The organism is Stutzerimonas degradans (assembly GCF_024448505.1).
GTDB classification, from domain to species: Bacteria; Pseudomonadota; Gammaproteobacteria; order Pseudomonadales; family Pseudomonadaceae; genus Stutzerimonas; species Stutzerimonas degradans.
Window position 1 is genome coordinate 1 of the sequence record NZ_JAMOHV010000002.1, and the last position, 223,638, is coordinate 223,638.

The 223,638-nt window shown below is 65.5% G+C and carries 217 protein-coding genes, 1 tRNA gene and 1 riboswitch (1 of these 219 only partly in view); of the genes, 90 read left to right on the plus strand and 128 right to left on the minus strand.

Going from position 1 to position 223,638, the window contains the following annotated elements; translation table 11 throughout:
* Positions 1 to 71: 71 nt before the first annotated feature.
* From NAV27_RS02750 to NAV27_RS02820, 15 genes are all read right to left on the minus strand, one after another.
* The gene (locus tag NAV27_RS02750) at positions 72 to 1,340 is read right to left on the minus strand and encodes an OprD family porin (RefSeq protein ID WP_102827257.1); all 1,269 of its coding nucleotides are present in this window, start codon (positions 1,338 to 1,340) and stop codon (positions 72 to 74) included.
* 114 nt (positions 1,341 to 1,454) lie between these two features.
* Positions 1,455 to 2,681: a benzoate/H(+) symporter BenE family transporter gene (locus NAV27_RS02755; protein WP_102827258.1), complete on the minus strand. Its 1,227-nt coding sequence runs from the start codon at positions 2,679 to 2,681 to the stop codon at positions 1,455 to 1,457.
* A 144-nt stretch (positions 2,682 to 2,825) separates the two neighbouring features.
* Positions 2,826 to 3,764, minus strand: coding sequence for a catechol 1,2-dioxygenase (catA, locus tag NAV27_RS02760; RefSeq protein WP_102827259.1), 939 nt, complete (start codon positions 3,762 to 3,764; stop codon positions 2,826 to 2,828).
* A 73-nt stretch (positions 3,765 to 3,837) separates the two neighbouring features.
* Positions 3,838 to 4,128: a muconolactone Delta-isomerase gene (gene catC / locus NAV27_RS02765; RefSeq protein ID WP_102827260.1), complete on the minus strand. Its 291-nt coding sequence runs from the start codon at positions 4,126 to 4,128 to the stop codon at positions 3,838 to 3,840.
* A 16-nt stretch (positions 4,129 to 4,144) separates the two neighbouring features.
* Entirely contained in the window at positions 4,145 to 5,266 is a 1,122-nt protein-coding gene (locus NAV27_RS02770) for a muconate cycloisomerase family protein (protein WP_102827261.1), read from the minus strand.
* A gap of 28 nt (positions 5,267 to 5,294) precedes the next feature.
* Positions 5,295 to 6,638, minus strand: a complete 1,344-nt coding sequence (locus NAV27_RS02775; protein ID WP_043296343.1) for an MFS transporter — start codon at positions 6,636 to 6,638, stop codon at positions 5,295 to 5,297.
* Positions 6,639 to 6,698: 60 nt separating this feature from the next.
* The gene (locus NAV27_RS02780; RefSeq protein WP_102827262.1) at positions 6,699 to 7,478 is read right to left on the minus strand and encodes a 1,6-dihydroxycyclohexa-2,4-diene-1-carboxylate dehydrogenase; all 780 of its coding nucleotides are present in this window, start codon (positions 7,476 to 7,478) and stop codon (positions 6,699 to 6,701) included.
* 71 nt (positions 7,479 to 7,549) lie between these two features.
* Complete coding sequence (benC, locus tag NAV27_RS02785) at positions 7,550 to 8,560, minus strand: benzoate 1,2-dioxygenase electron transfer component BenC (protein ID WP_102827263.1); 1,011 nt, start codon at positions 8,558 to 8,560, stop codon at positions 7,550 to 7,552.
* Positions 8,561 to 8,570: 10 nt separating this feature from the next.
* Positions 8,571 to 9,059, minus strand: coding sequence for a benzoate 1,2-dioxygenase small subunit (benB, locus tag NAV27_RS02790; protein ID WP_008568001.1), 489 nt, complete (start codon positions 9,057 to 9,059; stop codon positions 8,571 to 8,573).
* A complete protein-coding gene (gene benA, locus NAV27_RS02795; protein ID WP_102827728.1) occupies positions 9,059 to 10,420 on the minus strand; it encodes a benzoate 1,2-dioxygenase large subunit in 1,362 nt (453 codons plus the stop codon). Before benA ends, benB begins: the two co-directional genes overlap by 1 nt.
* Positions 10,421 to 10,648: 228 nt before the next feature.
* A complete protein-coding gene (locus NAV27_RS02800) occupies positions 10,649 to 11,602 on the minus strand; it encodes an AraC family transcriptional regulator (protein ID WP_054093847.1) in 954 nt (317 codons plus the stop codon).
* Positions 11,603 to 11,855: 253 nt separating this feature from the next.
* Positions 11,856 to 12,362, minus strand: a complete 507-nt coding sequence (locus NAV27_RS02805) for an acyloxyacyl hydrolase (RefSeq protein WP_102827729.1) — start codon at positions 12,360 to 12,362, stop codon at positions 11,856 to 11,858.
* Positions 12,363 to 12,389: 27 nt separating this feature from the next.
* Entirely contained in the window at positions 12,390 to 13,847 is a 1,458-nt protein-coding gene (locus tag NAV27_RS02810; protein ID WP_102827264.1) for an efflux transporter outer membrane subunit, read from the minus strand.
* Entirely contained in the window at positions 13,844 to 16,990 is a 3,147-nt protein-coding gene (locus tag NAV27_RS02815) for an efflux RND transporter permease subunit (protein WP_102827265.1), read from the minus strand. Before NAV27_RS02815 ends, NAV27_RS02810 begins: the two co-directional genes overlap by 4 nt.
* Positions 16,991 to 17,004: 14 nt before the next feature.
* Positions 17,005 to 18,156, minus strand: coding sequence for an efflux RND transporter periplasmic adaptor subunit (locus NAV27_RS02820; RefSeq protein WP_146029384.1), 1,152 nt, complete (start codon positions 18,154 to 18,156; stop codon positions 17,005 to 17,007).
* A 211-nt stretch (positions 18,157 to 18,367) separates the two neighbouring features.
* Between NAV27_RS02820 and NAV27_RS02825 the strand changes: the two genes are divergently transcribed.
* A complete protein-coding gene (locus NAV27_RS02825; protein ID WP_102827267.1) occupies positions 18,368 to 19,150 on the plus strand; it encodes an IclR family transcriptional regulator in 783 nt (260 codons plus the stop codon).
* On the opposite strand, the gene NAV27_RS02830 is transcribed toward NAV27_RS02825, so the two are convergent.
* On the minus strand, positions 19,141 to 20,040 hold the full coding sequence (locus NAV27_RS02830; RefSeq protein WP_102827268.1) for a LysR substrate-binding domain-containing protein: 900 nt from the start codon (positions 20,038 to 20,040) through the stop codon (positions 19,141 to 19,143). The two genes, NAV27_RS02825 and NAV27_RS02830, sit on opposite strands and share 10 nt — an antisense overlap.
* Positions 20,041 to 20,168: 128 nt before the next feature.
* On the opposite strand from NAV27_RS02830, the gene ydiJ reads away from it, so the two are divergent.
* From ydiJ to tal, 3 genes are all read left to right on the plus strand, one after another.
* Positions 20,169 to 23,213, plus strand: coding sequence for a D-2-hydroxyglutarate dehydrogenase YdiJ (gene ydiJ / locus NAV27_RS02835; protein ID WP_102827269.1), 3,045 nt, complete (start codon positions 20,169 to 20,171; stop codon positions 23,211 to 23,213).
* Between the two features lie 210 nt (positions 23,214 to 23,423).
* Positions 23,424 to 24,437, plus strand: coding sequence for a tRNA dihydrouridine(20/20a) synthase DusA (dusA, locus tag NAV27_RS02840; RefSeq protein WP_081002751.1), 1,014 nt, complete (start codon positions 23,424 to 23,426; stop codon positions 24,435 to 24,437).
* A 130-nt stretch (positions 24,438 to 24,567) separates the two neighbouring features.
* The gene (gene tal / locus NAV27_RS02845) at positions 24,568 to 25,494 is read left to right on the plus strand and encodes a transaldolase (RefSeq protein WP_102827270.1); all 927 of its coding nucleotides are present in this window, start codon (positions 24,568 to 24,570) and stop codon (positions 25,492 to 25,494) included.
* Here tal and rssC read toward each other — a convergent pair whose 3' ends face one another.
* The gene (gene rssC, locus NAV27_RS02850; protein WP_003288338.1) at positions 25,495 to 25,977 is read right to left on the minus strand and encodes an anti-sigma factor antagonist RssC; all 483 of its coding nucleotides are present in this window, start codon (positions 25,975 to 25,977) and stop codon (positions 25,495 to 25,497) included.
* The gene (gene rssB / locus NAV27_RS02855; protein WP_008568019.1) at positions 25,974 to 27,158 is read right to left on the minus strand and encodes a two-component system response regulator RssB; all 1,185 of its coding nucleotides are present in this window, start codon (positions 27,156 to 27,158) and stop codon (positions 25,974 to 25,976) included. The genes rssC and rssB overlap by 4 nt, the downstream gene beginning before the upstream one ends.
* 207 nt (positions 27,159 to 27,365) lie before the next feature.
* On the opposite strand from rssB, the gene NAV27_RS02860 reads away from it, so the two are divergent.
* Positions 27,366 to 27,665 carry a PilZ domain-containing protein gene (locus tag NAV27_RS02860; protein ID WP_102827271.1) on the plus strand — a complete coding sequence of 100 codons (300 nt, stop codon included), beginning with the start codon at positions 27,366 to 27,368 and terminating at the stop codon, positions 27,663 to 27,665.
* Between the two features lie 55 nt (positions 27,666 to 27,720).
* Here NAV27_RS02860 and NAV27_RS02865 read toward each other — a convergent pair whose 3' ends face one another.
* Positions 27,721 to 28,419, minus strand: a complete 699-nt coding sequence (locus NAV27_RS02865) for an MlaA family lipoprotein (RefSeq protein ID WP_102827272.1) — start codon at positions 28,417 to 28,419, stop codon at positions 27,721 to 27,723.
* A 217-nt stretch (positions 28,420 to 28,636) separates the two neighbouring features.
* Between NAV27_RS02865 and NAV27_RS02870 the strand changes: the two genes are divergently transcribed.
* Positions 28,637 to 28,903, plus strand: coding sequence for a DUF4404 family protein (locus NAV27_RS02870; RefSeq protein WP_043296224.1), 267 nt, complete (start codon positions 28,637 to 28,639; stop codon positions 28,901 to 28,903).
* Positions 28,904 to 28,918: 15 nt separating this feature from the next.
* On the opposite strand, the gene queF is transcribed toward NAV27_RS02870, so the two are convergent.
* The 3 genes from queF to NAV27_RS02885 all read right to left on the minus strand — a co-directional run bounded on the left by queF (position 28,919) and on the right by NAV27_RS02885 (position 31,536).
* Positions 28,919 to 29,749: an NADPH-dependent 7-cyano-7-deazaguanine reductase QueF gene (queF, locus tag NAV27_RS02875; protein WP_102827273.1), complete on the minus strand. Its 831-nt coding sequence runs from the start codon at positions 29,747 to 29,749 to the stop codon at positions 28,919 to 28,921.
* A gap of 78 nt (positions 29,750 to 29,827) precedes the next feature.
* Positions 29,828 to 30,607, minus strand: a complete 780-nt coding sequence (locus NAV27_RS02880) for an ABC transporter permease (protein ID WP_054093837.1) — start codon at positions 30,605 to 30,607, stop codon at positions 29,828 to 29,830.
* Positions 30,604 to 31,536, minus strand: coding sequence for an ABC transporter ATP-binding protein (locus NAV27_RS02885; protein ID WP_054093836.1), 933 nt, complete (start codon positions 31,534 to 31,536; stop codon positions 30,604 to 30,606). The genes NAV27_RS02880 and NAV27_RS02885 overlap by 4 nt, the downstream gene beginning before the upstream one ends.
* Positions 31,537 to 31,696: 160 nt before the next feature.
* Between NAV27_RS02885 and NAV27_RS02890 the strand changes: the two genes are divergently transcribed.
* The 3 genes from NAV27_RS02890 (at position 31,697) to NAV27_RS02900 (ending at position 34,461) form a co-directional block, all read left to right on the plus strand.
* On the plus strand, positions 31,697 to 32,521 hold the full coding sequence (locus NAV27_RS02890; protein ID WP_102827274.1) for a M23 family metallopeptidase: 825 nt from the start codon (positions 31,697 to 31,699) through the stop codon (positions 32,519 to 32,521).
* Between the two features lie 17 nt (positions 32,522 to 32,538).
* On the plus strand, positions 32,539 to 33,081 hold the full coding sequence (locus NAV27_RS02895) for a hydrolase (RefSeq protein WP_102827275.1): 543 nt from the start codon (positions 32,539 to 32,541) through the stop codon (positions 33,079 to 33,081).
* A 90-nt stretch (positions 33,082 to 33,171) separates the two neighbouring features.
* The gene (locus NAV27_RS02900) at positions 33,172 to 34,461 is read left to right on the plus strand and encodes a mechanosensitive ion channel family protein (protein WP_008568030.1); all 1,290 of its coding nucleotides are present in this window, start codon (positions 33,172 to 33,174) and stop codon (positions 34,459 to 34,461) included.
* Positions 34,462 to 34,620: 159 nt separating this feature from the next.
* Here NAV27_RS02900 and NAV27_RS02905 read toward each other — a convergent pair whose 3' ends face one another.
* Positions 34,621 to 36,813 carry a TonB-dependent copper receptor gene (locus NAV27_RS02905; protein ID WP_008568031.1) on the minus strand — a complete coding sequence of 731 codons (2,193 nt, stop codon included), beginning with the start codon at positions 36,811 to 36,813 and terminating at the stop codon, positions 34,621 to 34,623.
* Between the two features lie 52 nt (positions 36,814 to 36,865).
* Positions 36,866 to 37,249: a DUF2946 family protein gene (locus tag NAV27_RS02910; RefSeq protein ID WP_102827276.1), complete on the minus strand. Its 384-nt coding sequence runs from the start codon at positions 37,247 to 37,249 to the stop codon at positions 36,866 to 36,868.
* Positions 37,250 to 37,571: 322 nt separating this feature from the next.
* Here NAV27_RS02910 and leuA point away from each other — a divergent pair, with 322 nt between their 5' ends.
* From leuA to NAV27_RS19210, 5 genes are all read left to right on the plus strand, one after another.
* Positions 37,572 to 39,242, plus strand: coding sequence for a 2-isopropylmalate synthase (gene leuA / locus NAV27_RS02915; protein ID WP_102827277.1), 1,671 nt, complete (start codon positions 37,572 to 37,574; stop codon positions 39,240 to 39,242).
* A 140-nt stretch (positions 39,243 to 39,382) separates the two neighbouring features.
* Positions 39,383 to 40,438, plus strand: a complete 1,056-nt coding sequence (locus tag NAV27_RS02920) for an NAD(P)-dependent alcohol dehydrogenase (RefSeq protein WP_008568034.1) — start codon at positions 39,383 to 39,385, stop codon at positions 40,436 to 40,438.
* Positions 40,439 to 40,598: 160 nt separating this feature from the next.
* A complete protein-coding gene (locus NAV27_RS02925; RefSeq protein ID WP_102827278.1) occupies positions 40,599 to 41,306 on the plus strand; it encodes an endonuclease in 708 nt (235 codons plus the stop codon).
* 72 nt (positions 41,307 to 41,378) lie between these two features.
* Positions 41,379 to 42,008 (plus strand): DUF2238 domain-containing protein, encoded by a 630-nt coding sequence (locus tag NAV27_RS02930; protein WP_008568038.1) that lies wholly within the window; start codon positions 41,379 to 41,381, stop codon positions 42,006 to 42,008.
* 5 nt (positions 42,009 to 42,013) lie between these two features.
* Complete coding sequence (locus NAV27_RS19210; protein ID WP_102827279.1) at positions 42,014 to 42,598, plus strand: DUF2784 domain-containing protein; 585 nt, start codon at positions 42,014 to 42,016, stop codon at positions 42,596 to 42,598.
* Between the two features lie 28 nt (positions 42,599 to 42,626).
* Here NAV27_RS19210 and NAV27_RS02940 read toward each other — a convergent pair whose 3' ends face one another.
* From NAV27_RS02940 to trmJ, 21 genes are all read right to left on the minus strand, one after another.
* Entirely contained in the window at positions 42,627 to 43,421 is a 795-nt protein-coding gene (locus NAV27_RS02940) for an amidohydrolase (protein ID WP_102827280.1), read from the minus strand.
* A complete protein-coding gene (locus NAV27_RS02945) occupies positions 43,409 to 44,557 on the minus strand; it encodes a pyridoxal phosphate-dependent aminotransferase (RefSeq protein ID WP_102827281.1) in 1,149 nt (382 codons plus the stop codon). Before NAV27_RS02945 ends, NAV27_RS02940 begins: the two co-directional genes overlap by 13 nt.
* Positions 44,558 to 44,649: 92 nt before the next feature.
* Positions 44,650 to 46,134: a ribosome biogenesis GTPase Der gene (gene der / locus NAV27_RS02950; RefSeq protein WP_102827282.1), complete on the minus strand. Its 1,485-nt coding sequence runs from the start codon at positions 46,132 to 46,134 to the stop codon at positions 44,650 to 44,652.
* Positions 46,135 to 46,240: 106 nt separating this feature from the next.
* A complete protein-coding gene (gene bamB, locus NAV27_RS02955; protein WP_102827283.1) occupies positions 46,241 to 47,389 on the minus strand; it encodes an outer membrane protein assembly factor BamB in 1,149 nt (382 codons plus the stop codon).
* A gap of 3 nt (positions 47,390 to 47,392) precedes the next feature.
* The gene (locus NAV27_RS02960) at positions 47,393 to 48,034 is read right to left on the minus strand and encodes a YfgM family protein (RefSeq protein WP_008568044.1); all 642 of its coding nucleotides are present in this window, start codon (positions 48,032 to 48,034) and stop codon (positions 47,393 to 47,395) included.
* 27 nt (positions 48,035 to 48,061) lie between these two features.
* Entirely contained in the window at positions 48,062 to 49,351 is a 1,290-nt protein-coding gene (hisS, locus tag NAV27_RS02965) for a histidine--tRNA ligase (RefSeq protein ID WP_008568045.1), read from the minus strand.
* 16 nt (positions 49,352 to 49,367) lie between these two features.
* Positions 49,368 to 50,480, minus strand: coding sequence for a flavodoxin-dependent (E)-4-hydroxy-3-methylbut-2-enyl-diphosphate synthase (gene ispG, locus NAV27_RS02970; RefSeq protein WP_008568046.1), 1,113 nt, complete (start codon positions 50,478 to 50,480; stop codon positions 49,368 to 49,370).
* 2 nt (positions 50,481 to 50,482) lie between these two features.
* Positions 50,483 to 51,469, minus strand: coding sequence for a RodZ domain-containing protein (locus NAV27_RS02975; RefSeq protein ID WP_102827284.1), 987 nt, complete (start codon positions 51,467 to 51,469; stop codon positions 50,483 to 50,485).
* Positions 51,466 to 52,221, minus strand: coding sequence for a type IV pilus biogenesis/stability protein PilW (gene pilW / locus NAV27_RS02980; RefSeq protein ID WP_102827285.1), 756 nt, complete (start codon positions 52,219 to 52,221; stop codon positions 51,466 to 51,468). The genes NAV27_RS02975 and pilW overlap by 4 nt, the downstream gene beginning before the upstream one ends.
* A gap of 10 nt (positions 52,222 to 52,231) precedes the next feature.
* Positions 52,232 to 53,380, minus strand: a complete 1,149-nt coding sequence (gene rlmN, locus NAV27_RS02985) for a dual-specificity RNA methyltransferase RlmN (protein WP_003288301.1) — start codon at positions 53,378 to 53,380, stop codon at positions 52,232 to 52,234.
* Between the two features lie 19 nt (positions 53,381 to 53,399).
* A complete protein-coding gene (gene ndk / locus NAV27_RS02990) occupies positions 53,400 to 53,831 on the minus strand; it encodes a nucleoside-diphosphate kinase (protein ID WP_003288300.1) in 432 nt (143 codons plus the stop codon).
* Positions 53,832 to 53,966: 135 nt separating this feature from the next.
* The gene (gene iscX, locus NAV27_RS02995; RefSeq protein ID WP_003288298.1) at positions 53,967 to 54,167 is read right to left on the minus strand and encodes a Fe-S cluster assembly protein IscX; all 201 of its coding nucleotides are present in this window, start codon (positions 54,165 to 54,167) and stop codon (positions 53,967 to 53,969) included.
* Between the two features lie 7 nt (positions 54,168 to 54,174).
* A complete protein-coding gene (fdx, locus tag NAV27_RS03000; protein ID WP_003288296.1) occupies positions 54,175 to 54,513 on the minus strand; it encodes an ISC system 2Fe-2S type ferredoxin in 339 nt (112 codons plus the stop codon).
* Between the two features lie 5 nt (positions 54,514 to 54,518).
* Positions 54,519 to 56,381 (minus strand): Fe-S protein assembly chaperone HscA, encoded by a 1,863-nt coding sequence (hscA, locus tag NAV27_RS03005; protein WP_102827286.1) that lies wholly within the window; start codon positions 56,379 to 56,381, stop codon positions 54,519 to 54,521.
* Between the two features lie 42 nt (positions 56,382 to 56,423).
* On the minus strand, positions 56,424 to 56,945 hold the full coding sequence (gene hscB, locus NAV27_RS03010) for a co-chaperone HscB (RefSeq protein WP_008568053.1): 522 nt from the start codon (positions 56,943 to 56,945) through the stop codon (positions 56,424 to 56,426).
* A gap of 7 nt (positions 56,946 to 56,952) precedes the next feature.
* On the minus strand, positions 56,953 to 57,276 hold the full coding sequence (gene iscA, locus NAV27_RS03015; protein WP_008568054.1) for an iron-sulfur cluster assembly protein IscA: 324 nt from the start codon (positions 57,274 to 57,276) through the stop codon (positions 56,953 to 56,955).
* A gap of 12 nt (positions 57,277 to 57,288) precedes the next feature.
* Positions 57,289 to 57,675: a Fe-S cluster assembly scaffold IscU gene (gene iscU, locus NAV27_RS03020; RefSeq protein ID WP_043296172.1), complete on the minus strand. Its 387-nt coding sequence runs from the start codon at positions 57,673 to 57,675 to the stop codon at positions 57,289 to 57,291.
* 41 nt (positions 57,676 to 57,716) lie between these two features.
* The gene (locus NAV27_RS03025; RefSeq protein WP_102827287.1) at positions 57,717 to 58,931 is read right to left on the minus strand and encodes an IscS subfamily cysteine desulfurase; all 1,215 of its coding nucleotides are present in this window, start codon (positions 58,929 to 58,931) and stop codon (positions 57,717 to 57,719) included.
* Positions 58,932 to 58,963: 32 nt separating this feature from the next.
* Positions 58,964 to 59,455 (minus strand): Fe-S cluster assembly transcriptional regulator IscR, encoded by a 492-nt coding sequence (gene iscR, locus NAV27_RS03030; protein ID WP_102827288.1) that lies wholly within the window; start codon positions 59,453 to 59,455, stop codon positions 58,964 to 58,966.
* A 178-nt stretch (positions 59,456 to 59,633) separates the two neighbouring features.
* Complete coding sequence (gene cysE, locus NAV27_RS03035) at positions 59,634 to 60,413, minus strand: serine O-acetyltransferase (RefSeq protein WP_054093817.1); 780 nt, start codon at positions 60,411 to 60,413, stop codon at positions 59,634 to 59,636.
* A complete protein-coding gene (gene trmJ, locus NAV27_RS03040) occupies positions 60,414 to 61,190 on the minus strand; it encodes a tRNA (cytosine(32)/uridine(32)-2'-O)-methyltransferase TrmJ (RefSeq protein WP_102827289.1) in 777 nt (258 codons plus the stop codon).
* Positions 61,191 to 61,337: 147 nt separating this feature from the next.
* Here trmJ and suhB point away from each other — a divergent pair, with 147 nt between their 5' ends.
* On the plus strand, positions 61,338 to 62,153 hold the full coding sequence (gene suhB / locus NAV27_RS03045) for a type III secretion system regulator SuhB (protein ID WP_102827290.1): 816 nt from the start codon (positions 61,338 to 61,340) through the stop codon (positions 62,151 to 62,153).
* A gap of 55 nt (positions 62,154 to 62,208) precedes the next feature.
* Here the strand turns inward: suhB and NAV27_RS03050 are convergent, their stop codons facing one another.
* The 6 genes from NAV27_RS03050 to queA form a co-directional block, all read right to left on the minus strand.
* Complete coding sequence (locus NAV27_RS03050) at positions 62,209 to 62,742, minus strand: glycine zipper 2TM domain-containing protein (protein WP_008568061.1); 534 nt, start codon at positions 62,740 to 62,742, stop codon at positions 62,209 to 62,211.
* A 108-nt stretch (positions 62,743 to 62,850) separates the two neighbouring features.
* Positions 62,851 to 63,759, minus strand: a complete 909-nt coding sequence (gene secF / locus NAV27_RS03055) for a protein translocase subunit SecF (RefSeq protein ID WP_180981394.1) — start codon at positions 63,757 to 63,759, stop codon at positions 62,851 to 62,853.
* Positions 63,760 to 63,772: 13 nt separating this feature from the next.
* On the minus strand, positions 63,773 to 65,635 hold the full coding sequence (gene secD / locus NAV27_RS03060) for a protein translocase subunit SecD (protein ID WP_008568064.1): 1,863 nt from the start codon (positions 65,633 to 65,635) through the stop codon (positions 63,773 to 63,775).
* 65 nt (positions 65,636 to 65,700) lie between these two features.
* A complete protein-coding gene (gene yajC, locus NAV27_RS03065) occupies positions 65,701 to 66,030 on the minus strand; it encodes a preprotein translocase subunit YajC (RefSeq protein WP_008568065.1) in 330 nt (109 codons plus the stop codon).
* A 40-nt stretch (positions 66,031 to 66,070) separates the two neighbouring features.
* Positions 66,071 to 67,186: a tRNA guanosine(34) transglycosylase Tgt gene (gene tgt, locus NAV27_RS03070; protein WP_180981395.1), complete on the minus strand. Its 1,116-nt coding sequence runs from the start codon at positions 67,184 to 67,186 to the stop codon at positions 66,071 to 66,073.
* Between the two features lie 14 nt (positions 67,187 to 67,200).
* On the minus strand, positions 67,201 to 68,250 hold the full coding sequence (queA, locus tag NAV27_RS03075; RefSeq protein WP_102827293.1) for a tRNA preQ1(34) S-adenosylmethionine ribosyltransferase-isomerase QueA: 1,050 nt from the start codon (positions 68,248 to 68,250) through the stop codon (positions 67,201 to 67,203).
* 109 nt (positions 68,251 to 68,359) lie between these two features.
* On the opposite strand from queA, the gene NAV27_RS03080 reads away from it, so the two are divergent.
* The 3 genes from NAV27_RS03080 (at position 68,360) to NAV27_RS03090 (ending at position 69,742) form a co-directional block, all read left to right on the plus strand.
* Positions 68,360 to 68,446, plus strand: a tRNA-Leu gene (locus tag NAV27_RS03080).
* A 487-nt stretch (positions 68,447 to 68,933) separates the two neighbouring features.
* Positions 68,934 to 69,146, plus strand: a complete 213-nt coding sequence (locus NAV27_RS03085; RefSeq protein WP_003246255.1) for a cold-shock protein — start codon at positions 68,934 to 68,936, stop codon at positions 69,144 to 69,146.
* A gap of 98 nt (positions 69,147 to 69,244) precedes the next feature.
* The gene (locus NAV27_RS03090; protein ID WP_008568069.1) at positions 69,245 to 69,742 is read left to right on the plus strand and encodes an RDD family protein; all 498 of its coding nucleotides are present in this window, start codon (positions 69,245 to 69,247) and stop codon (positions 69,740 to 69,742) included.
* 118 nt (positions 69,743 to 69,860) lie between these two features.
* Here NAV27_RS03090 and lptG read toward each other — a convergent pair whose 3' ends face one another.
* Both lptG and lptF read right to left on the minus strand, forming a co-directional pair.
* On the minus strand, positions 69,861 to 70,922 hold the full coding sequence (lptG, locus tag NAV27_RS03095; protein WP_102827294.1) for an LPS export ABC transporter permease LptG: 1,062 nt from the start codon (positions 70,920 to 70,922) through the stop codon (positions 69,861 to 69,863).
* Positions 70,915 to 72,036, minus strand: a complete 1,122-nt coding sequence (gene lptF / locus NAV27_RS03100; RefSeq protein ID WP_102827295.1) for an LPS export ABC transporter permease LptF — start codon at positions 72,034 to 72,036, stop codon at positions 70,915 to 70,917. Before lptF ends, lptG begins: the two co-directional genes overlap by 8 nt.
* Before the next feature lie 185 nt (positions 72,037 to 72,221).
* Here lptF and NAV27_RS03105 point away from each other — a divergent pair, with 185 nt between their 5' ends.
* The 9 genes from NAV27_RS03105 to rlmF all read left to right on the plus strand — a co-directional run bounded on the left by NAV27_RS03105 (position 72,222) and on the right by rlmF (position 83,707).
* On the plus strand, positions 72,222 to 73,709 hold the full coding sequence (locus NAV27_RS03105; protein WP_102827296.1) for a leucyl aminopeptidase: 1,488 nt from the start codon (positions 72,222 to 72,224) through the stop codon (positions 73,707 to 73,709).
* Between the two features lie 72 nt (positions 73,710 to 73,781).
* The gene (locus NAV27_RS03110; protein ID WP_102827297.1) at positions 73,782 to 74,201 is read left to right on the plus strand and encodes a DNA polymerase III subunit chi; all 420 of its coding nucleotides are present in this window, start codon (positions 73,782 to 73,784) and stop codon (positions 74,199 to 74,201) included.
* A 30-nt stretch (positions 74,202 to 74,231) separates the two neighbouring features.
* The gene (locus tag NAV27_RS03115; protein WP_102827298.1) at positions 74,232 to 74,606 is read left to right on the plus strand and encodes a DNA polymerase III subunit chi; all 375 of its coding nucleotides are present in this window, start codon (positions 74,232 to 74,234) and stop codon (positions 74,604 to 74,606) included.
* Positions 74,607 to 74,708: 102 nt separating this feature from the next.
* Positions 74,709 to 77,543, plus strand: coding sequence for a valine--tRNA ligase (locus NAV27_RS03120; RefSeq protein ID WP_102827299.1), 2,835 nt, complete (start codon positions 74,709 to 74,711; stop codon positions 77,541 to 77,543).
* A 294-nt stretch (positions 77,544 to 77,837) separates the two neighbouring features.
* The gene (gene nhaD, locus NAV27_RS03125; RefSeq protein ID WP_008568080.1) at positions 77,838 to 79,220 is read left to right on the plus strand and encodes a sodium:proton antiporter NhaD; all 1,383 of its coding nucleotides are present in this window, start codon (positions 77,838 to 77,840) and stop codon (positions 79,218 to 79,220) included.
* Between the two features lie 64 nt (positions 79,221 to 79,284).
* Positions 79,285 to 79,581 (plus strand): winged helix-turn-helix domain-containing protein, encoded by a 297-nt coding sequence (locus NAV27_RS03130; protein ID WP_102827300.1) that lies wholly within the window; start codon positions 79,285 to 79,287, stop codon positions 79,579 to 79,581.
* 6 nt (positions 79,582 to 79,587) lie between these two features.
* Positions 79,588 to 81,420, plus strand: a complete 1,833-nt coding sequence (locus tag NAV27_RS03135; RefSeq protein WP_102827301.1) for an SLC13 family permease — start codon at positions 79,588 to 79,590, stop codon at positions 81,418 to 81,420.
* A gap of 78 nt (positions 81,421 to 81,498) precedes the next feature.
* Positions 81,499 to 82,668 carry a YbfB/YjiJ family MFS transporter gene (locus NAV27_RS03140; protein WP_102827302.1) on the plus strand — a complete coding sequence of 390 codons (1,170 nt, stop codon included), beginning with the start codon at positions 81,499 to 81,501 and terminating at the stop codon, positions 82,666 to 82,668.
* Positions 82,669 to 82,714: 46 nt separating this feature from the next.
* On the plus strand, positions 82,715 to 83,707 hold the full coding sequence (gene rlmF / locus NAV27_RS03145) for a 23S rRNA (adenine(1618)-N(6))-methyltransferase RlmF (protein ID WP_102827303.1): 993 nt from the start codon (positions 82,715 to 82,717) through the stop codon (positions 83,705 to 83,707).
* 11 nt (positions 83,708 to 83,718) lie between these two features.
* Here the strand turns inward: rlmF and NAV27_RS03150 are convergent, their stop codons facing one another.
* The 3 genes from NAV27_RS03150 to NAV27_RS03160 form a co-directional block, all read right to left on the minus strand.
* On the minus strand, positions 83,719 to 83,910 hold the full coding sequence (locus NAV27_RS03150) for a hypothetical protein (protein ID WP_003288256.1): 192 nt from the start codon (positions 83,908 to 83,910) through the stop codon (positions 83,719 to 83,721).
* 150 nt (positions 83,911 to 84,060) lie between these two features.
* On the minus strand, positions 84,061 to 84,183 hold the full coding sequence (locus NAV27_RS03155; protein ID WP_256055286.1) for a hypothetical protein: 123 nt from the start codon (positions 84,181 to 84,183) through the stop codon (positions 84,061 to 84,063).
* On the minus strand, positions 84,183 to 85,397 hold the full coding sequence (locus NAV27_RS03160) for an MFS transporter (RefSeq protein WP_003288255.1): 1,215 nt from the start codon (positions 85,395 to 85,397) through the stop codon (positions 84,183 to 84,185). The genes NAV27_RS03155 and NAV27_RS03160 overlap by 1 nt, the downstream gene beginning before the upstream one ends.
* Positions 85,398 to 85,523: 126 nt before the next feature.
* Between NAV27_RS03160 and yejK the strand changes: the two genes are divergently transcribed.
* The 3 genes from yejK to NAV27_RS03175 are packed head-to-tail and all read left to right on the plus strand — an operon-like array spanning position 85,524 to position 88,211.
* Positions 85,524 to 86,531 (plus strand): nucleoid-associated protein YejK, encoded by a 1,008-nt coding sequence (gene yejK, locus NAV27_RS03165; RefSeq protein ID WP_003288253.1) that lies wholly within the window; start codon positions 85,524 to 85,526, stop codon positions 86,529 to 86,531.
* 16 nt (positions 86,532 to 86,547) lie between these two features.
* The gene (locus tag NAV27_RS03170; protein ID WP_003288252.1) at positions 86,548 to 87,384 is read left to right on the plus strand and encodes a polyphosphate kinase 2 family protein; all 837 of its coding nucleotides are present in this window, start codon (positions 86,548 to 86,550) and stop codon (positions 87,382 to 87,384) included.
* Positions 87,366 to 88,211 (plus strand): DUF4344 domain-containing metallopeptidase, encoded by an 846-nt coding sequence (locus tag NAV27_RS03175; protein ID WP_102827304.1) that lies wholly within the window; start codon positions 87,366 to 87,368, stop codon positions 88,209 to 88,211. Before NAV27_RS03170 ends, NAV27_RS03175 begins: the two co-directional genes overlap by 19 nt.
* Positions 88,212 to 88,217: 6 nt before the next feature.
* Here NAV27_RS03175 and NAV27_RS03180 read toward each other — a convergent pair whose 3' ends face one another.
* On the minus strand, positions 88,218 to 89,156 hold the full coding sequence (locus NAV27_RS03180; RefSeq protein WP_008568092.1) for a glutathione S-transferase family protein: 939 nt from the start codon (positions 89,154 to 89,156) through the stop codon (positions 88,218 to 88,220).
* A gap of 82 nt (positions 89,157 to 89,238) precedes the next feature.
* Positions 89,239 to 89,511, minus strand: a complete 273-nt coding sequence (locus tag NAV27_RS03185; RefSeq protein WP_102827305.1) for a GIY-YIG nuclease family protein — start codon at positions 89,509 to 89,511, stop codon at positions 89,239 to 89,241.
* 262 nt (positions 89,512 to 89,773) lie between these two features.
* On the opposite strand from NAV27_RS03185, the gene mltF reads away from it, so the two are divergent.
* Positions 89,774 to 91,234, plus strand: coding sequence for a membrane-bound lytic murein transglycosylase MltF (gene mltF / locus NAV27_RS03190; protein ID WP_008568094.1), 1,461 nt, complete (start codon positions 89,774 to 89,776; stop codon positions 91,232 to 91,234).
* Between the two features lie 15 nt (positions 91,235 to 91,249).
* Here the strand turns inward: mltF and ybaK are convergent, their stop codons facing one another.
* Entirely contained in the window at positions 91,250 to 91,720 is a 471-nt protein-coding gene (ybaK, locus tag NAV27_RS03195) for a Cys-tRNA(Pro) deacylase (protein WP_043296119.1), read from the minus strand.
* Positions 91,721 to 91,788: 68 nt separating this feature from the next.
* Between ybaK and glpD the strand changes: the two genes are divergently transcribed.
* Entirely contained in the window at positions 91,789 to 93,348 is a 1,560-nt protein-coding gene (gene glpD / locus NAV27_RS03200) for a glycerol-3-phosphate dehydrogenase (RefSeq protein WP_102827306.1), read from the plus strand.
* Here glpD and metE read toward each other — a convergent pair.
* Positions 93,339 to 95,663, minus strand: a complete 2,325-nt coding sequence (gene metE / locus NAV27_RS03205; RefSeq protein WP_102827307.1) for a 5-methyltetrahydropteroyltriglutamate--homocysteine S-methyltransferase — start codon at positions 95,661 to 95,663, stop codon at positions 93,339 to 93,341. The genes glpD and metE overlap by 10 nt on opposite strands.
* 242 nt (positions 95,664 to 95,905) lie before the next feature.
* Between metE and metR the strand changes: the two genes are divergently transcribed.
* Positions 95,906 to 96,832 carry a transcriptional regulator MetR gene (gene metR / locus NAV27_RS03210; RefSeq protein ID WP_008568101.1) on the plus strand — a complete coding sequence of 309 codons (927 nt, stop codon included), beginning with the start codon at positions 95,906 to 95,908 and terminating at the stop codon, positions 96,830 to 96,832.
* A gap of 12 nt (positions 96,833 to 96,844) precedes the next feature.
* Here the strand turns inward: metR and NAV27_RS03215 are convergent, their stop codons facing one another.
* From NAV27_RS03215 to NAV27_RS03225, 3 genes are all read right to left on the minus strand, one after another.
* Positions 96,845 to 97,672, minus strand: a complete 828-nt coding sequence (locus NAV27_RS03215; RefSeq protein WP_102827308.1) for an aldo/keto reductase — start codon at positions 97,670 to 97,672, stop codon at positions 96,845 to 96,847.
* On the minus strand, positions 97,672 to 98,136 hold the full coding sequence (locus tag NAV27_RS03220; RefSeq protein ID WP_102827309.1) for a VOC family protein: 465 nt from the start codon (positions 98,134 to 98,136) through the stop codon (positions 97,672 to 97,674). The genes NAV27_RS03215 and NAV27_RS03220 overlap by 1 nt, the downstream gene beginning before the upstream one ends.
* A 69-nt stretch (positions 98,137 to 98,205) precedes the next feature.
* Complete coding sequence (locus NAV27_RS03225) at positions 98,206 to 98,832, minus strand: LysE family translocator (protein WP_102827310.1); 627 nt, start codon at positions 98,830 to 98,832, stop codon at positions 98,206 to 98,208.
* Between the two features lie 316 nt (positions 98,833 to 99,148).
* Here NAV27_RS03225 and NAV27_RS03230 point away from each other — a divergent pair, with 316 nt between their 5' ends.
* The 9 genes from NAV27_RS03230 to NAV27_RS03270 all read left to right on the plus strand — a co-directional run bounded on the left by NAV27_RS03230 (position 99,149) and on the right by NAV27_RS03270 (position 105,531).
* Positions 99,149 to 99,799: a helix-turn-helix transcriptional regulator gene (locus NAV27_RS03230; RefSeq protein WP_102827311.1), complete on the plus strand. Its 651-nt coding sequence runs from the start codon at positions 99,149 to 99,151 to the stop codon at positions 99,797 to 99,799.
* Positions 99,796 to 100,182, plus strand: a complete 387-nt coding sequence (csgE, locus tag NAV27_RS03235) for a curli production assembly/transport protein CsgE (protein ID WP_102827312.1) — start codon at positions 99,796 to 99,798, stop codon at positions 100,180 to 100,182. Before NAV27_RS03230 ends, csgE begins: the two co-directional genes overlap by 4 nt.
* Complete coding sequence (locus tag NAV27_RS03240) at positions 100,179 to 100,589, plus strand: curli assembly protein CsgF (protein ID WP_102827313.1); 411 nt, start codon at positions 100,179 to 100,181, stop codon at positions 100,587 to 100,589. Before csgE ends, NAV27_RS03240 begins: the two co-directional genes overlap by 4 nt.
* Positions 100,590 to 100,610: 21 nt before the next feature.
* Positions 100,611 to 101,447 carry a CsgG/HfaB family protein gene (locus NAV27_RS03245; RefSeq protein WP_008568108.1) on the plus strand — a complete coding sequence of 279 codons (837 nt, stop codon included), beginning with the start codon at positions 100,611 to 100,613 and terminating at the stop codon, positions 101,445 to 101,447.
* 215 nt (positions 101,448 to 101,662) lie between these two features.
* On the plus strand, positions 101,663 to 102,142 hold the full coding sequence (locus NAV27_RS03250; RefSeq protein WP_102827314.1) for a curli production assembly protein CsgB: 480 nt from the start codon (positions 101,663 to 101,665) through the stop codon (positions 102,140 to 102,142).
* Positions 102,143 to 102,184: 42 nt separating this feature from the next.
* Positions 102,185 to 103,399, plus strand: coding sequence for a hypothetical protein (locus tag NAV27_RS03255; RefSeq protein ID WP_102827315.1), 1,215 nt, complete (start codon positions 102,185 to 102,187; stop codon positions 103,397 to 103,399).
* A 392-nt stretch (positions 103,400 to 103,791) separates the two neighbouring features.
* On the plus strand, positions 103,792 to 104,451 hold the full coding sequence (locus tag NAV27_RS03260; RefSeq protein ID WP_102827316.1) for a TetR/AcrR family transcriptional regulator: 660 nt from the start codon (positions 103,792 to 103,794) through the stop codon (positions 104,449 to 104,451).
* 58 nt (positions 104,452 to 104,509) lie between these two features.
* The gene (gene rloA3, locus NAV27_RS03265) at positions 104,510 to 105,046 is read left to right on the plus strand and encodes a retropepsin-like aspartic peptidase RloA3 (RefSeq protein ID WP_102827317.1); all 537 of its coding nucleotides are present in this window, start codon (positions 104,510 to 104,512) and stop codon (positions 105,044 to 105,046) included.
* Between the two features lie 32 nt (positions 105,047 to 105,078).
* Entirely contained in the window at positions 105,079 to 105,531 is a 453-nt protein-coding gene (locus NAV27_RS03270; RefSeq protein ID WP_102827318.1) for a DUF305 domain-containing protein, read from the plus strand.
* Here NAV27_RS03270 and NAV27_RS03275 read toward each other — a convergent pair.
* Complete coding sequence (locus tag NAV27_RS03275; RefSeq protein WP_102827319.1) at positions 105,528 to 106,481, minus strand: class I SAM-dependent methyltransferase; 954 nt, start codon at positions 106,479 to 106,481, stop codon at positions 105,528 to 105,530. The genes NAV27_RS03270 and NAV27_RS03275 overlap by 4 nt on opposite strands.
* Positions 106,482 to 106,700: 219 nt before the next feature.
* Between NAV27_RS03275 and NAV27_RS03280 the strand changes: the two genes are divergently transcribed.
* From NAV27_RS03280 to NAV27_RS03305, 6 genes are read left to right on the plus strand one after another with little or no spacing between them, the layout of a single operon-like run.
* Positions 106,701 to 107,936: an MFS transporter gene (locus tag NAV27_RS03280; RefSeq protein WP_102827320.1), complete on the plus strand. Its 1,236-nt coding sequence runs from the start codon at positions 106,701 to 106,703 to the stop codon at positions 107,934 to 107,936.
* Between the two features lie 44 nt (positions 107,937 to 107,980).
* Positions 107,981 to 109,948 carry a TonB-dependent receptor domain-containing protein gene (locus NAV27_RS03285; RefSeq protein ID WP_102827321.1) on the plus strand — a complete coding sequence of 656 codons (1,968 nt, stop codon included), beginning with the start codon at positions 107,981 to 107,983 and terminating at the stop codon, positions 109,946 to 109,948.
* Positions 109,949 to 110,002: 54 nt separating this feature from the next.
* Positions 110,003 to 111,037 carry a FecCD family ABC transporter permease gene (locus NAV27_RS03290; protein WP_305128114.1) on the plus strand — a complete coding sequence of 345 codons (1,035 nt, stop codon included), beginning with the start codon at positions 110,003 to 110,005 and terminating at the stop codon, positions 111,035 to 111,037.
* 3 nt (positions 111,038 to 111,040) lie between these two features.
* The gene (locus NAV27_RS03295) at positions 111,041 to 112,087 is read left to right on the plus strand and encodes a FecCD family ABC transporter permease (protein ID WP_102827323.1); all 1,047 of its coding nucleotides are present in this window, start codon (positions 111,041 to 111,043) and stop codon (positions 112,085 to 112,087) included.
* Positions 112,087 to 112,923, plus strand: a complete 837-nt coding sequence (locus tag NAV27_RS03300; protein ID WP_102827324.1) for an ABC transporter ATP-binding protein — start codon at positions 112,087 to 112,089, stop codon at positions 112,921 to 112,923. Before NAV27_RS03295 ends, NAV27_RS03300 begins: the two co-directional genes overlap by 1 nt.
* Positions 112,920 to 113,864, plus strand: a complete 945-nt coding sequence (locus NAV27_RS03305; protein WP_102827325.1) for an ABC transporter substrate-binding protein — start codon at positions 112,920 to 112,922, stop codon at positions 113,862 to 113,864. Before NAV27_RS03300 ends, NAV27_RS03305 begins: the two co-directional genes overlap by 4 nt.
* Positions 113,865 to 114,776: 912 nt before the next feature.
* On the opposite strand, the gene NAV27_RS03310 is transcribed toward NAV27_RS03305, so the two are convergent.
* Genes NAV27_RS03310 through NAV27_RS03340 form a run of 7 tightly spaced genes read right to left on the minus strand, consistent with a single transcriptional unit; the run spans position 114,777 to position 128,172 of the window.
* Positions 114,777 to 116,222 (minus strand): amino acid adenylation domain-containing protein, encoded by a 1,446-nt coding sequence (locus tag NAV27_RS03310; RefSeq protein WP_102827326.1) that lies wholly within the window; start codon positions 116,220 to 116,222, stop codon positions 114,777 to 114,779.
* Positions 116,209 to 120,777, minus strand: coding sequence for a non-ribosomal peptide synthetase (locus NAV27_RS03315; protein WP_102827327.1), 4,569 nt, complete (start codon positions 120,775 to 120,777; stop codon positions 116,209 to 116,211). The genes NAV27_RS03310 and NAV27_RS03315 overlap by 14 nt, the downstream gene beginning before the upstream one ends.
* 10 nt (positions 120,778 to 120,787) lie before the next feature.
* Complete coding sequence (dhbA, locus tag NAV27_RS03320) at positions 120,788 to 121,552, minus strand: 2,3-dihydro-2,3-dihydroxybenzoate dehydrogenase (protein WP_102827328.1); 765 nt, start codon at positions 121,550 to 121,552, stop codon at positions 120,788 to 120,790.
* A 4-nt stretch (positions 121,553 to 121,556) separates the two neighbouring features.
* Positions 121,557 to 124,658 (minus strand): non-ribosomal peptide synthetase, encoded by a 3,102-nt coding sequence (locus NAV27_RS03325; RefSeq protein WP_102827329.1) that lies wholly within the window; start codon positions 124,656 to 124,658, stop codon positions 121,557 to 121,559.
* Positions 124,655 to 125,527, minus strand: a complete 873-nt coding sequence (locus tag NAV27_RS03330; protein ID WP_102827330.1) for an isochorismatase family protein — start codon at positions 125,525 to 125,527, stop codon at positions 124,655 to 124,657. Before NAV27_RS03330 ends, NAV27_RS03325 begins: the two co-directional genes overlap by 4 nt.
* Positions 125,528 to 125,539: 12 nt before the next feature.
* On the minus strand, positions 125,540 to 127,165 hold the full coding sequence (locus tag NAV27_RS03335) for a (2,3-dihydroxybenzoyl)adenylate synthase (protein WP_102827331.1): 1,626 nt from the start codon (positions 127,163 to 127,165) through the stop codon (positions 125,540 to 125,542).
* Entirely contained in the window at positions 127,162 to 128,172 is a 1,011-nt protein-coding gene (locus NAV27_RS03340) for an isochorismate synthase (RefSeq protein WP_102827332.1), read from the minus strand. The genes NAV27_RS03335 and NAV27_RS03340 overlap by 4 nt, the downstream gene beginning before the upstream one ends.
* 376 nt (positions 128,173 to 128,548) lie before the next feature.
* On the opposite strand from NAV27_RS03340, the gene NAV27_RS03345 reads away from it, so the two are divergent.
* Entirely contained in the window at positions 128,549 to 130,111 is a 1,563-nt protein-coding gene (locus NAV27_RS03345) for a phosphate ABC transporter substrate-binding protein (protein ID WP_232249136.1), read from the plus strand.
* Positions 130,112 to 130,113: 2 nt separating this feature from the next.
* Here the strand turns inward: NAV27_RS03345 and hda are convergent, their stop codons facing one another.
* From hda to NAV27_RS03360, 3 genes are read right to left on the minus strand one after another with little or no spacing between them, the layout of a single operon-like run.
* Positions 130,114 to 130,818, minus strand: a complete 705-nt coding sequence (hda, locus tag NAV27_RS03350; RefSeq protein WP_008568131.1) for a DnaA regulatory inactivator Hda — start codon at positions 130,816 to 130,818, stop codon at positions 130,114 to 130,116.
* Positions 130,815 to 131,912 carry an AI-2E family transporter gene (locus NAV27_RS03355; RefSeq protein ID WP_180981378.1) on the minus strand — a complete coding sequence of 366 codons (1,098 nt, stop codon included), beginning with the start codon at positions 131,910 to 131,912 and terminating at the stop codon, positions 130,815 to 130,817. Before NAV27_RS03355 ends, hda begins: the two co-directional genes overlap by 4 nt.
* A gap of 50 nt (positions 131,913 to 131,962) precedes the next feature.
* Entirely contained in the window at positions 131,963 to 133,003 is a 1,041-nt protein-coding gene (locus NAV27_RS03360; protein ID WP_008568134.1) for a DUF2066 domain-containing protein, read from the minus strand.
* A gap of 312 nt (positions 133,004 to 133,315) precedes the next feature.
* On the opposite strand from NAV27_RS03360, the gene purM reads away from it, so the two are divergent.
* Genes purM through dapC form a run of 5 tightly spaced genes read left to right on the plus strand, consistent with a single transcriptional unit; the run spans position 133,316 to position 137,684 of the window.
* A complete protein-coding gene (purM, locus tag NAV27_RS03365; RefSeq protein ID WP_102827333.1) occupies positions 133,316 to 134,374 on the plus strand; it encodes a phosphoribosylformylglycinamidine cyclo-ligase in 1,059 nt (352 codons plus the stop codon).
* Positions 134,374 to 135,015 (plus strand): phosphoribosylglycinamide formyltransferase, encoded by a 642-nt coding sequence (gene purN / locus NAV27_RS03370; protein ID WP_008568135.1) that lies wholly within the window; start codon positions 134,374 to 134,376, stop codon positions 135,013 to 135,015. Before purM ends, purN begins: the two co-directional genes overlap by 1 nt.
* Positions 135,016 to 135,023: 8 nt before the next feature.
* The gene (locus NAV27_RS03375; RefSeq protein ID WP_008568136.1) at positions 135,024 to 135,734 is read left to right on the plus strand and encodes a DUF3108 domain-containing protein; all 711 of its coding nucleotides are present in this window, start codon (positions 135,024 to 135,026) and stop codon (positions 135,732 to 135,734) included.
* A 50-nt stretch (positions 135,735 to 135,784) separates the two neighbouring features.
* Positions 135,785 to 136,441: a COG3650 family protein gene (locus NAV27_RS03380; RefSeq protein WP_102827334.1), complete on the plus strand. Its 657-nt coding sequence runs from the start codon at positions 135,785 to 135,787 to the stop codon at positions 136,439 to 136,441.
* 46 nt (positions 136,442 to 136,487) lie between these two features.
* Complete coding sequence (gene dapC / locus NAV27_RS03385; protein ID WP_102827335.1) at positions 136,488 to 137,684, plus strand: succinyldiaminopimelate transaminase; 1,197 nt, start codon at positions 136,488 to 136,490, stop codon at positions 137,682 to 137,684.
* Between the two features lie 34 nt (positions 137,685 to 137,718).
* Here dapC and NAV27_RS03390 read toward each other — a convergent pair whose 3' ends face one another.
* Positions 137,719 to 137,877, minus strand: coding sequence for a hypothetical protein (locus NAV27_RS03390; RefSeq protein WP_167136399.1), 159 nt, complete (start codon positions 137,875 to 137,877; stop codon positions 137,719 to 137,721).
* A gap of 25 nt (positions 137,878 to 137,902) precedes the next feature.
* Positions 137,903 to 138,139, minus strand: a complete 237-nt coding sequence (locus NAV27_RS03395) for a hypothetical protein (RefSeq protein ID WP_077683542.1) — start codon at positions 138,137 to 138,139, stop codon at positions 137,903 to 137,905.
* A 127-nt stretch (positions 138,140 to 138,266) separates the two neighbouring features.
* On the opposite strand from NAV27_RS03395, the gene NAV27_RS03400 reads away from it, so the two are divergent.
* From NAV27_RS03400 to NAV27_RS03420, 5 genes are all read left to right on the plus strand, one after another.
* The gene (locus tag NAV27_RS03400) at positions 138,267 to 138,596 is read left to right on the plus strand and encodes a thioredoxin family protein (RefSeq protein ID WP_102827336.1); all 330 of its coding nucleotides are present in this window, start codon (positions 138,267 to 138,269) and stop codon (positions 138,594 to 138,596) included.
* Positions 138,597 to 138,715: 119 nt separating this feature from the next.
* Entirely contained in the window at positions 138,716 to 139,087 is a 372-nt protein-coding gene (locus NAV27_RS03405; RefSeq protein WP_043296051.1) for an ArsC family reductase, read from the plus strand.
* 44 nt (positions 139,088 to 139,131) lie between these two features.
* Positions 139,132 to 140,166, plus strand: coding sequence for a 2,3,4,5-tetrahydropyridine-2,6-dicarboxylate N-succinyltransferase (dapD, locus tag NAV27_RS03410; RefSeq protein WP_102827337.1), 1,035 nt, complete (start codon positions 139,132 to 139,134; stop codon positions 140,164 to 140,166).
* A gap of 64 nt (positions 140,167 to 140,230) precedes the next feature.
* Positions 140,231 to 141,436 (plus strand): aminotransferase class V-fold PLP-dependent enzyme, encoded by a 1,206-nt coding sequence (locus NAV27_RS03415; RefSeq protein ID WP_102827338.1) that lies wholly within the window; start codon positions 140,231 to 140,233, stop codon positions 141,434 to 141,436.
* Complete coding sequence (locus NAV27_RS03420) at positions 141,433 to 141,843, plus strand: SufE family protein (RefSeq protein WP_102827339.1); 411 nt, start codon at positions 141,433 to 141,435, stop codon at positions 141,841 to 141,843. Before NAV27_RS03415 ends, NAV27_RS03420 begins: the two co-directional genes overlap by 4 nt.
* Before the next feature lie 18 nt (positions 141,844 to 141,861).
* Here the strand turns inward: NAV27_RS03420 and NAV27_RS03425 are convergent, their stop codons facing one another.
* From NAV27_RS03425 to NAV27_RS03435, 3 genes are all read right to left on the minus strand, one after another.
* On the minus strand, positions 141,862 to 142,983 hold the full coding sequence (locus tag NAV27_RS03425) for a beta-ketoacyl-ACP synthase III (protein ID WP_008568148.1): 1,122 nt from the start codon (positions 142,981 to 142,983) through the stop codon (positions 141,862 to 141,864).
* 251 nt (positions 142,984 to 143,234) lie between these two features.
* Positions 143,235 to 144,158 carry a c-type cytochrome gene (locus NAV27_RS03430; protein ID WP_102827340.1) on the minus strand — a complete coding sequence of 308 codons (924 nt, stop codon included), beginning with the start codon at positions 144,156 to 144,158 and terminating at the stop codon, positions 143,235 to 143,237.
* An 11-nt stretch (positions 144,159 to 144,169) separates the two neighbouring features.
* Positions 144,170 to 144,808: a c-type cytochrome gene (locus NAV27_RS03435; protein ID WP_102827341.1), complete on the minus strand. Its 639-nt coding sequence runs from the start codon at positions 144,806 to 144,808 to the stop codon at positions 144,170 to 144,172.
* 233 nt (positions 144,809 to 145,041) lie between these two features.
* Here NAV27_RS03435 and NAV27_RS03440 point away from each other — a divergent pair, with 233 nt between their 5' ends.
* Positions 145,042 to 145,575, plus strand: a complete 534-nt coding sequence (locus NAV27_RS03440; RefSeq protein ID WP_043296039.1) for a hypothetical protein — start codon at positions 145,042 to 145,044, stop codon at positions 145,573 to 145,575.
* Here the strand turns inward: NAV27_RS03440 and NAV27_RS03445 are convergent, their stop codons facing one another.
* On the minus strand, positions 145,576 to 145,788 hold the full coding sequence (locus tag NAV27_RS03445) for a DUF3820 family protein (protein ID WP_043296386.1): 213 nt from the start codon (positions 145,786 to 145,788) through the stop codon (positions 145,576 to 145,578).
* Positions 145,789 to 146,121: 333 nt separating this feature from the next.
* Between NAV27_RS03445 and NAV27_RS03450 the strand changes: the two genes are divergently transcribed.
* Both NAV27_RS03450 and NAV27_RS03455 read left to right on the plus strand, forming a co-directional pair.
* The gene (locus NAV27_RS03450; protein ID WP_085983821.1) at positions 146,122 to 147,474 is read left to right on the plus strand and encodes a cytochrome B6; all 1,353 of its coding nucleotides are present in this window, start codon (positions 146,122 to 146,124) and stop codon (positions 147,472 to 147,474) included.
* A 136-nt stretch (positions 147,475 to 147,610) separates the two neighbouring features.
* Complete coding sequence (locus tag NAV27_RS03455) at positions 147,611 to 148,132, plus strand: ankyrin repeat domain-containing protein (protein WP_008568154.1); 522 nt, start codon at positions 147,611 to 147,613, stop codon at positions 148,130 to 148,132.
* A gap of 9 nt (positions 148,133 to 148,141) precedes the next feature.
* Here NAV27_RS03455 and NAV27_RS03460 read toward each other — a convergent pair whose 3' ends face one another.
* The 3 genes from NAV27_RS03460 to NAV27_RS03470 form a co-directional block, all read right to left on the minus strand.
* On the minus strand, positions 148,142 to 149,233 hold the full coding sequence (locus tag NAV27_RS03460) for a diguanylate cyclase (protein WP_102827342.1): 1,092 nt from the start codon (positions 149,231 to 149,233) through the stop codon (positions 148,142 to 148,144).
* 82 nt (positions 149,234 to 149,315) lie between these two features.
* Complete coding sequence (locus tag NAV27_RS03465; RefSeq protein ID WP_008568158.1) at positions 149,316 to 150,035, minus strand: SIMPL domain-containing protein; 720 nt, start codon at positions 150,033 to 150,035, stop codon at positions 149,316 to 149,318.
* 49 nt (positions 150,036 to 150,084) lie between these two features.
* The gene (locus NAV27_RS03470) at positions 150,085 to 150,414 is read right to left on the minus strand and encodes a DUF1992 domain-containing protein (RefSeq protein WP_102827343.1); all 330 of its coding nucleotides are present in this window, start codon (positions 150,412 to 150,414) and stop codon (positions 150,085 to 150,087) included.
* A gap of 310 nt (positions 150,415 to 150,724) precedes the next feature.
* On the opposite strand from NAV27_RS03470, the gene NAV27_RS03475 reads away from it, so the two are divergent.
* From NAV27_RS03475 to NAV27_RS03485, 3 genes are all read left to right on the plus strand, one after another.
* A complete protein-coding gene (locus NAV27_RS03475; RefSeq protein WP_102827345.1) occupies positions 150,725 to 152,293 on the plus strand; it encodes a TerC family protein in 1,569 nt (522 codons plus the stop codon).
* A gap of 224 nt (positions 152,294 to 152,517) precedes the next feature.
* A complete protein-coding gene (locus NAV27_RS03480; protein WP_102827346.1) occupies positions 152,518 to 153,750 on the plus strand; it encodes a dicarboxylate/amino acid:cation symporter in 1,233 nt (410 codons plus the stop codon).
* Between the two features lie 5 nt (positions 153,751 to 153,755).
* Positions 153,756 to 154,418, plus strand: coding sequence for an ion channel (locus tag NAV27_RS03485; RefSeq protein WP_102827732.1), 663 nt, complete (start codon positions 153,756 to 153,758; stop codon positions 154,416 to 154,418).
* A gap of 42 nt (positions 154,419 to 154,460) precedes the next feature.
* On the opposite strand, the gene NAV27_RS03490 is transcribed toward NAV27_RS03485, so the two are convergent.
* Positions 154,461 to 156,482, minus strand: a complete 2,022-nt coding sequence (locus NAV27_RS03490) for a methyl-accepting chemotaxis protein (protein ID WP_102827347.1) — start codon at positions 156,480 to 156,482, stop codon at positions 154,461 to 154,463.
* Between the two features lie 376 nt (positions 156,483 to 156,858).
* On the opposite strand from NAV27_RS03490, the gene NAV27_RS03495 reads away from it, so the two are divergent.
* From NAV27_RS03495 to modC, 5 genes are all read left to right on the plus strand, one after another.
* Complete coding sequence (locus NAV27_RS03495) at positions 156,859 to 158,085, plus strand: MFS transporter (protein ID WP_037019835.1); 1,227 nt, start codon at positions 156,859 to 156,861, stop codon at positions 158,083 to 158,085.
* A gap of 230 nt (positions 158,086 to 158,315) precedes the next feature.
* On the plus strand, positions 158,316 to 159,095 hold the full coding sequence (locus NAV27_RS03500) for a TOBE domain-containing protein (protein WP_180981379.1): 780 nt from the start codon (positions 158,316 to 158,318) through the stop codon (positions 159,093 to 159,095).
* An 11-nt stretch (positions 159,096 to 159,106) separates the two neighbouring features.
* Positions 159,107 to 159,859 (plus strand): molybdate ABC transporter substrate-binding protein, encoded by a 753-nt coding sequence (gene modA / locus NAV27_RS03505; protein WP_102827349.1) that lies wholly within the window; start codon positions 159,107 to 159,109, stop codon positions 159,857 to 159,859.
* Positions 159,860 to 159,863: 4 nt separating this feature from the next.
* Complete coding sequence (gene modB / locus NAV27_RS03510; protein ID WP_043296026.1) at positions 159,864 to 160,544, plus strand: molybdate ABC transporter permease subunit; 681 nt, start codon at positions 159,864 to 159,866, stop codon at positions 160,542 to 160,544.
* On the plus strand, positions 160,541 to 161,629 hold the full coding sequence (gene modC, locus NAV27_RS03515) for a molybdenum ABC transporter ATP-binding protein (RefSeq protein WP_054093762.1): 1,089 nt from the start codon (positions 160,541 to 160,543) through the stop codon (positions 161,627 to 161,629). Before modB ends, modC begins: the two co-directional genes overlap by 4 nt.
* 6 nt (positions 161,630 to 161,635) lie before the next feature.
* Here modC and NAV27_RS03520 read toward each other — a convergent pair whose 3' ends face one another.
* Positions 161,636 to 162,031 (minus strand): RidA family protein, encoded by a 396-nt coding sequence (locus tag NAV27_RS03520; protein ID WP_102827350.1) that lies wholly within the window; start codon positions 162,029 to 162,031, stop codon positions 161,636 to 161,638.
* A gap of 134 nt (positions 162,032 to 162,165) precedes the next feature.
* On the opposite strand from NAV27_RS03520, the gene NAV27_RS03525 reads away from it, so the two are divergent.
* The gene (locus NAV27_RS03525) at positions 162,166 to 163,098 is read left to right on the plus strand and encodes a LysR family transcriptional regulator (protein ID WP_102827351.1); all 933 of its coding nucleotides are present in this window, start codon (positions 162,166 to 162,168) and stop codon (positions 163,096 to 163,098) included.
* On the opposite strand, the gene NAV27_RS03530 is transcribed toward NAV27_RS03525, so the two are convergent.
* The 12 genes from NAV27_RS03530 to btuB form a co-directional block, all read right to left on the minus strand.
* Positions 163,095 to 163,826 carry an adenosylcobinamide-GDP ribazoletransferase gene (locus tag NAV27_RS03530; protein ID WP_102827352.1) on the minus strand — a complete coding sequence of 244 codons (732 nt, stop codon included), beginning with the start codon at positions 163,824 to 163,826 and terminating at the stop codon, positions 163,095 to 163,097. The two genes, NAV27_RS03525 and NAV27_RS03530, sit on opposite strands and share 4 nt — an antisense overlap.
* 17 nt (positions 163,827 to 163,843) lie before the next feature.
* A complete protein-coding gene (gene cobC, locus NAV27_RS03535; protein WP_102827353.1) occupies positions 163,844 to 164,422 on the minus strand; it encodes an alpha-ribazole phosphatase family protein in 579 nt (192 codons plus the stop codon).
* Positions 164,419 to 165,468: a nicotinate-nucleotide--dimethylbenzimidazole phosphoribosyltransferase gene (gene cobT / locus NAV27_RS03540; protein WP_102827354.1), complete on the minus strand. Its 1,050-nt coding sequence runs from the start codon at positions 165,466 to 165,468 to the stop codon at positions 164,419 to 164,421. Before cobT ends, cobC begins: the two co-directional genes overlap by 4 nt.
* On the minus strand, positions 165,468 to 165,986 hold the full coding sequence (cobU, locus tag NAV27_RS03545; protein ID WP_102827355.1) for a bifunctional adenosylcobinamide kinase/adenosylcobinamide-phosphate guanylyltransferase: 519 nt from the start codon (positions 165,984 to 165,986) through the stop codon (positions 165,468 to 165,470). Before cobU ends, cobT begins: the two co-directional genes overlap by 1 nt.
* Positions 165,974 to 167,446 carry a cobyric acid synthase gene (locus tag NAV27_RS03550; RefSeq protein ID WP_102827356.1) on the minus strand — a complete coding sequence of 491 codons (1,473 nt, stop codon included), beginning with the start codon at positions 167,444 to 167,446 and terminating at the stop codon, positions 165,974 to 165,976. The genes cobU and NAV27_RS03550 overlap by 13 nt, the downstream gene beginning before the upstream one ends.
* On the minus strand, positions 167,443 to 168,426 hold the full coding sequence (cobD, locus tag NAV27_RS03555; RefSeq protein WP_102827357.1) for a threonine-phosphate decarboxylase CobD: 984 nt from the start codon (positions 168,424 to 168,426) through the stop codon (positions 167,443 to 167,445). The genes NAV27_RS03550 and cobD overlap by 4 nt, the downstream gene beginning before the upstream one ends.
* Positions 168,419 to 169,330 carry an adenosylcobinamide-phosphate synthase CbiB gene (cbiB, locus tag NAV27_RS03560; RefSeq protein ID WP_102827358.1) on the minus strand — a complete coding sequence of 304 codons (912 nt, stop codon included), beginning with the start codon at positions 169,328 to 169,330 and terminating at the stop codon, positions 168,419 to 168,421. Before cbiB ends, cobD begins: the two co-directional genes overlap by 8 nt.
* On the minus strand, positions 169,327 to 169,977 hold the full coding sequence (bluB, locus tag NAV27_RS03565) for a 5,6-dimethylbenzimidazole synthase (protein WP_102827359.1): 651 nt from the start codon (positions 169,975 to 169,977) through the stop codon (positions 169,327 to 169,329). Before bluB ends, cbiB begins: the two co-directional genes overlap by 4 nt.
* On the minus strand, positions 169,974 to 171,266 hold the full coding sequence (locus tag NAV27_RS03570) for a cobyrinic acid a,c-diamide synthase CobB (RefSeq protein WP_102827360.1): 1,293 nt from the start codon (positions 171,264 to 171,266) through the stop codon (positions 169,974 to 169,976). The genes bluB and NAV27_RS03570 overlap by 4 nt, the downstream gene beginning before the upstream one ends.
* 139 nt (positions 171,267 to 171,405) lie before the next feature.
* Positions 171,406 to 172,008, minus strand: a complete 603-nt coding sequence (cobO, locus tag NAV27_RS03575; protein WP_102827361.1) for a cob(I)yrinic acid a,c-diamide adenosyltransferase — start codon at positions 172,006 to 172,008, stop codon at positions 171,406 to 171,408.
* Positions 172,008 to 172,583, minus strand: a complete 576-nt coding sequence (locus tag NAV27_RS03580) for a hypothetical protein (protein WP_102827362.1) — start codon at positions 172,581 to 172,583, stop codon at positions 172,008 to 172,010. The genes cobO and NAV27_RS03580 overlap by 1 nt, the downstream gene beginning before the upstream one ends.
* Before the next feature lie 23 nt (positions 172,584 to 172,606).
* The gene (gene btuB, locus NAV27_RS03585; RefSeq protein ID WP_102827363.1) at positions 172,607 to 174,469 is read right to left on the minus strand and encodes a TonB-dependent vitamin B12 receptor; all 1,863 of its coding nucleotides are present in this window, start codon (positions 174,467 to 174,469) and stop codon (positions 172,607 to 172,609) included.
* 116 nt (positions 174,470 to 174,585) lie between these two features.
* Positions 174,586 to 174,799: riboswitch (cobalamin riboswitch) on the minus strand.
* A gap of 152 nt (positions 174,800 to 174,951) precedes the next feature.
* Here btuB and NAV27_RS03590 point away from each other — a divergent pair.
* Entirely contained in the window at positions 174,952 to 175,755 is an 804-nt protein-coding gene (locus NAV27_RS03590) for a metallophosphoesterase family protein (protein WP_102827364.1), read from the plus strand.
* Positions 175,756 to 175,761: 6 nt separating this feature from the next.
* Here NAV27_RS03590 and NAV27_RS03595 read toward each other — a convergent pair whose 3' ends face one another.
* From NAV27_RS03595 to NAV27_RS03650, 12 genes are all read right to left on the minus strand, one after another.
* The gene (locus NAV27_RS03595) at positions 175,762 to 176,280 is read right to left on the minus strand and encodes a C40 family peptidase (protein WP_102827365.1); all 519 of its coding nucleotides are present in this window, start codon (positions 176,278 to 176,280) and stop codon (positions 175,762 to 175,764) included.
* Positions 176,281 to 176,359: 79 nt separating this feature from the next.
* Positions 176,360 to 176,977 (minus strand): C40 family peptidase, encoded by a 618-nt coding sequence (locus tag NAV27_RS03600; RefSeq protein ID WP_102827733.1) that lies wholly within the window; start codon positions 176,975 to 176,977, stop codon positions 176,360 to 176,362.
* A 222-nt stretch (positions 176,978 to 177,199) separates the two neighbouring features.
* Entirely contained in the window at positions 177,200 to 177,496 is a 297-nt protein-coding gene (locus NAV27_RS03605) for a cyd operon YbgE family protein (protein WP_008568189.1), read from the minus strand.
* Complete coding sequence (cydX, locus tag NAV27_RS03610; protein WP_003292563.1) at positions 177,493 to 177,597, minus strand: cytochrome bd-I oxidase subunit CydX; 105 nt, start codon at positions 177,595 to 177,597, stop codon at positions 177,493 to 177,495. Before cydX ends, NAV27_RS03605 begins: the two co-directional genes overlap by 4 nt.
* Positions 177,598 to 177,645: 48 nt before the next feature.
* Positions 177,646 to 178,788, minus strand: coding sequence for a cytochrome d ubiquinol oxidase subunit II (cydB, locus tag NAV27_RS03615; protein WP_102827366.1), 1,143 nt, complete (start codon positions 178,786 to 178,788; stop codon positions 177,646 to 177,648).
* A gap of 10 nt (positions 178,789 to 178,798) precedes the next feature.
* Positions 178,799 to 180,382, minus strand: a complete 1,584-nt coding sequence (locus NAV27_RS03620; protein ID WP_102827367.1) for a cytochrome ubiquinol oxidase subunit I — start codon at positions 180,380 to 180,382, stop codon at positions 178,799 to 178,801.
* The gene (gene cydP / locus NAV27_RS03625; protein ID WP_054093747.1) at positions 180,379 to 180,558 is read right to left on the minus strand and encodes a cytochrome oxidase putative small subunit CydP; all 180 of its coding nucleotides are present in this window, start codon (positions 180,556 to 180,558) and stop codon (positions 180,379 to 180,381) included. The genes NAV27_RS03620 and cydP overlap by 4 nt, the downstream gene beginning before the upstream one ends.
* Before the next feature lie 294 nt (positions 180,559 to 180,852).
* Positions 180,853 to 181,407 (minus strand): putative natural product biosynthesis protein, encoded by a 555-nt coding sequence (locus tag NAV27_RS03630; RefSeq protein ID WP_102827368.1) that lies wholly within the window; start codon positions 181,405 to 181,407, stop codon positions 180,853 to 180,855.
* Between the two features lie 106 nt (positions 181,408 to 181,513).
* A complete protein-coding gene (locus tag NAV27_RS03635; RefSeq protein WP_102827369.1) occupies positions 181,514 to 181,879 on the minus strand; it encodes a DUF2946 domain-containing protein in 366 nt (121 codons plus the stop codon).
* A 58-nt stretch (positions 181,880 to 181,937) separates the two neighbouring features.
* Positions 181,938 to 182,609 (minus strand): DNA-3-methyladenine glycosylase I, encoded by a 672-nt coding sequence (locus NAV27_RS03640; protein ID WP_102827370.1) that lies wholly within the window; start codon positions 182,607 to 182,609, stop codon positions 181,938 to 181,940.
* 183 nt (positions 182,610 to 182,792) lie between these two features.
* Positions 182,793 to 183,884: a 3-deoxy-7-phosphoheptulonate synthase gene (locus NAV27_RS03645; protein ID WP_102827371.1), complete on the minus strand. Its 1,092-nt coding sequence runs from the start codon at positions 183,882 to 183,884 to the stop codon at positions 182,793 to 182,795.
* Positions 183,885 to 184,150: 266 nt separating this feature from the next.
* The gene (locus NAV27_RS03650) at positions 184,151 to 184,279 is read right to left on the minus strand and encodes a hypothetical protein (RefSeq protein WP_256055287.1); all 129 of its coding nucleotides are present in this window, start codon (positions 184,277 to 184,279) and stop codon (positions 184,151 to 184,153) included.
* Between the two features lie 128 nt (positions 184,280 to 184,407).
* Between NAV27_RS03650 and NAV27_RS03655 the strand changes: the two genes are divergently transcribed.
* The 4 genes from NAV27_RS03655 (at position 184,408) to NAV27_RS03670 (ending at position 187,231) form a co-directional block, all read left to right on the plus strand.
* Positions 184,408 to 184,962 carry a COG3904 family protein gene (locus NAV27_RS03655; RefSeq protein WP_102827372.1) on the plus strand — a complete coding sequence of 185 codons (555 nt, stop codon included), beginning with the start codon at positions 184,408 to 184,410 and terminating at the stop codon, positions 184,960 to 184,962.
* A gap of 170 nt (positions 184,963 to 185,132) precedes the next feature.
* On the plus strand, positions 185,133 to 185,555 hold the full coding sequence (locus tag NAV27_RS03660) for a VOC family protein (RefSeq protein WP_003286946.1): 423 nt from the start codon (positions 185,133 to 185,135) through the stop codon (positions 185,553 to 185,555).
* A gap of 116 nt (positions 185,556 to 185,671) precedes the next feature.
* Complete coding sequence (locus NAV27_RS03665) at positions 185,672 to 186,637, plus strand: ribonuclease Z (RefSeq protein ID WP_102827373.1); 966 nt, start codon at positions 185,672 to 185,674, stop codon at positions 186,635 to 186,637.
* Between the two features lie 114 nt (positions 186,638 to 186,751).
* Complete coding sequence (locus NAV27_RS03670; RefSeq protein WP_003286949.1) at positions 186,752 to 187,231, plus strand: VOC family protein; 480 nt, start codon at positions 186,752 to 186,754, stop codon at positions 187,229 to 187,231.
* A gap of 17 nt (positions 187,232 to 187,248) precedes the next feature.
* Here NAV27_RS03670 and NAV27_RS03675 read toward each other — a convergent pair whose 3' ends face one another.
* Positions 187,249 to 187,638, minus strand: coding sequence for a GFA family protein (locus NAV27_RS03675; RefSeq protein WP_003286950.1), 390 nt, complete (start codon positions 187,636 to 187,638; stop codon positions 187,249 to 187,251).
* A 147-nt stretch (positions 187,639 to 187,785) separates the two neighbouring features.
* Here NAV27_RS03675 and NAV27_RS03680 point away from each other — a divergent pair, with 147 nt between their 5' ends.
* Positions 187,786 to 188,370 carry a nitroreductase family protein gene (locus NAV27_RS03680; RefSeq protein WP_003286951.1) on the plus strand — a complete coding sequence of 195 codons (585 nt, stop codon included), beginning with the start codon at positions 187,786 to 187,788 and terminating at the stop codon, positions 188,368 to 188,370.
* 16 nt (positions 188,371 to 188,386) lie between these two features.
* On the opposite strand, the gene rarD is transcribed toward NAV27_RS03680, so the two are convergent.
* The 6 genes from rarD to fadD2 form a co-directional block, all read right to left on the minus strand.
* Complete coding sequence (gene rarD, locus NAV27_RS03685; RefSeq protein ID WP_043295998.1) at positions 188,387 to 189,289, minus strand: EamA family transporter RarD; 903 nt, start codon at positions 189,287 to 189,289, stop codon at positions 188,387 to 188,389.
* Between the two features lie 39 nt (positions 189,290 to 189,328).
* The gene (hrpA, locus tag NAV27_RS03690) at positions 189,329 to 193,459 is read right to left on the minus strand and encodes an ATP-dependent RNA helicase HrpA (RefSeq protein WP_102827374.1); all 4,131 of its coding nucleotides are present in this window, start codon (positions 193,457 to 193,459) and stop codon (positions 189,329 to 189,331) included.
* A gap of 128 nt (positions 193,460 to 193,587) precedes the next feature.
* Positions 193,588 to 195,198, minus strand: a complete 1,611-nt coding sequence (locus tag NAV27_RS03695; RefSeq protein ID WP_102827375.1) for a M28 family metallopeptidase — start codon at positions 195,196 to 195,198, stop codon at positions 193,588 to 193,590.
* Between the two features lie 311 nt (positions 195,199 to 195,509).
* Entirely contained in the window at positions 195,510 to 197,195 is a 1,686-nt protein-coding gene (ctpM, locus tag NAV27_RS03700) for a methyl-accepting chemotaxis protein CtpM (protein WP_102827376.1), read from the minus strand.
* Between the two features lie 259 nt (positions 197,196 to 197,454).
* Entirely contained in the window at positions 197,455 to 199,146 is a 1,692-nt protein-coding gene (gene fadD1, locus NAV27_RS03705; protein WP_102827377.1) for a long-chain-fatty-acid--CoA ligase FadD1, read from the minus strand.
* 226 nt (positions 199,147 to 199,372) lie between these two features.
* Positions 199,373 to 201,061, minus strand: coding sequence for a long-chain-fatty-acid--CoA ligase FadD2 (gene fadD2 / locus NAV27_RS03710; RefSeq protein ID WP_102827378.1), 1,689 nt, complete (start codon positions 201,059 to 201,061; stop codon positions 199,373 to 199,375).
* Between the two features lie 269 nt (positions 201,062 to 201,330).
* Here fadD2 and NAV27_RS03715 point away from each other — a divergent pair, with 269 nt between their 5' ends.
* Positions 201,331 to 201,801 (plus strand): MaoC family dehydratase, encoded by a 471-nt coding sequence (locus tag NAV27_RS03715; protein ID WP_008568211.1) that lies wholly within the window; start codon positions 201,331 to 201,333, stop codon positions 201,799 to 201,801.
* Between the two features lie 151 nt (positions 201,802 to 201,952).
* Here NAV27_RS03715 and ccoM read toward each other — a convergent pair whose 3' ends face one another.
* The 4 genes from ccoM to NAV27_RS03730 form a co-directional block, all read right to left on the minus strand.
* Positions 201,953 to 202,069: a cytochrome c oxidase subunit CcoM gene (gene ccoM / locus NAV27_RS19140; RefSeq protein ID WP_008568212.1), complete on the minus strand. Its 117-nt coding sequence runs from the start codon at positions 202,067 to 202,069 to the stop codon at positions 201,953 to 201,955.
* 287 nt (positions 202,070 to 202,356) lie between these two features.
* Positions 202,357 to 202,524 carry a hypothetical protein gene (locus NAV27_RS03720; protein WP_180981380.1) on the minus strand — a complete coding sequence of 56 codons (168 nt, stop codon included), beginning with the start codon at positions 202,522 to 202,524 and terminating at the stop codon, positions 202,357 to 202,359.
* Complete coding sequence (locus tag NAV27_RS03725) at positions 202,521 to 203,117, minus strand: alpha-ketoglutarate-dependent dioxygenase AlkB family protein (RefSeq protein WP_102827734.1); 597 nt, start codon at positions 203,115 to 203,117, stop codon at positions 202,521 to 202,523. Before NAV27_RS03725 ends, NAV27_RS03720 begins: the two co-directional genes overlap by 4 nt.
* A 39-nt stretch (positions 203,118 to 203,156) precedes the next feature.
* Positions 203,157 to 203,456 (minus strand): hypothetical protein, encoded by a 300-nt coding sequence (locus NAV27_RS03730; protein WP_003286964.1) that lies wholly within the window; start codon positions 203,454 to 203,456, stop codon positions 203,157 to 203,159.
* 148 nt (positions 203,457 to 203,604) lie between these two features.
* On the opposite strand from NAV27_RS03730, the gene rapA reads away from it, so the two are divergent.
* The gene (rapA, locus tag NAV27_RS03735; protein WP_102827379.1) at positions 203,605 to 206,454 is read left to right on the plus strand and encodes an RNA polymerase-associated protein RapA; all 2,850 of its coding nucleotides are present in this window, start codon (positions 203,605 to 203,607) and stop codon (positions 206,452 to 206,454) included.
* Positions 206,455 to 206,501: 47 nt separating this feature from the next.
* On the opposite strand, the gene NAV27_RS03740 is transcribed toward rapA, so the two are convergent.
* The 5 genes from NAV27_RS03740 to NAV27_RS03760 all read right to left on the minus strand — a co-directional run bounded on the left by NAV27_RS03740 (position 206,502) and on the right by NAV27_RS03760 (position 211,951).
* Positions 206,502 to 207,410, minus strand: coding sequence for a CHAD domain-containing protein (locus NAV27_RS03740; protein ID WP_102827380.1), 909 nt, complete (start codon positions 207,408 to 207,410; stop codon positions 206,502 to 206,504).
* Positions 207,411 to 207,465: 55 nt separating this feature from the next.
* A complete protein-coding gene (locus NAV27_RS03745; protein ID WP_102827381.1) occupies positions 207,466 to 208,731 on the minus strand; it encodes an Hsp70 family protein in 1,266 nt (421 codons plus the stop codon).
* 89 nt (positions 208,732 to 208,820) lie between these two features.
* Positions 208,821 to 210,167 (minus strand): spinster family MFS transporter, encoded by a 1,347-nt coding sequence (locus tag NAV27_RS03750; protein ID WP_054093733.1) that lies wholly within the window; start codon positions 210,165 to 210,167, stop codon positions 208,821 to 208,823.
* 120 nt (positions 210,168 to 210,287) lie between these two features.
* The gene (locus NAV27_RS03755) at positions 210,288 to 211,070 is read right to left on the minus strand and encodes a hydroxypyruvate isomerase family protein (protein WP_102827382.1); all 783 of its coding nucleotides are present in this window, start codon (positions 211,068 to 211,070) and stop codon (positions 210,288 to 210,290) included.
* On the minus strand, positions 211,067 to 211,951 hold the full coding sequence (locus tag NAV27_RS03760) for an NAD(P)-dependent oxidoreductase (RefSeq protein ID WP_054093731.1): 885 nt from the start codon (positions 211,949 to 211,951) through the stop codon (positions 211,067 to 211,069). Before NAV27_RS03760 ends, NAV27_RS03755 begins: the two co-directional genes overlap by 4 nt.
* A 124-nt stretch (positions 211,952 to 212,075) precedes the next feature.
* On the opposite strand from NAV27_RS03760, the gene NAV27_RS03765 reads away from it, so the two are divergent.
* From NAV27_RS03765 to phnE, 4 genes are read left to right on the plus strand one after another with little or no spacing between them, the layout of a single operon-like run.
* Positions 212,076 to 212,927, plus strand: a complete 852-nt coding sequence (locus NAV27_RS03765) for a putative selenate ABC transporter substrate-binding protein (protein ID WP_102827383.1) — start codon at positions 212,076 to 212,078, stop codon at positions 212,925 to 212,927.
* Complete coding sequence (locus tag NAV27_RS03770; protein WP_102827384.1) at positions 212,924 to 213,727, plus strand: phosphonate ABC transporter ATP-binding protein; 804 nt, start codon at positions 212,924 to 212,926, stop codon at positions 213,725 to 213,727. The genes NAV27_RS03765 and NAV27_RS03770 overlap by 4 nt, the downstream gene beginning before the upstream one ends.
* The gene (locus NAV27_RS03775) at positions 213,721 to 214,551 is read left to right on the plus strand and encodes a PhnE/PtxC family ABC transporter permease (RefSeq protein WP_102827385.1); all 831 of its coding nucleotides are present in this window, start codon (positions 213,721 to 213,723) and stop codon (positions 214,549 to 214,551) included. The genes NAV27_RS03770 and NAV27_RS03775 overlap by 7 nt, the downstream gene beginning before the upstream one ends.
* A complete protein-coding gene (gene phnE / locus NAV27_RS03780; RefSeq protein ID WP_102827386.1) occupies positions 214,548 to 215,315 on the plus strand; it encodes a phosphonate ABC transporter, permease protein PhnE in 768 nt (255 codons plus the stop codon). The genes NAV27_RS03775 and phnE overlap by 4 nt, the downstream gene beginning before the upstream one ends.
* Positions 215,316 to 215,343: 28 nt before the next feature.
* Here phnE and NAV27_RS03785 read toward each other — a convergent pair whose 3' ends face one another.
* Positions 215,344 to 215,661: a DUF2288 domain-containing protein gene (locus NAV27_RS03785; protein ID WP_102827387.1), complete on the minus strand. Its 318-nt coding sequence runs from the start codon at positions 215,659 to 215,661 to the stop codon at positions 215,344 to 215,346.
* 198 nt (positions 215,662 to 215,859) lie between these two features.
* Between NAV27_RS03785 and NAV27_RS03790 the strand changes: the two genes are divergently transcribed.
* The 5 genes from NAV27_RS03790 (at position 215,860) to NAV27_RS03810 (ending at position 220,873) form a co-directional block, all read left to right on the plus strand.
* Complete coding sequence (locus NAV27_RS03790) at positions 215,860 to 216,978, plus strand: branched-chain amino acid ABC transporter substrate-binding protein (RefSeq protein WP_102827388.1); 1,119 nt, start codon at positions 215,860 to 215,862, stop codon at positions 216,976 to 216,978.
* Positions 216,979 to 217,228: 250 nt separating this feature from the next.
* Complete coding sequence (gene livH, locus NAV27_RS03795; RefSeq protein WP_043295979.1) at positions 217,229 to 218,152, plus strand: high-affinity branched-chain amino acid ABC transporter permease LivH; 924 nt, start codon at positions 217,229 to 217,231, stop codon at positions 218,150 to 218,152.
* A complete protein-coding gene (locus NAV27_RS03800) occupies positions 218,149 to 219,405 on the plus strand; it encodes a high-affinity branched-chain amino acid ABC transporter permease LivM (protein WP_102827389.1) in 1,257 nt (418 codons plus the stop codon). The genes livH and NAV27_RS03800 overlap by 4 nt, the downstream gene beginning before the upstream one ends.
* A complete protein-coding gene (gene livG, locus NAV27_RS03805; RefSeq protein ID WP_102827390.1) occupies positions 219,402 to 220,169 on the plus strand; it encodes a high-affinity branched-chain amino acid ABC transporter ATP-binding protein LivG in 768 nt (255 codons plus the stop codon). The genes NAV27_RS03800 and livG overlap by 4 nt, the downstream gene beginning before the upstream one ends.
* 2 nt (positions 220,170 to 220,171) lie before the next feature.
* Entirely contained in the window at positions 220,172 to 220,873 is a 702-nt protein-coding gene (locus tag NAV27_RS03810; RefSeq protein ID WP_043295976.1) for an ABC transporter ATP-binding protein, read from the plus strand.
* 57 nt (positions 220,874 to 220,930) lie between these two features.
* Here the strand turns inward: NAV27_RS03810 and dcd are convergent, their stop codons facing one another.
* Entirely contained in the window at positions 220,931 to 221,497 is a 567-nt protein-coding gene (gene dcd / locus NAV27_RS03815; protein WP_008566734.1) for a dCTP deaminase, read from the minus strand.
* A 327-nt stretch (positions 221,498 to 221,824) separates the two neighbouring features.
* Between dcd and NAV27_RS03820 the strand changes: the two genes are divergently transcribed.
* The gene (locus NAV27_RS03820) at positions 221,825 to 222,034 is read left to right on the plus strand and encodes a cold-shock protein (RefSeq protein ID WP_003282211.1); all 210 of its coding nucleotides are present in this window, start codon (positions 221,825 to 221,827) and stop codon (positions 222,032 to 222,034) included.
* 184 nt (positions 222,035 to 222,218) lie between these two features.
* Here the strand turns inward: NAV27_RS03820 and apbC are convergent, their stop codons facing one another.
* Positions 222,219 to 223,313 carry an iron-sulfur cluster carrier protein ApbC gene (gene apbC, locus NAV27_RS03825; protein ID WP_008566738.1) on the minus strand — a complete coding sequence of 365 codons (1,095 nt, stop codon included), beginning with the start codon at positions 223,311 to 223,313 and terminating at the stop codon, positions 222,219 to 222,221.
* Positions 223,314 to 223,493: 180 nt separating this feature from the next.
* Here apbC and metG point away from each other — a divergent pair, with 180 nt between their 5' ends.
* Positions 223,494 to 223,638 carry the start of a methionine--tRNA ligase gene (metG, locus tag NAV27_RS03830; protein ID WP_102827391.1) on the plus strand. It continues 1,895 nt past the right edge of the window, so only the first 145 of its 2,040 coding nucleotides appear in the window; its start codon is at positions 223,494 to 223,496; its stop codon lies beyond the right edge, outside the window.

Consider the following 223,638-nt stretch of genomic DNA (forward strand, 5'->3'; position numbering starts at 1 on the left):
GTGTGCGTCAACCGTTATTTGGATATTTCTCTCAGCTCCCAGCGTTGTCGAATCAAACCGGCCTCAAGCCGTTAGAACAAGGTCAGCGTGTAGCTCAGGATCAGCCGATTTTCATCGATATCGCTGCGATAGTTGGATCGAGCGGCTACGTTGCGCAGGCGAACGCCGACATTTTTCAACGGACCACTCTGCACGGTGTAGCCGATGTCCAGATCGCGCTCCTGAGCGTTGCCCTCGAAGCCTCTTCCGGTATCGACGTTATCGCTGGTGATGTAGCGCACCGTCGCCACCAACCCGGGAACGCCAAGCGCAGCGAAGTCATAGTCGTAACGAGCCTGCCAGGATCGCTCGTCCTTCTCAGCGAACTCGTACGTCGGCACCTCGTTACCCAGTGGCGCGATGTTATTGAACACCCGCGGAAACGCATCGTCGCCGAACATCGCCTGATAACCGACCATGAAGGTGTGGCCGCCACGCCTGGCGGAAAGCTGCGAGAACGCCGCCTGGTTGTCGATGCTTCCCAGCAGCCGATCACCGTCTTCCCGCGAATCGTAGAAACCGATGTTCGCACCGAATACCCACTGCCCCACCGGCAAACTGTGCTTGAGACTGTAGAAACGCTGGTTATAGATATCTTCCAGCTGCGCGTACCACACCCCCACCGACGTGCGCTTGTCATTGAAGGTGTAATCGGCACCCGCGTAGTGGAAACGGTCGCTGCTTCTATTGCCGCCCAGCCGTGGCGTACTGCCGAGCTTGGCGAATATCTCGCCATCGCCTGCCTCGTTCAGCAGGCTTCCCGAGCGCAGCTGGCCGGCCTGCAGTGTCAGTCCGGTGATTTCGTTGGAAACGATGCTGGCACCCTGGTAAGTCGGCGGCAGCAAGCGGATATCGCTGAAGGCGAGCACTGGCAGGTTGGGCGTCAGCTCGCCGATCCGCAGCTCGGTCTGCGACAGGCGCACCTTGAGCGCCGCACCGAGTCGACTGTAGTCGTCCTGCGCCTTGCCGTCGCTGCCGGTCGGTAGCAGACCGGTGTTGATCCGGCCGCCGCCGCTGTCGAGCTTGATACCCAGCATGCCGATGGCGTCGAAGCCGAAGCCGACCTGTCCCTGGGTGAAGCCCGAATTGACCTTGAGAATGAAGCCCTGCGCCCACTCTTCGGCCTTCGACTGCGGATTGGGACCGACGATATCGGAGAAATCCCGGCTGAAGTAATAGTTACGCGCCTGCAAGGTGGCGGTGGCGTCTTCAAGGAACCCGCCTTCTGCGGCAAAGGCGCCGGGGATGGTGGTGGCGGTACCGATGGCCAGCGCAAGGCGGGAGATTCGAGTTTTCTGCATGGTGTCGCTCTCTTGTTTTTGTTTTTCGGATGCACGCAGCCGGCCCTCCGACGAAGTCGGAAGAACGACAGATGGGTGGTTGGAACGCTAAAAAGCTACCTGCTCAGATTGAGGTCACCGTGCCGGCTGCTGCTCCTCGGAGCTCGTCGCGAGAGGCAATGCCGGAGCACTTCGGCGTTGTCGCAGCCCAAGCAGAGCGTGGGCGCAAAGGCCGAACACCAAGCCCCAGAACGCCGCCGACAGACCGAGGAACGACATGCCGGACGCCGTGACCAGAAAGGTGATCAGCGCCGCCTCGCGATCGGCCGGGACCGCCATCGCGCCGGACAATGCAGCGCCGATCGCTGCCAGCAGCGCCAAGCCGGCCAGCGCGGCGATCATCGCTGCGGGGAAGGCCGTGAAGAGCGAAACCAGCGTCGCCCCGAAGATTCCCAGCAACAGATAGAACACCCCGCCGGAAACGCCCGCGACATAACGCTTGTGCGGGTTTTCGTGGGACTCGCGGCCGGTGCAGATCGCCGCCGTGATCGCCGCCAGGTTCAAGCCGTGGCAACCGAACGGCGCCAGCAGCAGCGAGCCCAGCGCGCTGCTGCTGATCAGCGGGCTGGCAGGCGTTGCGTAACCGTCATTGCGCAATACCGCCATACCCGGCATGAACTGCCCGGTGAGCGCCACCATCACCAGCGGAAAGACAATATTGAGGATCACCTGCCAGCTGAACTCCGGCGCGATCCACACCGGCGTCGCCAGTCCGATCACCAGCGCCTCGCTGCGCAGCTCGCCCGAAGCGATCGCGATCGTCACACCGACCACCAATACCGCGAGTACTGCGTAGCGCGGCAGCGAGCGCTTGAACAACAGATAGGTGCCGAACATCGCCAGCACCAGCCAGGGCTGGTCCTTGACCGCGACGAACAGGCCGGTGCCGAAGCGGAACAGGATCCCCGCGAGCATGCCTGCGGCGATGGCCGCGGGCAGACGGTCGATGATGCGGTCAAAGGCACCGGACAGGCCGACCAGCAGCACCACTATATTGCTGACGATGTACGCCCCCACCGCCTGGTTGAGCGTGATGTCAGGCAGCATGGTCACCAGCAGCGCCGAGCCGGGCGCCGACCAGGCGATGACGATGGGGACCTTGTAGCGAATGCTGAGTGCAATGCCGAGCACACCGCTGCCGATGGAGATCGTCCAGACCCACGACGACAGCACATCATGCGGCAGGTCGGCCGCCTTGGCCGCCTGGAAGATGATTACCAGCGGACCGGCATAGGAAATCACGGTCGCGATAAAGCCGGCGACCACGGCGGACAGCGAGAAGTCTTTGAGTAGCGCTTTCATATCGCCTCGCAAGACAGGCAGGCGATCCGTGGCATTGCCCGGATCACTCTTGTTATGGGTGAAGCGACCGCTGCGTCCTGCATGTAGCTCCGTCAGCAGCAGGCAGCCTGGCGGCCGGAAAGCTCCCGGCCGCCAGGGCGTGTATCAAGCCTGCTGCAGCGCGCGCGGGCGCTGGCTGCGCTGCTCGGCGTGCGGCGCGGGCGCCTTCTGCAGCTGAAAGTCGAAGTCGATTTCCGCGAAACGTCCCTGCACACCGCGGCTACGCGCAGCCTCGGCATCGTCGACAAAGCGGATGTCGCCGACCAGACCTTCGCGGGTGGCGTACGCGAAATCGTCCCACAGGTACTTGTCGCCCGCCAGGTTGATCTGAGTGGTCAGATGACGATGACCCGGCGCGGAAATGAAGAAGTGAATGTGCGCTGGACGCTGGCCATGGCGACCAAGCATGTCGAGCAGTTCCTGAGTCGGACCGTCGGGCGAGCAGCCATAGCCGGACGGCACGATACTGCGGGCGCGGTAGTAGCCGTTCTCGTCGGTGACAATGCGACGACGCAGGTTGTACTCCGACTGGCTCTTGTCGAAGTAGGAATAGTTGCCCTTGGTGTTGGCATGCCACAGATCGACCACCGCGCCGGCAACCGGCTGACCGTCCGGGCCGGTGACGCGGCCCTGGAGGAACATCGGCGTGGCAACGTCATCTTCGCTGCCGTCGTCCATGCGCGTCACGCCCTGGGCAATCGGCGCACCGGCGACGTACAGCGGGCCTTCGATGGTGCGCGGCGTGCCGCCGGTGAGGCCTTCCTGCTCGTCCTTGGCGTCCTGCAGCAAGTCGAGGTAATGCTCCAGCCCCAGGCCGGCGATCAGCAGGCCGGCCTCGTGACGACCGCCGAGGCGATTGAGGTAATCCACCGCCTTCCAGAACTCGTCCTGGGTGATTTCCAGGTCTTCGACGATCTTCGCGGTGTCGACCAGAATGCGGTTGATCACCGTCTTCATGCGGCTGCTGCCTTCGTCATTGTTGAAGCCGCTGGCTTCCTTGAAGAAGGTCTGCACGTGATCGGAGTGGGAGATTTTTACAGTCATGGCTCAGGCCTCGTTTTGTAATTGTGGTGTCGCGGGTTAACTGACCGGGCAGCGCCTGGTCCGGAGAAATCGATCAGCTGTCGTCCTCACGAATCGAAGACGGGTGACGGCACAGCGCGTTGACCTCGATTTCCATGTAGGGGAACAGCGGCAGTTGCATCAGCGTGTCGTGCAGTTCCTGCACGCTGGCCACGTCGAACACGCTGTAGTTGGCGTACTGCCCGGCGATACGCCATAGGTGGCGCCACTTGCCCGCGCGCATCAGACTCTGCGCCAACTCCTTCTCGTCTGCCTTGAGCTTGGCGGCCTTCGCCGGGCCCATGTCGACCGGCAGCTTCACGATCATCTTCACGTGGAAGAGCATCTCGAGTTCTCCTTTCTTACGTGCGGGCGAAGAACGCCAGGCGCTCTTCGTCGAGGGTCAGGCCCAGGCCCGGCGTGCGCGGCACTTCCAGCTGGAAGTCGCAATAGACCGGCGCCTCGGTGACGATTTCTTCGGTGAGCAGCAGCGGGCCGAACAGCTCGGTGCCCCAGGTCAGCTTGTTCAGCGTGACGAACGCATGTGCCGAGGCCAGGGTGCCGATGGCGCCTTCGAGCATGGTGCCGCCGTACAGCGCGATACCCGCTGCCTCGGCGATCTGCGCGGTGCGCAGCACGGCACGTGGGCCGCCGTTCTTGGCGATTTTCAGGGCGAAGATGCTGGCCGCGCCGTCGGCGGCCAGGCTGAAGGCGTCCTCGACGCTCTCGATCGACTCATCGGCCATGATCGGCGCGGGGCTGCGCTGGTTCAGGCGCACCTGCCCGCCGCGGTTGATCCGCGAGATCGGCTGTTCGATCAGATCGATGCCGTTGTCGCCGAGGATGCGGCAGGCGCGCAGCGCCACCGACTCGTCCCAGGCCTGGTTGACGTCGACGCGCACGCTGGCGCGCTCGCCGAGGGCCTGCTTGATGGCGATGACATGCTTGAGATCGGCGTTCACCTCGCCGGCGCCGATCTTCAGCTTGAAGATGCGGTGGCGACGGATATCGAGCATGCGCTCGGCTTCGGCAATGTCCTTGGCGGTGTCGCCGCTGGCCAGCGTCCAGGCTACTTCCAGGCTGTCGCCCACCCGGCCGCCGAGCAGCTCGCTGACCGGCAGGCCGAGGCGCTTGCCCTGCGCGTCGAGCAGCGCGCTCTCGATGCCGGACTTGGCGAAGGTATTGCCCTTGGCCGCCTTGTCCAGGCGCAGCATGGCGGCGTTGATATTGGCCGCATCCTGACCGACCAGCAGCGGGCCGAGATGGCTGTCGATGTTGGTCTTGATGCTCTCCGGGCTCTCGTTGCCGTAGGCCAGGCCGCCGATGGTGGTGGCCTCGCCGATGCCTTCGATGCCGTCGGCGCAACGCACGCGGATGATCACCAGCGTCTGCTGCTGCATCGTGTGCATCGCCAGCTTGTGCGGGCGGATGGTCGGCAGATCGACGATGACCGTCTGGATGCTTTCGATCAGGGAATGGCTCATATCAGCTTCCGATTTCCAGTTTCAGTGTTCAGGCCTTCGCCGTCGTCAGCAGGGAGGGTGCCGTGGCACCGCTACGCTGGCTGGAGATGGCGAAGACGGTCATGGCCAGCGCGGCAATTGCACCCGGCACCGCGAAGGCCATGAAATTGAGTTGCAGCGGCAGGTTGATGCCCAGCAGCGCACCGCCCAGCAGCGGGCCGACGATGGCGCCGTTGCGGCCGATGCCCGAGGCCCAGCCGAGGCCGGTGGAGCGGATCGACAGGCCGTAGAACTGCGCGGCGGCGGCATAGAGCAGAATTTGCGTGCCGATCACGGTAGCGCCGGCGATGAAGATCAGCGTGTAGAGCACCGGCATCGGCGACTTGAAGCCCAGCAGGCTGATCGACACCACCGATACGGCGAAGAACGCCACCACCACCTTGGCCAGGTTGAAACGATCGCCCAGCCAGCCGCCGAAGATCGCGCCGGCCATGCCGCCGAAGTTCAGCGCCAGCAGGAACGACAGACTGGAACCCAGGCTGTAGCCGGCGTTGGCCATCAGCTTCGGCAGCCAGGAGCCCAGCGCGTAGACCATCAGCAGGCAGCAGAAGAACGCCAGCCAGAGCGACACGGTGCGCACGCCGCGGCCGTGGCGGAACAGCTCCAGCACCGACGCGCTCTTACCCTTCACCTCGACCAGCACCAGCTCATCGCTGGCGCCCAGCTGCTGGTTCGGATCGACCCGGTTGAGCAGATCACGCGCCTGTTCGATGCGGCCCTGGCGCACCAGAAAGCCCACCGACTCTGGCAGCTTCCACAGGATCAGCGGCAGCAGGAGCAGCGGCACGGCGGCGGCGAAGAACATCGCTTCCCAGCCGAAGCGCGGCAGCATGTAGATGCCCAGGCCGGCGGAGAACATGCCGCCCAGCGAATAGCCGCTGAACATGATCGCCACCAGGGTGCTGCGCAGTTTCTTCGGCGCGTATTCGTTCATCAGCGCCACCACGTTGGGCATCAGTCCGCCGCAGCCGAGGCCGGCGAGAAAGCGGAAAATGCCGAATTCGGTGGGCGTGCTGGCGAAGCCGTTGAGCACCGTGGCGCCGCTGAACAGCACGAAGCAGATGGCGATGCCCTTCTTGCGCCCGATACGGTCGGCCAGGGTGCCGAACACCAGCGCGCCGAACATCATGCCGAACAGTGCATAGCTACCCAGTGCGCCGGCTTCCAGCGGGGTCAACCCCCATTCCTTCATGATCACCGGCAGGACCACGCCATAGATGAACAGGTCGTAGCCGTCGAAGATCAGCAGCAGCGCGCACAGGCACATGACCAGCCAGTGGAAGCCGCTGAAGCGGGCGTTATCGATGATCTCGTGAACATCTACTTTTCGCATGACAAGGCTCTCTATTGTTTTTGTTGTGAAAACTGCGTCGCGTGTCGTTCGTTGCGGGGCTCAGCCCAGGTCGCCCCCGCCTACCGGCAGGGTCACGCCGGTGATGTAGGAGGCCTCGTCCGAGGCCAGAAAGAGGATCGCTCCGGCCTGCTCGTCGATGGTTCCGTAGCGCTTCATCAGCGTGGAATCGACGGTCTGATCGACGATCTGCTGGTACCAGAGCTTTTCCTGCTCGCTCTGCTCGGCGCTGTTGCGCGGGATGCGCCGTGGCGGTGCTTCGGTGCCGCCTGGAGCCGTCGCGTTGACGCGAATGCCGCGCTGCGCGTTCTCGAAAGCCAGGCACGCGGTCAGCGCGTTGACGCCGCCCTTGGCCGCGCCGTACGGCACGCGGTTGAGGCTGCGCGTGGCAATCGAGGAGACGTTGACGATGGCGCCGGCGCCCTGCTCCAGCATGTGCGGCAGCGCGGCGTGGCAGCACCACAGCGTCGGGAACAACGAGCGGCGCACTTCGGCCTCGATCTCGTGCTCCTGGTAATGCTCGAAGGGCTTGGCCCAGATGGTGCCGCCGACGTTGTTGACGAGGATGTCGAGACGGCCGAAGCGCTCTTTCGCGGCATCCATCACCCGATGGCAATCGGCGAACTGTTCGAGATCGGCGGTCATGGTCAGCACCTCGATGCCCTTCACGCCGAGTTCGTCGGCCAGCTCGTGGACCAGTTCGGAGCGGTCGACCAGCAGCAGCCGGCCGCCCTCTTCACCCATGCGCTCGGCCACGCGCCGGCCGATGCCCTGGGCGGCGCCGGTGATCACGGCGACCTTGTTGTGAAAACGTGCGTTCATCTATCCAACCTCTTGCATGCGAGGGTTGCAGTGGGTGTCGCTGCGCGGACACCCACCCTACGAGCGGCGGATCAGGCGCTGGCGGCGAACTTCTCGTAATAGAAGTTGGCCGGCTGCAGACCCTGTTCACGAATGAACTGGTTGACCGACTCGACCATCGGCGGCGGGCCGCACAGGTAGATGTCCACTTCGCCTTCGTTGAGGTGCTTGGGCTCGATGTGCTGGGTCACGTAGCCCTTCTGCGGGTACTGACTGTCGCTGCTCGCCACGCAGGCGCTGTAGGTGAAGTTGGGGATGCGCGCGGCAAAGTCGGCGAGCTTGTCCATCTCCACCAGATCGAAGTCGTTGGAGACGCCGTAGATCAGGTGCAGCGGATGCGCGCTGCCCTGCTCGGCGATCTTCTCCAGCATCGCGGTGAACGGCGCCAGACCCGTGCCGCCGGCGAGCAACAGCAGCGGCCGCTTGATCTCGCGCAGGTAAAAGCTGCCCAGCGGACCGGCCAGAGTCAGGCTGTCGCCGGCCTTGGCCATGCCGCTGAGGAAGCTGCTCATCAGCCCGCCCGGCACGTTGCGGATCAGGAAGCTGACTTCACCGCCCTTCTGCAGCGAGCTGAAGGAGTAGGCGCGGGTCTGATCGGTGCCCGGCACCTGCAGGTTGACGTACTGCCCGGGCAGGAAGGCCAGCTGGCTCAGCGACTCGCCCTTGACCGACAGCGCGATGGTGCTCTGCGACAGCTGGCGCACGTTGCTGATGGTCGCCTGGTAGCTGGCCTGCGCGGTCTTGCAGACCTGCGACGACGCCGGCACGCGGATCACGCAGTCGCTCTCGGCGCGCATCTGGCAAGTCAGCACGTAGCCCTGCGCAGCTTCGTCCTCGCTCAAAGCGTCCTCGATGTATTCCTCGCCGAGGTCATAGCTGCCCGCTTCGGCGAAGCACTTGCAGGCCCCGCAGGCGCCGTCGCGGCAGTCCAGCGGGATGTTGATGCCCTGGCGGTAGGCCGCGTCGGCAACGGTTTCGCCGAGATTGGCTTCGATGAAGCGGGTGACCCCGTCTTCGAAATTCAATGCGATCTGGTGAGTCATGGCCTTGCCCTCACAGGTGGTAAACGTCGATCAACTGGCGGATGTAGTCGTTCTTCAGCACGACCTTCTTGTGCTTGATCAGCGGGCTCTCGCCGCGGGTGTCGAGCGTGTAGAAGCTGGTGCCGTAGAAGTGGTCGACGGTCTTGTAGCGGAAGCTCATCGTGTGCCAGTTGAAGCGCAGCTTGCAGAAGCCCTCGCCCTGCTCGATCAGCTCCAGGTTGCTGATGTTGTGCGAGGTGCGGGTGTCCGGAATGGTGGCACTGGAGCGCTCGGTGCGGATGCGGAACACCCGGTCTTCCAGACCGCTGCGGTTGCCGTACCAGATCAGCGAGATTTCCTTCTGCGGATCTTCGGTGAGCTTGTCCTCGTCGTCCCAGGCCGGCATCCAGAAGGTCGCGTCGGCGGCATACAGCTCCAGCCAGCTGTCCCAGTCCTTGTCGTCGAGGTAGCGCGCTTCGCGGTAGAGGAAGTCGCGCGCGGCTTCGTAGGAGATGGTCATTACGCGCCCTCCACGTGGATCAGCTGGTCCTGCTCGGCCTTCACCGCCTTGATCATCTGCTGCTGCCAGTAGTGATGCTGCAGCACGAACAGGCCTTCATCCTCGGTGCGGGCACCGCTCATCAGCGGCTGCAGGTCGATTTCCTTGGCGCCTTCGTCGGCACCGTCGATCCAGTGCTTGGCGCCGCGGGACATGTCGTTCCACTCCATGGCGCGTCCGGCGAAGCCCTGCTGGCAGGCGCGGAATTCCTCGAGGTCGTCCGGGGTCGCCATGCCGGAGACGTTGAAGAAGTCTTCGTACTGGCGGATGCGCCGCGCCCGCGCTTCGGCACTCTCGCCCTTGGGCGCGATGCAGTAGATGGTGACTTCGGTCTTGTCCACCGACAGCGGCTTGGCGATGCGCAGCTGCGAGCCGAACTGATCCATCAGGTACAGGTTCGGGTACAGGCAGAGGTTGCGCGAGTTCTCGATCATCCAGTCGGTCCGCGCCTGGCCGAACTCGGCGACCATCTCGTCGCGGCGCGCGTACAGCGGACGGTCTTCCGGGTTGTCCCAGCGGGTCCAGAGCAGCAGGTGGCCGTTCTCGAAGGAATAGAAACCACCGCCCTTCTTGCCCCAGCCGCCGGCGCTCATGGCGCGGATGTCGTCGCCGGCTTCCTTGAGCTTGCGCTGCTGCTGGGTGGCGGCGTAGTTCCAGTGCACGGCGGTGACGTGATAACCGTCGGCGCCGTTCTCGGCCTGCAGTTTCCAGTTGCCTTCATAGACATAGGTGGAGGAACCGCGCAGGACTTCGATGCCTTCCGGCGACTGGTCGACGACCATGTCGATGATCTTTTTCGACTCGCCGAGGAATTCTTCCAGCGGGGCGACGTCCTCGCGCAAGCTGCCGAACAGGAAGCCGCGGTAGGACTCGAAGCGCGCGACCTTCTTCAGATCATGCGAGCCGTCGCAGTCGAAGCTGTCGGGGTAACCGGCTTCCTTGGGGTCCTTCACCTTGAGCAGCTTGCCCGAGTTGTTGAAGGTCCAGCCATGGAACGGGCAGGTGTACGTCGCCTTGTTGCCACTCTTGAAGCGGCACAGCATGGCGCCGCGATGGCTGCAGGCATTGATGAAGGCGTTGAGCTGGCCGTCCTTGTTGCGTGCGATGAAGATCGGCTGCCGGCCCATCTGAGTGGTGTAGTAGTCGTTCTTCTCGGGGATCTGGCTCTCGTGCGCGAGGTAGATCCAGTTGCCCTCGAAGATGTGCTTCATCTCCAGCTCGAACAACCGCGGGTCGGTGAACATCTCGCGCTTGCAGCGAAAGATGCCCTTCTCTTTGTCTTCATCGAGCAGCGAATCAAGGTAATCGATTCCCAGGGACATGGCCGGGGCCTCCATTGTTATTGTTTCCACGTGATGAAGGCTAAGGCGCTGGCGGCGGCATCAATATCCGTTTTCTGCACGACTTCTATCCGTTTTCTGCACAACGCAAGAGGACAGATTGCCGCACGCACGCGCACGGTAAATCGCCACCCGGACTGGCGGTGAGGATGATCGAGCGCGGGAAGAAAAAGAGGCGCTGCCGTCAGAATGGCAGCGCCTCAAGGGGACTCAGTGATGGCGACGCAGGGTGTCCGAAGGCAGCTCGCCGAAGGTGCTCTTGTAGCTTTCCGAAAAACGGCCCAGGTGCATGAAGCCGTAGTCCATGGCGATCTCGGTGATGTTGCGCACCTTGGCCGAGGGATCGCTCAGCCGCCCGTGGATCTGCTCCAGCTTGCGCTGGCGAATGTAGGACTTGGGCGTGGTGCCGACCTTGCGCTCGAACAGCAGATACAGCGAGCGCAGGCTCATGTTGGCCAGCTCGGCCAGCTGCTCGACGGAGATGTCCTTCTTCAGGTGCTCGTCGATGTAATCGCTGAGCCGACCGAACGACGGGCAGCTGTCGCCGAACGGATCGCGACGTATGTTGTTGGCCAGTGTGCAGAGCAGCTTGCTGGCAATGATCCGGCTGTACTGCTCCTGAATCTGCGGGATGCTCTGTGCGGAGCCGGCCTCACGGCAAACCAGGCCGATCAGGCTGTCGAAGCCGTCGAGCTCGCCGAGCGCATGACGGTTGCTGCTGAAGCGGATGCCCTCGGCCGGTGCGCGCCACTGGTTCTCGCTGCAGGCCTGTTCGAGGAATGAGGCCGGCAGCTTGACGATGAGCTTCTCGCAATCGTCCGAATAGGTCAGGTCGACCGGATCGTCGGGATTGATCAGCAGCAGTTCGCCGGGCGTGAAGTAATGCTCCTGCCCACGGCTGCGCCACAGGCAGTGGCCGCGCTGCAGCAGCTGCAGGTGATAGATGGTTTCCAGCGCCGGCGAGCTGACGTGCACGCTGCCGCCGTAGCTGATCTGGCACAGATCGAGCTTGCCGAAGGTGCAGTGATTGAGGCTCGCCTGCGGGTTACCGGTGCGCGGCAGCCGAATGCAGTGCGCGCCAACGTACTGGTTGACGTACTCCGAAACGGCATGCGGATCGGCATGCGCGAAGATCCTGCTTCTTTCGTTCAGCAGTCGTTCCATCACAGGGCACTCGGTTTGTTCTTATAGTTCGCCTGCGGTGCGGTCTGGCCGTCACCGTTCTCGGATCGCGATCACTGTCAACAGACACAACATTGATCGACGTCAAGAATAGCGAGTGAGGCCAGCATAGGAGATTCGACCAACGGACAACACCCGTTCGTGCGGTTATCGCACGATTTCGGATGGACGTGCCGCGCGCCTCGGGACGAGCGGCGGCGGAGTGCGGGCCTGGCTGCCACCAGGCCCGGCCAGGTCAGAACGCCTGGCTGTAGAACAGCGAGTAGGACTCGACGCCGTCGTTCGGCTGCTTGAGACCGGCGTTGGAGTAATGCATGGCACGCAGGCCGACCTTGCGCTCGCCCGGCAGCTTCAGACCGACGCCGAGGCGGTCCTCGAAGTTGAACGAGGAGCCCAGCTGCTGCTCGCCGACGTCGGTCTTGGAGAAGAACGCGACGCCGATGCCGGCCTCGACGTACGGGGTGTAGCGCCAGCCACTGAACTCATAGGTGAACACCGGGCTGAACGACAGCGAGTGCGCGCCGGAATAGTCGTCGCCACCTTCCCAGTAGGTGTACGCCGCGTCCCAGTAGCCGCTCAGCTGGCCGGTTTCGCTCTGCCACCAGCTCTTGTCCCAAGCCTGCGCCAGGCTGGCGCGGAAGGTCATGTCGCCCTGCCCGGTGACGCCCAGAGCGCCCGAGACTTCAGCGGCGGCCACGGGGCCGGCGGCCAGGCCCAGCGCAAGCGCGCCGCCCAGAATCATGCGATTGATCAAAACGAACTCCTTACTTCAGTTCATGGTGAGTGTTGCGGGGCCATCAGCCCCCGCGGCCGAACGCTCGGCCGTGTCCGTCTTCCAGCCGCCACCCAGGGCGCGATACAGCTGGACTTCGCGGTTCAGCTGCAACAGATGGTCGCTGAGCAGCTGGCGCTGCGACGCGAACAGCTCGCGCTGGGCGTCGAGCACGGTGAGGTAGGTGTCCACGCCCTCGTCGTAACGCTGGCGGGCCAGCTGGTAGTAGGCGCGGTTATTGTCGACCAGATCGCTCTGCGCCTGTACCTGTTCGTCGTAGGTACCGCGCGCGGCGAGGCCGTCGGCGACTTCGCGGAAGGCGGTCTGGATGGCCTTCTCGTACGCCGCGACGTGGATGTCCTTCTGGATCTCGGCGTAGTCGAGGTTGGCCTTCAACCGCCCGGCCGTGAAGATCGGCAGGTTGATCCGAGGGACCAGACTCCAGGCGCCGGAACCGCCGTCGAACAAGCCGTCCAGTTCGCTGCTGACGGTGCCGGCGTTGCCGGTCAGGCTGATGCTCGGGAAGAACGCCGCGCGCGCCGCGCCGATGTTGGCGTTGGCGGCCAGCAGGCGGTGCTCCGCGGCGCGGATGTCGGGGCGACGCAGCAGCAGATCGGCCGGCAGCCCGGCGGGGAAGTCGGCCAGCGTATCCATTTGCAGCTTGCCACCAGCCGGTAGATCGCGCGGAATCGCCGCCCCCAGCAACAGGCGCAGGGCGTTGGCATCCTCGGCGATGAGCCGGGTATACAGCGCCTTTTGCGTACGCGCCTGATCGACCAGGGTGCGCGCCTGGCGCACGTCCAGCTCCGAGGCGGTGCCGGCTTCGGCACTGGCTTCGATCAGCGACAGGCTCTGCCGGTAGCTTTCCAGCGTGGCCTCGGTCAGCTCCAGCAGCGCCTGGTCGGTGCGCCAGGCGAAATAGGCGGTGGCGACGTCGCCGACCAGGGCGATGTGCACGCTGCGCTGGGCTTCTTCGCTGGCCAGGTACTGCTCCAGCGCCGCGCGGCTGAGGCTGCGGATGCGGCCGAAGGCGTCCAGCTCGTAGGATACGCCCAGCCCCACGTCGTAGCGGCTCTGGATACCCGCCTCGCCGGTCGGCGAGAGGTCGTCCGGCAGGCGCTGGCGACTGCCACTGCCGCCCGCATCGACGCCGGGGAACAGCTCGGCACGCTGGATGCGGTGCAACGCGCGGTAGGCCTCGACGTTCAGCGCGGCCTGACGCAGGTCGCGGTTGTTCTGCAGCGCCACGCCGATCAGCTCGCGCAGCGCGGCGTCGCGGAAAAACTCCTGCCAGCGCAGATCGGCCGCGCGCGTGTCGCCCTGCTCCGCCTGATCGTACGCCGCGCCCTGCGGCCAGTCGGCCTCGATCGGCGCCTGCGGTCGCTCGTACTGCGGGATCAGACTGCAGCCGCCCAGTGCCAGGGCAACCGCGAGGGTCAAAGGCTTGAACTTCATGCGGTTTCTCCTTCGGCTTCGGCAACGGCGTGCGGCTTCTTGCGGCCCTCGAAGAGCTTGACCACCACCACGTAGAACAGCGGCACGAAGAACACCGCAAGCACGGTGGCGGTAATCATCCCGCCGACCACCCCGGTCGCCACCGAATGCTGGCTGCCGGCGCCGGCGCCACTGGCCAGGGCCATTGGCAGCACGCCGAAGGTGAACGCCAGCGAGGTCATGACGATGGGGCGCAGGCGCAGACGCGCCGCGTGCACCGCCGCCTGGACCAGCGGCATGCCTTCCTTCTCGTAAAGGTCCTTGGCGAACTCGACGATGAGGATGGCGTTCTTCGCCGACAGGCCGACCGTGGTCATCAGGCCGATCTGGAAATAGACGTCGGCGGTGAGATCCCGGAACAGCGTGGCGAGCACCGAGCCGAGGATGCCCAGCGGCACCACCAGCATCACCGCCGCCGGCACCGACCAGCTCTCGTAGAGCGCCGCCAGGCAGAGGAACACGATCAGCACGGTCAGCGCGTAGAGCATCGGCGCCTGGTCACCGGTCTGGATTTCCTCGTAGGAAAGCCCGGTGTAGCTCAGGCCGATCCCCGGCGGCAGTTGCTGCATGATTTCAGCGATGGCCACCATGGCGTCGCCGGTGCTGTAGCCCGGTGCCGGTTCGCCGAGGATTTCCACCGAGGAGATCCCGCCGTAGCGCTCCAGCTTGGGCGAGCCGAAGGTCCAGTCGCCGGTGGCGAAGGCCGAGAACGGCACCATCTCACCGAGAGCGTTGCGCACGTACCACTTGTCGAAATCCTCCGGCGTGATGCGCGCGGTCTCCTCGCCCTGGATATACACGCGCTTGACCCGGCCGCGGTCGATGAAGTCGTTGACGTACATCGAGCCCCAGGCCGCCGACATGGTCTGGTTGATCGACGCGATGCTGACCTGCAGCGCGCGGGCCTTCTCGTCGTCGATGTTGACCTGGAACTGCGGCTCGTCGTCCTTGCCGTTGGGGCGCACCGCGCGCAGCTTCGGATGCTCGCCGGCCAGTTGCAGGAACTGGTTGCGCGCCTCCATCAATGCCGCATGACCGACGCCAGCGTTGTCCTGCAGATAGAGGTTGAAACCCATCGCGTTACCCATTTCCAGGATCGCCGGCGGCACGAAGGCCATCACGGTGGCGTCCTTGATCGTCGCGAAATGGGCGTTGGCGCGCTCGGCGATGCTGAACACGTCCTGACCCTCCGCGGCGCGCTGGTCCCAGCCCTTGAGCATGACCAGACCGAGGCCGGAGTTCTGCCCACGACCGGCGAAGTTGAAGCCGTTGACGGTCAGCACGTGCTGGATCAGCTCGCCTTCCTCTTCCTTCAGATAGTCCTGCACCTGCTGCAGTACCGCGCCAGTGCGCTCTGCGGAGGAGTTAACCGGCATGCGCACTTCCACCATCATCAGGCCCTGGTCCTCGTTGGGCAGGAAGGCCTTGGGAATCTGGGTGAACAGGTAGCCGGTGCCGGCAGTGATCAGCACGAAGGCCAGCAGGTAGCGCCCGCGGTGCTTGAGCATGCCGCCGACGCCGCGCTCGAAACGGGTGGTGCCGCGCTCGAAGGTGCGGTTGAACCAGCCGAAGAAGCCCTTCTTCTCGTGGTGGGCGTCGCCCTTGGGCTTTTTCAGGATGGTGGCGCACAGCGCCGGGGTGAAGATCAGCGCGACCAGCACCGAGAGACTCATGCACAGCACGATGGTCACGGCGAACTGCTTGTAGATGATCCCCGCCGAACCGCCGAAGAAGGCCATCGGCACGAACACCGCCGACAGCACCAGACCGATGCCAACCAGCGCGCCCTGGATCTGCCCCATCGACTTGCGCGTGGCTTCCAGCGGCGACAGGCCCTCCTCGTGCATCAGGCGCTCGACGTTTTCCACCACCACAATGGCATCGTCCACCAGGAGGCCGATGGCCAGCACCATCGCGTACATGGTCAGCACGTTGATGCTCAGGCCGAAGTACGGCAGCAGCGCGAAGGCGCCGAGCAGCACGACCGGCACCGCGAGAGTCGGAATCAGCGTGGCGCGGAAGTTCTGCAGGAACAGGTACATCACCAGGAACACCAGCACCACCGCCTCGATGATGGTGTGCACCACCGAGCTGATCGAGGCTTCCACCACCGGCGTGGTGTCGTAGGGATAGATCACCTCGATACCTTCGGGCAGGTAGGCTTTCTGCTTCTCCATCGCAGCCTTCACCGCAGCCACGGTTTCCAGCAGGTTGCCGCCGGAGGCCAGGCGCAGCGCGAGGCCCGCCGAGGGTTCGCCGTTGCGCTTGCTGGAAATGGAGAAGTTGTCGGCCCCCAGCTCGACGCGGGCGATGTCCTTAACGCGAATCTGCGAACCATCGGCCTTGACCTTGACCAGGATTTCCTCGAACTCCTCGGGCGTGGTCATGCGCGTCTTGCCCAGCACCGTGGCGTTGAGCTGCACGCCACTGAGCGTCGGCAGACCGCCGAGCTGGCCGGAGGAAACCTGCACGTTCTGTTCGCGGATGGCATTGGCCACATCACCGGGCGTCAGCTGGTAGCTGTTGAGCTTGGCCGGATCGAGCCAGATGCGCATGGCATAGGGCGAGCCGAACAGCAGGAAGTCGCCGACACCGTCGATGCGCGAGATCGGGTCCTGTAGCTGCGAGGCGATCAGGTTGCCGAGGTCGAAGTTGCTCATCTTGCCGGTGGTATCGGCCAGGCCGATGATCAGGAAGAAGTTCTTCTGGTACTTCACCACGCGCAGGCCCTGGCGCTGCACTTCCTCGGGCAGTCGCGGGGTGGCCAGCTGCAGCTTGTTCTGCACCTGCACCTGGGCGATGTCCGGGTTGGTGCCCTGCTCAAAAGTCACGATGATCTTCATGCTGCCGTCGGAGTTGCTCTCCGCGGCCATGTAGCGAAAACCATCGAGGCCGCTGAGTTGCTGTTCGATCACCTGGACCACGGTGTCCTGCACGGTCTGCGCGGAGGCGCCGGGATAGGTCACGGCGATGGCCACGGCCGGGGCGGCGATGTTGGGGTACTGGCTGATCGGCATTTTCACCAGCGACAACGCGCCGGCGAGCATGGCGACGATCGCCAGCACCCAGGCGAAGATCGGCCGGTCAATGAAAAAACGGGACATGTACGGCTTGCTCCTTAGTTGGCGACGGCGTCGGTCTTCGGAGCGAACTCAGCGACCAGTCTGACGTTGCTGGCCGCCACCGGTTTGACGGTGATGCCGCTGCGCACCCGCTGCGTACCTTCGGTGACCACCCGTTCGCCATCGGCGACGCCCTTGCCGATCAGCCAGGCATTGCCGACGGTGCGCAACGTCTCGACTTCGCGCCGCTCGACGCTGTCGTCCGGCTTGACCACCCAGACGCTGGGCACGCCGCGGGCATCGCGGCTGACCGCCTGCTGCGGCACGAGGATGGCGTCCTGCTGGGTGCCTTCCTTGAGCAGCGCATGCACGAACATGCCCGGCAGCAGCTTGCGGTCGGGATTAGGAAACTCGGCGCGCAACGTCACCGAACCGGTGGTCGGGTCGACGCTAACCTCGGAGAACTTCAGGGTGCCGGGCAACGGATAGGCGCTGCCGTCGTCGAGCGTCAGGCTGACCTCGGCCTGGTCACTGCCGGTTTTCTGCAGGCGCCCGGATTCCAGCGCGCGCTTGAGCCCGAGCAGCTTGGTGATCGGCTGGTTGACGTCGACATAGATGGGATCGAGCTGGGTCACGGTGGCCAGATGCTGGGCCTGGCCGTTGGTCACCAGGGCGCCTTCGGTCACGGTGGAGCGGCCGATGCGCCCGGAGATCGGCGCCAGCACCTTGGTGTACTGCACGTCGATGCGCGCCACCTGCACTTCCGCCTGGGCCTGTTTCCAGGCGGCCTGGGCGTCGTCGTACTGCTGGCGGCTGACGGCGTTGGTCTTGAGCAGGCGCTCGTAGCGCTGGGCCAGGTTCTCCGCCGTGGTCAGGTTGGCCTCGGCACGCGCCAGCCGTGCCTCGTAGGTGCGCGGGTCGATCTGGTACAGCTGCTGGCCCTTCTTCACTTCCGTGCCTTCGGTGAACAGCCGCTGCTGCAGGATGCCGGAGACCTGTGGGCGGACCTCGGCGACCCGGTAGGCGCTGGTGCGTCCCGGCAGGTCGGTGGTCAGCGTCAGCGGCTGCGCCTGCACGGTGTAGACCCCGACCTCCGGTACCGGCGCGGCGGCCTGTTCCGCTGTCTTCTCGCCACAGCCGGCCAGCACAAGCAGCACCGCCAGCGGCGCCAGCCGAACGTCACGCAATGTTTTTCTTGGGTGTTTCACCTGTTCTTCTCCTTGAAGCGTCGCAAGACATGTATCGCATAGCGGGCAAGTGTACCATTCTGCGATTCAGCTTAATGAGAAAAACCGTGAACGAATTTGTCCGCGCCCGGTCAGCGATACGCAATGCGGGATGCCGCGCCTAGCCTCGGCGGCGCCACTGCTGGAGAATGCGGACGGTGTTCAGGGCGCAACGATGCAAAGGGAGAAACCGATGACGCAGACAGACCAGGGCAGCGATGCCGCCAAGCAGGCCGGCATTCAGGTCATCGCCCGCGCGGCGGCGGTCATGCGCGCGCTCGGCAGCCACCCACAGGGCCTGAGCCTCGCTGCCATCGCCCAGCTCGTCGATCTGCCGCGCTCGACCGTGCAGCGCATCATCGGCGCGCTGGAAGCGGAGCATCTGGCCGAAACCATCGGCCCGGGCGGCGGTTTCCGTCTCGGGCCGGCGCTCGGCCAGCTGATCAGCCAGACCCAGACCGACATCATTTCGCTGGTCAAACCGCAGATGCTCGCGCTGTCCGAGCAGCTGCAGGAGTCGGTGTGCGTGAGCACGCTGGTCGGCGACAAGTCCTATGTGGTCGATCGCGTGGTCGCCGAACGCGAGTTGCGCGTGGTCTTCCCGATCGGCATCAACGCCCCCGCCTACACCACGGCCAGCGGCAAGGCGCTGCTGGCCGCGCTGCCTGATGAAAGCCTCGCGCAACTGCTACCGGACCCGCTGCCCAAGGTCACCCCGGCCACGCCGGAGCGCGCCGCACTTCTGGCGCAATTGGCGCAGATTCGCGCCGGCACGCTGGCCGAAGAACACGACGAACTCATCGAAGGCATGAGTTCGTTCGCCGTGGTGCTGGATACCTACCTGGGTCGCTACGCCATCGCCGTCGTCGCCCCGTCGGCGCGTGCGGCAACCCGCAGCGCGGCCTTTCAGCAGGCACTGCTGGCCTGCAAGCACACCGTCGAGCGGGCGATCGGCCGCTCGACCGATCAGGCCTGAGTGTCAGCCGAGCGCGGCAGCAGCCAGGCGCGAAACGCCTCCAGCGCCGGCAGTACCGCATTGCGCGGCGGATAGACCAGGCAATAGGTGCGCTGGCTCGGAATAGGCGCGCCGATGGCGAGCAAATGCCCCTGCTGCAGTTCGTCCTCGACCAGCAGGCCCGGCACCAGCCCGACGCCGATGCCGGCGCGCACCGCCTGGATCAGGTGCGAGGTCAGTTCGAAATTCGGCCCGCCGTGCATCCGCTGCGGGTCCAGGCCGTTCTCGGCGAACCACTGCGCCCACAGCGGCGGGTGGCTGGCCACCTGCAGCAGCGTCTGCTCGGCGATGGCATCCGCTGTTGCCGGCACGCCCGCGGCGAAGATCGTCGGACTGGCGACCACCACCATCGATTCCGCCAGCAACGGATGCACCACCAGGCCCGGCTGCTCGGGATTGCCGACGCAGATCGCCGCATCGATGTCTTCGGCGTCGAAATCCACCGGCTGGATACGCGAATGGATGTGCACCTGCACGCCGGGATTGGCGGCGTAGAAGGTATTCAGTCGCGGCAGCAGCCACTTCGAGCCGAAGGTCGGCAGCAGCGCCAGACGCAGCGTGCCGACCCCGGAACCATAGGCCACCGCCTGCAGCGTCGCGTTGCGGATCTGCGCCAGCGCGCCGGCCAGCTCGCGCCGATACAGCCGGCCGACATCGGTCAGCACGATATTGCGCCCCTCGCGGCGGAACAGGCTGACGCCCAGCAGCGCTTCGAGCGCCTGCACCTGGCGGCTCACCGCGCTCTGGGTCAGCGACAGTTCCTGTGCGGCGCGGGTATAGCTTTCATGCCGGGCCGCCGCCTCGAAGGCGAGCAACAGGGACATCGAGGGCGTCAGGCGGCGGTAATTCATTCATGAAACTCATGGATCGACGACGGAAAATACCTTTGTAGCACGGCGCCCCGAGGGCGAGAATTCGGCGATCCGAAAATAGGACGCCGACCTTGCGTCGCGCGCCAGATGAGCGAGAACCGTCGACCATGATTGCCCGCCTCCCCACCAGCGCGCCCGCTGCGCCCTATATCGCCTTCCTCGACGCGCTGCGCGCGGCCGGTTTTCGCGGCGAGATCGCCCAGGACCATGCCAGCCGCACCGTGCTGGCGACCGACAATTCCATCTACCAGCGCTTTCCGCAATCGGCGGTGTTTCCGCTGGATGCGCGGGACGTGGAGACGCTGGCCCGCGTGGTCGCCGAACCGGCGCATCGCAGCGTGCGCCTGTCGCCGCGCGGCGGTGGCACGGGCACCAACGGCCAGTCGCTGACCGACGGCGTGGTCGTCGACCTGTCGCGGCACATGAACCGGATTCTGGAGATCAACGTCGCCGAGCGCTGGGTGCGCGTGCAGAGCGGCGTGGTCAAGGATCAGCTGAATGCCGCGCTCAAGCCGCACGGGCTGTTTTTCGCCCCCGAGCTATCGACCTCTAACCGCGCCACCATCGGCGGCATGATCAACACCGACGCCAGCGGCCAGGGCAGCTGCACCTATGGCAAAACGCGCGACCACGTGCTCGAACTGGACAGCGTGCTGCTCGGCGGCGAACGCCTGCACACCGCCGCACTAGACGATACAGCGCTGGCCGGGCAACTGGCGCGGCAGGATCGCATCGGCGAGGTCTACCGCTGCGCCGAGGGCATCCAGCGCGAGAAAGCCGCGCTGATCGAAGCGCGCTTTCCCAAGCTGAACCGCTGCCTGACGGGTTACGACCTGGCGCACCTGCGCGAGGCGGACGGCCGCTTCAACCTCAACAGCGTGCTGTGCGGCGCCGAGGGCTCGCTGGGTTTCATCGTCGAGGCCAAGCTCAACGTGCTGCCGATCCCCAGGCATTCGGTACTGGTGAACATCCGCTATGCGGGCTTCATGGATGCGCTACGCGACGCGCGCAGCCTGCTCGCGCTCAGACCGCTGTCAATCGAGACGGTGGATTCCAAGGTGCTCATGCTGGCCATGCAGGACATCGTCTGGCACGGCGTCGCCGACTATTTTCCGCAGGATGCGCAACAGCCGACGCTGGGTATCAACCTGGTGGAATTCTCCGGCGATGATCCGGCCGAGCTGGACACACGGGTCGCCGCCTTCGTCGAACACCTGCAGCGCGACACTCAGGTGCGGCGTCTGGGCCATACGTTGGCCGTGGGCCAGGCGGCGGTCGGACGCATCTATGCGATGCGCAAGCGCGCGGTCGGCCTGCTGGGTAATGTGGAAGGCGAAGTGCGCCCGCAGCCCTTCGTGGAGGACACCGCCGTACCGCCGGAGAACCTGGCCGAGTTCATCGCCGAATTCCGCGCCCTGCTCGACGGCCACGGCTTGGCCTACGGCATGTTCGGCCACGTCGATGCTGGCGTGCTGCACGTCCGTCCGGCGCTGGACATGAAAGACCCGGCACAGGCGGCGATGGTGCGGCCAATCTCCGATGCGGTGGCCGAACTCACCCAGCGCCACGGCGGCCTGCTCTGGGGCGAGCACGGCAAGGGCGTGCGCTCGGAATACGCGCCGGCCTTCTTCGGCGAACTCTACCCCTCGCTGCAGGCGCTCAAGAGCGCGTTCGACCCATTCAACCAGCTCAACCCGGGCAAGATCGCCACGCCGCTGGAAAGCCCCGAGGCGCTGCTGAAGATCGACGAGGTGCCCTTGCGCGGTGAGCTGGACCGACAGATCGACGAGCGCGTCTGGCAAAGCTACGGCACCGCCATGCACTGCAACGGCAACGGCGCCTGCTACAACTTCGACCCGGACGACGCCATGTGCCCGTCCTGGAAGGCCACCCGCGAGCGCGTGCACTCGCCCAAGGGGCGCGCCTCGTTGCTGCGCGAGTGGCTGCGCCTGCAGCAACAGGCCGGCGTCGACGTGCTCGCCCCGGCAGCACGCGGCCCGCTGAACTTCCTGCGCGCGCTGCCCGAGCGCTGGCGCAACTCGCGCAGTGCCGAGGCGGACTTCTCCCATCAGGTCTACGACGCCATGGCGGGCTGCCTGGCGTGCAAGTCGTGCGCCGGCCAGTGCCCGGTGAAGGTCAACGTGCCGGAGTTTCGTTCGCGCTTCCTGGAGCTGTACCACCAGCGCTACCTGCGCCCGCTGCGCGACTACCTGATTGGCTCGCTGGAGTTCAGCCTGCCGCTGTTCGCCCGCGTCCCCCGCCTGTACAACGCCATCATGGCCGCGCCCTGGGTCGACAGGTTGCTGGCCGAGCGCATCGGCATGGTCGACAGCCCGTTGCTCAGCGATTTCGACTTCGATGAGGCCTGCCGGCGCTGGGACGTCGCAACGGCAACGCCAGCACTTTTGGCCACGCTCGAGCCGGCGCAGCGCCAGCGCAGCCTGATCCTGGTGCAGGACGCCTTCACCCGCTATTTCGAGACGCCGCTGCTGGCCGCTTTCATCGAACTGGCCAGCCGGTTGGGCTTCAAGGTGTTCCTTGCGCCCTACTCGGCCAACGGCAAGCCACTGCACGTGCAGGGTTTTCTCGGCGCCTTCGCCCGCGCCGCCCGACGCAACGCCCGGCGCTTGCAGGAGCTGGCAGCCTTCGACATTCCGCTGGTCGGTCTGGACCCGGCGATGACCCTGGTCTATCGCCAGGAGTACGCCAAGATCCCCGGCCTGCAGTGCCCGGAGGTCCTACTGACCCAGGAGTGGCTGGCGCGCGCGCTGCCCGAGCGCACGGCCACGGCGGACGCGACGCCGCCGGCGAGCTACCGGCTAATGGCGCACTGCACCGAGAAGACCAACGCGGCACCGAGCACGGCGTTGTGGAACCAGGTGTTCGAACGCGCCGGCCTGACCCTGGCGACCCAGGCCACCGGCTGCTGCGGCATGTCCGGCACCTATGGCCACGAGGCGCGCAACCTGGCGACTTCGAAGGCGATCTTCGCGCAATCCTGGGCGCCGGCGCTGGCCGTGGACAGCCAGGCCGAGCCGCTGGCGACCGGCTACTCCTGCCGCAGCCAGACCTCGCGCCTGCACACCCACAAGTTGCGCCATCCGATCCAGGCGCTGCTCGACCATTACCGGGCCGGCGCATCGGCCGGCTGACCTGCCCTCCCGCCGCTGACGGTCCGAAGCGTTACCTGCCGTCTGCGGCTGCACCGCGCCCCTTCAGGGCTCCTGCGGCATGCCGCATAATTAGCCGAAACCTGATGGCAAGACGCCCGACCGATCTTCTCGATCCTGCCGAAAGGCGCCAATCAGGACTGCCACTCAACAACGCCCTGTCGGAGCAAACTCCCAGGATTGCGTTAAAGGATGCATGAAGTGATTTCCCCCTCAACACCCGAAGCTGCGGGACTTTCCGTGTCTCGCCGCTTCTCCGTCGCGCCGATGATGGACTGGACGGATCGTCACTGCCGTTACTTCCTGCGCCAGTTGTCGCGTCACGCCCTGCTCTATACCGAGATGGTCACCACCGGCGCGCTGATTCACGGTGACGCCGCGCGCTACCTGCGATACGACGCGTGCGAGCACCCGCTGGCGCTGCAGCTGGGCGGCAGCGTTCCGGCGGAACTCGCGGCATGCGCGAAGATGGCCGAGGCCGCCGGCTACGACGAGGTCAATCTGAACGTCGGCTGTCCCAGCGATCGCGTGCAGAACAACATGATCGGCGCCTGCCTGATGGGTCATCCGTCGCTAGTGGCAGATTGCGTGAAGGCCATGCGCGACAGCGTCGGCCTTGAGGTGACGGTCAAGCACCGGATCGGTATCAACGGCCGCGACAGCTATGCCGAACTGTGCGATTTCGTCGGTCAGGTGCGCGACGCTGGCTGCCGCAGTTTCACCGTACACGCGCGCATCGCCATCCTCGAAGGGCTTTCGCCGAAGGAGAATCGTGAGGTGCCGCCGCTGCGCTATGACGTGGCCGCACAGCTGAAACGGGACTTTCCCGATCTGGAAATCATCCTCAACGGCGGAATCAAGACGCTCGACGAGTGCGAAGCGCATCTGCACACCTTCGATGGCGTCATGCTTGGGCGCGAGGCGTACCACAACCCCTATCTGCTGGCTCAGGTGGACCAGCGGCTGTTCGGCAGCAGCGCGCCGGTCATCAGCCGCGCGCAGGCGTTGCGTGCCATGCGCCCGTACATCGAACAGCACCTGGCGAGCGGCGGCACGATGCATCATGTGACCCGCCACGTACTCGGGCTGGGCTCGGGCTTTCCCGGTGCGCGGCGCTTTCGCCAGATGCTCTCTGCGGATATCCACAAGGCCACCGACCCGCTCGCGCTGTTCGACCAGGCTGCCGCCCTGCTTGACGGACATTGATCGCCGCCCGAGGGAACGCTGCCTTACCAGCCCCATCAAAGCACGCGTACCCGTGACTATCGGCCCGTTGTAGCGGGCTGGTGCGCTCGGGTAAGGTCATGCTCATTCACTGGACGGAGCCTCCCCTTTCATGACTTCCAAGCTGGAACAACTCAAGCAGTTCACCACTGTCGTCGCCGATACGGGCGACATCGACGCTATCGCCCGTCTGCAACCGGTGGACGCCACCACCAATCCGTCGCTGCTGCTCAAGGCCGCCGCGCTGCCGCGCTACGCCGAACATCTCAAGTCCGCAATGAGCCGCTGCCAGGGCGATGTCGGCCTGGCCTGCGATCTGTTCGCCGTCGCGGTGGGCGAGGAGATTCTCAAGCTGATTCCGGGGCGTATCTCCACTGAAGTGGATGCGCGCCTGTCCTTCGACAGCCAGGCGATGATCCAGCGCGCCGAGCGCCTGATCGGTCTCTACGAGCAGGCGGGAATCGGCCGCGAGCGCGTGCTGATCAAGATCGCCGCGACCTGGGAAGGCATCCGCGCAGCCGAGCAGCTGGAGAAGGCCGGTATCCAGACCAATCTCACCCTGCTGTTCTCCTTCACCCAGGCAGTGGCCTGCGCCGAGGCCGGCGTATTCCTGATCTCGCCGTTCGTCGGTCGCATTTACGATTGGTACAAGAAACACGAAGGCCGCGACTACCAGGGGGCCGAGGACCCCGGCGTGCAATCGGTCAGCCGCATCTACGACTACTACAAGGCACACGGCTACGAGACGGTGGTGATGGGCGCGAGCTTCCGCAACGTCGGCCAGATCGAGGCGCTGGCCGGCTGCGATCGGCTGACCATCAGCCCCGAGCTGCTCGGCCAGCTCAGCGAGGCCGGCGGCACGCTGGAACGGCGCCTAGCGCCGGGACGTGGCAGCGAATCGCGCATCAGCCTGGATGAAGCCAGCTTCCGCTGGGGCTTGAACGAGGATGCGATGGCGACCGAGAAGCTGGCCGAAGGTATCCGCCAGTTCGCCCGCGATCAGGAAAAACTCGAAGCCCTGCTCAAGGCGCTCGCCTGATCAGGAACGCTCCAGCGCGGTGACGAGGTCACGGAAGGCCTCGCGGTTGGATTCGTTGAGGCTCATCAGGATGCGGTGAGCCTCCAGCACCTTGGCCTTCACCACCTCTTCCGACTGGTCCTGCGATGGCAGATCAGCCAGGCATTCCGGGCACGGCAACGGCCGGTCGACGATGTTGAACACCTGATCGAAGCCCATCGACTGCAGCAGACGGGTGATGTCCGGGTGGGTAGTCACCAGGGTCGGCAGCATGCCGACCTTCTGCCGCGACAGGATCGACAGCTTGGCCAGCAAGCCCAGCGTGGTGCTGTCGATGCTGCGGCTTTCCGTCAGGTCGATGACGATGGTGGAGAAATTGAGCGCCGAGAAAATCCGGTCGATGGTGGCGTCCAGCGCCGAACACAGCGTCAGGCGGATTTCACCGATGAACTTGAGGACGAAGGTGCCGTCCATCTCGGCGAACTGGATCTTACCCGTACTCATGCAAGGTTCCTGCTCAACACCAGCAAGGCGATATCGTCAGGCATGTCCGCCAGCTCGGCCAGGCCGAAGACTCGGCGTAGGCCATCCAGCGTGCCACCAGCGCCGCTGATCAATTCCGGCAACGCCGACTCTTTTTCTTTGAGTGTATCGCCCGGCAAAAGGTCCAGAATGCCGTCCGAGAGCAGCGTGAGGCTGAAGGCTTCCGGGAGTTTCAGCTCGAAATCCTGGTAGGTCGCCTCGACGAACAGCCCTACCGGCAGACCGCGCCCCTCCAGGTAATGGGCTGCGCCGCCGGTGTACAGCACCGGCATCGGCAGATGTCCGCCGATGCTGTAGTGCAGCACGTCACGCTCGATGTCGATCACCCCGCCGAGCATGGTCACGTGTTTGCCCAGCTTGCAGTTGATCAGCCCACGGTTGATGTGATCGAGCACTTCGGATGGCTTGAATTCGCGCAGCGTGCCGCTGCGCCGCGACTCGTACAGCAGCCGCGTGGTCATGAACTTCAGCAGCACGGTGACGAACGCCGACGACGCACCGTGCCCCGATACGTCGGCGAGGTAGAAGCCGATCCGCCGGTCATCCACGCGGAAGTAGTCGACGAAATCGCCGGACAGGTACAGCGACGGAATGATCTGGTGGGCGAAGTCGAAACCATCGGCGCTCCAGGGCGTCACCGGCAGCATGTTCATCTGTACCTGACGACCGGCGTCCTGATCTTCCTGCAGCAGGTGCAGGCTGGCCTGCAGATCGCGGTTGGCGGATTCCAGCTGCTCGCGATAGCGGCGGTTTTCCAAACGCAGGCGGGAACGATCCAGTGCCCGACGCACCGAATGCTCGAGCATGGCCAGGTCTTCCAGCGGCTTGATCAGATAGTCGGCGGCGCCCAGGCGCAATGCCTCGACCGCATCGCTCATGACACCGGCACCGGATACTACGATGACCGGCAGATCGGCCTGGCGCTCGCTGATCTGGCGAATCAGCTCGAGGCCGTCCATCTGCGGCATGCGCAGGTCGCAGATCACCAGATCGGGCTGCTCGGCCTCGAACAGCGCCATGCCTTCCTGACCGCTGCTGGCCTGCAGCACGCGGAAACCACTGTCATCCAGATAGGCTGCAAGGCTGGCCCGCACCACATCGTCGTCATCTATGATCAGTAGCGTCGCGCTTGGTTTATGCATGTTCCTACCAGGCGATTTACGCCAGGATGATGAGCCAGAGCGTGGAGCCCGCGCGGTGCGCGGCACGAGGGATGTTTTCAAGGCGCAGACGGTACTCCCATACGAACAGCGTTTCAAGCCAGGCACCCTGGCCCGGCCGCAGGCGTCGGCGCTACGATGATTGCTGGCTATAAGAACTTCGATGAATAGATGAAAAAGGACAAGCACATGAGCCAGAAAGACCGGGACTACAGCGAGAAGCGCGACTTCATCCGCATGCCTGTCGAATGCACCGTGCAGTTGCTGGACGGCGAACGGCAGATTCAGGGCAAGTGCCTCGACCTGTCGAGCACCGGCATGCAGGTCGTGGCGGCGACCAGCCTGAATGCCGGCGACCGGCTGCGCGTGCTGATCGCCTCGCAACATCCGACGCTCAAGGGGTTGGACGCCGAAACCGAAGTGATACGGGTCGCCACGCTGGAAGACGGCCAGCAAAGCCTGGGGCTGGCGATACTGGCGATGACCTGACGGAGAGGTTCGCGTCAGGCCTTGATGCCGGATTCAGGCGATCCGGCGGCGAGGCTCAGAAGTCGTCTTCGACCTGGCCGTCGAGCGTACGGAATTCGCGGTTCTGCAGGTAGGCATTGCGGATGAACACGTACTTGTCGCCGGTGATCATCTTCTCTGCCGACAGCAGGCCAGCACGGGTGTCGACGACATCCACGCCGCGCGTGACGTTGCGTGACGGCACGTGATCCATGTACGGATACGGCTTGAGGAAAGCGTCCGGCACCAGTCCAGCGGTGTCGCGCACGGTGCTCGGCCCCAGCAGCGGCAGCACCACGTATGGTCCATTCCCCAACCCCCAGACACCCAGCGTCTGGCCGAAGTCTTCATCATTCTTCGCCAGCCCCATGCGCGTCGCCACGTCGAAGAAGCCCAGCACGCCGAAGGTGGTATTGAACAGGATGCGGCTGGTGTCGACGCCGGCATCGTGCACCTTGCCCTGCAGCAGATCGTTGGTCAGCACCACCACATCGTCGAGGTTTCTGAAGACATTGCTGATGCCGTCTTCGAGAAAGGTCGGCGTCACCTTCTGGTAGCCCTGAGCGAGCGGTTTGAGGGTGTAGGTGTCGAGCGTGTCATTGAAGCGGAACACCACCCGGTTGACGCCCTCCCACGGGTCTTCCTCGGCAGCCTGCAGCACCGGTACCGCCAGCGCTGCAGCGGCAACCAGAGCGACGTTGAAAAGCCCGAGGCACCGCGTGCCGAACTTGCGCATTGCAACTCTCCTGTTAGTCGGTGGCCGTGCCACCCTGCCGATCCAAGCGGCGAAGTATAGAACCATTCGCCGGCATTTCGGCAGCCTGCGGACGTGCGGAGGCTGCGCCGCCGCGGAGCATGGTGCAGACACAGACAAGCCAACGCGGCTGGTTTAACCTTCGTTCATCAGCACGGCTTGCCGCCGTGACGTTTCGCAACCATGAGAGGGAAGCAACATGCCGGCACATGATCTGCAGTCGCAGCTCGAAGAACTGCGTAGTCAACTGGCGCAGGACACCCCGCTGACCGAGGAGGAGCGCGCCTCGCTCCAGGCCATCGCCCTGGATATCGAAGCCCGCCTGGCCGATGACGGCGAGGCCGAGTACACCGACTCGCTGGTGGACGGCGTCAACCTCGCCGTGGAGCGTTTCGAAGTCAGCCACCCGAGCATGGCCATCACTCTGCGCAATATCATGCAGAGTCTGGCCAACATGGGCATCTGAACGGGACGACCGGGCTTACTGCCGCACCAGCCGGCGGTTGTCCGGCGTGAACGCCTCGGTGCTGCGGTACGGGTTGATGTCCAGCCCACCGCGGCGCACGTAGCGGGCGTAAACCGTCAGCCTGCGCGGCTGCAATAGCCGCTGCAGGTCGAGGAAGATGCGCTCGACGCACTGTTCGTGAAAGTCGGCGTGCTGGCGAAAGCTCACCAGATAGGCCAGCAGACTCTCCGGCAGCAGTGCCGGCCCGCTGTAATCCACCACCACGCTGCCCCAGTCCGGCTGGCCGGTCACCGGGCAGTTGGATTTGAGCAGATGGCTGTGCAGGCACTCCTCCACCTGGCGGCTCGCGTCACGGCGCAGCAGCTCCGGACGCGGCGCATCGTAATGCTCGATGGCAACGTCCAGCTCATCGACGCAGCGCCCCGGCAGCGTCGCCACGCCCTCTGCGGTCACTTCGTCGAGGCCGCGCAGGCGAACCGCGACCAGCTTGCCGGCGGCGGCGGAAAGATCGCGCTGCATGACCTCCAGCAGCGCCTCCTGCGAGGCGAAGATCGACTGGTTGAGCGAGTTCAGATAGAGCTTGAACGACTTCGACTCGATGATATTCGGCGAATCGGCCGGGATGGCGAACTCGCCGATGGCCACCACCGGCTTGCCTGACGGCAGCAGCCAGGACAGCTCGTAGCAGTTCCAGATGTCCACGCCGCGATACGGCAGCGTCGCCGCACTCAGGCCCAGCTCGGCCCATTTCGGCGCGCGCGGGATGGGGAACAGCTGCTCGGGGCTGTAGGTGGCAACGTAGGCGCTGGACTTGCCCAGCGGCGAATGTTCTGCGGGATGCTGCATGGCGGGAACCTGAACGAAAAACGCCGCAAAGTGTAAAGCCTTGCGGCGTTTTTTTCAGCGCGGCGCGGTGCCAGGCGATTACTGGCGCATGCCGCGCCCACTCTTGAGCAGGCGCACGCAGAACAGGTATAGCAGCACCGCCGCCACGGCCATGAAACTGATCGCCACGCCGATGCGAATATCCGACACGCCGAGAATGCCATAGCGGAACGCGTTGACCATGTGCAGGATCGGGTTGGCCAGCGACAGCGTCTGCCAGAACGGCGGCAGCAGGTGGATTGAGTAGAACACCCCGCCGAGGTAGGTCAGCGGCGTCAGCACGAATGTCGGGATAATCGAGATATCGTCGAAATTGCGCGCATATACCGCATTGATAAAACCCCCAAGGGCGAAGATCGTCGCCGTCAGCACGATCACCAGCACCATGACGCCGGCGTGATGGACCTGCAGATCGGTGAAGAACATCGACAGCAGCGTGACGATCACCGCCACCGCCAGGCCACGGGTGATGCCGCCCAGCGCGAAGCCGATGACGATGACCTGCGGCGACACCGGCGAGACCAGCAGTTCCTCAATGGAACGCTGGAACTTGGTGCTGAAGAAACTCGACACCACGTTGCTGTAGGAGTTGGTGATCACCGACATCATGATCAGCCCCGGCACGATGTAGTCCATGTAGCTGAACCCATCCATCTCGCCGATTCGCGCGCCGATCAGGCTGCCGAAGATGACAAAGTACAGCACCATGGTGATCGCTGGTGGTAGCAGCGTCTGCGGCCAGATGCGCGTGTAGCGGCGGATTTCGCGCTGCACGATGGTCTGCAGCGCGACCAGGTTGGGGCGCAACTCGGCACTCATGGGTTCACCTTCTGCAGATTGGTTTCCACCAGCGACACGAACAGTTCCTCCAGCCGGTTGGTCTTGTTGCGCAAGCTCAGCACCTCGATGCCCTGCGCGGCGAGCAGGCGGAACAGCTCGGTCACGCCCTGGCTCTTCTCCACCTGCACCTCCAGCGTGTGGTGATCGACCAGCCGCGACGGATAACTACCCAGCTCCGGCGGTACCAGCTGCGATTCCTTCAGGTCGAGCAGGAAGGTCTCCACGTGCAGCTGCTTGAGCAGTTCGCGCATGCTGGTGTTCTTGACGATGCGGCCGTGGTCGATGATGCCGATGTTGCGGCACAGCTGCTCGGCCTCTTCCAGATAGTGCGTGGTGAGAATGATGGTGATGCCCTCGCGATTCAGTTCGGTGAGGAACGACCACATCGAGCGGCGCAGCTCGATGTCCACGCCGGCCGTCGGCTCGTCGAGGATCAGCAGGCGCGGCTGGTGAATCAGCGCGCGAGCGATCATCAGCCGGCGCTTCATGCCGCCGGAGAGCATCCGCGAGGACACGTCGCGCTTGTCCCACAGCCCCAGCTGATGCAGGTACTTTTCGGCGCGTTCCCTGGCGATCTTCGCAGGAATGCCGTAGTAACCGGCCTGTGTGACGAGAATATCGAAGGCCTTCTCGAACTGGTTGAAGTTGAACTCCTGCGGCACCACGCCCAGGCAGCGCTTGAGCCCGGAAGGATCGCGATCCAGGTCGTGGCCGAACACGTTCACCGTACCGCTGCTCTTGTTCACCAGCGTGGAAAGAATGCCGATGGTGGTGGACTTGCCCGCGCCATTGGGGCCGAGCAAGGCGAAGAAATCGCCTTCGGCAACATCCAGGTCGATGCCCTTGAGGGCTTGGAAGCCGTTGCCATAGGTCTTGGTCAACTGCCGGATGGACAGAGCGTTATTCATATAAGAGGTGCACACAACGCCGAGGGATCATCCTAGATAAGGTCGCCGCGCCGTGATTGCAACCATCCATCGCCCGCCCGAGCCCCGTCTGCCGGTAGAAGGCTTTCGCTGACCGGCCGTTTACGCGAGGATGGGCCGCCTCACCCAGACGGAACCGCTCATGCTGCGCACGCTCGTCCTTTCGCTGGCCCTGTGTCTGGCCGCTTCTGCCCAGGCTGACGGATTCATCACCCGCCTGCTGAACAAGCCGGTACCGGGCGGCGTCGCCGTGATCGCGCTGGGCGACGCCGCCCAGGCGCCGCAGGTCCGTTATCAGGACAAACCAACGCTGGTGCTCCGCGAGGAAGGCCAGCGCTGGATCGCCATCGTCGGCATCCCGCTGTCAGCCCCGCCCGGTGCGCAAGCGCTGGAGGTCGACGGTCAGCCTCGGACCTTCCAGATCTCCGGCCGCGAATACCGCGCGCAGCACATCACGCTGAAGAACAAGCGGCAGGTCAATCCGAACCCGGCCGATCTGGCGCGCATCGAACGCGAACTGGCCGAACAGAATCGCGCCTATGCCCGCTTCAGCCCGAACCAGCCAAGCAACCTGCTGTTCGACCATCCGGTGGATGGCCCGCTGTCTTCGCCGTTCGGCCTGCGCCGCTTCTTCAACGGCGAGGAACGCAATCCGCATTCTGGGCTGGATTTCGCCGCCCGAGCCGGCACCCCGGTGAAGGCTCCGGCAGCCGGCGAGGTGATCCTCACCGGCGATTACTTCTTCAACGGCCGAACGGTATTCGTCGATCACGGCCAGGGCCTGATCAGCATGTTTTGCCACCTCTCGGCGATCGACGTGAAGCTCGGCGACCGCCTGGAGCGCGGCGCCGTGCTCGGCAAGGTCGGCGCCACCGGCCGCGCCACCGGGCCGCACCTGCACTGGAACGTCAGCCTTAACGACACCCGCGTCGATCCCTCGATCTTCATCGGCGCGTTCAAACCCTGACCACAAGGAAAGCCACCATGCGCATCAGAGCCACGCAATCGACCCTGCTCATCATCGACATTCAGGAACGCCTGCTGCCGGCGATCCTCGACAGCGCGCTGATGATCGAAAACACCGCCTGGCTGCAGCAGATCGCGCAGCGTGTCGGCGTGCCGGTGCTGCTCACCGAGCAGTACAGCAAGGGCCTCGGCCCGACCGCCGCGGTGCTGCGCGAGGGCGTGCCGGATGCCGCGATTCTGGAGAAGATGGAATTTTCCAGCGCCGCCGACGGCGAACTGTTCAAAAGGCCCGGCGGCGAGCGCCAGCAGTTCGTGATCTGCGGCTGCGAGACCCACGTCTGCGTCATGCAGACCGTGCTCGACCTGCTGGAGCACGGCAACCAGGTGTTCGTTGTCGAAGAAGCCGTCAGCTCGCGCCGCGCCTCGGACAAAGCGCTGGCGCTGACGCGCATGCGCCAGGCCGGTGCGCAGATCGTTTCGCGCGAGATGGTGGCGTTCGAGTGGATGGAGCGCGCCGGCACCGAACTGTTCAAATCGATCAGCCGCGAATTCATCCGCTGACCCCTTCTGTAGCGCACCGGCGGGCGGGAATTTGCTAAGGTCCCGCCGTTCGGGCGGCCCCGCACGCCGCCCTTCTCTGCTGGAGCGCTCATGAAGGAACAACTGACCATCGCCCTGGACTGGCTCGGCAAGCATCCCGAGCTGCAAACCCTGGCCGCTTGCGCCGCCCTGATCTTCGCCGCCTGGCTGTCCAACTGGATCGTCAAGCGCATTCTGGTGCGCGGCCTCTACCGCCTGCTGCGCCATGCCGGCGACCCGCAGTTGCAGGACTTCGGTGTCATCAAGCGGCTGTCCAACATCGTCCCGGCGCTGGTGCTGTCGATCGGGGTGAATGCCGTACCCGGCCTGCCGGAAGCGGCGGTGACGGTGGTACGCAACGTCTGCGGCGGTTTCATCGTGCTGACTGTCGCACTGGCGCTCGGCGCGGTGCTGGACATCATCAACCTGCTGTACCAGCGCCGCGCGGACGCGCGAATCCACCCGATCAAGGGCTATCTGCAGGTGGTGAAGATCGTCGTCTACGCGATCGCCACCATCCTCATCATCGCCACGCTGATCGACCGCTCGCCACTGATCCTGCTCTCCGGCCTCGGTGCGATGGCCGCGGTGCTGATGCTGATCTTCCAGGACACGCTGCTGTCGCTGGTGGCCAGCGTGCAGATCACCTCAAACGATCTGATTCGTGTCGGTGACTGGGTGGAGATGCCGCAGCTCAATGCCGACGGCGACGTCATCGACATCGCTCTGCATACCGTGAAGGTGCAGAACTGGGACAAGACCATCACCAGCATCCCCACCAAGCGCTTCATCTCCGACTCGTTCAAGAACTGGCGCGGCATGCAGGAAAGCGGTGGCCGGCGCATCAAGCGCAGCCTTTTTCTGGATCAGCAGAGCGTGCACTTCCTCGACGCCGAGGAGCGCAAGCGCCTGTATCGCTTCAGCCTGCTGGAGGACTACCTGGTCAACAAGCGCAAGGAGATCGACGAGTGGAACGCCAAACTTGCCGAGCGCGGCCAGGAACCGGTCAACACGCGCCGCGCCACCAACATCGGCACCTTTCGCGCCTATGTCGAACGCTACCTGCGGGCGCATCCGGGCGTGCACCAGAACATGACGCTGCTGGTGCGCCAGCTGAGTCCGACCGCGGACGGCCTGCCGCTGGAAATCTACTGTTTCACCAACACGGTGGTCTGGGCGCAGTACGAGGCGATCCAGTCGGACATCTTTGATCACCTGCTGGCGATCCTGCCGGAGTTCGGCCTGCGGGTGTTCCAGCATCCGAGTGGAGGCGATATGCGTGATTGGCGCCAGTCGCTGGAATCGCGCGACGCGCCGGCGTTGCAGCAGCCGGACGAACATCCGGCCGAAGTGGAGGGTTAATCGTAGGTTGGCGCTGAGGCACGAAACACTCAACACAGCCTTGAGCACTGCCCATTGCGTCGTCCCTGACGCCAGCGCCGCGAGCTGCCCCGAAACGCCCCGCGCCTCAGCGCCAACCTACGTCCGGAGCGGGTAATCCCCGCTCCTAGCAGCCGTGAATCAGAAGCTCATGTCGACGCGCGCCCAGTAGGTACGCCCCGGCTCGTTGACCCGTGTAGTCGGGTCGAGCCCGTAATCGGCGAAGCCCGCGCTGCCGGCCAGGTTGAGATGCTCGCTGTAGTTCTTGTCCAGCAGGTTGTCGATGCCGGTGCTGAACTTGAAGTTCTTGTTGAACCGATAGGCACCGTTGACCGCCAGCACTCCGAAGCCCGAACTCTCGTCGAAGTCCTTGCCGACCACCGTACCCTGGTTTTCGGCGACCCGGCCCTGCGAAGCCACCACACGCCAGAGACCGCTGGTGCTCCAGTTGTCGCGTTCGTAGGTCAGGCCCAGACGCCCTTCCAGCGGCGGGATCTGCGGCATGGCACGATCATCGCTGCGGTTCTTGCCCCAGGCGTAGGCCAGGCTGGCATCACCCTTCCAGTTGCTGGTGAAACGGTAGCTTGCACCCGCCTCGGCACCGGCGATGGTAGCGTCGATGTTGCTGACATCGGCGCGCATCATTCCCGGCATCACCCCAGGCACATAGCTGAACAGGATGTAGTCCTCGACCACACCGGCGTAGGCGGATACCCAGGCCTCCAGCGGCCCCTTGACGTACTGCAGACCGACATCCAGCTGCGTGGTCTTTTCCGGACGCACCGAGTCGAACGGCTGCACGGTGCCGACCGGCCCCGGATTGGAGACGAACAGCTCCCAGTAGTCAGGGAAGCGCTGCGCGTGGCCAAGCCCGGCATACCAAGTAGCCGGCAGACTGGACAGCTCTTCCTCGTAACGCACGAAGCCGCTGTACAGCGTATCGCGACGGGTTTCGCCAGCGGTGGGGTTAGCCCAGTCACGCTTGACCATCGGCATGCTGGAAGGATCGTGGCTGTTGAAAAATTCGCGCTGATCCTCGGCCTCGTGCAGATCTACCCGTACGCCGCTGACCACTTTTTGAGTGTCGGTGATATCCCAGGTCAGCTCGCCAAACAGCCCATAACTGTGCAGCATCGCATCCGGTACCCACGGCAGAGCGCCGCTACCGGCCGCGAGAACGGTCTGGTTAACTGCCTTGGTCGGATCCATCACCTTACGGTGTTCGCTGCGCTGCGCATCGACACCCGCCTTAAGCTCGACGTCGGTCCACTGCCAGGTGCCGACCAGACGCCCACCGACGGTGCGACGATCGACCCGCGAAAGCGTTGGATTCGGCATCATTCCGCCCGGACTGCGCAGGCTGAAGTTGTCCATGATGTGATCGGCGTAGTTGTAGTAGACCTGCGCCTCCAGCCCGTAGAACGTTTCGCCGATGTTGGTTTTCTTGAAGCGCAGCCCCAGGCTTTCGCGCTGGAACTGGCTGCCGTCCATGCCGCGTCCGGCATAGCGCGCATAGCCGTCGCCGCGCCCGGCAGTCAGTTCAACGAGCGTGTCGGCATCCGGCGTCCAGCCCAGCGCGACATCGGTGTTCCACTTGTCGTAGCGCGACGGCACGGTGTCGCCGTTGCCATCCTCGTAATCGTCGGCCTGCGAGCTGTTGGCCATCAGCCGCGCGTAGCCCTGCTCGCTGCCCGCCGCGGCATCGATATTGCGGTCGAAGCGGCCGTTGGAGCCGGTCAGCAGGCTGGCGTTGATGCGATAGTCCGGTTCGCTGAACTGTTCCGGTTCACGCTCGAACAGGATCGTTGCCGCCGAAGCCCCCGGGCCCCAGAGCACGCTCTGCGGTCCTTTGATGACGGTCAGCTTGTCGAAGGTATCCGGGCTGATGTACGAGCTCGGCGAGTCCATGCGATTCGGGCAGGCACCCAGCATCTCGCCGCCGTTGCTCAGCAGTTTCAGCCGCGAGCCGAACATGCCGCGGAACACCGGATCGCCGTTCACCCCGCCATTACGCACCGCGGAAAAGCCCGGGATGGTCTTGAGGTAATCGCCGGCATCGCTGGCCGGAACCGGCTGACGAGGAATCTTCGGATCGGTGACCACCGTCAGCGGCGACTGCTGAGCGACGCCAGTGATGACCATCGGTGCCAGCTCGACCGAGTCGGCTGCCTCGGTGTGATGCGAGTGATCCATCGGCTCGGCAGCCAGTGCGGCACCGCTGAGCAGGCTCAGTAATGCGGCGTGCGCCAGTTGCCAGCGGCGGCGCGAAGGACGAAGCGAAAAATCAACGGACAGGCGCGAGCGCGCCGCACAGCCAATAGTGTTACTGGACATAGTTCTTTCCACATCTGCATTTTTGAATAGCCGCGTTGGCGGCCTTGAAAATTCAACTTTGCAGATATGGCGGGGCGCGTGGATGGCCGCTGCTGCGGCGCTCGGCAGACGGCAGCGGCGCCTGCGGCAGGGCGTGGAAATAGGCAGGGCGATGCAGTGGCAGCGCCAGGTCGACGGACAGGGTCAGCGGCGGATTGAGCGTGAGCAACTCGCAATAGCCGCACAGCTCCAAGGCCGTCAGCCAGGCCGGACCGTCACTGGCAAGCGCTCGATGGTGCGCGACCGCCTTGACCGGAGCGCCCTCCTCGGCGTGCTCATGCGCGGCGTGGTGATGCTCGCCCATGACCGCCGGTTCCAGCGGTGATACCTGGAGCGCGGAATACAGCGAGCCGACATGAATCATCAGCATGGCGAACAAGCCAAGCCAGATACTCAATGTCGAAAGCCCTTTGCGCGTCACCGACGAATCCCTTGTTCGAACAGGCTGATTTACCACCCACGGCGGGTGCGGCGGGATGATCGCATGTCACCGCACCGAAGTGGTGCGGCATGGCGCCGCACAACCACATAGCAAGCAAACAGACAATAAATTCCAGAAAATGAAATTCTATTGCTGAAATTATATAAAGCCCGTGATTCCTGCCATTTTTCGAAGCCTTGTTGCAATTCTGCAACAGAAAACCATAACGTTCGTCTCATGAACGACTGCGGCGGCAGGTGAACCGATTCCCTGCCCGCGCCAACAACAGGGAAACGCCATGACCATGCTCAAGAATCCGTCGACGAAATATCGCGCCTTTCCGACCCTCGCCATGCCGGACCGCACCTGGCCGTCGAAGACCATCACCCAGGCACCGATCTGGCTGAGTTCCGACCTGCGCGATGGCAACCAGTCGCTGATCGAGCCGATGGACGCGGCGAAGAAGATGCGTTTTTTCAAGACACTGGTCGCGGTAGGCCTCAAGGAAATCGAGGTGGGCTTCCCCTCCGCCTCGCAGACTGATTTCGACTTCGTGCGCGAGCTGATTGACGGCGGGCATATCCCCGACGACGTGACCATCCAGGTGCTGACGCAGGCTCGCGAGGATCTGATTACCCGCACGTTCGAGTCGCTCAAGGGCGCCAAGCAGGCGATCGTTCATTACTACAACGCCACCGCGCCGAGCTTCCGCCGCATCGTCTTCAATCAGGACAAGGCCGGAGTGATCCAGATCGCCGTGAATGCCGGCCGGATCATCAAGCGCCTCGCCGAACAGCACCCCGAGACCGCCTGGCGCTTCGAGTATTCGCCGGAGATCTTCAGCTCCACCGAGCCGGAGTTCGCCGTCGAGGTGTGCAACGCGGTGGTCGAGGTGTTCCAGCCAACTCCGGCGAACAAGCTCATTCTCAACCTGCCGGCCACGGTCGAGGCAGCCACGCCAAACGTCTACGCCGATCAGATCGAACACTTCTGCCGAAACATCGCGCGTCGCGACAGCGTGCTGGTCAGCCTGCACACCCACAACGACCGCGGCACCGGCGTGGCCGCCACCGAGCTGGGTCTGATGGCCGGCGCCGATCGTGTCGAGGGCTGCCTGTTCGGCAACGGCGAGCGCACCGGCAACGTCGACCTCGTCACCGTGGCGCTGAACCTCTACACCCAGGGCGTCAATCCGCAGCTGGACTTCTCCGACATCGATGCCGTGCGCAAGGTGGTCGAGGAATGCAATCAGCTGCCGGTCCACCCGCGCCACCCCTACGTCGGCGATCTGGTGCATACCGCCTTCTCCGGCTCGCACCAGGACGCGATCCGCAAAGGTTTCTCGCAGCAGGACCCGAACGGCATCTGGGAAGTGCCCTACCTGCCGATCGACCCGGCCGACATCGGCCGCAGCTACGAGGCGGTGATCCGCGTCAACAGCCAGTCCGGCAAGGGTGGCATCACCTTCCTGCTCGAGCAGGAATACGGCATCAGCCTGCCGCGGCGCATGCAGATCGAGTTCAGCCAGGTGGTGCAGAAGGAAACCGATCGCCTGGGTCTGGAAATGAGCGCCAAGCAGATCTACGCGCTGCTGGAAGCGGAGTATCTGCAGGCGACTGCGCCGTACGCGCTCAAGGGCCATCGGCTGCAAGAGGAGAACGGCACCAGCGCGCTGGATGTCGAGGTGCTCGCCGATAACCAGTCGCAGCACTGGCGCGGCATCGGCAAGGGCCCGCTGGAAGCGCTGGTCGCCGCGCTGCCGGTCAAGCTGGAGATCATGGATTACCACGAGCACGCCATCGGCGCTGGCAGCAACGCCAAGGCCGCGGCCTACATCGAGGTACGTCTGGATGGCGAGCGCCCGCTGCATGGCATCGGCATCGACGAAAACATCACCACGGCGAGCATCCGCGCGCTGTTCAGTGCCCTGAACCGTGCCTTGCGCGAAGCCGGGACGAAAGCGGCCTGAGGCGAAACCGCACGATCACAAGGGATGCCAAGGCATCCCTTTTTTTATCGCTGCTACAGCGTCCGTCAGCAACCACAGCCACGCGCCGGCGGTCTACCCTGTTCACCAATCCTCGCCCCCTAACCCACCAGGAGCTTCCCATGATCGATGCACAGGGCTATGCCGCCCAAGACCCCAACAGTCCGCTCGCACCTTACCGTTTCCAGCGCCGCTCGCCGGGCGAACACGATGTCGAGATCGAGATCCTGTTCTGCGGCGTGTGCCACTCCGACTTGCACACCGCACGTAACGAGTGGAACAACACCCTCTATCCCTCGGTCCCCGGGCACGAGATCGTCGGCCGCGTCAGCGCCGTCGGCTCGGCGGTGAGCACCTTCAAGGTCGGTGACCTGGCCGGAGTCGGCTGCCTGGTCGACAGCTGCCGCAACTGCCCGTCCTGCGGCGAAGGACTGGAGCAGTACTGCGAAAACGGCTTCGTCGGCACCTACAACGGTCCGGCGTTCGGTGGCGGCGAAAACACTCTGGGCGGCTATTCGGACCGTATCGTGGTGGATGAGAAATACGTGCTGCGCATCCGCCACACCGACAACCTGGCCGCCGTCGCACCGCTGCTGTGCGCCGGCATCACCACCTATTCGCCGCTTCGCCAGTGGAAGGTTGGCCCCGGACAGAAGGTCGGCGTGGTCGGCCTCGGCGGGCTCGGCCACATGGCGGTGAAGATCGCCAACGCCATGGGCGCCCGAGTGGTGCTGTTCACCACCTCGCCGGACAAGAAGGACGACGCCCTGCGCCTGGGTGCCTCGGAAGTGGTGGTGTCGAAGAACAAGGACGAGATGGCCGCACACGTCAACAGCTTCGATTTCATTCTCAACACCGTCGCCGCGCCACATAACCTCGACGCCTTCGTCAACCTGCTCAAACGCGACGCCACCATGACGCTGGTTGGCGCGCCGGCCTCGCCACATCCTTCACCCAGCGTGTTCGGGCTGATCTTCAAGCGTCGGCGCATCGCCGGCTCGCTGATCGGCGGCATCGCCGAGACGCAGGAAATGCTGGATTTCTGCGCCGAGCACGGCATCGTCGCGGATATCGAGATGATCCGCATGCAGGACATCAACCAGGCCTACGAGCGCATGCTCAAGAGCGATGTGAAGTACCGCTTCGTGATCGACATGGCAACGCTCACCGCAGCCTGAACGGACTAACGCCCGCCCCGCTCTCCGAACGAGAGCGGGGGCAGCACGCCGTTCGTCGAAAAAATCACAACCAATTGTTTTTATTGGTCTTTCTCTCAACGCTGAGGGCTAATATGCCGCGCCGCATGGATGCGTTACTCGTTCGGTTGTCGAGAATGCCATGCGTCACTTCAGTCTTCTGCTGCTCCTTGTCTTCTGCGGTGCCGCCGCCCATGCCGACGCGCCGCGCACCTTTCGCGAAGCGAAAAAGCTAGCGTGGCAAATCCACGCCGAGCGCCCGGTGGATTTCTACTGCGGCTGCCGCTACCGCGGTAATCGCATCGACCTTGCCAGCTGCGGCTATGTACCGCGCAAACAGCCACAGCGCGCCGCTCGCGTGGAATGGGAGCATATCGTCCCAGCCTGGGTGATCGGCCATCAGCGACGCTGCTGGCAACGGGGCGGACGCAAGCACTGCACCGCCAACGATCCGGTATTCAGCCGTGCCGAAGCCGATCTGCACAACCTGGTTCCGGTGGTCGGCGAGGTCAACGGCGACCGCAGCAATTTCGGTTTCGGCGTGCTTCCGGCCCGGCCAGGGCAGTACGGCGCATGCCCCATGGTGGTGGATTTCAAGCAGCGCACGGCGATGCCGCCCGAACGCAGCCGCGGCGCTATCGCCCGCACCTACCTGTACATGAGCGAGCGTTACCAGCTACGCCTGTCCCGCCAGGACCGGCGGCTCTACGAGCTGTGGAATCGCCGCTACCCAGTCAGTGAATGGGAGCGCTGGCGCAACCAGCGCGTTGCCTGCGCGCAGGGCAATGCCAACCACCATGTCGGGACCGTCAATCTGCAGCGTTGCACCGGCGACTTCGCCAGTCGCTGAATCAGCCGGACAGCTTGTCGCCGTTCATCGGCAGCGGCATGCTGTGGGCATCGATACAATTGCCAGGACGCCATGCAGAACAACACGCTTTACGTCACCCTCGGCCTGATCGTGCTGCTGGCGCTCATCCTCTCTGGCATCCAGCCTTATGACCGTGCGACCTGGCTGCTGGAAGTCAGTCCGGTGCTGCTCGCCACCCCCGTGCTGCTGGCGACCCATCATCGTTTCCCGCTAACTCGCCTGCTCTACGTCCTGATCGCCTTCCATGCGCTGGTACTGATCCTCGGCGGCGCCTACACCTATGCCCGGGTTCCGCTGGGCTTCTGGGTCCAGGAGCTGTTCGACCTGCAGCGCAACCCCTACGACAAACTCGGCCATTTCATGCAGGGGCTGGTGCCGATGCTGGTGGCGCGCGAAATCCTGCTGCGGCAGCGCTACGTGACGCCTGGGGCGATGCTGAATTTCCTGGCTATCTGCGTGGCGTTGGCGATCAGTGCGTTCTACGAGTTGATCGAGTGGTGGGTAGCGCTGATCGCCGGTGGTGGTGCCACCGACTTCCTCGGTACCCAAGGCGATCCCTGGGACACGCAGTCGGACATGCTGCTGGCCTTACTCGGCGCCAGCGCGGTGCTGCTCGGCATCGATCGTCTGCAGGACCGGCAGATCGCCGTGCTCGAGACGCATAACAAGCCCGAAGGCTGATCGCCATGCCCTACCGCCTCGGCGCCGACGCACTGCTGATCCTGCATCTGGGATTCGTGCTGTTTGCCCTGTTCGGCGGACTGCTGGTGGCGCGCTGGCGCGGCTTGCTGCCGATTCATCTGCTGGCGATGGGCTGGGCGATCTACGTCGAGCTGGCCGACCGCGGTTGCCCCCTTACCTACTGGGAACAGGCGCTACGCCAGCTGGCTGGCGAGACGGGCTACAGCGAAGGATTCATCGAACACTACGTGCTGCCGCTGCTTTATCCAGACTGGCTGACGCTGCCGGTGCAATACGTGTTGGCCGGCGTGGTGCTGATCATCAATGTGCTGGTTTACGCGTGGGTCTGGCAGCGCAGACGCCGGCCGCGCGACGCATCCACCGAGCACGCCCGCTCGTTGCACGCTCCGGTCGAGCAGCCTGCCGCTCAACCGCAAAGAGCGCCTTGCTGGGCGCTCTACCGGATCGATGACAACGGCAACGAAGTGGAAATGCACCGTTTCAGCGATTACCGCGCAGCCGAACAGGCGATGCATGACTACGAACAGCGCGGGCACAAGCAGGCCTACCTGCTGCGCGCGGTGCGCTAGCGCCGCAGCTTGCCTTCCCGGCGCCGCGTCAGAGCTGTAACTCGAAGGCGTCGCCGTCGTGATAGGCCGGGAAGCGCTCACGGAACGCTGCCAGATCGCGCGCACGCAACGTGCAACGCAGAACGCCGTCGCGCTCGCCGGCATCAAGGAGGGTATCGCCCTTGAAATCCAGCACCTGGCTGTCGCCACTGTAGGCGTGTCCCTTGCCATCCTCGCCGATACGGTTGACCGCAGCGACGAAACACAGATTCTCGATCGCGCGCGCCGGCAGCAGACGGCTCCACGCATCACGGCGGGCAGCCGGCCAGTTGGCGGTGTACAGCAGCAGGTCGGTACCGTGCGGGTCGCGACTCCAGACCGGGAAGCGCAGGTCGTAACAGATAAGCGGACGCACCCGCCAGCCGTTCAGCTCGAATACTGCCTGCTGAGCCCCCGGCGTGTAATGCCGATGCTCGCCGGCCATGCGGAACAGGTGGCGCTTGTCGTAATGCAGCATCTGGCCATCAGGACGCGCCCAGAGCAGGCGGTTGCGATGGCTGCCATCGGCGGCCTCGACGATCAGGCTACCGGTCACCACCGCATCGAGCCGTATCGCCTGCTCACGCAGCCATGCGTAACTCGGCCCCTCCTCCGGCTCGGCCAGCGCCGCCGCCTCCATCGAGAAACCGGTGGTGAACATCTCTGGAAGGATGACCAGATCGGCGCCGCGGGCCTGCTCCAGCATGGCGGCGAAGCGCTCACGGTTGGCCGGCGCGTCCTGCCAGACCAACGAGGTCTGGACCAGCGCCAGTTCGAGATCGGACAGGTTGTTCAGATCGCGCATAGTCGTTCCGCCGCCTGACGCAGCGTCTCCTCTCGTTTGGCAAAGCAGAAGCGCACCAGCCGCAGCCCCTGCGGCGGCCGCTGGTAGAACACCGAAATCGGGATGCTGGCCACGCCGTGCTCGCGGGTGAGCCACTGGGCCATCGCCACGTCGTCAAGGTCCGGACGAATGGCCGAATAGTCGATCAGCTGAAAATAGGTACCCGCGGCCCGCTCGAATCGCAGGCGCGAGCCGGCCAGCAGGTCGCAGAACAGATCGCGCTTGGCCTGGTAGAACGCCGGCAATTCGACGATGTGTTCGGGATGCCCGGCCATGAAATCGGCCAGCGCCCACTGCAACGGCGTCACTGCGGTGAAACTGACGTACTGATGCACTTTGCGCAGCTCGTCCGTCAGCGCCGGCGGTGCCACTACATAGCCGGTCTTCCAGCCGGTAACGTGATAGGTCTTGCCGAACGAGCTCACAACAAAGGCACGCTGGTACAGCTCGTCATGGCGCAACACGCTGGCGTGTGCACGACCATCGAACACCAGATGTTCGTAAACCTCATCGCTGAGCAGATAGATGTCACGCCCGCGGATCAGCTCGGCGAGGCGATCCAGCTCGCTGCTTTCGATCAGCGCACCGCTGGGATTGTGCGGGGTATTCAGCACAATCATCCGTGTGCGCGGCGTGAGCGCGTCAGCCAGGCGCTGCCAGTCGATCCGGAAGTCCGGCAGGGTCAGCGGCTGGTGGATGCACACACCGCCGGCCAGCTGCACGGCCGGCTCGTAGCTGTCGTAGCAGGGATCGAACACGATGACTTCGTCACCGGCGCGAACCACTGCCTGGATCGCGCAGAATATCGCCTGGGTGGCACCGGGACTGATGGTGATCTCGCGATCGGCGCAGGCGTTTCGACCGTAAAGCGAACGCACCTTGACCGCCACCTGCTCGCGCAAGGCTGGCAGGCCGGTCATCGGTGCGTACTGGTTGTGCCCGGCCATGACGTGCCGCGCCAGCGCCTCGCGCAGTGCCAGCGGGCCGTCGAAATCCGGGAAGCCCTGCGACAGGTTGAGCGCGCCGGTTTCGGCCGCGAGCTGCGACATGGTGGTGAAGATGGTGGTGCCGACGTTGGGCAGTTTGCTGGTAATCATCGATACAAAACGCCAGGGACCCGGGGCTTGGAGTGAGACCGAGCATGCACGCCGCCGCCCGGCCCGTCCAGCCTCTGCACCGGCGCTCGCCGCTAGCGCTTCTTGTCGCGGCGCTTCTTCTCGGCCTTCTTGTGATGGCTCATCAAGCGGCGTTTCTTGTTGACCTGGCGATCGGTGAGGGTGTTCTTCTTGCCCTCGTACGGGTTCTCACCGCCCTTGTATTCGATGCGGATCGGCGTGCCGACCAGCTTCAGAACACGTCGGTAGGTGTTCTCCAGATAACGCGAGTAGGACTTCGGCACCGCATCGACCTGATTGCCGTGGATCACGATCAGCGGCGGGTTGGCGCCGCCCAGGTGCGCATAGCGCAGCTTGATGCGGCGGCCGGCGACCATCGGCGGCTGGTGCTCGCGCACCGCGTCCTCGAGGATCTGCGTCAGGCGGCTTGTCGGCCAGCGAGTGACCGCGGAGGTGAACGACGCCTGCACCGACTTGTACAGGTGCCCGACCCCGGTGCCATGCTTGGCCGAGATGAAATGGATATCGGCGAAGTCGACGAAGAACAGGCGGCGTTCCAGCTCGGTCTTCACGTAGTCCTTCTCGCCCGGCTCCATGCCATCCCACTTGTTCAGCGCGATGACCAGCGCACGGCCGGTTTCCAGTACGAAGCCGAGCAGGTTGAGATCGTGCTCGACGACGCCCTCGCGGGCATCCATGACGAAGATCACCACGTTGGCGTCCTGGATCGCTTGCAGTGTCTTGACTACGGAGAACTTCTCCACCGCCTCGAAGATCTTGCCGCGCCGGCGCACGCCGGCGGTGTCGATCAGCGTGTACTTCTCGCCATCGCGCTCGAACGGAATGTAGATGCTGTCGCGCGTGGTGCCAGCCTGGTCGTAGACGATGACCCGCTCTTCGCCGAGCATGCGGTTGACCAGCGTCGACTTGCCGACGTTAGGCCGGCCGATGATGGCGATCTTGATGCCATCCTTCTCGCTAGGCCCGGGGATGCGCTTGGCCTCCTGCCCCTCCGCAACCTCCTCGGCTACCTCGCCTTCAACCGCCTCGCCCTCTTCGGCGTTGTCCTTGGGGAAGATGCCCAGCGCCGCGTCCAGCATGTGGCTGATGCCGCGACCGTGCGCCGCCGCGATGGGCAGCGCATCGCCCAGTCCCAGCGGGCTGAACTCCGCCCGCGCGAGATCCGGGTCGACGGTGTCGACCTTGTTCGCGACCAGGAAGCTGCGCTTGTTCCGCTTGCGCAGGTGCTCAGCGATCATCTGGTCGGCGGCAGTCAGCCCCGCACGCGAGTCGACCATGAACAGCACCGCATCAGCCTCTTCGATGGCCTGCAGCGACTGTTCGGCCATTTTCGCGTCGATGCCTTCCTCGTCACCGGAAATGCCCCCGGTGTCGATCACGATGTAGGTGCGCCCCTGCCATTTGGCCTCGCCATACTGGCGATCACGGGTCAGGCCGGCGTACTCGGCGACGATGGCGTCGCGGCTCTTGGTGAGCCGATTGAACAGGGTGGATTTGCCGACGTTCGGACGCCCCACCAGAGCTATTACGGGAACCATGCGGCTCTCCATTGCGATATTTCAGAAAACACGAAGGCCGCTGCAAGGCAGCGGCCATACAATCGAACGCTCCGCGGCGGCGGAGCGTCAGGACGACTCGGGCGTATCAGTCGTCTCGGCGGATGGTCAACGCGACCAGCTTGCCGTCATTGCTGAATACGTACAGCCAATCGCCCTCGACAACCGGGCGCGCGCGCAGTCCGGAGCTGTCGATACGCTCACGGGCCACGAAACGCCCATCCACCTGGCTCAGCAGATGCAGGTAGCCTTCACGGTCGCCCACCACCACGTAACTGGAAAACACCGCCGGAGCCGAAAGCTGGCGGCGTGCCAGTGCATCGTTGCTCCACAACGCCGTGGTGGAACGTTCGTCGACACCTTCCACGGTACCGCTGGCGAGGCTCAAATAGACGCTACCGTAGCCCAATGCAACGCCGGAATAGGTGGAAGCATCGCGTTGCCACTGGATACGGCCGCTATCGACATCCAGCGCCACCGCACGGCCCTGGTAGGTGGCGACATACAGCGTACCGCCGGACAGCAGCAGGCCACCGTCGATATCCACCACACGCTCCAGCTCGGAACGTCCCTGCGGGATCGCCACACGCTGCTCCCACACCGGCAGACCGCGGCGCGTATCCAGCGCGATGACCTTGCCGTTGGACAGACCGGCGATCGCCAGCTGATTGGTCAGTACCGGCGCGCCGGTGCCGCGCAGGGTAAGGACCGCTGGCGAGCCTTCGTAGCTCCAGCGCTGCGCGCCAGTGTCGATTTCCAGTGCGATCAGACGATCGTCCTGGGTCTGCACCAGCACGATGTCGCCGTTCACCGCCGGAGCGGCCAGCACCTCACTGCTGACCCGACTGCGCCAGCGCTCCTCGCCGCTGGCGACGTCCAGCGCGATCACCTCGCCGCGCAGCGTGCCGACCAACACCAGACCATAGCCCGCACCGACCGCACCGGAAACCGGCACTTCGAGGTCGGTCTTCCAGTTGACCTTGCCGGTCAGGCGATCTACGGAAACCACCAGGCCCTCGACGTCGGCAGCATAGATTTGCTCGCCGTACACCGCAGGCACCAGCAGGTTGTAGGTTTCGCCCTGGCCCTCGCCAATCGAGCGGCTCCATTGCTTCTGTAGTTCGACCTCGGCTTCGAACTTGGTCAGCTCCGCAGGCTCCGGCTCTTTCGTGTCATTGCTGCTGCACCCGGCGGCCAGTACGGCGAAGGTCAGCAACGCGGCAGTCTTCCAGCGCATCGGTTACGCCTCCCCTCGGGCCAGATCGTCCAGCTTCAGCTGCAGACCGCCGATTGCGGCATCCTGCGACAGCGCTTGTTTGGCCTTGGTATAGGCGGCATGCGCCTCGTCCACGCGGCCCAGCTGCACCAGCAGATCGCCGCGCAGCTCCTCGCGGCTGGCGGCGAAGGCCTTGTCGGCCTCGCCTTCGAGCATTTTGAGGGCATCTTCTGCCTTGTCCTGCGCCGCCAGCACACGTGCCAGGCGCTGACGCGCCAGCTCGCCAAGCGTTGAGTCGGCAGGCTTGTCGACAATTGCGCGCAATTCGGCAGCGGCTTCGTCCAGACGGCCGCCCTCAACCGCCACCTTGGCGACAAACAGGCTACCGTACTGAGCGTAATGAGTACCGGCAAAGTCCTGCTTCAGCTGATTGCCCAGGCGCGCCACTTCCGCGGCGTCCGCCTTGCCGGACTCCAGCGCAGCCGTCAGCAGCTGCTGGTACAGCCCGGATGCGTTATACGCCTGGTTGAGCTGATGGTTCTGCCAGAACTGCCAGCCGAACACCAGCGCCACGGCGAGAGCGCCACCCGTGAGCAAAGGCTTGCCGTTGCGCTGCCACCAATCCTTGATTTGTGCCAGTTGTTCTTCTTCGGTACCCGAGGTCACGCTGTCACTCCTTCCATTCGCTTAGTCTCAGACCTGCTCGAGGCAGGCAGCCAGACGCTCGGGTAGAGCATCCCAGGCAATGCTTTGTTGTTCGCTGTCATCGCGCAGCGGCTTGCAACCTACCACGCGCCCGGCAAGTTCGTCCTCACCGAGAATCAGCGCGAAATGTGCGCCGCTCTTGTCGGCCTTCTTGAACTGACTCTTGAAGCTGCCAGAGCCGGCATTGACCAGCAGACGCAGGCCCGGTAAGGCGTCGCGCAGACGCTCGGCCAGACCGAGTGCCGCCAGTTCCGCCGCTTCGCCGAATGCGCAGATGAACGCGTGCGGCGGCTGATTCAGCGTTGCGGGGACCAAGTCGAGGGTTTCCAGCAGCAGCACCAGGCGTTCGACGCCCATCGCGAAGCCGACTCCCGGGGTGGGCTTGCCGCCGAACTGGCTGACCAGCCCATCGTATCGGCCGCCGGCACAGACCGTTCCCTGCGCGCCGAGCTTGTCGGTCACCCACTCGAACACCGTGCGGCCGTAATAATCGAGTCCGCGCACCAGCTTCGGGTTGATCTCGTAGGCGATACCGACCGCATCCAGGCGCGCCTTCAGCCCGTCGAAATGCTCGCGTGACTCCTCATCGAGGTAGTCGTGCAGCGTCGGCGCATCGGCCAGTAACGCTTGGGTCTGGGCATTTTTGCTGTCGAGGATGCGCAGCGGGTTGGTAGTCAGGCGGCGCTGGCTGTCTTCGTCGAGCTGATCGAACCGCTGCTGCAGGTAGGCGACCAGCGCGTCGCGATAACGTGCACGCGCTTCGCTGGAGCCAAGACTGTTGAGCTGCAGCGTCACCGCTTCGCTCATGCCGAGCTGTTTCCACAGACGAGCGGTGAGCACGATCAGCTCGGCGTCTACGTCCGGGCCAGGCTGGTTGAACACTTCTACGCCGATCTGGTGAAACTGGCGATAACGCCCTTTCTGCGGTTTCTCGTAGCGAAACATCGGGCCGGTGTACCAGAGCTTCTGCACCTGGCCGCCGCCGGTGAGGCCGTGTTCGAGCACCGCGCGCACGCAGCCGGCAGTACCTTCTGGACGCAGCGTCAGCGATTCGTCATTGCGATCACGAAACGTGTACATCTCCTTGTCGACGACATCGGTTCCTTCACCGATGCCACGGGCGAACAGTTCGGTGTATTCGACGATGGGCAGGCGGATTTCGCTATAGCCGTAGCTGTCGAGCAGCTGCGCAAAAGTGCCCTCCAGGTAGCGCCAGACCGGAGTTTGCGCCGGCAGGATGTCGTTCATGCCACGAATGGCTTGCAGGGACTTGCTCAAAGGAATTCCTTAACAATCAACTACGGGCGATGAGCGCGGCATCCGCTTCGAGCTTCTCGGCCGCCTTGCGGCGGATCAGCTGCTCCAGCTCGTCAACCAGATTCTCGTTGTTCAGCTTCTGCGCCGGCTTGCCGTCGATATACACCAGGTTGCTCGGGCTGCCGCCGGTCAGGCCGATATGCGCTTCCTTGGCTTCGCCCGGGCCGTTGACCACACAGCCGATGACCGCTACGTCCAGCGGCACCAGCAGATCCTCGACGCGCGCCTCCAGCTCGTTCATGGTCTTGACCACGTCGAAGTTCTGCCGCGAGCAGCTGGGGCAGGCAATGAAGTTGATGCCTCGCGAACGCAGGTGCAGTGATTTGAGGATATCGAACCCAACCTTGATCTCTTCCACTGGATCGGCAGCCAGCGAAACACGGATGGTGTCGCCGATGCCCTCGGCGAGCAGCATGCCCAGTCCAACTGCCGATTTCACCGTTCCGGAACGCAGCCCGCCGGCCTCGGTGATTCCCAGATGCAGCGGTTGTTCGATCTGCTTGGCCAGCTGACGGTAGGCCTCGACCGCCATGAACACATCGGAGGCCTTCACGCTGACCTTGAAGTCGGGGAAGTTCAGCCGGTCCAGATGCTCGACATGGCGCAGCGCCGACTCTACCAGCGCCTCGGGCGTCGGCTCACCGTACTTCTTCTGCAGGTCCTTCTCCAGCGAACCGGCGTTGACGCCGATGCGGATCGGAATGCCGCGGTCGCGCGCAGCCTCGACTACCGCGCGCACCCGGTCTTCGCGACCGATGTTGCCCGGGTTGATGCGCAAACAATCGACACCCAGTTCGGCCACACGCAGGGCGATCTGGTAATCGAAATGGATATCCGCGACCAGCGGCAACTGAACCTGCTGTTTGATCCGTCCAAAAGCCTCGGCCGCCTCCATCGACGGCACCGAGACGCGCACGATATCGGCACCGGCATCTGCCAGGCGACGAATCTGTCCGACAGTCGCGTCGACATCGCACGTCTCGGTGTTGGTCATGCTCTGCACGGAGATCGGCGCATCGCCGCCGACCGCAACGTTGCCTACCCAGATCTTGCGAGATGGGCGACGTTTGATGGGAGACTCTGAATGCATGCTTACTGCCCCAGCTTGATACGCGCCGTCTCGCCGCGAACATACGAGGCAAGATCCACGGCCGCGCCGTTGTAACTGATCTGCGCGCCTCGCGCGTAGCCCAGATGGACATCGAGCGGCGCCTTGCCGGTGACGCTGTGCTCGCTGCCAGCCTTGGCCAGGCCGCTATAGAGCACGCGACCGTCGGCATCGGTCACCTTGGTCCAGCAATCGGCACTGAACTGCAGGACCAGACGACCCTCACCAGCGGCGGGAACCACTGCCGGCTCCGACGGAGTCTCGGTGACTGGCGCACTCACCTGGGTTTCCGGCGCGGCGGTGATCTGCGGCTCGGCAACTTCTGATACCGACTGATCGACAACGGTGTTTGCCTCATCAGCCGGAGCCGGCATGCCCTGCGCGTCAGGCTGCGGCGCAGACTCGGTCGTCGACGGTTGTTCGTCTGTTGTGGGTAGCGGAGCGTCCGCGACCTCCTCCTGGTCTTCCGGCCGATCGAGCAGATGAATCTGCGTGGTACCGTCGGCCGTTTCCACTTCGATACTGTCCAGCGCCGTCACCGCAGGCACGGTCTCTGGCCGCTGGATACGCTCTTGCCACCAGTAAAAACTGGCACCCGCCACGACCAGCAGTAGGGCAAAGCCGAAGAAACGCAAGACGCTTCGCGACAGCCGGCCGGGTTCTTCGATGCGCCCCAGGCTGGTGACATTGCTGCCTGTGGCACTGGTGCCAGTATGCTGATCGAACTCCTGCACGAGCTGGTTAGGGTCCAGTTCCAGCAGTTTGGCGTAGGCTCTGACGTATCCACGGGCAAAGGTATGCCCCGGCAACTGGCTGAAATCGCCGGCCTCGATCTGCGCAACCGAGCGGGCCGTCAGATTGAGCTGGTGGGCAACGGACGCCAACGACCAGCCCTTGCTCTCGCGAGCCTGGCGCAGGGTTTCACCCGGATTGGCGCCCATCGGGGCAGCCTCGTGATTCGGCGCTGTCATCGTTGCTCCGAAAGGTATTGCTGATATTCGGCCGTACCGGGGTACAGGCGCTTGAGCTGCAGCGCCAGACTGGCTGCCCTGTCGCGATCCCCGTGGATATCGGCCAGACGGATACCAAGCAGCAGGCTACGGGCGTTCTGCTCGGCAAGTTGGCTGTAGCTGTCGTAGTAGGCCTTGGCGGGGACGTACTGTTTGGCGTCATAGGCCATCAGCGCGAGCTCCAGCAGCGCGCCAGGCTGACGACTGTCCAGGCGCAGCGCACGAGTGAAATACTTCTCGGCCTGCTCCGGCTGGTTCAGCTTCAACGCGGTCATGCCCATGTTCTGGAAGACCCGCGCACGCTCGGGATACAGATTGTCTTCTGAGGCCTGGGTGAATCGTTCGAGCGCTTCAGGGTAACGTTTCTGCTCGAACAGAAAACTGCCGTAGTTGTTCAGAATCCGCGCGTCCCGGCGACTGGCCAACGCTTCGCGGTAATGCTTATCGGCCAGCTCGTTTTCCATTTCCGTCTGGAACACCAACGCCAGCGCCGCGTGCGCATCAGCGCTGCGCGGATCGAGTTCCAGAGCCTTGCGCAGTGGCGTCTTGGCCCGCGACGCGGTGCCCTGCTGTACATAGCCGATACCCAGCTGAATGTAGGCATCGCGTGCCTGCTGGCGCCCTTCTTCGGTTTTCAGCGGATCGACAGTGCCGGTCGAAACACAGCCAGTCAGGCCGGCAAAAAGCAACAGCAGCGCAACGCGCAAGATCATCAGTACCCCCTCAGGATCGGTTCGAAGCAGCGCGCGCGGTATCGGGCTCGGTCTGCAGTTCGCGCACGGCGATGTAGCGCTCGCTACGGCGGGTGCGGTCCAGCACTTGGCCGACGAGCTGTCCGCAAGCGGCATCGATGTCTTCGCCGCGGGTCGTACGCACCGTCACATTGTGCCCGGCTTTGTGCAGGATGTCCTGAAAACGCCGGATGGCATTGTTGCTGGGGCGCTCATATCCGGAATGAGGGAACGGATTGAATGGAATCAGATTGATCTTGCAGGGGATTTTCGCCAGCAGCGCAATCATCTGCTCGGCATGCTCGGGCTGATCGTTCACGCCCTGCAGAAGCGTGTACTCGATGGTCAGCACGCGCTTCTCGCCGAGTCGCGAGATGTAGCGCTGGCAGGATTCCAGCAGCATCTGCAGCGGATACTTCTTGTTGATCGGCACCAACTGGTCACGCAACGCGTCGTTCGGCGCGTGCAACGACAGCGCCAGGGACACATCAATGACCTTGGCCAGCTCATCAATCATCGGCACGACACCGGAAGTCGAGAGCGTAACCTTGCGTTTGGAGATACCGTAACCGAGGTCGTCCATCATGATCTGCATGGCGGCGACCACGTTATCGAAATTCAACAGCGGCTCGCCCATGCCCATCATCACCACGTTGGTGATGGCGCGGTCGACTTTCGCCGGGACGGTGCCGAAGGATTTGTTGGCAATCCACACCTGACCGATCACCTCGGCGGCGGTGAGGTTGCTATTGAAGCCCTGTTTGCCGGTGGAGCAGAAGCTGCAATCCAGCGCACAGCCTGCCTGGGACGATACGCACAGCGTGCCACGCCCAGCCTGGGGGATGTAAACGGTTTCGACGCAGCTACCCGAAGCAACGCGCACGACCCATTTGCGGGTGCCGTCGCTGGAAATGTCTTCGCTGACGATTTCCGGGCCGCGTATCTCCGCACAAGCCTTGAGCTTTTCGCGCAAGGCCTTGCCGATGTTACTCATGGCGTCGAAATCATCGACGCCAAAATGGTGAATCCACTTCATCACCTGACCGGCACGGAAGCGCTTCTCCCCAATCGACTCAAAGAAGCTTTCCAGCTGCGGCTGGGTCAGGCCCAGCAGATTCACCTTACCGGTCGTGGCAATCATAGGATTCACCTTCGCTCAATCAGCGAATGCGTGCGCACACTTCGGTGGCCGCGAAGAAGTAGGCGATCTCGCGTGCAGCGGAGGCTTCCGAGTCGGAACCGTGCACGGCGTTCTCGTCGATGGAGACGGCGAAGTCAGCGCGGATAGTGCCAGCTGCGGCTTCTTTCGGGTTGGTGGCACCCATCAGTTCGCGGTTCTTGGCAATGGCGTTCTCGCCTTCCAGAACCTGAACGATGACCGGACCGGAAGTCATGAAGGCAACCAGATCCTTGAAGAAGCCACGCTCGCTGTGCTCGGCGTAGAAGCCAGCGGCTTCACGCTCGGACAGCTGAACCATCTTGGAAGCGACGACGCGCAGGCCGGCCTTCTCGAAACGGGTGGTGATTTCGCCGATCACGTTCTTGGCGACGGCATCGGGCTTGATGATGGAGAAGGTGCGTTGCAGGGCCATGTAGGACTCCAAAACTGATGGGTTAAAGCGAACGAACAAACCCGCGAATCATACGCGGGTTCGGGTCAAAACATAAGGGTAGTCGGCAGCCAGAAGCTCGAGCGAAGCCGTATCGGCACCAGAGAGAGTAGCCGGTTATTGCGCCTCTTCGATCCAGGCGGCTTGGATGGCTTCCAACACTTTCTCGCCGCCACGCTGTGGATCATCGGAAAAATCCGGCAGCTCCAGCACCCAGCGATGCAGTTCGACGAAGTTCACGTAGCGCGGGTCGACCTCAGGCCGCGCTTCGGCCAGCTCGATGGCGATATCCAGTACATCGGTCCAATGCAGACTCATGAATGCCTCAATGCCCTTCGGAAACCTGGTTGATGGTGTACTTAGGAATTTCCACGACCAGATCGGCCTTGTCGACCACAGCCTGACAGGACAGGCGCGAGGTCGGCTCCAGCCCCCAGGCCTTGTCCAGCATATCGTCCTCGAGCTCATCGGATGGTTCCAGACTGGCGAAACCTTCGCGGATCACTACATGGCAGGTGGTGCAGGCACAGGATTTCTCGCAGGCGTGCTCGATCTCGATGCCGTTGCGCAGCGCGGCATCCAGTACGGTTTCGCCGGCTTGCGCCTCGATCACGGCGCCTTCTGGGCAGTGCTCGGCATTGGGCAGGAAGATGATCTGCGGCATCTGGGTCATTCCTCGATATCGTTGAGCCGTCGTCCGGCCAGCGCGGCCTTGACGGTTGAATCCAGTCGACGCGCAGCGAAGGCATCGGTGATCTGGCTGAGTCGCTTGCTCTGGCGCTCGATCGCAACGCCGTCCGGACTGTCGAGCAGCGCGCGCAGCGCATTCATCTGCTCTTCGATGGCTTCGCGCTCCTCAGCACTCAGCAGTCGCTCGCCATCAGCCGCCAGCGCCGCCTCCACGGCCTCCAGCAGCCGCTGGGCATCCACCAGCTGTTCGCGCAGTGCGCGGGCCTGCTTGTCCTCACCCGCCTTGCGGAAGGAGTCCTCGAGCATGCGCGCAATTTCGCCGTCGGTCAGCCCGTAGGATGGCTTGACCTGGATGCTCGCCTCGACGCCCGAGGTCAGCTCGCGCGCAGAAACACTCAGCAGCCCGTCGGCATCGACCTGAAACGTCACACGGATCTTCGCCGCCCCCGCCACCATCGGCGGAATGCCGCGCAGCTCGAAGCGCGCCAGCGAACGGCAGTCGGCGATCAGTTCGCGCTCACCCTGCAGCACGTGAATCATCATGGCCGACTGGCCATCTTTATAGGTGGTGAAGTCCTGGGCGCGCGCAACCGGAATGGTGGTGTTGCGCGGGATGATCTTTTCCATCAGCCCGCCCATCGTCTCCAGGCCCAGCGACAATGGAATCACATCGAGCAGCAACAGTTCGTTGCCGTCACGATTGTTGCCGGCAAGGGTTTCGGCCTGGATCGCGGCACCGATGGCCACTACTTCGTCCGGATCGATATCGGTCAGCGGCTCGCGACCAAACAACTGCCCAACCAGGCTGCGCACCAGCGGAACCCGCGTCGAACCGCCGACCATGACGACTGCACTGACTTCATCCGCCTCAATGGAGGAATCGCGCACCGCACGCCGACAGGCCTTGAGGCTGCGCGCAACCATCGGCTCGATCAGCGCATCGAACGTCGCCCGATCCAACTGCCCTTGCCAGCCCGCATAGCTGATCGGCGCGCTATCGGCATCGCTCAGATGCTCCTTCGCGGCACAGGCAATCTTCAGCAGCTCGCGCTGCGCACCTGGCTCAAGGTCACCGGAAACGCCGGCCTGATCGAGAATCCACCCGGCCACGGCATGATCGAAATCGTCACCGCCCAAGGCGGTATCACCACCGGTGGCCAGCACTTCGAACACACCCTTGGTCAGGCGAAGAATGGAAATATCGAACGTGCCGCCGCCCAGATCGTAGATCGCGACCACGCCCTCGGCCTGTCGATCGAGGCCATAGGCAACCGCCGCAGCAGTCGGCTCGTTGAGCAGGCGCAAAACATTCAGCCCGGCCAGCCGCGCCGCATCCTTGGTAGCCTGGCGTTGCGCATCGTCGAAGTACGCCGGCACCGTGATCACCGCACCCACCAACTCCCCGCCAAGCGTCGCCTCGGCGCGCTCGCGCAGCGCTCGCAGTATCTCCGCGGAAATCTCCACCGGACTCTTGGGGCCCTGCACCGTCTCAATGAACGGCATCTGTGACTCGCCCCCACTGAAGCGATAGGGGAGCTGCTCACCCAACTGCTTCACGTCGGCAAGACCACGCCCCATGAGGCGCTTGACCGAGCTGATAGTATTGAACGGATCGCTCGCTGCCGCGACCTTGGCGGCATGCCCCACTTCAACGCGGTCGGCGTGGTAGCGCACGACCGAAGGCAATATCACCTGTCCATCGGTATCTGCCAGCGGTGCCGTGACACCGCTGCGCAGAGCAGCTACCAGCGAATTGGTGGTGCCCAGATCTATTCCGACGGCAAGACGCCGCTGGTGAGGCTGAGGGCTTTGTCCGGGCTCGGCAATCTGAAGTAAGGCCATATCTGTCTGATGTCGAGCGCAGCGCCAGGCGCCACGCGAAGGTTAATCGTCGAGGCGCTCTTCGAGTTGGCGCACTTCCTGGGACAGCTTGTCGAGAAACTGCATGCGGCGCACCAGGCGCTCGGCCTCTTCCCGCGCTGCAGCATCGCGCCAGATCTGCGCGAAACGCTCATCCAGCGCGCGCTGGGCATCCTTGAGGCGCACCTTGAAAGTGGCGACCCCCGGGAGGTCGACCTGCTCATGCAATGCCTCTAGTTCTTCACGCCAATGCATCTGCTGCATGAGGAACTCCGGGTCCTGCACAGTGGCTTCCAGGGGCAGGTCGTGCCCCTGCAAGCTCAACAGATAGCGCGCACGACGGGCCGGCGCCTTGAGCGTCTGGTATGCCTCATTGAGGTTGGCCGAGCGCTCCAACGCTTGACGCTGCTCGGACTCGCCGGCGTCAGCAAAACGGTCGGGGTGAACCTGACGCGCCAGATTTCGATAGCGCTCCGACAGGTCGTTCAGATCGAGATCGAACTCCGGTTGCAGATCGAAAAGCGCGTAATGACAGGGATTGCCCACAGCGTCCTCAGATATTGAAGCTCTCGCCGCAGCCGCATTCGCCACGCACGTTGGGGTTATTGAACTTGAAGCCTTCGTTTAGCCCTTCGCGGACGAAATCGAGCTCGGTACCGTCAAGATAAACGAGGCTTTTCGGATCGATGATGACCTTGACGCCATGACTTTCGAACACCGCATCCTCGGCACCGGTTTCATCGACGAACTCCAGCACATAGGCCAACCCGGAGCAGCCGGTGGTCCTGACGCCCAGCCGCACGCCTACGCCCTTTCCACGCCCCTGCAACGAACGATTGACATGCTGGGCCGCGGCTTCGGTCATGGTGATAGCCATCGACAAACCTCCTTAGAGCAGGCCTTTCTTCTCGCGATAGTCGCGCACGGCGGCCTTGATCGCGTCTTCGGCAAGTACCGAGCAGTGAATCTTCACTGGCGGCAGCGCCAGCTCTTCGGCGAGCTGGGTGTTCTTGATGGTTTCTGCCTCTTCCAGCGTCTTGCCCTTCATCCACTCGGTAGCGAGGGAGCTGGAGGCAATGGCCGAACCACAGCCATAGGTCTTGAACTTGGCGTCTTCGATGATGCCCTGCTCGTTGACCTTGATCTGCAGTCGCATCACGTCGCCGCATGCCGGCGCACCGACCATGCCGGTGCCGATGTTCGGATCCTCGGCGTCGAACTTGCCGACGTTACGCGGATTTTCGTAGTGGTCGATGACCTTTTCACTGTAAGCCATGATGCAATCCTCTCTGAATCAAGCGTTGCGGAGCCGACGGCTCAGTGGGCCTGCCACTCGACCTTGGAAATGTCGACACCGTCTTTGAACATGTCCCACAGGGGAGACAGCTCACGCAATTTGGTTACCGCTTCGCTGACCTTCTGCGCTGCGTAATCGACTTCTTCCTCCGTGGTGAAACGCCCGAAGGTGAAGCGAATCGAGCTGTGCGCCAGTTCGTCGTTGCGCCCCAGGGCGCGCAGCACGTAAGAGGGCTCGAGCGAGGCGGAGGTACAGGCTGAACCGGAGGAAACCGCCAGGTCCTTGAGCGCCATGATCAGCGACTCGCCTTCTACATAGTTGAAGCTGAGGTTGAGGTTGTGCGGCACCCGGGCGGTCATGCTGCCATTCACATACAACTCCTCCAGGTGCTCGACCTGCCTAAAGAAACGGTCGCGCAAGGCGCGAATATGCTCGCGCTCCTGAACCATCTCCTCCTTGGCAATCCGGAAGGCTTCGCCCATTCCGACCAACTGGTGGGTCGCCAGCGTACCGGAACGCATGCCGCGCTCATGTCCACCACCATGCATCTGCGCCTCGAGACGCACACGCGGCTTGCGACGCACATAAAGCGCACCCACGCCCTTCGGCCCGTAGGTCTTGTGTGCCGAGAACGACATCAGATCGACCTTCATCGCCTCCAGATCGATCTCGACCTTACCGGTGGACTGCGCGGCATCGACATGGAACAGCACGCCGCGGGCACGGGTCAGCTCGCCGATGGCGGCGATATCGTTAATGGTGCCAATCTCGTTATTCACATGCATCACCGACACCAAGATGGTGTCCTCGCGCAACGCCGCCTCAACCATCGCCGGCGTGATGATGCCGTCCTCGCCCGGCTCGATGTAGGTCACCTCGAAGCCTTCGCGCTCGAGCTGGCGAGTGGTATCCAGAACCGCCTTGTGCTCGATCTTGGTGGTGACGATGTGCCTGCCCTTGCTGGCATAGAAATGCGCCACACCCTTGATCGCAAGGTTGTCGGACTCGGTAGCACCGGAGGTCCAGACGATTTCACGGGGATCGGCATTCACCAGCTCCGCCACCTGGCGACGAGCATTCTCCACCGCCTCTTCGGCGCGCCAGCCGAAGGCATGCGATCGGGAAGCCGGATTACCGAAATTGCCGTCGATAGTCAGGCATTCGATCATCTTCGCGGCAACACGGGGATCAACTGGAGTGGTGGCGGAATAATCCAGGTAAATCGGCAGTTTCATTCGCTTGTCTCCTAATCAGGCGGTCGTCCGGCTCATTCGATGGCGGACGCTTCGATCTTATCCAGCTGCGGTGAGCCACCGCTGGCGCGCCGCATGTCCTGGCGCAGCGCAACCTGCTGCACATCCTGGCGCTTGACCAGATCAGCCAGGCTGATGCTGCTTAGAAATTCATGTATCTGCTGACTCAGATCGCACCATAGGTGGTGAGTCAGACAGGTATCCCCGGAATGACAGCCTCCGAGACCCTGGCAGCGAGTGGCATCAACGGACTCATTAACGGCATCGATTACCTGAGCGACCTGGATACCCGCCATGTCACGAGAGAGCTGATAGCCGCCACCAGGTCCACGCACACTGGTGACCAGGCTGCCACGCCGTAACTTGGCGAACAGCTGTTCAAGATAGGAAAGCGAAATGCCCTGCCGCTCCGAAATATCGGCGAGGGAAACCGGCCCATGCTGCGCATGTAGCGCCAGATCGAGCATGGCGGTCACTGCATAACGGCCTTTAGTGGTCAATCGCATCGGCTTGCACCAAGCATCACGGTTTGGATGCGATTATGCTATTTCCGAGTAATTAGGTCAACTATATGCCCTATTAAATTACTCAGGAATTGGTCGGACGATCCGAGCGCGCGAAAAGTGGACCGAGCAGTCACGCCGGAAAGGCCCGCATGATAGCAGCTGCCCACCGGCGCACGCATCAAGAGCGCGGGACATCCTCTTCGGCAGCCTTGACCTCCGTGAAATCCTCTTCGCGCAACTGCGGCAGGTCCTCAGCACAGTAGTCGCTCCCCAGCGCCTTGAGCGCCCCGCACATGCCTTCCAGGCGGTCTTCCACTGCCTGAACATGATCGAGCAGCTGCCCGATCGCACGCGCAACAGGATCCGGCATGTCGCCGCTGACACCGTACGCATCGAAGCCGATTTTTTCCGCGATTGCCTTGCGCTTTGCTTCTTGCTCGTCATCCGACTTCACGATGATGCGCCCCGGAATGCCGACCGCGGTCGCCCCGGCCGGCACTGCCCGTGTTACCACGGCATTCGAGCCAATCTTGGCGCCGGCGCCCACCGTAAATGGCCCGAGAATCTTGGCGCCAGCACCGACGATCACTCCATCTTCCAATGTCGGATGGCGCTTGCCTTTGTTCCAGCTGGTACCGCCTAGCGTGACGCCGTGATAGAGCGTGACATCGTCGCCGATCTCGGCGGTCTCGCCGATGACGATACCCATGCCGTGGTCAATGAAGAAGCGCCGACCGATACGCGCCCCCGGATGAATCTCGATGCCGGTCAGCCAACGCCCCAGGTTCGAGCTCATACGCGCCAGCAGCTTCCATTCGCGCACCCAAAGCCAGTGCGAAAAGCGGTGGATCCAGATCGCGTGCAGGCCCGGATAGCAGGTAACGACCTCCAGCGAGTTACGCGCAGCCGGGTCGCGATGAAATACGCTCTGGATGTCTTCGCGCATGCGTTCGAACATTTATTCCTGCCTCCGCTCGTGGGGCTCGCCGCGAACAGCCTTCTGTGTCTCGGTGAGAATACCGCGCAGAATATTCATTTCCAGCTTGCTGATGCCACTGCGCCCGTAAAGCCGACGCAGACGCGGCATTAGATGGCGAGGCTTGGCAGGGTCGAGGAAGCCGATCTCGATTAACGTCTGCTCGAGGTGACCGAAATAGTGCTCAAGCTCGTCCGCGGTGACGGGCTGGACATCGAGCATCGCCGTGGTTTCGAGCTTTTCCATCTTGGTGGGCTGCCCCTGCACGGCTAGCCATGCCATGCGCACTTCATAGGTCAGCACCTGCACCGCGGCAGCCAGGTTCAGCGAGCTGAATTCCGGACTGGAGGGAATGTGCACGTGGAAATGGCAGCGCTGCAGCTCCCCGTTGGTGAGCCCGGCATATTCACGACCGAATACCAGAGCCACCTCACCACCCTGCTCAGCCTGCTCAAGACTTGCTGTTGCGCATTCGCGCGGATCAAGCAGCGGCCAGGGGATACGGCGGTCGCGGGCGCTCGTTCCAAGCACCAGCGTACAGCCTACCAGCGCCTCCTCGAGTGTCGCCACGACCTGGGCGCCATCGAGGATGTCAGTAGCACCGGAAGCTCGGGCCACGGCATCCGAGCTGGGAAAATCCTCAGGATCGACCAGCACCAGACGTGACAGGCCCATGTTCTTCATGGCGCGAGCCGCCCCCCCGATGTTGCCGGCATGACTGGTGTTGACCAGCACCACGCGGATATTTTGCAGCGACACTGTGGTTTCTCGGCGCGAAAAAACGGACGCAAAGCTTACCGCAGCACGGCGCCAGCCATCCAGCGAACGCAGTACATCGCCCGCTACATGCGCGGCGGCTTTCCTGATAGAATTTCCGGCTTTCTTTAAACGACCAGGTATCGATCCATGCAGCCCATGCTGAATATCGCGCTGCGCGCCGCCCGCAGCGCCGGCGAACTCATTGTCCGTTCCACCGAGCGCCTGGACGTCATCTCGGTCAGCGAAAAGGACAGCAGGGATTACGTCAGCGAGATCGATCGCGCTGCCGAACAGGTGATCGTCAATGCGCTGCGTAAGGCCTACCCGAACCACGGCATTCTCGCCGAAGAAAGCGGGCTGCTCGAAGGCAGCGGCGACGGCAGCGACTACCTGTGGATCGTCGATCCGCTGGACGGCACTACCAACTTCCTGCGCGGCGTTCCCCACTACGCCGTGAGCATCGCCTGCAAATACCGCGGGCGCTTGGAACATGCCGTGGTGCTCGACCCGGTACGCCAGGAAGAATTCACCGCTAGCCGTGGCCGCGGCGCAGCACTCAATGGTCGCCGCCTGCGTGTCAGTGCGCGCAAAAGCCTGGAGGGCGCGCTGCTCGGAACCGGCTTTCCGTTCCGTGACGGTCAACTGGACAATATCGACAGCTACCTGAACATGTTCCGCAGCCTGGTCGGACAGACCGCCGGCCTGCGCCGCGCAGGTGCTGCAAGCCTGGACCTGGCCTATGTGGCGGCCGGCCGTTACGACGCGTTCTGGGAATTCGGTCTTTCCGAGTGGGACATGGCAGCCGGAGCCCTGCTGATCCAGGAAGCCGGCGGACTGGTCAGCGACTTCGCCGGCGGTCACGAATTCCTGGAAAAGGGCCAGATCGTGGCAGGCAACACCAAGTGCTTCAAGGCGGTGCTGACCGCCATCCAGCCTCACCTGACGCCGTCGCTCAAACGCTGAGACGAATAAAAAACGCCCCGATTGGGGCGTTTTTTATTTCGGGCTAAACCTGAAATTACTGTTGCGACAATACCAACTGGCCATCGCGTACCGGGATGGTGTCGCCCGGCTCTCGATCCATACGGACCTGCCCCACCTCACCCGCCAGATCGTACTTAACGTCGTAGCCAACGATACGATCTTCAACGTCGGTCACGGTGTCGCAGCGCGTCTCCGTCGTCGTATAGGTGTCGCCAGCCTGCATGTTGCCCTGAATCTTGTTGCCTGCATAACCGCCGGCGGCCGCGCCAGCCACGGTGGCGATCTTCTTGCCATTGCCACCACCAATCTGGTTGCCCAGCAGACCACCAGCCACCGCACCGATTACCGTACCGGCGATCTTGTGCTGGTCCTGAACAGGGCGCTGCCGTGTCACCGCAACGTCCTTACAGACCTCGCGGGGTGTCTTGATGGACTCCGTTACAGTCTTGACCGCCAGGACCTTAGCAAACTCCGGCTCACGATCAACCAGACTGTAAGTCGCCAACGCACCACCTGCAGTCGCCACAACCGCACCCAGAATCGCCCCTGTCACCATTGACTTGTTCACTTCTTGCTCTCCTTCTGCAGAGCGCAGCCTGCCTGTGCCGATCAGACAGGCTGGAGCGCAAAAAGTTTCCTCAATGCAGACGCGCTGAGCGCAGGATGCGTGGCGCGATCAGGGTCGCTCATCCACCTCGCTGGCAGCCGGCGGCATGAGGTCGGTGGCAGTCAGCTTCAGCCACACCAGCACCGTTGCCCCAATATAAACAGACGAGTAGGTACCCACCACCACGCCGATCAGCAGGGCCAGCGCGAAGTTGGCGAGCGTATCCCCACCGAAGACCAGCAACGCGATGAGCGCGAGCGCCGTGGAGAAAGAGGTCGCCATCGTCCGCAACAGCGTCTGGGTAACCGAGATATCGATATTCTCGATCAGATCCGCCTTGCGCAGTAAACGGAAATTCTCGCGAATCCGGTCATAAATGATGATCGTATCGTTGAGCGAATAACCGATCATTGCCAGGACCGCCGCCAAAACCGTCAGGTCGAACGGAATCTCGAAAAACGCGAGAATACCCAAAGTCAGAATGGTGTCGTGCGCCAGCGAGGCGATCGCCCCGACCCCGAACTTCCATTGGAAGCGGAATGCGAGATAAACCATGATCCCGCCCAGCGCCAGGAGCATCGCCAGGCCACCCTGATCGCGCAGCTCCTCACCGACCTGGGGGCCGACGAATTCGACACGCTTTACCTCGAAACGGGCCGAAGGATCGATGGTCTTCAACGCCGCACTGATCTTGCTGCCCAGCTGCGGATCATCGCCGGCCAGGCGGATCAGTACATCTGTGGTCGCACCGAAACTCTGAACCACCGCATCGGCATATCCCGCCTGGCCCAGCTCACGCTTGATCACTTCCAAATCGGCCGGCTGCTCGTACTGCAGCTCGATCAACGTGCCGCCGGTAAAATCCAGGCCGAAGTTGAGGCCCTTGCCGATAAGCGCCACCAGGCCGACGACAGTCAGCAGTAGCGTGATGGCGAACGCGATATTGCGGATCGCCATGAAACGAATGGTGTTCTTGATCATGGTCGTGCCCTCAGATCCACAACTTCTTGACGTTACGACCGCCGAAAATCAGGTTGACCATACCCCGGGTAAACATGATGGCGGTGAACAGGGAGGTCAGAATCCCCAGCGACATCGTCACCGCAAAACCCTTGATCGGCCCCGAGCCCAGCGCAAACAGAATCCCGCCGACCAGCAGAGTGGTCAGGTTACTGTCGAGAATCGCCGAGTAGGCGCGGTCGAAGCCTTCATGAATGGCGCGCTGAACCGAGAGGCCATTTTTCAGCTCCTCGCGAATACGCGAGAAGATGAGCACGTTCGCATCCACCGCCATGCCAAGCGTCAGCACGATACCGGCGATACCAGGCAGCGTGAGCGTGGCGCCGATGATCGACATCAGACCGACCAGCAGCACCAGGTTGAACGCCAGTGCGACAGTCGCCAGCACGCCGAAGAACTTGTAGATGAGGATGACGAAAATCGATACGAAGATCAGCGCCCACCACGTCGATTCGATACCCTTGTCGATGTTCTCGGCGCCCAGGCTCGGGCCGATGGTCCGCTCTTCGGCGAAATACATCGGCGCCGCGAGCCCACCGGCGCGCAGCAATAGCGCCAGTTCGGAGGATTCGCCCTGTCCATCCAGTCCGGTAATCCGGAACTGGCTGCCCAGCGGCGACTGGATAGTCGCCAGACTGATGATCTGCTTCTCTTCCTGGAAGCTCTGCAGCATGACTTCCTGCTCCACGCCGTCGACGCTCTGTCGTACATAGCGGGTAACCGGCTTCTGCTCGATAAAAATGACCGCCATGCTGCGCCCGACGTTATTGCGGGTGGCGCGGTTCATCAGATCACCGCCGTGACCATCAAGACGAATATTGACCTGAGGTCGGCCGTTTTCGTCATAGCTGGCCTGAGCGTCAGTCACCTGATCACCGGTAATGATCAGGCTGCGCTCAAGCGCTACCGCCGGGCGGCCTGGCTCACGAAACTCGAAGGACTCGGTGGTCGCGCGCGGAGCGTCGGGCTCGGCGGCGAGACGAAATTCGAGGCTGGCCGTCTTGCCGAGGATGCGCTTGGCTTCGGCGGTATCCTGAACACCGGGCAGCTCGACCACGATTCGATTGGCACCTTGACGCTGGACCAGCGGCTCGGACACGCCCAGTTCGTTGACCCTGTTGCGCACGGTCGTCAGGTTCTGCTTGATCGAATACTCGCGAATTTCCGCCAGCTTGGCTTCGGTCAACGCAACGTTCAGGACTTGCTGCTCGCTACGCTCGGTGCTGGTCAGCTCGAAATCCGTGAAGTTCTTGCGTACCAGCGCCTGAACGCGTCCCAAGGTTTCGCTATCGGCAAAGCCCAACTGGAAGGCGTCGCCACGCGACGGCAGACTGCGATAACGAATCCGCTCCTTGCGCAGCAGTGCCTTGACCTCGCCCTCGTAGACCTGCATGCGAGCGGCAACGGCCTTCTCCATGTCAACTTCGAGGAGGAAATGCACGCCGCCGGACAGATCAAGCCCGAGCTTCATCGGACTGGCGCCCAGATTACGCAGCCATTGCGGAGTCGTCGGGGCCAGGTTCAGAGCGACCACGTAGTCGTCTCCCATGACCCGGCGCACGGCTTCCTTGGCCGGCAGCTGATCCGACAGTCGTTCAAGACGCAGCAAGCCGCCGTTCTCGGCGACTTCGGCAGCTTTCACCGCAATGCCAGCCTGCTTCAACGCACCAACCGCACGGTCGAGCGCGGGCTGGTCAACCTTCAGCGTCGTGCTGGCGCCGGTAAGCTGAATTGCCGGGTCGTCGGGATAGAGATTAGGTGCGGAATAGACCAGGCCAATAGCCAGCACTGCCAGGATCAGCAGATATTTCCACAGGGGATACTTGTTCAGCATGATGCCGCCCACTTAAAGACGCGGGGCGCCTTGCGCGCCCCGTCGTGGTATTGAATGAAGTCAGCTCAGATGGCCTTCAGCGTGCCTTTTGGCAACGTCGCGGCGATTGCCACTTTCTGGAACTTCAGTTCGACATTATCAGACACCTCGACCACCACGAAGTCATCGGCAACCTTGGTGACCTTGCCAGCGATGCCACCGGAAGTGACAACTTCGTCACCCTTCTGCAGACCGCCAATCAGGTTCTTGTGCTCTTTGGCGCGCTTGGCCTGGGGACGCCAGATCATCAGATAGAAGATGACCAGAAAACCGACCAGGAAAACCCATTCGAAACCAGTACCGGCAGGACCAGCAGCAGCCTCCTGGGCATGGGCGACGGGGATCAGAAAGCTCATGTAGCACTCCTGTTGCTTAAGATGGATTCGAGGAAATTTGTCATGCAGCCGGCGGCGTTGGCATACCGCGTCGGGCATAGAAGGCGTCGACAAAGGCCGCCAATGTACCTTGTTGAATAGCGTCGCGTAAACCAGCCATCAGACGCTGATAATGTCGCAAATTGTGGATTGTATTCAGCATGCTACCGAGCATTTCACCGCACTTGTCCAGATGATGCAGATAGGCGCGGGAGAAGTGCTGGCATGTATAGCAATCACAACCGGCGTCCAGTGGCGAGTTGTCGTGCCGGTGGATCGCATTGCGAATCTTGATCACGCCCGTATCGGTAAAAAGATGACCATTGCGCGCGTTGCGGGTCGGCATCACGCAGTCGAACATATCGACACCACGACGAACGCCTTCGACGAGGTCCTCCGGCTTGCCAACCCCCATCAGGTAACGTGGCTTGTCCGTGGGCATGCGCGGCGGCAGGAAATCGAGCACACGAATCATCTCCTCCTTCGGCTCGCCCACCGACAAACCGCCAATCGCCAGACCGTCGAAGCCGATTTCGCAAAGACCGTCCAGAGAACGCATGCGCAGCGATTCATACATGCCACCCTGCACGATCCCAAATAACGCCGCCGGACTATCGCCATGCGCGACTTTCGAACGCTTGGCCCAGCGCAGCGAAAGCTCCATTGACCGCTGCGCCGTCTCCTCGTCGGCCGGATACGGAGTGCACTCGTCAAAGATCATGACGATATCCGATCCCAATTCACGCTGGACCTGCATCGACTCTTCCGGCCCCATGAACACCTTGGCGCCATCGACAGGGGATGCGAAATACACGCCCTCCTCCTTGATCTTGCGCATCGCCCCCAGGCTGAACACCTGAAAGCCACCGGAGTCGGTCAGAATCGGCCCCTGCCATTGCATGAAATCGTGCAGATCACCGTGCTGCCTGATCACTTCAGTGCCAGGACGCAGCCAGAGGTGAAACGTGTTGCCGAGTATGATCTGCGCCCCGATACCTTCGATGTCACGCGGCAGCATGCCCTTGACCGTGCCGTAGGTACCCACCGGCATGAACGCCGGCGTTTCGACCGTTCCGCGGGGAAACGTCAGTCGACCCCGGCGCGCCTTGCCATCGGTGGCAAGCAACTCGAACGACATGTGACAGATGCGACTCATTGGTTTTCCTCGGGTCCGCGCGCAGCCTTGTTGCGCGTTATGAACATGGCATCGCCGTAACTGAAGAAGCGATAGCCCTCCCGCACTGCCTCGGCATAGGCCGCCATCGTTTCGGGATAACCGGCAAAAGCCGCCACGAGCATCAGCAGTGTCGACTCTGGCAAGTGAAAATTGGTTACCAGCGCGTCCACGACATGAAAGGACTTGCCGGGATAGATGAAGATATCGGTGTCGCCACTGAACGGCTGCAGCTCGCCGCTGCGTGCAGCCGTTTCCAGCGAGCGCACGCTGGTGGTCCCAACCGCTATGACTCTGCCACCGCGCGCGCGACAGGCAGCCACCGCATCGACCACCGCCTGACTCACCTCCAACCATTCCTGGTGCATGTGGTGATCTTCGATTCGCTCGACACGCACCGGCTGAAAGGTCCCGGCACCGACGTGCAGGGTGACGAACGCGGTTTGCACGCCCTTTTCCTGCAGCGCCGCCAGCAGCGCCGCATCGAAATGCAGACCGGCCGTAGGTGCGGCAACAGCTCCGGCGTGCTGTGCGTAAACGGTCTGGTAACGCTCCCGATCCGCCTGCTCATCGGCACGATCTATATAAGGAGGCAACGGCATGTGCCCAATCCGTTCAAGCAGCGGCAACACTTCTTCGCTGAAGCGCAGCTCGAACAGCGAATCATGTCGCGCCATCATCACCGCTTCGCCGCCACCGTCGAGAACGATAATGCCGCCGACCTTCGGAGATTTGCTGGCTCGCACATGCGCGAGCACACGATGGCTGTCGAGCACGCGCTCGACAAGAATCTCGAGCTTGCCGCCAGATGCCTTGCGCCCAAACAAACGAGCAGCAATCACCCGAGTATTGTTGAACACCATCAGATCACCGGACTGCACATACTCGAGCAGATCGATAAAGCGGCGATGCGCCAGCTCGCCCGTCTCTCCATCGAGCACCAGCAGGCGACTCGCGCGACGCTCCGCCAGCGGATGGCGCGCGATCAGAGAGTCCGGGAGTTGAAAAGAGAAATCAGAGACTTGCATGGTTTTGGCGGGATATTGGCGGGGCGCAAAGCTTAGCGGAAAGACCACCCAATCGCCACGTCGGCGATTGACCGCTCAATCGCTCATCCCTATACTGCGCCGCCACTGTGCCTCGATGGCGGAATCGGTAGACGCAGCGGATTCAAAATCCGCCGCTGGCGACAGCGTGAGAGTTCGAGTCTCTCTCGGGGCACCATTCATTGCCAACGACCGCGGGTCCTCGGCAGCATCATGTCATTCTGATCAACGGCAAGGCTTCTCGGTAAGCGAACCAGCTGAATCGGAGGCAGAATGACAGCAAAACGATCGTTACGATCTGCATAGCTTCATCCGAACAGTAATACTGATCCGAAGCGTCACAAGTCGGCATTCACTCATGCTATTCACACGCCAAATCCAGGCAAGAGTGAAGGCAACAGCGCCGACTTGGCATCACTCTACAACGCATGAATATGCATCGCCGAAGAGGCACTTTCACATGACTTCGAGGGGTTGGCATTCCCCGACGAGTTATCGTAGAGTGTGCCCACTGTGTTTGCATGGGTCGCTGTTGAATCGTGACCTGGTGCAGTAGATCTTCAGATCCGCTCTCCGCTCGACTCTCTTACTCTTTGCAACCAGTTCCAGCTTTCCTGCGCCATGCAGGGGGCAATTCTACTTTTGAGTTTCAAGGATACAAAGACATGTCGAATCGTCAGAACGGTACCGTCAAGTGGTTTAACGACGAGAAAGGTTTTGGTTTCATCACTCCCGAGAGCGGTCCGGATCTGTTCGTGCACTTCCGCGCGATCGAAGGCAACGGCTTCAAGAGCCTGAAAGAAGGCCAGAAAGTCAGCTTCATCGCCGTGCAAGGTCAAAAGGGCATGCAGGCTGATCAGGTCCAGATCCTGGGCTGAATCACCGCTCCGAAAAGCCCCTGATGGCAACATCAGGGGCTTTTTTATGCACGCAATTCCGTAGAATGCGCGCCTTGTACCAACCATCAGGATTCGAGATGAGCCGACACCTGCTCAGCCCGCAGGGCCAGTTCCCCGCCGCCAGTCTGATACGCCGCCTCGCCGCCATGTTCTACGACAGCCTGCTGTGCATCGCACTGATGATGGTGGTAACCCTGTTCTACCAACAGGTGCTGCTGCGAATGTTCTATGGCAGCCAACAGCTGAAGGCCGTGGCCGACGCTGGCGGCCTGGATATCGACCCGCTGCTTTCGACGCTGCTGATGTTCAGCCTGTTCGCCTTCTTCGCCAAGTTCTGGACTCACAACGGCCAGACACTCGGCATGCAGGTCTGGGGTATTCGCATTCAGAACAAGGACGGCACGGCCATCGACCTGTGGCAGGCGCTGCTGCGCTTCCTGATCGCGATCATGTCCTGGCTGAGCCTGGGACTGGGGCACCTATGGATGCTGTGGGATAAGGACAAACGTACCTGGCAGGACATTTACTCGGAGAGCCAGGCCGTACAATTGCCGAAAAATACCCACAAGAAGTAAGCAGAAGGCGGAAGAGGCTTCGACAGGTGTCACCCTGCCGAAGCGAGCGGTTCCAAGCGGCGGAATCGCTCTGGACATCACCCCCCATGCGCCGCAGCTTGAAACCGTTATCACCCCGTCATCCAGCTCTACGCAACAGCCAGACACCGATCAGCGCACAGATTCCCGCCGGCAGCGCGACCGCCAGCAATGGCGAGAAGCCGAAAACCTGACTCGCCGGCCCGAGCAGATCCTGAATGATGCGGAAGACGAATCCGACCACCACGCCGGTGAAGATGCGCTGACCCAGCGTCACCGAGCGCAACGGGCCGAAGATGAACGAAATTGCGAGCAGCACCAGCGAGACAGTCACGGCGGGCTGCAGCACCTTCGTCCAGAACGCCAGCCAGTAACGCCCGTTGTTGAGCCCCTGATCCGCCAGGTAATGGATGTAACGCCACAAACCGGTGATCGACAGCGACTCCGGCGCCACCACCACAATCCCCAGCAACTGCGGCGTAAGCTGGACATCCCAGCGTTCTTCGCTCGCCTGCGCTACTTCGGTGTGATCGCCGCGAAAATGCGTGGTCGCGATGTTGCTCAGCAACCAGTGATCATTCTGGTAGCTGGCGCGCTTGGCGAAACTGGCCGACAGCAACCGCCGCTCATCGTCGAAGCGGTAGCGCGTCACCCCAACCAGCACGCCTCCCGGCTGCACGGCGTTGACGTGCACAAATTCGTTTTCCTGCCGATGCCAAAGGCCGCGCTTGCTGCTCTGCGCCTCGCCCGCACCCTGCGCCAGCGAACGGCGTGCCTGGGCAATATCCTCGGCCCAAGGCGCCGCGTATTCACCGATCAGCACGCCGACCAGCAGTAGCACGAGAGTCGGCTTCATCACCGCCACGACGATGCGGCCGAGCGAAATACCGGCAGCCCGCATCACGGTCAACTCGCTGCTGCTGGCCAGCGTACCCAGACCGATCAGGCAGCCGATCAGCACCGCCATCGGCAGCATCTCGTAGAGCCGCCGCGGTGATGTCAGCAGCACATATTCCAGCGCATCCGCCAGCCCGTACCCGCCCTCGACATCGCCCAACTCGTCGATGAAGGCGAACAGCAGGGCCAGGCCGACGATGATGCCCAGAACGGTCAGGATCGCCAGAAAGACATGGATCGCGATGTATCGATCAAGCTTAACCATGCGCCACCCCCGGCGCCGCGCGACGCTTCTTCAATCTCAGCATCAACGGCTCCCAGTACAACATCAGCAGGCCTATCGCGAAAAACAGCCCGTGCACCCACCACAAACCGAGCGCCATCGGAATCCGTCCCTTGTCGAGCGCGCCGCGCACAGCGATGAGCAACGCCAGATATGTCATGTAAAGCAGGATCGCTGGCAGCAGCTTGAGGAAACGCCCCTGACGCGGATTGACGCGAGCCAGCGGCACAGCGAGCAGGGTCACGACAAACACCAGCACCGGCATGGACAGGCGCCACTGCAGTTCGGAGCGATGACGCAGGTTGTCGCTGCCAAGCAGCTCCCGCGTCGGCATTGCCTCGCGCTCGCTCAGCTCGACGGCCACCTGCGGCTTGGGCAGCAGCACGCCGTAGGTGTCGTACTGGATGGCGCGGTAGTCGGCCTGGCCGGGATTGCCGTCGTAACGGAAGCCATTCTCCAGGATCAGGTAGCGACTGCCGTCAGGCTGGATCTCCTGTCGTCCACTTTCGGCCACCAGCACGGAAACCCCACGCGCCTTGCCGGAACGGGCCGATGTGTTGGTCTCGGAAATGAATACCCCTGCCAGCTCGCTGCGATCGGCCGAAAGCTCACGTGTATAGGTCACCCGTGAACCATCGCGCAGGTTCTGAAAGCGCCCCGGCACCAGCGTGTCGAACTCGGTCAGCGAATCCTGCTGATTGAGGATGCGGTCCACTTCGGCAATGCCCTGCGGCGCAAGTCCGAGGCTCAGCCAGCCGACCAGCGCAGCCACCAGAGCCGCTGGCGCGAGGCTGTAGAGCAGTAGACGACGCTGACTCATCCCGGTGGCCGAGAGCACCGTCATTTCGCTATCGAGATACAGCCTTCCATACGCCAGCAGTATGCCGAGAAACAGGCCGAGCGGCAGAATCAGCTGCAGGAAGCCTGGCAGACGGTATCCCATGATCAACAGCAGCACGCCCGGGTCGAGCAACCCCTGCGCAGCCTGGGCCAGGTACTTGATGAAGCGCCCACTCATGATGATCACCAGCAGCACGGCGCTGACTGCGCTCACGGTGACCAAAAGCTCGCGGGACAGATAACGAAAGACGATCAAACCGGACACTCCAGGGTTGTCAGGCTCCGACGGCTACGCTCAAACTAGCCGCCAGTTGCCGGTTCGCCGAGCTAGACCGTTGAAATGGCAGCACATCCGCCGTCAACAGCCGGCAGGCGAACCACCGGAAAAATTGGCCTGGCATTATCCTGCAAACCCAACTCTTTGTCTTGGGGACTCCCGTCATGGAATTCGTTGTAAAGACCGCGAAAGCATCCGCGCTGAAAACCGCCACGCTGGTTCTGCCAGTCGGTGAAGGGCGTACCCTCGGCGAAACGGCCCAAGCCGTCGATTTCGCCAGTGGCGGTGTCATCAGCTCGATCCTCAAGCGCGGCGATCTCGACGGCAAGGTCGGACAGACTCTGCTGCTGCACAGCCTGCCGAATCTGAAGGCCGAACGCGTGCTGCTGCTCGGCGTCGGCAAGAACAACGAGCTGGATACCCGCCAGTGGCGCAAGGCGCTCGGTGCCGCAGCCGGCGTACTGAAGAGTCTCGGCGGTTCCGATGCCGCGTTCACCGTGCAGGATGTGCAGGTCAAGGGCCGCGACACCTATGGCAAAGTTCGCCTGCTGGCGGAGCTGCTCGCTGACAGCGCCTATGTGTTTGAACGCTTCAAGAGCAAGAAAGCCGACCCGCGCGCACTGAAGAAAGTCGTCCTGCTCTGCGACAAGTCGCAGCAGGACGACATCGAGCGCGCCGTCCGTCACGCCTCGGCCATCGCCTCAGGCATGGCGTTGACTCGCGACCTCGGCAACCTGCCGCCGAATCTGTGCCACCCGAGCTTCATGGCCGAGCAGGCGCGACAGCTCGGCAAATCCTTCAAGGGCCTGAAGGTGGACGTGCTCGATGAGAAGAAGCTGCGGGACCTGGGCGCCGGTGCGTTCCTCGCCGTAGCCCAAGGCAGCGAGCAGCCGGGCTGCATCGTGGTCATGCAGTACAACGGCGGCGCCAAGGGCGAGCAGCCCTATGCGCTGGTCGGCAAGGGCATCACCTTCGACACCGGCGGCATCAGCCTCAAGCCGGGCCTGGGCATGGACGAGATGAAGTACGACATGTGCGGCGCCGCCAGCGTGCTCGGTACCTTCCGCGCAGTGCTCGAACTGCAGCTGCCGATCAACCTCGTCGGCCTGCTCGCCTGCGCCGAGAACATGCCCAGCGGCAAGGCCACCCGTCCCGGCGATATCGTCACCACCCTGAGCGGTCAGACCGTCGAGATCCTCAACACCGACGCCGAAGGCCGCCTGGTGCTGTGCGATACGCTGACCTATGCCGAGCGCTTCAAGCCGCGCGCGGTGATCGATGTCGCCACCCTCACCGGTGCCTGCATCGTCGCGCTTGGCAGCCATACCTCGGGCCTGCTCGGCAACGATCAGGAACTGGCGCAGCAGCTGCTCGGCGCCGGCGAACAGGCCGGCGACCGCGCCTGGCAGCTGCCGTTGTTCGACGAGTACCAGGAGCAGCTTGACAGCCCCTTCGCCGACATCGCCAACATCGGCGGGCCGAAGGCTGGCACCGTCACCGCGGCCTGCTTCCTGTCGCGCTTCACCAAGCAGTATCCCTGGGCGCATCTGGACATCGCCGGCACCGCCTGGATCAGCGGTGGCAAGGAAAAGGGCGCAACCGGCCGCCCGGTCCCGCTGCTGACCCAGTACCTGCTGGACAGGGCCCTCTGAAATGCCCTGCCGCCCGCGTGCGTCCACCTGCCGGAGCGGCTCGCCGCGCGCCGGCAGTGACGGAACGCGCCGATGACCCGCATCGAGTTCTACGTGCTGCCCGACGACAATCCGCTCGGGCGCCTGCGCGCGGCCTGCCAGCTGGCCGCCAAGGGCTGGCAGCACGGCCTGCCGGTGTTCATCCGCTGTCACGACGCCGCACAATGCCAGCAGCTCGACGAGCTGCTATGGAGTTTTCGCACGGAGCGCTTCATCCCCCACGAGCACTACGCGGACGACCCCCAGGCACCGGTGGTCCTCGGTCTTGAGCAGGCGCCGGCGCAGCCGCAAAGCCTGTTGATCAACCTGGCGACGACGCTGTCGCCGCACGTCGATCAGTTCAGCCGAATCATTGAGATCGTCAATCAGGAACCGGACCTGCTGATGGCCTGCCGGGACAACTTCCGCCTCTACCGACGGCACGGTTACGACCCCAGGCGGGTCGAACTGTAGACCGCTGGAAGCTCAAGCCCGGAATTCGCCATGACGCCCAAATCCCCCGACAAACCCGCTCAGTTGCTCGACGACCTGGAGTCCATCCGCGCCCTGCTCGGCGACCAGGATCCGCCCCTGCTGACCGAACAGCTGGACCCAGCCAGCATTCCCCTGCTCTCGGATGTCGTAGCCCCCCCACCTGCACCTCAGCCTGTCGCCACGCCGCAGCCCGAACGGCGCGAACCGGCGGCACGGGCCGCGTTCCGCTCGCTGGCCGAACGACACCTGGATCACGAGTTGCGCATGGCGGCTAATCTCATTCTGCAGGAGGTGATAGACGATTTCGTCCCGCAGATCGAGGCCGAACTGAAGCGCCGCCTCGAACGTCGCGTGGACGAACTGGTGCACACCCCCAAGAACTAGAGCGCCGCGCTGCAACGATTCCTGCGCTGACGCCTAGCCCGGACGCGATTTGGCTTTATACTCGCCCGTTTTTCCGATCAGCCGTTCTAAGGGTCCCGCCGCATGGACAAGACCTACCAGCCGCACGCCATCGAGACTTCCTGGTACCAGACCTGGGAATCGAACAACTATTTCGCGCCGCAGGGTTCCGGCGAGCCCTACACCATCATGATCCCTCCGCCGAACGTCACCGGCAGCCTGCACATGGGGCATGGTTTCAACAACGCGATCATGGATGCGCTGATCCGCTGGCGCCGCATGCAGGGCCGCAACACCCTGTGGCAGCCGGGCACCGACCACGCGGGCATCGCCACGCAGATGGTGGTCGAGCGCCAGCTGGGCGCGCAGGGCGTCAGCCGCCACGATCTGGGCCGCGCGAAATTCCTGGAAAAGGTCTGGCAGTGGAAGGAAGAGTCCGGCGGCAACATTACCCGGCAGATCCGTCGTCTGGGTTCTTCGGTGGACTGGTCGCGCGAGCGCTTCACCATGGACGAGGGCCTGTCCGAGGCGGTCAAGGAAGCCTTCGTGCGTCTGCACGAAGATGGCCTGATCTACCGCGGCAAGCGCCTGGTCAACTGGGACACCAAGTTGCACACCGCCATTTCCGATCTGGAAGTGGAGAACCACGACGAGAAGGGCCACCTCTGGCACCTGCGCTATCCGCTGGCTGACGGTGCGCGCACCGCCGACGGCAAGGATTACCTGGTAGTCGCCACCACCCGCCCGGAAACCATGCTCGGCGATGCCGCCATCGCCGTGCACCCCGAGGACGAGCGCTACAAGAGCCTGATCGGCCGTCACGTCATGCTGCCGCTGGTCAACCGGCTGATTCCGATTATCGCCGACGACTACGTCGACCTCGAATTCGGCACCGGCTGCGTGAAGATCACTCCGGCCCATGACTTCAATGACTACGAGGTCGGCAAGCGCCATCACCTGCCGCTGATCAATATCTTCGACCAGAACGCCTGCGTACTGGCCCGCGCCCAGGTGTTCGATATCGACGGCACGGTCAACGACAAGGTCGATGGCAGTCTGCCCGACGGCTATGCGCACATGGACCGCTTCGATGCGCGCAAGGCGATCGTCGCCGAGTTCGACGCGATGGGCCTGTTGGAGAAGATCGACGACCACGCATTGAAAGTGCCGCGCGGCGACCGCTCCGGCACCATCATCGAGCCGTGGCTGACCGACCAGTGGTACGTCTCCACCAAGCCGCTGGCCGAAAAGGCCATCGCTGCGGTGGAGAACGGCCAGATCCAGTTCGTACCCAAGCAGTACGAGAACATGTACTTCAGCTGGATGCGCGATATCCAGGACTGGTGCATCAGCCGCCAGCTGTGGTGGGGCCACCGCATCCCGGCCTGGTACGACGAGGCGGGCAACGTCTATGTCGGCCGTGACGAAACCGAAGTGCGCAAGCGCTACGAAATCCGCAACGACGAACCGCTGCGCCAGGACGAAGACGTACTGGACACCTGGTTCAGCTCCGGGCTGTGGACCTTCTCCACGCTCGGCTGGCCGCAGCAGACCGAATTCCTCAAGACCTTCCACCCCACCGACGTGCTGGTCACCGGCTTCGACATCATCTTCTTCTGGGTTGCCCGGATGATCATGCTCTCGACCCACCTGACCGGACAGATTCCGTTCAAGACCGTCTACGTCCACGGTCTGGTGCGCGACGGTCAGGGCCAGAAGATGTCCAAGTCCAAGGGCAACGTGCTCGACCCGCTGGATATCGTTGACGGCATCACCCTCGACGAACTGCTGCAAAAACGCACCAGCGGCATGATGCAGCCCAAGCTGGCCGAGAAGATCGCCAAGCAGACCCGCGCCGAATTCCCCGAAGGTATCGCCAGCTACGGCACCGACGCGCTGCGCTTCACCTTCTGCTCGCTGGCCTCCACCGGCCGCGACATCAAGTTCGACATGGGCCGCGTCGAGGGCTACCGCAACTTCTGCAACAAGCTGTGGAACGCCGCCAACTTCGTCTTCGAGAACACCGAGGGCAAGGACACCGGCGTAAATGGCGAGCCCGTCGAGCTGTCGGCGGTGGACCGCTGGATCATCTCCACCCTGCAGCGCACCGAGGCCGAAGTCACCCGCCAGCTGGAAGCGTTCCGCTTCGACCTGGCCGCCCAGGCGCTGTATGAATTCATCTGGGACGAGTACTGCGCCTGGTACCTGGAGCTGGTCAAACCGCTGCTGTGGGATGAGACCGCCAGTATCGAACGCCAGCGTGGCACCCGCCGCACTCTGGTGCGCGTGCTGGAAACCGCGCTGCGTCTGGCGCATCCGTTCATGCCGTTCATCACCGAGGAAATCTGGCAGCGCGTCGCACCGCTGGCCGGCAAATCGGGCCCGACATTGATGCTGCAGCCGTGGCCGGAGTTCGACCCGTCGCGCTTGGACGAAGATGCCGAAGGCGACATCGAGTGGATCAAGGCCTTCATGCTCGGCATCCGCCAGATTCGCGGCGAAATGAACATCTCAATGGCCAAGCGCATCGACGTGGTGCTGAGCAACGCCTTGCCGCTCGACCTGCGCCGACTGGCCGACAACGAGCCGCTGCTGAAGAAGCTGGCCAAGCTGGAAACCGTGCGCACCCTTGCAGCGGGCGAAGAAGCGCCACTGTCGGCCATCGCCCTGGTTGGCGATCTGCAGGTGCTGGTGCCGATGGCCGGGCTGATCGACAAGGACGCCGAACTGGCGCGGCTGGACAAGGAGATCGCGCGGCTGGACGGCGAGGTCAAGCGCGTCGGCGGCAAGCTGTCCAACGCCGGCTTCGTCGACAAGGCGCCGCCAGAAGTGATCGACAAGGAGCGCGCCAAGCTGGCCGAGGCCGAACAGGCCAAGGCCCGTCTGGTCGAGCAGCGCGAGCGCATCGCCACGCTGTAAAACACAAAGGCCGGCATCGATGCCGGCCTTTTGTTATCGATCATCTTGATTGATCGCAACGCATCGCCGGCGGCGAGCAGCCATCATGTCGCCGCCATATTCGAACAAAAACTGACAGAGCGCATAACGCTTCGCGTCAGCGAATCTCGCCTGTAACGCCAGCTTCGATTCCGATCGGTACATGTCGTCTGCGTGCGTTGTTCAGCTGTAGAAGCCGCAGCCAAGCGTCTGTCGATGCTGTGCCGGTTTGCTCATTCGGCAACCGGTACCTTTACCAGAGGGGAGCTTTTTGCGATGTACGCACTCATGGCTGTGGTATTCGTCATTGGTTATCTCTGCATAGCCTTCGAACATCCACTGAAGATCGACAAGGCCGCCGCCGCCTTGCTCACCGCGGTGCTGACCTGGACGGTGCTGGTACTGGGGGCCGACGAGATTCTGCCGCTGCTGCAGTCCGGTACCCATGATCCGGCGGATTCGTCAGCCATCGTGGTCGAAGCCCTGCGCCATCATCTCGGCGAAATCTCGGAGATCCTGTTCTTTCTGCTCGGCGCAATGACCATCGTCGAGCTGATCGACTCCCATGAAGGCTTCAAGGTCATCACTGACCGCATCCAGACACGCAAACGCGTGCACCTGCTGTGGATCGTCGGGCTGATTACCTTCTTTCTCTCCTCGGTGCTGGACAACCTCACCACCACCATCGTCATGGTCTCGCTGCTGCGCAAATTGATCCGCGGGCGCCCCGAGCGCTGGCTCTACGTCGGTATCGTGGTGATCGCCGCCAACGCCGGAGGCGCCTGGTCGCCGATCGGCGACGTGACCACCACGATGCTGTGGATCGGCACGCAGATCTCCGCAGGCGGCATCATCACCGGCCTGTTCGTACCCAGTCTGGTCTGCCTGCTGGTGCCGTTGCTGATTCTCAGCTTCCGCCTGCGCGGCGAAGCTCCACGCCCTCGGCCCCGGGCACACCTAGCGGAGCATCAGCCTCCGGCCACCACGGTGTTCGAACGCAATCTGGTATTGGGCCTGGGCCTTGGCTCGCTGCTATTCGTTCCGGTCTTCAAGACCATTACCCATCTGCCGCCGTACATGGGCATTCTCTTCGGCCTCGGCCTGCTGTGGATCACCACCGAGTACATCCATCGCGGCAAGAACGATGAACACAAACACCCGCTTTCGGTGGTCGGCGTACTGCGCAAGGTCGACACACCCAGCGTGCTGTTCTTCCTCGGCATCCTGCTGGCGGTTTCCAGCCTCGCCACGGCTGGCCATTTGACCCAGGTGGCCGAAGGACTGCGCCAATCGCTGGGCAACATCTATGCGATCAACTATGCCATCGGCCTGCTGTCGGCAATCGTCGATAACGTGCCGCTGGTGGCCGGTGCCATGAAAATGTACCCGCTGGTCAGCCCCGAGACGCTTGCCGCAGCCGCGCCGGATGAGTCCGGCTGGCTGTCGCAGTTCCTCACCGACGGCACCTTCTGGGAGTTGCTCGCCTACTGCGCAGGCACTGGCGGCAGCAGCCTGATCATTGGCTCTGCGGCGGGTGTCGCGGCGATGGGCATGGAGAAGATCAGCTTTACCTGGTATCTCAAGCGGGTCAGCCTGCTGGCGTTCCTCGGCTACACCGCCGGCGCGGTGACCTACATCGGCATGCTCGCGCTGACCTGACGATCACTCGCGACCAACTCATCCGGGGCATTGCAACCCGCAATGCCCCGGACAGGGGTTCTCCATGACCACCAGCAAGACCAGAACCAGCTTCTACCGCCGACTCTACGTCGCTTGGCTGATCGACAGTGGCGCCGCCACCAGCGTCCCGGCGCTGATGGCGGTCACCGGCATGCCGCGACGCACCGCGCAGGACACCCTCGCCGCGCTTGCCGAGCTGGATATCGACTGCCACTTCGCGCAGGACGACGGCGAACGACACAACGCCGGCCATTACAGCATCCGCGACTGGGGAGCCATCGACCAACGCTGGATCGAGCGCAACCTGCCGCGCATCAAATCCGTTCTCGGCTATCCCTGACCACCCATGAACGGCGATCTGCTGCTGGTTCTGGGCCTGCTGGGCATCTGCGTCGGGCTGTTCATCGTCAACCGTCCGCGCATGGACGTGGTCGCGCTGCTGGCGATGGTCGCCCTGCCGCTGTCCGGCGTGCTGACCATCGACGAGGCGCTGGCCGGCTTCAGCGACCCCAGCGTGCTGCTGATCGCCGCGCTGTTCGTCATCGGCGACGGTCTGGTGCGTACCGGCATCGCCTATCGCCTGGGCGATTGGCTGATGCGCCGCGCCGGTAGCAGCGAGAGCCGGCTGCTGATCCTGCTGATGCTGGCGGTCGCGGGACTCGGCTCGGTGATGAGCTCCACCGGCGTGGTAGCGATCTTCATCCCCGTGACGCTTGGCATCGCCGCGCGCATGCAGCTGTCGCCGCGACGGCTGATGATGCCGCTGGCATTCGCCGGCTTGATCAGCGGCATGCTGACGCTGGTCGCCACGCCGCCGAACATGGTGGTGCACAGCGAACTGCGTCGCGCCGGCCTGGACGGCTTCGCCTTCTTCGACTTCGCGCCCATCGGCCTCGCCATCCTGCTGCTCGGCATCGGCTACATGCTGGTGGCGCGCCGCTGGCTGGGCGGCAATGACCGGCATGAACAACCGCGACCGCGCCTGACGCTGGCCGACCTGGCCCAAGCCTACTGCCTCGGCGAGCGCGAGCGGCGGCTACGCGTCAAACCCGGTTCGATCCTCGGCGACCGCGTGCTGGACGAGCTGGAACTGCGCAAGCAGTACGGCATCAACGTGATCGCCATCGAACGCCAGCATCGTTTTCGCAAGCTGTTGCTGGTGGCTACCGGCAATACCGAGCTGCTTGTCGGCGACGTGCTGCTGGTCGATCTGGCCAGCCCGGCGATCGGCCTGCTCGGTGCCTTCGACGAACTCGGCCTGGAGCCTCTACAGCTGTCGCGTTCCTATTACGCCGATCATTCGCATGAGCTGGGCCTGGCCGAAGTCGCGCTACCGCCCGACTCCAGCCTGCCGGGCAAGACGATCCAGCAGCTGGGCTTTCGCAGTCATCACAAGCTCAACGTGGTCGGCCTGCGGCGCAATCACGAGGCGCTGCGCGGTCTGCTGGTGGACGAGAAACTCAAGCCGGCCGATACCCTGCTGGTCGCCGGCAGCTGGAAGCACATCCACCGTCTGCAGGGGCTGAGTCGCGATTTCCTGGTGCTCAGCCTGCCGGCGGAAGTGGATGACGTGGCGCCCGCCGCCCGCCGCGCGCCACTCGCCCTGTTAAGCCTGGCGGCGATGGTGGCGCTGATGGTCAGCGGCCTGGTGCCGAACGTGCTGGCGGCGTTGATCGGCTGCCTCTTGATGGGACTGTTCCGCTGCATCGACATGGACAGCGCCTACAAGGCCATTCACTGGCAGAGCCTGATTCTGATCGTCGGCATGCTGCCCTTCGCCCAGGCGCTGCAGAAAACCGGTGGCATTGCTCTGGTCACCAGCGGTCTGATCGGCCTGCTGGGCGACGCCGGGCCGTATGCGCTGCTGGCCTGCCTGTTCGTGCTCACCGCCGTGATCGGGCTGTTCATCTCCAACACCGCGACCGCCGTGCTGATGGCGCCGATCGCGCTGTCGGTGGCCGAACAGCTGGGGGCGTCGCCCTATCCCTTCGCCATGACCGTCGCGCTGGCCGCCTCGGCCGCCTTCATGACACCCGTCTCTTCACCGGTGAACACCCTGGTGCTGAATCCCGGGCATTACCGCTTCACCGATTTCGTGCGCATCGGCGTGCCCTTCACGCTGCTGGTGATGCTGGTCTCGCTGCTGCTGGTGCCGTTGCTGTTCCCATTCCAGGGCTGATGGCCGGCAATAAGTGGCATGGTCGCCGGCGCCGTGGGCGGTTACTCTCGGCCTCCCATACCAACAAGAAATCCCCCCATGTCGCACCGCCCTGCCCTGTTCCCGGTTCTGCTCGCCGGCGCCACGCTGCTGCTGGTCGTCCACGGCCTCGGTCGCTTCGTCTACACCCCCCTGCTGCCCTGGTTGGTGGAAGATGGCCTGCTCAGCGTGCAGCAGGGCGCCAGCATCGCCAGCTGGAACTACCTTGGTTATCTGATCGGCGCGCTGCTCGCGTTGCGCTGGCACCGCGTTGCGCAGATTCGCCGCAGCCTGCCCTGGGCACTGGCGCTGCATCTGCTCAGCGCACTGCTGCAAACCCAGGCGCAATCGCCCGATGCGCTCGCCGCGCTGCGTCTGGCCAACGGCATCGCCAACGGCCTGGTGTTCGTGCAGGCGCCATCGTTGATTCTCGAGTGGCTGGCTCGCCATCAGCGCGCGTCGTCCAGCGGCCTCGTCTATCTGGGCGTCTGCGTCGGGCTGATCGTCTCCAGTCTGCTGGTCAGCCTGAGCGATGGACTGCTGCAGGGTGCCGAGCGCTGGTGGCCGGCGGCGCTGCTGTCGCTGCCGCTGGCCTGGTGGGGCTGGCGCCAGCTGGCGAAGCTGGATCTGCCGAACGAAACGCCGGCCGGCGATCCGGCCACGGCACCCAGCGGCCGACTGTTCGACCGGGCCAGCACGCCGCTGTTCCTCTCCTATGCCGGCGCCGGCATGGGCTACATCCTGCCGATGACCTTCCTGCCGATGATCGCGAGATTGCAGGTCGAGCCCGGCGATTTCCTCATCGATGGCAGCTGGTTGGTGGTCGCCCTGTCGACCCTGCCTTCGCCTTGGCTGTGGAACCGCCTGGGCGTGCGCCTTGGCGACGATATCGCACTGCGTCTGAGCTACTTGATGCAACTGCTCGGCGTGCTGGCGGTGCTGCTGTTACCCGGCGCGAGCGGCATCCTGCTCTGCGCGGTGCTGGTCGGTGGCACCTTCCTCGGCACCGTGCTGCTGACCCAGCGCCTGGCGCGTACGCTGCATCCGCATCAGGGGCCGCGCCTGTCCGCGGCGCTGATTGCCCTGTACGGCCTGACCCAGCTCGCCGCGCCCTGGCTGACCAGCCTCTGGATGGGTGTCGGCGGCAGCCTGCACAGCGCCTTCTGGCTCGGCGCCGGCGCGCTGCTCTGGGGCTTGCTATGGATGCTGGCGGTGCCGCGCCGGCGGTGAAACCTGTGGGACAATGCGCGCCCCGTTCGCAGCGATCCGTACGCCCATGTCCGTCCGCAAATCCAAGGCCCCGACCAGCGCCAAGCCCGACCGCCCGCTCCTGCATCCGCGCAACCGCCACAGTGGGCGCTACGACTTCCCTGCGCTGATCGCCGGCTGCCCGGCGCTGGCCGACTTCGTCATCGTCAATCCGTACGGCAAGCAGAGCATCGATTTCGCCGACCCGGCGGCGGTGAAGGTATTCAACCGCGCGCTGCTCAAGCAGTTCTACGGGATCGAGCACTGGGACATCCCAGCCGGCTACCTGTGCCCGCCAGTACCCGGACGCGCCGACTACCTACACGGTCTGGCCGACCTGCTGGCCGCCGACAACGCCGGCAGCATTCCGCGCGGCAGGCAGATCCGTGCGCTGGATATCGGCACCGGGGCCAACTGCATCTATCCGCTGATCGGCCACTGTGAGTACGGCTGGCGCTTCACCGGCTCGGATATCGACAGCGTCGCGCTGAACTCCGCGCAGGCGATCGTCACGGCGAACGGGCTGAGCGACGCCATCGAGCTGCGCCAGCAATCCGATCGCCGGCACATCTTCCACGGCCTGCTACAGGCGGACGAGCGCTTCGATCTCAGCCTGTGCAACCCGCCGTTTCACGCTTCGGCCAGCGAAGCGACGGCCGGCAGCCAGCGCAAATGGCGCAACCTCGGCAAGCTCGACCCCAAGCGCAAGCTGCCCGTGCTGAACTTCGGCGGACAAGCGGCGGAGCTGTGGTGCGAGGGCGGCGAGGCGGCGTTCATCGCCCGCTTGGCCGAGGAAAGCGTGGCAGTCAGCCAACAGATCTGCTGGTTCAGCACGCTGGTCTCCAAAGGCGGCAACGTCGCGCCACTGCAGGCCAGGCTGCGCAGGCTCGGGGCGCGGGAGGTACAGACGCTGGACATGGCCCAGGGCCAGAAGCGCAGCCGCTTCGTGGCATGGACCTTTCTCGACGTGGATCAGCGTGCGCAATGGCGCGCACGGCGCGGGTTACAACAACAGGTCTGATCGGGCGGCGATCAGACCGCTAGATCCCAAAGCTGCTTGTTCTTCAGCGCCAGGGTCTGGATATAGCGCGGTTCACCGTTGATTTCTTCCAGCTCGGTCATGCCGGCCAGTTCGCCCACCACGCGATAGCGCTTGCCGGCTCGCTTGTCCTGCAAGGGATAGAGCTTGGCGATGTGCTGGGCGAGTTCGGTGAGGGTGGTCATGTGTGGGCTCCATAAAACTGCGTGCAGCAGCTTTTTACAGTGCTTTGATTACGGTTCTGCGACAAAGATTGCCGCCTCGCTCGTTGGAGCCCAGCAACGGCGATTTGATTCCGTACACGCAGCGATTTTTTCCGAACGGCGGCGAATCGCTCAGCAAATCCCCATTCCCAGCTGTAGCAGCGCCAGACCGCCGCGCTGCCAGCCGAGCCACGCCAGCAGGAGCAGACCGCCGAGCAGCGCGGCCAGCACGACGGCGAACCCCAGCCGACGCATCACCCACCCGCCTGCGCGGCGCGCAGCCGCGCCACCGGCTGCTCGCGGATCGGCCAGTTCAACGCCGCCGCCATCAGGCTGAGGGCGATCGCGATCTGCCAGACCAGGTCGTAACTGCCGGTACGGTCGTACAGCCAGCCGCCCAGCCAGCCACCGAAGAACGAACCGATCTGATGGAACAGGAAGGCAATCCCGCCGAGCATCGACAGATTGCGCACGCCGAACATCGTCGCCACCGTGCCGTTGGTCAGCGGCACCGTGGACAGCCACAGCAGCCCCATCGCGACACCGAACGCATAGGCGCTCCACACGCTCAGCGGTGCCAGCAGAAACGCGCTGATCACCACCCCACGAATCAGATACAAGGCCGCCAGCAAGCGCGGTTTCGAATAGCAGCTGCCCAGCCAACCGGCGGTGTAGGTGCCGACGATATTGAACAGCCCGACCAGCGCCAGCACCGTGGTGCCGACCTGCGCCGGCAGGTGCTGATCGACCAGATAGGCCGGCAAATGCACGCCAATGAATACCACCTGGAAGCCGCAGACGAAGAATCCCAGCGCCAGCAGGCGAAACCCGGAATGCCCGACCGCCTCACGCAGCGCCTCGCCAAGCGACTGCTGCGCGCCCGCCGGCACCGGCGCCTGGCGGTCGCCGCGCATCATCGCCGCCAGCGGCACGATCAGCGCGATCAGCAGCCCCAGCGCCAGCAGCGCCGAGGACCAGCCCAGCCACTCGATCAGCCCGAGGCTGCCCGGCAGCATGATGAACTGGCCGAACGAACCGGCCGCGGCGGCGATGCCCATCGCCATGCTGCGCTTCTCCATCGGCACGGCACGCCCCACCGCCCCGAGAATCACCGAGAAGGAGGTTCCCGAAAGCCCCAGGCCGATCAGCACACCGGCACTCAGGCTCAGCGCCAGCGGTGTGTCCGCACTGGCCATCAGCACCAGGCCGATCGCATAGAGAATGCCGCCGACCAGCACCGCGCGCGCGACGCCGAAGCGATCGGCCAGCGCGCCGGTGACCGGCTGCGCCAGCCCCCAGATCAGGTTCTGCAACGCGATGGCAAAGGCGAACACCTCACGCCCCCAACCGAACTCCGCGCTCATCGGCGGCAGGAACAGGCCAAAGCCATGCCGCACACCGAGCGACAGCGCGAGGATCAACGAGCTGCCGAGCAGCATCCAGCCGCAGGTACGCCATGCCGAAGTCATCAGTGTTCATTCCTTGGGAAAAGACGGCCAGTTTACTCAGTGCTCCCCCCTGCGCCGCAACTGCTCATCGGACTGTCCCGCTCGGTTAAACTGCAGCTGTTCTGCCCCTCCCTGAATGAGTAGCCCATGCCGATTCGCCACTGCATTGTTCATCTAATCGAGAAAAAGCCCGACGGCAGCCCTGCCGTGCTCCATGCGCGCGACTCCGAGCTAGGCGCCTCGCAGGCGATGGAAAACCTGCTGGCCGACCTCAACGAGAGCTACAACGCCAAGCAGGGCAAGGCCTGGGGCTATTTCCACGAGGAGTCCGGTGCCTACCCGTTCAGCGGCTGGCTGGGCCAGTACCTGGACCAGGCGAGCGACTTCACCGCGTTCAGCCGCCAGGCGGTCGAGCACCTGCAGAAGCTGATGGAAGAATCCAACCTTTCCACCGGCGGCCACGTGCTGTTCGCCCACTACCAGCAAGGCATGACCGACTACCTGGCCATCGCCCTGCTGCATCACAGCGAAGGCGTGACCGTCACCGACGCGCTGGACGTGGCGCCGGCCCGACACCTCGACCTCGGCCAGCTGCACCTCGCCGCGCGCATCAACATTTCCGAGTGGCAGAACAACAAGCAGTCCCGGCAGTACATCTCCTTCATCAAGGGCAAGAACGGCAAGAAGGTTTCAGAATACTTCCGCGACTTCATCGGCTGCCAGGAAGGCGTCGATGCGCCGGGCGAGACCCGCACGCTGCTCAAGGCGTTCAGCGATTTCGTCGAAAGTGAGGACCTGCCCGAAGAGCAGGCCCGCGAGAAAACCAGCGCACTGGTCGACTATGCCAGCACCCAGGCCAAGCTCGGTCAGCCGATGACCCTCGAAGAGCTGTCCGGGGTGATCGACGAGGACCGCCCGAAGGCGTTCTACGACCACATCCGCAACAAGGACTACGGGCTGTCGCCGGAGATTCCGCCGGACAAGCGCACCCTGAACCAGTTTCGCCGCTTCACCGGGCGCGCCGAGGGTCTGTCGATCAGCTTCGAGTCGCACTTGCTGGGCTCGAAGATCGAGTACGACGAGGCGCGCGACATGCTGATCATCCGCCAGTTGCCGACGCAGCTGAAAGACCAGCTCAAACGCCGCAAGGACTGATCACCCGAGGCCCCTCATGTCGCGCTTGCCCGATGCCGTTCTCGATGATTGCCTGTGCAACCCAGCGGCACCGCTGGCCGGCGACCCCGCCCGTCAGTACGGTCTGGACAAGGCGCAGGCACAGGCGCAACTGCTCACGCTCAAGGGCTGGCTGCGCGAACGGCTGACCATGCTCTGGGCCAATCGCCACGCTGCCTTGCTGCTGGTGCTGCAAGGCCCCGACTGCGCCGGCAAGAATGGTGTCATTCGTCGCGTACTGAGCGGGCTCGACCCGCTGGCGCTGGCCGCCAGCAGCTTCCAGGCGCCGAATGCCGAGGAGCGCGCGCACGACTTCCTCTGGCGCTATCGGCGGCGTCTGCCCGCGCCCGGCACGCTCGCCATCTTCGACCGCAGCTATTACGAGGCACTGGTCAGCGACCTGCGCGACGGCCTGTGCGAGACCGCCGATTTGGCGCCGCGGCAGGCCGCGATCCGCGCGCTGGAAGAGGAACTGCCGAGCCTGCACATCCGCCCGCTGAAGTGCTACCTGCAGATTTCCTGCGCCGAGCAGAAGCGCCGCCTGCATCAGCGTCTGGAGCAGCCGAACAAGCGCTGGAAGCTGAGCGCCAGCGATCTCGACGATCACCGCGACTTCGCCCACCGCGAGGCGCGCTGGGCCGAGGTGCTCGCCGCCAGCCATCTGCCGAACGCACCCTGGTACGTGATCCCCGCCGATCATCGCTGGCTGCGCGACCTGCTCGTCGCCAGCCTGCTCGCCCGGGAGCTTGAACAGCTGGCACAGGATTGGCCGCAGCGGCCGGCGCCCTTCAGCGCCGACGATCTGCAAGGCATTGCGTGCGAACCCCGGCGCTGACCGCGCTGGGCTGGCTGCTGGCCAGCCTCGTCGCCCCGGCTGCCGCGCAGGAACAGGCGTCCGGCCTGTCCGCGCAGGCGCTGCGCTTCACCGTAGCCAATGCCGAATTCACCCTGATGCACGAAATGGGGCATCTGCTGATCAGCGAACTCGGCCTGCCCGTGCTCGGCCGCGAGGAAGATGCCGCCGACCAGCTCGGTTTCATGGGGCTGTTTCTGCTGCACGACCGCCAGCATGACGCCACGTTCTACGCCAAGCTGATGGACGTCGCCGACTACTGGCGGCTGGAATGGCGCAACGCCGAGCGCAACGGCGACGGCATCGCGCTCTGGGACAGCCATGCGCTGGATGCGCAGCGCTTCTACAACATCGCCTGCCTGGCCTACGGCAGCGACCCGGACCGGCTCGACTGGGTGCTCGACGTCAGCGGGCTGCCGGCCGAGCGCGCGCTCTACTGCCCCGAGGAATACCAGCAGGTGGCACATGCCGTGCGCTGGCTGCGCGAGCGCCTGCACCCCCCGGCGCCCGGCACGCCGCGGCATAGGATCGCCGTGGTCTACGACGATCCACCAAGCCATCTGGCGGACGCGGCAGCGCTGCAACAAAAAATCCGCGCCAGCGGCGAACTGGAAGCGGTGGCGCGCAAGGCGAGCGAGGCGTTCGACCTGCCGCGCGACCTCACGCTGCGCATGACCACCTGCGGCGCGCCCGACGCCTGGTTCAACCGCATCAGCGGCGAGCTGACGCTGTGCTACGAACGCGTCGCCTATTTCCGCGATCTAGCCGCCCAGCTGCCCGCCGAACGCGCGCCGCAACCCACTCGCTGACGCCCGTCAGCAGGCTTCGATGCGGTAGCCCAGCCGCGGGAAATGTACGTGGACCACGCCCGCGCGCGCATCTTCGCGGCGCAGAATCAGCTCTTCGCTGCCGGCGAACAGCAGCTCGCCCTCCACCGGATCGCTGCCGTAATCCACCGCACGAATCACCACGCGCTGCCCCTGGGCGAAGCCGTTCGGCTCGGCGAACGGCTCATCCGGCAAGGCTGCCGGCGTCGCCTCGCGGGCGATCTGCAACGCCTGCTCGGCCGGCAGTTCGCTGAACGAGCCATGCCCGACGCCCAACACCTTGCCCAGCCAGGCGCGGATATCCGGGTAATCGTCCACCAGCGGCGCGGTCACCGGCGTCGCCCGCAGGAACCACAGGCAGTGCGCCACGGCGAAATCGGCCAGCGACGGCGCGGCACCGAACAGGAACTCGCCCTCGCTGCGCGCCAGCTGCTGCTGCAGGCGCGCCATGTAGGTCGGCCAGTCGTTCTTCGCCTGCGCCAGCGAAACGCGGCTGACACTGCCGTTGCTGAACAGCTGCGCACGATCCTTGCCGAAGGTCTCGACCAACTCCTTGGGCACATTGGCAAAGCGCAACGCCATCGACTCCGGCTGGAACACCAGGCTCACCGCCGTGAGGAACAGCACCGAATCGGCCCATGCGGCGAGCACCGCGACGTTGAATTCCTGGCCCTCGGGAAACAGCTCGGGCGTGGCCTTCTCGGCTTCCAGGCGACGGGCGATCAGCGCCGTATCGCAGTACACGTCGGCCCCGACCTGCAGCACCGGCGTACGCCGGTAGCCACCGGTCAGCGCGGTCAGATCGGGCTTGGGCATCACCGGCGGAATCAGCACCGAGCGCCACGACAGCTGCTTGAAGCCCAGCAGCAGACGCGCCTTCTCGGCAAAGGGCGAGGTGGGATAGTGGTGCAGGATCAGCTCGTGCATGGACAGGCTCCGCCGGAGGAAGGAAAGAGCCTCAGCTTAGACGCTCGGCCGACGCCAGCCTACCGGCCGATTAATGCGTCATTCACGACGCCGGGGTTTCGGCCACCAGCCGCTCCTTGGCGCTCTTGCTCAGCCGCTTGATGGCGATTTCGCGCCGCAGCGCCGCGCTCTTGCCGGCACAGGCCTCGACATACACCAGCGCCATCGCCGGGCTGGAATGGAAGAACCTCGCGCCGCGCCCGCGCTGATGCTCGGCGAAGCGCCGCTGAGCGTCGTCGCTGATGCCGCAGTACAGCGCGCCATTGGCGGCACGCACCAGGTAGACATACCAGGGCTTTGAATCGGCGACGGTCATGGGCGGTGAAGAACCTCGGTGGGGCGGCAGGCGCGCCGTATTATGCCGTAGCCAGCCGCGTGCGCTGGGTGGAGCGACGCTATCGTCGGCCGTTGTCTGGGCAAACAGCCGAAGCCAGGAAGCCGCGCTGCAGGCCCCGGAGGACGCGCGCAGCAACGCCGTTTCCGCCCTCCTGCCGCGACGCCAGAGCGGCCTGTTCGTAGCAGAGAGCCGTTTTTCTGTCCAGATATGGTGGCCGAACGCCTTTGCGTATACTGCGCCGATGTTTTCTCAAACTGCGTTCCGCAAGCGCTGCGCCTACTGGCTGTTGGCGACCGGAGTCCTCCTGATGCTCGGCAGTTGCGCTGACAAGCCCAACGAACTCGAGCGGATACAGGAGGAAGGCGTGCTGCGCGTGATCACCCGCAACAGCCCCGCCACCTATTTCCAGGACCGCAACGGCGAGGCCGGCTTCGAGTACGAGCTGGTCAAGCGCTTCGCCACCGAGCTGGGCGTCGAGCTGGAAATCGAAACCGCCGACAACATCGACGAAATCTTCACCCGCCTCAATCGCCCCGGTGGTCCGGCACTGGCTGCCGCCGGAATGGTCGCCAGCGAAGGTCGCCAAGCGCTGGCGCGCTTCACCCATTCCTATCTGGATGTCACCACCCAGGTGGTCTACCGCAACGGTCAGCGCCGCCCGCGCAAACCCGAGGATCTGGTCGGCAAGCGCATTTTGGTGCTCAAAGGCAGCAGCCAGGCGGAAAAGCTCGCCGCCCTGCAGCGCGAACTGCCGGAGCTGCGCTACGAAGAATCCGCCGCGGTGGAAGTGGTCGACCTGCTGCGCATGGTCGACGAGGGGCAGATCGACCTGACCCTGGTCGAATCCAACGAGCTGTCTATGAACCAGGTGTATTTCACCAACATCCGCACCGGCTTCGACCTCGGCGAGCAGAACAGCCTGTCGTGGATTCTCGCCAAGGGCGAAGACGACAGCCTGCTGCAGGCGGCCAACCAGTTTCTCGACCAGGCGCAGACGAACGGCACGCTGCAGCGCCTGCGCGAACGCTACTACGGGCATGTAGACGTGCTCGGCTACGTCGGCGCCTATGCCTTCGCCACGCACCTGCAGCAGCGTCTGCCACGTTACGAGAAGACCTTCCGCGAAACCGCCAAGGAGCATGGCATCGACTGGCGGCTGCTCGCGGCGATCGGCTATCAGGAGTCGCACTGGCAACCCGATGCGACCTCCAAGACCGGCGTGCGCGGACTGATGATGCTCACGCTCAACACCGCCAATGCGATGGGCGTGACCAACCGCCTGGACCCGAAACAGAGCATCCGCGGCGGCGGCAAATATCTGGTGCAGGTACGCGACAGCCTGCCCGAGAGCATCGAGGAGCCGGATCGCACCTGGTTCGCGCTGGCCGCCTACAACGTCGGCGGCGGTCATCTGGAAGATGCCCGCAAGCTGGCCGAGGCCGAAGGCCTGAACCCGAACAAGTGGCTGGACGTGAAGCGGATGCTGCCACGCCTGGCGCAGAAGCAGTGGTACAGCAAGACGCGCTACGGCTATGCGCGTGGCGGGGAACCCGTGCATTTCGTCGCCAACATCCGCCGCTACTACGACATCCTCACCTGGGTGACCCAGCCGCAGCTCGAAGGGCAGAAGCTGGTACAGGGCAATCTGCACGTGCCCGGCATCTACGCCACCGAAATCGAAGAAAACCTGCCGCCGCTGTGATCCGCCGAGCCGCGCTCAGCCGCGACCGATCGGCGCAAAGACCGCGCGGGTCTGTTCGGCCAGCAGCGCGGGCGCCAGCTCGACTTCCAGCCCGCGCCGACCGGCACTGACATGGATGCTCGGCTGCGCCTGCGCCGAACTGTCGATGAAGGTACGCAGGCGCTTCTTCTGCCCCAGCGGGCTGATGCCGCCGAGCAGATAGCCGGTGGTGCGTTGCGCCACCTGCGGATCGGCCATCTCCACCTTCTTCACGCCGGCGGCTTGTGCCAGTGCCTTGAGGTCGAGCGTGCCGGCCACCGGCACCACCGCCACCAGCAACTCGTTCTTCTCGCTGCAGGCGAGCAGCGTCTTGAATACCCGCGCCGGGTCGAGGCCGAGCTTTTCCGCAGCTTCCAGCCCGTAGGAGGCCGTCTTCGGGTCGTGTTCGTAGCTATGCACGCGATGTTCGACGCGCGCTTTTTTCAGCAGATCGATGGCAGGGGTCATGTTCTGTAATGATGTGGCTGGCTGAATGCCTGTACCTTAGCAGGCAACGCATCCGCGGTGAGCACTCCATGCAGCATCCTCCCCTCGCGCCTGTCGCCGAAATCTACGATCTGGCCGTGGTCGGCGGCGGCATCAACGGTGTCGGCATCGCTGCGGATGCCGCCGGGCGCGGCCTGTCGGTGTACCTCTGCGAGCAGGGCGACCTGGCGCAGCACACCTCCTCGGCCAGCAGCAAACTGGTGCATGGCGGCCTGCGCTATCTGGAACATTACGAACTGCGCCTGGTGCGCGAGGCCCTGGCCGAACGCGAGGTGCTGCTGAACATGGCGCCGCACATCGTCGCGCCGCTGCGCTTCGTCCTGCCGTACCGTCCGCACCTGCGCCCGGCCTGGATGATCCGCACCGGCCTGTTCCTCTATGACCACCTGGGTCGACGCGAACGCCTGGCACCCTCGCGTCGCCTGCGGTTCGGCGCGGACAGCCCGCTCAAGACCGAGATCACCCAGGGCTTCGAGTATTCGGACTGCTGGGTCGACGATGCGCGCCTGGTGGTGCTCAACGCCATGAGCGCCCGCGAGCACGGCGCGCACATCCACACCCGCACCCGCTGCGTCAGCGCGCGGCACAGCAAGGGGCTCTGGCATCTGCATCTGGAACGGGCCGACGGCAGCCGCTACTCGCTGCGCGCCCGCGCACTGGTGAATGCCGCCGGGCCGTGGGTAACCGACTTCCTACGCGAATCGCTGCGCCAGCGCCCGGCGCACGCCATCCGCCTGGTCCAGGGCAGCCACCTGATCGTGCCCAGGCTCTACGACGGCGAACACGCCTACATCCTGCAGAACGACGACCGGCGCATCGTCTTCGTGATTCCCTATCTGGAGCAGTTCAGCCTGATCGGCACCACCGACCGCGAATACCGCGGCGATCCGGCCCAGGTGACGGTCACCGAGGAGGAAATCCAGTACCTGCTGGCGGTGGTCAATCGCCACTTCAAGCAGCAGCTGCAGGCCGAGGACATTCGCCACCGCTACGCCGGCGTGCGCCCGCTGTGCGACGACGAATCCTCCGATCCGTCGGCGATCACCCGCGACTACACCCTGGTGCTGAATGCCGAGGGCCACGAGCCGCCCCTGCTGTCGGTGTTCGGCGGCAAGCTGACCACCTATCGCAAACTCGCCGAAGCAGCCCTGGCCGAACTCGCCCCCTGGTTCGCGCGGATGAAACCGGCCTGGACCCACGACGCGCGCCTGCCCGGCGGCGAAGACATGAGTACCCCGCGCGATCTCGCCGAGGCGCTGTGCACCGGCGCGCCCTGGTTGCCCGAGGCTCTGGCGCGGCGCTGGGCACATAGCTACGGCAGCCGCAGCTGGACGCTGCTGCACGGTTTGCACGGCCTGACCGATCTCGGCGAACACTTCGGCAGCGGGCTGTATGCCCGCGAGGTGGATTATCTGATCGCCGTGGAATGGGCGCTGAGTACCGAGGACATTCTCTGGCGGCGCAGCAAGCTCGGCCTGTTCCTCGATACCCAAGGTCAGGCACGTCTGAACGACTACCTGCAACGGCAGACACCCGAGCGCCTGCCGCTGTTCGCCGCCCCCGACGCCGCTACGCTGCGTCAGGCCTGAGTCGCGGCGATGGCGCGCGGCTGGTAAGCATGGCTGCGGCGCAGCTGCCGTGCGGCGGCCACCATGTTCACCAGCGCCGCTTCGGTCTCCGCCCAGCCGCGGGTCTTCAGCCCGCAGTCGGGGTTGACCCACAAGCGCTCGGCGGGGATGCGCTCGGCGGCCTTCGTCAGCAGCTCGACCATTTCCGCGGTGTTCGGCACCCGCGGCGAGTGAATGTCGTAGACGCCCGGGCCGATCTCGTTGGGATAGTCAAAGGCACGGAACGCCTCCAGCAGCTCCATCTGTGAGCGCGAGGTCTCGATGGTGATGACGTCGGCATCCATCGCCGCGATGGCCTCGATCACGTCGTTGAACTCGCTGTAGCACATGTGCGTATGGATCTGCGTCTCATCGCGCACGCCGCTGGCGCACAGGCGGAAAGCCTCCACCGCCCAGTCGAGGTAGCCCTGCCACTGCGCGCGGCGCAGCGGCAGCCCCTCGCGGAACGCCGCCTCGTCGATCTGCACGATGCGGATGCCGGCGGCCTCCAGGTCGCAAACTTCATCGCGGATCGCCAGCGCCAGCTGCCGCGCCTGCACCTCGCGGCTCACATCCTCGCGCGGGAAGGACCACATCAGCATGGTCACCGGGCCGGTGAGCATGCCCTTCATGACCTTGCCGGTCTGCTGCTGGGCGTAGCGGATCCACTCCACCGTCATCGGTCGCGGACGGCTCAGGTCGCCGTAGATGATCGCCGGCTTCACGCAGCGCGAACCGTAGCTCTGCACCCAGCCGAAACGGGTGAAGGCATAGCCATCGAGCTGCTCGGCGAAGTACTCGACCATGTCGTTGCGCTCGGCCTCGCCGTGCACCAGTACGTCCAGGCCGAGTTGTTCCTGCACCGCCACCGCGTGCCGAATCTCCGCCTGCATGGCGGCGATGTAGTCGGCCTCGCCGAGCGTGCCAAGTCGATGGGCCTGACGCGCCTGGCGAATCGCCGCCGTCTGCGGGAAGGAGCCAATGGTGGTGGTCGGAAACGCCGGCAGCTGCAGATGCGCGCGCTGCTTCGCGATGCGCTCGGCAAACGGCGATGCGCGGCGGCTGTCTGCGGGCGTGATGGCGGCCAGTCGCGCGCGCACCGTCGGGTTGTGGATGCGCGGCGATGTGGCCCGCGCCTGCTGCACCGCACGGCTTTCGGCCAGCGCGGCTTGCACCTCGGCAGCGTTCGGCTGATTGACCGCGCGGGCCAGCAGCGCTACTTCGGCGCATTTCTGCACGGCGAAGGCCAGCCAGCTTTTCAGCTCGTCATCCAGCCGGTCCTCGCGTGCCAGATCTACCGGACTGTGCAGCAGCGAGCAGGATGGCGCCACCCACAGCCGCTCGCCCAGACGTTCGGCGGCGTGGCGCAGCACCGCCAACGCCTTGTCCAGATCGCAGCGCCAGACGTTGCGTCCGTCGACCAGACCGAGCGAGAGCACCTTGTATGCCGGCAGCCGGTCGAGAATCACCGGGTACTGGTCCGGCGCACGCACCAGATCGATGTGCAGACCATCCACCGGCAGCACGGCCGCCAGCCCGAGGTTGTCTTCCAGGCCGCCGAAATAGGTCGCCACCAGCTTCTTCAGCGGCGCACGCTGCAGCACGTTGTAGGCGCGCTCGAAGGCGTTCTTCCAGTCCTGCGGCAGGTCCAGGGCGAGGATCGGCTCGTCTATCTGCACCCATTCCACACCCTGCGCCCCCAGCCGCTCGAGCACCTGACCGTAGACCGGCAGCAGGCGTTCGAGCAGGTCCAGCTTGTCGAACTCCGCGCCCTTGGCCTTGCCCAGCCACAGGTAGCTCAGCGGACCGATCACCACCGGCTTGACCGCATGGCCCAGCGCCAGCGCCTCGTCGACCTCCTCGAACAGCTGCGTCCAGCTCAGCTCAAACTGCTGCTGCGCATCGAACTCCGGCACCAGATAGTGGTAGTTGGTATCGAACCACTTGGTCATCTCCTGCGCCTGGGCATCGCCGCCGCAGCAGCGCTGGCCCACACCGCGCGCCATCGCGAATAACGTGTCCAGTCCGATCGCGCCGCTGGCCGGGCGGAAACGCGGCGGGATCACGCCGAACATCAGCGAATGGCTCAGCACCTGGTCGTACCAGGCGAAATCGCCCACCGGCAGCAGCTGAATGCCGGCATCGGCCTGCAGCTGCCAGTGCCGCGCGCGCAACTGGCGACCGACTTGGCGCAGACCGGCTTCGTCCAGTTCGTGCTTCCAGTACGCCTCCAGAGCTTTTTTCAGTTCGCGGTCGCCGCCGATGCGGGGGAACCCCAGGGAGTGCGCTACGGCCATGACAATCTCCATTCAATTTCAAAATTCAGGTGCAATTGTCGGCCAACGCCTTCAGTGAAACAAACTCACGCTCTTAACATTCATCATAAAGAACACTCATGTAGCCGAGCGGAACCAGCGGTTGGCGCAATCGCCCGCTCGACAGCCCCCTCCCCCTGCGCGAAACTGCGGCTCGATGAGCGCCGCTCATAGCGCTGCCGGCATCAGGGCAGCGGTCTCCTGTCAAACCAAGGACTGTCGACATGTTGGAAATTCGCCACCTGAAGACCCTTCATGCGCTGCGGGAAACCGACAGCCTGGTCGAAGCAGCCGAGCGGCTGCACCTGACCCAGTCGGCGCTCTCCCACCAGTTCAAGGAGCTTGAGGAGCGCCTCGGCGTACAGCTGTTCGTACGCAAGACGCGTCCGGTGCGCTTCACCAGCGCCGGGCTGCGGCTACTGCAACTGGCCGATAGCCTGTTGCCGCAACTGCGCAGCGCCGAGCGCGATCTGGCGCGGCTGGCCGGCGGCACGGCGGGCCGGCTGCACATGGCGATCGAATGCCACAGCTGCTTTCAGTGGCTGATGCCGACCATCGACCAGTTCCGCGACGCCTGGCCGGAGGTCGAACTGGACCTGGCCTCGGGCTTCTCCTTCGCGCCGCTGCCGGCCCTGGCGCGCGGCGATCTGGATCTGGTCGTCACCTCCGACCCGATCGACCTGCCGGGCATCACCTACGTACCGCTGTTCACCTACGAGGCGCTGCTCGCCGTGGCCAACCAGCACCCGCTGGCCGCCCGCCCCTATGTGCGCCCGGAGGATCTGGCCAGCGAAACGCTGATCACCTACCCGGTGGAGCGCGACCGCCTGGACATCTTCACGCGCTTCCTCGAACCGGCCGACGTCGAGCCGGCGCAGGTGCGCACCTCGGAACTGACGGTGATGATGATGCAGCTGGTGGCCTCCGGCCGTGGCGTGTGCTGCGTGCCGAACTGGGCGCTGCATGAATACAGCGCGCGCGGCTATGTCACCGCCAAGCGGCTGGGCGAAAAGGGGCTGTTCGCCACGCTGTTCGCCGGCATTCGCTCGGACATGCTCGACTCGCCGTTCATGCGCGACTTCCTGCTGACCGCCAAGGACACCTCATTCGCCACGCTGGAAGGCGTCAGCGCGGCGGCACGCGGCCGTTAAGCGAACGGGCCGCTAAACCATCTGCAGCGGCTGCGCGCGCCGCGGCGGCGCAAAGGCAGCGTCGATCAGCGCCAGGTCTTCGGCGGTCAGACGCAAATCGTGCGCCGCGGCATTGATGTGCACATGCGCCGGCTCGACGGCCTTCGGAATCACCAGCACACCGGGCTGACGCAGCGCCCAGGCGAGCGCCACCTGGGCGGGCTGCACGCCATGCCGTCGCGCGACTTCGAGCAACGCCGAATGGCGCAGCAACGGGCCGCCCTGACCGAGCGGACAGTAGGCCATCAGCGGCATGGTGTGCGCCTGGCACCAGGGCAGCAGATCGAATTCGATGCCACGCGCCTGCGGGTTGTAGAGCACCTGATTAACTGCGCAGGCCGCGCCGTCCGGCAACTCCTGCAGGTCGGCCACGTCGAGATTGGACACGCCCCAGGCGCGAATCCGCCCGGCGGCCTTCAACTGCTCGAAGGCCTCGACGGTCTCGGCCAGCGGATATTCGCCGCGCCAGTGCAGCAGGTAGAGGTCCAGATAATCGCACCTCAGACGCCGCAGACTGCGTTCGCAGGCCAGCGGGATGCCACGCCGGCTGGCGTTGTGCGGATAGACCTTGCTGACCAGGAAAACCTGCTCGCGCCGGTTGGCGATGGCCTCGCCGACCACCTCCTCGGCCCCGCCCTCGCCGTACATCTCAGCGGTATCGATGAGCGTCATGCCCAGCTCGATGCCCAGGCGCAGCGCCGCCACTTCGCGCGCTCGCTCGGCAGGGCGCTCGCCCATGTGCCAGGTGCCCTGGCCGATCACCGGCACCGTGCGGCCATCGTGCAGACGCAGCGTGCGCATCAGCTGTCCTCCGCGTTCGCCAGCTCGGCAGCAGCCGGATCGGCCCAGGGGTCGTAGGTGCCGAAGCTCCACAGATGGCCCTCCGGATCACGGCAGGTGAAGCCGCGGCCGCCGTAGTCCTCGTCCTTCAGCTCGATGACGATCTGCGCGCCCGCCGCCTTGGCCTGGGTGTAGAGCGCGTCGGCGCTGTTGACCACGACATAGATGCCCTGGGTGGAGACGCCACCGAGCTGGTCGGGCTGGCGCAGCTGCTGACCGTAGGGCGAATCGACCACTGGCCCGAGCATCAGCATGCCGTTGCCGAAGCTCAGCTGCGCATGGATGACGCCAGCCAGCGGGTCCTCGACGACCCGCTGGCGCTCGAAGTCGAACGCCTGGCACAGCCAGTCGAGCGCGCGCGGTACATCGCGATAGCGCAGGCAGGGGATCAGCGTGGCCGTGGTGTTCTTGCTCAGGCGTGACATTCGCGTACCTCCGACGGCGGCAACAGGGATAAGTCTCTGACCCGCAGCGGCCGCGGATGATTCCTGCCGCTAAAGCCGCTCGCTGAGCCCGAGGCGTACACCCAGGCCGACCAGCAGCGAACCCATCACGCGATCGAGCCAGCGGCCGACGGCCTGATGGCTGCGCAGCGCCTGACTCGCGCGCGTCGCCAGCAATACCAGCGTGCATTCGACGATGATCGCCACCAGCACCACCAGCACGCCGAGGATGAACAGCTGCAGCGCCACCGCACCGTGGTCGGGGCGGACGAACTGCGGCAGGAAGGCCATGAAGAAGATCGCCGCCTTGGGGTTGAGCACATCCACCAGCACGCCCTGGCGGAAGGCGCGCCAGGCCGATACCGGCGCACGCGCCTCGATCCGCACGCCGCCGGTCGAGCGCAGCGCCTGGAACCCGATGTAGATCAGATAGGCCGCGCCGACATACTTGACCACCGCGAATGCCGCCGCTGAGGTGGCCAGGATCGCCGACAGTCCCAGCGCTGCCGCAGCCACATGCACCAGCGCGCCGGTGCAGACGCCGAGGGTCGAGACCAGGCCCAGCCGGCGACCGCCGGACAGGGTGCGCGACAGCACGTAGAGCAAATCCGGCCCCGGCGACAGGTTGAGCGCCAGCGCGGCGGAAAAGAACAACAGCCAGAACGACAGATCTACCATCGGCAACCTCGGCGACGCTTGGGCAGGAAACGGGGCGGGATCAAGAGCATCCGGTACGCCGCGAGTCATGGCAAGACGCAACCGGGCCATCCGGCGGCCCTTCTGTAATCCGCGTCAGCGAGGCGCAGACGCCTTTCAGATCTCCTTGCATCCGGGCGCAAATGCATTTCGTCGGAAATCTGTCGATCTAGCATGCGAGCGACTTTTTATTGTCGCAACTCTGAACTAACCTGCCTTCCGTACTGTCACTACGCCACCCCGCGAATGTGCAGGGACATCGGAGACCATTCGGTCACATTCAGCAAAGGATCTGCGAATGAATGACAACGCCTCATCGGCCATCGCGCCGTTATCGCCACGTCTGATACTGCTCTCCCACAGCGAACTGCTCGACGGTGCGCTCCGCCAGCATCTGCTCGAACATCCACGCTGCAGCCTGCAGCGCACCTCGACGTTGCGTGCCGAGCACACCCAGTGCGAGCTGCTGCTGCTCGATCTCGGCAGCTTGAGCCACGAAGACAGCCTGCAACTGCTGCGCAAGGCCGGCGACACGCCCATCGCCCTGATCAACGCCCTGCCCGAACAGGCGCATCGACTGGTCGAACTGCACCCCTGGATTCGCGGCGTGTTCTACCGCTCGACCCTGCGCAGCAACTTCATCAGTGGCATTAGCACCTTGCTCGCCGGCGGCGACTGGCTGCCACGCGCACTGATGGAAAAACTGCTGCTGCGCTACCGCCAGCTGACTCATGCCGACCACTGCATCGATGCGCTGACGCTGCGGGAAAAACAGATTCTCGCGCTTGCCGGCAAAGGCCTGTCGAACGCCGCGATCGGCGAGAAGCTGTACCTGAGCACCCACACCATCAAGAGCCACATCCATAACGCACTGCGCAAACTCGGCGCGAACAACCGCGCGCAGGGCGCGTCGATCGTCCTGGCTCACGTCTGCGAGCCGGAGCTATGAGACGCCTGGCCCTGCTCTGCCTGCTGGCGCTGGGGATCTGCGGCGCCGCAGCCGATGAAGCCGAACTCATGGGCTTCATCACCAACGGCACCATCTCGCGCTCCGGGCAGGAGTTCTACCTCAAGTTCTGCGAACGCCTGAACGACACCAGCCGCCTCGATTTCAACCTGGCCGTCAAGGAACGCCCCTCGGCACGCTGGGGCATCCTCGTCTGGGTCGAATACGAGGACAAGACGCTCTACCGCCGCTTTCTTCAGCCCAACGTCGCGGATATGGAAGACACCGCCTACGAGGCTGCCGATTTCGTACTGCAGGAAATCAACAGACGAAAGATCGAAGCGTTTTTCGAAGACCACACTGATCTAGCCAAGGACGAGTTATGAACAGGCACATTCCCAAGAACCTCGGCGCGCTGGCCGGCGCCCTGCTGCTCAGCGCTGGCGCCAGCGCCACCGAACTGGTGTACACCCCGATCAACCCCTCGTTCGGCGGCAGCCCGCTCAACGGCTCCTGGCTGCTGGGCAACGCCCAGGCGCAGAACGACCACAAGGATCCCGACGCACCGAGCCGTTCGGCGAGCAGCCTGTCGGCGCTGGATCGCTTCACCAGCCAGCTGGAGTCCCGGCTGTTGAGCGACCTGCTGGTGAACGTCGGCAACGGCGAGACGGGTTCGCTGACCACCGATGACTTCATCGTCGACGTTACCGAAAACGACTTGGGCGATCTGGTCATCGTCATCACCGATCGCGCCACTGGCGAAACGTCCGAAGTTGTCGTCGGACAAAACTGAACAGCAAGGAGAGCCAAGGCCATGAGAAGCCTGTTCATCGCCATCGGGATGATGGCTGTACTGCAAGGTTGCGCGGTGCGTGACCCGATGCCCGCGGATCAGAAGGCACCGACCCTGACCCCGCGCACCTCGACCTACCAGGACCTGCTGGCGCTGCCGCGGCCCAAGGGCCAGCTGGTCGCCGCGGTGTACGGTTTCCGCGACCAGACCGGGCAATACAAACCCACCCCCGCCAGCTCCTTCTCCACCGCAGTGACCCAGGGCGCAGCCAGCATGCTGGTGGACGCCATGCAGGCCAGCGGCTGGTTCGTCGTGCTCGAGCGCGAAGGTCTGCAGAACGTGCTGACCGAACGCAAGATCATCCGTGCCTCGCAGGGCAAGCCGGATGTGGCGCCGAACATCCAGTCCGAACTGCCTTCGCTGCTGGCGGCCAACATCCTCATGGAGGGCGCCATCGTTGCCTACGAGACCAACGTGCGCAGCGGCGGCCTCGGCGCGCGCTACCTGGGCGTGGGACTGTCGCAGGAATACCGGGTAGATCAGGTCACGGTGAACCTCAGAGCCATCGACGTGCGCAGCGGCCGGGTACTGTCCAACGTGATGACCACCAAGACGATCTTCTCGATCGGACGCAGCGCCAACGTCTACAAGTTCATCGAGTTCAAGGAACTGCTGGAGGCCGAGGCCGGCTACACCACCAATGAACCAGCGCAACTGTGCGTGCTGTCGGCCATCGAAGCCGCCGTCGCCCATCTGGTCGCGCAGGGCGTGGATCGGCGCCTGTGGCAGACTGCCGAAGGCCATACCGGCGACCATCCGGCGCTGGCGAAATACCTGGGCAAGCCCGAACCGATCTGAGCCTCGCCCGCCCCAAAAAGCCCTCTTCGGAGGGCTTTTTCTTGGATCGGTCGCAGCTCTTGCCGCCAGACCGCACCCATTCGCCGCCACACGGCCTCGGCACAGCCGCAACACCGCATGCACCGGAACGATGCATTTTCAATCATTGGATGGATTTCGCCTGCGCCGATCCGCAACCAAGATGATTCCAGTGCCAATTGACCAGGGACGAAGCGATGCAAACCACGCAAAGGATTGCCCAACAGCTCCTGCTGTCCGTACTGCTGACACTGGCCGCCGCTGCCAGCCATGCCGATCAAGACCTGGCTCCAAACGAACTGGCCTGGCAATCGGACAGCCTCACCTCGACCGCCGCCGCCAACCAGGCCGCGCTGGCTTCAATCCAGCAATCAGGCTCGGCACTGGTCGGCAACATCGCCCAGAGCGGCTCGGAGCTGGAGGCCTACATCCTCCAGGCCGGCTACGCCAATACCGCCGACATCAACCAGATCGGAACCGACAACGCAGCGTTGATCATGCAGTCGGGCGACTTCAACCAGGCCCGTATCGATCAGGACGGTTCCGGCAACGTCGCCGCCATCGCACAGCAGGGCGCCAGCAACAGCGCGCTCATCGAACAGACTGGCTCAGGGTTGAGCAGCAGCGTCAACCAGATGGGTCAGGGTCTGACGGTAGTGGTTCGCCAGTACCGGTGAAGGAAGTACCGCAGTACTTAAAACATCCATGGAGAGACAAATATGTTTAAGTTCACCCCCCTCGTAGCCGCCATGCTGGTTGCCTCTGCCCCGGTCCTGGCCGCCAACAACACCTCCGAGCAGAACCAGATCGGCATCGACAACGTCGCTGAAGTCCTGCAGAGCGGCGGTTCCGGTAACTTCGCCGAGCAGAATCAGGGCGGCTTCGCCAACGACGCGGCAATCGAACAGCTCAGCTCGTTCGGCAGCACCGCCGAGCAGAACCAGTTCGGCAACTTCAACGATGCCGACGCCCAGCAGAGCTTCGCCGTCGACAGCACTTCCACGCAGAATCAGCGTGGCTGGGACAATACCGCCACCGTCACGCAGAACGGCACGCTGCATACCACCATCACGCAGACTCAGAACGGCTCCTACAACAGCGCGGACACCAGCCAGTCCGCAGCCTTTCACAGCGACGCGAGCACCAACCAGCTCGGCGATCTGAACGAAGCCAGCATCACCCAGGTGGCCAGCTCCTTCGACAAGGCAACCATCGACCAGGACGGCGACAACAACGACGCACGCATTACCCAGCTGGTCAGCTCCGGGTCGATCGCGGAAGTCGAACAGGTCGGCGTCGGCAATGACGCGCAGGTCGCCCAGACCGGTCTCAACCAAGAGGCGTACGTCTACTCCAACGGGATCGGCAACAACGTCGACGTGGATCAGGACGGCAACGCGCAGAACGCCTTCGTCCTGCAGTACGGCGTGGCCAACGACTCGCGCATCGAGCAGACCAACGGCTGGATGGGCGGCAACAACACCGCAACCACCGAGCAGTTCGGCACCGGCAACAGCGCCGACGTGTTCCAGGACGGCCGCAACCAGACCGCCAAGACCACCCAGGTCGGCGCGTTCAACAGTGCCGATGTCGATCAGCAGGGCCGCGGCAACGAGCTGTACTTCGGCCAGAACGGCACGGGCAACGAGCTGACCGCGGTTCAGGACGGCACCGACAACCAGATCGTCGGCCTGAGCGTTGGCATCGGCAACAGCGTCGACGTTGCGCAGGATGGTCGTGACAACCTCGCCGGCATCCAGCAGAACGGCGTCGCCAACGAAGCCAGCCTGACCCAGACCGGTGCGGCGCACCTGGCCAGCGTCAACCAGACCGGCTGGGACAACAGCGCGGTGGCCACGCAGAGCGGCTACGGCAACGCGGCCTACATCAATCAGAACGGCTGGAACAACAGCGCCACGGTCACCCAGAACTGAGTGCACCGGCGTTATCCAACTGCCGGCCTTCGGGCCGGCAGTTGCGTTTGTACGGGCCGCCGGCGTGCCCGGCACCACGCGCGCCGATGTTCGCGTCGTCCCACGTTGCACGGCCGGATCGCCCCGCCATCGAGCCAGATGGTCGCGGCCGATTCGCTTCGGCTCCTCGACTCCGGCCCTCAGGTAGAGCCGGTAGGGCCACCCGACCCGCCTCCACTGTCTTCGCGCTGACTCGTCACGGCTCGTCGTTGCAGGCTTGCGCATGGCGCCACAGGAATGGCCGCGGCTCGCAACAAGCGCAACGGCTGCGCCGAACGGCCAACTCGGGCAGAATCCATGCCGTCGGCGTCAAGCCAAGTCCGCCGGATGCGCCACCTACGCGAGCCAGAACCATGAACGAGCAAGACACCCCCGTACCCGGCAAACCCGCCGGTCGCATCCGCCAGAAGAACGAGGAAACCATCCTCGCCGCCGCCGCGGCCGAGTTCGCCCGCTACGGCTTCAAGGGCACCAGCATGAACGCCATCGCCACCCGCGCCGGGCTGCCCAAGGCCAATCTGCACTATTACTTCAGCAGCAAGCTCGGGCTGTACGTCGAGGTGATGCGCCACATTCTCGAACTGTGGGACACCGCGTTCGACGACATGCGCGCCGAGGATGATCCGGCGACCGCCCTGGCCAACTACATCCGCATGAAGATGGAATTCTCCCGGCGCCATCCGCAGGCCTCGAAGATCTTCGCGATGGAGGTCATCAGCGGCTCGGAGTGTCTCGCCGAGCATTTCGGCCAGGACTATCGCGACTGGTTCCGCGGTCGCACGGCCGTGTTCGAGGCGTGGATCGCCGCCGGCAAGATGGACCCGGTGGACCCCATGCACCTGATCTTCCTGATCTGGAGCAGCACGCAACACTACGCCGATTTCTCCGACCAGATTCGCCGCATCGGCGGCAAGCGCATGACGCGCCAGGACTTCGCCGTGGCTACCGACAACCTCATCCGGATCATTCTCAAGGGCTGCGGCCTCACCCCGCCGGCTGCGACGACCGACTGAACAATCACGACCTCGACGACTCTACTTTTCCACGTCCGTCGTTCGTCGAGGAAACCGTATGCCCTTGCATCAACCCCCTTCGCGCCGCCTGCTCTGCGGGCTCGCCTCGCTCCTCGTCTGGTTCAGCGCCACCGCGCTCGCCGATTCACGCCCGGTGCTGGGCTGGGTCGAGAAAGGCCTGATCCTGCCCGAAGGCGTCGCGGTGAAATTCAAGCTCGATACCGGCGCGCTGACCTCCTCGATGCACGCCGAAAACATCGATCGCTTCGAGAAGGACGGCGAAAAGTGGGTGCGCTTCGATCTCGATCTGGAGGACATCAACACCGATAAGCGGGTCGATAGCCGCGTCGAACGCAAGATCGAGCGCGAGCTGACCGTGCGCGGTGCGGCCGGCAAGGAGGATCGCCCGGTGGTCAAGATGAAGGTGTGCCTGGGCAAGCAGGTCTACGAGGAGGAATTCTCGCTCAACGACCGCGACGACATGCTCTATCCGGTACTGCTCGGCCGCCGCACGCTGGAGAAGCTGGGTCCGGTAGATGCCTCACGCACCTTCACCGCCGAGCCGGACTGTTCCGTTTCGAAGACCGACGGCTGATCCTGTCGAAACCGCCATCCGGGAGCCTACCGATGCAGAACTATGCGAAGTTCGGCGCGATGATCGCAACCTCCACACTGGTCATGTTCGGCCTGATGTACCTCAACACCTACCAGCTCGACCACGTGTTCTTCAGCGAAACACGCGCTTATATGGCGCTGGTGATGGGCGCGAGCATGGCGATCGTCATGCTCGCTTTCATGCCCAAGATGTATCCGCGACGAGGGGTGAACCTGGCTATCTACGCGAGCAGCCTGCTGATCTTTGCCGTGTCGCTATGGCTGGTGCGCAGCCAGGCCACGGTGGATCAGGTGTCTTGGATGAAGGCCATGATTCCCCACCACTCCATCGCCATCCTTACCAGCGAACGTGCCGATATCCGTGACCCGCGCGTACGCAAACTGGCGGACAGCATCATCGAGGCGCAGCGCCGCGAGATCGATGAGATGAAGGGGCTGATAGAAGAACTGGAAGCACGACGTTAGCGTTCTGTCTGTTCCTGCCGGGCAAAGAGCAGTGTCTTCAGCCCGGCGTCCGGATCGACGTCGGCGAACTCCGGCGGGTTCTCCAGCCGCCGCACGAAGCGCAGTTGCGGCGCCTCGGCAGCCATCTCCTCAATGAGAAAGTCCGGGCCAATGTCCGGATCGTTGATGCAGGCGAGCACCTCACCGTGCGCGTCGAGCAGTTCCGGCAGGCGCCGCAGTATCTTCCGGTAATCGGTACTCAGGACGAAGCTGCCCTTCTGAAACGACGGCGGGTCGATGATGATCAGGTCATACGGCCCGAGCTTCCTCACCTTGCCCCAGGACTTGAACAGTTCGTGACCCAGGAAGCTCACCCGGGACAGGTCGTGTCCGTTCAGGCGGTGATTTTCGCGGCCGCGGGTCAGCGCCGCGCTGGCCATGTCCAGGTTGACCACGTGCTGCGCACCACCGGCGATTGCCGCGACGGAAAAGCCGCAGGTGTAGGCGAACAGGTTCAGCACGCGCCGCGCGCGCGCGTTCTCCTGCACCCAGCGGCGACCGTAACGCATGTCGAGAAACAGCCCATTGTTCTGCTTGCGGCCCAGATCCAGCTTGTAACGCAGACCGTTTTCGCGGATCAGCCACTCGGCCGGCAGCTCGCCCAGCAACGCCTCGGTGGGGCTGTCCGGCAGGTAGCGGTGCTGCAGCAACAGCGATTGCGCCTGGCTGCGTTGCCATGCCGGCGTTTGCCCCAACGCACGCAGTAGCTGCTTCAGCGCGTCCAGCTGCGCAACCTCCGGCGCGCGGAACAACGCCACCAGCAGCATGCCCTGCAGCCAGTCGACCGTGATGTGTTCGAGGCCCGGCCAGCAACGCCCGCGGCCATGAAACAGCCGGCGCGTTTCCTCCGGCGCCGGGTCGAGACCGTCTAACAGCAGCTTTTGCAGGGTGGCGAGCGCGTCGGCGTGCATGGATTCTCCGCGGTGAAGGCATTGTCGCGCGGCATTCTACCGCCCTCACAACAGCCGGCACGTGCGGTCGCCACACCGCGTTCACCGAGCGCCAGCAGGAATGCGCACATCGGACGGCACATCGGGCGATGGCAATTTGCCGCAAAGATGAGAACGATTAGTATTTGAAATAGCGTTTGAGATTGCCTACCATGCTGCCGCCCTAGCCACCCGAGTGCGATGCAGATGGACGCTGATCGACAATCGAAAGCCGCCGTTCACCTGGCCATGCTGATCAACATGCTGTCGATCGGCAGCCTGATGATGGTCATGCCGCTCGGTCCGGATTTCGTGCGGGCGCTGGGCATGCAGGCCAGCCACGTCGGCTACCTCGCCGGTGGCGCCACGCTTGCCGCGGCGCTGAGCGCGGCGCTGAGCGCCGCCTGGCTCGATCGCCTGGAGCGCAAGCGCGCGCTGATCGGCCTGCTGGCACTGCGTTTCGCCCTGCTGCTGGCTTGCGCGCTGGCCAGCGGGCCGCAGCAGCTGATCGTGCTGTTCGTGCTGTCCGGCCTGGTTGCCGGCCCCATGGGCGCGGTGTTGATGGCCGCGATGCTCGACCTGATTCCGCCCGCCGAACGTGGCCGCAAGCTCGCCTACGTCGCCATGGGCTATTCACTGGCGGCCATCGTGGTCACGCCGCTGGCGCTGGAGCTCGCCGCGCGCGGCGGCTGGCAGACGCCTTTTGTGCTGTTCGGCGGTGCCGGCGTGCTGCTCGCATTGCTCTGCCTGCGACTGTTCCCCACACCGCCGACCCACGCCCGCAGCGCGACGCGTCTGTGGCCGCTGCTGCGCGCCCCGCTGTGCCAGGGCGCGCTGTTGATCGTGGCGCTGCAGATGTTCGGCCACTTCCTGCTGGTGCCGCACTTCTCCAACTACTTCCAGTTCAACCTGGATTTTCCGCGCCAGCACATCGGCCTGCTCTATCTGTGCGGCGGCCTCGCCAGCCTGGCGGCGATGCACCTGGGCGGCGTGCTGATCGACCGTGGCGGTGCCGTAACGGTGGTGCTGCTCAGCAGTGGCTGCCTGGCCGCCATCACCCTGCTCGGTTTCGCGCTGCCACTCGGGCTATCGCTGTACCTGGTGTTCACGCTGTTCATGGCGCTCGGCGCGGTGCGCAGCAGCAGCACGCTGACCATCGCCGCGGCCATTCCGCAGCCCGAGCAGCGCGCCGCCTTCATGGCGCTGCAGAGCACCGTATCGAATATCGCTGCCGGCCTCGGCAGCCTGTTCTCCGCGGCCTACCTCACCGAGGACGCCGTCCGCCGTCTGGTCGGCTTCGACGACCTGGCCTGGCTCTATGCCGGCGCCGGAACCGCCGCCGGCATCGGCGTGCTGGTGCTGCTGCGTGCGATTCACGCACGCTCAGACGCCAGCACCACACAAGAAGGCAGGACCCAACCTGCCGGGGAATCGTGATCAGTCCGCGCTGTACAACAACTACTTGGCAACGGAGCCTGCACATGCAGCTTGTACGAAGAATCAGCCGCCCCCGTCATCTTTCTCTGACCCTGCTCGGCAGCCTGCTGCCGCTGGCAGCGCTGGCTGATACCCCGGTCACCCTGAAGAACGAAGTCATCACCGCCACCCAGACCGCCCACAGCGAACTCAGCGCACCGGCCAGCGTCTCGGTGGTCACCCGCGAGGAGCTGGACAAGCTGCCGGTCTACAACCTGGCCGATGCGGTCAAGTACCTGCCGGGCGTGCACATCAACCCGTCCTCCACCTACGGCCGCAAGGAAATCAAGCTGCGTGGCATGGATTCGGACTACACCCTGCTGCTGGTCAACGGCCGGCGCATCAACTCGCGTGACGTGCTGACCTCCGAGTACGCCAATGACTTCGATCTGTCGTCGATCCCGATGGCCGCCATCGAGCGCATCGAGGTGATCCGTGGGCCGATGTCCTCCCTGTACGGCGCTGATGCTATCGGCGGGGTAGTCAACGTGATTCTTCGCCAGGCAGGCAACCAGACGCGGGGCGGGGTGGCGTACTCCTACGAGACCCCAACCGAAGGCGACGGTGGAGACAGCCACAAAACGAGTGGATACATCAGCGGTGCACTGATCGAAGACAAACTGCTGGGCAATCTGATCGTGGAAGGCACCGATAAAGCTGCCTGGCGATCCGATCAAACTGTCGCACGCGGCGCAGACGCTGCTGAGCACCGGCAGGACGCCAGCGCGTATGGCTCGCTGAGTTGGTTACTTGACGAGCGCCAAACGATCGACCTCGACATAACCCACCGCCAGGATGATCGCGTGGCGAACTGGTATCCAAGCGCGAGATATGGCGTTATCCAGAACGATCAGGAAATGGAGCGCACCAGTTTCGGCCTGAGCCACACCGGTCGCTGGGACAGCTTCAATAGCCGAGTACGCTATTACTACGAAGATGTCGAACTTGCTGATGCCTCGGCGCTTATGACTCGCTTCAACAATGGCATCGTCGGCCAAGCCGAACAGCAGAATCACACCGTCGACGGCCAGCTCAGCGGTGTCGTAGCCAATCAATTAGTAACGGTAGGAGCAGAGCGTCGGCGTACCGAATTCAGCCATAACCAGAACCTGGGAACCGAGACCAACGTCGATCAATACGCGCTCTATCTACAGGATGAATTCTCCCTTGGGCAACTGGATGTGACGCTAGGCGGACGCTGGGACCACCACGAAGTTTTCGGCAGTGAGTTCAGTCCCCGTGCGTACGGCGTCTACAACCTGACCGACAACTGGGTGATCAAGGGGGGCGTCGGTAAATCGTTCAAAGCCCCGGCGATTTACCAATCTGACGAGACCTATAGCATTGCAGCATGCCAAGGCGGTTGCCGAGTCAAGGGCAATGCAGAACTGAAGCCCGAAACAGCTGTTAGCTACGAGATAGGTACGCTTTATCAAAACGAACGGCTGGAGGCAGGCATCACGCTCTTCCAGACTGAAATCGATGACATGATCATCAGTGACCGTTGGCGCGCGGGCTATCGACCGCCGGTGATGACCTACACGAACATCAGTAAGGCTCGTATACGAGGTTACGAGCTGCAGGGTCGCTATGCCTTAAACGATGTACTCGGTCTACGCGGTAACTACACCTACTCCGATGCCGAGGATCGCGAAGCAGAAACTCCGCTCAACAATACCCCGCAGCACTTGGCCAGCCTCGGCCTTGACTGGCAAGCACTGCCGGCGCTCGCGTTGAACCTCGATTATCAGTACGTCGGTAGCCAATGGCTAAGCACTCCTGCCAGCGGCAGTCAGGAAAGTGGCGCCTTCCACACATTGAACTTCGGCGCCCGCTATCAAGCGACAAACCACCTGACACTCAACGGCGGGCTTAACAACCTGACCAACGAAAAACGCGACAACGTCGCCCAGTCGGTCGACAACATCCTCATGGGCCGCACCTTGTTCGTCGGGTTCAACTACGACATCTGACCCATCCCCGGCCCGGCGGCGACGCCGGGCTACCGGAGCCAATAGCGATGCACCATGCGAACTGATTCGACGATGCCGGTATTCCAGAAGGCCACCCTCGTTGCCGGGGCTGGCCTTCTGCTGGTGTTGCTGGCCCTGTCGCTGGCCACCGGTGCCGGCGTGTATGGCGCCGACGCGGTACTCGGCTACCTGCTCGGTGCGCCCGAGTATCTGGCAGACGACAAGCTGGCGATGGTGGTCGATACCCTGCGTCTGCCGCGCACCTTCGCCGCGCTGGTAGTGGGCGCCAGCCTGGCGATCGCCGCCTCGCTGCTGCAGAGCGCGACGCGCAACCCGCTGGCCGAACCCGGCCTGCTCGGCGTGAATGCCGGTGCGGTACTCGGGCTGGTGATCGGCCTGATCTATTTCGGCGTCGAGTCGACCCAGGGCTATCTGCTCTGGTCCGGACTCGGCGCGCTGCTGGGCAATCTCGTCGTGCTCGGCGTCGGCCTGATGCTCGGCCAGGCCAGCCCGCTCAAGCTGATTCTCGCCGGCGTGGCGCTGGGCGCCATCTTCGGCGGGATGGCGAACTACCTGCTGCTGTCCACCCGCGTGGCGCTCGAACAGTTCCGCTTCTGGAACCTCGGTTCGCTGTCCGCCTCGCACCTCGACGCGCTCGCCACCGTCGCCCCGCTCGCCGTGCTCGGGCTGATCCTCGCGGCGCTGCTGTGCCGGCAGCTGACGCTGATGCAAATGGGCGACAGCCAGGCGCGTGCGCTGGGCATCCACACCAGCTGGGTGCGTCTCGGCGTGCTGGCGGCGTCCACCCTGCTCACCGCCTGTGCCATCTCCCTGGCCGGTCCGGTGGGTTTCGTCGGTTTTCTCGCCGCCTATTGCGCGCGACTGCTCGAACCGGTGGCGCTGTTGCGCCAGCTGCTGTTCTCCACGCTGTTCGGCATGCTCTTCCTGCTCGCCGCCGATGTGCTGGCGCGCTGGCTGCTGCAGCCTTACGAACTGCCGGTCGGCACGTTGCTGGCGGCCCTCGGCGCGCCGGCGCTGATCGCCATCGTGCTGCGCGGCGGCTTCCGTTCCCTGCTGACGGTGAGGTAGCCGATGCCGCCCATTGCCAATCCTTCCGGCGTCTGGACGCTGCGCATCGGCGGCCTGAGCCTGCTGCTGCACCGGCGCAACTGGCTGATGTTCGGCCTGCTGTCGCTGCTGCTGGCCGCCCTCGCTGTGCTGGCGATCAGCCTGGGCAGCGGCAATCTCGGTGTGCGCGACGTGCTGGCCACGCTGACCGGCAACGGCAGCAAATTGCAGGAGATCATGGTGTTCAAGCTGCGCCTGCCGCGGGTCGCAGCGGCGATCGTCGCCGGGCTGGCGATGGGCATGGCCGGCTGCCTGATCCAGACCCTGGTGCGCAACCGCCTGGCCACGCCGGACATGATCGGCGTGAACGAGGGCGCCTCCCTCGCCGTGGTCGCCTTCGCCCTCTACCTGACGCTCGGCAACTGGCCCTGGTGGGCTTCGCCGCTCGGTGCCCTGCTCGCCGCCGCCGCGCTGTTCGCCCTGTGCCGGCGTCCAGGCGAACAAGGCTATCTGTTCATCGTCATCGGCATTGCGCTGTCCGAGCTACTCGGCGCCATCGGCGACTTCGCCATGTCGACCCAGCCGCTGGTACACCTGGGCAGCATCTACCTGTGGACGATGGGCCACTTCGCCGGCATCAGCTACCAGACGGTCAATCCCATCGCAGTGCTGCTGGCGCTGCTCTGCCCGCTACTGGCGCTGGTCAACCGGCCGCTGGCGCTGCTGCGCTTCGGTGATGCCACCGCGCAGAACCTCGGCATCCGTGTGCCGGCGATCCAGCTCGGCGTGCTCGCCCTGGCGATTCTGGTGGCGGCCCTGGGCACCGCCATCGGCGGACCGGTGGTGTTCATCGCCATGGCCGCGCCGATCCTCGCCTCGTGGCTGGCGCGCGACAACCTCGCACCGATCTGGCTGTCGGCACTGTGCGGCGCGGTGCTGCTGCTCGGCAGCGATACGCTGGTGCGCGTGCTCGCCCAACCCGAAGAAATCCCCACCGGAATCATGACGCGCCTGCTCGGCGGCATCCTGCTGCTCGGCCTCTTGATCAAGGACAGACGAGGAGCTGACTGATGACTGCCCTGCGTGCAGAAAACCTGCATTTCGCCTATCAGGACAAGGTGGTGCTCGACGACGTGTCCTTCAGCCTGCCGCGCGGCAAGCTGATCGGCATCGTCGGCCCCAACGGCAGCGGCAAATCAACGCTGCTCAAACTGCTCGCGCGCCAATTGCCGCTGCAGCGCGGCACCGTGGAAATCCATGGCAAGCCGCTGACGCGCTATTCGCTCAAGGCATTGGCGCGCGAGCTGGCCTTCCTGCCGCAACGGCCGGTGCTGGCCGAGGGCATCCGCGTCGAGCAGCTGGTGCAGTACGGTCGCCATCCGCATCAGGGCTGGTTCAACCAGTGGAGCGAGGAAGACGCCCAGCAGGTCGCCCGCGCCCGCGAGGCGATGCAGCTCGACGCCATCTGGCAGCGCAGCGCCACCTCGCTCTCCGGCGGCCAGGCGCAACGGGCCTGGCTGGGCATGATCCTGGCGCAGAACACCGACCTGATCCTGCTCGACGAACCCACCAGCGCGCTGGACATTGGCCACCAGGCCGAGGTGATGGAAGCGGTCTACCGCATCGCCGCCGCCGGGCGCACGGTGCTCATCGTCATCCACGACCTCGGCATTGCCGCGCGCTATTGCGACGAGCTGATTGCCCTCGCCGACGGCCGTGTGCAGGCCATCGGCCCGGCACGGCAGGTAATGACCAAGGCACTGGTCGACCGCCTCTACGACACCGATGTCGACATCCTCCACGCTCCCGGCGACGGCGCCCCGGTGATCGTGCCGCGCCGCCGCCAGGCCGCGGCCGCATCCCAGTCGCTGCGCCACGAACACCCCGAAAAGGAAGGCATGCAATGACCCTCAAGACATCCTGGAGCCTCGCCGCCGCGCTGCTCGCCGGTCTGCTCGCCCTGCCGGCCCAGGCCGACGCCCGGCAGATGACCGATGCGCTCGGCAATACCGTTACGGTGCCGGACGCGCCCAAGCGGGTGATCACCCTCAGCGAGATCGACCTGGACACCGCACTGACCCTCGGCGTCACCCCGGTCGGCACCATCAACGGCCGAGGCCAGGCGGCGCCGCCACGCTATCTGGACGGCAAGCTGCCAGCCGGCATCGAGGTGGTCGGCGATATCGACAATCCGAATCTGGAGACGCTGCTGGAGCTGCAACCCGACCTGATCCTCACCGGCCCGGTGAAGCCGGAACAGCTGGCGATCCTCAACGAGATCGCCCCCACAGTGATCACCTTCAACTGGGCACGCCCCTGGCAGGAAAGCATGCAGCGCACCGCGCAGGCGCTGAACCGCGAAGCCGAGGCCAAGGCCGTGCTGGAGCGCTATCGGGCACGAGTCGAAGAAGCGCGCCAGCGCCTGGCGGCCCATCAGGGCGAGACACTGAGCATCGTGCGCTGGAATCCCAAGGGGCCGTCGTACATGTTCAAGGATGCCTTCGCCAGCACCGTCGCCGAAGATGTCGGGCTGCGCCGCCCCGCCCACCAGCAGGACCCCGGCCACACCCATTCGATGGCGCTGAGCCTGGAATCGCTGGAACTGCTGGATGCCGACTGGCTGGTGATTGGCACGCTGGCGACCAGCGGTGAGGCGGTCGAGGCGATGCATCAGGCTGAGCAGACGCCGGCGTTCCGCCAGCTGTCGGCGATTCAGGCGAAGCGCTTCGGCGCGGTGGACGGGTCGTTGTGGACTTCGCTTGGCGGGCCGATGGCGGCACTGCAGGTGATCGAGGATATCGAGGGGTTGTTGGGGAAGGCGGATGCTGAACTGGTGGTGAAGGATTAAGGATCGAGGTGAGGCTGGGCGGTGGCCAGCTCGTTTCGGTTTGCGTTGAAGGTTGGGGCGACTACCGCACGTGCTGATGCCCCTGGTTTCGGCCCCTAGGCCGAGTCACATGACTCGCTTCGCTCGCCCTTCGGGCCAGCTTGCGGCTGTTACTCCGCTACGCTCCGTATCTCGTTACTCGCCGAGAACTGTAGGGTGGAAAACCGCGCAGCGTTTTCCACCTTGTTTGAGGTGGGTTTCGGCGCGTGTCTCGGTGTATGACGCTGCGCTTTCCTCGGCCCGGCCTACAGGTTGCGCCTTGCACGGCGCCTCACTTTTCTTTGCGCGCGCAAAGAAAAGTAAGCAAAAGAAAGCGCGCCCCTGCATCCGGCCCTGCGCTGCGCGCAGGGTTCGTTCGCTCCATCGCTGCTCCAGGGGTCGGCTTACAAGGGCCATCCCTGGCCCTTTAAGCCTTTCGCCGCATCCATGCGGCTCAACCCCTTACGCAGCGATTCCACTCACCCTCCTGAAGGGGAATCAGGTGCGGCCTGACAGGCCGTGCAAGGAAAAGGCAAAGCCAAGCCCGCTTCTCGATCTTCCAGACGATTCGAACCCCGATCCCGTTAGGAGGGTCGTGTAGGGGGACGCGAGGCATGGACGCCGAGCGAGTCACGAAGGACGGGGCCGCCTAGGCAGGGATGTCCCTTCATAAGGGGGCGCCGAGCCCGGCCCCCGGAGCGGCGCCGGAGAGAGGGAAGTTTTGCATAGCAAACCCGGATGTCGGGCGCGCTTTCTCTTTGGTTACTTTCTCTTTCGCGCCGGCCGGCGATCCGGAGCAAAGAGAAAGTGACCGGCCGGGTGGCCGAAACCCGGAGTGCAAGCACACGCGGTAATCGCCCAGGCTTTCCGCCCGACAAGTTACAAAACACGCCCTCAAACCACCTCCAGCAACCGCTTGCGATCAATCTTCCCGCTGGCCGTCTTCGGCAAACACTCCAGCAACACAATCCGCCCCGGCACCATGTAGTGCGGCAGACTGCGCTGCAGCTCGCGACGGATCGCCACCCGGCTCAGCGCCCCGGCCTCGCACAGCTCCACATAGCCGACCAGGCAGACCTCATCGCCCTCGCCATGCAGCCGCACCGCGGCGTCCTGCACACCTGCCAGCCGGCGCAGGCTGGCCTCGATCTCGCCCAGTTCGATGCGAAAACCACGCAGCTTGATCTGGTCGTCACGTCGACCACAGTACTGGTAGACGTCCTCGCCGACGCGTCGCGCCCGGTCGCCGGTGCGATACAGCCGCCGGCCGTGCCAGTCGATAAAAGCTTGCGCGGTGAGGTCGTCGCGCTGCCAGTAGCCGTCGGCCAGCGACGGCCCCTCGATGCACAGCTCGCCCTCACCACCCAGCGCGACGGCTTCGCCGTGCTCGTCCAGCAGCCAGTGACGGTAGCCGTCCAGCGACTGGCGCAGCAGCACGCCGGCCTCCTCGAGCGGCAGTTCGATACGCGCCATCAGCGACCACACCGTCGCCTCGGTCGGTCCGTAGCAGTTCCACAATTCGCCCACGCAGCCGCCCAGACGGGTCGCCAGCGTGGCATCCAGCGCCTCGCCGCCGCACAGCGCCCGCAGCCCGGGCCGTCCTTGCCAGCCGGCCTTGAGCAGCATGCGCCAGAACGCCGGGGTGGCCTGCAGCGTGTTGAGATCGCTGCGCCGCTCGAGCACTTGCAGCAGCTCGACCGGGTCCTTGTGGGTCGGCGCGCAGATCACCTCGACATAGCCGCCGCTCCACAGCGGGCCGAGCATCTCCAGCAGCGAGATATCGAACGCCGGGGTGGTGGTGAACAGCCAGCGCGTCGCCGGGCCGATGCCGAGGCGCGCGGTCGCCGCGGCGAGGAAGTTGGCCAGCGCGACGCGGTTGATCACCACCCCCTTGGGCCGGCCGGTGGAGCCGGAGGTGAACATCATGTACGCCGGCAGGCGCTCGTCCTGCTCGGGCCATTCCAGCTCGCCGGCCAGCCCGGGACGCAGCTGCCAGGTCGGCTGCGCGAATGCCACCGGCTGGTCCTGCAGCACCAGGCTCAGCTGCGCATCGCTGGCGATGCCCTGCAGCCGTTCGAGCGGGAATTCCGGCTCCAGCGGCACGAAGCACAACCCTTCGCGCAGGCAGGCGAGCACGCTGGCAACCAGATCCGGCGAGCGTTGCAGGTGGATGCCAACCCGCTCACCCGCCCGCAGGCCGCACTGGCGCAACTGCATGGCGATGGCCGCGACCCGCGCCTGCAGCTCGGCGTAGCTGAAGCTGTCGCCCAGACAGCCCAGCGCCGGACGCACCGCGTGGCGCTGGAACTGTTCGGTGAAATGCCGCTCAAGCGCATGCATGGCTGTCCTCCGTTTGCTCGGCCAGCGCCAGCAGGTTGTCCTGCAGCAGAGCCAGCAGCTGATCGTTCAGCTCGGCGCGCAGGTTGCCGATCTGCCGCAGGGTCAGCCGGCCGTCGAACACACCGCCGTGCAAGCTGATCAGCTCCGCCGAAGGGTTGTCCGCCGCGCTCGGCCGGCCTGGAGCAATGGGCAGCGCCTGCCAGGCGTCCGTGCCGCTCTGGTAGATGCCGAGGTAGTTGAGCGCCACCGCCGGCAGCGGCAGCTGCGGCCGAAAATCAGGATTGGCGCGCAGCGGCAGGTAGCCGACGCCCTTGTCCGGCACCTGTCGCAGCTGTTCGGCGGCGTGGCGCAGCAACTGCGGCCAGTCCTCCTGATCGCGCAGCGCCAGCGGGAACATGCTGGTGAACCAGCCGACCGTGCGGCTGACATCCAGCGCCGGGTCGATGGCCTCACGGCCGTGGCCTTCGAGCATGATCCACTGTCGCTCGCCCAGCCCGAGCCCGTGCAGCGCGCGGGTCAGTGCGGCCAGCAGCAGCTCGCGCATGTCTACCGCGAAGTGCCGGGTGGCCTCCTGCAATCGCCGCGTCAGTGCCTCGCTCAACTCCAGCTTCTGCTCACATGGTACGCCGCTGCCCGCCCAGCCCGCCGGCGGCGCCTCGGGCATGCCGGCCAGTTCGCCATGCCAGTACGGCAGCTGCGCCTCGGCGCGACGGGCATAAGCGGCCAGTCCCTCGCCCCACTGGCGGTAGCTGCTGGTCTTGGCCGGCAGCACCTCGCCGCGCGCGAGCCGGCGCAGGTCATCGACCAGGATGCGCCAGGACACCGCGTCGATGGCCAGATGATGCACGGCGATGAACAGCCCGCGCGTACCGCCGGCGAGGTTGTCGATCAACGCCCAGGCCAGGTGGCGCCCCTGCGCCGGCTGCAGGTGCGCCTGCAGCTCGGTCAGCGCCTGCTGCAAGCATTCCTCGCCGAGCGTTGCCGCATCGAGCCGCGCCGGCTCGCTCAATTTCACATGTGTCAGATAGCGCTGGCCGCGCGCAGCGACCGCCAGGCGCAGCGCGTCGTGATGACCCAGCAGCTGGCGCATGCAATCCATCAGCTGCGCCACCTCGATGGCGGCCGGCAGACGCAGCACCACGCCCTGATTCCAGTGTTGCGGGCTGGCGAACGGTTGCTCGAAGAACCACTGCTGGATCGGTTGCAGGGCGAAGGCTTCGCCCTCCAGCACGCCCTGCTCGGCACGGATCGCCACCCGTTCGCGCGGCTGGCCGAGCACCCGGCACAGGCGGCGCACGGTGCGCGCCTCGAACACTTCCCTGACCGTGCAGGCATGCCCGGCATCGCGCAGGCGGGTGGTCAGCTGGATGCTCAGGATCGAATCGCCGCCGAGGGCGAAGAAGTCGCTCTCCACCCCCAGCGGCTGCTCGAGCACACCCTGCCAGATCGCCAGCACCGCCGCTTCCAGCTCGTCCGCCGGCGCCACCAGCACGGCGCTGTCGGCCAGTTCGACCGGCGGCAGCCGCCGCGGGTCGAGCTTGCCGTTGGCGGTCAGCGGCATACGCTCGAGCAGGATCAGCCGCACCGGCAGCATGTATTCCGGCAGGCGCCGCGCCACGTCCTGCAGGATGGCGTCGGCGTCTGGCATGGCTTCACCCGCTTTGACCGAGGCGTAGGCCACCAGCGCCTGGCGCTGACCCTGGCGGGCGACGATGACCTTGACCTGTTGCAGCGCCGGGCAGCTGATGGAGAGCTGCGCCTCGATCTCGCCGGGTTCGATGCGATAGCCGCGCAACTTGATCTGCTCGTCGATGCGGCCGAGGTACTGGTAGTCGCCGTTGGCCAGCAGCCGCGCGCGGTCGCCGGTGTGATACAGCCGCACCGTCACGCCGGCGATCTCATGCTCGCGGAACACCGCGGCGGTGCGCTGCGGCTGGTTCAGGTAGCCGCGCGCCAGGCCCAGTCCGGCCAGGCACAGTTCGCCCGGTACGCCGACCGGGCAGAGCCGGCCGTGCGCGTCGAGCACCAGTGCCTGCATGCCGTCGATGGGCCGGCCGATGCTCGGCGTCGTGCCGGGTTCGATGCGCTTGGTCAGCGCGGTGACGGTGGCCTCGGTCGGGCCATACATGTCGATCAGGCGGAACTGCCGGCCCCAGCGCTCGGCCAGCGCCGGCGGGCAGGCCTCGCCGCCGAAGCCGACCGCCTTCATCGCCGGCAGCGGCCGCGCCGGCAGGGTCGCCAGCAGCGCGGTGGCGAAGATCATGTGGGTGGTGCGCATGCGCTCGATCTCATCCAGCAGGCCCTCGCCGGGGTCGGCCCAGAGCAGGCAGGCGCCATGGGTCAGCGGCAGCAGCGCGCACATGTTGCCGGCGTCGAAGGACAGCGACATGCAGTCGAGCATGCGATCGCCGGGGCCGATGGCCAGACGGCGGCCGTGATCCAGCAGCAGGTTGGCCAGCGCGCCGTGCTCGACCATCACGCCCTTGGGCAGGCCGGTGGAACCCGAGGTGTAGATCACCTGCGCCAGCTGCTGCGGCTCGTCGCTGCGCGGCGGCGCCGCAGGCGACTGGGCATCCAGCTGCGCGCACAGCTCGGGGTCGCTCAGATCGACCCAGCGCAGCTCGCCCAGCGCGAACGGCGCGGCGCCGGCACCGAGCAGCAGGTCAAGCCCGGCGTCGCTGACGATATGGGCGATGCGCTCGGCCGGGTAATCCGGGTCCAGCGGCACGTAGGCGCAGCCGGCCTTCCACACCGCGAGCGCGGCGACGGCGAAGGCGTTCTCGCGTCGCGCCAGCACGCCGACCAGCGCCCCCGGCTGGCAGCCCTCGGCCTGCAGCCAGTGCGCCAGGCGGTTGGCCCGCGCATCCAGCTCGGCGTAGCTGATGTGGCCTGCACCTTCATGCAGCGCCACGGCCTGCGGCTGGCGGCGCGTCCAGTCCTCGAACAGCGGCAACGGCGTCAGCCCGTGCGGATAGCCCGCCGGCAGCGCCGCCAACCGCTCGCCGGTGGCGCGCAGCAGTTCGTCATCGAGCAGTGGCAGTTGCCAGATGTCCTGCTCGGGGTCGGCGACCACCGCCTGCAGCAGCCGCAGCAGGCGGCTGGCATAACCTTCGACGGTGCTGCGCTCGAACAGCGCGGTGGCGTACAGCCAATCGACCCGCACCGCATCCATCAGCTCGGTGACCTTCACCGAGATATCGGTCTTGGCCGGCAGCGCCGGCGAGGTTTCCTCCACCGCGGCGCAACCGGGGATCAGGTCGTTGAAATCGACCCGCGCCTGGTACACCAGCATGATCTGGAAGATCGGGTTGATCGCCGTATGCCGCTCCATGCCCAGCGCCTCGCCGAGCGCCTCGAAGCGGTACAGCTGATGGTCGAAGGCCTGCAGATCGTCCTGCCGGCACTGGCGCAGGTAGTCGCTGAACGACTGCTGCTCGGGCAGCTGCGTGCGCAGCACCAGGGTGTTGACGAAGAAGCCCACCAGCGCCTCGATGTCCGGGCGTTCGCGGTAGGCCAACGGGGTGCCGACGACGATGTCGCGCTCGCCGCTGTGGCGTGCCAGCAGCAGGGCGAACAGCGCGTGCAGGCCGATGAACGGCGAAGCGCTGTGGCGCTGGCAGAGCTGCTTGAAGCGCGCCCACAGGCCGTTGTCGATCGTCGAGAACACCAGCGCGCCGCCACTGGTCTGCTGCGCCGGGCGCGGCCGGTCCAGCGGCAGGCTGTGCACCTCGGGGATGCCGGCCAGGCGCTCGATCCAGAACGGCTTGTACTCGGCGTGATAGTCGCGAAACAGCGGCGAGTTGAACCAGTGCGCGTAGTCGATGAAGGTCAGCGGCGGCTCGCCCCAGTCCAGCGGCTGGCGATTCTGATAGGCGAGGAAGGCGGTCTTGAGGTCGGCGAACATGTTCTTCACCGACCAGCCATCGGAAATGATGTGGTGCTGGTTGATCAGCAGCACGTGCTCGCGCGCGCCCAGGCGCAGCAGGTGCACGCGGGTCAGCTCGCCGTTGGCGAGATCGAACGGCCGCTCGATTTCCTCGCGCACCCGTTCGGCCACCCGTGCCTCGCGGGCCGATTCCTCCAGCCCGGTGAAGTCTTCGTGGACCAGGGCGAAGCCGCGATGGGCGACGATCTGCTGCTCGCCCTTGCCCTCGGCGTTGCGCACAAAGTGCGTGCGCAGGCTGGCGTGGCGCTGCACCAGGGCGTCGAAGGCGAACTCCAGCGCGGCCACGTCCAGCTCGCCGCTGAGGCGGAAGAACACCGGCATGTTGTACAGGTGCGAATGCTCCTGGTACTGCTCGATGAACCACAGCCCGCTCTGCGACGAGGACAGCGGGCCGACCTCGGCGTGACGCGGCTCGATGGGCGCGTCGAATGCCTGGCGCGCGCGCAGGCAGCGGACGATGGCGTCGCGATGGGTGCGGATCAGCTGACCCAGCTCGGGCGTCAGCGCCTCCCTGCTCGACTGCGAGACCAGCTGGCCCTGGGTATTGAGTGCCAGGTGTACGCCCTGCCCGGCGAGCTGCCGGAGCAGGCCGATGATGTTGTCGTGCATCTGCTACCTCTCAGGCTGCCAGGGTGGCGCCGCCGTCGACGACGATGTCCTGCAGGGTGATATGGCTGGCCAGGTCCGAGGCGAGGAACAGCACGGTGTTGGCCACCTCCTCGGGTGTGGCGATCTTCTGCAGCGGGATGCCGAGCTTGAACTGCTCGGGCAGGCCGGCGATGGTCCGCGCGCGGCCGCTGTCGTCGGCCCACATGCCGCGCTGCATGGCGGTATCGGTGGAACCCGGCGACACCAGGTTGCAGCGCACGCCGTAGCTCGCCAGCTCCAGCCCGGCGGTGCGGATCAGGCTGGTCAGCGCCGCCTTGGACGCCGCATAGGCCGCCATCTGCATGCGCGGCACCCGCGTCGCGTTGCTGCTCACCGCCACCACCGCGCCATGGCCTTGCGCGCGAAAGCGCGGCAACAGCTCACGCAGCAGGTAGAACGGCCCGGAGACGTTGACCCGCAGCGAGTCGTCCCAGTCGGCCAGGCTCAGCTCTTCGATCGCGCCGAGGCGCAGGATGCCGGCGACGCTGGCGAACACGTCGATGCCCTGCCCCGGCGCCAGCAACTCGGCGCAGGCCTGACGCACCGCGGCGGCATCACCCACATCGAGCACATGGGTGCGATAGCCGTAGTCGCATTCCGGGAACGCCCGATCCAGCCCCACCACCTCACCGCCGAGCCGGGCGAAGCCCTCGGCCACCGCGCGGCCGATGCCCTGGCCGGCGCCGGTGACCCAGATGCGCCGCCCGTGAAAATCCATCTGCTGTGTCATCTGCATGTCCTCACCAGACCCGTTCCACCTGCGCTTGCCCCTGCCGCAGACGGCTGTCGAGGAAGCGGCAGAAATCCGCCAGACAGGGGTTGTCGAACACATCCGAGACCTTCACCGCGGTGCCGAACTCGGCGGCCAGGCGGTTGACGATCTGGATGGTCTGCAACGACTGGCCACCAAGTTCGAAGAAGTTGTCCTGCGCCTGGATGCCGCCGACGCCGAGGATCTGCTGCCAGATGGCGCTGACCCGCTGCTGGGTGGCATCGTCCAGTGCCTGGATGGTCGCGTCCTGTAGGTACTCGGCCTGCAGGCGCTTGCGGTCGAGCTTGTTGCTGCCGGTGCGCGGCAGCGCGCGATAGTGGCGGTAATCGGTGGGCACCATCGCTGCGGGCAATACCTGACCCAGCGCGCGGCGAATCGCCCGCAGGTCGTCACAGGGGCCAGCGACGAAGGCCACCAGCCGGCGCAGTCCGCCGCCCAGCTCCAGGCCGAGCACGCAGGCCTCGTCGACGCCGTTCAGCGCCAGCAGGCGCGCCTCCACCTCGCCGGGCTGGATGCGGTAGCCGCTGATCTTGAATTCGTTGTCCAGCCGGCCTAGGTAGACCAGCTGGCCGTCGACGCGACGCACGCGGTCGCCGGTGCGGTAGACGGTTTCCTCGTGCGCACCGATGCGCAGGCGGGCGAAGGCCGCGGACGCGCTGTTGAGATAGCCGTTGGCCAGCTGAGGGCCGCACAGCACCAGCTCGCCCTCGGCGGCCGGGCGCTCGCCGCGTTCGAGCACCAGCGCCTGCACGGTCGCCAGCGGCAGCCCGATGGGCAGGCGTTCGGCGCTGGCATCGACCGTCTGCAGGTCGCAGCTGCTGGCGACCACCGTGGCCTCGGTCGGCCCGTAGGTGTTGATCAGCCGCAGCTTCGGTCCGGCCACCCGCTGCCAGGCGGCGAGCTGTTCGGGAAATACCGCCTCGCCGCCGATGATCACCGTCTTCAACCCGGCTGGAATCCGCGTCTGGCCGCTGCGCAGCGCCACCACCCACTCGTTCCAGAACGCGGTCGGCAGGTCGACGATGCTGATCGCCTGCGCCTCGATTCCATCGACGAAGGTGTCGATCGACTGCAGCAGCGCATCGGTGCGCAGCACCAGGGTCGCGCCGGCACTCAGGCTGACGAAGACTTCCTCGATGCTCGCATCGAAGTTGAACGGCGCGAACTGCAGCATGCGGTCGTCCGCCGTCACGCCGTAGCGCAGCCGCGCCGCCGCGCTGAAATGATCCAGCGCGCGATGGCTGATCTCCACGCCCTTCGGCGTGCCGGTGGAGCCGGAGGTGAACATCAGATAGGCCGCCGCCTCGCCGCTGCGCGGCGCATGCCGGCGTTCACAGGTGGCGAGCTGGCCGAGCAGCTGGATCGGTCCGGCGTAGCTGGCGCCCAGGCGATGGCGGTAGGCCGCTTCGGTGATCACCAGCGCCAGTTCTGCGCTGGCGCAGATCAGTGTCTGCCGTTCGGCCGGCTGCTCGGCATCCAGCGGCACGTAGACGGCGCCTGCCAACAGCACGCCGAGCTGCGCAAGGATCGCCTCGGGCGAGCGGGCGAGCATCACGCCGATCCGCTCCCCGGGCTGCACGCCCTGCTCCGCCAGCGCCGCGGCGATCTCCTCGGCGCGTGCCAGCAACGCGGCGTAGTTCAGCCGGCGCTCGCCCTGACACAAGGCGATGCGCTCCGGCTCGCGCTCGGCGTGCGCGCGGATCGCCGCCAGCACGCTGGTCACCTCGCCCAGCTGAACCTGTTCCGCGGCCGGCGCGCTGAGGCGCTGGTGAAATCGGTAGTCGGCCATCCATGCATCGAGGACCAGGTCGCGCGGCAGTTCGGGTGCCGCCAGCCAGCGGCGCAGCAACTCGAACAGTTCCTCCTGCAGTGCCCGCAGATGCTCGGCGCTGTAGCACGCCGGGTTGGCGTCGTAGTCCAGCTGCGGAATGCCGTCGGCACCGACCTGCACCTCCAGAGTCAGGTCCTCCACCGGCCCGGCGCTGAGGTTGAGCGTGCGCGCCGCCAGCTCGCCGTAGGCCAGCGGGCGGTCAAACGGCATGATGTTGATCAGCGGGCCGAACAGCCGCTGTTCGCCACCGACGCGGCCAAGGTCGCGGCGCAACGCTTCGTAGCGGTAATGCTGATGCTTGCGGCTGGCGCGGCGCAGCTTGCCGATCGCCTTCGCAGTGGCGATCAGGCTGGCCTCGCCATCGGCCTGCAGGCACAGCGGCGCGATGTTCATCTGCATGCACGGCACGTTGAACGAAGCCGAGCCGATGCGATTCATCACCATCAGCCCGAACACCTGGGCATCGCTGCCGCTGACCTGGCGCAGCTGCGCGCTGAGCGCGGCCAGCAGCAGATCGGCCCAGCCGATGCCGTGGGCGTCGGCGGTGGCGCTCAGCAGCTGCCACAGCGGTGCCGGGAAGCGCGCGCCGTGCCGCACGAAGGTCGCCGAGATCGGCGCGCTGCGCTCGCTGAAGCTGACCGGCGCCGGCAGCCGCGAGAAGGTCTCCAGCCAGTAGCCGCGCGCGGCGGCAGTCTTGTTTTGCGCATCGCGCTCGGCGTCCTCGGCGAGTACATCGGCATAACGGCCGAAGCCGCAGGCTGGTGCCGGTTCGCCGCGCACAGCGGCGCCGTAGAGCTCGGCGATGCGCTGGTACAGCAGGTTGGTGCCGTAGCCGTCGAGGGCGATGTGGTGCACGCAGCTGTAGAGAAAATCCTGCCCCGCCGCCCGCAGCAGGACGAAACGGCAGGCCAGCTCGCGCTCCAGGTCGAACGGCTGGCGGATGTCGGCCATCGCCCAGTCGCGCACCCAGGTTTCGGCGTCGGCGAACGCCGGCACCTCCAGCTGCGCTACCGTCAGCGGCAGCTCGCAGGGGTCGAAGCACACCGTTTCGCCGTCGATCACATATAGCCCGCTGAGTGCCTCGCACTCGCCCACCGCCTGCTGCACGGCGGCGATCAGCAGCGGCGCCTGCACCTTGCCGGCGAAGGCGATGCACTCGGCGGTGTTGAACATGGCGCGGTCTTCGTTGAGCAGGTAGCCGTACCACAGGCCCTGCTGCGCATTGCCCAGCGGCCTCATGCGGCACCTCCGTGCTGCTGGATCTGCGCCCACCAGCCGTTGAGCGTCGGCGTCTTCGCCAGATCGGTGAAGCTCAGCTCCAACCCCTGCTCGCGCCACTCGCTGAGCAGCGACATCACCTGGATCGAATCCAGGCCGTAGTCGAGCAGGTTCTCGTCCGGGTCGAACGGCTCGTCGATCTCATCGAGCATCGCCAGCAGGCGTGCCTGCAGCGCCTCGCGGGTCAGCCTCAGGCCTGCTGCATGCCCCAGCCCGAGCATCTCGCGGCATTCGATCACCCGCCCGCAGCGCGTGGCGATGTAATTCAGCGCCATCTGGTGGTCGGCCTGGCTGAAGTCGGCGATGCCGTCGGCCAGCAGGAACGGCTGGATGTCGCGCATGAAGGCGTCGCAGGCGGTCATCAGGCAGCCGATGTGGCCGTAGATGCCCCCGATGATCAGCTGGTCGCGGCCCAGCTCGCGCAGCAGGTGTTCCAGCGGCGAGCGCTGGAAGGCGCTGTAACGCCATTTGACCAGCACGGTGTCGTCCGCCGCCGGCGCCAGGCCGGCGACGATGCCCTGACGCGCCGGATACTGGGTAATGCCGGGGCCCCACATATCGTTGAGCAGCGCCCGCTCGGCGTTGGCCTGCTGCCCCGGTTGCGCGGTGTAGACCACCGGGATGCCGAGCGCCTTGCAGCGCTCGCGCACGGCGGCCAGGCGCTCGACCAGCGCGGCGACGAAGGGACTGTCCTCGCCCCAGAAGTCGCAGAAGTAGTCCTGCATGTCATGGATCAGCAGCACCGCGCGCGCGGGGTCGACCGGCCACTGGACCTTGTTCACCGCCCATTCGCTGGGCAGGCTGTAGGGCGTGAGCGTGGGAATCGTCATGGAGCGAAGTCCTTATTCAGTAACGGTCAGTTGTTCGGCGAGACGGCGGCGCAGGCGGGTCTTGTCGACCTTGCCCACCGCCGTCATGGGCAGCGCCGCGACCTGCTCGATGCGGTCCGGCAGCTTGTAGTCGGCCAGCCCGAGGCCACGCAGGTACTTGCGCAGGGCGACGGCCTTGAGCGTCGGGTCGCGGCTGACGATGAACGCGCAGCTCTTCTCGCCCATGCCCGGGTCCGGCATGGAAACCAGCGCGGCGTGGGTGACGGCCGGATGCGCCATCAGCAGGTTTTCCACTTCCTCGGCGGCGATCTTTTCGCCGCCGCGGTTGATCTGGTCCTTGATGCGTCCGACCACCACCAGGTAGCCGTCCGCGCGCAGCTGCACGAGATCGCCGGAGCGGTAGAAACCCTCGGCATCGAAGGCCTGGGCGTTGTGTTCCGGGCTCTGGAAATAGCCGCGGATGGTGTAAGGCCCGCGAGTCAGCAGCGCGCCGACCTGCCCCGGCGCGACCGGACGCCCATCGCGGTCGACCACCTTGACCTCGTCGTCCGGGCTCATCGGCCGGCCCTGGGTCAGGTAGACGTGCTCGTCGTCATCGTCCAGACGCGTGTAGTTGACCAGTCCCTCGGCCATGCCGAAGACCTGCTGCAGACGACAGCCGAGCACCACCGGGATGCGCCGCGCCTGCGCTTCCGGCAGTCGGGCGCCGCCGACCTGCAGCAACCGCAGCGAGGCCAGCTCCGCCTCGTGCCCGGGCGCTGCCTGCAGCCACAGCGACAGCGCCGGCGGCACCAGCGCGGCGACATTGACCTGCTGCGCAGCGATCAGCGCAAAACAGCTGGCCGGACCGGGATCGGCCGCGAGCACCACGCGGCCGCCGGCGACGAACACGCCCAGCGCGCCGGGCGAGCTGAGCGGGAAGTTGTGCGCGGCCGGCAGTGCGCAGAGGTAACGGGTATCGCGGTCGAAACCGCACAGTTCGACGCTGCGCCGCACGCTGTAGTAGTAGTCGTCGTGGGTACGGGGGATCAGCTTCGGCGTGCCGGTGCTGCCGCCGGAGAGCTGGAAGAACGCCACCTCGTCGGCGGGCGTCGGCGCAAAGTCGCACCCGGCGGCCACCGGTTGCAGCCAGGCCGCCAGGCCGCGCTGCGCCAGACCGTCGGCATGCAGCAAGGCGGTGTCGATGCCGGCCAGCTGCTGCAGTTCGGCGAGAAACAGGTCGTCGTTCTGGAACAGCGGATGCAAACGGCTGGCGATCAGCAGGCGCGGACGGATCTGCTCGGCATAGGCGCGCAGTTCCAGCCGGCTGTGGCTGAACAGCGCGTTGACTGGCGCAATCCCGGCCTTGAGCAGCGCGAAGAACACGATGTACAGCTCGGCCTGGTTGCCCAGCTGCACCAGCGCCCGGTCGCCCTGACCGAGGCCGTGATTGGCCAGTCGCTGGGCCAGGTTGGTGGACAATGCATCCAGCTCGGCGTAGCTCAGCTCGCGCTCGCCGCAGACCACCGCGATGGCCTCGGGCTGCGTTTCAGCCTGAACCGCGAGCATATGGCTGAGTGGCTTGCCCAGCCAGTAACCGGCCTGGCGGTAGCGCTCGGCGAATGCGTCCGGCCAGCGGGTGAACGGAATCAGGCTCACACGGCCTCCTTGTCGAGACCGAAGGCGGCGAGCATGGTGCCGAGCTTGGTGCCGGTTTCGCGCCATTCCGCCTCCGGGCAGGACGCGCTGACCAGACCGGCGCCGGCGAACAGGCGCACGCGGGTCTGCTGGATGATTCCGCAACGGATCACCACCGCCCATTCGCCGTTACCGGCGGCATCGCACCAGCCGATGATGCCGCCGAACACGCCACGGTCGAATGGCTCCAGCTCGGCGATCACCTGCTTGGCGGCAGCGGTGGGAAAACCGCACAGCGCCGGCGTCGGATGCAGCCGGCAAGCCAGGCGCAGCGCCGACAGCTCGTCCTGCAGCTCGCCGTCGATCCGGGTCGACAGGTGCCAGAGCCTGGCGGTCTTGAGCAGCGTTGGCGCCGGCGGGACGTTCAGCGTGCGGCACAGCGGGCGCAGCTGGCGTTCGAGATCGTCGATGACCAGCCGGTGCTCATGCTGATCCTTGGCCGAATCGAGCAGCGCGCGGGCGGCCTCCGCATCGGTCAGCGGGTCGAGCGACCGCTTGGCCGAGCCCGCCAGCGGATTGGTGCTGAACGCACGCCGGTGCTTGCGCAGCAGCAGCTCCGGACTGGCGCCGATCAGCACGCCCTCACCAGGCAGGTCGACCGCAAAGTGGTAGGCCTCGGGGTTCTGCTGGCGCAGGCCCTGGAAGATCGTCTGCGCGCAGGGCGGCTCGTCGAATTCGAGTTGCAGCAGACGCGACAGCACGGCCTTGTCGATGCGGCCTTCACGCAGCAGATCCAGCGCCTGATTGACCGCATCGCAGAAGCCAGCGCGCCCCGGCTGCTCGATGCAGCTGCGCGCGGCGCCGCAGGGCAACCCGCAGATCGCGGTGGGCGGCGCGCTGGGCGGCAGGAACGCCAGATGCCGCGGCACGAAGAGTCGCGATGGCTGCGCCTTGTCGAAGGGAATCACCCCGACTACCGCGGGATTGCTCAGCCCGGCCCGACGCGCGTCGTCGAATGCCTGCTGCATGCTGCGCTCTAGCGCCTGTCCATCGTCGTCGCAGGGCAGGGTCAGCGAAGCGAAACAGCCGCTCGCCTCGACTCCGCCAGTCGGCGAATAAAACCGGAAACCAGGGTCAAAGATACGGCTCTGGCGGGCGCCAGAGAGTACTGCCTGAGCCCATGCGTTCACCGCGACCTCCTTAGCCATTCTTAATCAGAATTATTATCATTTGCATAGAAGGCGACGAATCTAGCCACGCCGATCAGGTGCGTCAAATTATTTCGAGGGAATTTTTTGAATCGGCATGCATGCCAAAATGCCAGTACAAAGCGCGCGATCGAGCGCGAACTTCGGCAATCAACCGGCATCGAAATGGCGACATTCGATCGCTAAAGGAGTCGAAATGCGCGACAGATGGAGCCCCGACGCTAACCAGTGCAATGCGCTACCAGGGACCGGCGTGCGCCCCTCCGGCCGGCCGTGGCACCTGCGCGCCGGCGCGCTCGCGCTGCTCGCCACGGTCGCCACGGTCGCCGCGCTGCCCGCCTGGGCGACGAACGGCACCTCGCTGGCCGAGCGCGACGCGCACAACAAACGCCTGAGCGAACAGTTGCAGCTGGCACCGAACGGGCAATCGGCCGCGCCGACCGCGCGCTACAACCACATCATCACCTTCGGCCAGTCGCTCGCCTCGGCGGCCGAAGGCTGGCCGGCGCTGTCGACCGAGGCGCGCTACGACAATCTGATGCTCGGCCAGGCGGTGCGCTCGGCGACCTTCAGCGGCGCGTCCTTCGAACCCGTCGGCCAGACAGCCTTCAGCCCGCTGCGCGCGGTGGTGCAGCGCAAGAGCGATGCGCGGATCATTCTCGAACCGGCGCAGGTCGCCCGGCTCGAAGAGCACGCCCAGGAGGAAGGCGAATCGGTGGATATCGGTGCGCTGAACATGGCGCGACGCCTGTATCTGCAAAAACGCGGCAGCGACGCCGATCCGCAGCACCTGTTCCTCGCCAGCAACGCAGCAACCTCCGGACGCTCCATCGCCCAGCTGTCGAAGACCGGCGGCACCCACGAATACCGCCGCGTGCCGCAAGCCATGGACCAGGCGAAGGCGCTCGCCGACGCGGAGAACGCCAGCTATGCCGTCAGCGCGTTCTTCTGGATGCAGGGCGAGTTCGACTATTCACACACCAACGGCGGGGTGAACGACAAAACGCGCTACAAGCAGCTGGCACGCCAGTTGCGCGACGACCTCTATGACGACACCCGCGCCATCACCGGGCAGTCACGAATGCCCGCCTTCATCAGCTATCAGACCGACGCCAAATCCTCGGTGAAGGACGGCTCGCTCGCGGTCGGCATGGCGCAATGGGAACTGGCACAGGAGGAGCCCAACTGGTTTCTCGCCGGCCCGGTGTACCCGTACGTCGACAAGGGCGTGCACCTGTCGGCCAACGGCTATCGCTGGTTCGGCCAGATGCTCGGCAAGGTCTACCACCGGGTCGTCGTCGAGGGGCGCAAATGGCAGCCGCTGGCGCCGCGTCAGGCCACCGTGGCGGGGCGCGAGATTCTGCTGGATTTCCACGTTCCCGAGCCGCCGCTGCAGTTCGCCGAACCCTACCTCGGCCACGTCGCGCGGCCGGTGAAGAACAAGGGCTTCATGGTCTATGACGACAAAGGCGAAGTGCCGCTGACGGCAGTGGAGATCGCCGCCGATACCATCGTTCGCCTGCGCGCCGGGCGCGAACTGGCCGGACAGCCGCGCGTCACCTACGCCAGTTTCCAGGTCGGTGGAGCCGGCCAGTTGCGCGACAGCGATGCCACGCAGGCCGATGCCAGCTACGAATACCTGCCGGAACAGGGCATGCCCGAGGAGGCGAATATCCCCGCGCTGGTCGGTAAGCCCTACCCGTTGCAGAACTGGAGCATCGCCTTCGAGCTACTGGCAAGTCCCGTTCAGGCGCCCTAACGCTACCAGCCGAGGGTTTCTTTGAGGAAAGGAATGGTCAGCTTGCGCTGCGCCTGCAGCGAGGCCTGATCGAGGCGGTCGAGCAGCTCGAACAGCGCGCTCATGCTGCGCGCGCCACGGGTGAGGATGAAGCGGCCGACGTCGTCCGGCAGATTCAACCCGCGGCGCGAGGCACGCAACTGCAACGCACGCAGCTTGTCTTCGTCGGATAGCTGCTGCAGCTGGAACACCAGCGCCAGACTCAGCCGCGATTTGAGGTCAGGCAACTGCACCGCCAGCTCCCGCGGCGAGGCATCGGCGGCCAGCAGCAGGCGTCGGCCGCTGTCGCGCAGCCGATTGAACAGGTGGAACAACGCCTCCTCCCACACCGCATTGCCGGCGATCGCGTCGAGATCGTCGAGACAGACCAGTTCGCACTGCTCGAGGTTGTCGAGCAACGCCGGGCCATACTCGGCGACCTCGGCCAGCGGCAGATAGACCGCCTGCTCGCCACGCTCCTCGACGCGCAGGCAGGCCGCCTGCAGCAGGTGACTGCGACCAACGCCGATACTGCCCCACAGATAGATCAGTTCGTCCGACCAGCCCGCTGCCGGCGAACAGAGGCGCTCGACATAGCCGAGCGCCGCGGCGTTGGCGCCCGGATAGAAGTTGGCGAAGGTGGCATCGTCGCGCAGACGCACGCCGAGGGGCAGCTGGATGGGTTTCATGGCTCGGATGGTGGTTCGGCCGCGACGGCGGCATGCTTTGTGTAAAGGTCCGAGAGTTTATAGAGATCATGCACATGGCGCAGCAGAACCATGATCACCGCCGCCACCGGCAGCGCCAGCAGCACGCCGGTGAAACCGAACAGCTGGCCACCGGCAAGCACCGCGAAGATCACCGCCACCGGGTGCAGCCCGATGCGATCCCCCACCAGCATCGGCGTCAGCAACATGCCCTCGAGCAGCTGGCCGACCGTGAAGACGGCCGCGATGCCCAGCAGCGGATAAGGCTCCAGGCCGAACTGGAACAGCACGGCGATCACCGCTGCGCCGAAGCCGACGACGAAGCCCATGTACGGCACGATGCTCGCCAGGCCGGCAAGCACGCCGATCAGCAAGCCAAGCTCCAGGCCGACCAGCATTAGGCCGCTGGCGTAGATCACCGCCAGCGCCAGCATCACCAGTAGCTGGCCACGCAGGAACGCGCCGATCACTTCGTGGCATTCGCCGATCAGCGTCATCACCACGTCCTCGCGGCGACGCGGCAGCAGGCTGCGCAGCTTGGCCATGATCAGGTCCCAGTCGCGCAGCAGATAGAAGCTCACCACCGGCACCAGCAGCAGGTTGCCGACCCATGCCAGCAACGCCAGGCTCGATGCCGTTGCCTGGCTGAGGATCACCCCGACGAGGTCGGTCGTGCTGCCCAGATGCCCGGACAGCGCCGCCTTCAGCTGGTCGAGTCGCCAGAAATCTTCCTCCAGGCCCAGCTGCTGTTGCAGCCAGGGCAGCGCCTGCTGCTGCAGCCAGTCCAGCGCCAGCGGCGCAAGTTGATAGAGATGCATCAGCTGCTTGCCGAGCATCGGCAGCAGCACCAGCAGGAGCAGCAACAGCAGCAGGCTGAACAGCGTGAACACGGCGATCACCGCCCAGGTGCGCGACAGTTTGCAGCGCTCCAGACGGTCGACCAGCGGATCGCCCAGGTAGGCCAGCAGGATGCCCACCAGGAAAGGCGAGAGAATCGGCGTCAGCAGGTAGACCAACCAGCCGCACAGCAGCAGTCCGGCCAGCCACAGCCAGTGGTTGGAATCTTTCATGTTCATTGCGCGGCGCCTTGCGGTCAGGAGACTTGAATAGAGGGTTGGAGTAGCGCCTACCAGCGGTAGCGCAGCACCGTATCGGGTGCAGGTTGCGCCGCCGGCGGTTGCTCCGGCGCTACCGGCGCCGCACTGGCATCAAGCGGTGCCGGCTCGGCCGGAACCTCTTGCAGATGCGCCAACTCCAGCTGAGCGCGCAACTGCTCGGGGCTGGCGGTCACGCGATAGACCAGACGGTCGCGTTCGACACTCAGCAGCGTGCCGCCGAGCGGCTGCAGCAGTTTGTCCAGCTCGGCGAAGCGGGTGATGTCTGCGCCGAGCACTTCCAGCGTCAGCTCCCTGGCTGCGCCCGGAGCAACGACATAGCGCGGCGCCAGGTATTGGCTCACCGCGAGCATCACTGCGTCGGCGACCGCCGCCTGGCTATCGCCCTTGGCCTGCCCGCTGCCGTGGGCATCGTTCAGCCAGAGATTCCAGTGCGCCTGCCAGCCTTCCTCAGCCTCACGCGCATGCACCGTCAGCAACGCATCGGCGGCGTAGCGTTCGGACGGTTCGCGCAGCGCCTGGGCGTCCGCGGCGGCGAGCGTTTCGGGCGTTGCCACGAGCTGTTCCTGCAGATCGGCCAGCGGCAGACGCAACGGCAGGCCGCGATGCCGAGCCGCGGCCTGCAGCGTGGTCGCGCCATCCTGCGCATCGCCCAGCAGCTGAGTGCCATTGGCCGTCTCGCTCAACCACCATGCCAGCACTACCGGCCGATTGGCACCCCACAAGGCCAGGCCGGCCTCGCGCAGGGTGCGCTCGGTGGTGGCCGGATCGAACTCGACGACAATGCTGTCGCCCTCGTAGCTGTAACGGCTGATCAGCTTCTGCGGGTCCTTGCGCAGTTCGGCCAGCGCCGATTTGCCGGCGCTGCCGGCATCGCCGGTCAGGCGCAGCAACAGCGTATCGAAGGCTCGCTGCAACGCCTCGCCGCGCGCGTCGGCCTGCTGGCTGGGCACCGGCTCGCGCACCTGATAGAGCGTGCGCAGCGGTTCGGCGAACAGCGGCGACGCCGCGAGCGCGAGGCAGACGACGAGGAAACGGGAAACTAGGCGCATGGAGGGTTCTCGCGAGAGCGGCTGATCGCCGGCGGGGAACGGGAGCGCATACCTTAAACAGCCGCCGGATACCCGGCAACCGACACACGCCCGGCCTGTCGGCTGGGTCACCGCCGCGTCCGGTCGTAGCTGCCCACGCCGTGCGCCCCGGGCGGGATGGTCGCTGCGTGGCAAGCCTGATAAAATCGCGCGCTTTCCGCAGACCGACTCCGACGCCCCACCGCGGGCCGGAAATCCTGCGCCAGCCGAAGGCATGCTTCCACTGGCCGTCGCACGGTCGAAACCCGCACTCCTCTCACAGGCCCGGACTCTATGAGCAAGCAACCCTCCATTAGCTACAAGGACGCTGGCGTCGATATCGATGCAGGCGAAGCGCTGGTCGAACGCATCAAGGGCGTGGCCAAGCGCACCGCGCGCCCTGAAGTGATGGGCGGCCTGGGTGGCTTCGGCGCCCTTTGCGAGATTCCGGCCGGCTACAAGCAGCCTGTGCTGGTCTCCGGCACCGATGGCGTCGGCACCAAGCTGCGTCTGGCGCTGAACCTGAACAAGCACGACAGCATCGGCCAGGACCTGGTCGCCATGTGCGTCAATGACCTCGTCGTCTGCGGCGCCGAGCCGCTGTTCTTCCTCGACTACTACGCCACCGGCAAGCTCAACGTCGACGTGGCCGCCACTGTGGTCACCGGCATCGGCGCCGGTTGCGAACTGGCCGGCTGCTCGCTGGTCGGCGGCGAAACCGCCGAAATGCCCGGCATGTACGAGGGCGAGGACTACGACCTGGCCGGCTTCTGCGTCGGCGTGGTGGAGAAGAGCGAGATCATCGACGGCTCCAAGGTCGCCACTGGCGACGCGCTGATCGCCCTGCCCTCGTCCGGTCCGCACTCCAACGGTTACTCGCTGATTCGCAAGATCATCGAAGTCGCCGGCGCCGATATCGAGAACGTGCAGCTCGACGGCAAGCCGCTGGCCGATCTGCTGATGGCGCCGACGCGCATCTACGTCAAGCCGCTGCTGAAACTCATCAAGGACACCGGCGCGGTCAAGGCGATGGCCCACATCACCGGCGGCGGCCTGCTCGACAACATCCCGCGCGTGCTGCCCGAAGGCGCCCAGGCGGTTATCGACGTAGCCAGCTGGAACCGCCCGGCGGTGTTCGACTGGCTGCAGGAAAAAGGCAACGTCGACGAGCACGAGATGCACCGCGTGCTGAACTGCGGCGTCGGCATGGTCATCTGCGTCGCTCAGGACCAGGTCGACGTGGCCCTGGCCAACCTGCGCGCCAGCGGTGAGCAACCGTGGGTGATCGGCCGGATCGCCGAGGCCGCCGAAGGCGCGGCGCAGGTCCAGCTGAACAACCTGAAAGCTCACTGATGCCCTGCAACGTCGTCGTCCTGATCTCCGGGTCCGGCAGCAACCTGCAGGCGCTGATCGACAGCCAGAGCGACAGCAACCCGGCACGCATCGGCGCGGTGATTTCCAACCGTGCCGATGCCTACGGACTGCAACGCGCCCAGGCCGCCGGCATTCCCACTCAGGTGCTGTCGCACCGTGAGTTCGCCGACCGCGAGGCTTTCGATGCAGCACTGATGGCCGCCATCGACGCGTTCCAGCCCGATCTGGTCGTGCTCGCCGGATTCATGCGCATCCTCACGCCCGGCTTCGTCCGCCATTATCAGGGACGTCTGCTGAACATCCACCCGTCGCTGCTGCCCCGGCACAAGGGGCTGGATACGCACAACCGCGCCGTGGCTGCCGGTGATGCCGAACACGGCTGCAGCGTGCACTTCGTCACCGAAGAGCTGGACGGCGGGCCGGTGGCGATCCAGGCGGCGATCCCGATCCGCCCGGATGAAAGCGTCGCGCAACTGACTGACCGCGTGCATGTCGAAGAACATCGCATCTACCCGCTCGCCGTTCGCTGGTTCGCCGAAGGGCGCTTGCGCCTCGGCGAGCAGGGCGCGATGCTGGACGGCGAAAAACTGCCGGTCTCCGGCCATCTGATACGAACCTAGGAGAGATTATGCGTCGCGCCTTGCTGCTCGCTCTCGCCGTGCTGGCCCTGCCGGCCCACGCGCTGGAGCTCAAGCCCTTCTCCGCCAGCTACACCGCCGACTGGACGCAGGTACCGGTCAGCGGCACTGCCGAACGCAGCCTGGCGAAAACGCAGGATGGCCGCTGGCAGCTCGATTTCGAGGCTTCGATGCTGGTTGCCAGCTTCAGCGAGCGCAGCACGTTTCGCGTCGAGGGTGACACCTTCCTGCCGGACAGCTATCGCCTCGAACGCGGCGGCCTGGGCAAGGGCAAGAAGATCAAGCACGACTTCGACTGGCAGGCCAAGCAGGTGGTCGGCAGCGACCGCGGCGATCCGGTCAAGCTGACGCTGCACCGCGGCCTGCTGGACAAGTCGACCTATCAGGTCGCTCTGCAGCAGGAAGTGGCGGAAGGCAAGCAGAGCATGAGTTATCAGGTGGTCGACGGCGACGAGATCGAAACCTACGACTTCCGCGTGCTCGGTGAGGAAAAGGTCGACACCCAGGCCGGCCAGGTCGACGCGATCAAGGTCGAGCGCGTGCGCGATCCGACGCAGAGCAAGCGCGAGACCATCCTCTGGTTCGCCAAGGACTGGAACTATCTGCTGGTGCGCCTGCATCAGGTGGAAAAGGATGGCAAGCAGTACCAGATCATGCTGCAGGAAGGCAGCGTCGACGGCCGCGCCGTCAAAGGCAACTGATCACTCGCGGCGCCGCTCTGCGGTGCCGCTCTCTCCCTGTCGAGTACCCCATGACCGCCGCTCGCGCCCTGTTGCTCGTCCTGCTGCCGCTGTTCGCGGGCTGCCAGTCGCTGTTTCACGCCGAGGCGCCCGCGCCAGCCGGTGATCGTCTGCAGGGCATGCTGACGCGCCAGGGTGATGCCTGGCAGCTGCAGCCGTGCAGCCAACTGCCGGCGCTGCGGTTACGCGACACCAAGGATGGCGAGCTGCTCGAGCTGGCCAGTGCGCTGATGGCGGACGGGCAGACGCAACTGTTCGCCGATGTACGCGGAGCGCTCGATCTGCAGCAAGCCACGCTGACGGTGAATCGACTCTACCGCCTGCAGGGCGAGGGGCCCGGCTGCAACGATACGAATTTCCCACGCCTGATCCTGCGCGCCAGCGGCAACGAGCCCGGCTGGAGCCTGATGATCACCGGCGACGGCTTGCTGCTCGAACGCCCGGGCGAACCCGCGCTTGCCCTGCCCTATCTGGAAGAGCAGCTGCCCGAGGGCCAGCTGGCCTTCACCAGCGAAGCCAACCGGCAAAGGCTGCAGCTGTGGGTCACGCCACAGCGCTGCCAGGACAGCGCCAGCGGCGCCGTCACGCACCTGAGCGCGCAGCTGCGCCTGGATGACGGCAAGGTCCTGCGCGGTTGCGCCTACTACGGCGGCGCCCGCAACGATTGAACCCACCGAGGCGCAGCGCGCCCCGCGACTGACAAGAACCAGAACCATGAACGACGCACTGTCCCTGCTGCAGCCCTACCCCTTCGAGAAACTGCGTGCCCTGCTCACCGGCGTCGTGCCGCCAGCAGACAAGCGACCGATCGCACTGTCGATCGGGGAACCCAAGCATCGCTCGCCGGACTTCGTCGCCCAGGCGCTGAGGGACAACCTCGATCAGTTGGCGGTCTACCCGACCACGCTGGGCATCCCGGCGCTGCGCGAAGCGATTGCCGGCTGGTGCGAGCGGCGCTTCGGCCTGGCCGCGGGCGCGGTCGATCCGGCCCGGCAGGTGCTGCCGGTCAACGGCACGCGGGAGGCGCTGTTCGCCTTCACCCAGGCCGTGGTCAGCCGCGCCGCCGACGGCCTGGTGATCAGTCCCAACCCGTTCTATCAGATCTACGAGGGCGCGGCGCTGTTGGCCGGCGCCACGCCGCACTATCTGCCGTGCCTGGCCGAGAACGGCTTCAATCCTGATTTCGATGCGGTGCCGAGCGACGTCTGGCAGCGCTGCCAGATCCTGTTCCTCTGCTCGCCGGGCAACCCTACCGGGGCACTGGTACCGCTGCAGACGCTGCAGAAACTTATCGCCCTGGCCGACGAGCACGACTTCGTGATCGCCGCCGACGAGTGCTACAGCGAACTCTACTTCGACGAGGCCAACCCGCCGGCCGGCCTGCTGAGCGCTTGCGCCGCGCTCGGTCGCCACGACTACAAGCGCTGCGTGGTGTTCCACAGCCTGTCCAAGCGCTCCAACTTGCCGGGCCTGCGCTCGGGTTTTGTCGCCGGCGATGCCGACATCCTCAAGGCCTTCCTGCTCTACCGCACCTACCACGGCTGCGCCATGCCGGTGCAGACCCAGTTGGCCAGCGTGGCGGCGTGGAACGACGAGATTCACGTGCGCGCCAACCGCGAGCTGTATCGGGCGAAGTTCGACGCCGCGCTGCAGATTCTCGCGCCCGTGCTCGACGTACAGCGTCCCGATGGCGGCTTCTACCTGTGGGCGAAGACGCCGGGCGACGATCAGGCCTTCACCCGCGAGCTGTTCGCCGAAGAGCACGTCACCGTGGTGCCAGGTTCCTACCTGTCGCGCGAGATCGACGGTCTCAACCCCGGCGCCGGTCGGGTGCGCATGGCGCTGGTGGCCCCGCTGACCGAATGCAGCGAGGCCGCACAGCGCATCCGCGACTTCCTCGAACGCCGCTGAACGGCCGCAGGCCCGCTGCAACCGCCCGCTGCGTTCAGTAGACGCCGGGCGGTATGGCGTCCTTGCCGTAGTTGCGCAGCTTCTTCAGATTCTCCGGCTTCATGTGTTCCGGCAGATCGGCCTCGCGCCGCTCCTCGTCCGGCTCAGTCCGCTCGGACCGTTCTGGTTGGTGCTGCCTGTTCTGTTCGCTCATGTCAGACTCCTCGCCTTCAGTGGGCCTACCCTTCCCAGATCGGTTCGCCGTCGGCATCGATCTCGCGCAGCCTGTTCAGCGCGGCCTCGGCGACACTCTGCGCCTCGGATTGCAGATCGAACCGGCGCCCGTCCGCTACTTTGACTATATGCACGTGCTCGTCGCTGTCCCGCCGCTGTACGGCGATGATCGCCTGATAGCCATCCTCCAGCGGGATGGCCGATGACAGCGCCTCGAAATGTTCGAAATGTCTGCGTGCCATGAAGTGCCCCGTCGTTGCGATTGTCACCAATGGACAACAAGACGCTGGTAAAAGATCGCCGACCCGGCTCGAACGCGCCCGCCGTGCCACGCTCTGAATACAACCATAGCCCTGCCGGAGAAGACCGATGACCATGACCGAAGAATATGCCGCGAGCGAACCCAGCCGCGCGGCGGTCGATGCCCTCGACGGGCTGACACTGCTGGAGTTCGGCGCACCCTGGTGCGGTCATTGCCGTGCTGCCCAGCAACCGCTGGCACAGGTTCTGGCCGAGCGTCCGGCGCTGCGTCACCTGAAGATCGAGGACGGCCCCGGCCGTCCGCTCGGACGCTCGTTCCGCGTCAAGCTGTGGCCCACACTGATCCTGCTGCACCAGGGCGTCGAGATAGCACGCGCGGTTCGCCCAACCACCGTCGATGCCATCGAGCAGATCCTCGGCAATGCCGGCCAGGCCTGAGCCGCGCGACATTTCCGGTCACACCCGCGGCGGCGCTCCGAGACCGGCGCGCACCGACATACAACAGCCGGGCATGGCATAATCCGCCACCGGTTTTGCAGGAGTTTGGAGAGGCATCCATGCCCAACGATAACCAGGGAATTTGCCTGTATGGCATCAAGGCCTGCGACACGATGAAGAAGGCGCGCAGCTGGCTCGACGAGCAGCAAGTGGACTATGCCTTCCATGACTACAAGAGTGCCGGCATCGACCGCGCTCACTTGCAGGCCTGGTGCGACGAACATGGCTGGCAGACGGTGCTGAACCGCGCCGGCACGACCTTCCGCAAGCTGGATGACGCGCAGAAAACCGATCTCGACCAGGACAAGGCCATCGAACTGATGCTGGCCCAGCCGTCGATGATCAAACGCCCGGTGCTCGATCTGGGCAGCCGGACCCTGATCGGCTTCAAGCCCGATCTCTATGCCGCCGCATTGGCGAACACGAACTGACAGCGGCCCGTCGGCACGGACCGCCACACGAAAAGGATTCTCTTATGTCTACCACTCTCTTCAGCCTGGCCTTCGGTGTCGGCACCCAGAATCGCCAGGGCGACTGGCTGGAAGTCTTCTACTCGCTGCCGCTGCTGCAGCCGGCCGGCGAGCTGATCGCGGCGATCAGCCCGATCCTCGGCTACACCGGCGGCAACCAGGCCATCGCCATCACCATCAACCAGGCCGCCGAGCTGGCCGATGCGGTCAAGCCGCTGGATGCCAAGCAGCACGCGCTGCTCACGCGCCTGGCCGAGAGCCAGCGCCCACTGGTGGTGACGCTGCTGGCCGAGGATGCTGCGCCGACCTCAACGCCCGAGGCCTACCTCAAACTGCACCTGCTCTCGCATCGCCTGGTCAAGCCGCACGGCCTGAACCTCTCCGGCATCTTCGCGCTGCTGCCCAACGTCGCCTGGACCAGCCAGGGCGCGGTCGATCTCGTCGAACTGGGCGAGCGCCAGCTGGAAGCCCGTCTGAAGGGTGAGCTGCTGGAAGTCTTCTCGGTGGACAAGTTCCCGAAGATGACCGACTACGTGGTCCCGAGCGGTGTGCGCATCGCCGACAGCGCCCGCGTGCGCCTGGGCGCCTATGTCGGTGAAGGCACCACGGTGATGCACGAAGGCTTCATCAACTTCAATGCCGGCACCGCCGGTCCGGGGATGATCGAAGGCCGCGTGTCGGCCGGCGTATTCGTCGGCAAGGGCTCGGACCTCGGCGGCGGTTGCTCGACGATGGGTACCCTGTCCGGCGGCGGCAACATCGTGATTTCCGTGGGCGAAGGCTGTCTGATCGGCGCCAATGCCGGCATCGGTATCCCGCTGGGCGACCGCAACACCGTCGAATCCGGTCTGTACATCACCGCCGGGACCAAGGTCAGCCTGCTCGACGAGAACAGCCAGCTGGTGCAGGTGGTCAAGGCACGCGATCTGGCCGGTCAGCCGGACCTGCTGTTCCGCCGCAACTCGCAGACCGGCGCGGTGGAGTGCAAGACCCACAAGTCGGCGATCGAGCTGAACGAAGCACTGCACGCGCACAACTGAGCGCCGACCAGGGTTACCGGTGCGCTTGTCGCCCGGTAGCCCGCGCACCACGCCGAGGCCAGACATGATTTTGCATTCCCCCTGGCGTGCCGATTTCCCGGCCCTGGCCGTGCTCGAAGCCCAGGGCCAGACCTATCTCGACAGCGCCGCCACCGCACAGAAGCCGCAGGCGCTGATCGACGCGCTGACCGGTTACTACACCTGCGGCGCCGCCAACGTGCACCGCGCCCAGCACCAGCCGGCCGAGCGCGCCACGCGCGCCTTCGAGGACGCGCGGGTCAAGGTCGCCCGGTGGTTAAACGCCGCCGGCCCGACCGAGATCGTCTTTACCCACGGCGCCACCGAGGCGCTGAACCTGCTGGCCTACGGGTTGGAGCATCTGCTGCAGGCGGACGACGAGATCGTCATCAGTGCACTGGAACACCATGCCAATCTACTGCCCTGGCAGCAGCTCGCCCTGCGTCGGGGTGCCCGCCTGGTGGTGCTGCCGCTGGATGCGCAAGGCCTCATCGACCTGCCGGCCGCTGCGGCACTGATCGGCCCGCGCACCCGCCTGCTCGCGGTGAGCCAGTTATCCAACGTGCTGGGCAGCTGGCAGCCGCTGCAGGCTGTGCTGTCGCTGGCCAGGGCGCAGGGCGCGCTGACCATCGTCGACGGCGCGCAGGGCGTGGTGCACGGTCGCCACGACCTGCAGGCGCTCGCCTGCGATTTCTACGTGATGTCCAGCCACAAGCTCTACGGGCCGGACGGCGTCGGCGTGCTCTATGGCCGTGGCGAGTCGTTGCTGCAGCTCAGGCACTGGCAGTTCGGCGGCGAGATGGTGCGCGTCGCCGAATACCACCGCGCCGAGTTCCATGCTGCGCCGCTCGGCTTCGAAGCGGGCACGCCGCCGATCGCCGGGGTGATCGGCCTGGGCGCCAGCCTGGATTACCTCGCCGGGCTGGACGCGACAGCGGTCGAGACGCACGAACAGACGCTGCACCGCGCCCTGCTTGACGGCCTGCGCCAGCGCGAAGGCGTGCGCCTGCTCGGCGCGCCCAGCGTCGCGCTCGCCAGCTTCGTCGTCGACGGCGTGCACCATGCCGATCTGGCGCACCTGCTCACCGAGCAGGGCATCGCCGTGCGCAGCGGCAATCACTGCGCGATGCCGCTGATGAAGGAACTGGGCCTCACCGGCGCGATTCGCGTCTCGCTCGGTCTGTACAACGACGGCGGCGACCTGCAGCGCTTCTTCGAGGCGCTGGATCGCAGCCTGGAGCTGTTGCGATGAGCGCCCTGCCCCCGCGCGCCGAACAGGCGCTCACCGCCTTCGACGCCGCGCCGGGCTGGGAGCAGCGTGCACGCCTGCTGATGCAATGGGGCGAACAGCTGGAACCGCTCGCCGACAGCGAGCGCTGCGAGGCGAATCGGGTCCATGGCTGCGAAAGTCAGGTCTGGCTGGTCGGCGAGCAGCGCGACGGCCGCTGGCATTTCCGCGCCAGCAGCGATGCACGCCTGTTACGCGGCCTGCTGGCGGTGCTGCTGGCCCGCGTCGATGGACTGGATGACGGCGAATTGGCGCGCGTGGACCCGAGCGAGTGGTTCAGCCAGCTCGGGTTAGCGCGTCAGCTGTCACCGTCGCGCAGCAACGGCATGCATGCCGTGCTGCAGCGGATGCGCGAGCTGACGGCCGGCTGAAGCCGCCGTCGGCAAAACTCAGCGCTTGCGCAGGATCACGCTGCCGATCGAGTAGCCGGCACCGAACGAGCTGAGTACACCGAGGCTGCCACTGGGCAGGTCATCCTGGTGCTTGTGGAAAGCGATCACCGAACCGGCCGAACTGGTGTTGGCGTAGGTATCGAGAATCACCGGCGCTTCCTGCTCGGTGGCATCGCGGCCCAGCAGCCGGCGCACGATCAGGTGGTTCATGTTGAGGTTGGCCTGGTGCAGCCAGAAGCGCTTGACCGACTCCACGGCGATACCATTTTCCTGCAGGTGCGCGCCGATCAGCTCGGCGACCATCGGGCAGACTTCCTTGAACACCTTGCGGCCTTCCTGGATGAACAGCTTGTCCGCGTCGTCCTTGTGCTCTTCGGCAGCGCGGTTGAGGAAGCCGAAGTTGTTGCGGATGTTGTTAGAAAACTCGGTCACCAGCTTGGTGCTGACCACATCCCATTGGTGCTCGGAGGTCGCCAGATCGGCGCGCTCGATGATCACCGCGGTGCAGGCGTCGCCGAAGATGAAATGGCTGTCGCGATCACGGAAGTTCATGTGGCCGGTGCAGATTTCCGGGTTGACCATCAGGATCGCCCGCGCCTGACCGAGCTTGACGCTGTTCACTGCGTTCTGGATGCCGAAGGTCGCCGAGGAACAGGCCACGTTCATGTCGAAGCCGAAGCCCTTGATGCCCAGCGCGGCCTGCACTTCGATGGCGATAGCCGGATACGGACGCTGCAGGTTGGAACAGGCGACGATCACGCCATCGATATCGGCGGCCGTCTTGCCGGCCCGCGCCAACGCCTCTTCGGCAGCCTTGACCGACATTTCGCAGAGGATCGACCACTCGTCGTTGCTACGCTCGGGAATGCGCGGAACCATGCGCTCGGGATCGAGAATACCGGCCTTGTCGGTGACGTAACGGCTCTTGATGCCCGAGGCCTTTTCGATGAAGGCAACGCTCGACTCGGGCAGCGCCTGGACCTCACCGGCGGCGATGGCAGCCGCGTGGTCGCTGTTGAAGCGCTGCACGTAGGCGTTGAACGACGCCACCAGTTCTTCGTTGGAGATGCTGCTGGCAGGGGTGTAAAGGCCGGTACCGCTGATGACGACGTCGTACACAGTCGTTCCTCTTGAATGATTGGCTGATCGTTTCTCTAACGTTCGGAGCGCGTCGACCACGGCCGTACGAGTGCTCCCAGCGCCGGGTTAATGCCGGCTATTGTGCATTAAAAGGCAAAAGAATCCGCAACCTGGCAGCGAAACCAGAGGAAAAACCGATAATTTCGCAACGCCTAGGCGTGACCGCTCGGTCGTAAAACAAAGAAGGCGTCTTGCGACGCCCTCTTTGTGTATAGACCAATCGGTCGGATTCACTTGATACCCTGACCGAGCAGCACTCCATTGACCTCCTTGCCGTACAGGTTCACCCCGTCGTTGGCGTGGTACTTGTCGCGGGTCTTCTCGATCGAACCTTCGATCAGCCGCGGATCCTGCGGGCGTTCATGGCTGTTCATGAAGGCAGCGACGTTCCACGCCTGCTCGTCGGTCAGCGAGCCGCCCTTGCCCAGCGGCATGCTCTGCTTGATGAACGCCGCAGCGGTGTTGATGCGGTGCATCCCGGCGCCCCAGTTGAACGAGTCCCGGCCCCAGAGCGGCGGGAACACATAGTTGCCGCCCGCCTTCTGCCCCTCGCCATTGGCGCCGTGGCAAACCGCGCACTGCTCGGCATACACCTGCCTGCCCTGGGCGATGTCGTAACCCGCCTTCGGTTGCGGCACCTCGGGGTAGGCACGGCCGGGCAGTTCCTGGCCGGTCGGTGCGCCCGTCGACAGCCAGTACGAATAGGCCGTCAGCGCGTTGATCACATGGCTGTCGGCCGCCGGCGGCTTGCCGTTCATGCTGAACTGGAAACAGCCCTGGACGCGTTCGGCGTAGCTGTTGACCTTGTCGTTCTTCTTGCGATACGCCGGGTACATCGGATACGCGCCCCACAGCGGCGCGGAGTTGGCCTTGCGTCCCTGGTCGAGGTGGCAGTTGGTGCAGTTCATGCCATTGCCGACGTACTCGGCGGCGTACTTCTGGGTATCGATGAAGATGGCTCGGCCATCCTGCACCAGCTTGCCGAAGGCATTGTCCGGCAGGTCTTTCTCGTGCGGGGGCTGGAAATACGCCTCGCTCGGCGCCTTGCTGGCGCTGGCAACCAGTTGCGACTGGTCATCCATGCGGATTTTTTCGGCAGCCTGCAGCGGCACGGCAACGGCCAGGGCCAGGAGCGCTGGGATAAGAGTGTTCATCGGCAGTCTCCTCATGGCTGGCTCAGGTTGGCGAAATATTCCGAAACCGCCTGGACTTCGGCATCGGTCAGCCCGCGGGCGACATGGCCCATCAGATCGTTCGGATCGTTCTTGCGCGTACCCTGGCGCCAGGCCTGCAACTGGCCGGCAATGTATTGTGCGGGCTGCCCCGCGAGCGCCGGGAAGGCGTCACCCACGCCGATGCCGCTCGGCCCGTGACAGGAAACGCATTCGGGAATGTTGCGCGCCCAGGCACCGCGTAGCGCGAGCTGTGCGCCGAGGTCATCGGCTTTTTCCACCCGCGTCACCAGTGGCACGTCGACGGCCGGCAGCGCAGCGAGTATTTCAGTCACCGCGGCGATTTCCTCATCCGTCAGCGCGGCCGCCAGGGGCTGCATCACGGGAGCGCTGCGCGCGCCGCTGCGGATGTCCTCCAGCTGCTTGCGCATGTAGGCGGCGGAAAGTCCTGCCAGGCGCGGGAAACCACCGGCCGCCATCCCTTCGCCATTGGCGCCATGACATGTCACACATGCCAGTGCAGCCGGATTGGCGCCCCCCTGGCTATAGATCTTCTGCCCATCGGCAGCGTGCACCTGCAACGCAAGTATCAGTGCACCGGCGCCGGCCAGCGCCCTGCTTGGAATTTTCATGCAAACCCTCATCAGCCTTTATTTTTTAATTTCTTCTGCGCCAGCGCCGTCAGGCAGTGCGGCAGTCTGTCGCAGCGACCCGAAGCTATCACACGCATAACCCTCCAGCCAGTAACGGAATAAGCTTAGAACCGTTGCGAATATATCGTTGCGCCCTATACCCCCAGGGGCATGCTCTCAGAGCAGCAGGCTCCGTCTCGGTTATGCTTGCGTCCCCTGACCAGGACTGCCCCATGAAAGACCAACTCGAAGAATTGCTTCGCCTGATCGGCTCTGGCTGCATGAGCGAAGAAGAAATAGCGCGGATCGCCGGCGAGGCCGCGCAGGCCTATGCCGACCCGGCGGCCTTTCTCGCCGCGAACCCGGACATCAACTATGACGACAACTTCCCCATCCCCCTGGGCGAATGGGTGGTCGTCGGTAGCCTGCCCGAAACCGTGCTGTTCCAGGCCGACGATTACCAGCAGCTGTTCGAGCGCATCGTCTCCTCGTTCGGCCCGCAGGTGTCGTTCGTGCTCAAGGCCAAGCAGCTGGCCAAGACCGAGCCGCTGAAGGCGCTTAATCGCATCCAGGTGCAGCTGAGCAGCCTCTACCCGGAGAAAGGCGGCTACGTGCTGGTGGATTTCAGCGAGCCGCTGGACGACGAACTGCAGGCCGTACTGGTCTACAGCTGCGATGTCGAACGGGTGATGCAGCTGGCGGTGGAAGTCGGCATCTATGCCGCGCCGGCGCTCGATGCGCTCAAGGCCGAACTCGAAGCGGAATGATCAGCGCCGGCGCAGCGGCTCGAGCAGCGGCTTGAGACCGTTGTGGTCGATCTCCTGCATCAGCGCCAGCAGGCGACCGATATCGCCGGGCGGAAAGCCAACCCGGGCGAACCAGTTGAGGTAGTGGCCGGGCAGATCGGCGATCACCCGGCCCTTGTACTTGCCGTAAGGCATGGTCTGGGTGACCAGACGCTGCAGGTCTTCGGGTTTCATCTGGGCGCTCGGCTTGGCGGGACGGCCATACTGCCACAGGACTGCGGCGGGCCGTTCGCTGGCCACTGGCCTTTTATCGATTCGGCATAAACGCCCGCCGCAGGTACTCGGCCATAAATATGGCAGCGCGCCATCCTTCCCGGTAACCCCGGAAATAGACCGGTTGATCGCTGCTCGCCGAGGTTTCAGGCAATCGTTCAATCGACATCATAGGCATTGTCTATTTTTCGTTGTCCGCGAGTTGACCTAGGCCTTCAGACGGCTTACCCGTCCACTTGCGGAGAACAATAAATGAACGCACCACTTACGCACGGCGGCCTCCTCGCGCTGGCCATGAGCCTCGCGCTGCCCGTCGTGCAGGCCGCCGAAACCGACAAGGTCCCCACCAGCTACTCGCCGGTGGTCATCACCGAACGCTTCGACGCGATCATGCAACGCATGGCCGGCGACAAGGCCGGGGTCATGCAGCGCCACCGGGAACTGCTCGAACAACGCTACGACCTTGCCGACAAGCCCGCCGATGGCGTGAAGATGACGCGCGGCAAACCGATCCAGAGCGGCGTGCGGGTCAAGCTGGCGGACGGCGCGAGCTGGGAAGAACTGGCCGGGCTGAGCCCCGAGCAGATTCGCGAGCAGCAGCGCTTCCCCCTCGGCTTCATGCCTCTGCCACATCCCAATCATCCCGAAGGCGGCATGGTCTTCCCGCAGTTTCAGATCGACGAGTTGAAGAAGATCGAGAACCGCGACCTGACGCGCTTCGATCTGGATTTCGATCTGCCCGAGCATTTCCTGCCGGAGTTTCCGGCGCCGATCTTCCTCACCACTCGCCCGGACCTCGGCGACGTGTCCCAGGGCAAGCTGGTCAACATCCGCAATTACTTCGAGCTGTTCAACGGCATCCTCAATCCCAAGCAGCTCGAAGGCCTGCGGCTGCTGGTCACGACCTTTCCGCAGCAACAGTTCAACGCCACCGACGACCGTCGCAGCGAACACCCGCACCCCGGCGTGGCCTGCCTGGACTGCCATGCCAACGGCCACACTAACGGCGCGACGCACCTGGCCGGCGACGTGCGGCCGCAGAAATTCCGCCACCGCATCGACACGCCGACCCTGCGCGGCGTCAACATCCAGCAGATCTTCGGCTCGCAGCGCGCGCTGAAGACGGTGGAGGACTTCACCGAATTCGAGCAGCGCGCGGCCTACTTCGACGGGGACATCGTGACGGCCGCGAAGAAGGGCGTGAACGTGCTCGAACGCGGCAGCCAGGTGCATTTCATGGGCGAGTTCCAGGCGCTGCTGGATTTCCCGCCAGCACCCAAGCTGAACGTCGAGGGTCGCCTCGATCCGGCCAAGGCCAGCGAGCAGGAGCTGCGCGGCGAGCAGATCTTTCACGGCAAGGGCGCCTGCGCCGGTTGCCACGTGCCGCCCTACTACACCGACAACCTGATGCACGACCTGCAGACCGAGCGCTTCTACGCGCCGCAGGAATACAACGGCGTGATGGCCGTAGGCGACGGGCCGATCAAGACCTTCCCGCTGCGCGGCATCAAGGAGTCGCCGCCGTACCTGCATGACGGCCGCCTGCTGACCCTCGAAGACAGCGTGGAATTCTTCAACCTGGTCCTGCAGCGCCACCTCAGTCAGCAGGAGAAGGCCGATCTGGTCGCCTTCCTGCGCACGCTCTGAGGCACCGTTTTATCCAGCGCCTCTCGCGGCGCTGGATAAAGCGCGGCTATCCACGGCATAGGCAGACTCCGCTGGCCGGCGCCGTAAGCGCGGCCGACAATGAGCGCCATCGCCCGCCGTGCCCCAGGAGCCGAACATGCAAGCGCCCAAGCCAACCCCCGAACTGGATGACGCCACCCTCGCCTTCGCCGAACAGGTCTTCGACTGCGCGCGCAAGGGCGACAGCGACCGGCTCGGCGAACTGCTCGCCCAGGGACTGCCGGCCAACCTGCGCAACCATGCCGGCGATAGCCTGCTGATGCTCGCCAGCTACCACGGTCATGTCGACACCGTGCGCCTGTTGCTGCAGCACGGCGCCGATCCACAGCTGCGCAATGCACGCGGCCAGACGCCGCTGGCGGGCGCCGCATTCAAGGGTGACCTGCCGATGATCCGTCTGCTGCTGGAACACGGCGCCGACGTCGAGGGCGCCTCGCCCGACGGCCGCACCGCGCTGATGATCGCCGCGATGTTCAACCGTAGCGAGATCGTCGAATTCCTGATTGCCCAGGGGGCCGATCCACATGCCTGCGATGCGGGCGGTGCAACGGCGCTGGCCGCTGCGGCGATGATGGGCGCGACCGACACCCAGGCCCTGCTCGCCCGGCTGACCGGCTGAGCCGCAGGCTCAGAGCGCGGCGACCAGCGGAGCCTCGTGCGATCCCAGCGACGGCGCGACGCTGATGCGATTGCGCCCGTCGTGCTTGGCCGCGTACAGCGCCCGGTCGGCGGCGGCGATCCACTCCAGCGCATCCTGCATGCTCGGCTCGAAGGCCGCGATACCGATGCTCAGGCTGGTCGACAGCTGTGGCGCGCTGTCGAAATCCAGCCGCGCGATGTCCTCGCGCAGCCGTTCCATCACCTCATACGCGAGGGCGCCATTGGCGCCGGGCAACAGCACGCAGAACTCATCCCCGCCATAGCGGCCGGACAGATCGCCGACCCGCAGGTTGCGCGCGATGCAGGCCCCCACCTGTCGCAGCACCACATCGCCCAGCGGATGTCCGTAGCGGTCATTGATGTTCTTGAAATGATCGACGTCGATCAGCGCCAGCGCCGCGTCGCCGCCACGGGTCTGGCGATGGCTGAATTCCAGCCGGAACAACTCGTCCCAGTAGCTGCGATTGAACAGCCCGGTCAGCCCGTCGGTGCGGCTCAGCTCGCGCAGTGCCTGCTTGTGCCGGACCAGTTGCATGGCCAGCCGGTAAAGCACCATGCCGATCACCAGCGGATGGACGATCAGCATGGGAATGCAGGCGTAGATCTGCATCTGGCTGGTACGCGGCGCGAAACCGAAGCCCAGCAGCAGTCCGGCCAGCACCATGCCAGCCATTTGCGCCAGCAAACCGCGCAGGACGAACGCCGCGCCGCCGGTGGCGCAATTGTTCATCGCCATCATCGACAACAGCACCGCGCTGGGCAGCGTGTTGTACTGCATGGCGCCGATGAAGAAGCCGCCCAGCAGCGAATCGATCAGCACCTGACGGCGCTCGGCGCGCAGCGGCGACGGTGATCGACGGCTCAGCCAATAGGCAAGGAACGGCCACAGATAGCAGAAGCCGATCAGCAGCGCCCAGGTCCACACTGGCGTCGCCGGACGCTCGATGAACACCGCGGCGACGCAGAAGAAACCCACGCCCAATCCAATGAAGCGTGGGTAGAACGCACGACGGGATACGGACGAACGGGTGGTCGCTTCCGTGAACGGATGGTCTGGCATTAGGCACCTGGGAGGAACGGCCAAACCTCAATATAGCCCATCGCCATTACACGAAACATCGCCGGACAACGGCGCTGCACGGTCAGTCCAGCGCGTACTGGAAGGTGCTGACCACCCGCAGGCGCTTGCCGATGGTGCGACCGCTTTCCATGTCGCTGCCGTCGTCGTCGATGACCCGGATCACGCCCTGGTTGGCATTGCGCAACTCGCCCAGTCGTGCGCCGGCATCGTCGGCGAAACGCGTCGCCTGTTCGCGCGCGTTGGCGGTGGCCTGCTGCAGCAGAACGGGCTTGAGTTCGTTGAAGCCGCGCAGCTGGTAGCGCGGCCCGGTGGCGCCGCCGCTTTCGCTGTCCAGCTGCACGCCGGCCTGGATCAGCGGATCGAGCGCATTGGCGGCCGCCGCCACCGCATCGACCCGCGCGGTCTTGACCAGCACCTGACCCTGGCCGTTGAAACGCAGCGCCACTTCCTGCGAACCCCATTCGCGCGCCAGCAGATCCTGCACTTGCAGCGGTCGTACCTCGATCTCCGCCTCGTCGAAGCCCTGCTCGCGCAGGAAGGCAACCACCGCCTGGCGATCCCCGGCCAGCCGCTGCTGCAGCTCGGCAAAGTCATCGCCACCGCGACGAAAGCCGAGCGTCCAGACCGCGAAGTCGCTCTTCACGTCCATCTCCGCCAGGCCCTTGACCGTCACCGAGCGATCGGCGACGCGAAAACGCTCGACGCCCTGCCCCACCGACCACCCGGCAAACGCCACCGCCGCGGCGAGCAGCGCCGCCGAAAAGAATCCCACACGCACCATGACGCTTCCTCCTGTTGGCCGCCTCGCCGCACCGGCAAAGCGCAACCGATCAACCTCGTCCCATTCGCTCCAATGCTTCCAGACGAACCGCCAGATGCTGTTCCAGCTCGCTCAGACGCCTCTGCAACGCCGTGCGCTCGTCTTCCGTCAGCGCTTCCTGCAGCCGTTCGCGCAAGCGGACGCGCTCGTGCAGCAGATCGATTTCCCGTGGCGGTACGCCCGCGCTCTTCAGCACCTGGAACGGCAGGCGCAGCCCTTGGGGCGTCTGCAGCCAGGCGCTATCGATCGGCAGCGGCGCGCCGCGGGAAGTGACGCCGCGCTGCCATTCGGCGACCTGCTGCGCGATCCGCCGCTCGATGTCCTGGTCGATGGTGCTCATCCGCGCTGCTCCGTCAAAACCTGTCGCAAGCCTATCGCAGCGCGCGCCGACTGCAACGGCCGGCGGACTGAAAACCGCTGTAACCAATCGACGCTGACGAGTGCCGCGGCGGGATTTATTCTTGCGTCTCCTTTGTCCTGAAAGAGCTGCATGAACATTCCCTGTACCCAGCCGCGTTCGTCGCCCCTGACGAATGCGGCGCCCGTCTCCGGCTTCGGCCACGCAACCACTTCACTCTTCGGCCCGGCAGCAGTTGCCCGGCACGGCGCACGCCAGGTGCGCTATTCCCTCACCACACGAGGCCCCATCGATGGAATGGCTCGCTGATCCCACGGCCTGGCTAGGCCTGTTCACGCTCATCGTCCTGGAAATCGTCCTGGGTATCGACAACCTGGTATTCATCGCGATCCTGGCGGACAAACTGCCGCCGGAGCAGCGCGACCGCGCGCGCGTCATCGGCCTGAGCCTGGCGCTGGTGATGCGCCTGGGCCTGCTGGCGAGCATCGCCTGGCTGGTCACACTCACCGAACCGCTGTTCGAGATATTCGGCAAGAGCTTCTCCGGGCGTGACCTGATCATGCTCGGCGGCGGCCTGTTCCTGCTGTTCAAGGCGACGATGGAGCTGCACGAGCGCCTCGAAGGGCGCATGCAGCAGCACAGCGGCAGCAAGGCCTATGCGCGTTTCTGGCCGGTGGTGGCGCAGATCATCGTGCTCGACGCGGTGTTCTCGCTCGATGCGGTGATCACCGCCGTCGGCATGGTCGAACACCTGCAGGTGATGATGATCGCGGTGGTCATCTCGATGACCCTGATGCTGCTGGCAAGCAAGCCGCTGACTGCGTTCGTCAACGCGCGGCCGACGGTGATCATGCTGTGCCTGGGCTTTTTGATGATGATCGGCTTCAGCCTGACCGCCGAGGGCTTGGGTTACCACATTCCCAAGGGCTACCTGTACGCGGCCATCGGCTTCTCGATCGCCATCGAGTTCTTCAACCAACTGGCCCGCGCACGCCGCAAGCGCAGCCTGCAGGGCACCCGTCCGTTGCGCGAACGCACTGCGCATGCGGTGCTGCGCCTGCTCGGCGGCAAACTGGAAGCCGACGAAGTGGACGACGAGATCACCGACATGCTCGGCCCGGACGGCGCCGGCGCCACGCCGTTCAACCGCCGCGAACGGGTGATGATCAGCGGCGTGCTGCACCTGGCCGAGCAGTCGATCCGCACGGTGATGACCGACCGCATGGAGGTGGATCGCATCAATCTCGACGACGAAACGGCAAAGGTGCAGGCCGGGCTGCTCAACTCGCCGCATTCACGGCTGGTGGTCACCCGCGACGACGCGCCGGACGAGCCGCTGGGCTACGTGCACAAGAAGGAACTGCTGCGTGCCCTGCTCAACGGCCAGACGCCGGACATCGAACCGCTGGTGCGCACGCCGATCAACCTGCCCGATAGCTGCACCGTGCTCAGCGCCCTGGAACAGATGCGCCAGGCCTCGACGCACGTTGCCTTCGTGGTCAACGAATTCGGCGGCTTCGAGGGCCTGGTGACGCTGACCGACATCCTCGAAGCCATCGCCGGTGAACTGCCGGATGCCAGCGAAGTGGAAGGCCCGGACATCGAGCCGGTCGACGGCGGCTATCGCGTCAACGGCGCGGTCAACCTCGCGGTGCTGCGCGAGCGGCTGGGGTTCAGGGCGGCGGTTACCGACGATTACCAGACGCTGGCGGGGCTGGTGATGAGCCTGCTCGATCGGCTGCCGATGATCGGCGACCGGGTGGAACATGCCAACTGGCGGCTGCACGTAACCGAGGTGAAGGAGCGGCGGGTGACTGGGGTGCTGCTCAAGCGCATCGAGGCAGCCGATCAGGTGGGGTGATTGGCGCCTCTGGCTCAGCGAAGGCCCGGCAGCCTGTTGTCGGGCCTTTTTTGTGGTGCATTTGCCCATATCCGACGTGAGATCTTTCAGCCGACGAGATCGCCACGGGGCACAAAGGCCCATACCCGCCACCCCACCGCTCTGTATCATTCCCTCCCAGCGAACCGCTCCCCCAAAACACCGGTCTGCTCATCGGCAACAACAAGAAACGACAAGGACACCCCATGCCCAGTCTCAACCTGCAGATTCTCGTTGCCGCCTGCCTCGGCGTGCTGATCGGCTGGCTCGTTGGCGGCCAGCCCGAGGAAGCCGCCCTGCGCGAAGGCACGCTGTATGCCGCCGGGCTGGTCTCCAGCGTGTTCATCGGCATGCTGAAGATGGTGCTGATCCCGCTGGTGTTCACCTCCATCGCCGTTGGCGTGGCCAGCCTGCAACAGCACCAGCAGGTCCACAGGGTGTGGCTGACCACGCTGATCTATTTCACCAGCACCACGGCGCTGGCGATGCTGCTGGCGCTGACGGCGGCGAACATCTTCAAGCCAGGCGCCGGGTTGTCGCTGGACCTGTTCGCCGATCAGCTGGCGGATTTCCAGGCAAGCCAGCTGACCCTGCCGGAATTCTTCCAGCACTTCTTCGCCGGACTGTTCCAGAACCCGTTCGCCGCCTTCGCCGCGAACAACGTGCTGGCGGTGGTGGTCTTCGCGCTGTTCGTCGGCATCGCGCTGGTCGCCGGTGGCGAGCGCTACCGCAACATCCTCAACGTGCTGCAGGAATTTCTCGAGATGCTGCTGCGCATCGTCGGCTGGATCATGTGGCTGGCGCCGCTGGGCATCCTCGCGCTGCTGATCCGACTGGTCGCCGAGCAGGACGCCGCGCTGCTCTCGGCGGTGGGCGGCTTCGTCATGCTGATCTTCGCCACCACGCTGTTCCACGGCGCGGTGGTGCTGCCGCTGATTCTCTACTTCACCACCGGTCGCTCGCCGCTGTGGTTCTGGCGCGGCGCGCGGGATGCGCTGATCACCGCCTTCGCCACCAGCTCCAGCTCGGCAACGCTGCCGGTGTCGATCCGCTGCGCCGAGGAGAACCTCAAGGTAGAAAAACGCTACGCCGGCTTCGTTCTGCCGCTGGGCGCCACCATGAACATGGACGGCACCGCGCTGTATGAGGCCGCCGCGGCGCTGTTCGTCGCCAATCTGGTGGGCGTCGACCTGACGCTCGGCCAGCAGGCCGTGGTGTGCTTCACCGCGATGGTCGCCTCGATTGGCGCGCCGGGCATTCCCAGCGCCGGCATGGTGACAATGGTGATGGTGCTGCAGGCGGTTGGATTGCCGGCCGAAGCCATCGCCATCCTGCTGCCAATCGATCGCCTGCTGGATACGGTGCGCACCTCGATCAACGTGCAGGGCGACATCACCGGCAGTGTGGTCGTGCAGCATCTGGCAAACGACCGGGCCTGATGACCATGCAGAGCCACAACCCGTTTCACTACATCGCCAAGTACCCCTCCGCCGGCCTGCTGCTGATCCAGCTGCTGGGCATCCTGCTCTATCCGTTCATGGAAGAACTGCCCGAACCGCGCGCGTTCTTCGGCGCGTTCAGCGCCATCGTGCTGATGTCGGCGCTGCGCATGGTGCGCCGCAGCCCGACGCTGCATAGCGTGGCCTTCATACTCGCGGCGGTGATCGTTGCCCTGAACGTCATCGGCGTGTTCGTGACCAGCTCCTCGCTCGACCTCTGTCTGTTCGTGCTGGAAGCCGGCTTCTATTTCTATGCGACCGTCAGCCTGATCGGCTACATGAACGAAGACCAGCGCGCCACCACCGACGAACTGTTCGCCGTGGGCGCCACCTTCACGCTGCTGGCATGGGCCTTCGCCTATGTCTTCATGGCCTGCCAGATGCTCTATCCCGGCAGTTTCACCGGCGCCGCGCAGCCGGATTCGCCACGCAGCTGGATGGAGATGCTGTTCCTCAGCGTCACCCTGCTCTCCGGCGTCGGCCTGGGCGACATCCTGCCCGTGACGCCGCAGGCGCGTGCAGTGGTGATGCTCGAGGAAATCGCCGGGGTGATGTACATCGCCCTGGTGGTGTCGCGCCTGATCGGTCTGACCATCGTGCGACGCTGAACATCGACGGCGCCGCTCGGCAAAGCCGGCGGCGTCGCGTAGTCAACTCGCCTTGAAGCGACTGACGTTGTCCAGCAGCGTCCCGGCCAGGTCGCTCAGGCGGCTGGCGGTGTGATGGTTGCTGCCGACCGCCTCGCCGTTTTCCTCGGCCATGCGTGCGATGGTGCTGACCTGCTGGGCGATCTCCGCGGAAGCGGCGCTCTGCTCGCGCAGCGCATGGGAGATTTCCGCCACGGTGTCGAGCACCTGATTGGCCGCCTCGCGAATGCCGCCCATCGCCTCGCCGGCGCGCTGCGCACGGGCAACGCCTTCGTTGACGCGCACCACGCCCTGCTCCATGCCCTGCACGGCGCCCTCGGTGCCCTGCTGGATGGCGGCGACCATCTGCGAGATTTCCTTGGTCGACTGGGCGGTGCGCTCGGCCAGCTTGCGCACCTCGTCGGCGACCACCGCGAAGCCGCGGCCCTGCTCGCCGGCGCGTGCGGCTTCAATCGCCGCATTCAGCGCCAGCAGGTTGGTCTGCGCGGCGATATCGCCGATCACCCCGACGATTGCCGAGATCTGCCCGGAGCGCTCGCCCAGCTCGGCGACGGTGCGCGCCGAATCGCCCACCGACACCGCGATCTGGCTGATTTCCTCGACCACCGCCGCAACGATCTCGCCGCCCTGGCGCGACAGCTCGCCGGAACGGTGCGCCAGCGCATCGGCATCGCCGGCGTTGCGCGCGATGCTCTCGATCCCCACAGTCATCTGCTCGACCGCCGCCGCCATGCTCGCCGCGGCATCGCTCTGGCACTGCGAGGCGACGTGAATCTGCCCAGATGCCGCGACCAGACTGCGCGCCGAATCGGCGACATGGTCGGAGTTGTCCTTGATGTTGCCGATCAGACGGCGCATGGCATCGGCCATGTCGTTGAAGCTGCCGGCCACGTAGCGCAGCTCGTCACTCGCCGCCAGCTGGATATGCGTGGTGAGGTCGCCGGCGGCGAGCTTCTCGCTGCCTTCGCGCAGGCTGCGGATGCTGGTCATCACCGACAGGTAGGCGCCGACCGACAGGTAGCCGATCACCGCAAGCACTCCGGCCAGCACGGCGAGGTTCAGGTACAGCACCTGGCGGGCATCGGCGATGCGCTGGTGCAGCAGCTGGTCGAGGGTCGGCAGCAGCACGTCGTGCATCTGGCTGTAGCCGATGCCGATGGCCTCGGTAGCCATGTCGAAGAACTGCACCGAGGTGGTGCTGGTGAAATCGCCCTCGAAGACCAGCGCATGCATGACGCGCTCGATGTTCTGCCCGCGCTCGTCCATCGCCGTCACCGCCTCGGTGAGGCGCGTACGCAGTTCCGGGCGCAGCGCGACGACCTTGTCCAGGCTGTCGCGCATGTTGCCGGTGGCGCTCTTGATCTGCTCGCTCAGCACGATCAGCGCGGTGCGCCGCTGATCGTCGACGTTGCCCTGCGCCAGTGCGGCCGCGCCGCTGCCACGCAGCTGGCCGATGCGCTCGATCAGGCTGGGCATGTGATTCAGCGCGGCGGACATCAGGTAGAAGGTTTCCGCCTCGGGATCGAAGGTCAGGCCATAGGCATCGGCCAGCTGCGTCTGGAAGCTCAGCAGCTTGCCGATCAGCGCGGTGTGCGCCTGAAAGTTGCGGCTCTGCGGCCAGCTCAGGCCGTCACGACGAATCTCGCCCCAGGCCTGGCCGATCTCCTGCCACTGGCGCAGTGCGCGTTTATCCTCGGCCAGCGTGCGTTCGAGCAGCGCCCGCGCCGCCTCGATATCCGTCTCGCGCTCGCTGCGGCGCGTCGCCAGCGCACTGTTTCCACCCAGCAGCATCGACGACATGCCGCGGTGCTGCTGCACCAGTTCCACCAGTTTGGCCATCGGTCGCGACAGCGAAGAGGCGACCAGCTCGTTCTCCGAGCGCTCGATGGTGCGGTTGAGCTGGCCGGCCAGGCTCAGCATCAGGCTGGCAAAGACGGCGGTGACCAGCAGCCCGAGCAGGCCGAACTTGATCGGATAGCTGAGCCGGTTCATCAAGGCTTCGGCGGGCAGGAAGAGCGTTTTCATGGGGGCGTGTCCTGAAGGGGTCGCAGGCGCTGCACGAAGCCGCTCGAGCCCTGGGGGCTATGTGAGTCACCGGCAACTGCAGAACATCCAGTTTCAGGCGCCAAAATACGGACGTGACCAGACAGTCTCCCTGACCGGAATCAAGGATGCAGTTCACAGTATGGCAATCCGCCATACCGCCTGTCCGATAGATCAGAAAATGCACTGCCAGCACCGCTGGAATGCGACGATCCAGCGTTTTCGCCCGATTGCGCCGAACTCCTGTGCGCCCCTGCAATCCATTCAGCCTGAGCCGGCGGCAGGCACCGCAATCAGGCTTTACCGCCACGCCAGCCGGTGAATAATGCCGGCCCCCTTCCCATTCCTCGAGGTGACCATGACGGCGCAAGCCACCGCAACGATGCCAGCCCTTTCCGCACGCGCCGTCCTGCTGATCGAACTGGCGCTGGCCATGGGTGGTTTCGCCATCGGCACCGGTGAGTTCGCCATCATGGGCCTGATGCCCGAGGTCGCCCGCGGCCTGGCCATCAGCGAACCACAGGTCGGCCATGTGATCAGCACCTACGCGCTCGGCGTAGTGGTCGGTGCGCCGCTGCTAGCGATCCTCGGTTCGCGACTGTTCCGCCGCCACCTGCTGTTGCTGCTGATGGGCTTCTTCGCCCTGGGGAACTTCGCCAGCGCCCTGGCGCCGGACTATCACACGCTGATGGCCTTCCGCTTCGTCACCGGCCTGCCTCACGGCGCCTACTTCGGTGTGGCGATGCTGGTAGCTGCCTCGATGGTCGCGCCGGACAAGCGCGCCCAGGCCGTGGCTCGGGTGCTGATGGGCCTGACGGTGGCGATCCTGATCGGCAACCCGATCGCCACCTGGCTCGGCCAATGGCTGAGCTGGCGCTATGCCTTCGCCCTGGTCGGCGCCATCGCGTTGCTCACCGTGCTGCTGGTGGCGCTGTTCCTGCCACTCAATCACGACGAGCCGCGCAACAGCCCGCTGCACGAGATCCGCGCGTTCCATCGGCCGCAGGTCTGGCTGGCCCTGGCGATCAGCTCGATCGGTTTCGCCGGCATGTTCTGCGTGTTCAGTTACATGGCGCCGACGCTGCTGGAAGTCACCCGCGTCAATGCCGGCTGGATTCCCTTCGCCCTCGCTGCGTTCGGCCTTGGCGGCATCATCGGCAACGTGGTCGGCGGCTGGCTGTTCGACCGCCTGCGCTTTCAGGCCGTCGCCTGGCTGTTGCTGTGGAGCGCGCTGGTGCTGCTGGTATTCCCGCTCGCGGCGCATTCGACATGGACGATCTTTCCGGCGGTATTCGCGGTGGGAACCATGGTCTCGCTGTCACCGGCCTTGCAGACCCATCTGATGGACGTCGCCGCGGATGCCCAGACGCTTGCCGCGGCGTCCAACCACGCCGCCTTCAACATCGCCAATGCCCTCGGCCCCTGGCTCGGCGGCCTGGCGATCAGCGCCGGTTTCGGCTGGACCTCTACTGGCTACATCGGCGCCGCGACGGCCGTCGGCGGGCTGCTGGTATTCGCCTGGGCGTGGCAACTGCAAGCGAACGCGCCGGACTGCGGCGAACCGCGCTCGCAGTGCTGCAACTAAGCTCGATGCGGCCACTCGGCGACGTTCCCCGGCGCTAGCATCGGGCAGCACCGGCTGACGGGAATACCTCCGCAGCGCTATATACAAAACGATATAGCGCGCTCCAGAATGCCACCTTTCACAGCAGCAGCGGATCGCTCATGAGCCGTTCTTCAGGTGACACGGATTCGAGCAGGTTGCCAGCCGGCTCGGCGGAACAAACAACGGGCGCGGCACACCTTCCTCTGCGCGTGGACGGCCAACTCTGGTTCAACCGTGGCGACAAGGGCTACCTGGGCGGCAAGCGCATCGACCTGCTGGAGCAGATCGATGCCACCGGCTCCATTACCCGCGCCGCCAAGGCGATCAAGCTGAGCTACAAGGCCGCCTGGGATGCGGTGGATGCGATGAACAACCTGTCCGAACGGCCGCTGGTGATACGCGCCGCCGGCGGTGCCCAGGGTGGCGGCACGCAGCTGACCGACTTCGGCCGCGAGATGCTGCACGTCTGGCGGCGCATGCAGGCCGAGTACGAGCGCTTCCTCGCCCAGGTCGCCCAGGGCGTCGAGGGTTTCGACGACATCGACCGATTGCTGAGGGCCATCGCCATGAAGACCAGCGCACGCAACCAGTTTCGCGGCCGCATCACCGCCGTCAGCAAGGGCGCCGTCAACGGCAGCCTGAGCCTGGACATCGGCGCCGGCCAGACCATCACCGCCACGCTGACCAACGACAGCATCGACGAGCTGCAGCTCGAAGTCGGCAAGACCGCCATCGCGCTGATCAAGGCCAGCTTCGTGCTGCTCTCGCCCGATCCGCAGGTGCAGATCAGCGCACGCAACCGCCTGACCGGCACCATCAGCGCGCTGCTGCCCGGCGCGGTGAACAGCGAGATCAAGCTGCTGCTGCCCGGCGAGCGCACCCTCGGCGCGGTGATCACCAATGAAAGCGTCGAGGAGCTGGGCCTGGCGGTCGGCCAGCCATGCACCGCGCTGATCAAGGCCTCCCACGTCATCATCGCCATCGATTGAAAGGAGTCGACATGCGCCCCATGCGCCATCTATGCAGCGCCCTGCTGCTCTGCCTGTCCTTCACCGCCAGCGCCGACGAGGTGCAGGTGGCGGTAGCCGCCAACTTCACCGCGCCGATGCAGAAGATCGCCGAGGCCTTCGCTCGCGACACCGGTCACCGCGCCGTGCTGGCCTTCGGCGCCACCGGCAAGTTCTACGCGCAGATCAACAATGGCGCGCCGTTCGACGTGCTGCTGGCGGCCGACGAGCAGACCCCGCAGCGGCTCGAAGACGAAGGCCAGGGCGTGGCGGGCAGCCGCTTCACCTATGCCATCGGCAGCCTGGTGCTGTGGTCGGCGCGCGAGGGCTATGTCGATCCGCAGGGCCGCGTGCTCGCCGACGGCGACTTCCGTCACCTGGCGCTGGCCAACCCCAAGACCGCACCCTACGGCGCCGCAGCGCTGCAGACGCTGGAGAAGCTGGGCCTGCGCGAGCGCCTGCAACCGCGCTTCGTGCAGGGCGAGAACATTGCCCAGACGCACCAGTTCGTCGCCAGCGGTAACGCCGAGCTGGGCTTCATCGCGCTCTCGCAGGTGGTCGAGGACGGGCGCATCGCCCGCGGTTCGGCCTGGCGAGTGCCCGCCGACCAGCACCAGCCGATCCGCCAGGACGCCCTGCTGCTGCAACGTGGCGAGCACAATCCGGCGGCACGCGCGCTGCTCGATTACCTCCGGAGCGCCAGCGCCGTCGCGCTGATCCGCGCCTACGGCTACGAGGTGCCATAAACCAATGATGCTCGACAGCGTCGACCTCGCGGCGATCTGGCTGACCGTCAAGCTGGCCAGCACCACCACCGTGCTGCTGTTGCTGCTCGGCACCCCGCTGGCGTGGTGGCTGGCGCGCACGCATTCCAGGTGGCGCGGGCCGATTGGCGCGGTGGTGGCGCTGCCGCTGGTGCTGCCGCCGACCGTGCTGGGCTTCTACCTGTTGGTGGCGATGGGGCCGAACGGGCTGCTCGGCCAGCTCACCCAGAGCCTGGGCCTGGGTTTGCTGCCGTTCAGCTTTGCCGGCCTGGTGGTCGGCTCGGTGCTGTATTCGATGCCCTTCGTCGTGCAGCCGTTGCAGAACGCCTTCGAGGCCATCGGCGATGCACCGCTGGAAGCCGCCGCGACGCTGCGCGCCAGCCCGTGGGACAGCTTCTTCAGCGTGGTGCTGCCGCTGGCGCGGCCGGGCTTCGTCACCGCCAGCATCCTCGGCTTCGCCCATACCGTCGGCGAGTTCGGCGTGGTGTTGATGATCGGCGGCAACATTCCCGAGAAGACCCGCGTGGTTTCGGTGCAGATCTACGATCACGTCGAGGCGATGGAGTACGCCCAGGCCCACTGGCTGGCCGGTGGCATGCTGCTGTTCTCCTTTCTCGTGCTGCTGGCGCTGTATGGCAGCCGCCAGCGTCAGGGGTGGCGCGGATGAGCGGCGTCCAGGCAATTCGCGCCCGCCTGCGCGTGGACTACGCCGACTTCCGCCTGGACGTCGACCTGGCGCTGCCCGGGCGCGGCGTCACGGCGCTGTTCGGCCACTCCGGCTCGGGCAAGACCACGCTGCTGCGCTGTGTGGCCGGGCTGGAACGCGGCGCCAGCGGACAATTGGAGATCAACGGCGCATGCTGGCAGGACAGCGCCCGCGGGCTGTTCGTGCCGCCGCACCGGCGCGCCATCGGCTACGTGTTCCAGGACGCCAACCTGTTCACGCACCTCTCGGTGCGGCGCAACCTGGAGTTCGGCATGAAGCGCGTGGCGGCGGAGGAACGTCGCGTGGCCTGGGATCAGGCAGTGGACCTGCTGGGCATCGGCCATCTGCTCGAGCGCATGCCCGCGCGGCTGTCCGGCGGCGAGCGTCAGCGCGTCGGCATGGCCCGCGCGCTGCTCACCAGCCCGCGCCTGCTGCTGATGGACGAACCGCTGGCGGCGCTCGACCTCAAGCGCAAGCACGAAATCCTGCCCTATCTCGAACGCCTGCACGACGAGCTGGACATTCCGGTGCTCTACGTCAGCCACTCACCGGACGAGGTGGCTCGGCTGGCCGATCATCTGGTGCTGCTCGACCAGGGCCGGGCCATTGTCCAGGGCGAGCTGCGCGAGACGCTGGCACGGCTCGACCTGCCGACCGCCTTCAGCGACGACGCCGGCGTGGTGGTCGAAGGTGAGATCGCCGGACACGACCCCGCCTATCACCTGACCCGGCTGGTATTTCCGGGCGGCGAGGTGCTGGTTTCGCAACGCCCGCAGGCCATCGGCCAGCGCCTGCGTTTTCGCGTGCACGCGCGCGACGTCAGCCTGGCGCTGGAGCGTGCCGAAGGCAGCAGCATCAGCAACCTGCTGCCGGCCCGGGTCGAGGCGCTGGCGGTGGCCGACACCCCGGCGCACGTGCTGGTGCGCCTGGATGCCGGCGGCACGCCGTTGCTGGCACGCATCACCCGGCGCTCGGCGGACCAGCTCGGCGTGGTTCCCGGCAAGGCGCTGTGGGCGCAGATCAAAACGGTGGCGCTGCTGGGCTGAGTCCCCTCAGGCCGCCTCGGGCAGTTGGGCGATGACCTTGATCTCGAACTGGAAACCGTAGAGCCAGGTCACCCCGACGGCCGTCAGCGTCGGATGCGGCGCCGCGCCCCAATACTGCGCCACGATCTGCCAGACCCGCTCGAAGATCGCCGGCGGATCGACCATGAACACCGTCACGTCGACCACATCCGCGAAGGTGCAGCCTGCGGCGTCGAGAATCGCGTTCAGGTTGTCGAACGCGCGTCGGACCTGTGCCTCCAGCTCCGGCTCCGGCGAACCGTCCTCGCGACTGCCGACCTGCCCGGAAACGAACAGCAAGCCATTGGCGCGGATCGCCGGGGAATAGCGGTTGCGCTCGTACAGGGCCTGGCGCGCCGGCGGAAAAACAACGTCACGGGCCATGCTTCTCTCCTTTTGTGGGGTCGCTGCCGACCCGTCGATGAATGCATAGCCACTGTAGGGCGGCCGCCTGGCTGGATAAACTCGCCAGCCCCACCAAGACTGTTCGTGAAAACCAAACAATCAGCGGAGCGCAGATGGACCGTTTCGATGCAATGCAGGCTTTCGCTCGCGTGGTGGAAACCGGCAGCTTCACCAAGGCGGCCGAAACGCTGCAGATCGGCAAGACCAGCGTCACCCAGATGATTCAACAGCTGGAGGCGCGGCTGCGGGTCCGCCTGCTCAACCGCACCACACGCAAGGTCAACGTCACCGCCGACGGCGCCGCCTACTACGAGCGCGTGGTGCGTCTGCTGGCCGAGCTGGATGATGTCGAGACCAGCCTGTCCGGCGCAGCCACCGTACCCAGGGGACGCCTGCGTGTGGACGTGCCCAGCCCGCTGGCACGCCTGATCCTGATCCCGGCGCTGCCGGGCTTCCACGCACGTTATCCGGACATCCAGCTGGACATGGGCGTCAGCGACCGGCGGGTCGACCTGATCGACGAAAACGTCGATTGCGTGGTGCGCGGCGGCGAGCTGAGCGATCAATCGCTGATCGCCCGCCACGTCGGCGACCTGCGCCTGGCCGTGTATGCCGCGCCTGGCTATCTGCAGCGCGCCGGCACGCCAACGCACCCCGGCGAACTGGAAAACACCCACCACCGGATCGTCGGTTTTCTCTGGGCGCGCACCGGCAAGCCCACGCCGTATGCCATGCAGCGCCAGGACGAGCGGGTCCAGGTGCAGGGCCGCTACGTGCTCGCAGTGGATGACGGCAACGCCTACCTCGCTGCCGGACTGGCCGGAATGGGCGTGTTCTGGCTGCCCGACTACATGGCCGCCGAGCACCTGGCGAACGGTGAGCTGGTGCGCCTGTTCGAGGACTGGCAACTCGAGCCGATGCCGCTGTACCTGGCCTTTGCGCCGAACCGGCACGTCAGCGCGAAGCTGCGGGTGTTCATCGACTGGATCGTCGCGCTTATGGCGCAACATGCGCCGGTGATCGAGCGGGCACCAGAACGAGGCTAGACCTGCAGCGCCAGCCCCAGCAGCACGGCACATTCCACCAGTTCCAGCAGCGCGCCGGCGGTGTCGCCCGTGGTGCCGCCCAGACGACGACGGATGGCGCGGCGCGCCAGCAGGAAGGTCACCGCGGCGCAGCCCAGCGCGAGCAGCCCGTCGACGCCGAGCGGCAGACAACCCATGACCACCACCGCCAGCACGCCGCGCGCGCGCTCGCGCGGCAGGTTCGTCGCCAGTGCGTGGCCGAGACCGTTCGGCCGCACATAGGCCGTCGAGAGGAACAGCGCCAGCAGCGCCGTGCGCCCGAGCAGCGGCGCCAGCAGCAGCGCCACGAGCTGCTGCGCCTGCAACAGCACCAGCAGCGCGACGAACTTCAGCAACAGCAACAGCACCAGCACCACCACGGCCACCGGGCCGCTGCGCGGATCCTTCATGATTGCCAGGGTGCGTTCGCGGTCGCCGAAACCGCCGAGCCAGGCGTCGGCACTGTCGGCCAGACCGTCGAGGTGCAGCGCGCCGCTCAGCGCGACCCACAGCGTCAGCACGAGGGCGGCCTGCAGCACCGGCGGTGTACCGCCCAGCAGCAGCGCGGCCAGCCACAGCAATGCGCCGAGCAGCAGGCCCACGCTCGGGTAGTGCAGCAGCGAGCGCCCCTGCTGCTGCGCGGTCGGCATGACCGGCAGGCGGATCGGCAGGCTGGTGAGAAATTGCACGGCGATGAGCAACGGCAGCATGGGCATTCCAGGCAGGTTCAGGGGTTGGGCCAGGCGCTGTCCATCGGCCACGGCAGGCTCAGCGGCAGCAGTTCGCCATGCGCCACGCTGACGTCGAGCAGACGCTCGCACGGCAGGCCGCGCGCCCGTGCCAGCAGCAAGCGCATCACACCGGCATGGCCGATCAGCAGCAGCCGTTGCCCCGCATACTCGCGTTGCAATCGCGCCACGGCGGCGAACACACGGCGCCGGAAGTCCACCAGCGGCTCGCCCGCCGGCGGCGTGAACCTGAAGGGATCGGCCCAGAAGCGCCCCAGCGCCTCGGCATCGGTCTGCATCAGCTCGGCGGCGCTGCGGCCTTCCCAGTCGCCGAAATGCAGCTCGCGCAGGTCCGGCTCCAGCCGTAGCGGCAGTGCACGCTGCGCGGCGAGCTGGCCGGCAAACGCGGCGCAGCGTTGCAGCGGCGAGCTGATCAGGGCATCCCACGGGCCCGCGTCATGCAGCGCGGCGTGCATCTGCTGCCAGCCGCGCGCCGTCAGCGCGTCGTCGAGGCTGCCGCGAAAGCCGCCGCCGCGCTCGGTCTCGCCGTGGCGCAGCAGATCGATGCGCAGGCTCACACGGCCCCTTCCGCCACCGCCGCCTCGGCGAAGGTGGCCATCTCGTTGTGCAGCGCGCAGGCCTGCTGCAGCAGCGGCACCGCCAGCGCCGCACCGCTGCCCTCGCCCAGACGCAGGCCGAGGTCCAGCAACGGTTCGGCTTCGAGCGCCTGCAGCACCGCCAGATGGCCCGGCTCGGCGGAGCGATGGGCGAACAGCAGCCACGGCCGGCACGTCGGGTTCAGCCGCACCGCGCAGAGTGCCGCGGCACTGCAGATGAAACCGTCCACCAGCACGGGGATGCCCTGCTGCGCGCAGCCCAGGTAGGCGCCCGCCAGCGCCGCCACTTCGAAGCCGCCGAGCCGGCGCAGCGTTTCCAGCGGTCCGGCGCAGTGATCGGCGTGCAGTCGCAGCGCCGTCTGCACCGCGGCGAGCTTGCGCCGCACGCCGTCGCCATCCAGCCCGGTGCCCGGCCCGACCAGGGTCAGCGGCGAATGCGGCAGCAGCGCTGCGGCCAGCGCGCTGGCACAGGTGGTGTTGCCGATGCCCATCTCGCCGCCGATGAACAGCTGCGCCGCGCCGGCTGCCGCGCGCCGCGCCGTGTCGCGGCCGGCGCCGAGCGCCTGCTGCAGCTGCTGGTCGCTCATCGCCGCCTCGCGGGTGAAGTTGGCGGTGCCCGGCCCCAGACGCAGATGGCTGACACCGGCCAGGTGCAGTGGCTCGACGGTGCCCAGGTCGATCACCTCCAGCGCCGAACCCAGCCGCCGCGCCAGCACCGCCAGTGCCGCGCCGCCACCGACGAAGTTGCGCAGCATCTGCCCGGTCACCGCCTGCGGAAAGGCCGAAACGCCCTCCTCGACCACACCGTGGTCACCGGCGAACACGCTGACATGCACGCGTTCGACCTGCGGCCGCTCACACCCCTGCAGCGCCGCCAGCTGCACCGCCAGCGCCTCCAGCCGGCCGAGCGCACCACGCGGTTTGGTCAGCTGATCCTGTCGCGCCAGCGCGCGCTCGCGCATCACCGCGTCCAGCGGCTGGCATGCTTCCTTCCACCACTCATCCATCACTGCGCTCCTTTGAGAATCATCGGCAAGCCGGCGACCATGAAGGTCACCCGCTCCGCCCGTTCGGCCACGGCCTGGTGCAGCCAGCCGGCTTCGTCCACATAACGCCGGGTCAGCTCGCCCAGTGGCACCACGCCAAGCCCGGTTTCGTTGCTGACCAGGATGACCCGCCCCGGCAGTTCGCCCAGGCATTCGAGGAACGCATCACGCTCCGCGGCGAGGCGCGCCGGGTCCTCCAGCATCAGCAGATTGGTCAGCCACAGGGTCAGGCAGTCGACCAGCAGGCAGCGCTGTGCGCCGGCCTGCTCGCGCAACACCCGGGCCAGCTGCAGCGGCTCCTCGACCAGCGCCCAGTGCGCCGGGCGGCGCTGACGATGGTGGACGATGCGCGCGGCCATCTCGCCGTCCAGCGCCTGGCTGGTGGCGATGTAGGTCACCGCCAGATCGCTGTCGGCAGCCAGCCGCTCGGCCAGACGGCTCTTGCCGGAGCGCGCGCCACCGAGAATCAGTTCGAGCATGTCCGGCCTCCCAGCCCGCAGAGTTCGCGCAGCCGTGCGGTGTCCAGATGCGCCTCGACCAGATCGGCCAGACGCTCGATCTCGCGCTCACGCAGTGCGAGGTAATCTACCGTGTCCACCGTGCCCAGACCGGCCCAGCGCAGCAGCGCGGCGCAGGCGGCCGGGCCCTCGAACAGGCCGTGCAGGTAGGTGCCGAGCACCTGCCCGTCGGCGCTCAGCGCACCATCGTGGCGGCCATCGTCCAGCTCGACCGCGGCGCGCTCGAGCGCCGGCCCCGTGCTGACGCCGGCATGAATCTCGTAGCCGCTGACGGCCTCGCCCTCCAGCGCCAGCCGGCCCTGCACGTTGCGCAGCTGCTTTTCGGCAGCGAGCACGGTGGTGAAGTCGAGCAGGCCCAGCCCGGCGCATTCGCCCGGCGCACCTTCCAGGCCGAGCGGATCGGCGATACGCCTGCCGAGCATCTGCAGCCCGCCGCAGATACCCAGCAGCCGGCCGCCATAACGCAGGTGGCGACGGATCGCCGTCTCCCAGCCGTGGGCACGCAGGAACGCGAGATCGGCGCGCACGCTTTTCGAGCCAGGGAGGATCAGCAGGTCTGCCGGCGGAATCGGCTGGCCGGGACCCACGAATTGCAGATCGACCTGCGGGTGCAGGCGCAGCGGGTCGAAATCGGTGTGGTTGCTGATGCGCGGCAGCACCGGCACCACCACTGTCAGCGTCGTCGCGGCCTTGTCGGTTTGGCGCGTGTCGATGGCATCCTCGGCCTCCAGATGGAAGTCGGTCAGGTACGGCAGCACGCCCAGCACCGGCTTGCCGGTGCGCTGCTCCAGCCAGTCGAGCCCCGGTTGCAGCAGGGCCATATCGCCGCGAAAACGATTGATGACGAAGCCCCGCACCCGCGCCTGCTCGGAAGCCGACAACAGCTCCAGGGTGCCGACCAGATGGGCGAACACCCCGCCGCGGTCGATGTCGGCGATGAGAATCACCGGGCAGTCCACCGCCTCGGCGAAGCCCATGTTGGCGATGTCGCCAGCGCGCAGGTTGATCTCGGCGGGCGAGCCGGCGCCTTCGACCATCACCACGCGATAGGCCGCGGACAAGCGCCGATGCGAGTCGAGTACCGCCTGCATGGCGACGCGCTTGTAGTCGTGATAGGCGGCGGCGTCCATGCTGGCGAACGCGCGGCCGTGGATGATCACCTGGGCGCCGATGTCGCTGTTGGGCTTGAGCAGCACCGGATTCATGTCGCTGTGCGGCGCAAGGTTGGCGGCCTGCGCCTGCACTGCCTGGGCACGGCCGATCTCGCCGCCGTCGGCGGTGACCGCGCTGTTGAGTGCCATGTTCTGCGGCTTGAACGGCGCCACCGCGACGCCCTGGCGGGCCAGCCAGCGGCACAGCGCGGTCACCAGGGTGCTTTTGCCGGCATCGGACGTGGTGCCCTGCACCATCAAGGTGGTCATGGAGAAATCTTCCTCAAGGCGAACTCAAGACGTTGCCAGCCCGCTTCATCGGGCGGCAGGCCGAAGCGCAGGCTCTCCGGCTGGGCGAACAGACGGACCAGAATGCCGCGGCGCGCCAGTTGCTCGTGCAGCCAGGCCGCCCGCGGATCGACGCACCACTGGAACAGCGCGCAGCCGCCCAGCGGCGCCAGCGTGTGCTGGGCCAGCAGCCTGGCAAGTCGCTGGCCATCGGCCTGCAGGCGCTGACGCTGGCGTTGCTGGGCGTCGCCATCGGCGAGCAGCGCGCTGCCAAGCAGGCGCGTCGGGCCGCCGACCGACCAGGGCCCGAGCAGCTCGTCGAGGGCCTCCAGCAGCGCGCGCTCGGCCAGCACGAAGCCCAGCCTCGCGCCGGCCAGGCCGAAGAACTTGCCGACCGAACGCAGCACGATCAGCCCGCTGCGCCCGGCATATCCGGCCAGGCTGTGCTGCGGCGTGCAGTCCATGAACGCCTCGTCGACCACCAGCCAGCCGCCCCGCGCCGCCAGGCTGGCGTGCCAGTGCAGCAGCTGCGCCGCGTCGAACAGCCGGCCGCTGGGGTTGTTCGGATTGATCACCACCAGCACGTCGAGCTGCTCCAGCGCACGCGGCACGCCGGCTTCGCTCAGCTCCATCAGCGCATGGCCTTCGCGCTGCCAGGCGGCGGCGTGTTCGGCGTAACAGGGGGCAACGACACCGACCCGCGCCCGCCGCCGCAGACGCGGCAAGGCCTGGATCGCCGCCTGCGAACCGGCCACCGGCAGCAGGTCGGCGCTGCCGTAGTAGTCCCGCGCCACGGCTGGCAGGTCGTCGTCGGCTTCCGGCAGGCGCGCCCAGGCGCTGACGGGAATGTCCGGCAGGGTCGGCGTGTAGGGCGCCACGCCGGTGGAAAGGTCCAGCCAGTCGGCGGGCGCGATGCCGTACTGGCGCGCCGCCGCGCGCAGGCGTCCGCCGTGCTCAAGCATGCAGCCAGGCTCCAAGCAGCAGCGCCAGCAGCCAGACGCCGACGCCGGCCCAGACCAGATCCAGCGCACGCTCGATATCGCGCGCGCCCGGTGCCCTGCCCTGGCCCAGCACGGGGCGTTCGTGGCGCTCGCCGTGATAGAACGCCGGTCCGCCCAGCTCCACGCCCAGCGCGCCAGCACCGGCAGCCATCACCGGCCCGGCGTTGGGGCTGTCCCATCGCGGCGCCTGGGTGCGCCAACAGTGCAGCGCACGACGGGTCCGGCCGAGCAGCGCATAGGTCAGCGCGGTGAGGCGCGCCGGCAGGTAGTTGAGGCCATCGTCGATCCGCGCCGCCGCCCAGCCGAAGCGCTCGAAGCGCGCGGTGCGATAGCCCCACATGGCATCCAGCGTGTTGCTCAGCCGATAGAGCACCACGCCCGGCGCGCCGGCGACGGCGAACCAGAATAGCGCGGCGAATACCGCATCGCTGCCGTTTTCCAGCACCGACTCGGTGGCCGCGCGGGACACACCGGGCACATCCAGCGCGGTGGTGTCACGGCTGACGATGTGCCCGACGCAGCGCCGCGCCTCCCGCAGGTCGTTGCGCCACAGCGCACGTGCCACCGGCAGCGCATGGGCGCCGAGGCTGCGCAGACCGAGTGCAAGGTAGAGCAGGACAACCTCCACCAGCCAGCCGACGCCCGGCAATCGCGCGAGCAGCCAGGCCAGTGCCGTCAGCGGCAGCACCGCCAGGCACCAGGCGGTCACGCCGTGGCTGCGCCAGCCGCGTCCTTCGGGGCCGTTGAAGCGTCGCTCCAGCGCATCGGCCAGACGGCCGAAGGCCACCAGCGGGTGCGCCCGCTTGGGCTCGCCAAGCAGCGCATCGAGCACGACGCCGGCTAGGCAGCTCAGCGCCAGGCTCATGGCTGCTCGCCCCAGCGGTCCTGATAGAGCAGCTCGGCCAGCGGCCGGCCCTGGGTCCAGCCCTCCAGCTCCAGCATCGGCGCTGGATAGAAGGCGTGCACCGGCCCGAGGCAGAGAATCGCCATCGGCTTGGCGCCGGCCGGCATGCCGAGCAGCTCGGCCAGCGCCTGCGGATCGAACAGCGAGACCCAGCCCAGACCCAGCCCCTCGGCGCGCGCGGCAAGCCAGAGGTTCTGGATCGCGCAGGCCAGCGAGGCGAGGTCCATCTCCGGCAGGGTGCGCCGACCGAACACATGCGTCTCGCGCCCGTCCATCAGCGCCGCGACCAGCAGCTCGGCGCAGTCATGGATGCCCTCGACCTTGAGCCGCAGGAACTCGGCGGAACGCTCGCCCAGCGCCTCGGCGGTGCACTGGCGCTCGGCCTCGACCAGCGCCGCGATGCGTACGCGCAGCTCGGTCGAGGTGATGCGCACGAAGCGCCAGGGTTGCATCAGGCCGACGCTGGGCGCACGGTGCGCGGCCTGCAGCAGCTTGGCCAGCAATTCGGGCGCCACCTCGCCGCCGCTGAAATGGCGCATGTCGCGGCGCTCGGCGATGGCGCGGTAGACGCCGGCGCGTTGTTCGTCGGTGAAGGCGTGTTCGTTCATGGTCGCAACAGGGCCGCGGCCGCCACGGGATCGGACGGCATGTGGAAGTGGATGTAGGAGGCCGTCAGCCGCCCCTGTCGGTAGACGGCTTCGGCGGTCCGCCGGTAGTTCGGGCACTCGCCGCGGGCCAGCGGTTCGAGCGGCGACTCCAGCTCCGAATGATGGAAGGTGTGGCCGCGCAGACGGCCTTCCGGCAGGGCCACTTCCTGCAGCGCCAGGGCGGTCAGGCGCGGGCGCATCCGTGCCTCGCCCGGCAGCAGGCCGAGCATCGGCTCGCGCACGCCGGCGGTGTCGGTCAGTCCGTCGAGCAGGTAGAGCATGCCGCCGCACTCGGCGAGGATCGGCTTGCCGGCCGCGTGGTGCGCGCGGATCGCCTCGGCCATCGGCCGGTTGCGCGAGAGGCCACGCAGGTGCAGTTCCGGATAGCCGCCCGGCAGATAGAGGCTGTCGACGGCCGGCAGGCGGGTGAAGCGCAGCGGCGAGAAGAACAGCAGCACGGCGCCCAGCGCACGCAACAGGTCGAGGTTGGCCTGGTAGAGAAAGGCGAAGGCGGCATCGCGCGCCACGCCGATGCGCACGCCGGCCAGCAGCGGCTCGACGGGCGCGACCTGCGGCGCGGCAAACGTCACCGCTGGCGGCAGTTCGGTATCCGCACTCTGCGCCAGCGCCTCGGCGGCGGCGTCCAGGCGCGCATCCAGATCCGCCAGTTCCTCGGCCTGAACCAGCCCCAGATGGCGGCTCGGCAGCTCCACCTCGGAGCTGCGCGGCAGCGCGCCATACCAGCGCAACGGCGCCGGCAGACTGTCGCGCAGGATTTCGCCGTGCCGCGCACTGCCGACACGGTTGGCCAGCACGCCGGCGAACGGCAGGTCCGCCTGGAAGCTCGCCAGCCCGTGCGCCAGCGCGCCGAAGGTCTGCGCCATCGCCGAGCCGTCGATCACCGCCAGCACCGGCACGCCGAAGCGCCGCGCCAGGTCGGCGGCCGAGGGTGCGCCGTCGAACAGCCCCATCACCCCTTCGATGAGGATCAGGTCGGCCTCGCCCGCGGCCTCCCACAGCAGGCGCCGCGACTGCTCCTCGCCGACCATCCACAGATCGAGCTGATACACCGGCTGGCCGCTGGCGCGCGCGAGGATCATCGGGTCGAGAAAATCCGGCCCGCACTTGAACACCCGCACGCGCCGCCCGGCCTGCGCGTGCAGGCGCGCCAGGGCGGCGGTGACGGTGGTCTTGCCCTGACCGGAGGCCGGCGCGGCGATCAGCAGCGCCGGACAATTTCTGCTATTCATCGCAGCCTCACGGGGCGGGTTGAGTCACGGTGGCTGTAAAGAGCGACATCCACCCTACAGTTCCGAGGCCTGACGTAGGGTGGATGACGCTTCACCCATCCACCGCAAACGCGCTCCGTGAAGGTCTTGAACGCCGGCATCAGAACTCCACGCCCTTCTGCGCCTTCACGCCGGCCTTGAACGCGTGCTTGACCAGGTTCATCTCGGTCACCGTGTCGGCGGCTTCGATCATCCCCGGCAGCGCGCCGCGACCGGTCACCACGACGTGCTGCAGCAGCGGCCGCGCGGCAATGTCGGCGAGCACGCGGTCCAGCTCCAGATAGCCGTACTTCAACGCGATGTTCAGCTCATCGAGCACCACCAGGCCGATGCGTTCGTCGTCGAGCAGCTCGCGGGCCACGGCCCAGGCTTGCTGCGCCTTGGCGATGTCGCGCTGGCGGTCCTGGGTTTCCCAGGTGAAGCCCTCACCCATCACGTGGTAGCGCACCTCGTCGGGAAAGCGGCGGAAGAACGCCTCCTCGCCGGTGCTGGCCGCGCCCTTGATGAACTGCACGATGCCGACCTGCATGCCGTGGCCGAGCGCGCGGGCGACCATGCCGAAGGCCGAGCTGCTCTTGCCCTTGCCGTTACCGCTGTGCACCAGCAGCAGGCCGTATTCGTCCTGCGCCTGGGCGATCTTCTCGTCCACCAGCGCCTTCTTGCGCTGCATGCGCGCGCGGTGCCGCTCGTCACGCGCGTCCATCAGTGCACCTGCCGCAGGCGGTTCAGGCGCAGCGCCGAGACGATGCCGACGTGCAGCACCAGCGCGGTGCCGACGTAGAACGCCAGGTTGCCCAGATGCCGCGGCACGTACTCGGCGATGCGCGGCAGGAAGCCGGCCAGCGTCGGCTCGGGGTAACGTCCGGAGAAGAAGTAAAAACCGCCGCCGGAGAGCAGGTAGGCAACGAAGGCCGCCACCATCAGCGTCGGCACCAGCAGCGCGAGGCTGCGCAGGTCGCCGCGCTGCCAGCCGGCGAACAGCCGCCCGGCCAGCCACAGGCTGCCGTAGGCCGGCACCAGCGCCCAGTAGGCGGGCGACAGGCACCAGTCGCTGATGGTGCCGCTGGCCAGGGAGGCGAAGTCCAGCACGGAGGCTTCGGCGAACAACAGCGCGAACATCGCGCGCGGGCGCAGGTAGAAGCCGGCGAGGAAGAAGATCGACCAGCTGGCGCTGGGCAGGTTCTCGACGCTGGCGAAGTGCTGGCCGCGGGTCATGGCCAGCAGCAGGATCAGCGCGACGCCGATTGCCAGTTGAGCGCGGGTGGAAAGGACGTGCATGCGGTGCTCCTCGGGTGGGGGGTTCAGATCGCCTGGTAGCGGACGGTGAAGTACACCGCGCGGCCGGGCTGTTCGTAGGTCTGGGTGGTTTCGTAGTCGCGGTCGAACAGGTTCGCCAGCTTGAACTGCAGGCGCCAGGCGTCGTCGACGCGGTATTCGCTGCGCAGGTCCACCAGCGCGTAGCCGGGCATGCGCGTGTCGTCGGCGTTGCTGGCCTTGTCGAAGCGCTCGCTGGACGCATACAGCGAGGCGCCCAGGCCGATGGCGCCGAACTGGCGATCGACATCGAGGTTGAACTGGCGCTTGGCGCGGCGCTGCAGCAGGTGACCATGGTTGGCCTTGCTGCGGTCCTGCGGGTCCATGACGGTCAGGTTGGCGGCCACCTCCCAGCCAGCCAGCACCGTGGCGACGCTGGTCTCGATGCCGCGGATGCGCGCCACGTCGACGTTCTCCGGGCGCATGGGACTGGTGCCGGCCCAGACAATCAGGTCCTCGATCTGGTTTTCGTAGGCGTTGACGCTCCACTCGCCCCAGCCGTGGTTGCCGCGGATGCCCAGCTCGTAGCTTTGCGACTCCTCCGGCTTGACGTCCGGGTTGCCGGTGGTAAAGGCGCTGGCCGGGTAGTACAGATCGTTGAAAGTCGGCGCGCGGTAGGCGGTGCCGTAGGCAGCGGTGAGCGTCAGCGCCTCGCTCAGCTCGAAGCTGTAGCCGAGGCTGCCGGTATCGTGGGAGCCGAAGAACTCGTCCTTGTCGCGGCGCAGGCCGGCCTGCACGCCGTGCCGGCCGAAGGCAGCCTGATACTGGACGAAGTAGCCGCGGTTGTAGCGGCTGTCCTCGGCGTAGGCGTCGCTGCTGTCGATGCGGTCCTGCTGGTAGTCCATGCCGAGGCTCAGCACCTGCGCCTCGCCGACATGGAAATCGTTTTGCCAGCTCAGGCTGTCGCGGCGGGTATCGAAGCGCGAGTAGAAAGCGCCATCCTGGAAGTTGTCGCTCAGGTCCTCGCTGTGCCCGGCCTGCAGGGTGACGTCCCAGAAGGTCAGCGGCGAAAAGCGCGCGCGGCCGCTGAGTGCCTGCAGGGAGCCGTCGCTGTAGGCATCGCGGCCGCTGGTGCCGCGCGTCGAGCGGGTGTCGAAGTCGCTGTGGTTCTCACTCTGCAGCCAGCTGCCGTCGAGCTCCAGGCCGTTGGCGAAGCGATAGCCAGCGCGCAGCTGCGCGGACAGCTCGCGGTAGCCGTCGGCGTCCGGCTCGTAGGCGTCGGGTGCGCTGGCGCGCCAGGCACGGGCGTTGATGCCATCGGTGGACTCGCTGGCCACGCCGAGGTTGAACCAGCCGTTGCCCTGACCGCCAGACAGCCCGGCCGAGCCGCTGTAACTCGAACGCGAACCGGCGCCCGCCGAGAAGTACGGTTTGACGCCGGCGTCGCCGCCGCGGCGGGTGAAAATCTGGATCACCCCGCCCATCGCCTCCGAGCCGTACAGGCTGGAGCGCGGCCCGCGGACGATCTCGATGCGCTCGATCTGCTCGACCGGGATGCTCTGCAGCGCAGCGCTGCCGGACGTTGCCGAGCCGACACGGATACCGTCGATCAGCACCAGCACGTGCTTGTCGCTGGTGCCACGAATCGACACCGAGGTGCTCTTGCCGCGTCCACCATTGCTGGTGACGCTGACGCCGGCCAGGCGCTGCAGCAGCTCCGGCACGCTGCCGGCCTGCTGGCGCTCGATCTGCTCGCGGGTGATGACGCTGCTGGCCGCGATAGCCACCGGCGAGGCACCGGTCCGGCTGGCAGTAATCACCTGCTCGCCGAGCAACAGGGCGCCCTCGTGGGCCAGAGCAACGGAAGGCACGCCCAGCAGGACGGCCGCTAGGGAAAGGGAGTTGCGCATTGGATCAGGGTTCTCCGTCGTGCCCACCCGCACGACCAAAAGTCGCTGGAGACAGACGGCAGAACCCGCAGAAGGAGGCACCGGAAGGTACGCACCCGCTCAGCGCCCGCCGCACTGTCAGTGAAATGCGACAGGCCGGTCTCCGGGCTTGCGAGCGGATGCCTGGCATCCCGAAACCGCGCCTTCCCGTGCGTGAGCACAGTGGCCGTTGCGGTTTCTCGACTCGCCTACCGTTGCGGGGGCAGCGCCGGAATCGTCATTGCGACTGGACCGGCTTCCCTGTTTCACCTCCTGACCAAGTCAGGGGGCACCTGAAGCGAAGCGCAGGTTAGTCCAAGGCCGGAAGGGACGCAATCGCGAACATGTCGCAGTCAGCAGCAAACTCTGCTTGCAGATTGCCCGCATCGGCCTGGAACGGCGGACGGCGAACGGCTTCGAATGCCACAATGCCCTCCATTCGCCAGGACCGACGACAGCGCCCCATGACCAGCATCGTGCAGATCTCCGACACCCACTTCGGCACCGAACAGCCCGCGGTGGTCGAGGCCCTCGAACAGCATGTACGCGAGCATCGCGCCGATCTGCTGGTGTTCTCCGGCGACATCACCCAGCGCGCACGCCGCGCCCAGTTCGCCGCGGCGCAGGCCATGGTGCGGCGGCTGGAGGCCGACGGCGTGGGCCGCAGCCTGGTGATCCCGGGTAATCACGACATCCCGCTGTACAACCTCGCGGCGCGCCTGTTCAGTCCCTACGGCAATTACCGTCGCTACTTCGGCGAGCAGTTGGAACCGGTGCTCGAGGACGAGCGGATGCTGGTGATCGGGCTGAACACCACTCATCCACGGCGGCACAAGGACGGTCGCGTCACCCCGCGTCAGGTGGACGCCGTGGCGCGACGGCTGGCCGCCAGCGACCCGGCCAAGCTGCGCATCGTGGTGGCGCATCAGCCGTTCGGCGCGATGGTGGAAAGCGACCTGCGCAACCTGCAGCACGGCGCCGCACCTGCGCTGCAATGCTGGGCCGAACACGGACTGGATCTGGTGATGGGCGGGCACATCCACCTGCCCTACGTGCTACCGCTGTCCCGGCAGTATCCGGACCTGGCCCGGGAAATCTGGATGGTGCAGGCCGGCACCACGCTGTCGACACGCCTGCGCGGCACCTCGCCGAACTCGCTGAACCGGCTGAAGCTGCAGGCGGGAGCCGAGAAAGCGGTCTGCGTCGAACGCTGGGATTTCTCCGACGGGCGCTTCGTACCCGCTTCGCACTTCACCCTGGGCTGGTAAGCCGCGTCACGGATTGCGCGCCAGTCGCTCCTCCTCGAGGACGCGCTTGGCACCGAGATAGGTCTTGGCCCAGTAGCGGTTGCCCAGGCTATCGAGGCGGACCGTGCCGCCAGACGACGGCGCATGAACGAAGCGCCCTTCGCCGACGTAGATAGCGGCATGACTGACGCGGCGCCCGCCATCGGTGGCGAAGAACAGCAGATCGCCGGCCTGCAGCGCGTCACGCCCGACATTGGCCGAGCGCATGCGGCTCATCTCCACGGTGGTTCGCGGCAGCGCCACGCCCGCCGCGCCACGGTAGACGTAGCCGATCAGGCCGCTGCAATCGAAGCCGCTATCGGGTGTGTTGCCGCCGTAGCGATAAGGCGTACCGACCAGCCCGAGTGCGCTGAACAGCACATCCTCGGCCACCGGCGAGGTGCCTTGCACGGATGGCGCGGTGATTTCGGGAGTGGGCGCACGACCGGCGCAGGCAGTCAGCAGCGCGGTCAGGACAAGCAGCGAGAGGCGAGCCGGAAAGGGCATGGCAGAGCGATCCTGGCGGTCGAAGTGTCACTCTGCCGGCACGCGGGGCGTTGCGCAACCCCACGGCAAGGTCGGTCGATCAGTTATGTGCGGTGGTGTGTTCCGCCGGCGCGAGTGCCAATACCCGCTTGGCCTCCATGTAGCTGGCCCGCCAGTACTTGTCGTCCAGGCTGTCGACCCGCACGCCGCCGCTGCGGCTGCTGGAGGAATGGATGAAGCGGTCGTCGCCGATGTAGATGCCGGCGTGGGTGACGCGGCCGCGGCCCCGGTTGTTGAAGAACACCACGTCGCCCGGTTCCAGCTCGCTGCGCTTGACCACCGGCGCGTCGAGGTTGATCAGCTCGCGGGTCGAACGCGGCAGCTCGAGCCCGGCTTCCTTGCGGAACAGGAAACCGACGAAGCCGCTGCAATCGAAGCCGGTTTTCACCGAGTTGCCGCCGTAACGATACGGCGTGCCAACCAGGGTGAAACCGCGTTCGAGGATGCTGTCGGCCAGTTGTGGCAGCTGGTAGGCGGTGTCGTCGGAAAATTCCTGCTCGCCCGGTTCGACGGTGTCGAAGTCGATGGCAGCCTGATCGAAAACCTGGCCGCTCGGGGCAGAAGTGTAGGCGGTGTCCGGCTGGGTCTGCTGACCGGCGCAGGCCGTCAGCAGGGCGATGAGTGCGAGAGGCACGAGGGGTGCGAAGCGTTTGCGCATGGGCACGACCGTGTCGGGGAAATTGAAAGTGCCGGCGACTATGCCTTCAATCGCCTCGATGCGCAAATTCAATTGCCCGAAATGTGACGAATCCGCTGCGGCAAAACGTCTGACCGCCCCTCGCCAAAAAGCCGGCCGTCAGCCGCTGGAAAACGCATCGTTTTCCGCCGTGGCACGCGCCGCGAATGCCTGGCAGCAGCGCTTGCACGTCCGCATCCGCGTTCAGCCCAGAGCGGGCGCCAGCAGAATGGAATACCCCAGCGCCAGCAACGGCCAACCAACTAGCGGCCCCAGCAGCCAGCGCCACAGCCACAAGCGCGGCACGAAACCGACCCCATGCACGAACCCGGCGCTGACGCCCCACATCACCAGCATCAGCTGCGGATGGCTATAACCGCCCTGCCCGTCCAGCATCGCGGCCGGATGAATCAACAGCACCAGCGCCAGCGGCGCGGCCAGCAGCAACGACAGCGTGCGACTGGCCGTCCCGTAGAGCCGTCCGGCGCCCACGTTGGTCACGGCTCGGCATCCAGGTCCTGCGTGGCTTCCAGCCAGAGCGCATTGATGATGCCGAAGCTGCACGCCAGCAACACACCGAGAATCCAGGTGAAGTACCACATCGTCATTTCTCCCAGGCGAAGCGGGCGCGACGGCCCGCTCGCGCGTTTTCAATATAGGCCGTGAGGGTTCGCTTCGATCGTCTTCTGATTGATCCGGCCCCACATGCGGATGTAGCTCCACAGCGTGTAGCAAAGGATCAGCGGCACGAAGATGCAGGCCACGACAAACATGATGCCCAGCGTCTTGCGGCTCGACACGGCGTCCCACATGGTCAGGCTCGATGCCGGATCCAGGCTCGACGGAAAGACGAAGGGAAACAGCGCGAAGCCCCCGGTGCAGATGGCTCCGACGATCATCAGGCTGGTGCCGAGGAAGCTCAGCCCGCCACTGTTGCGGCTCGCACCGAACAGCGCCAGCAGCGCCCCGAGGATGCCGGCCAGCGGCGCGATCAGCGTGATCGGATAGCGACCGTAGTTGCCCAGCCAGCCGGCATTGTCCTGCGCCACCTGCTTGTGCAGCAGCGGATTGAGCGCCGCGCCGGGATCGGTGATCGACACCTGGGTGAAGCCCTGGATGCCCAGCGCCAGCCAAACTCCGGCGGCGACGAAGCCGAGCAGGAACACCAGCGCGCACAGGCGCGTCGCCTGGCGCGAACGCTCGCCCAGCGCGCCATCGGTGCGCAGCATCAGCCAGGCCCCGCCATGCGCGCAAAGCATGCTCAGACTGACGATGCCGCACAGCAGCGCGAAGGGATTGAGTAGCGCGAAGAACGAGCCGTGGTAGCTGGAGCGCATCAGCTCGTCGAGCTGGAACGGCAGGCCGAGGAACAGGTTGCCGAACGCCACACCGAACACCAGCGCCGGCACCGCGCCGCCGACGAACAGCGCCCAGTCCCAGGCACTGCGCCAGCGTGGATCTTCGACCTTGCTGCGGTAGTCGAAGCCCACCGGCCGGCAGAACAGTGCGAACAGCACCAGCAGCATCGCCCAGTACAACCCGGAGAATGCCACCGCATAGACCATCGGCCAGGCGGCGAATAGCGCGCCGCCGGCGGTGATGAACCACACCTGGTTGCCATCCCAGTGCGGCGCGATGGTGTTGATCGCCGCGCGCCGCTCGTGGTCGGTCTTGCCGACGAAGGGCATCAGCGCCATGGCGCCCATATCGAAGCCATCGGTGAGAGCGAAGCCGATCAGCAGCACGCCGATCAGCACCCACCAGACCAGCTTGAGTACTTCGTAATCGAACATGGTGGTTTCCTCAGGCGTGCGACGGGACGTGAGCCGCTGCGGCCGCGCCCTGTTCGAAATGATAACGGCCGGTGTGCAGGCTGCTCGGGCCGAGCCGCGCGAAGCGGATCATCAGGAACATCTCCACCACCAGCAGCAGGCTGTAGAACGCTACCAGCGCGATCAACGAACCCCAGATATCCCCCGCCGCCAGCGTCGAGGTGGACAGGTGGGTCGGCAGCACCTCGGCGATCGACCAGGGCTGACGGCCATGCTCGGCGACGTACCAGCCGGTCTGCGCCGCGATCCACGGCAGCGGCAGGCTGAACAGCGCGAATTTCAGCAGCCACGGCTTGCGCTCGGCGTTGCGCTTGATCGATGCCCAGCTTGCCAGGACGAACAGCAGCAGCATCAGGAAGCCCGAGGCGACCATCACGCGGAACGTCCAGAACAGGCTGAACACATCGGGAATGGTGTCCAGTGCGGCCAGCCTGATCTGCTCGTCGCTGGCATCCACCACGTCGGGCGTGTACTTCTTCAGCAGCAGGCCGTAGCCCAGATCGTCCTTGACCGCGTCGAAGGCGGCCTTGGCCTGCTCCGAGGTGTCGCCGCCGCGCAGCACCTGCAGCCGCGCGTAGGCGAGCATGCCGTTGCGGATGCGCAGTTCATGCTCGGCGATCAGGTCCTTGATGCCCTTGACCTGCTCGTCCACCGAGCGGGTGGCGATCAGCCCCAGCACGTAGGGAATCTTCACCGCGTAGTCGGTGCGCTGCGCCTCCTGGTCCGGCAGGCCGAAGAGGGTGAAGCCCGCCGGCGCCGGATGGGTTTCCCATTCGGCCTCGATGGCCGCGAGCTTGGTCTTCTGCACATCGCCGATCTCGTAGCCGGATTCATCGCCGAGGATGATCACCGAGATCGTCGACGCCAGGCCGAATACCGCGGCGATGGCGAACGAGCGGCGGGCGAAGCCGAGGTCACGCTTCTTCAGCAGATAGAAGGAGGAGATCGCCAGCACAAAGATCGCCCCGGTGACGTAGCCGGCCGACACGGTATGGACGAACTTGACCTGCGCCACCGGATTGAACAGCAGCGCGCCGAAGTCCACCAGTTCCATGCGCATGGTCTCGAAATTGAATTCCGAGCCGACCGGGTTCTGCATCCAGCCGTTGGCGATCAGAATCCACAGCGCCGAGAGGTTCGAGCCCAGCGCCACCAGCCAGGTCACGGCGAGGTGCTGCACCTTGGTGAGCCGATCCCAGCCGAAGAAGAACAGGCCAATGAAGGTCGATTCGAGGAAGAACGCCATCAGCCCTTCTATCGCCAGCGGCGCGCCGAAGATGTCACCGACGTAATGGCTGTAGTAGGCCCAGTTGGTGCCGAACTGAAACTCCATGGTCAGCCCGGTGGTGACGCCCAGGGCGAAGTTGATGCCGAACAGCTTGCCCCAGAACTTGACCATGTCCTGATAGACCTGCTTGCCGGTCATGACATAGACCGATTCCATGATGGCCAGCAGGAACGCCAGCCCCAGGGTCAACGGCACGAAGAGAAAGTGATACATCGCCGTCATGGCGAATTGCAGGCGTGACAGATCTACAACGCTTTCCGAGATCATCTCGGCCCTCCCTCGGGATTGGCATCCCGCGTATCAAGCAAATGCTCGGCGACCCGCGCCGAACCGTTCTCGGGAATGCTGGGAGCATCGAACCAGATGTTTTTTATGCTTATGAGGATCGCGACCTTGACCAGCAGCACCAGCACGATGTCTCGCTTGAGCGATGACTTGAACATGCGTTCCTCCCTGCTTATGCACCGACTGTCTCGATGACGGCGGGCAGCGGCACAGCCGCAAACCCAACGCGAGAGAGTCGGAAGAAGTGTCCCGCTCCGCCGGAGCCCTCACAACTGCGACGGCTTGCCTCAGCCCCCGGGTGTTGCGGCGCCTAGGCGCTTGCCGTCTCGCTTGTTCAGCGTAGCCCTTGGCGCATAACGCGCAGCGCTGCTGGCCGGCTCGGCGGGCGACGATTTCCCTGCGAGCCTCGGTTTCCGCATCGCACGGACGGCCCGCGCGGCAGACTGTCGCGCTCACGGCACCCGCAACCAGCGGCGAAAACCGTTGCCGGCGGTGCTCGAAAGCGGGCTCCAGGCGAAATCCCAGGGCGGCGGCGGCAGCTCTTCCAGCTCGGCCGGAAGAATGCGGGCGCTGCGTTGCACGCGGGGCTTCCAGTCGAACACCCTGTCGGCGCTGCCCTGCCAGCCCAGCACGATGCCCAGCGCGGCGCTGTCATCGGTCCCGGCCCAGCGCGCCGCCGCGGCCAGCATCATCGCCTCGATATCCTCGGCGTCGATCCGCTCGCGGTAACGCGAGGTCAGCAGCCAGCGGCAGGCGCTCAGATGGAAGGTCCAGTCGAGCGCGAGCTGGCACCGATAGGCCCAGGTCATGAAGTCGCGAAAGAGTGTCAGGCCGTCCGGTGGGTCGAGCTTGAGCAGCCGCGGGCAGACATCGAACAGGGCGTGCCAGTACGGCAGCAGCTTGGCGTCCAGGTGCACGAAGTTACGGGCATTGCTGGGATAGTCCGGGAACGGCAGCCAGGGGCTGGCGCGATTCTCGGTGCGGGTGAAGCGTTCCATCACGGTCATGCTGAATGGTCCTGAGCTGAGGTGCCGCCAGCTCGCGCCGGCAGAGGCCCACCCCGTAGCGCACAGAAGGCTGCGGCCGGGCGGTTCAGTGGTCAGTCAGGACGATTCAGGGCGCGCGAGGGTTGAGCGTGGGCCAGTGATGCCGCGGTCCGAGACGCTCGGCGCGCCGCAGCGGAATGCTGAGCGGCGTGCGCCGACCGGGCCAGATCAGTCCGAACAGCGCAACAAGCGCGACGAACAATGAGCTGCACAGCGGGCAATCGAACGGCAGTGTCAGGGCGGCGACGGGATCGCCGCCAAGGTCGCCCGGCGCGAAGTCGCCATCGTCGCTGAGGCAGAACAGCCCCTGCCCCATCGCCAGTTCGAAGCCGACGTGCGAGGCATGCTGCAGGCTGCAGGCGAAGCCGTTGAACAGCAGGCTGACCAGCAGCAGGCAGCCGATCAGCTGGCGGTAATTCTTGACGATGGTCATGTTTCGACTTTAGCACCACCGCCCGCCGGCCCGGCTGCGCCAAACCGTCGCAACCGCCTCAGTGGTTGACGGTGTACGCCAGCATCGCCGAGAGATGACACAGCGGCCGACCGCTTTCGGCCTGCCACTGATTGAAAGCGGCCTGCATCGCGGCTTGGTCGCGCTGGCTGGTGGGTGCCTTGTCGATGATGCCCTGCGCCTTGAGCGCGGCCACCACATCGGTACTCGGCACGAAGGTGTCCTTGCCGGCCATGCGCAACAGACGCGGCGCGGAGACCCCACCGAGCTGGCTGCCGTGCCGCGCCAGGTAGCGCCACAGACCGACGATGTCGCTGCCCGGCCAGTCGGCGAGCAGGTTGCCGAAACTGCCCTTCTCCTTCGCCACGTCGAGGACGAACTGGGCATTGCGCGGCACGCTCTTGAGCTTGCCCAGATGACGAATCAGCTGGGTGTTCTGCATCAACCGCTCGATGTGCTCGCCGCCCATCAGCACCACCTTGTGCGGATCGAAGCCGAAGAACGCCTGCTCGAAAGCGGGCCACTTCGCATCCACCAGGCTGTGCTTGAGCCCGGCGCGGAAGATGCGCAGGGCGATCAGCGACAGATAGCGGTCGTCGGCTACCGCGCGCAACGCCTCGGCACTGCTCGGTTGCGGCAGACGCGCTTCCAGCGCCGCCGCCGAGCCGAAGCGGTTGAGGCAGTATTCGTGCAGCCATTTGTAGTCATGCATGGATGGGCCTTTCGGTTGGGCAAGCGACGGCAAAGGGTGCCGAGGATAGTGAGCGGCTGCAACTGGAGCATCCAGCCGCCGGGCGAACCAGGCGCGCCGAAATTGCCCGCCGACAAAGCATCCGCTGCGCCGTAGGGTGGAAAACTCGCGAAGGGATTTTCCACCGTGAGCGCCCGCCAGACCTCAGTCGCGCAGCCGCCCGGCGGCCTCGCGCAACAGTTGTGCGGTTCCGCTCCAGCCCAGGCAGCCATCGGTGATCGAGACGCCGTAGCGCAGCTCGCCGGAAAGCGGCTGGCAGCCGTCGAACAGATGGCTCTCCAGCATCACCCCACGCAGGCTGGTGTCGCCGGCCAGGCGCTGGCTCAGCACGCTGTCGAGCACCGCCGGCTGGCGCAGCGGGTCCTTGCCGCTGTTGGCATGGCTGCAATCGACCATGATGCGCGGCGCGATGCCCTGCTTTTCCAGTGCGCGGCGAGCGGCGCCGACACTGCCCGCGTCGTAGTTGGGCGCAGCGTGGCCGCCGCGCAGCACCAGATGGGTGTCCGGATTGCCGCGCGTCTGCAGCAACGCCGGATGGCCGAGATCGTCGATGCCGAAGTGCTGATGCGGATGTTCCGCTGAACGCATGGCGTCACAGGCGATGCCCAGGCTGCCTTCGGTGCCGTTCTTGAAGCCCACCGGCAGATCCAGACCACTGACCAGTTCGCGGTGAATCTGCGACTCGCTGGTGCGCGCACCGATGGCGGCCCAGCCCAGCAGATCGTCGAAGTAGCCGGCGGCCAGCGGTTGCAGCAATTCGCTGGCGATCGGCAGGCCGCAGGCCAGGATGTCCAGCATCAACCGACGCGACAGCCGCAGGCCTTCGGCCATGTCGCCGCTACCGTCCAGATGCGGATCGTAGACCAGCCCTTTCCAGCCGACCGTGGTGCGCGGCTTTTCCACGTAGGTGCGCATCACCAGCAGCAACTGGTCGTCGAGCTCGCGCGCCAGCTCGGCCAGGCGTTCGGCGTATTCCAGCGCCGCGGCCGGATCGTGCAACGAGCAGGGGCCGACCACCACCAGTAGGCGCGGGTCATGGCCATCGAGGACGGCGCGGATGGCGTTGCGATCGGTCTGGATACGTGCGGCGAGCGTGTCGCTCAGCGGCAGGCGCTGGCGCAGTAGGGCCGGGCTGGGCAACGGCTGGGCGCTGCGACGGCGAGGGAGTGGGTCGGCCGCGCAGTCGCCAAGGGCGAGTGGGAGGGCGGCGTTCTGGGCAGTGGCGGATGCATTCATGATCGGGCGATTCCTTCTGCCGGCGCGGCAAGGCCGCGACGGCGCTAGTCGTGTGTTCGTTCGAGTGGTGTCAGGCAGGCGTCGAAGCGGCTAAATCGCCAGTCGTAGCGGTAATAACGATCGGTGCGGTAGTAAGTGGTCATGCTGCATTCCTCGTGACGTTGGGCCGTTGGCGGCCGAAAAAACAAAACCCCCGGTCGGGTGGCCGACCGGGGGTTCGAAAACTGTCTGGTGGCGACCCTGCTTGCTAGGGCGCCTGTGGGGTATCAGGCGCGCCCGTGGCTAAACCAGTACCCAAAGTAATAACCGGCAGCGACGACCAGCCGCGCACGCAGCACCGCGACGCGAGCGGCGGCGGTATGAGCGAGGGCAGAACGGTCGAGGCTGAGCGGCATGCTTATCTCCAGAAGTGTCCGAACCATACTCCAGCGTCACGGCAGGTTTCAACCTGCGTGTTCCGGTAGGCGAAACCGCGCGTGATCGGTATCTTCGCCACCTCCGTCACGCCAGGAACGCCCGTCACATGCTCCGTCCCGCCCTGCTCTGCGCCTTCGCCCTGTATGCCGGCTGCGTTTCGGCGCAGGTGGAGGTCATGCCCGTGGAGCATCAGACCCAGGGCAAGGTTCTCGTCGCGCGCGTCACCGAGCAGGTCGCTCCCGGCGACTATCAGGCGCTGCTGCGCGGCATCGCCGCGCATCCCGGCAAGTACGCGCGCAAGCTGCTGATCCTCGACAACATCGGCGGCAGCACGCCCGAGGCGATGCGCATGGGCTACCTGCTGCGCGAAACCGGCTTCGACGCGCTGGTGCCGCCCGAGGCGATCTGCCAGGGCAGTTGCATCTACCTGCTGGCCGCGGGCCGCCAGCGCACCGTGCGTGGCCACGTCGCGCTGCAGCGGCCCTATCTGCCGAGCGGCGAATCGGCGCTGGCGGTCGGCCAGCAGCCGCGCCGCACACCGCAGAACTACCTGCGCGACATGGGCGTCGACCCGCTGCTGGCGCTCGACATACAACTGCTCAACCCCGGGCAGCTGCGCGTGCTCAAACCGCGCGATCTGGCGCGCTATCGCCTCAAGTGATCCGCCCTCTCCAGGCGATCACCGCGCCAGGCTGTCACGGCGCACAGGCCGCGTTCGACCGGTGATCGGAGCCGGCGGCAATCGCCGCATGTCCGTCTAGGCTTTTTCCAGTCCCACGAACGAGCCCGCGCGAACCGGCTCCTCTGAACGATTGCGCCAAGGAGCGTGACATGAAACTTTCCACCTATCTCACCTTCGACGGTCAGGCCCGCGAAGCCTTCACCTTCTACCAGCAGGTGCTGGGCGGCACGCTGGAGATGATGACCTTCGCCCAGGCACCCGAAGCCGAGCACTTTCCCGCCGAGCATCGCGAACGGATCATGCACGTCTGTCTGACGCTCGATGACTACCGGCTGATGGCGTCCGACACCATGCCCGGCATGGACTGCGGCAGCGGCACGTACGAGGGCATCAAGGGCTGCTCGATCAGCCTGCATCCCGACAGCGTGGCCGAGGGCGAGCGCCTGTTCGCTGGGCTGTCTGCCGGCGGCCAGGTCGTCATGCCGATGGAAAAGACCTTCTGGGCCGAACGCTTCGGCATGTTCACCGATCGCTTCGGCGTGTCCTGGATGGTCAACTGCGAACACCCCTGAGGCCGACATGCCGGTGAGACTTGCGTCACCGGCGCAGGCGCATAGACTGCGCGTCGCGATGGCCCCTGTCCGTCGCCGGCCTCCGGCCGCCCCGTGAATCGAGGAGCGCACGCGCTGTGGATCTGGTCTTTCTCGGCACCTCCTCCGGCACGCCCACCCGGGCGCGCAACGTCACCGGCCTGGCCCTGCAGGAGGACGCCGGCAAGGCCTGGTACCTGATCGACTGCGGCGAAGGCACGCAGCACCGCCTGCTGCGCATGCCGCTGTCGCTGCACGACCTGCGCGCGATCTTCATCACCCATGTCCATGGCGACCATTGCTACGGCCTGCCCGGCCTGCTCGCCAGCGCCGGCATGATGGGCCGCCGGCACCCGCTGGAGATCATCGCCCCGGCGGGTATCGCCGACTGGCTGCAGGCGACGCTGCGCATGAGCCACGCCTGGCTGGGCTATGAGCTGGCCTTCCATGCCGTCGAAAGCCTCGGCGAGTGGCGCAGCCTGAACATGCGCGTCGCGGCAACCGCGCTGTCCCATCGCGTGCCCTGCTACGGCTATAGCTTCACCGAGGCGCGCCCGGACCCGCGCTTGAACATCGAGCGGCTGGAGCGCGACGGCGTTCCGCGCGGCCCGCTCTGGGGGCAGCTGGCACGCGGCTTCGACCTCGAACATGAAGGTCGAACGCTGCGCAGTGAGGACTACCTGAGCTTCACCCGCGCGCCGCGGCGCGTCGTCATTGGCGGCGACAACGACCGTCCGCCGCTGCTTGCCGAGGCCTGCCGCGGCGCTCAGGTGCTGGTGCACGAAGCGACGTATAGCCAGACGCTGGTCGAAACCAGCGGCAATACCTTCGGCCACAGCAGCGCCGCTCAGGTAGCGGCCTTCGCGCAGCAGGCCGAGGTGCCGAACCTGGTGCTGACGCACTTCAGCGCGCGCTACCAGCCCGGCTCGCAGCGCGGACATTCCATCGAGGAGATCCGCCAGGAAGCGGCCACGGCGTATCACGGCCAGCTGTTTCTGGCGCGGGACTTCCTGCGGCTGCGCCTGGGCAAGGACGGCGTCCTGCACGAGGTGGAGCCGACCTGACCGGTACCGAATCCGGTGGCTCGTTCATCGGGTTCATGCTCGCCGTCGCACTCTGCGCTCGATGTCGGTCTAGGCTGTGGCGGGGCATCGATAACGCCTTCCCGGAGAACCCGCATGAGCAGCAAGAACCGGATCTGCCTGTGGTACGACGGCGCCGCGCTGGAGGCGGCGACCTTCTATGCCAGGACGTTTCCCGACAGCGCTGTCGGCACCGTCTATCGCGCGCCGGCGGACTATCCGGCGGGCAAACAGGGCGATGTGCTGACAGTCGAGTTCACGGTGATGGGCATTCCCTGCCTGGGCCTGAACGGCGGGCCGGCGTTCCCGCACAGCGAGGCGTTCTCGTTCCAGGTGGCCACCGACGACCAGGCCGAAACGGATCGCCTGTGGAACGCCATCGTCGGCAATGGCGGTCAGGAAAGCGAGTGCGGCTGGTGCAAGGACCGCTGGGGACTGTCGTGGCAGATCACACCGCGCGCGCTGACGGCCGCCATCGCCCATCCGGATGGCGCGGCGGCGCGGCGCGCATTCGAGGCGATGATGACGATGCGGAAGATCGACATCGCAGCCATCGAGGCAGCGCTGGCCGGTTGACCGACACGACCACCGCGCTATTCCTCTCGCCCGTTCCCGTCGCGATCACGTGTGTAGCGATGCGCGAGCGGGAACGTCGGCAGCCAGGCTTCGCGGCGCAGCGTCCAGCTTTCGTAGGTGGGCGTCAGCTGGTCGGGCGCATCCAGTGCGCCAAGGCTTACTTCGATCTCGTCCGCGCTGTGGGCGAACACCGACGAGCCGCAACGCGGGCAGAAGTGCCGCCCGGCGTACTCATGCGTCTCGCCCGTGATGCTCACCGCCGCCTGCGGGAAGATCGCCGCGGCGTAGAACAGCGCGCCGTGGTGCTTGCGGCAATCGAGACAATGGCACAGGCCGACCCGATAGGGCCGCCCGGAGGCCACGATGCGCACGCTGCCGCACAGGCAGCCGCCGGTGAATCGATCCATGCCGCGCTCCTGCAATCGAGTAGGTCAGCCATGAACGCTAGCACTCGCCGGGCGGATTGCGCGCCGAGCCGACCATCGAGCCGTGGTGCTGGCACCGGACGGGTTTCGCCGGTTAAATCGGTTCTCCACCCTTCGCCAGGAGCATCCATGAGCAACGCACGCCAGGCCCAGCACCCCATCGCCTCGTCCTTCACCGCGCGCTGGTCGCCGCGCGCCTTCGACGGCCAGCCACTGAGCGAAGCGCGGATGCGCTCGCTGTTCGAGGCGGCCCGCTGGGCGCCCTCGGCCTACAACTTCCAGCCGTGGCGTTTCTGCTACGCGCTCGCCGGCACGCCGCACTTCGAGGATTTCGTCGCCCTGCTGGTGCCGGCCAATCAGGCCTGGGCGCGGCATGCCGGCGCACTGGTGGCGGTGCTGTCGCAAAGCACCCGTACGGCTGCTGACGGCGCGGAACAGCCCTTCCCCAGCCATGCCTTCGATACCGGCGCGGCCTGGATGAGCCTCGCCATGCAGGCCTACGACATGGGGCTGGCCACCCACGCGATGGGCGGGTTCGATGCCGAACGCGCGCGACGCTATCTCCGGCTACCGGCGAATGTGGCGATCCACGCCTTCGTCGCCATCGGCCAGCGCGGCGACGCCAGCGCCCTGCCCGAGGCGCTGCAGGCCCGCGAGCAGGCCAGCGACCGCAACCCGCAGGCGGGCTGGGTGTTCGAGGGACCGATGGCCTGAGCGCGCAGCGTCGGGATCAGGCGGCGCGCTTGCCCATCTTGCGCAGCGCCCGCAGCCCTTCCAGCACCAACACCGCGATGGCCAGCCAGATCGCGCCGTAAGTCAGCCATTGCTGCGGCGCGATGCTTTCGCCGAGCAACAGCGACACCACCACCAGCAACACCGGCTCGACGTAGCTGAGCAGGCCGAACAGGGCAAGATTCAGGCGCTTGCCGGCGATGATCATCAGCGCCAGCGCCACCGCGCTGAGCGCACCTAGACCGAAGATCAGTACCAGCAGGCGCGGGCTCGCGGCCACCTGGCGCAGCGTCTCGCCATCGGCCAGGGCGAACGCGGCGGCGACCGGCAGGCTGATGACGAGGTCCAGCCACAGACCGCCGAGGTTGGCGGTACCGATCCAGCGGCGCAGGGCGAAGTAGCCGGGATAGCCGAGCGCGACCACTAGCACCGGCCAGGACAACGACGACGCCCGCAGCAGTTCGTTGCCGACGCCAACGGCCGCCAGCAGGCAGGCCAGCCGTTGCAGCCGACTGATCGCCTCGCCGAACAGCAGTCGTCCGGTGAGCACCAGGGCCAGCGGCAGCAGGAAATAGCCGAGCGAAACATCCAGCCCATGACCGTTGATCGGCGCCCACATGAACAGCCACAGCTGCACGCCAACCAGCGCCGAGGACAGCGGCAAGCCCAGCCACAGCCGCGGCTCGGCGGGCAGCCGCGCCAGAATCGCACGCACCTCGCTCAGGCGCCCGAAACCGAGCAGCAGCAACGCCAGACACGGCGCGGTCAGCAGGATGCGCCAGCCATACACCTGCTGGCCATCCAGCGGCTGCAGCAACGTGGTGTAGTAGTAGAGCGTGGCGAACAGTGCCGATGCACCGAGCGAACTGAGCACGCCGGGCAGGCTGTTGTGAGTGTGCATGAGCCTCCCGGCATCTGCGTGGAACGGTCGCCCCGGCGATCAGGGCTCGACCTGGCTCCACTGCTTGTTTAGGCGCTTGTCCGATACCGGCATCCGGGTTCCCAACTGCTGGGCCCACAGCGAGACGCGGTACTCCTCCAGCATCCAGCGGTACTGGCTCAGCTGCGGGTCGCGCTTGCCCTCCTGCTGGTGCTTGTGCAGCCGCGCCTGGTACTGCTCCCAGTAGCCGCCCAGCTCGCCGGACCAGACGCGATCACGCTGCAGCTGCGCGCCGATCTTCTCGAAGCGTTGCTCGATGGCCTTGAGATAGCGCGGGTATTCCTTCAGCCACTCGGCCGGCGTTTCGCGGACGAAGCCCGGATAGACCAGGTTGCCCAGCTGCGCCTTGATGTCGTTGAGCGCCACCGCCTGGGCCAGATCGATCTTGCCCTTGAAGCGCTTCTGCAGGCCGTGCCAGTGCTTGAGGATTTCCAGCGTCAGGCGCGCCAGCCGTTCGGCATGCGCGGTCCAGTCGCCGCGCTTGCGCTCGGCCAGCGACGCCAGTGCGGCGCCGTCACGCGGCAGCGCGACCTCGCCATCGAGAATGCAGCTGTCCAGGCTGGCCAGCAGGACGTCCTCGACCAGTGCATCGACCTTGCCCATGTCACGGTAGAGCAGGCCGAGCTCAGTAAGGCCCGGCAACTTGTTGCGCAGGTACTTGGCGGGTTCCGCCAGCTGTTGCAACAACAGGCGCTGCAGGGCGCGGCGGTGCTGCCACTCGGCCTCGGCCTGGGTCGGGAAGCGCCCTTCCTTGACCACCCCAGCCTCTTCCACCAGCGCCGGGTAGACGGTCATCGACAAGCCCGCCATCTTCGCCTGGGCCTTTTCAGCGACCTGGGCAAAACCCTTGGCCTCGACCGGCTTCTGTTCGGCCTTCTGCTGCGGCGGCGCCAGGGCGGCCTGGCTGGCCTCGGCGAAGCGCGCCGTCAGCTCGGCCAGGTCGCGGCCTTCGCCGAGGAACTTGCCGCGCGCATCGACCACCTCGATGTTCATCTTCAGGTGGTTTTCCAGCCCGGCAGCGGCCTCGGCCCAGGCCTCGTCCGACACGCGGGCGCCGGTCATGCGGGTGAGCTCGCGGCCCAGCGCCTCGGGCAAGGCGCCTTCGCCGAACGCGATCTTGGAAAGCGCCGCGCCGACGAAGTCCGGCACCGGCACGAAGTTCTTGCGGATCGCCTTCGGCAGGCCGCGCACCAGCGCGACCGCCTTGGCCTCGATCAACCCCGGCACCAGCCAGTCGAGCCGTTCGCGCCGCAGTTGCGGCAACAGCGGCGCCGGCACGCGCAGGGTTACGCCGTCGCGCGGGTGGTTGGGTTCGAAGTGGTATTCCAGCGGCAACTGCAGCTCGCCGATGCGCAGGTGGTCCGGGTACTGCGCGGCGGTGACCTCGCTGGCTTCGCGGGCGAGCACGTCCTCCTCGCGCATGACCAGCAGCTGCGGGTTCTTCTGGCTCTCGCGCTTATACCAGTTCTCGAAGCTGGCGGTCTGGTAGATGTCCGCTGGCAGGCGCGCATCGTAGTAGCCGAACAGGGTTTCCTCGTCGGCGAGGATGTCGCGACGCCGCGCCTTGGCCTCCAGCTCGTCCATGCGTTCGAGCAGTTCGCGGTTGGCCGCCAGCGCGCGGGCACGGCTGTTGATCTCGCCGCGCACCAAGCCTTCGCGGATGAACAGCTCGCGCGCCGCGGGCGGGTCGATGGGCCCGTAGTGCACCGGGCGGCGGCCGACCACGATCAGCCCGTAGAGCGTGACCTGCTCGTAGGCCACCACCTGGCCGCGCTTCTTCTCCCAGTGCGGCTCGAAGTGGTTCTTCTTGATCAGGTGGCCGGCCAGCGGCTCGATCCAGTCCGGTTCGATCTTGGCCACCATGCGCGCGAACAGCTTGGTGGTTTCCACCAGTTCGGCGGCCATCACCCACTGCGGCTTCTTGCGGCCGATGCTGCTTCCCGGATGTATCCAGAAGCGCCGCTGGCGCGCGCCGAGATAATCGCCGTCCTCGGTCTTGTGACCGATCTGGCTGAGCAGGCCGGCGAGGATCGCCTGGTGCACGGCGGCGTAGCTCTTGGCCTTCTGCGCGGCCTCGCTGGCTTCGTGCTGCTGGCGGACGATGGCGTTGACCTTGGTGTCCTTGGTGGGCGCGGGTTGGGAGGCGGAATCGGCCGGACGCGTGGAAGAGGCTGCGCCGTCTTCCACCCTACGATGCTTGCCGACGTGGCCGTCCGGGGCATCGGTTTTGCCCTTGGCGTAGGGTGGATGGCCGGAGCCATCCACCGCCTTACCCGCGCCGAGCTTGAGCTCGCGAGCGATCAGCAGCAATTGCCGGTGCGCATCGCGCCACTCGCGCAGACGCAGGTAGTTGAGGAAGTGCTTGCGGCACCAGCTGCGCAGCGCGTTGGCGCCCAGCGCCTGGCGCTGCTCCTCGAAGCCGCGCCAGAGGTTGATCAGCGCGGCGAAGTCCGAATCCGGGTCCTTCCATTGTGCGTGGGCCTGATCCGCCGCCTGCTGGCGGTCGGCCGGGCGCTCGCGCACGTCCTGCACCGAGAGTGCGCTGGCGACGATCAGCACTTCGCCCAGGCTGCCAAGCCGCGCGGCCTCCAGCAGCATGCGGCCAAGGCGCGGATCGATGGGCAGGCGCGCCAGCTGGCGGCCCAACGGCGTCAGCTGGTTCTCGCGGTTGACCGCCGAGAGCTCCTGCAGCAGGTTGAAGCCGTCGCTGATGGCCTTGCCGTCCGGCGGCTCGATGAAGGGGAAATCCTGAATATCGCCGAGGCGCAGGTGCAGCATCTGCAGGATCACCGCGGCGAGGTTGGTGCGCAGGATTTCCGGATCGGTGAACGCCGGGCGGGAGAGAAAATCCTCCTCGCTGTACAGGCGGATGCAGATGCCCGGCTCGACTCGGCCGCAGCGGCCCTTGCGCTGGTTGGCACTGGCCTGCGACACCGCCTCGATGGGCAGGTGCTGAACCTTGGCACGGTAGCTGTAGCGGCTGATGCGCGCGGTGCCCGAGTCGATCACGTAGCGGATGCCCGGCACGGTCAGCGAGGTTTCCGCGACGTTGGTGGCCAGCACGATCTTGCGACCGGCTGCCGGACGGAAGATCTTCTGCTGCTCGGCCGGCGTCAGGCGCGCATACAGCGGCAGCACCTCGGTCAGGCGCAGGTTGGCCTTGCGCAGCATCTCGGCGGCATCACGGATCTCGCGCTCACCGGGGAGGAACACCAGCACGTCGCCCGGGCGCTGGCCGACGCTTTTCTCGTGAGCGGCGATCTCGTCCAGCGCCGCGAGGATGCCCTGATCGACGGTCAGATCGTCCTCGACCCGGTTGCCGTCCTCGTCGGTCTCGGCGGCCAGCGGGCGGTACCAGGTCTCCACCGGGTAGGTACGCCCGGACACCTCGATGATCGGCGCATCCGGAAGGCCGGCCCCATTGAAATGCTTGCTGAAGCGCTCCAGATCGATGGTCGCCGAGGTAATGATCACCTTCAGGTCCGGCCGGCGTGGCAGCAGCGTTTTCAGGAAGCCGAGCAGGAAATCGATGTTCAGCGAGCGCTCATGGGCCTCGTCGACGATGATCGTGTCGTACTTTTCCAGGAAGCGGTCGTGCTGGGTCTCGGCCAGCAGGATGCCGTCGGTCATCAGCTTGATCAGCGTGCGCTCGGTGCTCTGATCCTCGAAGCGCACCTGATAGCCCACCAGTTCGCCCAGCGGCGCGCCCAGCTCCTCCGCCACCCGCGTCGCCACGCTGCGCGCGGCCAGCCGGCGCGGCTGGGTATGGCCGATCAGGCCATTCACGCCACGGCCGATCTCCAGGCAGATCTTCGGCAACTGGGTGGTCTTGCCCGAACCGGTTTCACCGGCGATCACCAGCACCTGGTGCTTTTCCAGCGCGGCCTTGATCTCGTCGCGCTTGGCGGCAATCGGCAGGGCGTCGTCGTAACGGATCGCCGGTACGCTCTGCCGACGCGCCTCGACCTTGGCCACCGAGGCCTGGAAGCGCTCCAGCCACTGGGCGAGCTTGCCTTCATCGGGCTTCTTGCGCAGCTCGTGCAGCTGCCGGCGCAGGCGATGGCGGTCGGCGCTGAAGGTCTGGTCGAGGTTGTTGAACAGGGTATTGAAGGCGGGCGTTGCGTCGGTCATGGACAGCCGTGGGGCAATTCGTGAAGGGCGCGATTGTCGCAGATTTCGCACGGTGCCGAACGACGAGCCGACAGCCCTTCAATCGCACCGCGCCGGCGAACCGGCGCGGTGGTCAGACGCTCAGACGATCAGCGCAGCCAGAGACCCCAGCGGGATTTCTCCTGCACCTTCTGCGCACGCAGGGTCGTGGCACCCTGGGCGGCGCTGGCCGCGGCGGCAATCTCGTCATCGATGGCCTTGGTCGACAGCGACAGCCAGCTGGTGGCGAAGGCCAGCGCATCGCCGTGCAGCTCGAGGGCTTCGCTGGAGATGTTGGCGAGGTTGTCGCACTCGTTGTGATAGCACGGGTCGAACGCCTGTCCTGCCGCACCGCCATAGCGCTGCGCCTGGGCCTCGCTCTTCACGTCCTCGGCGCCGGTGAACAGCCCGCCAAAGGCGATGCCATCCTCGAAGAACTGCGCATAGTCGGAACGGAAGTCGATTTCCGTGCCTTCGGAAGGCTGGTTGCGCAGATCGAAGTACGCACGCAGCAGCCGCTCGATGGCTGCCGAGCCGGGCGGGCCCTGCAGGCCGAAGTCCGAACCGTCGCCGTCATAGATGAAGTTGGCGAAGTTCGGCGAGCCGATCATGTCGGCGTTGAGGTAGGCCTTGATGCGCCGCTTTTCCTCGTCCGGCAACTGCGTGACGTAATGGGTCGAACCGACCAGACCGGATTCCTCCGCGCCCCACCAGGCGAAGCGCACCTTGTTCAACGGATGGGCCTTGCTCATCAGCAGCGCCATCTCCAGCAATGCTGCGCTGCCGGAACCGTTGTCGTTGATGCCGGGGCCTTCGGCCACCGAGTCCAGGTGCGCGCCGACCATCACCACGTTGTCCGGATTGCCGCGACGCGTCTCGGCCAGGACGTTGTAGGTTTCGGTCTGCTCGCGGATCACGTCGACCGTCATGCTCAATTGCAAGCCGGCGGTCTGCGCCCAGGCCGCACCGTTGTCGTAGGTGGCGAACAGCACCGGAATGCCGCCAGCGTAATCCGCACCGAGGGTGGCGCCCATCAGGCCCTTGCGGTCCTCGGTATCGCCCTGGTTGAAGATCACCACGCCGGATGCTCCCGCCGCGGCGGCCAACGTGGCCTTCTGGCCGAACGCGCAGGTGCCGCGCTGGATCAAGGCAATGGCGCCAGCGGGGAAGCCGGCGAAGTCTTCTGCCTCGCAACCGCTGGTGGAGGTGTTGCCGGCACCGAGCGCGACGTCCACCGCTACCACCTGGGCGGTGACGGTGCCGGGATCGCTCTGCTCCAGGTAGGTGAAGTCCTCTTCCCAGACGTAGTTCTGCTGCTGCGGCGCCAGCGCATTGAGCACGCCGGGGCCGGTCGGGTAGAAGGCGAGGAAGGGAAAGGCCTGTACTCGCACCCGGTAGCCGGCGCGCTCCAGCTTGCTGCGCACGTAATCCACCGAGGCTTGGTAGCCCGGCAGGCCGGAAGCGCGGTTGCCGTCGTTGAGGCTGGCGATGTCCTGCAGGCTTTGCAGGTGCTTGAGTACGTTGCCGGCCTGCAGACAGCGCGGCAGACCGAGCGGTGTGCCGACCATCAACGGCGAGCGGCAGACCGAGGCATCCGGTTTGCCGGGACTCCAGAAATCATCGAAACGTTGGGTCTCCACCGGTGGTGCGGCGAAAGCCGCGCCGGTAAAGGCCATTGCGAGAGAAGCGACTACCCGTAGTGCGTTGTTGTTCTTGTGCATGGGTGACTCATCCTTGCGACGTGATTGATGGGCAGGCCGCTTAAGGCTTACACCACCACTCCCCGGTATCGGGGACGCGGCCATAGGGAGCTAGACCCGGCGGCTCGCCGCGGCGTTCTTGCGGGGGCGCCAGGCGGTCATGCCGTCGGTCGGGTCAGCGGAACTCCGCGGCAACGCGACGGCGCGGCGTACGGGCGCGCACAGCTCACGCACCGGCCTGGTTGGCTGGAAGTGACGGCGGGGAGGTTTTCGGGAGGGAGTCGCAGGCAAGCCAAACGCAACGGCGGCATTGCGCCGCCGTTGCGTCACGATCAGACGCGGAACTGGCCGACCAGTTTCTGCAGGCGCTCGGCCACACCGCCGAGATCATGCGAGGTCTGCGCGCCTTGCGCGGCGTCGCTGGCCACCGTGTCCACGGCATCGGCGATGTGATGCACGCTGCGGTTGATCTCTTCGGCCACGGCGGTCTGTTCTTCGGCGGCCGCGGCGATCTGGGCGTTCATCGAGTTGATGGTGCCGATCAACGCCGCGATGGCATCCAGCGATTCGCCGGCCTGGTTCGCCTGCTGCTGGGTGCTGTCGCCCTTCTCGCCGGCGCGCAGCATGGCGGTCACGGTGTGGCTGGTGGCGCTTTGCAGGCGGTCGATCATGCCCTGGATCTCGCCGGTGCTCTGCTGCGTGCGGCTGGCCAGTGCGCGCACCTCGTCGGCGACCACGGCGAAGCCACGTCCGGCCTCACCCGCTCGCGCCGCCTCGATGGCAGCGTTGAGCGCCAGCAGGTTGGTCTGCTCGGCGATGGCACGGATCACGTCGAGCACGCCGACGATGCCTTTCACATCCTGCTGCAGCCCTTCCAGCGACTCGCCGCTGCCGCGCAGCTCAACTACCAGCTCGTGAATCTGGCGGATGCTCTGGTCGACCACCTGCTTGGCCGCCTGGCCCTGCTGGTCGGTTTCCTGCGCCGCTTCGGCCGCGCGCTGCGCGCTCATCGCCACCTCATGGGCGGCGGCGGACATCTCGTTGATCGCGGTGGCGACCTGGTCGGTTTCGTGACGCTGGCTGGCCATGGCCTGCTCGGAACGCTGCGCCTGGCTGGCCACCGCGCCGACCATGCCGGTCAGCTCGGTGGTGGTACCGGCGACCTGGCGTACCAGCAGATGAATCTTCTCGACGAAGCGGTTGAAGGCGCCGGCCAGTTCACCGAGTTCGTCCTTGCTGGTAACCGGCAGACGATGGGTGAGGTCGCCCTCGCCCTGCGCCATGTCGTCCAGACGGGCTTTGATCAGCAGCAGCGGCCGCAGCACGGCGTTGCTCATGAACACGGCGAGAATCGCCATCAGTACCAGCAGCGCCGCGGCCGAGCCGAGCATGATGGTCACCAGCACGTCGATGCGCTGCTGGAACTCGGCGCGCGCCTCTTCGACGTCGCGCTCGACGCCGTCGAGGTTGAGCGAGGTACCGAATGCCAGCTTCCACTTCGGCAGGTACTCGGCATAACCGACTTTGGGCACCAGGGTGCTGCTGGCCGCCAGCCCGAAGCTGTAATCAACGTAATGGCTGCCGTTCTGCGCGGCCGCCACCAGTTCACGGATGGCATAGACGCCATTCGGGTCGCGGAAGTCGTAGAAGCTCTGGCCGATCTTGTCGCGGGTGTTGCCCTGCAGAACGCGTACGGACTTGTCGTCGTAGCCCCAGAAATAGCCATCCTTGCCGTAGGACAGGCGCTCGAGGATCGCCACCGCCTGGTCGCGCGCCTGCATGTCGCCGTCTGCCGACGCGTCGTAGATCGGTGCCAGCGCATTGCGCGCGAGCTGCACGTAGTTCTGCAGTTCGGCACGGCGGTCGCTGATCAGGCTCTGTCGGGTGTGCTCCTCCTGCTGCTCGGCAAGGTTACGCAGCTCATACACGGCGATGCCGCTAAGCATGATCGTCAGGAGCAGGATCGGCCCGAGGGCCAGCAGCAGGAGTTTCGCGCGAAGTCGAAGATTCGAAAGCATGGCATCTATCTCTAAAGTACTAGCGACCACCGACCAAAGGTGATGGCACTTAGGTATTGCAAGAGCTTGTCGGCTTAATCCACGGGTTACTTAACCCCAACGATGAAAAAAACCTTTCAGCGTGAAGGGTCTCTCAGAAAACGCCTGTCAGTACCCGTCAGATGTGCCTAGCACCGGGGTTCCAGCGCCGCGGCGAGCATCGACCAAAAAAAAGCCCCGCGCAGCGTGCAGCTGGCGGGGCTTTTGGCGTGCGGCTCGATCAGCTCGCTTCGGCGAGCTTCTTCAATTCCTGGTCACGCAATTCCCGACGCAGGATCTTGCCGACGTTGGTGGTCGGCAGACTGTCGCGGAATTCGACGTAGCGCGGGCGCTTGTAGCCGGTCAGGTTGTCGTGCATGTGCTGCATGACCTGCTCACGGGTCAGGCTCTCGCCCGGCTTGACCACCACGAACAGCTTGATCGCCTCGCCGGATTTCTCGTCCGGCACGCCGATGGCGGCGCACTGCAGTACGCCGGGCAGCGTGGCCAGCACGTCTTCCAGCTCGTTCGGGTAGACGTTGAAACCGGATACCAGAATCATGTCCTTCTTGCGGTCGACGATGCGGATGTAGCCGTCGGCCTGGATCACGCCGATATCGCCGGTCTTGAAGAAGCCTTCGGCATCCATCACCTCGGCGGTGGCTTCCGGCCGTTGCCAGTAGCCCTTCATCACCTGCGGCCCCTTGATGCACAGCTCGCCGATCTCGCCCTGCGGCAGCTCCTGGCCGTCATCGTTGATGACCTTGAAGCGTGTCGAGGGCACCGGGATACCGATGGTGCCGAGCTGGATATGCGTGATCGGGTTGACCGAGGCTACCGGGCTGGTTTCGGTCAGGCCGTAGCCTTCGCAGATCGAGCAGCCGGTAACCTGCTTCCATCGCTCTGCCGTGGCCAGCTGCAGCGCCATGCCACCCGACAGCGTGACCTTGAGCGCGGAGAAGTCCAGCTTGCGGAAGTCCTCGCTGTTGCACAGCGCGACGAACAGCGTGTTGAGGCCGACGAAGCCGCTGAAGCGGTAGCGGGCCAGGTCCTTCATCATCGCCGGCAGGTCGCGCGGGTTGCTGATGAGGATGTTGTGGTTGCCGCTGAGCATCATCGTCATGCAATGAAAGGTGAACGCATAGATGTGATACAGGGGCAGCGGCGCGATGAGCACCTCGCGGCCTTCCTCGAGGTTCGACCCCATCAGCGCCTTGCACTGCAGCATGTTGGCGACGATGTTGCGGTGCGTCAGCATCGCGCCCTTGGCGACACCGGTGGTACCGCCGGTGTACTGCAGCACGGCGACGTCCTGGCCGTTCGGACTGGCGTCACGCACTGTCCGGCCGCGTCCCTGGGCCAGGGCATCGTTCAAGCGCACCGCCGAAGGCAGGCGGTAGGCCGGCACCATCTTCTTGACGTGCTTGACCACGGTGTTGACCAGCAGGCGCTTGAGCGGCGACAGCATGTCGCCGACCTCGGTGATCACCACATGCCTGATCCCGGTCTTGGGCAGCACCGCCTCGGCCAGATGCGCCATGTTGGCCAGGCACACCAGCGCCTTGGCGCCGGCATCGTTGAACTGGTGTTCCATCTCCCGCGCGGTATACAGCGGGTTAGTGTTGACCACGATCAGCCCGGCACGCATGGCGCCGAACACCACGATCGGGTACTGGAGCAGATTGGGCAGCTGCACGGCGATGCGGTCGCCGGGCTGCAGATCGGTGTGGTGTTGAAGATAGGCGGCAAACTCGCCGGAGAGTCGATACAGCTCGCCGTAGGTCAGCGTCTTGCCGAGACTGCTGAAAGCCGGCTTGTCCGCGAAGCGCTCGCAGGACAGTTTCAGCACTGTCTGGATATTCTGGTACTCATCGGGATTGATTTCGCTGGCAACCCCAACAGGATATTTATCCTTCCAGAAGTTTTCGGTCATGACCCTACTCCTAAGCGACAGCCTTCTTCACTGCACACAATGGCAGCTGTTTTGTTGTGTTTTGTAAACTTTTGTGCCGTGGATAGCGGCAAGAAGCCGGCCGAGGTTAGCAGCTTTGAAACTGAGCGAATAGAGCCATTTATGTACAACCAAGGCACAAAGTGACCGAATTTAAAAATTCGGTCACCACCCAGATTGGCCGTGCCAGAGCGCCTGACCGGTGGTTTCAGGCGATATCGCGCAACTCGCGCCGCAGGATCTTACCCACTGGAGTCATCGGCAACGAGTCGCGCAGGACGTAGTGGCGCGGCAGCTTGTAGCCCGTGAAATTCTCGCGGCAGTAGCGCTGCAGTTCCTCGACGGTCAGCCCCGGCTCGCGCGGCACGATGAACAGCTTGACCGCCTCGCCGGATTTCTCGTCGGGCACGCCGATGGCGGCGCAGCTGGCGACCTTCGGGTGCGCCATGACCACTTCCTCGATCTCGTTGGGATAGACGTTGAAGCCGGAGACGATGATCAGGTCCTTCTTGCGATCGACGATCCGCACGAAGCCGTCCTCGTCGATGACGGCAATATCGCCAGTGCGCAGCCAGCCCGCATCATCGAGCACCTCGGCGGTCGCCTCCGGGCGCTGCCAGTAGCCCAGCATCACCTGCGGTCCCTTCACACACAGCTCGCCACGCGCACCGAGCGGCAGCTCGCGGCCGTCGTCGTCGATCACCTTGAGCAGCGTGCCCGGTACCGGCAGTCCTACCGTACCCAGCCGCGAACGGTCGCCGTGCGGGTTGGCGCAAACCACCGGCGAGGTTTCCGTAAGGCCGTAGCCCTCGACCACGGTGCAGCCGGTCAGTTGCTGCCAGCGCTCGGCCACCGCCGAAACCAGTGCCGTGCCGCCGGAATTGGTGCCCTTGAGTGCGGAAAAGTCGATCCGGCGAAAGTCCGGATGGGACATCAGCGCGACAAACAACGTATTCAGGCCGAGGAAGCCGGAGAAACGCCAGCGCTGCAGCTCTTTGACGAAGCCGTTGATGTCGCGCGGGTTGGTGATCAGTACGTTGTGGTTGCCAGTCACCATCATGCACATGCAATTCACGGTGAAGGCGTAGATGTGATAGAGCGGCAACGGCGCGATCATCACCTCCTGCCCCTCGCGAATGACCGGGTGGCCCTTGTCATCCAATTGCTGCATGTTGGCCCGTACCTGCTGCATGTTCGCCACCAGATTGCCGTGACTGAGCATCGCCCCCTTGGCCACGCCGGTCGTGCCGCCGGTGTACTGCAACACCGCAAGGTGCGTCTGGCTCAGCGGCACTGGCCGCAGGCTGTGGCGTGCGCCCTCGCGCAGTACCGTCTTGAACGAGACCGCCTGTGGCAGGCTGTAGGCCGGCACCATCTTCTTCACATGCCGGACCGCGGCGTTGACCAGCGCGCCCTTCAGGCCGGGCAGCAGGTCACCGATCTTCGCCTCGATCAGGTAGTCGATGCGGGTGTCGGCCAGCACGTCCTGCACCTGCCGGCCGAAGGTATTCAGATACACCAGCGCACGCACGCCGGAATCCTGGAACTGATGGCGCATCTCCCGCACGGTGTACAGCGGATTGGTGTTAACCACCACCAGCCCGGCACGCAGCGCGCCGAACACAGCGATCGGATACTGCAGCAGGTTGGGCATCTGCACGGCGATGCGCTCGCCCGGCTGCAGGTCGGTGTGGTTCTGCAGCCAGGCCGCAAAAGCCGCGGAGTGGCGTTCGAGATCGCTGTAGGTCAGGGTGACGCCCATGTTGGTGAAGGCCGGACGATCCGCGTGCGCCTTGCAGGCACGCTCGAACACCTCGACCACGGAGCGGTAGGCGGACATATCGATATCGCTCGGCACGCCGGCGGGACGTTTGTCATTCCAGAATTCAGGTTGCATTGTTATTAGCCTCTTGACCTGAGAGTGTCTGGCCCGTGCGGGTATCCGGGCTGAGCCGAACTTAGCAGCTCATCACCAAGGTGCAAGCGCGCACCAGCCCCCATCACCGCTGTGAATCTTCCATCTCCGACCAAGCGCCCCGGACGTCGGGACAAGCTTCGCGTCAACCACTAGAATGCAGCGCACCTTTTTCAGCCCGACCGGTGCGCGCGCTCTTCCGAGCAGGCACGCCGCTTCCCCCTCTCTGCGACCAAGGACAGATACCGAGCATGAATACCATCAGCAGCACGCCCTACTCCGCACTGGAAGTAGGTCAGACCGCGAGCTTCGAGAAAACCGTCGGCGAACGCGACATCCAGCTGTTTGCGGCCATGTCCGGCGATCGCAATCCGGTGCATCTGGACGCCGAGTTCGCCGCTGGCACGCTGTTTCGCGAGCGCATCGCGCACGGCATGTTCAGCGGTGCGCTGATAAGCGCTGCCGTGGCCTGCACCATGCCGGGGCCGGGCACGATCTATCTCGGCCAGACCATGAAGTTCACCCGCCCGGTGAAGATCGGCGACACCCTCACCGTGCGCCTGGAAATTCTGGAAAAGCTGCCGAAGAACCGCGTGCGCATCGCCACGCAGGTGTTCAACCAGAACGACGAGCAGGTCGTCGATGGCGAGGCCGAAGTGCTGGCCCCGCGCAAGCACGAAACCGTGGAGCTGAAGGAGCTGCCGCCGATCAGCATCGGCTGATCCACCCCTCCTCCCTGCCGCTCCGTGTCGTTGCGCGGACGGCTCGCCTGACCGAGGTTTCCCCAACCTCGGCCACCGCATAAATCAAGAGCAAAAAAAAAGGCGACCTAGGGTCGCCCAAATGCCTTGCGTGCTCTTTTATCGAGCGGGATCAGCTGCGCTTTTTCTTTTGCGCGTCCCGCCAGATGAAATATGCGAATCCACCGAGGAAGGCGACCATCAGGCCGACCGTGACAACCCCTGCGAGCACCACATTATCGACGAACATGAGACCTTCCCTCCGAAGCTGTTTTGCTGTCCGATGGGCGCACGTTAATGCGCTCTTCGGCGCACGAAATTGATCGATGTCAATAGCCGCAGATAGCTGACGAAAAGCGTGCCCGGTGACTGATCTGGATCAAGAAAGAAGGGGTATTTCGAGGCGGAAATCGACGCGCTGGCCGGGTATCGCGGCGGGGAAGCGGGTGCTATCGGGAGAGGATTGGAACGGAGCGCCCAACGGGCCGCGACAGCCGGTCGCGGCCGTGCTCGCCAGGCGTTCGTGCAACGGCGAAATCAGCGTTTCTTCGGCTTCTTCTTGCCGCGGCTCTTCTTGTCCTGCCCCAGCGGCAGCGCCTGTTCGAAGGCCTTGCGCATCTCTGCGAGGCGCTTGTCGTTCTGCTCATGAATGCGCTTGCCGCGCTCGGCGCTGAAATCGATCAGCTTGTCGTCGTCACTGCTCATGCTTGGGTCCGTGGGTGGATCAGGCGAAAGGTCAGGTTGAGGCGCGGCGCCCGGACCTTGCGGGTGCGGGCGATCTGGTGCTGCCAATGATGCTGGGTCGCCCCGCCCATGACCAGTAGCGAGCCATGTTCGAGGGCGATGGAATGCTCGATGCGCTGGCTGCCCTTGCGCCGCAGATCGAAGCGCCGAGTGGCGCCGAGGCTCAGTGACGCCAGCAGCGGCTCGTGCCCCAGCTCCGGTTCATCATCGCTGTGCCAGCCCATCGCGTCCTGGCCGTCGCGATAGTAATTGAGCAACACACCGTTGAATGGCTGTCCCAGCTCGTCTTGCAAGCGTTCGCGTAGCGTCGCGAGCATGGGCGTCCAGGCAAGCGGCTCGTGCTGCAGGCCGGAATAGCGATAGCTCGCCTGCGCATCGCCGTACCAGGCCACCTGTCGAGGAATCGCCACGCGGCGGCCGTAAAGGCTGATCTGCGGCTGTTGCCACGGGGTTTGCTCGATCAATTCGGCCAGCCAGGCATCCGCCAGCGGCGCCGCGAGCCATTGCGGCAGATAGCGCAGATCGGCATCGGGCAGCGACAGCGGGGCGGTCATGCGCGGCGACTGCCCGAGCCGAACAATCTGCGGCACAGCTCAGACTTCGACATCCACCCACCGGCCCTGACGCGGGCGCTCGTCTGCATCATCGCGGGCATCGCCTTCGTTGGGGAGGTCAGGAGCCTGCTCGCCCGGCGTCGATCCGCGCCGCTGCCGCCGACGCTGCTCGTCGCGCAGCATCTGCTCGGTTTCCTGCGGGTGGCGGCGGTCCAGCGCGATGGCACTTTCCCCGGCGGCCGGTTCCACCGGCGCGACGGGCTGGATATCCGGGCGCGGCTTGACCGCGTCCTGCTGCGCACTGACCGGAAAGACGCCTGAGGGAATGGGTGGCAGCATGCGTGAGTCCTGTTGCGCATCGAGGCGGATCGTTGTTTGTCACTGTAGCAGGGCCGCTACACTTGCTGTGCTTGAAGGCCGTCGGTCGTCGTCGCTCTCGACGCGGCGTTCCGTTACCATAACCGGCTTTTTTCACAGCGGAGGCAGCATGGCGCAGCAGTATCTACCGGGGCAACGCTGGATCAGCGACAGCGAGGCCGAACTCGGGCTGGGAACCATCCTGACCCACGACGGGCGAATGCTCACCGTGCTCTATCCCGCCACCGGCGAAACCCGCCAGTACGCCACGCGCAGCGCACCACTGACGCGCGTGCGCTTCGCCCCTGGCGATGAGATCACCCATTTCGAAGGCTGGAAGATGACCGTGCGCGAAGTCGACGATGTCGACGGTCTGCTGGTCTATCACGGCCTCACCGCACAGAACGAAGCCCGCACCCTGCCGGAAACCCAGCTGTCGAACTTCATCCAGTTCCGCCTGGCCAGTGACCGCCTGTTCGCCGGCCAGATCGATCCGCTGGCCTGGTTCAGCCTGCGTTATCACACCCTGCAGCATCAGAGCGCCCAGCTGCAGTCGTCACTGTGGGGCCTGGGCGGCGTGCGTGCGCAGCCCATCGCGCACCAGCTGCACATCGCCAAGGAAGTCGCCGACCGCATCGCCCCGCGCGTGCTGCTGGCCGACGAAGTGGGGCTGGGCAAGACCATCGAGGCCGGCCTGATCATCCATCGCCAGCTGCTCTCCGGTCGCGCCAGCCGCGTGCTGATCCTGGTGCCGGAGAACCTTCAGCACCAGTGGCTGGTGGAGATGCGCCGGCGCTTCAACCTGGAGGTCGCGCTGTTCGACGACGAGCGCTTCATCGAAAGCGACGCCAGCAACCCGTTCGAGGACGCCCAGCTCGCGCTGGTCTCGCTGGAATGGCTGAAGGACGACGAACGCGCCCAGGATGCCGCCTTCGCCGCCGGCTGGGACCTGCTGGTGGTCGACGAGGCGCACCACCTGGTCTGGCATCCGGACGGTGCCAGCGCCGAGTACCAGCTGGTCGAACAGCTGGCCGAAGTGATCCCCGGGGTGCTGCTGCTCACCGCGACCCCCGAACAGCTCGGTCAGGACAGCCACTTCGCGCGTCTGCGCCTGCTCGACCCCAACCGTTTCCATGACCTGGAGGCCTTCCGCGCGGAAAGCAGCAGCTACCAGCCGGTCGCCCAGGCGGTACAGGAACTGCTCGATGACGGTCGCCTGTCGCAGGAAGCTCACGAGACCATTCACACCTTCCTCGGCGCCGAAGGTGAAGCTCTGCTCGCCGCCGCCACCGATGGCGACATCGAGGCCAGCAGCCGGCTGATCCGCGAGCTGCTCGACCGTCACGGCACCGGCCGCCTGCTGTTCCGCAATACCCGCGCCGCCGTGCAGGGCTTCCCGGAGCGCCAGCTGCACCCCTACCCGCTGCCCTGCCCGGCCGAATATATGGAACTGCCGCTGGGTGAACATGCCGAGCTGTACCCGGAGGTGGCCTTCCAGAGCCAGCAGGACGGCGGCGAGGCCGGCACGCGCTGGTGGCAGTTCGACCCGCGCGTCGAATGGCTGATCGACACCCTGAAGATGCTGAAGAAGTACAAGGTACTGGTGATCTGCGCCCACGCCGAAACCGCGCTGGACCTGGAAGACGCGCTGCGCGTGCGCTCCGGCATTCCCGCCACGGTGTTCCACGAGGGCATGAGCATCCTCGAACGCGACCGCGCCGCGGCCTACTTCGCCGACGAGGAGTTCGGCGCGCAGGTGCTGATCTGCTCCGAGATCGGCTCGGAGGGTCGCAACTTCCAGTTCGCCCATCATCTGGTGCTGTTCGACCTGCCGGCGCACCCGGATCTGCTCGAACAGCGCATCGGCCGTCTCGACCGTATCGGCCAGCAGCACGTCATCCAGTTGCACGTTCCCTATCTGGAAACCAGCCCGCAGCAGCGCCTGTTCCAGTGGTATCACGAGGCGCTGAACGCCTTCCTGGCCACCTGCCCGACCGGCAACGCCCTGCAGCACCAGTTCGGCCCGCGCCTGCTGACACAGCTGGAAGAAGGCGACGACGAGGCGTTCCAGCGCCTGATCGACGAGGCCCGCGCCGAGCGCGAGCGCCTCGAAGCCGAACTGCACACCGGTCGCGACCGCCTGCTGGAACTCAACTCCGGCGGCGGCGAACAGGGCAAGGCGCTGGTCGAAGCCATCGAGGAACAGGACGACCAGTTCGCCCTGCCGATCTACATGGAGCAGCTGTTCGACGCCTTCGGCATCGACAGCGAAGACCACTCCGAGAACGCCCTGGTGCTGCGCCCCAGCGAGAAGATGCTGGATGCCAGCTTCCCGCTCGGCGACGACGAGGCGGTCACCATCACCTACGACCGCGAGCAGGCCCTGGCCCGCGAGGACATGCAGTTCCTGACCTGGGAACATCCCATGGTGCAGGGCGGCATGGATCTGGTGCTGTCCGGTTCGATGGGCAATACCGCGGTGGCGCTGATCAAGAACAAGGCGCTCAAACCCGGCACCGTCCTGCTCGAACTGCTGTTCGTCAGCGAAGTGGTGGCGCCGCGCGCGCTGCAGCTGAGCCGCTTCCTGCCGCCGCTGGCGCTGCGCTGCCTGCTCGACGGTAACGGCAACGATCTGGCGACCAAGGTGGCGTTCGATACGCTCAACGATCAGCTGGAAAGCGTGCCGCGCAACAGCGCCAACAAGTTCGTCCAGGCCCAGCGCGACGTGCTCGCCGCGCAGATCGCCGCCGCCGAAGCCAAGGTCGCGCCGCGCCACACCGAACGCGTCGCCGAGGCGCAGCGCAAGCTCAAGGCCGGACTGGACGAAGAACTTGCCCGCCTGGTCGCGTTGCAGGCGGTCAACCCGAGCGTGCGCGACAGCGAGATCGAAGCGCTGCGCCAGCAGCGCGAAGAAGGCCTGGCCGCGCTGGAAAAAGCCGCGCTGCGCCTGGAGGCGATCCGGGTCCTGGTGGCCGGCTGAGCTGAGGGCGGCGGGTTAGCCTGCCGCCCGCCGAAGGCTCCGGGCGTTCAGCCCTGCTCGCTGCGCGCGATGCGCCAGTAGGCATCGAAGCGCGTCACCAGCGCTTTCGGCTTCTCGGCAAACAGGCGATGCCCCAGGCGCCGCGCCAGTTGCTGCAGCTGCGCACGCCGACGCTCGATGCAACGCCGCAGTTGCTCGTGGGTTTGCGCCTCGCCGAACAGCTCGGGTTCGTGCTGCATCAGCTGCTGCATCACCGCCAGATCGTGATCGTCGCCCAGCGCGTCGGCGACCCGCTTGAGCTGTTCGCACCGCCGCTCCATCGCCTCCGGCCAGCACGGCGACAGCAACTGGCAGTGATACCAGTGATCCTTCACGCGCTTGCGCCACTCGTGCAGCAGTTCGTCGCTGCCGGCTTTCTCGGCACGCGCCAGGTCTCGCACGGCATCGGCATAGGTCCGCTTCAGCCCGTCGGCCAGCAGGGCGAAGCCCTTGCCCGCGAGTTGCCATTGTCTGGCGTCCGCGGTCAGCGCGCGCAGCTCGCCCAGCACCTGCGCGACCTCCTCGTCGACGCCGGCGTGTACCTCGCCATCCGGTGCGGCACGCTGCTGCAACCGCACGCGCACCTGGCGCAGCGCCTCGCTGCCGAACAGACGCCGGTTGCGCCGCGCCAGCGCGTCCCAGCTTTCCAGCATGGCCGTGGCATCGCGTGATTCGGCCAGCCGCCGGCCCATGTCGCGCAGGCGCCGGTTGTCGGTCCCGAAACGCCGGCCCAGCGGCTCACGCACCAGTCGCAACAATGCGCGCAGCTCCTTGAAGCGCTTGCGTGACTGGTGAATGCCCTCGGCGCGCTCCGCCGGTGCGGCGCCGAGCGCCTGGATCGCCCGGTCGATGCGATCCAGCGCTGCCTTGCGCACTTCCTTGGCGGCATTGCGTGACGGGCGTATCCGGTAGGCCATGACGATCCCCCTGTGCGGCAGCCATCCGACCGAGCGGACGCCGCTCGGACTCGGATCAACCGTAGCGCTTGCGCGCCTCGATGGCCAGGCCGCTGCCGATGCTGCCGAAGCGGTTGCCCTGCGCGTGGCGGGCGCCCGGCAGCAACTCGGCGACACACTGCCGCAGCGCCGGCACAGCACTCGACCCGCCGGTGAAGAACACCGTGTCGACCGCGTCATGGCGCACGCCGGCGTCCGCCAGCAAGCGCTCCAGTCCGCCAGCGACGCGTTCGAGCAACGGCGCGATGGCGCGCTCGAAGCCGTCACGGGTCAGCTCCGCACACAGCGCCGGCTCGATGCGCTGAAAGTCGATGGCGTGGGATGCCTGCTCGGTCAGCGCGATCTTGCCGTGCTCCACCTGCATCGCCAGCCAGTGCCCGGCGCGCTGCTCGATCAGGCGGAACAGCCGGTCGATGCCGGTGGGGTCGACGATGTCGTAGCGCATGCTTTGCAGCGCCCGTTGCGAGGCCGGCGCATAGACCGCGTTGATGGTGTGCCAGGTGGCCAGGTTGAGGTGGGTACTGGTGGGCATCGGCGCGTCGCTCTTCATCCGGCTGCCATAGCCGAACAGCGGCATCACCCCGTGCAGGCTGAGCTGCTTGTCGAAATCGGTACCGCCGATATGCACGCCGCCAGTGGCGAGGATGTCCGCCTGGCGGTCATCGACCGCGCGCCGCTCGGGCGACAGCCGCACCAGCGAGAAGTCCGAGGTGCCGCCGCCGATGTCGACGATCAGCACGCGCTCCTCGCGCTCGATGCGCGACTCGTAATCGAACGCCGCGGCGATTGGCTCGTACTGAAAGGAGACGTCGCGAAAGCCGATCTTGTGCGCTGCCGCCGCGAGCATCTGCGCCGCTTCGCGATCGGCCTGCGGATCGTCATCGACGAAGAACACCGGGCGCCCCAGTACCACTTCCTCGAACGGCCGCCCGGCCACCGCTTCGGCACGCTGCTTGAGGGTGCCGAGAAACAACCCGAGGATGTCCTTGAACGGCATGGCGCTGCCGAGCACGGTGGTCTCGCTCTTCAGCAGCTTGGAACCCAGCAGGCTCTTGAGCGAGCGCATCAGCCGGCCTTCGTAGCCTTCGAGGTATTCGTTCAGCGCCTGGCGGCCGTAGACCGGCCGGCGCTCCTCGGTGTTGAAGAACACCACCGAAGGCAGCGTCGGCTGCTCGCCTTCCAGCGCGATCAGCGAATCGACACCCGGCCGCCACCAGCCGACCGTGGAATTGGAGGTGCCGAAGTCGATGCCACAGGCGCGGGCGGGCGAAGCGTTCTGCATGGTGCGTACCGGACTGCCAAAAAACGGCCGCGCAGTGTACTGGAGCCGGCGCGCCGATGCAGTCCGGCTGTCGCATCCGTATGCCAGTGCTAGGCCGGCACCGCCTCGCCGGCCGCGCCATCTTCGGCCATGCCCGCCGTCATTCGCCGCGCATCCGCGCAGAACGTCCGCGACGCCTGGAACAGGAACAGCATGGTCAGCAGCAGCGAGGCAGGGATCAGGTACATCGCCCCGTGCAGCCCCTCGGCGCGGAACGTCTCGCTCATTTGCGCTGCACCTGCCGCCAGCATCGCCGCTTCGGCGAAATGATCCGAGAGCAGGCCCACCACCACCGTGCCCATGCCGCCACCGAGCAGATACAGCCCGGCGAAGAACAGCGCCATCGCCGTCGCCCGCAGTCGCGGTTCGACCACATCCTGGATGGCGGTGTAGACGCAGGTATAGAAGTTGTAGGAAAACAGCCAGCCGACGCTGAACACCGCGACGAACACGCCGACCTCGATGCGCCCGGCCAGCAGCGCGTAGCCGGTGGCGAGCGTGGCGACCAGCATGCTCAGCGCCGCGAAGATCAGCCGGCCGCGGGCGAAACGCTGGTGGATGCGGTCGGCGATCCAGCCGCCGAGGGTCAGACCGATCAAGCCGGTGAACCCGACGATCACCCCGGTGGCGACCGACGCCTCCACCAGCGGTACGGCGTGATAACGCATCAGCAGCGGCACCATGAAGGCGTTGCAGGCATAGGTGGCGAAGTTGAAGGCCAGCCCGGCCAGCACCAGCCACCAGAACGTGCGAATCGCCAGCACCTTGCGCATCGGCTGCTGCACCGGCGCCTGCGAGACTTGCACCGCCTCCGCGGCGCCGCGCTGCGGCTCGCGGATCAGGAAGATGAACAGCGCCAGCACCAGCCCCGGCACCGCGGCGATGAAGAACGGCGCGCGCCAGCTGTCGAACGCCTCGACCATCGAGCCGATGGTGAAGAACGCCAGGAGCAGCCCCAGCGGCAGGCCGAGCATGAAAATCCCCATCGCCCGCGCACGCTTGTGCGCCGGAAACAGGTCGCCGATCAGTGAGTTGGCGGCGGGCGCATAGCTGGCTTCGCCGATGCCGATGCCCATGCGCACCAGCAGAAAGCTCCAGAAGTTCCAGGCCAGACCATTCACCGCCGTCAGCCCGCTCCAGACGGTCAGCCCCCAGCCCATGATCTTGCGCCGCGAACCGAGGTCGGCCATGCGCCCCAGCGGCAGACCGGCGATGGCGTAGACGATGGTGAAGGCGGTGCCGATCAGGCCGAGCTGGAAGTCGTTGAGGCTCCATTCCAGGCGGATCGGCTCGGCGATGATCGCCGGAATGGTGCGATCGAAGAAATTGAACAGGTTCGCCAGGAACAGCAGGAACAGCACGCGCCAGGCGTTCGAAGCTTGGGTGGAAGGCTGCATGACGTCGGTCTCGATTGTTCTTGTTGTAACCGGCCAGACCAGCCGGGACTCGAACCTGACTCTAGAACCTGCCTCCCCCGTCGTCTGCAAACATCACCTGCGCTTATGCCGCGCGATGGCTCAGCGCGCCTGCCATTCGGCCAGCCAGGCCAGGCTCGCCGCGGTGCCCGCCTCGCCCGGCTTGTACTCGGCGCCGAGCCAGCCCGTGTAGCCGCTCGCCTGCAGGGCCTGCAGCGCGGCGCTGAAGTCGACTCCGCCACTGCCCGGCGCGCCGCGCCCGGGACAGTCGGCGAACTGCACGTGACCGATGCGCCCGCGCAGTTGTTCGACGCATCCGGCGAGGTCCAACCCCTGCCGCGCCATGTGATAGAAGTCCAGCTGCGCCTGGCAGTTGGGATGATTGACGCGCTCCAGCAAGACGGCGAGATCAGCGGCGCTGTTGATCAGGAAGCCCGGCATGTCCAGCGGATTGATCGCCTCGCACAGCACGCGGATGCCGAGCATGTCGAAGGCATCGGCGGCCATCCACAGATTGTGTTCGAGCGTCTCCAGCGCTTCCTCGCGCGCCACGCCGTCGGCCAGCCGTCCCGGCAGCACGTTGACGCAGGCCGGACGGACCATCAGCGCGTAGGTCAGGGCCTCCTGCAAAGCCGCCTCGAACTCGGCCTGACGCTCCGGCACCGCCGCCAGACCGGCGCCGCCCTGCATCAGATCGCCGGCCGGCAGATTGATCAGCACCAGCGGCAGGCCGGCACGGTCGAGCAGCCCCTTGAGCAACACGGCCGGCAGCTCATAGGGGAACTGGATTTCCACGCCGTCGAAACCGGCGACACGCGCGGCCAGCACCCGCTCGGCCAGTGGCAGTTCGCCGAACAGCAGCGACAGGTTGGCGGCGATTTTCATGACTCGTCCTCACGGTACAGCTGCACCAGCGTCGCCGGGTCGCGCTGCAGGTTGCCCTGACTGCCGTGCAGACGCATCAGCTGCGCGGCCAGGCCACTCATCGGCGTCGCCGAGCCCTGCTCGCGGGACAGTTTCACCGCGGTATCCAGGTCCTTGAGCAGCGTGCGCACGTGCCATTTCACCGGTTCGAACTCGCTCGCCGCCATCTGCGGCGCGAGGATCTGCAGCGGCCGCGAGTCGGCGAAACCACCGGCCAGCGCCGGCGCCAGCAGGCTGGCATCGACCCCGGCACGCTCGGCCAGCGCCACCACCTCGGCGATCACCAGCGCATTGCAGGCGACGATCATCTGATTGCAGACCTTGCTGACCTGACCCGCACCGACCTCACCCATGTGCGTCAGGCGCTGACCGAGATGCATCAGCACTGGCCGCACGCGCTCGACATCCTCGACCCGGCCGCCGGCCATGATCGCCAGCGTGCCGTTCTCCGCCCCCGCGGTGCCGCCGGAGACCGGGGCATCGACCCAGCGCATGCCGCTGCGGAATTCCAGCTCGGCGGCCATGTCGCGCGTCGCGCTGGGTTCCAGGCTGGAATGATCGACCAGCAGCTTGCCCGGCTTGCCGCCTTCGGCGAGCCCGCCCTTGCCGAACACCACCTCGCGCACGGCGGCGGTATCGGCCAGGCACAGCAGCACGATATCGGCAGCGCAGAGTTCGGCCGGCGTCGCCACCGCCGTGGCGCCGAGCGCAACCAGCGGCGCGCATTTGTCGGGCGAGCGGTTCCAGACCAGCAGACGGTAACCGGCCGCCAGCAGGCGGCGACACATCGGCAGGCCCATCAGGCCGATACCGGCAAACGCAAGGGTGGGCAATGTGGACACAGGACAGCTCCTCGGAGAACGGCGAAGGTGCCGATTCTAGGCGCGAAAACCGATCATGGCTAAGCGCGACCGTCCGCACCTATAATCGCCGCGCTTTTTCCGCCATTGAACCGGAGAACCCTCAATGCTCAAGCGCTTCCTGGCAGCCGTCGCCGGCCTTGCCCTGTCCCTGTCCGTCACCGCCCTCCACGCCGCCGAAACCCTGCGGGTCTCTGCGATCCCCGACGAAGCCCCGACCGAACTGATCCGCAAGTTCAAGCCACTGGGCGAGTACCTGGAGAAGGAACTCGGCATGCCGGTGAAATTCACCCCGGTATCCGACTACGCCGCCGTGGTCGAGGCGCTGGCCTCCGACCGTCTGGACATGGCCTGGCTGGGCGGCTTCACCTTCGTGCAGACGCGCCTGAAGACCGGCAATGCCATACCGCTGGTGCAGCGCGAGCAGGACGAGCAGTTCACCAGCAAGTTCATCACCGCCGATCCCGCGGTCAAATCGTTGCAGGATCTCAAGGGCAAAACCTTCGCCTTCGGCTCGGTGTCCTCGACCTCGGGCAGCCTGATGCCGCGCTATTTCATGCTCAAGGACGGCATCGAGCCGGAGCAGTTCTTCTCCCGCATCGCCTATTCCGGTGCGCATGACGCCACCGCCGCCTGGGTCGAAGCCGGCAAGGCCGACGCCGGCGTGCTCAACGCCTCGGTATGGGACAAGCTGGTCGCCGCCGGCAAGGTGAACACCGACAAGGTGCGCGTCTTCGCCACCACGCCGACCTACTACGACTACAACTGGACCGTGCGCGGCACCCTCGAGCCGGCCCTGGCCGAGAAGATCAAGGCAGCCTTCCTCGCGCTCGACCCGGCCAACCCGGAACACAAGGCGATCCTCGACCTGCAGGCGGCCAGCCGCTTCATCGCGACCAAGCCGGAAAACTACGAAGGCATCGAGCAAGCCGCGCGCGCTGCCGGCCTGCTGAAGTGATCCTCAGCCTGAGCGGCGTGGGCCATACCCACGCCGACGGTCAGGCTGCGCTGTGCGACATCGAATTGCGGGTCGCCCAGGGCGAACGCGTGGCCATCATCGGACCGTCCGGTGCCGGCAAAACCACCCTGCTGCGCCTGCTGGCGACCGCGCTGAAACCGCAGTGCGGCCAGCTGGAACTGCTCGGCCAGCAGCCGTGGGCGCTTTCCGTCGCGCAGCGCCAGCGGCTGCGCGCGCGCATCGGGCTGATCCACCAGGCACCGCCGCTGCCGCCGCGGCAACGGGTGGTCACTGCGGTGCTCGCCGGTCGTCTCGGCCAGTGGTCGCTCGGCCGCAGCCTGCTCAGCCTGATCTATCCGCTGGACGCCGCTGGCGCCGCGGCCGAGCTGGGTCGGCTGGATCTGGCCGACAAACTCTACATGCGCTGTGACCAGCTTTCCGGCGGCCAGCTGCAGCGCGTCGGCATCGCCCGCGTGCTCTATCAGGCGCCGGAGCTGATCCTCGCCGACGAGCCGGTTTCGGCGATGGACCCGGTGCTCGCCAACTACACCCTCGGCGTACTCAACCGCGAGGCGCAGCAGCGCAACGCCACGCTGCTGGCCAGCCTGCACGCCGTCGAGCTGGCGCTGCAGCATTTCCCGCGGATCGTCGGCGTGCGCGCCGGGCGCATCCTGTTCGACAAGCCAGCCACCGCGGTCACGTCCGAAGAGCTGGCGGCGCTGTATGCCAACGAGCAGCTGAGCCATTCGCCAATTCCGGCCGCAGCCTTCGCGCCGCCCCTGCATATCCCGCGATGCTGAACCCCACCGTCACCCGCGACCCGGCGGCGCCGGCGCGCCTGCTGCTCACGCTGGTGGCGCTGACGCTGCTGTGGCCGGGGCTTTCGCTCAGCGAGCTGGACCTCGGCGTGCTATTCGATGGCAGCAACGCCGAGACGATGGGCGTATTCCTCGCCGGCTTCTGGCCCCCGGCGCATGACCAGCCGTTCCTTGCCCTGCTGGCGCAGGCCACGCTGGAGACCCTCGCCATCGCCACCGCCGGCATGGCGCTGGCGCTGCTGATCGCCCTGCCCGGTGCGCTGCTCGCCACGCGCGCGCTGTCGCTTTCGGCGCTCAGCCGAGGCGGCCGACCGGCATGGTGGGCACAGGCGCTGCGCTGGCCGGCGCGCGGCCTGCTGATCGTGCTGCGCAGCATCCCGGAAATCGTCTGGGCGCTGCTGTTCGTCCGCGCCGTCGGCCTCGGCCCAACCGCCGGTGTGCTGGCCATCGCCATCACCTACGCCGGCATGCTCGGCAAGGTCTATGCGGAAATCTTCGAGTCGGTCGATCCGCAACCGGCGCGGGCACTGCTCGCCGCCGGCAGTTCTCGCCTGCAGGCGTTCTGCTACGGCGTGCTGCCGCAGGCGACCGGCGAGATGCTGTCGTACTCGGTCTATCGCTGGGAATGCGCGGTACGCGCCTCGGTGGTGATGGGCTTCGTCGGCGCCGGCGGGCTGGGTCAGCAGATGGACCTGTCGATGCGCATGTTCGCTGGTGGTGAGGTCGCCAGCATGCTGCTGACTTTCCTCGCGCTGGTACTGCTGGCCGACCTGCTCAGCCGGCTGCTGCGCTGGAGGTTCGCGTGAAGCTCCTGGCCCGCCTGCTGATTCCGCTGGCGCTGCTCGCCACCGTGGTCGCCGCCTTCGCCTATCTGCAGCTGGACACCGCCACGCTGTTCGGGCGTGAAGGGCTCGGACAGATGGCCGCGTATGCGGCGGGCTTTCTCGATCCCGACCTGTCACCGGCACATCTGCGCGCCATCGGCCGCGGCGCGCTGGAAACCCTGGCGATGTCGGCCATCGGTACCTTGCTCGCCGCCTTGCTGGGCCTGCTGCTGGCGTTACCCGCCGCCGGGCGCTTCGGCCGAGCCGCCCAGGCGGCCGCGCGTCTGCTGCTCAACGCGCTGCGGGCGATTCCAGAGTTGGTCTGGGCGGCGCTGATGGTGCTTGCTGCCGGGCTCGGGCCGAACGCCGGCACACTCGCCCTGGCCCTGCACACCGCCGGGGTACTCGGCCGGCTGTTCGCCGAGGCGCTGGAAAACACCCCACCGGCGCCAGCCGATGCGCTGCGCCTGAACGGCGGCGGACGCGTCGTCGCCTTCTGCTACGGCACCTTACCCAGCCTGTGGCCGCAGCTGGTGGCCTACACGCTGTATCGCTGGGAAAACAATATCCGCATGGCCAGCGTGCTCGGCTTCGTCGGTGCCGGCGGCCTGGGGCAGATGCTGCACATGAGTCTCAGCCTGTTCCAGGAAGCCCAGGCCTCGACGGTGATCATCGCCATGCTGCTGATGGTGCTGGCGGTCGACGCCCTCAGCGGTTGGGCGCGGCAGCGCTGGGTGCGCGGATAATCAGCGCGTCACCCACAGGCGCACCGTCTCAGTGCACGGCCGGCCGAGCGCCGCGCTCCTGTGCCAGCACCCAGGGCGCAACGACCACTGCCCATAGCTGCGGATCGCGCTCCAGCCAGTCCTGCGCCTGCGGCGCATCCATTCTCAGCAGCTGACCGCCTTCCAGCCAGGCCGCAACCTTGGCGCGATCGTCCTGCGCCACGGCGAGCGCTACCTCGACCAGATCGAAATCGTTCGCGACCCGCAGGAGCGCGCCACGGGCGAAGAACGGCTGCAGTTCTTCCCAGGTAATCGGGGCCGTTTCGCCCAAAAGCTTGGCATAGAGAGTGCTTACATCGTCGGTCATGGGAGCTACCGGAGTGAGGGGGCGGCCATCATAACGCGGCGCCGTGTCAGTCAAAACGCCCGGCTCTGCCGGCTGTGCAAAGAGAGGAGACACTTCTACACTGTGCCGGTACAGTTGCCGCACCGTTCCGGGACGATCGGCCCGTAACGCCTCTGCGACATGCAGGATCCAAACAATAATGATGCAAGTGGAGCGCATATGAAGAGCAACCAGCGTCTGTCCAAACTCGTTCTCGCCCTCGTTTTGAGCGGCACCGCCAGTTACACGCTTGCGGCCGATACCATCCGGATCGCTATGGCCGGCCCGGTGACCGGATCGGTCGCGCAATACGGGGACATGCAGTTCATCGGGGCCGAGATGGCCATCGAGCAGATCAACAAGGCCGGCGGGGTGAACGGCCAGCAACTCGAGGGCGTACGCTACGACGACGCCTGCGATCCGAAGCAGGCTGTGGCGGTCGCCAACAAGATCGTCAACGACGGCGTGCGGTTCGTGGTTGGCCATCTGTGCTCCAGCTCCACCCAGCCGGCGTCCGATATCTATGAGGACGAAGGCATCCTGATGATTACCGCGGCATCCACCAGCCCGGACATCACCTCGCGCGGCTATCAGCTGATCTTCCGCACCATCGGCCTGGACAGCCTGCAAGGCCCGACCGCCGGCAACTTCATCGCCGATCACGTCAAGCCGAAGAACGTCGCGGTCATCCACGACAAGCAGCAGTACGGCGAAGGCATCGCCACCGCCGTCAAGCAGACGCTGGAAAGCAAAAACATCAAGGTCGGCCTGTTCGAAGGCATCAACGCCGGCGACAAGGACTTCTCTTCGCTGATTGCCAAGCTCAAGCGCGAAGGCGTGGACTTCGTCTACTACGGCGGCTACCACCCGGAACTCGGTCTGCTGCTGCGCCAGGCGAAGGAAAAAGGCCTGAACGTGCGCTTCATGGGCCCGGAAGGCGTGGGTAACTCGGAAATCTCCGCCATCGCCGGCCCGGCTTCCGAAGGCATGTACGTGACCCTGCCGAAATCCTTCAACGAAGATCCGAAAAACCAGCAGCTCGTCGAAGCCTTCAAGGCCAAGAAGCAGGACCCGAGCGGTCCGTTCGTGTTCCCGGCCTACGCCGCAGTGCAGGTGATCGCCGAAGGCATCGAGAAGGCCGGCAGTACCGACACCGACAAGGTGGCCGAGGCGCTGCGCAGCAACACCTTCGACACCCCGACCGGCGCGCTGGAATTCGACGAGAAAGGCGACCTGAAGAACTTCAACTTCGTCGTCTACGAATGGCACCAGGACGGCACCAAGACCGAAGCCAAGTAATTTCCATCAGCCTCGCAAAGCCCACTTGCCGTGGGCTTTGTCTTAGCGGGCGGCCCTGCCACAAGCATCGGGCCGCCTTGCCATACCTGTAATCCGACGAGCGGCCTGAACCGCAGGCCCGCCTCGAACCGGCACCGCGCGTGATCCGCGCGTCGTCGTACCGTAGTAGCGCCGCGCGGGTGTGCGGCGTGTTCGATGTGGGCAGCGCAGCCAACCGGAATGAAATTGCAGGGACTTCGGGAGAGCAGTGATGCCTGAGCTTTACCATTACCTACAACAGCTGATCAACGGCCTCACCGTTGGCAGCACCTATGCCTTGATCGCCATCGGCTACACGATGGTGTACGGCATCATCGGCATGATCAACTTCGCTCACGGCGAGGTGTACATGATCGGCTCGTATGTTGCCTTCATCGCCATCATCGGCCTGTCCATGCTGGGTCTGGATGCCTTGCCGCTCCTCATGATCGGCGCCTTCCTCGCCAGCATGATCGTTACCAGCGCCTACGGTTACAGCATCGAACGGGTCGCCTATCGCCCGCTGCGTGGCAGTAACCGGCTGATTCCGCTGATCTCGGCGATCGGCATGTCGATCTTCCTGCAAAACGTCGTGCTGCTGGCCCAGGACTCCAAGGACAAGGCCATCCCCAATCTGATGCCGGGCAACTTCGTGCTCGGTGAAAGCACCATGAACGGCGTGACGATCTCCTACATGCAGGTGGCGATCTTCATCGTGACTTTCATCACCATGTACGGCCTGACGCTGTTCATCTCGCGCTCGCGGCTGGGACGCGCCTGCCGCGCCTGCGCGGAAGACATCAAGATGGCCAATCTGCTGGGCATCAACACCAACAACATCATCGCCCTGACGTTCGTCATCGGCGCGGCGCTGGCGGCCATCGCGGCGGTGCTGATCAGCATGCAGTACGGCGTGATCAACCCGCACATCGGCTTCCTCGCCGGCATCAAGGCGTTCACCGCCGCGGTGCTCGGCGGCATCGGCAGCATACCGGGCGCGATGCTCGGCGGTCTGGTGCTCGGCGTGGCCGAGGCCTTCGGTGCCGATCTGTTCGGCGACCAGTACAAGGATGTCGTGGCATTCAGCCTGCTGGTGCTCGTCCTGCTGTTCCGCCCCACCGGCATCCTCGGTCGCCCGGAGGTGGAAAAGGTATGACGCGCAATCTTCGTACAGCGTTTTTCAGCGCCCTGCTGGTAATCGCCGTCGCGGTGCCGGTACTTGGCGTGAAGCTCACCACGGTAGGTATCAAGGTAGAGGTGCATGGGGCGGACGCGCTGACGTTCTGGATCATCGCCGCGTGCGCCGTAGCGATGTTCTTCTGGCAGCTGGTGCGTACGCGCCTGCCCGCCGGCTGGGCGGCCAGCAGGAGTCTGCCGAGCATTCCGGCCGGCACCGGCAACTTCCTCACCCTGCCCTCCACGCAACGCTACATCATCATCGGCCTGGTGCTGGTGGCGCTGGTGTGGCCGTTCTACGGCTCACGCGGCGCGGTGGACATTGCCACGCTGATCCTGATCTACGTGATGCTCGGCCTCGGCCTGAACATCGTCGTCGGTCTGGCCGGGCTGCTCGACTTGGGCTACGTGGGCTTCTACGCCGTGGGCGCCTATACCTACGCGCTGCTCTCGCACTACTACGGCGTCGGTTTCTGGACGGCGCTGCCCATCGCCGGGGCGATGGCTGCGCTGTTCGGCTTTCTGCTGGGCTTCCCGGTGCTGCGCCTGCGTGGCGACTACCTGGCCATCGTGACGCTCGGCTTCGGCGAGATCATCCGCCTGCTGCTGCGCAACATGACCGACCTGACCGGCGGCCCCAACGGCATCAGCGGCATCGACAAGCCGTCGCTGTTCGGTCTGTCGTTCGAGCGCCGCGCCGCCGAGGGCATGCAGACCTTCCACGAGTACTTCGGGGTGGCCTACAACTCGGTGAACAAGGTGATCTTCCTCTACCTGATCGCCCTGTTGCTGGTATTGCTGACACTGTTCGTCATCAACCGCCTGCTGCGCATGCCGATCGGCCGCGCCTGGGAAGCGCTGCGCGAGGACGAAATCGCCTGCCGTGCTCTGGGCATGAATCCCACGGTGATCAAGCTGTCGGCGTTCACCCTCGGCGCCACGTTCGCCGGCTTTGCCGGGAGCTTCTTTGCCGCGCGCCAGGGGTTGGTGTCGCCGGAATCCTTCACCTTCATCGAGTCGGCGATCATTCTCGCCATCGTCGTGCTGGGCGGTATGGGCTCTCAGCTGGGCGTGATTCTCGCGGCCGTCGTGATGATCCTGCTGCCCGAGCTGATGCGCGAATTCAGCGAGTACCGCATGCTGATGTTCGGCGCACTCATGGTCCTGATGATGATCTGGCGTCCGCAGGGCCTGCTGCCCATGCAACGCCCCCACCTGGAGCTGAAGCAATGAGCCGCCCGATTCTAGAAGTACGCGGCCTGAGCATGCGCTTCGGCGGCCTGCTGGCCGTCAACAATGTGGCCCTGAGCGTAAAGGAAAGACAGGTGGTCTCGATGATCGGCCCCAACGGCGCCGGCAAGACCACCGTATTCAACTGCCTGACCGGCTTCTACCAGCCGACCGCCGGGGAGATTCTCCTCGACGGCACGCCGATTCAGGGCATGCCAGGCCACAAGATCGCCCGCCAGGGCGTGGTGCGCACCTTCCAGAACGTCCGCCTGTTCAAGGACATGACGGCCGTGGAAAACCTGCTGGTGGCGCAGCACCGTCACCTGAACACCAACTTCCTCGCCGGTCTGCTGAAGACGCCGGCGTTCCGTCAGAGCGAGCGGGAGGCCATGAACTTCGCCGCGCACTGGCTGGAGCAGGTGAATCTGACCGATATCGCCAACCGTCCGGCCGGCACCCTCGCCTACGGCCAGCAGCGCCGCTTGGAGATTGCCCGCTGCATGATGACGCGCCCGCGCATCCTCATGCTCGACGAGCCGGCGGCCGGCCTGAACCCGAAGGAAACCGAGGATCTCAAGGCACTGATTGCCCTGCTGCGCGAGGAGCACGGCGTAACCGTTCTGCTGATCGAGCACGACATGAAGCTGGTGATGAGCATTTCCGACCACATCTACGTCATCAACCAGGGCACCCCCCTGGCCGACGGTACGCCGGAGCAGATCCGCAACAATCCGGACGTGATCAAAGCCTATCTGGGGGAGGCGTGAGCATGCTGTCTTTCGATAACGTCTCCACCTGTTACGGCAAGATCCAGGCGCTGCATGACGTCAGCCTCAACGTCGAGCGGGGCGAAATCGTCACGCTGATCGGCGCCAACGGTGCAGGTAAGTCGACCCTGCTGATGACGCTCTGCGGCTCGCCCCAGGCCGCGAGCGGCAGCATCCGTTACGAGGGCGAGGAACTGGTCGGCCAGCAAAGCTGCGACATCATGCGCAAGAGCATCGCCGTGGTGCCGGAAGGACGCAGGGTGTTTGCGCGCCTGACCGTCGAGGAGAATCTGGCGATGGGCGGATTCTTCGGCAGCAAGGCCGACAACCAGCAGCAGTTGGACAAGGTGTTGCACCTGTTCCCGCGCCTGCAGGAGCGCCTTGCGCAGCGTGCCGGCACCATGTCCGGCGGCGAGCAGCAGATGCTGGCCATTGGTCGGGCGCTGATGAGCAAACCGAAGCTGCTGCTGCTGGACGAACCGTCGCTGGGCCTGGCGCCGATCATCATCCAGCAGATCTTCGACATCATCGAACAGCTGCGTGAGGATGGCGTGACGATTTTCCTCGTCGAGCAGAACGCCAACCAGGCGCTCAGGCTGGCCGATCGGGGCTATGTGTTGGAAAACGGGCGCATCGTCATGCAGGGCAGCGGCGAGCAGCTGCTGAACGACCCGAAGGTACGCGACGCCTATCTCGGCGCGTGAAGCGTCAATGAGAGCATCGCAGTCCGGGCGAGCGTCTCGGCTGCGGCGCCTCGTCCATCAGGCCTTGGGCAGGGTCACGCCGCGCTGCCCCTGATACTTGCCGCCGCGGTCGCGGTAAGACACCTCACAAGGCTCGTCGGACTGCAGGAACAGCATCTGCGCCACGCCCTCGTTGGCATAGATCTTCGCCGGCAGCGTGGTGGTGTTGGAGAACTCCAGCGTCACATGGCCTTCCCACTCCGGTTCCAGCGGCGTGACGTTGACGATGATGCCGCAACGCGCGTAGGTGCTCTTGCCCAGGCAGATCGTCAACACATCGCGCGGGATGCGGAAATACTCGACGGTACGCGCCAGCGCGAAGGAGTTCGGTGGAATGATGCACACCGGCCCCTTCACATCCACGAAGCTCTTCTCGTCGAAATTCTTCGGATCCACGGTGGCCGAATGGATGTTGGTGAACACCTTGAATTCATCGGCGCAGCGCACGTCGTAACCGTAGCTGGAGACGCCGTAGGAGATCAGTCGCTCACTGCCTTCGGTGCGCACCTGGCGCTCGACGAAGGGCTCGATCATGCCGTGCTCCTGGGCCATGCGGCGAATCCACTTGTCCGATTTGATGCTCATGGCTGGCGTCCTGAATAGGTTAATGGTCCTGCGAAGAGGCGCATCTTACCGAGCCTGGCACGGGTGTTCAAAGCCTGGCTACTGGCACGCCGCAACGGCCGTCACAGCCAGCTGCAGCCGCCCGGCGAAGAAATCCAAAATAAAGCTCGCTTTGCTCCAGAAAAACGGTATTGTTACTGGGCTGCTGCTGCATGTGTCACCGTGAATCGCTACATGTTTAGATTTCGATCCAAATATCGATACGACTCCTATCTCCTTGCACACAGTGATGTTCGGGCCTTTTAGCCCGCACTTTATTCTTCAAAACTTGGTTCAAGGAGACATCAAATGTCCAATCGCCAAACCGGTACCGTTAAGTGGTTCAACGATGAGAAAGGCTTCGGCTTCATCACTCCGCAATCCGGTGACGACCTCTTCGTACACTTCCGCGCCATCCAGGGCGACGGCTTCAAGAGCCTGAAGGAAGGTCAGCAGGTTTCCTTCGTCGCTACCCGCGGCCAGAAGGGCATGCAAGCCGAGGAAGTTCAGGTTATCTAACCTGTCCCTCGTGTTGAAAAAACCTCGCCTCGGCGAGGTTTTTTTGTGCCTGTGATTTGACTTCGCGCCGGACGGAGGTGGCTGCAGGCGCCCCCGTTCAAGCACAACGATCCCGCATACCACTTCGTACGGCCGGCCGTAGCTGCCCATCCAATCAAGGAAGGCAGCGACGCTGCCCGGCAGATCAGTCGTCGGAAACCATAATCTTCGGCATCGACTGGGCGATGATCTGCCCGCTCTGTGCGATGCGCGCGCCGACGGTGCGGGCGATCTCCTGATAGATCATGGCGATCTGGCTTTCCGGGTCGGCGATTACAGTCGGCGTGCCCGCATCGGCCTGGCTGCGGATAGCCATCGACAGCGGCAGCGACGCCAGCAGATCGACGTTGTACTGCGCCGCCAGTTTCTCGCCGCCACCCTCGCCGAACAGATGCTCGGCATGGCCGCAGTTCGAGCAGATGTGCACAGCCATGTTCTCCACCACGCCTAGCACGGGGATATTCACCTTGCGGAACATCTCCACGCCCTTCTTCGCATCCAGCAACGCCAGATCCTGCGGCGTGGTGACGATCACTGCGCCAGTCACCGGCACCTTCTGCGCCAGCGTCAGCTGGATATCGCCCGTGCCCGGCGGCATGTCGATCACCAGATAATCCAGGTTGTCCCAGGCGGTCTGGGTGATCAACTGCAACAATGCACCGGACACCATCGGTCCTCGCCAGACCATCGGGGTCTTGTCGTCGGCCAGAAACGCCATCGACATCACCTGCACCCCGTGGGCCTGCAACGGCACGAAGGCCTTGCCATCACGAATCTGCGGACGCGTGCCCTCGGCGATGCCGAACATGATGCCCTGGCTAGGCCCATAGATGTCGGCGTCCAGCATACCGACGCGCGCACCTTCGCGCGCCAACGCCAGCGCCAGATTAGCGGCGGTGGTGGATTTGCCGACGCCACCCTTGCCCGAGGAAACGGCAATGATGTTCTTCACGTTGGCTAATGCCGGCACTTGCTCCTGCGACTTGTGCGCGCGAATCACGCAATCGACCTGCACGTCGGCACGGGCGACACCATCCAACCCCTCGATCGCCATTGCCAGCATCTGCGCCCAGCCGCTGCGAAACAGCCCCGCGGCGTAGCCCAGTTCGAGCTGAACGCTGACGCGCTCACCCTGAACGTCGATCGAACGCACGCAACCGGCACTCACCGGATCTTGGTTCAAGTGGGGATCGGTGTACTGGCGCAGTACGTTTTCCACAGCTTCACGGGTGACGGACATGGCTACTCCCAAGAAAGACCGAGCAAATCAGGCAGGCATATTACCGCGCAGTCAGCCGCCAGCCCACCGCAGCCGAAACGCAGCAGTTGCAGAACGCCGCGCGCCGGCTGCGCGGATGAAAAAAAACCGACACCCCTTTATAGTTGCAGCCTTTCTTTCGCAATTCCGAACGCAGACCTCATGTCCGAAGCCCGCCAGATTCTCGTTACCAGCGCCCTGCCCTATGCCAACGGTTCGATCCACCTCGGCCATATGCTCGAGTACATCCAGACCGACATGTGGGTGCGCTTCCAGAAGCTGCGCGGCAACCAGTGCATCTACGTCT

Excerpts from the sequence above, each read along its gene's own strand:
- NAV27_RS02750 (WP_102827257.1), bottom strand. The coding sequence starts at position 1,340 with ATGCAGAAAACTCGAATCTCCCGCCTTGCGCTGGCCATCGGTACCGCC.
- NAV27_RS02755 (WP_102827258.1), bottom strand. The coding sequence starts at position 2,681 with ATGAAAGCGCTACTCAAAGACTTCTCGCTGTCCGCCGTGGTCGCCGGC.
- catA (WP_102827259.1), bottom strand. The coding sequence starts at position 3,764 with ATGACTGTAAAAATCTCCCACTCCGATCACGTGCAGACCTTCTTCAAG.
- catC (WP_102827260.1), bottom strand. The coding sequence starts at position 4,128 with ATGCTCTTCCACGTGAAGATGATCGTGAAGCTGCCGGTCGACATGGGC.
- NAV27_RS02770 (WP_102827261.1), bottom strand. The coding sequence starts at position 5,266 with ATGAGCCATTCCCTGATCGAAAGCATCCAGACGGTCATCGTCGATCTG.
- NAV27_RS02775 (WP_043296343.1), bottom strand. The coding sequence starts at position 6,638 with ATGCGAAAAGTAGATGTTCACGAGATCATCGATAACGCCCGCTTCAGC.
- NAV27_RS02780 (WP_102827262.1), bottom strand. The coding sequence starts at position 7,478 with ATGAACGCACGTTTTCACAACAAGGTCGCCGTGATCACCGGCGCCGCC.
- benC (WP_102827263.1), bottom strand. The coding sequence starts at position 8,560 with ATGACTCACCAGATCGCATTGAATTTCGAAGACGGGGTCACCCGCTTC.
- benB (WP_008568001.1), bottom strand. The coding sequence starts at position 9,059 with ATGACCATCTCCTACGAAGCCGCGCGCGACTTCCTCTACCGCGAAGCG.
- benA (WP_102827728.1), bottom strand. The coding sequence starts at position 10,420 with ATGTCCCTGGGAATCGATTACCTTGATTCGCTGCTCGATGAAGACAAA.
- NAV27_RS02800 (WP_054093847.1), bottom strand. The coding sequence starts at position 11,602 with ATGGAACGACTGCTGAACGAAAGAAGCAGGATCTTCGCGCATGCCGAT.
- NAV27_RS02805 (WP_102827729.1), bottom strand. The coding sequence starts at position 12,362 with ATGATTCTGGGCGGCGCGCTTGCGCTGGGCCTGGCCGCCGGCCCCGTG.
- NAV27_RS02810 (WP_102827264.1), bottom strand. The coding sequence starts at position 13,847 with ATGAAGTTCAAGCCTTTGACCCTCGCGGTTGCCCTGGCACTGGGCGGC.
- NAV27_RS02815 (WP_102827265.1), bottom strand. The coding sequence starts at position 16,990 with ATGTCCCGTTTTTTCATTGACCGGCCGATCTTCGCCTGGGTGCTGGCG.
- NAV27_RS02825 (WP_102827267.1), top strand. The coding sequence starts at position 18,368 with ATGACGCAGACAGACCAGGGCAGCGATGCCGCCAAGCAGGCCGGCATT.
- NAV27_RS02830 (WP_102827268.1), bottom strand. The coding sequence starts at position 20,040 with ATGAATTACCGCCGCCTGACGCCCTCGATGTCCCTGTTGCTCGCCTTC.
- ydiJ (WP_102827269.1), top strand. The coding sequence starts at position 20,169 with ATGATTGCCCGCCTCCCCACCAGCGCGCCCGCTGCGCCCTATATCGCC.
- dusA (WP_081002751.1), top strand. The coding sequence starts at position 23,424 with ATGCATGAAGTGATTTCCCCCTCAACACCCGAAGCTGCGGGACTTTCC.
- tal (WP_102827270.1), top strand. The coding sequence starts at position 24,568 with ATGACTTCCAAGCTGGAACAACTCAAGCAGTTCACCACTGTCGTCGCC.
- rssC (WP_003288338.1), bottom strand. The coding sequence starts at position 25,977 with ATGAGTACGGGTAAGATCCAGTTCGCCGAGATGGACGGCACCTTCGTC.
- rssB (WP_008568019.1), bottom strand. The coding sequence starts at position 27,158 with ATGCATAAACCAAGCGCGACGCTACTGATCATAGATGACGACGATGTG.
- NAV27_RS02860 (WP_102827271.1), top strand. The coding sequence starts at position 27,366 with ATGAGCCAGAAAGACCGGGACTACAGCGAGAAGCGCGACTTCATCCGC.
- NAV27_RS02865 (WP_102827272.1), bottom strand. The coding sequence starts at position 28,419 with ATGCGCAAGTTCGGCACGCGGTGCCTCGGGCTTTTCAACGTCGCTCTG.
- NAV27_RS02870 (WP_043296224.1), top strand. The coding sequence starts at position 28,637 with ATGCCGGCACATGATCTGCAGTCGCAGCTCGAAGAACTGCGTAGTCAA.
- queF (WP_102827273.1), bottom strand. The coding sequence starts at position 29,749 with ATGCAGCATCCCGCAGAACATTCGCCGCTGGGCAAGTCCAGCGCCTAC.
- NAV27_RS02880 (WP_054093837.1), bottom strand. The coding sequence starts at position 30,607 with ATGAGTGCCGAGTTGCGCCCCAACCTGGTCGCGCTGCAGACCATCGTG.
- NAV27_RS02885 (WP_054093836.1), bottom strand. The coding sequence starts at position 31,536 with ATGAATAACGCTCTGTCCATCCGGCAGTTGACCAAGACCTATGGCAAC.
- NAV27_RS02890 (WP_102827274.1), top strand. The coding sequence starts at position 31,697 with ATGCTGCGCACGCTCGTCCTTTCGCTGGCCCTGTGTCTGGCCGCTTCT.
- NAV27_RS02895 (WP_102827275.1), top strand. The coding sequence starts at position 32,539 with ATGCGCATCAGAGCCACGCAATCGACCCTGCTCATCATCGACATTCAG.
- NAV27_RS02900 (WP_008568030.1), top strand. The coding sequence starts at position 33,172 with ATGAAGGAACAACTGACCATCGCCCTGGACTGGCTCGGCAAGCATCCC.
- NAV27_RS02905 (WP_008568031.1), bottom strand. The coding sequence starts at position 36,813 with ATGTCCAGTAACACTATTGGCTGTGCGGCGCGCTCGCGCCTGTCCGTT.
- leuA (WP_102827277.1), top strand. The coding sequence starts at position 37,572 with ATGACCATGCTCAAGAATCCGTCGACGAAATATCGCGCCTTTCCGACC.
- NAV27_RS02920 (WP_008568034.1), top strand. The coding sequence starts at position 39,383 with ATGATCGATGCACAGGGCTATGCCGCCCAAGACCCCAACAGTCCGCTC.
- NAV27_RS02925 (WP_102827278.1), top strand. The coding sequence starts at position 40,599 with ATGCGTCACTTCAGTCTTCTGCTGCTCCTTGTCTTCTGCGGTGCCGCC.
- NAV27_RS02930 (WP_008568038.1), top strand. The coding sequence starts at position 41,379 with ATGCAGAACAACACGCTTTACGTCACCCTCGGCCTGATCGTGCTGCTG.
- NAV27_RS19210 (WP_102827279.1), top strand. The coding sequence starts at position 42,014 with ATGCCCTACCGCCTCGGCGCCGACGCACTGCTGATCCTGCATCTGGGA.
- NAV27_RS02940 (WP_102827280.1), bottom strand. The coding sequence starts at position 43,421 with ATGCGCGATCTGAACAACCTGTCCGATCTCGAACTGGCGCTGGTCCAG.
- NAV27_RS02945 (WP_102827281.1), bottom strand. The coding sequence starts at position 44,557 with ATGATTACCAGCAAACTGCCCAACGTCGGCACCACCATCTTCACCACC.
- der (WP_102827282.1), bottom strand. The coding sequence starts at position 46,134 with ATGGTTCCCGTAATAGCTCTGGTGGGGCGTCCGAACGTCGGCAAATCC.
- bamB (WP_102827283.1), bottom strand. The coding sequence starts at position 47,389 with ATGCGCTGGAAGACTGCCGCGTTGCTGACCTTCGCCGTACTGGCCGCC.
- ispG (WP_008568046.1), bottom strand. The coding sequence starts at position 50,480 with ATGCATTCAGAGTCTCCCATCAAACGTCGCCCATCTCGCAAGATCTGG.
- NAV27_RS02975 (WP_102827284.1), bottom strand. The coding sequence starts at position 51,469 with ATGACAGCGCCGAATCACGAGGCTGCCCCGATGGGCGCCAATCCGGGT.
- pilW (WP_102827285.1), bottom strand. The coding sequence starts at position 52,221 with ATGATCTTGCGCGTTGCGCTGCTGTTGCTTTTTGCCGGCCTGACTGGC.
- rlmN (WP_003288301.1), bottom strand. The coding sequence starts at position 53,380 with ATGATTGCCACGACCGGTAAGGTGAATCTGCTGGGCCTGACCCAGCCG.
- ndk (WP_003288300.1), bottom strand. The coding sequence starts at position 53,831 with ATGGCCCTGCAACGCACCTTCTCCATCATCAAGCCCGATGCCGTCGCC.
- iscX (WP_003288298.1), bottom strand. The coding sequence starts at position 54,167 with ATGAGTCTGCATTGGACCGATGTACTGGATATCGCCATCGAGCTGGCC.
- fdx (WP_003288296.1), bottom strand. The coding sequence starts at position 54,513 with ATGCCGCAGATCATCTTCCTGCCCAATGCCGAGCACTGCCCAGAAGGC.
- hscA (WP_102827286.1), bottom strand. The coding sequence starts at position 56,381 with ATGGCCTTACTTCAGATTGCCGAGCCCGGACAAAGCCCTCAGCCTCAC.
- iscA (WP_008568054.1), bottom strand. The coding sequence starts at position 57,276 with ATGGCTATCACCATGACCGAAGCCGCGGCCCAGCATGTCAATCGTTCG.
- iscU (WP_043296172.1), bottom strand. The coding sequence starts at position 57,675 with ATGGCTTACAGTGAAAAGGTCATCGACCACTACGAAAATCCGCGTAAC.
- NAV27_RS03025 (WP_102827287.1), bottom strand. The coding sequence starts at position 58,931 with ATGAAACTGCCGATTTACCTGGATTATTCCGCCACCACTCCAGTTGAT.
- iscR (WP_102827288.1), bottom strand. The coding sequence starts at position 59,455 with ATGCGATTGACCACTAAAGGCCGTTATGCAGTGACCGCCATGCTCGAT.
- cysE (WP_054093817.1), bottom strand. The coding sequence starts at position 60,413 with ATGTTCGAACGCATGCGCGAAGACATCCAGAGCGTATTTCATCGCGAC.
- suhB (WP_102827290.1), top strand. The coding sequence starts at position 61,338 with ATGCAGCCCATGCTGAATATCGCGCTGCGCGCCGCCCGCAGCGCCGGC.
- secD (WP_008568064.1), bottom strand. The coding sequence starts at position 65,635 with ATGCTGAACAAGTATCCCCTGTGGAAATATCTGCTGATCCTGGCAGTG.
- yajC (WP_008568065.1), bottom strand. The coding sequence starts at position 66,030 with ATGAGCTTTCTGATCCCCGTCGCCCATGCCCAGGAGGCTGCTGCTGGT.
- tgt (WP_180981395.1), bottom strand. The coding sequence starts at position 67,186 with ATGTCGTTCGAGTTGCTTGCCACCGATGGCAAGGCGCGCCGGGGTCGA.
- queA (WP_102827293.1), bottom strand. The coding sequence starts at position 68,250 with ATGCAAGTCTCTGATTTCTCTTTTCAACTCCCGGACTCTCTGATCGCG.
- NAV27_RS03085 (WP_003246255.1), top strand. The coding sequence starts at position 68,934 with ATGTCGAATCGTCAGAACGGTACCGTCAAGTGGTTTAACGACGAGAAA.
- NAV27_RS03090 (WP_008568069.1), top strand. The coding sequence starts at position 69,245 with ATGAGCCGACACCTGCTCAGCCCGCAGGGCCAGTTCCCCGCCGCCAGT.
- lptG (WP_102827294.1), bottom strand. The coding sequence starts at position 70,922 with ATGGTTAAGCTTGATCGATACATCGCGATCCATGTCTTTCTGGCGATC.
- NAV27_RS03105 (WP_102827296.1), top strand. The coding sequence starts at position 72,222 with ATGGAATTCGTTGTAAAGACCGCGAAAGCATCCGCGCTGAAAACCGCC.
- NAV27_RS03110 (WP_102827297.1), top strand. The coding sequence starts at position 73,782 with ATGACCCGCATCGAGTTCTACGTGCTGCCCGACGACAATCCGCTCGGG.
- NAV27_RS03115 (WP_102827298.1), top strand. The coding sequence starts at position 74,232 with ATGACGCCCAAATCCCCCGACAAACCCGCTCAGTTGCTCGACGACCTG.
- NAV27_RS03120 (WP_102827299.1), top strand. The coding sequence starts at position 74,709 with ATGGACAAGACCTACCAGCCGCACGCCATCGAGACTTCCTGGTACCAG.
- nhaD (WP_008568080.1), top strand. The coding sequence starts at position 77,838 with ATGTACGCACTCATGGCTGTGGTATTCGTCATTGGTTATCTCTGCATA.
- NAV27_RS03130 (WP_102827300.1), top strand. The coding sequence starts at position 79,285 with ATGACCACCAGCAAGACCAGAACCAGCTTCTACCGCCGACTCTACGTC.
- NAV27_RS03135 (WP_102827301.1), top strand. The coding sequence starts at position 79,588 with ATGAACGGCGATCTGCTGCTGGTTCTGGGCCTGCTGGGCATCTGCGTC.
- NAV27_RS03140 (WP_102827302.1), top strand. The coding sequence starts at position 81,499 with ATGTCGCACCGCCCTGCCCTGTTCCCGGTTCTGCTCGCCGGCGCCACG.
- rlmF (WP_102827303.1), top strand. The coding sequence starts at position 82,715 with ATGTCCGTCCGCAAATCCAAGGCCCCGACCAGCGCCAAGCCCGACCGC.
- NAV27_RS03150 (WP_003288256.1), bottom strand. The coding sequence starts at position 83,910 with ATGACCACCCTCACCGAACTCGCCCAGCACATCGCCAAGCTCTATCCC.
- NAV27_RS03155 (WP_256055286.1), bottom strand. The coding sequence starts at position 84,183 with ATGCGTCGGCTGGGGTTCGCCGTCGTGCTGGCCGCGCTGCTCGGCGGT.
- NAV27_RS03160 (WP_003288255.1), bottom strand. The coding sequence starts at position 85,397 with ATGACTTCGGCATGGCGTACCTGCGGCTGGATGCTGCTCGGCAGCTCG.
- yejK (WP_003288253.1), top strand. The coding sequence starts at position 85,524 with ATGCCGATTCGCCACTGCATTGTTCATCTAATCGAGAAAAAGCCCGAC.
- NAV27_RS03170 (WP_003288252.1), top strand. The coding sequence starts at position 86,548 with ATGTCGCGCTTGCCCGATGCCGTTCTCGATGATTGCCTGTGCAACCCA.
- NAV27_RS03180 (WP_008568092.1), bottom strand. The coding sequence starts at position 89,156 with ATGCACGAGCTGATCCTGCACCACTATCCCACCTCGCCCTTTGCCGAG.
- NAV27_RS03185 (WP_102827305.1), bottom strand. The coding sequence starts at position 89,511 with ATGACCGTCGCCGATTCAAAGCCCTGGTATGTCTACCTGGTGCGTGCC.
- mltF (WP_008568094.1), top strand. The coding sequence starts at position 89,774 with ATGTTTTCTCAAACTGCGTTCCGCAAGCGCTGCGCCTACTGGCTGTTG.
- ybaK (WP_043296119.1), bottom strand. The coding sequence starts at position 91,720 with ATGACCCCTGCCATCGATCTGCTGAAAAAAGCGCGCGTCGAACATCGC.
- glpD (WP_102827306.1), top strand. The coding sequence starts at position 91,789 with ATGCAGCATCCTCCCCTCGCGCCTGTCGCCGAAATCTACGATCTGGCC.
- metE (WP_102827307.1), bottom strand. The coding sequence starts at position 95,663 with ATGGCCGTAGCGCACTCCCTGGGGTTCCCCCGCATCGGCGGCGACCGC.
- metR (WP_008568101.1), top strand. The coding sequence starts at position 95,906 with ATGTTGGAAATTCGCCACCTGAAGACCCTTCATGCGCTGCGGGAAACC.
- NAV27_RS03215 (WP_102827308.1), bottom strand. The coding sequence starts at position 97,672 with ATGCGCACGCTGCGTCTGCACGATGGCCGCACGGTGCCGGTGATCGGC.
- NAV27_RS03220 (WP_102827309.1), bottom strand. The coding sequence starts at position 98,136 with ATGTCACGCCTGAGCAAGAACACCACGGCCACGCTGATCCCCTGCCTG.
- NAV27_RS03225 (WP_102827310.1), bottom strand. The coding sequence starts at position 98,832 with ATGGTAGATCTGTCGTTCTGGCTGTTGTTCTTTTCCGCCGCGCTGGCG.
- NAV27_RS03230 (WP_102827311.1), top strand. The coding sequence starts at position 99,149 with ATGAATGACAACGCCTCATCGGCCATCGCGCCGTTATCGCCACGTCTG.
- csgE (WP_102827312.1), top strand. The coding sequence starts at position 99,796 with ATGAGACGCCTGGCCCTGCTCTGCCTGCTGGCGCTGGGGATCTGCGGC.
- NAV27_RS03240 (WP_102827313.1), top strand. The coding sequence starts at position 100,179 with ATGAACAGGCACATTCCCAAGAACCTCGGCGCGCTGGCCGGCGCCCTG.
- NAV27_RS03245 (WP_008568108.1), top strand. The coding sequence starts at position 100,611 with ATGAGAAGCCTGTTCATCGCCATCGGGATGATGGCTGTACTGCAAGGT.
- NAV27_RS03250 (WP_102827314.1), top strand. The coding sequence starts at position 101,663 with ATGCAAACCACGCAAAGGATTGCCCAACAGCTCCTGCTGTCCGTACTG.
- NAV27_RS03255 (WP_102827315.1), top strand. The coding sequence starts at position 102,185 with ATGTTTAAGTTCACCCCCCTCGTAGCCGCCATGCTGGTTGCCTCTGCC.
- NAV27_RS03260 (WP_102827316.1), top strand. The coding sequence starts at position 103,792 with ATGAACGAGCAAGACACCCCCGTACCCGGCAAACCCGCCGGTCGCATC.
- rloA3 (WP_102827317.1), top strand. The coding sequence starts at position 104,510 with ATGCCCTTGCATCAACCCCCTTCGCGCCGCCTGCTCTGCGGGCTCGCC.
- NAV27_RS03270 (WP_102827318.1), top strand. The coding sequence starts at position 105,079 with ATGCAGAACTATGCGAAGTTCGGCGCGATGATCGCAACCTCCACACTG.
- NAV27_RS03275 (WP_102827319.1), bottom strand. The coding sequence starts at position 106,481 with ATGCACGCCGACGCGCTCGCCACCCTGCAAAAGCTGCTGTTAGACGGT.
- NAV27_RS03280 (WP_102827320.1), top strand. The coding sequence starts at position 106,701 with ATGCAGATGGACGCTGATCGACAATCGAAAGCCGCCGTTCACCTGGCC.
- NAV27_RS03285 (WP_102827321.1), top strand. The coding sequence starts at position 107,981 with ATGCAGCTTGTACGAAGAATCAGCCGCCCCCGTCATCTTTCTCTGACC.
- NAV27_RS03290 (WP_305128114.1), top strand. The coding sequence starts at position 110,003 with ATGCGAACTGATTCGACGATGCCGGTATTCCAGAAGGCCACCCTCGTT.
- NAV27_RS03295 (WP_102827323.1), top strand. The coding sequence starts at position 111,041 with ATGCCGCCCATTGCCAATCCTTCCGGCGTCTGGACGCTGCGCATCGGC.
- NAV27_RS03300 (WP_102827324.1), top strand. The coding sequence starts at position 112,087 with ATGACTGCCCTGCGTGCAGAAAACCTGCATTTCGCCTATCAGGACAAG.
- NAV27_RS03305 (WP_102827325.1), top strand. The coding sequence starts at position 112,920 with ATGACCCTCAAGACATCCTGGAGCCTCGCCGCCGCGCTGCTCGCCGGT.
- NAV27_RS03310 (WP_102827326.1), bottom strand. The coding sequence starts at position 116,222 with ATGCATGCGCTTGAGCGGCATTTCACCGAACAGTTCCAGCGCCACGCG.
- NAV27_RS03315 (WP_102827327.1), bottom strand. The coding sequence starts at position 120,777 with ATGCACGACAACATCATCGGCCTGCTCCGGCAGCTCGCCGGGCAGGGC.
- dhbA (WP_102827328.1), bottom strand. The coding sequence starts at position 121,552 with ATGCAGATGACACAGCAGATGGATTTTCACGGGCGGCGCATCTGGGTC.
- NAV27_RS03325 (WP_102827329.1), bottom strand. The coding sequence starts at position 124,658 with ATGAGGCCGCTGGGCAATGCGCAGCAGGGCCTGTGGTACGGCTACCTG.
- NAV27_RS03330 (WP_102827330.1), bottom strand. The coding sequence starts at position 125,527 with ATGACGATTCCCACGCTCACGCCCTACAGCCTGCCCAGCGAATGGGCG.
- NAV27_RS03340 (WP_102827332.1), bottom strand. The coding sequence starts at position 128,172 with ATGCAGCAGGCATTCGACGACGCGCGTCGGGCCGGGCTGAGCAATCCC.
- NAV27_RS03345 (WP_232249136.1), top strand. The coding sequence starts at position 128,549 with ATGCGCGACAGATGGAGCCCCGACGCTAACCAGTGCAATGCGCTACCA.
- hda (WP_008568131.1), bottom strand. The coding sequence starts at position 130,818 with ATGAAACCCATCCAGCTGCCCCTCGGCGTGCGTCTGCGCGACGATGCC.
- NAV27_RS03355 (WP_180981378.1), bottom strand. The coding sequence starts at position 131,912 with ATGAACATGAAAGATTCCAACCACTGGCTGTGGCTGGCCGGACTGCTG.
- NAV27_RS03360 (WP_008568134.1), bottom strand. The coding sequence starts at position 133,003 with ATGCGCCTAGTTTCCCGTTTCCTCGTCGTCTGCCTCGCGCTCGCGGCG.
- purM (WP_102827333.1), top strand. The coding sequence starts at position 133,316 with ATGAGCAAGCAACCCTCCATTAGCTACAAGGACGCTGGCGTCGATATC.
- purN (WP_008568135.1), top strand. The coding sequence starts at position 134,374 with ATGCCCTGCAACGTCGTCGTCCTGATCTCCGGGTCCGGCAGCAACCTG.
- NAV27_RS03375 (WP_008568136.1), top strand. The coding sequence starts at position 135,024 with ATGCGTCGCGCCTTGCTGCTCGCTCTCGCCGTGCTGGCCCTGCCGGCC.
- NAV27_RS03380 (WP_102827334.1), top strand. The coding sequence starts at position 135,785 with ATGACCGCCGCTCGCGCCCTGTTGCTCGTCCTGCTGCCGCTGTTCGCG.
- dapC (WP_102827335.1), top strand. The coding sequence starts at position 136,488 with ATGAACGACGCACTGTCCCTGCTGCAGCCCTACCCCTTCGAGAAACTG.
- NAV27_RS03390 (WP_167136399.1), bottom strand. The coding sequence starts at position 137,877 with ATGAGCGAACAGAACAGGCAGCACCAACCAGAACGGTCCGAGCGGACT.
- NAV27_RS03395 (WP_077683542.1), bottom strand. The coding sequence starts at position 138,139 with ATGGCACGCAGACATTTCGAACATTTCGAGGCGCTGTCATCGGCCATC.
- NAV27_RS03400 (WP_102827336.1), top strand. The coding sequence starts at position 138,267 with ATGACCATGACCGAAGAATATGCCGCGAGCGAACCCAGCCGCGCGGCG.
- NAV27_RS03405 (WP_043296051.1), top strand. The coding sequence starts at position 138,716 with ATGCCCAACGATAACCAGGGAATTTGCCTGTATGGCATCAAGGCCTGC.
- dapD (WP_102827337.1), top strand. The coding sequence starts at position 139,132 with ATGTCTACCACTCTCTTCAGCCTGGCCTTCGGTGTCGGCACCCAGAAT.
- NAV27_RS03415 (WP_102827338.1), top strand. The coding sequence starts at position 140,231 with ATGATTTTGCATTCCCCCTGGCGTGCCGATTTCCCGGCCCTGGCCGTG.
- NAV27_RS03420 (WP_102827339.1), top strand. The coding sequence starts at position 141,433 with ATGAGCGCCCTGCCCCCGCGCGCCGAACAGGCGCTCACCGCCTTCGAC.
- NAV27_RS03430 (WP_102827340.1), bottom strand. The coding sequence starts at position 144,158 with ATGAACACTCTTATCCCAGCGCTCCTGGCCCTGGCCGTTGCCGTGCCG.
- NAV27_RS03435 (WP_102827341.1), bottom strand. The coding sequence starts at position 144,808 with ATGAAAATTCCAAGCAGGGCGCTGGCCGGCGCCGGTGCACTGATACTT.
- NAV27_RS03440 (WP_043296039.1), top strand. The coding sequence starts at position 145,042 with ATGAAAGACCAACTCGAAGAATTGCTTCGCCTGATCGGCTCTGGCTGC.
- NAV27_RS03445 (WP_043296386.1), bottom strand. The coding sequence starts at position 145,788 with ATGAAACCCGAAGACCTGCAGCGTCTGGTCACCCAGACCATGCCTTAC.
- NAV27_RS03450 (WP_085983821.1), top strand. The coding sequence starts at position 146,122 with ATGAGCCTCGCGCTGCCCGTCGTGCAGGCCGCCGAAACCGACAAGGTC.
- NAV27_RS03455 (WP_008568154.1), top strand. The coding sequence starts at position 147,611 with ATGCAAGCGCCCAAGCCAACCCCCGAACTGGATGACGCCACCCTCGCC.
- NAV27_RS03460 (WP_102827342.1), bottom strand. The coding sequence starts at position 149,233 with ATGCCAGACCATCCGTTCACGGAAGCGACCACCCGTTCGTCCGTATCC.
- NAV27_RS03465 (WP_008568158.1), bottom strand. The coding sequence starts at position 150,035 with ATGGTGCGTGTGGGATTCTTTTCGGCGGCGCTGCTCGCCGCGGCGGTG.
- NAV27_RS03470 (WP_102827343.1), bottom strand. The coding sequence starts at position 150,414 with ATGAGCACCATCGACCAGGACATCGAGCGGCGGATCGCGCAGCAGGTC.
- NAV27_RS03475 (WP_102827345.1), top strand. The coding sequence starts at position 150,725 with ATGGAATGGCTCGCTGATCCCACGGCCTGGCTAGGCCTGTTCACGCTC.
- NAV27_RS03480 (WP_102827346.1), top strand. The coding sequence starts at position 152,518 with ATGCCCAGTCTCAACCTGCAGATTCTCGTTGCCGCCTGCCTCGGCGTG.
- NAV27_RS03485 (WP_102827732.1), top strand. The coding sequence starts at position 153,756 with ATGCAGAGCCACAACCCGTTTCACTACATCGCCAAGTACCCCTCCGCC.
- NAV27_RS03490 (WP_102827347.1), bottom strand. The coding sequence starts at position 156,482 with ATGAAAACGCTCTTCCTGCCCGCCGAAGCCTTGATGAACCGGCTCAGC.
- NAV27_RS03495 (WP_037019835.1), top strand. The coding sequence starts at position 156,859 with ATGACGGCGCAAGCCACCGCAACGATGCCAGCCCTTTCCGCACGCGCC.
- modA (WP_102827349.1), top strand. The coding sequence starts at position 159,107 with ATGCGCCCCATGCGCCATCTATGCAGCGCCCTGCTGCTCTGCCTGTCC.
- modB (WP_043296026.1), top strand. The coding sequence starts at position 159,864 with ATGATGCTCGACAGCGTCGACCTCGCGGCGATCTGGCTGACCGTCAAG.
- modC (WP_054093762.1), top strand. The coding sequence starts at position 160,541 with ATGAGCGGCGTCCAGGCAATTCGCGCCCGCCTGCGCGTGGACTACGCC.
- NAV27_RS03520 (WP_102827350.1), bottom strand. The coding sequence starts at position 162,031 with ATGGCCCGTGACGTTGTTTTTCCGCCGGCGCGCCAGGCCCTGTACGAG.
- NAV27_RS03525 (WP_102827351.1), top strand. The coding sequence starts at position 162,166 with ATGGACCGTTTCGATGCAATGCAGGCTTTCGCTCGCGTGGTGGAAACC.
- NAV27_RS03530 (WP_102827352.1), bottom strand. The coding sequence starts at position 163,826 with ATGCTGCCGTTGCTCATCGCCGTGCAATTTCTCACCAGCCTGCCGATC.
- cobT (WP_102827354.1), bottom strand. The coding sequence starts at position 165,468 with ATGGATGAGTGGTGGAAGGAAGCATGCCAGCCGCTGGACGCGGTGATG.
- cobU (WP_102827355.1), bottom strand. The coding sequence starts at position 165,986 with ATGCTCGAACTGATTCTCGGTGGCGCGCGCTCCGGCAAGAGCCGTCTG.
- NAV27_RS03550 (WP_102827356.1), bottom strand. The coding sequence starts at position 167,446 with ATGACCACCTTGATGGTGCAGGGCACCACGTCCGATGCCGGCAAAAGC.
- cobD (WP_102827357.1), bottom strand. The coding sequence starts at position 168,426 with ATGCTTGAGCACGGCGGACGCCTGCGCGCGGCGGCGCGCCAGTACGGC.
- cbiB (WP_102827358.1), bottom strand. The coding sequence starts at position 169,330 with ATGAGCCTGGCGCTGAGCTGCCTAGCCGGCGTCGTGCTCGATGCGCTG.
- bluB (WP_102827359.1), bottom strand. The coding sequence starts at position 169,977 with ATGAACGAACACGCCTTCACCGACGAACAACGCGCCGGCGTCTACCGC.
- NAV27_RS03570 (WP_102827360.1), bottom strand. The coding sequence starts at position 171,266 with ATGAATAGCAGAAATTGTCCGGCGCTGCTGATCGCCGCGCCGGCCTCC.
- cobO (WP_102827361.1), bottom strand. The coding sequence starts at position 172,008 with ATGGACGCGCGTGACGAGCGGCACCGCGCGCGCATGCAGCGCAAGAAG.
- NAV27_RS03580 (WP_102827362.1), bottom strand. The coding sequence starts at position 172,583 with ATGCACGTCCTTTCCACCCGCGCTCAACTGGCAATCGGCGTCGCGCTG.
- btuB (WP_102827363.1), bottom strand. The coding sequence starts at position 174,469 with ATGCGCAACTCCCTTTCCCTAGCGGCCGTCCTGCTGGGCGTGCCTTCC.
- NAV27_RS03590 (WP_102827364.1), top strand. The coding sequence starts at position 174,952 with ATGACCAGCATCGTGCAGATCTCCGACACCCACTTCGGCACCGAACAG.
- NAV27_RS03595 (WP_102827365.1), bottom strand. The coding sequence starts at position 176,280 with ATGCCCTTTCCGGCTCGCCTCTCGCTGCTTGTCCTGACCGCGCTGCTG.
- NAV27_RS03600 (WP_102827733.1), bottom strand. The coding sequence starts at position 176,977 with ATGCGCAAACGCTTCGCACCCCTCGTGCCTCTCGCACTCATCGCCCTG.
- cydX (WP_003292563.1), bottom strand. The coding sequence starts at position 177,597 with ATGTGGTACTTCACCTGGATTCTCGGTGTGTTGCTGGCGTGCAGCTTC.
- cydB (WP_102827366.1), bottom strand. The coding sequence starts at position 178,788 with ATGTTCGATTACGAAGTACTCAAGCTGGTCTGGTGGGTGCTGATCGGC.
- NAV27_RS03620 (WP_102827367.1), bottom strand. The coding sequence starts at position 180,382 with ATGATCTCGGAAAGCGTTGTAGATCTGTCACGCCTGCAATTCGCCATG.
- cydP (WP_054093747.1), bottom strand. The coding sequence starts at position 180,558 with ATGTTCAAGTCATCGCTCAAGCGAGACATCGTGCTGGTGCTGCTGGTC.
- NAV27_RS03630 (WP_102827368.1), bottom strand. The coding sequence starts at position 181,407 with ATGACCGTGATGGAACGCTTCACCCGCACCGAGAATCGCGCCAGCCCC.
- NAV27_RS03635 (WP_102827369.1), bottom strand. The coding sequence starts at position 181,879 with ATGACCATCGTCAAGAATTACCGCCAGCTGATCGGCTGCCTGCTGCTG.
- NAV27_RS03640 (WP_102827370.1), bottom strand. The coding sequence starts at position 182,609 with ATGCATGACTACAAATGGCTGCACGAATACTGCCTCAACCGCTTCGGC.
- NAV27_RS03645 (WP_102827371.1), bottom strand. The coding sequence starts at position 183,884 with ATGAATGCATCCGCCACTGCCCAGAACGCCGCCCTCCCACTCGCCCTT.
- NAV27_RS03650 (WP_256055287.1), bottom strand. The coding sequence starts at position 184,279 with ATGCCGCTCAGCCTCGACCGTTCTGCCCTCGCTCATACCGCCGCCGCT.
- NAV27_RS03655 (WP_102827372.1), top strand. The coding sequence starts at position 184,408 with ATGCTCCGTCCCGCCCTGCTCTGCGCCTTCGCCCTGTATGCCGGCTGC.
- NAV27_RS03660 (WP_003286946.1), top strand. The coding sequence starts at position 185,133 with ATGAAACTTTCCACCTATCTCACCTTCGACGGTCAGGCCCGCGAAGCC.
- NAV27_RS03670 (WP_003286949.1), top strand. The coding sequence starts at position 186,752 with ATGAGCAGCAAGAACCGGATCTGCCTGTGGTACGACGGCGCCGCGCTG.
- NAV27_RS03675 (WP_003286950.1), bottom strand. The coding sequence starts at position 187,638 with ATGGATCGATTCACCGGCGGCTGCCTGTGCGGCAGCGTGCGCATCGTG.
- NAV27_RS03680 (WP_003286951.1), top strand. The coding sequence starts at position 187,786 with ATGAGCAACGCACGCCAGGCCCAGCACCCCATCGCCTCGTCCTTCACC.
- rarD (WP_043295998.1), bottom strand. The coding sequence starts at position 189,289 with ATGCACACTCACAACAGCCTGCCCGGCGTGCTCAGTTCGCTCGGTGCA.
- hrpA (WP_102827374.1), bottom strand. The coding sequence starts at position 193,459 with ATGACCGACGCAACGCCCGCCTTCAATACCCTGTTCAACAACCTCGAC.
- NAV27_RS03695 (WP_102827375.1), bottom strand. The coding sequence starts at position 195,198 with ATGCACAAGAACAACAACGCACTACGGGTAGTCGCTTCTCTCGCAATG.
- ctpM (WP_102827376.1), bottom strand. The coding sequence starts at position 197,195 with ATGCTTTCGAATCTTCGACTTCGCGCGAAACTCCTGCTGCTGGCCCTC.
- fadD1 (WP_102827377.1), bottom strand. The coding sequence starts at position 199,146 with ATGACCGAAAACTTCTGGAAGGATAAATATCCTGTTGGGGTTGCCAGC.
- fadD2 (WP_102827378.1), bottom strand. The coding sequence starts at position 201,061 with ATGCAACCTGAATTCTGGAATGACAAACGTCCCGCCGGCGTGCCGAGC.
- NAV27_RS03715 (WP_008568211.1), top strand. The coding sequence starts at position 201,331 with ATGAATACCATCAGCAGCACGCCCTACTCCGCACTGGAAGTAGGTCAG.
- ccoM (WP_008568212.1), bottom strand. The coding sequence starts at position 202,069 with ATGTTCGTCGATAATGTGGTGCTCGCAGGGGTTGTCACGGTCGGCCTG.
- NAV27_RS03720 (WP_180981380.1), bottom strand. The coding sequence starts at position 202,524 with ATGAGCAGTGACGACGACAAGCTGATCGATTTCAGCGCCGAGCGCGGC.
- NAV27_RS03725 (WP_102827734.1), bottom strand. The coding sequence starts at position 203,117 with ATGACCGCCCCGCTGTCGCTGCCCGATGCCGATCTGCGCTATCTGCCG.
- NAV27_RS03730 (WP_003286964.1), bottom strand. The coding sequence starts at position 203,456 with ATGCTGCCACCCATTCCCTCAGGCGTCTTTCCGGTCAGTGCGCAGCAG.
- rapA (WP_102827379.1), top strand. The coding sequence starts at position 203,605 with ATGGCGCAGCAGTATCTACCGGGGCAACGCTGGATCAGCGACAGCGAG.
- NAV27_RS03740 (WP_102827380.1), bottom strand. The coding sequence starts at position 207,410 with ATGGCCTACCGGATACGCCCGTCACGCAATGCCGCCAAGGAAGTGCGC.
- NAV27_RS03745 (WP_102827381.1), bottom strand. The coding sequence starts at position 208,731 with ATGCAGAACGCTTCGCCCGCCCGCGCCTGTGGCATCGACTTCGGCACC.
- NAV27_RS03750 (WP_054093733.1), bottom strand. The coding sequence starts at position 210,167 with ATGCAGCCTTCCACCCAAGCTTCGAACGCCTGGCGCGTGCTGTTCCTG.
- NAV27_RS03755 (WP_102827382.1), bottom strand. The coding sequence starts at position 211,070 with ATGAAAATCGCCGCCAACCTGTCGCTGCTGTTCGGCGAACTGCCACTG.
- NAV27_RS03765 (WP_102827383.1), top strand. The coding sequence starts at position 212,076 with ATGCTCAAGCGCTTCCTGGCAGCCGTCGCCGGCCTTGCCCTGTCCCTG.
- NAV27_RS03775 (WP_102827385.1), top strand. The coding sequence starts at position 213,721 with ATGCTGAACCCCACCGTCACCCGCGACCCGGCGGCGCCGGCGCGCCTG.
- NAV27_RS03785 (WP_102827387.1), bottom strand. The coding sequence starts at position 215,661 with ATGACCGACGATGTAAGCACTCTCTATGCCAAGCTTTTGGGCGAAACG.
- NAV27_RS03790 (WP_102827388.1), top strand. The coding sequence starts at position 215,860 with ATGAAGAGCAACCAGCGTCTGTCCAAACTCGTTCTCGCCCTCGTTTTG.
- livH (WP_043295979.1), top strand. The coding sequence starts at position 217,229 with ATGCCTGAGCTTTACCATTACCTACAACAGCTGATCAACGGCCTCACC.
- NAV27_RS03800 (WP_102827389.1), top strand. The coding sequence starts at position 218,149 with ATGACGCGCAATCTTCGTACAGCGTTTTTCAGCGCCCTGCTGGTAATC.
- livG (WP_102827390.1), top strand. The coding sequence starts at position 219,402 with ATGAGCCGCCCGATTCTAGAAGTACGCGGCCTGAGCATGCGCTTCGGC.
- NAV27_RS03810 (WP_043295976.1), top strand. The coding sequence starts at position 220,172 with ATGCTGTCTTTCGATAACGTCTCCACCTGTTACGGCAAGATCCAGGCG.
- dcd (WP_008566734.1), bottom strand. The coding sequence starts at position 221,497 with ATGAGCATCAAATCGGACAAGTGGATTCGCCGCATGGCCCAGGAGCAC.
- NAV27_RS03820 (WP_003282211.1), top strand. The coding sequence starts at position 221,825 with ATGTCCAATCGCCAAACCGGTACCGTTAAGTGGTTCAACGATGAGAAA.
- apbC (WP_008566738.1), bottom strand. The coding sequence starts at position 223,313 with ATGTCCGTCACCCGTGAAGCTGTGGAAAACGTACTGCGCCAGTACACC.